Here is a 230686-nt window from a genome sequence, read left to right on the forward strand (position 1 = left end):
AGCTTCGCCGTCTACGCGCACGGCGGGCATTCCAGCGATCACGACGTCGATTTCCTGATCCGCGAGACCGACGTCGAGCCGGCGCTCGCGGCCTTGGTCGCCGCCGGATTCACCGCCGAGCGGCCGCCCGAGGACTGGCTGGTCAAGGTCTACGACGACGGACGGATGGTGGACCTCATCCATCGTCCGATCGAGACCCCGGTGTCCGAGGAGACGTTCGCCGAGAGCGTCGTCAGACCGGTCGACGCGATTCACCTTCCGGTGCTGTCGGCCACCCTGCTCATGGTGCACAAGCTGATGAGCTTCTCGCAGCACTATTGCGATTTCGCCCGGGCGCTGCCGTTGGCCCGGTCGCTGCGGGAACAGATCGACTGGGAACGGGTACGCAAGGACACCGCGCACTCGCCGTACGCCGATGCCTTTCTGGTGTTGCTGGATCGGCTGGACGTGGTGCCGGACAACCAGCGGGAGGTAAGCGATGACCAGAGCATCCGAACCGCAAGCCGGTCCGCCGGACCAGGCCAGCCGGATCGACGAGTACGCGGAAGCGGCGGTACAGCGCCTGCTCAGTGAGCACGCTGCCGTCGCCGAGCAGGGCATCACCGTCGTCCGCCGGGAACACGAGTTGGTGCTCCGCGGTGAGGTGGAGAGCGACCACCGGCGGGACGAGATCGTCCGACTGGTCGCCGAGCGGTTTCCCGACGTCCGGCTGAGCAGTGACATCGGGGTGATCCGGGCGCAGGCCCCGAGCGAGGCGGAGGAGCTGTCATGATCCGTATCGCCGCCGTGGGCGACGTGCACATGGACACCGACGTACTGGGGCGTTTCCGCCCGGCTCTCGCCCAACTGGCGGACCAGGCCGACGTGTTGCTGCTCGCCGGCGATCTGACCCGGCACGGCACCGAGGCGGAAGCACGCTGCGTCGCCAAGGAGTTCGGTGGTCTACCGGTGCCGGTCGTGGCCGTACTCGGCAATCACGACCACCACTGCGACCAGGTGCCACAGGTGACGAAGGTCCTCACCGAGGCGGGCATCACCGTGTTGGAAGGAACCGGGGTGGTCGTCGACTGCGCCGGTGGCCGGCTCGGCATCGCTGGAGTCAAGGGCTTCGGGGGTGGTTTCGCCGGACGCTGCGCCAGCCAGTTCGGTGAGCCGGAGATGAAGGCCTTCGTCGGCACCACCGCGGCGTCCGCCGATCGGTTACGGTCGGCCCTCGCCGACCTGGACTGCGACGTACGGGTGGCCTTGACCCACTACTCCCCCGTGCCGGAGACCCTCGTCGGCGAGCCGTTGGAGATCTACCCGTTCCTCGGTTCCTATCTGCTCGCCGAGGCGGTGGACGCGGTTCCGACCGCGCTGGCCGTCCACGGTCACGCGCACTTCGGCAGCGAACGGGGCATCACCCCCGGTGGCGTACGGGTGCGAAACGTGGCGCATCCGGTGATCAAGCAGGCATACAGCGTCTTTCATCTCAGCGAGTCGATAGTCGACCGGGATTGACGAAGGTTTCCCGAGCCGACCAGACGGGTACTCAGCAACCATGGAGCTACTTCTCTGGATTCTCGCAGTCGTACTGGTCGTTGCCGGCGTCTTGGCCCTGTTCCGCCGGCAGCTGCTCTGGGGCATCGTGCTCATCGTCGTCGGGCTGCTCGTCGGTCCCGGCGGAGTCAGCTTGTTCGCTTGACGATGCCCGGCGCCCCGGCATGACGCCCGGCCGCCACCTGTCTGCCGTACCTCTCCCACCCTCCCGAACCTGCCGGGGCCGTCGAGCCCGGATCCGGTCCTCCCCGAAGCGGACCGGCGACGACGGCCCCGGCACCAGCTTTCTACCCGTGGAAGGCGAGGTTCCGCCCGTGGAAGATCACGCGAGAACAGCCACCACCGTGTCTGGTTCGCCCGTACGGGACACCAACCGGCCCTGGTGGGGTGTGTTCGTCTTCGTGGCGATGGTGGCTGTCGCGGCAGCGGTCGGCGCACTCGCCGCTTCCGGCGCGTCGAGCGAGTACGCCGGCCTGGAGCAACCCTCCTGGGCGCCACCGTCGTGGCTGTTTAGTCCGGTATGGACTATTTTGTATGCCATGATAGCCATCGCCGGTTTTCTGGTCTGGCGACGGCACGGCGTATCGGTCGCGGTCGGCGCCTGGGTGGCCCAGCTGGCCCTCAACGCGGCGTGGACGCCGCTGTTCTTCGGCGCTGGTCGGTACGGCCTGGCATTCGCCGAGATCGTCCTGCTCTGGCTGGTCATCGGGGTGACCGTGACGCTGTTCTGGCGGATCTCGCGAGTGGCAGCCGTGCTCATGTTGCCCTACTGGGCCTGGGTCACCTTCGCCGCCGCGCTCAATCTGGCCATCTGGCGACTCAACGCCTGACCGCGAGCACCCCACCCGAAACCGGACGGGCGGGCACCCCCGCCGTGCCGAACACCTGTCGAATGATCGAACATCTGCTATGCCTGGCTGATCACTCAGTCAGGCCATCACCGCGTCCGGACAGCCCGGGACCGGCGAGGTTTCCGAATTGTTACAAGCCGAGATGCTCTCAGGGCTAGACGGAGATCCGCTGCAAGCGCTTACATGTGAAGACGCCCAGACAGCAACGACCGGCGTGATCAGGTCACGGGACTCGCGGCCACGTCGGCTAGGAAGGGAGAACGCACATGGCGGTCTTCACCAGACCACGCCAGGCCTTCGCGCTCGCCAGCGTGCTCGGGCTGGCACTCGCCTCGACAGCGTGCGTTTCGGAGAGCGGCACCAACGCTGACCCGGAATCCGAGGAATGCGCCCCATACAGTGACTACCAGGGCAACGACGGCACCGAGGTGACGATCTACGCCTCGATCCGCGACGCCGAGGCCGATCTGCTCGAGGAGTCCTGGAGCGAGTTCGTCGACTGCACCGGCATCGACATCCGCTACGAGGGCAGCGGCGAGTTCGAGGCCCAACTGCAGGTGCGGGTCGACGGCGGCAACCCGCCGGACATCGCCTTCATCCCGCAGCCGGGTCTGCTGCAGCGCTTCGCCGACTCCGGCCAGCTGCAGGCCGCCTCGGACGAGACCAAGGCGATGGCCGAGGCCAACTACAGCGAGGACTGGCTCAACTACGGCACCGTCGACGGCACCTTCTACGGCGCCCCGCTCGGCTCCAACGTCAAGTCCTTCGTGTGGTACTCGCCGAGCATGTTCGCCGACAACGGCTGGACCGTGCCGGAGACCTGGGACGAGCTGATCGCGCTCAGCGACGAGGTCGCCGCGACCGGCACCAAGCCGTGGTGCGTCGGAGTCGAGTCCGGTGACGCCACCGGTTGGCCGGCCACCGACTGGATCGAGGACATCATGCTCCGGACCCAGACGCCGGAGGTCTACGACCAGTGGACCACCCACGACATCCCGTTCAACGACCCCCGCGTCGCGGAGGCCGTCGACCAGGCCGGGTCGATCCTCAAGAACGAGGAGTACGTCAACGGCGGCTTCGGTGGGGTCTCCAGCATCACCGCCACCGCGTTCCAGGAGGCCGGTACGCCCATCCTCGACGGTGAGTGCGCGCTGCACCGGCAGGCCAGCTTCTACGCCAACCAGTGGCCGGCAGGCACCGAGGTGGCCGAGGACGGCGACGTCTTCGCGTTCTACTTCCCGACCAACGACCCGAGCGCCGGTCAGCCGGTTCTCGGCGGTGGCGAGTTCACCGTGGCGTTCGCCGACCGGCCCGAGGTCCAGGCCGTGCAGACCTACCTGGCTTCCTCGGAGCACGCCAACAGCCGGGCTTCGCTGGGCAACTGGGTGTCGGCCAACAACGGGCTGGACATCGCCAACGTGGAGAACCCGATCGACCGGCTCTCCGTGGAGATCCTGCAGGACGAGAACACCACGTTCCGCTTCGACGGAAGCGACCTGATGCCGGCCGCGGTCGGCGCCGGTACGTTCTGGCGCGGCATGGTCGACTGGCTCAGCGGTCAGAGCACCGCCGAGACCCTCGACTACATCGAAGGTTCCTGGCCCGCCAACTGACACCACGCGGCCGGTCCGCCCCGGAGACGGGGCGGGCCGGCCGCACCACAGCCGGGATCGGTCGACGCACCGTTGGGAGGGCGGATGTACTTCGACGTCGCAGAGCAAGTCCCGAAGCTGATCATGCTGCTGTACGGGTTGCTCGCGTTCGCTGTGATCGTCGGTGGGCTGCTGCTGTTACTCGACGCCGTACCGAGCTGGTTCGCGCGGCGCCGCGAGCAGCGGCTACTCGCGGTGAGCGCCAGCACCGGCGGTTCGGTGCCGATCGGTCGACCCCGGCGCGGCTCCGAGGGCCTGTTCGGGATCTTCTTCCTGTTGCCGGCCCTGCTGCTACTCGGGATCGGCTTGGTCGTCCCGGCGCTGCGGACGACCGTCCTGTCGTTCATGGACGGGCGCAGCGAGAACTGGGTCGGGCTGGACAACTACCAGTGGATGTTCTCCCAGGACGAGATCATCCAGGTACTCACCAACACCCTGATCTGGGTGTTCCTGGTGCCGACGATGGCGACCGCGATCGGCCTGATCTACGCCGTACTGGTGGACAAGGCCCGGTTCGAGGCGCTGGCCAAGTCGCTGGTCTTCATGCCGATGGCGATCTCCTTCGTCGGCGCCAGCATCATCTGGCGGTTCGTCTACGCGTACCGGGGCGGTGAGCAGGAACAGTACGGCCTGCTCAACTACGTGGTCACCTTGTTCGGGTTCGAACCGCAACGCTGGTTGCAACTCGACGCACCCCTCAACACGCTGCTGCTGATCGTGGTGATGATCTGGATCCAGGCCGGGTTCGCGATGGTGGTGCTCTCCGCGGCGATCAAGGCGATCCCCGGCGACATCATCGAAGCGGCCCGCCTCGACGGCGTGAACGCCTGGCAGATGTTCTGGCGGGTGACGATGCCGAGCATCCGGCCGGCGCTGATCGTCGTCGTGGTGACCATCTCGATCGCCACCCTCAAGGTCTTCGACATCGTCCGGACCATGACCAACGGCAACTACGACACCGGTGTGATCGCCAACGAGATGTACAACCAGGCGTTCCGCTACGGCCAGAACGGATACGGCTCGGCTCTGGCGGTGTTCCTGTTCGTCCTGGTCATCCCGATCGTCATCTATCAGATCCGCAACCTGCGCAAGCAGCGGGAGGTGTGAGCCCATGACCACTACCACGCCCCCCGTGGCCGCCCCGGCCACCAGCGGGGAGGAGCAGCCCCGTACCCGGGTCGGCCGGGTCCGCAAGCGGCTCAACACACCCGCCGCGACGATCGTCGCGATCGTCATCGCGGTGATCTGGACGATCCCGACCTTCGGCCTGTTCGTCTCGTCGTTCCGACCGGCGGAGGAGATCCGGACCACCGGCTGGTGGACCTTCTTCACCAACCCCCAGGTCACCCTGGAGAACTACCAGGACGTGCTCTTCGGTCGATCCTCGTCGTCCGGGCAGCTCTCCAGCTACTTCATCAACTCGCTGGTGATCACGATCCCGTCGGGGCTGTTCCCACTGGCGTTCGCCGCGCTCGCCGCGTACGCCCTGGCCTGGATCAACTTCCGGGGCCGGGACCTGATCTACATCTGCATCTTCGCCCTGCAGATCGTGCCGTTGCAGATGGCGCTGGTGCCGCTGCTGCGGTTCTTCTCCCAGGGCACCACGATCGGTGGCATCACCCTCACCCCGGCCTGGGGACTGGACAGCTACGAACGCTATGTCCAGGTCTGGTTCGCGCACACCTGCTTCGCCCTGCCGCTCGGCGTCTTCCTGTTACACAACTTCGTGTCGCAGCTGCCGAAGGATCTGATGGAGGCGGCCCGGGTCGACGGCGCCACCCACCCGAAGATCTTCCGGACCATCGTGCTGCCGCTGATCGCCCCGGCACTGGCCGCGTTCGGCATCTTCCAGTTCCTCTGGGTCTGGAACGACCTGCTGGTCGCGTTGATCTTCGCCGGCGGCGAGAGTCGGGTGGCACCGTTGACGGTACGGCTGGCCGAACTGGCCGGCACCCGGGGCGACGAATGGCAACGGCTGACCTCCGGTGCGTTCGTCTCGATCATCGTGCCGTTGATCGTCTTCCTCTCGCTGCAGCGGTACTTCGTCCGAGGGCTGCTCGCCGGAAGTGTGAAGGGCTGAGTCCGGGCCGCCCGGGCACCACCGGGCACACGCCGAGTCGACCCAGGACCAGAGACCCATGACCAGAATCGACGACGTCGCCCGACTCGCCGGGGTCTCCACGGCGACCGTGTCGCGGGCCCTGCGGGGCCTGCCCACGGTCACCGAGGCGACCCGGCTGCGGGTGCTCGACGCCGCCGCCCGCCTCGGCTACATCGCCTCGCCGAGCGCGTCACGCCTCGCCGGAGGCAAGACCCGGGCCGTCGCCGTCGTGGTGCCCCGGATCACCCGCTGGTTCTTCAGCACGGTCGTCGAGGCCGCCGAGGACACCCTGCAAGAAGCCGGCTACAGCCTGCTGCTCTACAACCTCGGCGGTCGGGAACGGACCCGGCACCGGCTGTTGCAGACCGCCAACCTGCACCAGCGGGTGGACGCGATGATGCTGATCGCGACCCCGCTGGAGCCGTCGGACTTCGCGGCGATCACCGCGTCGGCGATGCCCGGCGTCACGGTCAGCTCCGGCACCGTGGTGCCCGGCTGGCCGAGCGTCCGGATCGACGATGTGGCGGCGGCCCGGTCCGCCACAGCACATCTGATCGGGCTCGGGCACCGGCGGATCGCCCACATCTCCGGCAGCTCCGCCGACGAACTGGCCTTCACCACTCACCTGGACCGGCGACGCGGCTACCAGGAGGCGCTGATCGCCGCCGGGCTGACCACGGATCCGGCGCTGGACGTGGAGGGCGACTTCACCATCAGCGGCGGCGGACGGGCCACCACCGAACTGCTCCGCCGCGACCCGCTGCCGAGCGCGATCTTCGCCGCCTGCGACGAGATGGCGTTCGGCGCGATCGCCGTCCTGCGCCAGGCCGGACTGCGGGTCCCCGCCGACGTCAGTGTGATCGGTGTGGACGACCACGACGTCGCCCGCGTCGTCGGCCTCACCACGGTGGCGCAACCCGCCGCCGAGCAGGGTCGGCTCGCCGCTCGCGCGCTCCTCGGCCCGTTACGCGGCGCGGGGCGCGACGAACCGGTCGCGTCGGTGATCCTGCCCACCCGACTGATCCTGCGAGAGTCGACCGCGCCGCCTGCGGGAACGCGGTGAACCGAAAGCCGGCCGGACCAGTGAACCGAAAGCCGGCAGACCCAGTGAACCGAAGATCAGCAGGCAAGATGGACCGCTACGTGAGGCGAGGAGTACCGCAGTGAGCACCCCAGCAGCCCGTACCCGCGACGACGCCGCCACCCGATGGTGGCGGCAGGCGGTCATCTACCAGATCTATCCCCGGTCCTTCGCCGACTCCGACGGCGACGGCATCGGCGATCTGCCCGGTGTCACCGCCCGGCTGGACCACCTGGTCGCCCTCGGCGTCGACGCGGTCTGGCTGTCGCCGTTCTATCCGTCGCCGCAGGCCGACGCCGGCTACGACGTCGCCGACTACCGCGACGTCGACCCGATCTTCGGGCGGCTCGCCGACGCCGACCAGCTGATCGCCGAAGCGCACGACCGGGGCCTACGGGTCATCGTCGATCTGGTGCCCAACCACACCTCGTCGGCACACCGGTGGTTCGTCGAAGCCCTCGCCGCCGCACCGGGCGACGCCGCCCGGCAGCGTTACATCTTCCGCGACGGCCGGGGCCCGAACGGCGACCAACCCCCCAACAGCTGGCACTCCGTCTTCGGCGGACCCGCCTGGACCCGGACCGAGAACCCGGACGGCAGCCCGGGACAGTGGTACCTGCACCTGTTCGACGCCGGCCAGCCGGATCTCAACTGGGACAACCCGCTGGTACGGGACGAGTTCATCGACATCCTGCGGTTCTGGCTCGACCGGGGCGTCGACGGGTTCCGGGTGGACGTGGCACACGGCCTGGTCAAGCAGGCCGACCTGGCCGACTGGCACTACCCGGAGGAGACCTACTCCGGCGAACACGTCGACCTGCCCCGACCACCGATGTGGGACCAGGACGGCGTCCACGACGTCTACCGGCAGTGGCGCGAGGTGCTCGACGGGTATCCCGGCGAGCAGATCCTGGTCGCCGAGGCCTGGGTGCAGCCCGCCGAACGCCTCGCCGCCTACGTCCGCGCCGACGAGATGCACCAGGCGTTCAACTTCGAATACCTGGAGGCGGCCTGGACCGCCGACGCGCAGCGTACGGTGATCGAACGGTCGTTGGCCGCCGCCGACGCGGTCGGCGCCCCGACGACCTGGGTACTGTCCAACCACGACGTGCTGCGGCACGCGACCCGGCTGGCGCTGCCGGTCGGCGCCCCCCGGCCGAACGGCATCGGCGCGGACGACCCGCAGCCGGACCCGGCGCTGGGGCTACGCCGGGCCCGCGCCGCCAGCCTGCTGATGCTGGCCCTGCCCGGCTCGGCCTACCTCTACCAGGGTGAGGAGCTGGGGCTTCCGGAGCACACCACGCTGCCGGACGAGGTCCGGCAGGACCCGACCTGGCGACGCAGCGGGCACACCCAGCGGGGCCGCGACGGCTGCCGGGTGCCGATCCCCTGGGAGGCCGACGCCCCGTCGTACGGGTTCGGACCGACCGACGCCAGTTGGCTGCCGCAGCCACCGGTCTGGGCCGAGTACGCGGCGGACCGGCAGGTCGGGGTGCCGGGCTCGACGTACGAGATGTATCGCACCGCGCTGGCGCTGCGCCGCGAACACGGTCTCGGTGCCGGCGAACTCCGCTGGTTGGATTCGCCGCCGGACGTCCTCGCGTTCCAGGTCGGTGCGTCGAACGGCGAGTCGACCGGCGACGAGCCCGGTGGGCTGATCGTGATCACCAACTTCAGCGCCGGGCCGGTACCGCTGCCACCGGGCCTCGAACCGGTGCACGTCAGCGGCCCGCTCGACGACGGTGACCGGGTGCCGACAGACATCACCGTCTGGGCTCGGCAGCGTCGCTGACCGGCTCCGGGCCGGCGGCTGACGTACCGCCGCCGGCCGCCCGGCCGGTGAGCAGGGTGTGCACGTCGTCGATGTCACACGGGGCGGTCCGGGACGCCAGCCAGTACATGATCCCGGTCGGGACGAAGAACAGCTGGAACACGGCGAGCCCGACCGCGTAGTTCATCGGCGGCGGCACCGCCCCACCGATGGCCCGCAGGGCGACCGGCAGCAACGCGTTGCCGGTCGCCCGACCGACCCCGTTGACCAGGTTGCCGAGGCTGTAGACGGTGCCCCGGTGCTCCGGCGGGTTGACGTCGGCGATCAACGCGAACCAGTTCGGCGAGTTGGCCGAGGTCAACGCCAACGCGAGCAGGGCGGTCAGGAAGGCCAGCCCGATCGTCGGCTCGCTGAACACACCGCGCAGCACGGCGGCGGTCACCGTACCCGCGCCGGCGCCGTCGGGCACGTCGATGCGCATCGGGACGAAGAACAACACCAGGTAGAACGGCACCGCCGCGAGGATGCCGACGGCCGCGACCAAGGCCCGGCCCCGAGGGGTACGCCGTTGCAGCCGGTCGCCGACCAGTCCACCGACGATCGACAACGCCCCGCCGAGCTGGAACAACGTGGCGAAGACGCTGCCGACGACGATCGCCGTACCGGCGGTGTAGCCCTGGTCCTCGGCGCGGGCCCGGAACAGCGCCGGCAGCCAGACCAGTGAGCCGAACGCCACCTGCGCGGTGAGCCCCTGCGCCACCAGCCAGACGTTGGTGCGTCGCCGGGCGATCGTCGGCAGGTCGGCCCGGCTGATCCGGTGCTCGTACTCGCCGCCGGCGGCGAACCGGCCGGCCAGCTCCGGCTGGCTCTGCCCGCGCCGCACGTCGACGGTGAACAGGTACGCGACCGTGGCGACCAGCCCGGCGGCGGCGAGCACCAGGAACGGCCGCCGCCAGTCGGCGTGCCCGAGCAGTCCGCCGAGCAGGGTCCCGGCGAGGGTGCCGACGCCCTGCGACAGCCCCCAGAAGCCCATCACCAGACCCCGCCGGGCCGGGGTGATCAGGTCGCTGACGACGGAGAACCCGACCGAGGCGACCGCGCCCAGCCCGATGGCGGCGACCAGTTGGGCGGCGAAGAACAGCGGGTAGCTGCCCGCGAGGGCGGTACCGGCCGCGCCGAGGCCCCAGATCACCGTACCGGCCATCAGCAGCGGTTTGCGGTTGCCGCGGTCGCCGACGTACGCCCAGCCGACCGCAGCGATCGCGCTGACCAGGAACGTCGCGGCGGTGACCGCGCCGATCGCCCCTTCCGGTACGGCGTACGTGTCGGCGATGCTGCCGTACAGCGGCGGAACCAGGCCGATCGCCACGTTGTCCAGCGAGGCGAGCACGATGAACACGACGACGCTGTAGATGCGGTGCGCCCGCCCACCGGTCAGCGTCATGCCGACGAGTATGGATCAGCGCACCCGACTGCCGATGGTCGGGCACAGGCTTCCCGCCACCCGATTACGGACCTCAACGCGACACGCCTGACCCGAGTGCCCGTCAACGATCTTCAGCCTCTGGACGATCTCGGCGTTCGTCGAACACTCGGTGATCTTGATCGGTTGACGTGCGACGTAGGCCGACGGCGACTTGCCGACAGCCGCCGCCCGCTCCTTGACCGGCTCGGCGACATCATCGGACATGTCTCGGATATTCAGCGTGGCGACGAAGGGCGGCTAGCGCCTTGCCAGCTCGCCGCAGGTCACCTCGGACAGCACGTCATGATGCGCGGGACACGCCTTGGTCCGGTGACCGGTCGACGAGCCGGTACGACGGCAGGTCGCGTCGGCGGATCAGCCACTCGGCGACGATCACGTTGGGCAACCAGGACAGGAACGGCACGGCGGCGTAGGCGGTCTCGAACAGCAGGTCCGGGTCCGTGTCCGGTCCGGCGAACGGCAACTGTACGACGATGAGGACGCCGACCCACGAGCGCAGGGTCACAGCGGCGAACGTCAACGCGTAGTTGCGGATCATCCAGGCCTGGTGCTGGCGCAGGTCCCGCCGCCGCGCGGTGTCGAAGCCGCGCCACGCCGTGTACGCCCACAGCACCGCGACCGCACCGAACCCGAAGAAGCCGACTATCCGGGCGTGGTTGAACGGCAGCATCACCAGCGCACACACCGCCGCGACGCCGACGGTGAGCAGGTACGCCACACCGACCGAGCGGTGAGCTAACGGCCAGCGGCGGCGCAGCCGCTGGGAGAACTGCCACGGCCCGAGCAGCAACGCGAGCGACCCGAGGGCGACGTGGACGTAGAAGGCCCACCGGACCGGCAGCGGCGCGTCCACGTAGGTGCCGGCCAGCCCGGCACCGTCGTCGGCGAGGGCGCGCAGGTCGGCGCTGGCGTAGGTGTACAACGAGAACCCGCCGATCGCGAGCGAGGTGAGCAGCACCGCCGTCCAGCCGGTGCGGGACCGCCGTACCGGTCTTCTGCTGGTTGTCCGCACCGGTGGTGACGCCATCACTGCCGTGTCGCTCATGACCGCCCCCTGGCGAGTATGTAAGTGCCATTCACAATGTAAGTGACGTCAACATACGGCCTGATGTTAATGTCGTCAACATGGCAGCTGGGGCCACTCGCCGGACGTACCACCACGGAGCGCTACGCGATGCGCTGCTCGCCGGTGCCCGGGAGCTGTTGGCCGAGCGCGGAGCGGAGGGCTTCAGCCTCAACGAGCTGGCCCGGCGGGTCGGCGTCAGCTCCGCAGCGCCGTACCGGCACTTCGCCGACCGCGAGGCGCTGCTGTCCGCGCTGCGCGACGAGGGGTACGACGCGTTCGGTGCCGCCCAGCGCGCCGCCGCCGCACAGGCCACCGACCCCGCCGACCGGATCATCCGCCTGGTCGCCGCGTACCTGCGCTTCGCCGAGGAGAACGACGCGATCTTCGGCATGATGTTCCGGTACTGGTCCTGGGCCGAGGTACGGCCTGACACCTTCGCGCCCCTGGTCGACGCGGTGGCCGAGGCACAGCAGGCAGGTTTCCTGCCCGACGGTCAGTCCGCCACCGCGCTGGCTCGCACCATCTGGTGCACCGTCCACGGCCTGACGACCTTGCGTCTCACCGGTGGTCTGACGAAACTCGGCCTGGACGCCCCGACGGACGAGTTGATCCGCGACACGTTCGCGGCGATCCTGCGGCCCTCGGATAGCTGAGATCCACTGCCGGCGAAGCGCCACGCACAATCACCATGATCACCGTGGACCCTGACGACGCTAATTGGTAGGGGTCTTCAGGTCGGAACGTCGATGATGGATGATGCCCCGGTGCTGTGGTGGCTGGCAGGGCTGGTGGACGACGATGACGAGGGGTCGGCCGGCAGCCTCTACTTCGTGCCCTTGCGGGGCTGGGCCGTCGTCACAGCAATCATCGGGTTGATCCTCACCGTGGCCAACGTCATTCACGCAATACGGCTCTGACGCGATCCGAAAGCCGGATTCGAGCTACCTGCAACCTGCCGATCAGCGAACCATCCGTCGAGGACCTCGACAACACGACGGACGGTGACCGTCCTGGATCGACGACGACCACGCCGGTCGGGACAACAGGACCGTCAGACAGCGGAGTACAGCCGGGTTAGCCGGCGGTGGCCCGGTTCAGGACGTGGTCGCGGGCGTCGGCGTACCGGGCCCGGATGGCAGGCACCGGATCGGCGGTGTACTCCTCGGTGTCGGCCGGGGTCCAGTCGGGCGCGTCCGGGGTGCCCACCGCCAGCCAGGCGGCCTGCCGGGCCGCGCCGTCGGCGACATACTCTCCCGGCGGCGGTACCAGCACCGGGCAGCCGAACACCTCGGGGGCAATCCGGCGTACCGCCAGAGACCGCGCCCCACCACCGACCAGGATGACCCGGTTGATGGCCGCACCCTGGGCGACGATCGCGTCGAGACCGTCTGCGAGCGCGCAGAGCAGCCCTTCGACGGCGGCCCGGGCCAGATGCGCCGGAGTGGTGTTGGCCAGGGTCATCCCATGCAGGGCGGCGCTGGCGTCCGGGCGGTTCGGGGTGCGTTCGCCCTCGAAGTACGGGACCAGGACCAGTCCGTCGGCGCCGGCCGGTGCGCCGAGCGCCAACTCGGCGAGCCGGGCGTGGTCGACGCCGAGCAGCGCGGCGGTGGCGTCGAGGATCCGCGCCGCGTTGAGGGTGGCGACCAGCGGCAGGAACCGGCCGGTGGTGTCGGCGAAGCCGGCGACCGTACCGCTGGGGTCGGCGGCCGGGGTGTCGGCGACGCTGAACACGGTGCCGGAGGTGCCGATAGACACGATGACGTCGCCGGGGCGGGCACCGACGCCGAGCGCGGCGGCGGCGTTGTCGCCGGCGCCGGGGCCGAGCGGGGCGCCGGAGCGCAGCGCGCCGGCCAGGTCGGTGGGGCCGAGCACTGTCGGCACCAGCGGCGTCCGACCGAAGGCGTGTTCGAGCAGATCCGGCCGGTACTGGCCGGTCGCGGCCGACCAGTAGCCGGTGCCGCTGGCGTCACTGCGGTCGGTGCGCAGCGCGGCGAGGTCGCCGGTGCCGGCCAGCCGCCAGGTCAGCCAGTCGTGCGGCAGGCAGACGGCGGCCGTACGGTCGGCGGCGGCCGGCTCGTGTCGGGCCAGCCAGCGCAGTTTGGTGATGGTGAAGCTGGCCACCGGCACCAGGCCGACCGCGTCGGCCCAGGCATGCCGGCCGACGAGCCCGCCACCGAACTCGTCGACCAGTTCGGTGGCGGCACCGGCCGAGCGGGTGTCGTTCCACAGCAGGGCCGGCCGGACCACCTGGCCGGCTTCGTCCAGGCAGACCATGCCGTGCTGCTGACCGGCGACCGCGGCAGCGGACACGTCGTCCAACCCGCCGGCCGCGTCGACGGCCTGTCGCAGCGCCGCCCACCAGGCGTCCGGATGCACCTCGGTGCCGTCGGGATGCCCCGCCCGGCCCTCACGGACCAGCTTCCCGGTGTCCGCGTCGCGGATCACCACCTTGCACGACTGGGTCGACGAGTCGACACCGGCGACGAGGGTCACGGCTGGGCCTCCAGGAGGATCGGGCGGGGTAGGCAGGCGGCGCGGTCAGGCAGGGGTCAGCGGATGGTCAGGACCGGGCGCCGAGCAGGTGCTCGACGGCGAGCTGGTTCAGCCGTACGAAGTGGAAGCCCTGCTCGGCGACGGCCTCCGGGTCGAAGTCCTCGAAACTGGCCCGGTCGGCGAGCAGATCGGTGTAGGTCTCCCCCGGGCTGAGGGTGGGCACGGCCAGGTCCGGGACCTTGCTGGCGGCCAGAGCCTCCTGCACCTCGGGGTCGGCCCGGAACGCCGCCGCCCGCTCCTTGAGCAGCAGGTACGTGCGCATGTTGGCGGCGGCCGAGGCCCAGACGCCGGTGTAGTCCTCGGTGCGCGACGGCTTGTAGTCGAAGTGCCGGGGGCCGTCGTAGGCGGGGCTGCCGTCGGGGCCACCGTTTTCCAGCAGGTCGACCAGGGAGAACCCGTTGAGCAGGTCGCCGTGGCCGAAGACCAGGTCCTGGTCGAACTTGACGCCGCGCTGGCCGTTGAGGTCGATGTGGAACAGCTTGCCGTGCCACAGGGCCTGGGCGATGCCGTGGGTGAAGTTGAGCCCGGCCATCTGCTCGTGGCCGACCTCGGGGTTGAGGCCGACCAGCTCCGGGTGGGCGAGGCTGGAGATGAAGGCGAGGGCGTGGCCGACGGTGGGCAGCAGGATGTCGCCGCGCGGCTCGTTGGGCTTGGGCTCGATGGCGAAGCGCAGGTCGTAGCCGCGGTCGAGGACGTACTGGCCGAGCAGGTCGACGGCCTCCCGGTAGCGGTCGAGCGCGGCCCGGATGTCCTTGGCGTGGTCGTACTCGGAGCCTTCCCGGCCGCCCCACATGACGAAGGTCTTCGCGCCGAGCTCGGCGGCGAGGTCGATGTTGCGCAGCACCTTGCGCAGCGCGTACCGCCGGATGGAGCGGTCGTTGCTGGTGAAGCCGCCGTCCTTGAAGATCGGGTGGCCGAAGAGGTTGGTGGTGACCATCGGCACCACCAGGCCGGTCTCCTCGAGGGCCTTGCGGAACCGGGCGATGTGCTGGTCGCGGCTGGCCGCGTCGGCGCCGAACGGGATCAGGTCGTCGTCGTGGAACGTGATGCCATACGCTCCCAGCTCAGCGAGCTTGTGGACCGCCTCGACCGCGTCGAGTGGCCCTCGGCTGGCGTCGCCGAACTGGTCGCGGGCCTGCCACCCGATCGTCCAGAGGCCGAAGGAGAACTTGTCAGCCGGAGTGGGCTGGACTGCCATGGTGACCTCCACGTAACACGGTCGATTTGTTTAGTCATTGAATTATTTTCCTCGGTTATGGCATTGTCAAGAGCATGCCCGCCGCTGATCCCAGTTCTGCCAGGTCCGGGTCGACCCGCAGTCCGGCTCGACCCGACAGCGCCCCCGAACCGCACCCTGGCACCCCGGACGGGCGCATCGGCGGCCCAGCCCGGCAACCCGGCGGCGGGCCAGCCCAGCAACCCGGCGGCGGGCCGGCGCAGCGGTCCGGACGCCCACTGCGCCAGGCCGGTCTGCGGGAACACCACCTGGGTCTGGTGATGCGGCAGGTGGCGGCCGCCCACCGGCCACCGTCGCGGGCGGACGTCTCCGCCGCGACCGGCTTGACCAGGGCCACCGTGTCGGCGCTCGTCGACGAGCTCATCGTCGGCCGGCTGCTCACCGAGGTGGACCCGCTGCCCCGCAGCGGAGCCGGTCGCCCGGCGACCGGTCTGGTCCTCGCCGACGACGGCCCCGCCGGCCTCGGGCTGGAGATCAACGTCGATTACCTGGCCGCCTGCGTGGTCGACCTGACCGGGGCGGTCCGGCACCGGGCCGTACTCCGTGCCGATCAGCGACCCGACGCACCGGAGCGGGTACTCGCCCGACTCGCCCGACTCGCCCAGACGGTCACCACCGCACCCGAGGTCGCCGGCCTGTCCCTGGCCGGCGCGGCGGTGGCCGTACCCGGGTTGGTGACCCGGGCCGGCACCGTCCGGCTGGCACCCAACCTGGGCTGGCAGGACATCGACATCCCGACGGTGCTCTCGACGCTGCCCGAACTGGCCGGTGCCCCGCTGACGGTCGACAACGAAGCCAACCTCGCCGCGCTCGGCGAACTCCACGCCCGCTCCGACGATCTCACCGACTTCGTCTACGTCTCCGGCGAGATCGGCGTCGGAGCAGGGATCGTCATCGACGGCCAACTGTTCCGGGGCGCACGGGGCTGGAGCGGAGAACTCGGCCACATGGCGGTCCGCCCCGACGGGCCGGCCTGCCGGTGCGGCGCGCAGGGTTGTCTCGAGCAATACGCCGGCCAGGAGGCCTTGTTGCGCGCGGCCGGTCGCGGCGGTTCCGGGGGGTCGGCGGCGACGGCGCTGCGCATGGTCGAAGGGCAGGCCACCGCCGGTGATCCGGCGGTGCACCGGGCGCTCGCCGAGGCGGCGACGGCGCTCGGGGTGGTGCTCGCCGGGGTGGTCAACCTGCTCGACGTGCAGACCGTGGTGCTGGGTGGGATCTACGCGCCGCTGGCCCGGTGGCTGGCACCGGGAGTGTCGGCGGAGATCAGCCGGCGGGTGCTCACCGCCGGCTGGTCACCGGTGACCGTACGGGAGTCAGTGCTCGGCGCCGAGGCCGCGGTCACCGGTGCCGCCGGATCGGTGGTCCGGGCGGTACGCGACCACCCGGCGTACTGGCTGGGCTCCCGATGACCGACAACCCGACGACCCCGACGGCTTGGCCGCCCGGCGGCCGGCCAACTCGCGATCAGTAAGCCCCCCGGCCGTTGACCACCGCGCCGAAGGTCTTCCACAGGATCGTCAGGTCACTGGCGAGCGACCAGTTCTCCACGTAGTAGAGGTCGAGACGGATGCCGTCCTCCCAGGAGAGGTCCGACCGGCCGCTGACCTGCCACAGACCGGTCATTCCCGGCTTGACCAGCAGCCGCCGGGCGACGTCGCCGTCGTAGCGGGCCACCTCGCTGGGCAGCGGCGGTCGGGGACCGACCAGGCTCATGTGTCCAAACAACACGTTCGCCAGCTGCGGCAGTTCATCGAGCGAGTACTTGCGCAGGAACCTGCCGACCCGGGTGATCCGGGGGTCGTCGCGCATCTTGAACATCAGACCGTCGGTTTCGTTCTTGGCCGCCAACTCGGCCAGCAGGGCATCGGCGTTGACCACCATCGTCCGGAACTTGAAGACGTGGAACTCCTCGCCGCCCTGACCGACCCGGACCTGCTTGAAGATCACCGGTCCTCGGCTGTCCAGCTTGATGGCCAGCGCGAGCAGCGCCAGCACCGGGAACGCGAGCGTGAGCGCGAGCAGTGAGATGGACCGGTCGACGAAGCCCTTGACGAGCTTGCGCGTTCCCCGGAACTCCGGAGCCTCCACGTGGATCAGCGGCAGTCCGGCCACCGGCCGGGTGTGGATGCGCGGGCCGGCGACGTCGGTCAACGCCGGGGCGAGCACCAGATCGACACCCGTGCCCTCCAGTTGCCAGCCGAGCCGGCGGAGCCGGGTGGCGGTCAGTTCCCCGGAGGCGGTGACCGCGACGGTGTCCGCCCCGGTCGCCTTGGCGGCGTCCGGGATGTTGCGGAACGATCCGGCCACCGGTACGTCGCCGAGTCGCTGCGGCACCGGGGCCAGCAGTGCGTCGGGTATGCAGGCACCGACCACCTGGTATCCGGCGTACGGCTCACGGCGCAACGTGTGCACCAGCTCGAGTACGTGCGGGGTGTCGCCGACCACCAGGACCCGGCGAAACCAGCCGCTGCCCTGTGCCCGGCGTCGGTGCAGGTACTTGCGGGCCCCGAACCGGCCGGCGACCAAGCCGACCGTGCCGACCGACAGGGCCACCGCCAGGTAGCCACGGCTGATCTCGACGCTGGCGACGTACCCGATGATCGCCACGGTGCCGGCGAGTCGCAGGCTGGCGGTGATCACCCGCCGGTACTCGTCGGCGCCGTAGCCGAGCACCCGGTCGTCGTAGCATCGCAACAGCTTCAGCGACCCCAGCCAGGCCACCATCAGCAACGGTGTCACCAGCACGTACGGCAGATCTGCGCCGGTGGCCTGGTCGGTACCGAAACGCACCAGGTAGCCGGCTAGGACTGCAACACTGAGGATGCAGAAGTCGAGGGCGGCGATCGCCCGAATGTAGGCACGCTGACGCGCGTGCAGGACTGTGATTGGTGCCTCCGGAGTGGAGTCCGGTTGCACCACCACAGCATTGACCAGTGTCGCCGACGTCACTAGCCCTCCCCAGCTCGCTCGAGTCGACGCGTCCCCCCGGGCACCTGGCTGGCCCGTCGTTGGTACCGGCGGTGCCAGGGCACCCCGATATCTTGGCGCACCTGATGGTACGGCCGAAGCTAGCGACAGATTACTGTCACAAGACCAGTTGATCTCCACATCAGAAGTACAATATGGAGCCACTTCACAACCCTGAGTGAGAATCAATTGGGAGGAAGTTCATCAAATCGCCCACTTGGTCTCCCGATTGTCTAGTCAGCGGAGTGTCATGTCGACGATCAGCGGACCACAGTCGGCCGAAGCGCGATCGCCTTGAGGAGGATGTCGCCGATGTTGGCCGGATCCTCCGTCACGAAGACACCTCCACCCGTGGTATTGGTGATCGACTCCAGTTCCTCCTGACTGACCTCGTCGCCGATTCCGATGAAGATGACCTGGATCGGTCGCTGCGGGTCGGCCGCGTCGGCCAACTGTGCGAGCAGCTGATCCCTGGTCAACCCGTTGTCGTCCTCGTTCCTACCATCAGTGAAAACCACCACCGAGTTGACACGCCCGGGTGCCCAGTCTTCCTGCACCGCGAGGTACGCGGCGAGGGTGGTGTCGAACAAGCCGGTGTTGCCGTTGCGCTTCGGCACGACCTGCGGCAGGGCTGCCTCGAGAACGGCCCGCTGGCTGCTCAACGGCCCGATCGGCACCAGCTCCCGCCAGTCCTGGGTGCCCTGCAGCTCGGTGGAGAAGATCCACAGCCCGAGCGCCCAGGAGTCGTCGAACAGCGCCATGCCCCGGCGGGCGGCTTCCCTGGTCACGTCGGCCCGGCTGGCGTCGTTGGCCGTCGGTACGGGCTGCAGCATCGAACCCGAGACGTCGATCACCGCCAACATCCGGGCGGGCAGGGTCACCGCGGTCCAGGTGGCGAGCGCCCGGTCGATCACCACCGGGTCGAGCCCACCCGCCGCCGTACCGCCAGCATCGCCAGGCGCGGTCGTGACCGGGGCCGTTCCGGCCGGGCTCGGCGCTCCCTGGGGCGCGACGAATCCGGCGCCCCAGGTGCCGTCCGGCGACCGCAGACCCTGGTCGCCGAGGCGGTCGCGGAACAGGGCACCGCGCAGGACGTCGAAGAAGCCGGACGCGGCGGCGGCGGTCGCCGGGTCGGCGCCGGGCAGCACCGCGTACGGGTAGTCGAGCGACATCGGCGCCGGGTCCAGGTAGAGCGCGGCCAGCGCGATAGGTGGCTGGGTCGCGTTGTACTCGATGACGTCCTCCTCGGACAGCGCGGCGGCACCGAGCGAGGAGGCGATCGAGGCCGGATCGGCCGACCGGGGGAAGCGGGCCAGCAGGTCGTCGCGGAGCGCGGACCGGCCGGTGGCGAGGGTCCGCAGCGCGGCGGTGGTCGCCTGCTGCGCGTTCTCCCCCGCCTCACCGGCGGCCGCGGCGAGCGCGAGCAGACCGGCGAGCCCGGCGGCGTCCCGGGTGGGTTCGACGATCCCGGTCCGCAGGTCGGTGCCGGTGGTGATCTGCTGCAACAGATCGGTCCAGGTGAGCTGCTGGTTGGGCCAGCCGAGACCGGCGGCCAGCGGCTCCGGCATGGCGACCACGACGGGGCTGCGCGCCACCGACTCGGTGTTGGCGGGGGTGAATCCCGGAGCCAACGAGCCGAGCCGCAGCAGCCAGGTGGACGAGTCCGGCACCCACACGTCGGGCGCGACCGCCGTACCGCTGGCTTGCCCGACGCCGGCCAGGGCGACGCCGTGCTGACCGGCGACCACGGCCGCGACGTCGACCGGATCGGTGGCGGTGATCTCGATCGCCACGCAGGTGTCACCGACCGCACCGCCGTCGGTACGCCACTGGTCGGCGGCGGCCCGCAGGGCCGGCGCGACCTCGGGCGCGGCGGACAGCGTCAGGGGCAGTTCACCAGAGCACGACGATCCGGCGAATCGCTGATAGCCCAGCCATCCTCCGGCGGCAACGACGACAAGCGCCATCACGGCCGCGATGGCGCCTGTTCCGCTGACCTTACTTCGCATCCGATGGCGGCCTGGCACGGTCCCATACTCCGGATCCGCAGGCCAGGGTGGTAGGTACGTTCGGACGATAGTTACGGAGCAGAAACACTGGCGGACCGTTTAGTGACTTGCGGTAGTGACGCCACTTCCGTTAGTGCCGCGAAACCGGCAACTCGGCCATGACCTCCAGAAACACCCGGCCGGTGGCGCACCACCCGATCGACCTTGGGTCACCAGGGAACAGGCAACACGCACGTGGGGGTCAGGACCGGCACCGAATCACCGAGCGCAACCGGAACACCACTGGAATCGTCAATCACATAGACGCCAATCGAATCTGAACGCTCGTTAGCTACATAGAGGTGCGGCCCGATCACAGCGAAATGCCGGGGCCACCGACCACCGGTGGACACCTCGGCCACGTACCGAGGGGCGGCGGCGTCGGCGAGATCGAACACCGCGATCGTGTCGACGCCACGGTTTGCCACGTACAGGAAACGCCCGTCCGGCCGTACCGCGATCTCCGAAGGCTGCACCGGCCCATGCTCGGCGCTCGCCGCGACCCGCTCGCGCTCGACCAGGCCGCCGGTCCCGTCGATCTCGTACGCCGTGACCGACGCGTCCAACTCGCCGACCAGGTAGGCGTGCCCGCCGGCCGGGTGCCGGGCGAGGTGGCGTGGGCCACCGCCAGGCCGGGTAGGCGACGCCGGGTCGGGTTCCGCCAGCGTGCCGGTGGCCGGATCGAGCAGGTAGCGGTGCACGGCATCCGCTCCCAGGTCCACGACGTACAGTCCCGGTCCTCCCGGATCCGGCGACACCATGTGCGCGTGCGGCCCCTCCTGCCGTCCGGAGTCAGGCCCGGAGCCGGTGTGCTGCCGCAGGTCGCTACGGGGCTCGACGGCTCCGGTGTCGGTCAGCGGATGCACCGCGACGCCGCCGCTGCCGTAGTTGGCGCTGACCAGATGGCCCCCGGTGCCGGCGACCGCCAGGTGGCACGGGCTCGACCCGCCGGTGTCCTGGCTACCGAGCGGATGCAGTTCGCCCTCGTCGTCCACGGACCAGGCTCCCACCGCGCCCTGCTCGACCTCGCTGACGGCGTACAGGACCCGTTGGCGTGGGTGGCGGGCGAGAAACGACGGGGACGCCGTCCGCGCCACCACGGTCGGCGGCTCCAGCCATCCGGTCGCCGGATCCCGGCGGGCCCGCATGATGCCGGCGCCGCGCCCGTCACCGTCGGCCGTGTAGCAGCCGAGGTAGACGGTCGTCACCGACGATGATCGATCCACGTTCACCCGAATTCCTCTCTTCTCCACCCGCCGACGATCCTATAGGATCTTTGATCTACCCCGGCTGGTTGCCGGCCAACCACGAGGAGTACGCGTGCGGCCCGCCCGTCGACTCACCCTCACCGACGAGGTGTACGAAGCCGTCCGTGCCCAGGTGATGGATCACGTCGTCGCGCCCGGCGCCCGGATCAACATCGACGCCCTCGCCCGCGAACTGCGGGTCTCCCCCACCCCGGTCCGGGAGGCCCTCGCCCGCCTCGAAGCCGACGGCCTGGTCCGCAAACGTCCGCTGGTCGGCTACACCGCCACCGGACTGCTTACCCGCGACGAGTTCGACGAACTCGTCGACATGCGGCTGATCCTGGAGAGCGCCGCCGCGCGCCGGGCCGCCGACCGGCGCCGCGAGATCGACATCGACCGGCTGCGCGACGCGGCCGACCTGCCCGGCCCGGTGCCGGACACCCAGGGGTACGCGAGCATCGCCGCCTTCACCGCCCAGGATGCCCGGTTCCACCACCTGCTGGCCGAGGAATCCGGCAACCGGATGCTGCACGACGCGGTCGTCCGGCTCCGCCCGCACCTGCACCTGTTCCGGCTGCATTTCCCCACCACCCACTACCAGACCAGCGAAGCCGAACACCACCGGATCGTCGACGCCGTCGCCGCCGGCGACCCGGACCGGGCGGCCGACGCGGTACGCGACCACCTGCTCGCCGCCCGGGCCCGCCACCTGCCCCACTTCCGGCAGGCGTGACATGCGGATCGCTCTCTTCGTGACCTGCGTCAACGACCTGCTCTTCCCCGGCACCGGGCAGGCCGTGGTCCGCCTGCTGGAACGGCTGGGGCACACCGTCGAGTTCCCGCTCGGGCAGACCTGCTGCGGCCAGATGCACGGCAACAGCGGCTACCGTACCGAGGCGATGCCCCTGGTCCGCGCCTTCGTCGAGGCGTTCGAGGACCACCCGGTGGTGGTGGCGCCCTCCGGCTCCTGTGTGGCGATGGTCCGGGAGACGTACCCGCGACTGGCGGCCGGCGACGCGGCGCTGGCCACCGCCGTGCGCCGGCTGACACCCCGGGTGTACGAGCTGTCCGAGCTGCTGGTCGACGTGCTCGGGGTGACCGACGTCGGGGCGTACTTCCCACACCAGGTCACCTACCACCCGACCTGTCACGGGATGCGGATGCTGCGGCTCGGCGACCGCCCGCTGCGGCTGCTGCGCGCGGTCCGCGGACTCGACCTGATCGAGCTGCCCGACCAGCGAGAGTGCTGCGGATTCGGCGGGACCTTCGCGGTGACCAACGCGGCGGTGTCGGCGGCGATGACGGCCGACAAGTGCCAGGCCGTCACCGACACCGGCGCCCGATATCTGGCCGCAGCCGACAACTCCTGCCTGGCGCACATCGGCGGCGGACTGTCCCGTCGAGGCTCCCCGGTCCAGGTCGTCCACTACGCGCAGATCCTGGACAGCACCGCCACGGAGGGGCCATGACCGGAACCGGCAACATCGTGACGCGGCTACCGTTCCCCACCGCAGCCGCCCGCGAACTCGACGACGCCCAACTCCGGGCGAACCTGCACCGCGCCACCCGTACCATCCGCGACAAGCGGGAACGGGTCGTCGCGGAGGTGCCGGACTGGGAAGCGCTGCGGGCCGCCGGGGCGGCGATCAAGGACGACGTGCTGGCCCGACTGCCCGAACTGTTGGAACGCTTCGAGGCCGCCGCCACCACCGCCGGCGCGCGGGTGCACTGGGCCCGGGACGCGACCGAGGCCAACCAGGTGGTGACCGAACTGGTCCGGCGGGCCGGTGCCGACCAGGTGGTCAAGGTCAAGTCGATGGCGACCCAGGAGATCGGGCTCAACGAAGCACTGGCCGCAGCCGGCGTCGAGGCGGTCGAGACCGACCTCGCCGAGCTCATCGTGCAGCTGGCCGACGACACCCCGTCGCACATCCTGGTGCCGGCCATCCACTACAACCGCAGCCAGATCCGGGACATCTTCGCCCGACGGATGCCCGGAATCGACCCGTCCACCCTCACCGACGACCCGCCGGCCTTGGCCGAAGCGGCCCGCCGGCACCTGCGGCAACGGTTCCTCTCCGCCACGGTGGCGATCTCCGGGGCGAACTTCGCCGTCGCCGAGACCGGCACCCTGGTGGTGGTCGAATCCGAAGGCAACGGCCGGATGTGTCTGACCTTGCCGCAGACCCTGATCTCGGTGGTCGGCGTCGAGAAGATCGTGCCCACCTTCCGAGACCTGGAGGTGTTCCTCCAACTGCTGCCACGCTCGTCGACCGGCGAACGGATGAACCCGTACACCTCGATGTGGACCGGGGTGACCCCCGGCGACGGGCCGCGTGAGGTGCACGTCGTGCTGCTCGACAACGGCCGCGCCGACACCCTGGCCGACCCGGTCGGCCGTCAGGCCTTGCGCTGCATCCGCTGCTCCGCGTGCCTCAACGTGTGCCCGGTCTACGAACGGGTCGGCGGCCACGCGTACGGGTCGGTCTACCCCGGCCCGATCGGGGCGATCCTGTCCCCGCAGCTCACCGGCCCCGACGCCGGGGCCAACCGGACCCTGCCGTACGCGTCGACCCTCTGCGGGGCCTGCTTCGACGCCTGCCCGGTCCGCATCGACATTCCCGAGGTGCTGGTGCACCTGCGCCAGCGGGGCGTGGACGCCGTACGGAGCCGGCCCTCGGCGCGACGCACCGCGATGCGGGCCATGTCCTGGGTGCTGCGGGACCGGCGCCGCTACACAGCCGCGCTGCGGGCGGCCCGGCGGATCGGCGCGCCGCTACGCCTGGCCGGCGGTCGACGCACGGCGATCCGTCGGCTGCCCTGGCCGCTGGACGCCTGGACCGCCAGCCGGGACGCCCCGCTGCCAGCCCGGCAGAGCTTCCGGGACTGGTGGCTGAGCCGGCCGCCCCAAGACCAGCAGCCGACACCACCAGACGACGGCAGCCGCCCGCCGGCACCACCGGACGACGCGGCACCACCGGACGACGCGGCACCACCGGACGACGCGGCACCACCGGACGACGGCGGGAAGGTACCGCGATGAGCGAGGCGCGCGACGAGATCCTGAGCCGGCTACGGGCGGTCCGCGACCAGCGGCCGGTGCCGGTCCCCCGCGACTACCTGACGGCCAGTGCCGCCAGCGGCGCGGATCCGGTCGCGTTGCTGGTCGATCGGCTGGTCGACTACCGCGCGACGGTGCGCCGGTGCGGCCGCGCCGAGCTGGCCCCGGTACTCGCCACCGTGCTGGCCGACGTTCCCCGGATCGCGGCACCGGCCGATCTGCCGACCGGTTGGCTCACCGACTACACCGGCGAGGTACGGCGCGACGACGCCCCGGTCCCACTGACGGTCACCGAACTGGACCGCCCAGGGCTGGCTGTCGTGACCGGCTGCGCCGTCGCGGTCGGCCAGACCGGGACGGTGATCCTCGACGCCGGGCCGACGCAGGGTCCACGCCGGCTCACCCTGGTCCCCGACCATCACGTCTGCGTGGTCGGCGCCGACCAGGTGGTGACCGGACTTCCCGAGGCGTTGGCCCGGATCACCGATCCGACCCGGCCGCTGACCCTGATCTCCGGCCCTTCCGCCACCAGCGACATCGAACTGAACCGGGTGGAAGGCGTCCACGGGCCGCGCCGACTCGACGTGATCATCGTCGAGTCGGCCTGATCCTGGTTGTCGAGTCGGCCTGATCCTGCTCGTCGGGCCGACGCGGGCCGACGCGGACCGACGCGGACCGCGCCCGGTCAGCCGGTCGGGACCGGTTGACCGCGCCGGTACGCGACATGCTCCACCAACTCGATCAGTACCTGCTTACCCGAGTGGCGATTACGCGCGTCGCAGAGCACGACCGGGACATCCGGGTCGAGATCGAGCGCCTGGCGTACCGAGTCGGGACTGAAGTGCTGGGCACCTTCGAAGCAGTTGACCCCGACGACGAACGGGGTGCCCCGCTGCTCGAAGTAGTCGACCGACGGGAAGCAGTCGGCCAGCCGGCGGGTGTCGGCCAGCACCACCGCGCCGAGCGCGCCGAACGCCAGCTCGTCCCAGAGAAACCAGAAGCGGTCCTGGCCCGGGGTGCCGAACAGGTAGACCTGCAGGTCTTCGTTGATGGTGATCCGACCGAAGTCCATGGCGACCGTCGTGGTGCGCTTGGCCTCCACCCCAGAGGTGTCGTCGGTGCCCAGGCTGGCACTGGTCAACACCTCCTCGGTCTGCAACGGCCGGATCTCGCTGATCGCGCCGACGAGGGTGGTCTTGCCGACCCCGAACCCGCCGGCGATGAGGATCTTCAGCGCCAGCGGGATTCGCCGCCTCGGCTGGAAACGGTCAGAGCGCACGGAGTCCATTGACCACCGCCTTGAGGATGTCGTCGTGGGGGTGATTGGCCGAGGCCGGGGGTTCGTAAAGGGCGATCAGCCCGGCCGAGAGCAGGTCGCCGAGCAGCACTCGGACCACGCCCAGCGCCAGGTCCAGGTCGGCGGCGAGGTCCGCCACCGAGACCGGCTGCTGGGCGAGGCCGAGGATCCGGCGATGTTCCGGCTGCAGGTAGGCGAGTCCGTCGGCCGCCTCCGGCTGACCGGCGACCACGAAGGCCAGCAGATCGAAGGTGGTGCCGGTCGGGCGAACCCGACCACCGGTCACCGTGTACGGGCGGACCACCGGACCGGCGTCGGAGTCCAGCCAGTCGTGGTGCGGCCCGTCCGTGTCACCCCGCATCGGATGACGCCGCGGGCGGGCGGGCGGAGGCGCTGAGGTTCTGACCCACCCGGGTGACCAGCATCGCCATCTCGTACGCGATGAGACCGATGTCCGCGTCGGCGGCGCTGAGCACCGCCAGGCACGCGCCGTGTCCGGCTGCGGTGACGAACAGGTACGCCGACTCCATCTCGACCACGGTCTGCCGGACCGGACCGGACCCGAAGTGGCGACTGGCGCCCTTGGCCAGACTCTGAAAACCGGCGGCCATCGCCGACATGTGCTCGGCGCCCTCTTTGGTCAGGCCTCGGGACGAGCCCATCAGCAGACCATCGGCGGAGAGCACCACCGCCTGCTGGGCGGCGGGGACCCGCTCGACGAGGTCGTCGAGCAACCAGTCGAGGTTCATCGCATGCCGTGTCGTGTGCACTGCTACAGCTCCCTCTCGGACTCGTCCGTCGCCACCGGGGGCGGTAGCACGGCACTCGGCGGCGGGGTGGCGGTACCACGGGCCGGCGGCACCTCCCCGGCGGGGGAAACGGGGGTGGTTTCCCCGGTGACCTCGGCTGCGCGGCGCCCACGGGCGGTCCCGGCTTGCAGCGCGGACATCAACGCCCGTACCTCCTGTGGTGACCGCTGCGGTGCCTCACGGCCCGGCTGCCGGGCGACAGCGGACTGCTCCGGCGCCTGCCGCAGCTGGGGTGCCAGGCTGGACTGCCGGACCCGACGCGGTAGCCCGTCCTCGGTGGTCTCCGCCGGCCCGGTCGGTCGCGTCGGCAACGTGGTGGGCCGGCGACGGGCCGGCAGTTGCGCACCGGCGGGTGCCGCCGGTGCGGCCTGCGTGGCTCGTGCCGGCGGTGCGGTCGGTGCCGCTGGTGCCGCTGAGACCGGGGCCGTCGACATCCCCGGCACCGCAGGGACGACCGGTGTGCCTGACGCCGGAGTCGTGGTCACCGTCGAGGGGGCGGCGAACAGCTCGGTACGGGACGGATCGGTGGCGCCAGGATCGCCACCCGGTCCATCCGTACGCCCGCTCGGGGTGGGCGCGACGGCGGTCAACGCGGTCGGTGGTCGTCCCGACGGCAGCGCCAGCACCTCGGACTCTGGTGAGATCAGCTCCGCCGGGATCAGCGCGACGGCGGTGATCCCGCCGTACGGCGACGGCCGCAGGTTGACCCGTACGCCGTGGCGGGCGCCGAGTTGCGCCACGACGAACAGACCCAGCCGGGCGCTGTTGTGCGGGTCGAAGTCCGCTGGCTGGGCAAGTCGCTGGTTCGCCTCCTCCACCGCCTCCGGGTTCATCCCGAGGCCACGGTCCTCCACTTCGATGGCGTACCCGTGCGGCACCGACTGGCCGATGACGGTGACCTTGGTCTGCGGCGGGGAGAACGACGCCGCGTTCTCGATCAGCTCGGCGAGCAGATGGATCACGTCGCCGACGGCCCGCCCGGCGACCGCCGCCGACTCGACCGTCGTGACGTGCACCCGGGCGTAGTCCTCGATCTCCGAAACCGCTCCCCGGATGACGTCCACGACCGGTACCGGGTTGCGCCAGCCCCGGCCCGGGGTGGCGCCAGCGAGAATGACGAGGTCCTCGGCGTGGCGACGCATCCGGGTGGCCATGTGGTCGACCCGGAAGAGGTCTTCCAGCTCCTCCGGGTCGGTGCTGCGCCGTTCCATCCGGTCGAGGACGGCCAGCTGCCGGTGGAGCAGGGCCTGGCTACGCCGGGCGATGTTGAGGAAGGTCTCGTTGAGCCCGCGCCGCAGGGCCGCTTCCTCGACCGCCGACCGGACCGCCGTCCGCTGCACCTCACTGAAGGCGTGCCCGACCTGGCCGATCTCGTCGGCGCCGTACTCCAGGGGTGGCGCCTCGGCCGCGACGTCGACGTCCTCGCCTCGACGCAGTCGGGCCACCACGCCGGGCAGCCGTTCGCCGGCGAGTTCCAGCGCGGTGGCCCGCAGGCCGGTCAGTCGATGGATCAACGACCGACCGACCCGCAGCGAGATGACCAGCGACGCGATCACCGCACCGAGACCGATCAGCCCGGCGGCGGCGAGTCTGGCCAGGATGGCGATGGCGGTCGGCATGGTGCGCTCGGCGAGGGCGTCCGCGGCGAGAAGCTCGAAGTCGCGCAACTGCTGCTGTACGGACTCGTAGTTGGTCCGCCAGCGAGACTCGTCGATCGGCAGACCATCGGTGCCGGCACCGGCGTCGAGCAGCGTCTCCTGCATCCGGCGCAACGCGGTGAACTCCGCGCCACCGGCCAGCCGGTGAAAGCCGCCGCTGTCGGAAGCCGGCAGTTCCGCTACCGCCCGGTCGAACAGGAATCGCTGGGTGGCGACGATCTGCGCGAGCTGACGGTGCTGCGTGGTGGTGAACTCCTCCGCCGCGAACGCACCGGCGAGCAGGGCGTCCGACCGGCCCAGGATCTCCCGGGCCAGACCGATGTCGGTCAGGGCTCGGGCCTGCCGGTTGAGCTCGTTGTCCGGCAGGTCGGCCAGCGCCCCGAACATCCGGAACGCGGTGTCGGCCAAGCCGCTGTACATGCCGAGGGCTCCGGCGGCGTCCATCTCACGGCGTTCCACGAAGCCGCGGCCGGTCGGCAGGATCTCCAGTTCGGCCAGGGTCTGCTCGATCCGGGTGTCGAGTACCGACGGGTCGGTGGCGTCGGGGTCCGGGGCCGCTCGGCGCCGGAACTCCGCGACGGCGGAATCGGTGGCCTCCCACTGAGTGCGCAGCGCCGCCAGGTCGCCGGCGCGGCTCCCCTGCTCTCGCGCCGGCCGGGAGAGATACACCACAGAGATCCGGCGTTCGCGCTGGATTTCGGCGATCACGGCTTCGCCTGGCCGGCCGACGTCGTCGAGCAGGGTCTGCGCGCCGAGCAGGCTCAGCGCCGGACCGACGGTCAGCGTGGTGGCGAAGATCCAGAGGACGAGCAACGCGGCGATCGGCACAGCGACCAGCGCAACGATCTTCGAGCGGATCGACCAGTTGCGGGTATTCATCAGACCTCGCCGGCGCGGTATGTGGCAGGACTGACAGCGGCAGCCGGCCCGATCGTCGGCGTGAGCCGACGGTCAGGCGGCGTCCGCGCCTCCGGAAGGATACGTAATTAACGGCTCAGGCACTACCAGAGATACCCAGCGGTCGATTGTGGGCACACTCCGTACCGGACACCACCAGACAGGTACGGGCGGAGCGGCCCGAGATCTGGAGTGGGTCACGTCTGCCTGCCGATGGGTCAGGTCTGCCGCCCGTCGTCGCCAAGAAGTGTGACGAACCTGGATTGAGGACCACGTCGCGGCGGGAATACCAGGGTGAGAAGGAGGAACGCCATGTCGCCCACCGAGATCGTCGTCACCATCGTCGTCGTGCTCGTCGTCGTCGCGGCGGCCGTCGTGATCTGGACCCTCGCGCGCCGCCACAACCTTCGCCGCACGTTCGGTCCCGAATACGACCGCGCCGTAGCCGAACAGGACAATCGAGGCGCAGCCGAACGGGAGTTGCGGGAGCGGGAACGCCGCCACGCCGAGCTGACCTTGACCCCGCTCGGTCCGGAGTCCCGGGCCCGGTACTCGGCCGCGTGGGAAGAGGTCCAGGCCCAGTTCGTCGACGCGCCGTCAGCCGCCGTCGGCAACGCGGACGAACTGCTCACCCGGCTGGTGGCCGAACGCGGCTACCCGACCGGGAACTACGACGAGCAGATTGCCCACCTTTCCGTCGAGCACGCCCGCACCCTGGGCGCGTACCGCGAGGCCCACGAGATCCACCTGGCCAACGAACGCGGCGAGGCGAGCACCGAACAGTTGCGCCAAGCGGTCGTTCGCTATCGCGCGCTCTTCGCCGACCTGCTCGGCGAGGATCCGGTCCGCACGGAGCCGACCCCGACCAGCACCGCGGCCGAAGCACGAACCGAGGCAACCGCTGAGGCATCGACCCGCTGAGGAGACCATCATGGCCCGCCCCGACCAGCTGCACGACGACCGGACCGAGGTCGTCACCTACCACCAGCACGATCCCGACCAGCCCGACCAGCACAATCCCGACCAGCACGATCCCGACCGGCGGAACGGCTACGACGACGAGCACGACCCGGACCGGACGCAGGTCGTGTCGGGCGTGGTCGAGCCGGATCCGCACCAACCGGTGCATCGTGAGCCGATCGAACAGCCGACGGCGTTCGGCGCGGCCACCGTCGGCGGTGCGGTCGCCGCCTCGGCGATGGCCGGCCCCGAGCGACTGCACGAGCCGCGCGATCCACGCGACGAGGACACCGTACGAGACGGAGACGGACCGCTGCCGGACGACAGCCGTGCCGTACCGGCGGTCGCCGACGCCGACACCAACGCCGACATCGGTGACGAGGAGACAGCCGACGACGGCCGCACCGCTCCGGTGGTCGGCCACCTGCCGACGGACATGCCGACCGACGTCGCGGTCGAGACGCCGGCCAGCTTCCTCGCCAGCGACGAGGCCGACGCCTTCCGGGACCGCTGGCGGGATGTCCAGTTGCGCTTCGTCGACGATCCCCACGCGGCGGCGGGTGAGGCCCAGGCACTCACGGCCGAGGCGGTCGAGGCGCTCACCGCCGCCCTCACCGCCCACCGCGACGATCTGAACGGATGGACCGGCACCAGCCCGGACGACACCGAGCAGCTGCGTCTGGTGGTCCGGCGATACCGAGACCTGCTCGACCGGCTGTTGGCGATCTAGCGCCGATCGCGCTGCTCGACCTGTCGGACACCCGGCCCTCGACGCACCGGCGTCGAGGGCCGACGGCTGTCCGGCGCATATCCGGATCACCGCCGGGTACGCCGCCGGGAGCGACCACCGACGGGAGGACCGACGATGACGGACCGGGATAGCGCGCTCGGGCAGCCGCCACTGGAGGAGACGCCCGAGGTGGCGGCGGCGGTTCAGGACGACACCACGGTGCCGTCGCTGGTGACCACGCCGGACGAGGAACCCGATGCCCCTGCCTTCCGGCAGCCCGCCGAGGCAGGCGGCCCGCCACAGATTCGCACCGGTGCCGACCAGCCGTGGGATCCGGAGGACCTGTCGATCGCCAAGGGCGGCGACGCCACGGCGGATCAGGTCGACCGGGCGCGCCGAGAACTCGAACACGACGGTCCAGCGGCGATCGAACGCACCGTTCCCTGATCGGGGTCCACGCCACCTGCTCCGCTGATCGACGGAACGGCGCGGGGCCCGATGCGACTCGGACGTCGGCATCGGGCCCCGCTGGTGGTGCGAATCAGCCTTGGTCAGGCGGCTGTCGCGGACTCAGCCCTGTTCAGGACAGCGGTGGGTACGCGTTGGCCATCAGCTCACGGAACTGCGCCGAGAACCAGTGACCAGAAACCGGCGCGTTCGGCAACGCACCACTCATGTTGTTGTTGTTCCGCGGGTTACCCGTGTACGTCGGGTCGCACATCCGGTCGAAGCCCTTACCCTCGTCGTTCGGGATCTCCGAGCTCGAACCATCCGACTCACCCGGCGGCTTGATCCACACGTACGCGTCGATACCACTGGCCGGCGCGGCGGTCGGCCGCTCACCCAGACCGGCACCGGACTGGTTACACCAGTTGCCCTTCTGGAACCGACGGTCGATCCGCGACTCGTCCACCCGGGTGTTCACGTCCCCGGCGCTGCTCGGACCGGTCGGCCGGTCCGGCCCACCCCACCCGTTACGCGACGTGTCGATCAACATCCCGATGTTCGAGTTGAACCCGGCCTGCACCAACCGCTGCCGGAACGCCTGCGCGAACGACAACTCGTCGTTGTACATGTTCCAGTCGATCCACGTCGACGGACGCGTCGTCGAGTCCACCGTGATGTACGGCTCCCGCAACGCCGAGTAGTTCGCCGTGTTCGTGATGAACCCGTGCACATCCGACGGCGACGCCCCGGACGCGTTGGCGGCCTGCGCGATGAGCTGCGCCGACGGACCGAAGTTGTCGTCCCAACCGATCCAGCCGTGGTGCCCGGCGTCGATGTAGTTGTACACATTCGGCACATCACCGAGCTGAGCGACCGCGTACCCCACACCACTGACGTAGTTACCGTTGGCCAACATCACGTCACACTCAGGAGTAGCCGTCGGCCGACTACCCACATTCGTCACCAGGTTCGGCAACGAATCGATCTCGATCACCGCGACGATCCGCAGAGCCGCGTACGCCGGCCGCGCCACGATCTCCGCGATCGGATCGATGTACTCCGTCCGATAGACGTCGATCTCCTCCGGACCGAGCTCACCGTTGGACGCCAACGCCGCACAGTCACGACCCGGCAGGTTGTAGATCACCACCTGGAACACCAACGGCCGACCACCGTTCGCCGCGTCCTGCCGCACCGCCTCGTCGAGGTGATCCGCCAGACCCATGTCACCCGTCGTCGGACTGTTGTTGCCATAGATAGCGCTCGTCCGGTCCAACCACACACCGGTCGGCTCGTCCGCGATCCGGCTACCACCCGGCTCCGCCGCCGCGTTCGCACTCCAGATCGGATTCACGTACACATCCGCACCCACATACGGGTTGTCCACCCGCGGACCACCCGTCGGAGGCGGCGACGTCGGAGGCGCCGTCGTCGGCGGCGCCGTCGTCGGCGGCGCCGTCGTCGGCGGCGCCGTCGTCGGCGGCGCGGTGGTCGGCGGCGCGGTGGTCGGCGGAGCCGTGGTCGCCGGCGGGGTGGTGCCGACGATCTGGCCGGTGCAGGCGACCCCGTTGAGCCGGAACACCGTCGGGGCGGTGTTGGTACCGGAGTAGCTCGCGTTGAAACCGGGGTTCACGGTGGCGTTGGTGCCGAGCGACCCGTTCCAGGCCGCGTTCCGCAAGGTCACCCGGGTGCCGCTCTGAGTGAACTCGCTGTTCCAGGCTTGCGTGATGCGCTGGTTGCCGGAGTAGTCCCACTCCAGGTTCCACCCGTTGAGCGCGTCACCGAGGTTGGTGACCGTGAGGTTGGCGGTGAAGCCGGTGTTCCACTGGTTGACCGTGTAGGTGACGCGACACCCGGCTGCGGCGCTGGCCTGGGTGGCCGCGACGACTAGCACGCCAGAGCCGAGTACGACCGCGGCGGCGGCGGACAGGCCGCGACGCATCCGCGAGCGCCCAGCGCCGCGTAGTGGGTTCAGATTCATGCGGAGTTTTCTCCTCGCGACAATTTCTGGTCACCGACATCAACTGCCGGGACCGTGGTGAGGTCGGTGCGCCACCCGCCGTCAGGTAACGACGACCGGTGCGACGCGATCGCCGGTCCGGACGTGTCCGGTTGCCCTCGGCGACCTGGTGTGCTTGGCTGGCTCCGCAGCGCCAATCGATCATCATCATGTCATGGGAACGCTCCCACCGCAACCATCCGGAAACCTGCCAGTGACCAGGCGGAGTCGACCAGGACGGTCGCGAAGAGCCGAACCGGGCAGGTCAGGGTCGGTAGCGCAGCCGCCATCCGAGAGGCCACCAACCGCGTCGACGAAACCGGGCGCAGCCGTCCGGACCGCACGACGCGCAGTCCGTACCGCGCCGGTGATGCAGGTGGGCCGCGCGGGCGTGCCCACAGACGCAGATCGCCCTCACCAGCGCCTCACCACCGCGCTCCGGGCCGGGGCATCGCCGTACGCCGCCCGCGACCCGCCGCCCGGCGGACGCCGGGCCGGGATCGCCGTCGCACCCCTCCCACACCACGGTGACCCACGCCACTCAATCCGCCTTTGCCCGAAATAACCGTCATATCTGGTTGTTGACGATGCGTGATGGACCGCTAGACCAGTCCGGCGGCGCGCGAACGGCCCCGTGCCACCATCCGTCCCCGCACCGTCACCCCCGGAGGAACGGCATGTCCGTCACCGCCACCCCCCTGTCCGCCGCGCCAGTGGTCGAGACGCCAGCGGCCGAGACCATCCCCGCACGGTCACCCGCCGTCACCGTGGTGATCCCCGCGCTCAACGAGGAACGGAACCTACCGCACGTCTTCGGCCGGCTGCCCGCCGACATCGCGGAGGTGATCCTCGTCGACGGCGGCTCCGTCGACCGTACCGTCCAGGTGGCCCGCCGACTCCGACCCGACGTCAGGGTCGTCGAGCAGACCCGTACCGGCAAGGGCAACGCGCTGGCCTGCGGATTCGCCGCAGCCACCGGGGACATCGTGGTGATGATCGACGCGGACGGGTCCACCGACCCGGCCGAGATCCCCGACTTCGTCGCCGCGCTGCTGGCCGGGGCGGACTTCGCCAAGGGCTCGCGGTTTCGAGCCGGCGGCGACAGCCACGACATCACCCCGCTGCGGCGACTCGGCAACGAGGGCCTCAACGGAATCGTCAACCTGCTCTTCGGCACCCGCTTCACCGACCTCTGCTACGGCTACAACGCGTTCTGGCGCCGGGTGCTACCGGCCCTGGACCTGCCTGATCCAGGCGTACCGGCACTGTCCGGCGGACGCAAGCACTGGGGCGACGGGTTCGAGATCGAAACGCTGATCAACATCCGGGTCGCCGACCAAGGGCTGCGGATCGCCGAAGTGCCGAGCGTGGAACACCTGCGCATCCACGGCGAGAGCAACCTCGACACCGTACGAGACGGGACCCGCGTGCTGCGCACCATCCTCAGCGAGTTCGGCCGCGGCCTCGGGCACCACCGCCTGCGGCCGGGCCGACAGCAGCGGCAGCAGGCCGCCGTACCGACCGCGACCGTGATCAGGGAGGGCTGACCGATGCGCCCGCCCACCGTCAGCGTCGTCCTGCCGACCCACCACCCCGAGCGACTCACCGGCCTGCGCGCCGCCGTCGACTCCGTCCGCCGACAGGACCTCCGGCCGATCGAGATCATCGTGGTGGTCGACCATCATCCGGAACTGGCCGATCGAATCTCGCGGGAACTACCCGAGGTGACCGTGCTGGCCAACGCGTACCAGCGAGGGGTCTCCGGCAACCGCAACACCGGCGCGGAGCATGCCCACGGCGAACTCGTCGTCTTCCTCGATGACGACGTCGTGGCCCGTCCCGGCTGGCTCGCCGGACTGGTCGCCGCCTTCGCCGAGCCGGCGGTGATCGGGGCCGGCGGGGCGATCGAACCCGCCTGGGAACGGCACCAGCCGGACTGGTTCCCCGACGAGTTCCGGTGGGCCGTCGGCGGCTCCTACGCCGGTCAGCCCGACCGACCCGGCGCGGTGCGCAACGTCTGGTCGGCCAGCATGGCGGTACGCCGCGAGGCGTTCCTCGCCGCCGGCGGGTTCCGCACCGGTTTCGGCAAGGTCGGCGATCGGGCGCGACCCGAGGACACCGAACTCTGCCTGCGGATGAGCATGGTGACCGGCGGCCAGTGGTGGTACGTGCCGCACGCCGTGATCTCCCACGGCGTGCCCGCCCGCAACGCCACCTTCCGGTACTTCCTGCGCCGCTGCGTCGCCGAAGGACGCGGCAAGATCATGATGGCCAGGTTGCTCGACGGCGCGCCCAGCCTCGGTGCCGAGCAGGACTACCTGCGCCGCACCCTGCCCCACGCGCTGCGCCGGGAAACCGTGGCGGCTTTCGGCCGTGGCAGACGCCGGCACGCTGCCCGCGCCGGCGCGATCCTGGCCGGTACGGGCGGGGCGGCGCTCGGGGCGCTGATCGAACTCGCCAGCCGCCCCCGCGCCGACGCCGCCGAACCCACCGGATCCATCCGTGTCCCGACTCCGTCCCCCCAATCGATCGGAGCCGTCCGATGAATTCGCGTTTCTCAGCCGCCGTCCCGTCCGCTACCGCTGGACAGATCCCGTCCGAGCCCGGACGGTCGTCGGCCACCGACCGGATCCCGGCCACCGTCGTCGACCTGGACGTCACCGGCACGCTACCCGATATCGCCGGATTCGACCCGGCCGGTCGTCGGGTGGAACGCGCCTGGCTGCTGGTACGCCAGTTCACCCAACCGATCGGCGCGCTGCTGCTCGACGTACCGCCGCAGGGGCTGACCGGTGCGGAGCTCGCCGCCACGATCGACCAGCGGATCCCACCGGCGTCCCGACCCGAGCCCGGCTACCTGGCCCGCCGCGCCGACGTCCTCGCCGACGCGCCGCACATCACCGTGGTCGTCTGCACCCGGGAACGACCGGCCGGGCTGGCCCGCACCCTGGACAGCCTGCTCGCCCAGCGGTACCCCCGGTTCCGGGTGCTGGTGGTGGACAACGCCCCGGTCAGCGACGCCACCGCCCGCGTCGTCGCCGACGTCGCCGGTCGCCCGGTCTCCGTCGACTACGTGCGGGAACCCCGGCCAGGGCTGTCGCACGCCCGCAACCGGGCGATACGCGCCACCGCTGGCGAGATCGTCGCCTGGATCGACGACGACGAGGTGGCCGACCCGGACTGGCTCGCCGAGATCGCCCGCGCGTTGGCCGACCACCCGCACTCCGACGCGGTCACCGGTGCGATCGCGCCGGCCGAGCTGGTCACGGACGCGCAGCTGTGGTTCGAGCAGTACGGCGGGCACAGCAAGGGTCGGGGCTTCACGCCGGACGTCTTCTCGCCGGCGACCGCGCACCGGCAGAGTCCGCTGTACCCGCTGCCGCCCTTCGGTGCCGGCGGCAACATGGTCTTCCGGCCCGGCGTGCTGGAGCGCGTCGGCGGCTTCGACACCGCGCTCGGTGCCGGCACCCCGGCGATGGGCTCCGAGGACACCCTGGCGTTGATGCAGGTGCTGGTCGCCGGCGGTACGGTGGCGTACCAGCCGAGCGCGTTGGTGTGGCACCACCATCGCCGCGACCTGGCCGGACTCCGCAAGCAGCTGGTCGGCTACGGCACCGGGCTGACCGCCGCCTACACCAGTCTGCTGCTGCGAGAGCCTCGCCTGCTCGGACCGCTGCTGCGGTTGGTCCCGACCGCGTTGCGCGACATCCTCGGCGACGGGGACCGGTTGGCCGGACTCCGCGACGACTTTCCTCGTGACCTGATCGGCGCCAACCGGCGCGGCCTGCTCACCGGTCCGATCGCCTACCTGCGCAGCCGGCTCGCCGACCGGCGACTGCGCCGTCGCCTGCGGGACGCGGCATGACCACCGCCGTCGAGACCGCCGCCGGCACCGCCGCGCCGGACGCGGTGGCTGCGCTCACGCGGTCTGGACAGCGGCGACCGTCGGTCCTGCTGCGCAGCGCCGCCGCGCTGATGACGTCGACCGTGGCCAGCGCGGCGCTCGGCTTCGTGTTCTGGGTGGTCGCCGCACGATGGTTCCCCCCGGAGACCGTGGGCCGGGCCTCGGCGGCGGTGTCGGCGATGACCCTGCTGGCCGGACTCGCCCAGCTCAACCTGGTCAACCTGTACGCCCGGTTCCTGCCCGGCGCGGGTCGGCACACCCGGCGGCTGGTGCTCACCGGCTACGCCGCGTCGGCCGCGATGTCGCTGCTGCTCAGCGGCGCCTTCCTCGCGTTGGGTAGGGGTACGGGCATCGTCGGCCCGACGTCGGCGCAGCGACTGTTCTTCGTCGCCGCCGTCCTCGGCACGGCGATCTTCTTCATCACCGACGGCGTGCTGACGGCGCTGCGCCGGGCGGGCGGCGTACCGGCCAAGAACGTGGTCGCGTCGACCGCCAAGGTGGCGCTGCTGCCGCTGCTCGCCGGCACGGCCGCCGGCGACGGCATGCTCATCGCCTGGTCCGCGCCGATGCTGCTGACCATGCTCGGCGTCAACTGGTGGATTCTGGGTCGGCTCATTCCGGCGCGGACCCGTACGGCGCCCGCCGTGGCCGCCCCGGCCCGGCGCGAGCTGCTCGGCTTCGCCTCCGCCGAGTACGTCAACGGGCTGCTCACCAATGCGGTGGCGTTCCTGCCTCCGGTGCTGGTGGCCGGCGTGCTGGGGTCCACCGCCAGCGCCTACTTCTACATCCCGTGGGTGATCGGGGTGGCCGCCAGCACGCTGCTGTGGAACGTGGTCACCTCCTTCGTGGTGACCGCGTCCAGCGACGCGAGCGCCGCCCGCGCCCACGTCGACCGGGCGATCGCCCTGGTCGCGGCGGTGGTGCTGCCGGGCGCGCTGGTGCTCGGTACGGCGGCTGAGCCGCTGCTGCGGTTGCTCGGCGGTGACTACGCCACCGAGGGGGCCGCGACGCTGCGACTGATCGGGCTGTCCCTGCCCTTCACCGGGATGGTGCTGCTCTACTGCGCCTTCGCGATGATGGAGAAGCGGATGTGGCCGGTGGTGACGGTGCAGTCCGTGGGGATCGTCGCGTTCCTGGCGTTGAGCTGGTACGGGCTGCCCCGGGTCGGAATCATCGCGCCGGCTGCGGCGCTGGTTATGACACAGGCCGCGGTAGGGCTGACCCTGCTGCCGGGACTGATCCGGCGGTACCGGGCGACTGGAAATGCCGCGAACGCCCCTGACTGGGCCGCGCGTACCGCCCTGTCCGGGACCGTCACCGCCGGGGCTGTCACGACCGAGACCGTTACCACCGACACCGGGAGTGCCGGATGACCGATCTCGCCCTGCGTCCCCCCCAGGTCGACGCCACACTGCCCGCCGCGACGCCGTCCGCCGCCACACCGCCCGCTGCCCGTCGCGACGTCATCCGACCCGCTGCCCGTCGCGACGTCATCCGACCCGCTGCCGGTTTCGGCGCCGCCCCGCCCGACGGCATCGTCCCCGGGATCGGATCCGGCTCGGCGACGCTGGCCTGGACCGGGCTGATCGTGTCCGTGTTCGCCATGATCGGCCTGGCCGTCGGCGGCCCGACGCAGGCACCCGCAGCCGTCGCGTTCGCCGCTCTCGGCCCCGGTGCCGCCCTGTTCAGCCACCTTTCGGTGGGTCCGGCATCGTTCCGGTGGGCCTCGGCCATGCTGGTCAGTCTGGCCGGATACGCCGCTGCCGCGACCGTCTCGGTGTGGGCCGGCTGGTGGCAACCGCGCGCTTTGGTCGGCGCGCTGGCGGTCGGGGTGGCCGTCAGCTGCCTGTCCGCTCTGCTGCGCGGCCGGCGGCGGGCGCGGACCGACGCCGCACTCCAGGGGCGGACCGACGCCGCACTCCAGGCGCGGACCGACGCCGCACTCCAGGCGCGGACCGTACGCCGTACGCGGGCCGGGACGGCGGGACGGCCCGCCGCAGCCGTCCGCACGCTCCTCGCCCACGCGGCGATGATCGGCACCGCCCTGACGCTGTGGCAGATCGCGGTACGTCGTACCGAGGTGACCGAGGTGGGCGGCTTCGGGCTGCTCGCCACCATCCACCCGGTGTACCTGCTCGCCGTGGCGGTCACCGTCACCGGGTTCGTCATCGCCGTCGCCGGCCTGCCGGCACACGCCGACCAGCCGCCCGTACCCGCCGACGGGCCGCTCGCACGGAGTCGTGGGCTGGCGGCGGCCGGCTACCTGGTGCTGCTGATCGCGCTGCTGCACGGCACCACCCCACTGCTGCTCGACCAACCGCAGTACGCCTGGACATACAAGCACCTCGGGGTGATCGAATACATCGCCGCCGGCAACCCGGTCGGCGCGGCCCAGGACATCTACCAGCAGTGGCCGGCGCTGTTCGCCGGAGCGGCACAGCTCGGCGCGGCCGGCGCGGCCGGCCCCGCGACCCTGGCCGACTGGTCCCCGCTCGTGTTCAACCTGGCGGCCGCGCTGGTGCTGTACGCGATCGCGCGGACCCTCTCCGGTGACCGCCGGGTCGCGTACCTGACCGTCTTCGGCTTCCTCGCGGTCAACTGGGTCGAGGAGGATTACCTTTCCCCGCAGGCGTTCGGCTTCCTGCTCAGTCTCGGGATCATGCTGTTCGTGCTGGCTCGGCTCCGTACCCCGGTCGCCGCAGGATCGGCGGAGCGTCCGAGCGGCACCGGCGCGGTTGCGGGTACGTCGGGCCGCCGGGCCCGGGTCGGGGCGACGGTGGCGGCGCTGGCCCTGCTGGCGGTCCTCACCGCCGCCCACCAACTGTCGCCGTATCTGGTGGTGGCCCAGGTCGCCGTGCTGGCCGCGCTGCGGCTGATCCGTCCCCGCTGGCTTCCGCTGGCCATGGCGGTGATCGTGCTCGGCTACCTACTGCCCCGGTTCGGTTTCGTGTCGGAGGCGTTCGGGGTCTTCGACGGGTTCGACGTCTTCGCCAACGCGGCCGGCAACGCCGACGGCTGGGGGTCGACCGGCCAGGCGTACTCGGCGATCGTGGTCCGGACGTTGGCGCTGACCGTGTGGGCGCTGACCGTGCTCGCGGTGCTGGCCCACCGGCGGCGGTGGCGCACCGTGGTCGTGCCGGCGCTGCTGGCGGCCACGCCGTTCGTCCTGATCGCCGGGCAGAGCTACGGCGGCGAGGCGATCTACCGGGTGTTCCTGTTCTCGGCACCGTGGTGTGCGTACCTGATCGCCACGGCCGTGGTCGACCAGTCGGACCGGCGTCGGGCCGGCCGCCGGGGCTGGTTGGGTCCGGTCGCGGCGGTGACGCTCGCGGTCGCACTCGCCGTGTTCGTCCTGGGTACGGTGCAGGGCCGGCACGGGCAGCTCGTGGTGGACCGGCAGACCTCCGACGAGGTCGCCGCCGCCCGTGCGTTGTACGCCACCGCCGAGCCCGGGGCCACGATCGCGGTGGCCACGTCCAACTTCCCGAGCCGGCTGACGTCGGCGTACCCGGGGTTCAACACCGACGTCCCGGCCGGCGAACCGGACCTGGTGGTCGGCGCGGGCCTGCGGGGTGAGTCCCTCGACGGCGAACACCTGCCGGCGATCGAGGAGTTCCTGCGATCGTTCGCCGGCGAGCCCGCGTACCTGGTGATCAGCGACGGGATGCGGCGTCAGGCCGACTACTTCGGCTACTTCCCGGCCGGCTCGCTGGACCGCCTCGAACAGCTGCTGGCCGACCGGGACGGCTGGTCGGTGTTCCAGCGCGGCGAAGACGTGACAGTCTACCGCTACGCCGGGGCGTAGACGGCGACCCAGTCGACCTGCAGGTCGACCACGTCCGGGGTGGTCTCGTCCGGGCAGGCCTCCCAGGTGTGGCCGCAGTACCAGGCCTGGGACTGCAGGGCCAGCGCCATCGGCTCGTCCGGCACCTGGTCGCCGGTGAGCGTCGCCCACGGCTCGCCGTCGAGGGTGTAGACCAGCTTGTCCGGAGTCCACTCCAGGCCGGCGGTGTGCCAACGGGTGAAGTCACCGGGAACACTGCGCTCGATCGGGTCGCCGGTGACCGGGTGCAGTACGCCGTACATCCGGTCCCGGCCCTTGCCGTTGTCCTCGGCGATGTCGATCTCCGGCGGGTAGACGTTGTCGCCCGGCCAGAGCAGCAGGGCGTACGCGATCCCGGTGCCCTGGTCCATCCGGAAGCGGATGTCGTAGCGCCCGTAGGTCAGGGTCAGCGCCCGCCGGTTGGAGACGCCACCGGTGACGTAGATGTTGTCCCGCTCGGCTTCCCGCCAGCCGCTGATGGTCAGCATTCCGCCGCCGACCGCGACGTGACCGGGGTCGAACCAGCCGCCCGGGTCGCCGTCGGGTTGACCGGAGTAGGCGAACCAGTCGTCGCTCAGTTCTGCCCCGGTGAAGTCGTCGACGAAGATTTGCCGCCAGCCCGGCAGGTCACCTCGCGGCAGCGCGATCCCGGACGGATGCGTCGCGCCCGTTGGCGCGGTGGTCGTCGGCGGCGGGCCGTTGGGCGGTGGACCACCGGGCGGCGGGCCGTTGGGCGCCGGACCACCGGGCGGCGCGCCGGTGCCACCGTCACCGGGTGGGACCGACGGGTCGGCTGGTCCCGTACCGTGCCGCAGGATCGGTACGGCCACGCCGATGGCCAGTACCCCCGCCGCCAGGGCGACCGTCACCGCCGCCAGCCCGGCCCGACCGGGCAACCATCCGCTGGGTGGCCGGCGGCCCGGTGAGCGTCCGCCGCCGGTCACGACAGCTGACGACCGGCTCGCCGGACCATTCGTCGGGTCAGCCGCCACGCCGGCTGAGCCAGCCGCTTGGCCTGCGGAATCATCCGCGGACCCCCGGTGCGGACCAGGTCGAGCAGAGCGTCGGGGTCGTGGTCGCCGGTGGGCAACAGCCGAGGTACGGCCAGCCGACGATCACTCGGCCGGTAGCGACGCCGGCCCACTTCGCAGGCGTTGTCGTGGCCGGCCCGGCGGACCGCTGCCCGGACCCGCCAGTCGTGGTAGCCGTGTGGATAGCAGAACGAGCGGATCGCGGTGCCCAGGTGTTGTTCGAGACGGTCCCGCGCGATCGTGATCTCGGTGGCGGCGGTCGGCGGTGGCAGTACGTCGAGCGGATGGTGCAGCAGCCCGTGCGAGCCGATCTCCACCCGGCCGGACGCGGCGACCTCGGTCAGTTGCGACCAGTCCAGCAGCGGACCGAACGCCGTGGCCCACTGCCGGAGCCAGCTCGCCGGTTGGCCGAGATGGCCGACCGACGGGTAGAGCGTCGCGGCCGCTCCGGCGGCGTCGAGGAGTGGGAGGGCACGGGTGAGGAAATCGGCGTACCCGTCGTCGAAGGTGAGCGCGACCAGCGGTGGTATCGGGCTCCCGTGCTCGGCGATGGCCGCGTCGAGCAGGTCCAGCGCCTGGCTGAGGCCCACCATCCGGTATCCGGCGTCGGACAGGACGGCGAGGTGCTCCGCGAAGCGCACCGCCGGCACCGCCAACGGACGCAGCGGTCCCGCTTCGACCGTGGAGATCGAGTGGTACATCAGCACCGGTAGGGCTGGGCCCGCCGGCGCGACCGGCGCCGTCACACCGCCTGTCTACCCGGTCTGGGGTCGGCAAACCTCGCCGGCCCGCCCCACGGGGAACTCGCCGAGGAAAAACCGGCTACGGGGCGCCCGGACAGGGGTCGGATCAGCCCTGCGGCAGGGTGTTGTAGCCCCGGGCCTGAGCCTGCAGCTTGATGGTGTCGACCGGCAGTTCCATCCGGACGTCCGCTTCGGTGACCGCCGTCTCCAGCCCGAGCGCCTCGAACCGACGCAGGTTCTCCGCCACCGCCGACGTGCCGAGAGTCCGTACCGCGCGGTACGGTCTCGACGGCCCGGCGACCGGACGGTCAGTCCACCCAGCCGCACTTACGGGAAAAGCGCAGCAAGTGGCCGCGCAACTCGACGATCTGCGCACCGGTCAGGTACGGGGCGTCCGTCAGCAGGAGCTCGGTGACGCGCTGCAGGTACTCCGGCTCGGAAAAGATCTCACACAGCTCGTCGTCCGACCCGTCACCGGAGGCGCTGACGGTACGGCTGCCCTCGCCGGTCACCGGCCCGACCACATCCCGATCCTCCAGGATCTCCACGTCGTACGCCTTCGGACCACGACCGCCGTCGATCACCTTGAACGAAACCCGGGTGCCGGTGGCTACCCGGATGCCCCGCTGGGTCAACTCACCGGCGTGCACGAACACGTCGTCGCCGCCATCGTCTGGCGCGATGAACCCGTACCCTCGACCCTCATCGAACCGAACCACCCTGCCGACACCCATGCCGTCCTCCTTACCGAACCCATCCACTACCGCCACGTCACCGCCATCGGCCGGCAGCCGACACACCAGTACGGCCGGCAGCCCGTACGCTCGACGGTCGCCACCGTAGTACCCGTGGATCACCGCAGCCGCAGCCTTGCGGGCGCCCGTGCGCCCGGACGACCACTCCGGCAGAGTTCACCACGTGTCGCTGTCGACCATTCACCGCCGGTACGAAACGACGACGAGTCGCCCGGCCCGGATGGCAGACTTGCTGACGTCACCGTACCAACGAACTGACGTCCTGACGTCACCGTACCAACGAAGAGTGCCCAACGCCGACGACGACCGCAACCCTCGTCACGGCCGATGACGCCCCTTCGGGTCGGCGGCACCCGGCGGGTGCCGCCGACCCGAGACGATCAGGGCCGGTACGTCTGATCAGGTCGCGCTACAACGCAACACCGGACTGCCGTTTGTCCCGTTCCACGAGGCGAGGAAGCCGAAGGTGGTGCTGGCGCCGGCGGCCAGCGACCCGTTGTAGGACACGTTGCGGGCGGTCACCGACGATCCCTGACTGGTGATCGTCGCGTTCCATGCCTGACTGACCGACTGCCCGTTGGCGAACGTCCAGGTCACCGTCCAGCCGCTGATCGCCGCCCCACCGGCGGTCACCCGTACCTCACCTTGGAAGCCGCCCGGCCACTGGCTGGTCACCGCGTACGTCGCCGAGCAACCGCCGCCCGGTGGTGGCGTGGTCGGGTTCGGTGGCGGCGTCGTGGGATTCGGCGGCGGGGTGGTCGGGTTCGGTGGCGGGGTGGTGGGATTCGGTGGTGGGGTGGTCGGGTTCGGTGGCGGGGTGGTCGTCGGGCCGCCCCAGCCGGAGGTGGTGTCCAGCCAGGCCGCGCGGCGCAGCATCCAGTCCCGCATGAACTGGACCTGGCCCTGCCAGGTCGGCGCGGTCGGGGTGAAGAAGAAGCCGATCATCGGGCTGGTCAGGTTGGGCCAGCGCTGGAAGTTGCGCTGTGCCGCGTTGGTCAGTGGCGTGGCCAGGGCGTTGATCCGGGCCTGCAGCGAGGCGTCCGACAGCAATCCGCGACGCAACGACTGCCAGCGCAGTCGGACGTCGTTGACGAACGCGGGATCGCGCATCAGCTGGTTGAACCAGTCGTTCGCCACCGGCTGACGGGTCTGCTGGTACTGCCACCCGGCGGTCTGGTCGTTCTGGAAGAAGCCGCCCACCCCGAAGGTCAGATCGTAGTCCCACAGCGGGCCGGCGAAGATCTTCGTGTCCCGGTCCTTGTAGAAGTACGCGCTGCGGATGTAGGCGTCCATCTCCCGGCTCAGCTCGTTGAGGATCATCTGGTCCACGAACGAGGCGACATCGATGTACGCCCGGTATCCGGTCTGCGGATCGGCGAAATTCGGCGCCCGCAGTACGTCGTGGAACTGCTGGAGATGACCGCGCAGCCAGTTCGCCTGCTCCGGTTGCAACGGATCCGGATCAGCGACCTCCAGGTAGTTCCAGCAGCTGGCGGTCGGGCCGGTGCAGGGCAGGATCGGTTCCTCGGCGGCCATCCATTCGAACTTCCAGATGTAGCCACCGGTGATTTTCGGCAGTGTCCGGTCGTCTTCGTCCAACTGCTTGAGGTCCAGCCGGTTCTTCGAGTTCTTGATCGTCTCAACGATCATGTAGACGCCCATGTAGTCGTCGTTCCCGACCGGCGTGGCGTCGGTGTTCAGATAGAACTCGACGAAGCGGTACCGGGGTGCCGGCATGCCCATTTCCCGGCCCAGGTCGTAGACCAGCGCCTCGCGGATCAGCGACTTGTCGGGGAACGGTCCCCGGAGCACCCAGTCCGAGTCGGCCGGCATGCCCAGCACCGGATAGTCGGCGTCATCGTCGTCGTTGTCCCAGAACTCGATCCGGTACGGGGTCTTCTCGAACGTCGAGGACGACTGCCCGCGCAGCCGGAACCCGGCCCGGGTGGCCACCGCCGGGGTGCCACCCAACGTGGTCGTCCCGCTTCCCGGGTCGAAGATCATCGCCGCCGCGTCAAAGTACTCCCGATCCGGGCGGCCGGCGCCGTACGAGTCGATGACCATGACCGGGATGTCGTGGCTGGTGGTGACGGTCCGGGCGAGGTACATGGCGGTGCCCGGGTCCCCGGTGGCCGTACCGCCGACGAACGCCTGGGCACGCAGCTCGGTGGTGGCGGTGAAGCGCAGCGGCGTACCCGGGTAGAGACTGGACTGTGCGGTCGGCAGCTGGCCGTTGGTGGTGTAGCGGATCTGCGCGCCGGCGATGGCGGTGCTCAGCGTGACCGAGACCGCGTTCTGGAAGGAACCGCTGGGCACGGAGAAGACGATGTCGCCGACCAGCTCGTCGGCGGCCTCGGCGGCGGCCAGTTCGTCGGCCGCCGTGAGCCCGGTGGCGGTGAGCCCGGTGGCGGTGAGCCCGGTGGCGGTGAGCCCGGTGGCGGTGAGCCCGGTGGCGGAGCGGTCGGAGCCGGCGACCGGTTCCGCGTCGGCCGGTGACGTATGGGATACCAGTAGTCCGGCGACCAGCGTGGCCGCGGCGGCGAGGGCCACCGCTCGGACCACAGCCGTCGTGGTTCCGGCGCCGTGAACGGTCAGACGCACGATGCCTCCTGTTCGATTCGATGGGGCATGGTCGGCACCGGGTGCGGCGTCAGGCCCGACGGCCGACCGGACGGCGCGGTGGTGTCGCAGAAGTGCCGGCGCAGGGTGCGCCGCCACGGGCCGTCGGGGAGTTCCGGCCGGAGAGCGGCCAGACCGGTGGCGTACTTGGAGATGCGGATCGGACGGATCCCCCGCTGCCACAGGATGCGATCGACCAGGCAGGCGGCCGAGCTGGTCTTGGTCTCGACGACCGCGACCTGCGGCAGCGCTAGGCTGGCCGACCCGCACTGCCAGCTCAGCCCGGTGTCGACGGTGACCCGGCTGGCGCTGGCCGGCAGGAGCAGGGTGCAGCGCCGGTAGGTGGTCACCAACGTCGCGTCGAACGCACCGCCGGGTGCGATCGTCTCCCGGGCCAGTACCTCGTCGACGAAGGCGCGACCGGGTCCGACCGTGCCACGGTCGGAGGGGTGGTACGGCAGCCGGTGCTTGGTGATGCTGTCCCGGGCACCGTTGATCTTGACTTCGAGCCAGCAGTCGTCGGAGTCGAGGTAGGTGCGGGTACGAATCTTGAATCGCCGTCGACGGCGGTACGCCGCGCCGTGGTAGCTGGCCAGCCAGGGAGTGTCGAAGTAGACCGACTCGTAACGGAAGGACCGCTCGCCGTCGATGTCCAGCACTTGGGCGTGCGGTGTCAGCTGGCTCAGCAGCATCGGCAGCGTGGCGAGCGGTACGACGTACTTGCGGTCCACTCTGGTCTGCAGTGCAGCGCGGTCGACGAGCTCGGCCAGGCCGACGGGCTCCAGTTCGGCCAGGGACGAGGCGACCGGGAGGGTGATCATCGGTGTGCTCCCGCCGGTGCCGGGGCGCCGGCTGCCACCGGGGCGATCCGCCGCCCGGACAGCGAGTACCGTACGTCCACGATGGTCGTCTCGTTGACCAGGTCGAGCCGTTGGATGATGGCGGCGTGCACCCGGGCACCGAGTAGTTGCTCCAGCTGGGCGACGAGGGCCACCTGGTCGGTGACGGCCGAGTCGAGCACCATGATCTGGTGCCGGTAGTGCTTGAGCAGCCGGGGGTGGTCGCCGAGGAACATCACCGTGACGATGAGTGCCATCAGGCCGGCGCTGAGCCAGATGGAGGTGGTGCTCAGCGCGCCGAGGATGCCCAGGGCGAGGGCGGAGAAGTAGTAGGCGACCTCGTGTTGGTCCAGCTCCGTCGACCGCAGCCGGATGATCGACAGTACGCCGAACAGGGCCAGCCCGAGGCCGAGTCCGGCGCCGACGTTGCTGGCGCTCAGCGCGCTGGCGACGGCGAGTACGCCGACATTGACGCCGAGGTAGGCGACGACGAGGTCGCGGCGGCGGTGTCGGGGAAAATACAGCCCGAAGACGAGCAGCGCCACCGCGCCGATGTCGATCGCGAACAGGACGAGCTGCGTCATCTCGTTCGTTCCTCCTGGGTCGCCGTCGAGAGTGGCGGGGCGGATCCGCGCAGGCGTCAGCGACACTGCGTGGACGCCAGCTGAACACTCCCGGAACTTCCGGTAAACTTTCGGGAACTCTTCCGAAACGGTAACCACGACATCGATTCACGTCAATGCCTTGGGTTGGGTGTGACCCGATCCGCGCTGATTCGACCCGGTGGGTGTGCCGAGCGGACCTGGTCAGGAACCGCCGGTGTGCAGGTACGGCGCCCAGCGCAGCGGGTCAGCTGGGTACGTCACGCGCAGTGCCTCGACCGCCCGGTGCAGCGCGACCCCGACCGGCAGCTGACCCAGCCACGCCGAATAGAACGCCCCGGCGACCCGCGCCGCCGTCTCGTCCTGGACCGCCCAGCCGGTCGCCACCACGTCCCGGTAGCCGATCAACGACAGCACACCGGCCAGGTGCAGCGCCTCGTCGGCGAGCAGGGGGTCGCCGGTCGCCGTCTCACAGGCCGACAGGTACGCCAGCTCGCCGCCGACCGCTGACGACGCGCCGGCCAACTCCGCCACGGTCAACGGTCCGTCCCACAACCGCAGCGCGCTCCGGGCCGGATCCGTGCGATCCCGCACGGCATGGCAGGCCAGGTGCACCACCGGGTACCGGGCCAGCGCGGGCAGCAGGCGCGCACGGGTCACCTGGTCACCGGTCCACCGGTCCGACGCGGGTGGCGGCAGCAACCGGGCCAGATCCGCCAGCTCCGCGCGTACCGCCGGCAGGTCGGCCTGCCCCGGAGTGCGGGCCAGCCCGACGGCGAGCAACCAGGTCGACGGCCGGGCCGCCGGCACCTGCTCGCGCGCGCGCAACAGCGCCGCGACCGTCGGGGTGTACGAGCTGACCACCCGGCCGGCCACCAGCTCCGCCGCCGGGGTCGGCCGGGCATTGGTCCGCGAGTGCCGGCCGGCGGCATGCAGCGGCAGCAGCGCCAACGGCCCGGTCGGACACCACCACAGCCGAGCCGTCAACTCCTCGACGGGCACCGTCCCGGTGTGCCCGAGCGCGGCCAGCACCGGCTCGGTGACCCGCTCCCACAACCACTGCAGGACGTCGAGCATCGCGTGCCGGTCCGCCTCCCGCTGCGGCAACGGCCGCCGATCGTCGCCACTACCGCGAGCAACCGCCCCCAGCAGCAGTTCCGCCTGCTCGAGCACCCCGTCGAAGGTCAACGCGGGCAGCGGCACCACCAGCGGTTCGCTGGCGGCGGTGACCAGCAGGGCGTGGCAGCCGAACCGGCTGACGTTGACGACCGCCACCGGGCCGCGGTCGGCGGCCCGCCGCAACTCGTCGTACGACACCGGCGCGAACAGCTTCTCGAAGCCGGGAAGCGCGCGGACTTGGGCGATCAGAGCGTCCCACCGGGTGGCGAGCCGACGACGGTCAGCCGCAGTCGGCTCCCCGGCGGACCGATCGTCGGCCGAGCCCGGCCGCCGGCCCGGCTCGACGCCCGAACCCAGCGGCCGGCTCAGGTCGGCGCGCACCCGGGACAGCTCGTGCCGCAACCCTGGGTCGACAGCGGCGAGCCGGTCGAAGTCGTCGCGCAGCCGCAACGCCTGGCTCCACAGCAGCGACCGGCCCTGGTCGAGCAGCTCCACAGCCCGCCGAGGCTGCCCGCAGGCGACAGCGGCGCAGGCCGCGTCGCTGGCCAGACCGGCCCACAACGCCAGCTGCCGCTGCCGGGTGTCATCGGCCAGACCGTGCCAGGCGACCTGCGGCAACAGCTCGACAGCGGTGGAGAAAGCGGCAAGCGCCTCAGCGGGATCGCCGACCTCGAACGCCGCCGTCCCCCAGTGCCAGGCGGCCTTCACCCGTACGCCGGTCGGCGCCGCGCGGGTGCGCGCGGCGGCCCGGTGACTCGCCACGACGGTACGTCGCCGCACCGGAGCCGCGCCGTCATCCGCGCGCCCATCCGCGCGCTCATCCGCGCGCCCATCCTCGTCCTCGCCGAAGCGCTCCAGCCGCCGCGCGACGGCCATCCCGAGGTTGTCCAGGATCGCGGCCCGGACGGGACGCTCCGCCGCAGTGGCCGTCACCGCCTCGCTGACCAGCTCGATCGCCCGGTCCAGGTCCGCCGGATCGTCGGCGTACCGGGCCTTCACCCGCAGCACCCCGGCAAGATTTGACAGGTAGCCGGCCCGATCCGGGTCGTCGGCCGGGGTGCTCGTCACGGCCTCGGTCGCGGTGGCCAGCGCCTCGTCGAGATCGGCGGGCCGACCAGGGAGTGCGACGCTGCCCTGGCCGGCGGTCGCCTCGAATCGGCTGAGGAGCGCCAGTGCCAGGTTCGTCAGACAGCCGGCCCGGTGCGGATGCCCGTCCGAGGCGATGCGCAGCGCGGCCCGGCTGGCGTCGACCGCCGCGTCGATGTCCGCCGACACCGGCCCGTCGCCAACGGCAGACGCTGCCCCGTGCTGGTCGAGATCATGACGTTCCCGCAGCGTGACGCAGAGCGCAGAGTGGATCAGCACCGCCTTCGGATGCTCCGGTGGGCAGCGGCGGGCGCCCTGCTGGAACAGGTCGATCGCCTCGGTCAGGTCGGACCGGTCCCCACTGACCTCGAACCGGGCGGCCAACGCCGTACCGGCGGCGTGCAGGGTGTTGAGCTGGTTCGGATGACGATCGGAGACCACGGCCAGGCCCGCGCGAGCGGCGTCGACCGCAGCGTCGATGTCCGTGGGCCGCCCCAGCCGGCGAAACCGGTCCTTGTACGCCACCGAGAGGTTGGCCTGCAGATACGCCCAAGCCGGATGCGCGGCCGGTCGTCCGTCGGCCCCGGCTGTCCGGCACAACGCTGCGGCGTGCCGCAACAACTCGATCGCCTCGTCCACGTCGGACAAGTCACCGTCACGTTCGTGCCGGGCGATCAGTGCACCGGCGAGGTTCAGCGCCGCCGTGACCATGCTGGGATGGTCCCGAGGCGTCTGCCGTACCGCCCGTCGTCCGGCCTCGATCGCGCCGGCCAGGTCCTCGACCCGGCCGAGATGCTGGTAGCGGTTGGCCAGCGCGCCGCACACGTCCGCCAGCAGCATCGCCTGCTCGACCGAGCCAGCCGGTGCCGCCTCGATCGCCAACCGATCCCACTCGATCGAGGCGTCGAGATCGTCGGGGTCGCCGGTCCGCTCGAACCGCGTCGCCAGCGCGTCGGCCAGGTGCGCACGGTACTGCGCTCGTGCCGGATCGTCGGACGGGACGACGGCCAACGCGTGTCGGAAAAGCCGTACGGCAAGGTCTGCGTGCAACGCCCGGCCCGTCGCGGAGAACGCCACCAGCTCGATCATGCCCCGTCGGTCCGCCTCGGCCGCCGATTTCGCCTGGTCCGCCGCACGCGGTGGAATCCGGCGGAGAGTGAGCAGCCAGCCGAGAAAGGACATGCCGAAGGCGATCACGGCGGAACCGATCGACAGCGGACCGATGGTGAGTTCCAGGACGACGACGAGCGCCCCGGCCAGCAGCCCGGCACGCAACACCAGGCCCGGATAGGTGGTCGGCGGGTGCCAGAGCTTCGCCATCGGGGATGCCGCCTTTCCTCCAGCGGACACGCCAGCGGCGGGAGCCGCCCCATTGGCGGCGGGCACCTATCGTATTCACCGCAGCCACTGCCGCCGATGCGGACAGTCGGGGATGCGACCGACGGAAGGGCGGGCCGATGGCCGTCGAGAGCAGATCACCAGGCGGGGCGGCTCCGGTCGGCGACCTGACTCCGTACGCGTCGACCGCCGCGTACGAGTGGACCGAACGCGCGTACCGGATGCTGGTCGAGGGGCAGTTGCAGGCCCGCTCGTACGACACCGACCGGGTGCTCTCCTCGCATGTGTGGGGGCCCTGCCCCCGCTGTGGTCACCTGCTCGACCACCGTCAGGTGCACACCGCCGTCGCCGCCGGTCCCGGCCGGCAGACCGGGGGGCGGATCATCCCGCCCACCACACCGACGCTACTGGTGGACGTACCGTGTGGTTGCCGGCACACCCACCCCGACGCCCCGGACGGCACCCTCGGCTGCGGCGTCAGCTTCCGGATCGAGATCATCCTGGGATCCGCCTCGTGACCACCGACCCGGCACCGGCCGAGCCGGAAGCGTCGGCGGCAGCCAAGCCGGAGGGGTCGGCGGTAGCCAAGCCGGAGGGGTCGGCGGCGGCGCGGTTCCGGCTGCCGGCGGCCGCGCCCGAGCCGGTCAGCGACGCCGAACGCGCGGCGTTCGCGCAGCTCGCCCGCGAATCACTACCGGCGGTACGGGCCAGCGCCCAGTCCTGGCGCAACGGGCTGACCGCCCTGGTCAGCCTGGCCGCCGCCGGAGTCTTCGTACAGGGCCGCTCCGCCACCGCCGACCTGACGACGACTTGGCGCGGGGTGGTCACCGTGCTGATCGGTGGCGGTCTGGTCGCCGCCGGGATCGGCCTCTGGTACGCCCTCGCCGCCGAGGCCGGTGGTCGGGCGGCCCCGCTGACGCTGGCCGACATCCACAACCGGCACGCCTCGGTCGAGGCGTACCAGGTGGCGCAGGCCAACCGGGCGGCCGGCCGGCTGCACCGGGCCCGAATCGCCCTCGGGGTGTCGTTGGCGCTGCTGATCGCCGGCGCCCTGGTCACCTGGTGGGCCCCGGCCACCCCGGCGTCGACCCCGCCTGCAACGCCCGCCGCCGGGCAAGTCAGCGATCAGGCGCCGCAAACCGCCGGGTAGTTGTCAGCACCCGCTGTCCCACGTGACTTGTCTACTCCGCGTAGCAGGGCGACTCATGCGGCGGCTCCTTTGGGTGTTCCGTACGGTCCGCCGACTTCAGTGAGGATGCGTTCGGCCAGCGCCGCGAAATCGTTAGCCGCGGCTCTGACTGCCGCTTGATGCCCACCGAATGCGCCATCGGCTGGTTTAAGCGCGAAAACCGGTTTGTGAGCCTCGTACGACAACGGCATCAGACTGCGATAGTGCTTGAGCTGGGCAAGACAGTACGGATCCCCGTCCACCGAGGGGGCAGGTTCGCTTATGTCGAGAACGGATGTCCGGTACACCTCTGGGATCCGGGCCATCCACCGCTGATAAGCCTGAACCGGCTGGCCGAGCCGTACGCCGTGGCCCAGCACTACGTAGCCGGCCGGGGTCATCTGACCAGCTGGCAACTTCAGTTCGGCATCCGGATTGCGCGGGAGACGTGCCCGCCATTCGGCGCGCCAGTTCCGCAGTGCCGGGCCGAGGTTCTGCAGGCCCTGCACGCTGAACAGGTCGGGTGCCAACGGGATCACGACATGATCGGCCGAGATCAACGCAGCTCGGTTGATCGCACCAAGGTTGGGGCCGACGTCGACGAGCACCACATCGGCTTCGGTCCGTCGGCTGGCCCGATCGAGCAACCGCCAGAAGGCGGAGATGACCCGAAAGGCCCGCTCCTTGCCGTCCAGGCAGTCCGGCCACTGGTTGGACAGCTCGTCCTCGAACTTGGACAAGGTCAGATCGCCGGGGAGCAGGTGCAGCCGGTCATCGACGGCTACGAGGGACGGATCAGCGATGTCACCCAGGCCACGAATCAGCGGAGAAAGGCTGCCGTACACGGTATGGCCGCGTTCGGTGAGTGCCTTGCCGGCGGGCCACAGCTCGACCAACTGTTCCTCGTCCAGGAAGTTGGCCGTCAGGTTCGCCTGCGGGTCCAAGTCGGCGGCGACCACCCGCAAGCCCTTTCCCGCCATCATCCACGCCAGGTGGTAGACCAGCGACGTCTTACCGACGCCACCCTTGTTGTTGAAAAAGGCAATCACCGGTGCGGTCATCGCGCCTCCCTGATGATGACGCCAACGTACGAGGGGTCCGGGGTGAACTCAGGTCGGGGGTTTCCGTTGTCCGACAGTGTGCGCCGGGCGATCTCCAGGCCCGCTCCGAACTTCTGTACGTACCCGAGGCCGGCCGCCGCTTCGGCGAGGATGGGATTACGGTAGTCAGTGACGCCCGGCCGGCCGAAGTTCTCCACGGTGACAGCGCCATAGGGGCCGCCCGGCGAGTAAACCTCGACCCGGTCGTCGTACCAGGTGATCCGCACCGGCGAATTGGTGCCCTCGTAGTTGCGGTGCAGCACCGCATTTCGGGTGAGCTGCTGCAACGCCGCCAAGGGGTAGTCCGCCCGGCGGGCATCGCGCAGGGTCTCGCCGATCTGCACAGATATATGAATGTTCAACTTGATCAGCTCGTCGAGTTCGCGCAGCAGGTCCGGCAGTGCGCCGCTGAGCCGGCGTTCGCTGCTGATCGGAGCGCTCAGGTCGCCGCCCTGCACTCGGAGGAACTGGATGTACGCCCCCGGTAAAAGACGGGTCGGCTCCACGCCAAGGATCAGCAGACCGGCGTTGGTTGGCACGCCCTCTACAGTCGCCAGCCGCAGTGACGCCAGCCGCTGCTCGATGGTCCGGCCATTGGCCGCAAGCACGTCCTGCGGCAGGACGCTTGGCAGGTATTCGCGCTCGAACAGCGTCAGATCAAGGTCATCCAGGGCGGCACCGACTGCGGGGCGACTATCGAATGGCAGGTCGGCAGCGCGCTTACGCTCGGCAAGCCGGCGCTCCTCGTCCGCGGTGGCGATCGCCCGACGCGGTCCCACCCTGATCCACACCTGGCCATTGAACCGCACCGGCGGGCTGGGGCTAGGTTCCACCTCGACCACGGCCACCGCCTGACCGTCGACCTCCAGCCTCCGAACGCTCATGATCGGTGGTGGCAGGATTCGGCCCTGTCCCCGCAGGTCTGCGAGCTCCTGCAGCAGCCGGTCGGTGACGCTCAACCCGGCGGGCCGGCCGGCATCGGTCGCGCCGATGAAAAGCACACCGGAACCACGGTGGTCGGGCAGATCGTTGGCGAACGCACAGATGGCCTGGCAGGCCCGGTCCTTGGTTTCGGCCGTCCTCAGCGACTCCTTACGCTCGACCTGGTCGCTCTCCAGATCGGCGAGCAGCCGCAAAAGTTCGTCCGTGCTTCGCGCCATGTCGGTGAGCCTGCCTTACCTAGCGGCCCGGCTGCCACGCCGGACGGGTTGCGGGTGGGCTGGCCCGGCAAGCCACACGCCAGGCCTCCCCGTTTGGTTGCAGTGCTTCATCTTGCCAAACATCGGCGCAGGTAGTGGTAACGACTCAGCCGGTGCTGACAGCAGGTGACTCTGCTCGAAGAACGGGTGCCCGCAGGGCATACCTGCGCGGGTCTACCTAGCGACGCGGGCACGGTCAGCGGCGTACAGCTCGGTTGAGCCGCTGACCTGACCGATCACTCGGTGTCATGCAACTCTGGTCGGTGCTGCTTGATCCACCGCTCGACGTCCTCGGTGCGCCAGATCCGGCCCACTGACAGCACCACCACCGGGTCCGGGAACGACTTCGAGTTGGTGATCTGGTAGGCGCGGGTACGCGAGACGCCGAGCATCTCCTGCACCTCCTGGCTCGCCATCAGACGAAGCTCTCCCATACCGCCACGGTAAGAGCATGCGAACTGAACACATGTTCTCTGATCAGATGCACTCTTCAGATGCTCTACGCATGTAGACTCATCATCCGAGTAGCACTCGACGTTCGGGGAGGAAGTCGTGGAGCAGCGGAGCAGGCGGGGGCGGGTGGTGCCCCGGCAGGGCGTACTCGTGGAGCCGTGGCAGGTCAGGGCGGTGCAGTTCGAGACGCGGTGGCGTGGGCTGGACCCGGCGGCGGTGTACGCGTACCTGCGGCAGGTCGCCGACGAGCTGGACCGGCTCACCCGGCAGGCCGCCGTCGACCGCGCCGAGGCCGACCGATTCCGCGAAGGGTTGCGGCAGTGGCGGCAACGGCACGTCGGCTGCCGCTTCAACGACCCGCCCGCCGGCGTCTACCGCTCGGAACACCAGCGCCAGACCGGCGGCAACGGAGGTCACTGGTGAGCGACGAGCCGCGCTGGACCATCCACCTGCCGACCCGACTCACCAGCATCGAAGCCGCCGCCCGGTTCGCCGCCGCGCTGCGGGACTCGCTGGCCCACCTCGACGTCGTCGACTTCGCCGACACCACGCTGTCCGCCACCGACCGCCCGTCGCTGCGTACCCGGGTATGGGGTGACCTCGACCCTGACCCGGGCGGCGGCGACCCGGTCAGCGACCGCACCGCGCCGGCCGATGGCTGACCCCATCCCCCGCCAGGTCGAAATCGACCACCTAACGGAGCTGGTCGACCGGCACCCACCGCGCGCCGACGGCTGCGCCTGCGGCGACCCGCTCACCGGCACCGGCCGCTGCTGGCGCACCGACGTCGCGCTCACCCGGCTACACAATCTCGGCGTCCACATCGTCGCCGTCGACCAGTCGGAGGATGCCGGATGAGCCTGCACGTCCCGGTCCGCCCCAGCTGGGTCTGCGCCGGCTGCGGGCACGCCTGGCCGTGCCTGGACAGCCGGCGACAACTCACAATCGAGTACGCCGACGCCCGCGTCTCCCTGTCGATCTACCTCGCTACCAACATGTTCGAGGCGATGGCCGACCTGCCCGCCGGGCACGGCGGTGACCTCCGCTCGCGTTTCCTCGGCTGGCTGTGATGCCGTTGTCGACCCTGCGCCCCGGCGACGAACCGATGCACTACGACGACGGCTCACACCGCTGGATCCCGCCCGACCCTGACTACGACCAAGCGGCCTGGGACGACCGGGTACGCGAACACCAAAGTGAGCACCGCCGGCACCCGGATCCGCCCCCGCCCCGCTACCGTCTCATCCGGAGAGCCGCCGCCCGGTGAGGCGGCCCGGCCGCACACCAGCGGAAAGAAGGGGGTCGACGTGGCCCAGGCTGCGATCGTGCGACGAGTGTCCGCCGCCCGCGCTGCGAGCGTCGCTGGAGCATGGCCGGCGGCAGCGGCCGCTGTCGGCACCCTGGCCGCTGTGCTGGTGCTGGCCCGCCAGGCCCGCCCCGTCGTCGAGGCCGCCGCCTGGTCGTGGCGCTTCGCCGAGCAGGCACCGACCACCATCATCGGCCCGATCGGCACCGCCCGGCTGGCCGGCTGTGCGCTGCTGGTCGCGGTGCTGGTCGCCGGCTGGCACGCGGCAGCGGCGCTCGGTGCGGGCACCGCCGTCGCGGCCGAGCTGGCACTGCTGGTCACCGGGGTACGCGACCATGCGGCACCCGGTTGGCACCTCCTGCTCGCCGTGGTCGTCGCCGTACCGCTGGGCGGGTCACTGCTGCTTGCCGCCCGTGATGGCCGCGAGCAACGACCGCTTCCGGGTCGGTTCTGGGCCGCAGCGGCCGCGATGGGGCTGTGTGCATCGCTCAGCGCCGCCGGTACGCCGCTGGTAGCGGAGCAGTCCGACGGCCTCGTGCTCATCAGCAACATTCCGGTGGCGCGCATCGGGTTCGGCGCTCTGGCGTTGATCGCGCTGTTCAGTCTCGCGGCCGTGTCGGCGCTGCCGGCAGCCGTACGCCGCCGGGCAGTGGTGCTGCTGGCGACGGTGGCGGCCCTGCTGGCCACGACGCAGCTCGGCTACGACAGAGCGTTCGTGTCGGTGATCGACCACCCGGTCCTGGTCAACCAGCCGGTCATGGCGTTGATGCTGGCCGCCGTGGCAGCGACGGTGGTGCTGGCGCTCGGCGCACTCGCGGTACGCCTGCGAGAGGGACCAACGGACTTCGACCGCAGCCCGGGAGATCACCTCAGATCATCTTGACCTTGTCGAGGAAGACCTGCCAACTCGCGCTGCGGGCGGCCGGTGGCTGGAACAGCAGCCGATGGACAACGATCTCCTCTGCGACCCGTGGGCTGTCGGAGACCTCGTACGACCGGAAGTTGGCCCTGGCCCCCGCAGGCCGGACCGCTTTCCTCAGTTGTTCCTTCGCGTTCCGGATCTTGCCGACGTCCTTGCCCGTGTACTGGTCGGGCAGCCGCCAGGACCGGTGAACCGCCCGCACCGCCGTCGGGAAGAGAAACCACCACGCCTCGGTCTCCCAGGCCGGCACCACGGCAAGGACCGGCCAGGGCAACGGGCGGAACGCACCCTCGACCTTCTTGATCAAAGCCTGGTGCGCCGGCTCCACGTCATCGGCGTCCTCGTGCATCAGCACCGCACGGATCGGAGACCGTACGGCCTGCGCCCGCAGGACCGCGCTGACGCGGGTCGTCTGGCTCGGGATCCGGTCCGGCGGAACCTTGCGCACCAACGCCATCGGCTTACGTAGCGGCTTCAGGCTGCCTTTCGGCAGGTCAGGACGCAACGCCGAGACGAGGATGCAGACCACCTGGCGGTCGTTGTCATCCTCGCCCAGCACGACGACAATCGGCTGCTGCTGGCCGCGTGCTCTACTCACTCTGGGCAACCACCCAGCGCACCGGTGAACCACAGCTCGCCGAGCCCGATCTCGCCATGCAGTTCCCGTTCCATGGCCCGCACCGTGTCCGGGTCGATCGCCGGGATCCGCGACGCGGCGTCCTCGCCACGTTCACAGACGATCAACTCGTCGGGGGTCAGCCGGTTTACCAGCGGCGGCGAGTGTGTCGCAATCAGGAACTGGGTGCGTTCGGACGCCTCGCGCAGCAACTCGACCAACCGGTCGAGGATGTGGGGATGCAGGCCGTGGTCGATCTCCTCGATACAAGTGAGACGCGGCGGCGCCGGGTCGTAGAGCAGAGCGAGCAGCGCAAGAGCCCGGATCGAGCCGTACGACGCCTCCTGCAAGGTCGTCGCACCCGGCAGCCCACGCTCCACCAGGGTGAGTACGGTCCCCTCACCGGCACCACCGATCGGCCGGAACTGCAGGGCTTCCAAGCCCGGGATGAAGGCTCGCGCGTCGCGCTGCAGCGCGGCGAACTGGTCGCTGTGCTCATCGGCCAGGTAAGCGAGGAACGACGCCAGGTTGCTGGCGTCGTTGGCCAGCTGCCGGCTGCGCTGCTCCGTCGATGGCAGGCGGGCCGCAGCCACGTCGATGTCGAACACCCGGAAACTGGCGAACATGTCAGCGAGCGCTTCGACCTGCTCGCCGCCCTCCTCGGCACTGAGTTTGGGCAACGTCGACAATCCCAGCGAACCCTCGCGCAGACTGGCTTTCCGCTCCCCACCCTCGGGGCCATGGAAGGTGACCTGGTTGCCGGAGACCGCGATACGCCGGCCCGGGCCAGCGGTCCGCTTGAACGCGAATGTCTCAGAGCGCTGCAGGAAGTAGCGCTCCGTCTGGCCGCGTAGCTTTCCCCGGGACACACCGAGCTGGTAGTTGTCGGTGGCCCGCAAATTGCTGTTCTTGGTGACAGCGGCCTCCACCTCGATGGTGATGCTGGGCCGCTGGTCGCCACCGCCCCGGAACAGCACCCGGTCGAATCCACCGCGTCGCTCCAGCGCGGGCCCGAGGTCCTCCCGGGTGGCGTCGCCGAGGAAGGCGATCACGTCGAGGAGGTTGGACTTACCGGCGCCGTTGGGTCCGACGAGTACGTTGAGCGCGGCGAGCCGCACCTCCACCGCCCGAAGGCTGCGAAAGTTGCTCACCTTGAGCCTGAGCAGGTACGGGGGATGTCGGACGGCCACGGCAGCAGGCTACCCGCTCGGCGCAGCGCCGCCAGCCAGGCGCAGCAAGTTGCCCGCTTCGAATTGCCAAGGACACAGCCAGTCGCCCTCCGAGGTGTCCGATAACCGCCTCCGGCGGGCCGAACGAACACCCGACAACTCGTACGCCTGGCCGTTGTCCATTGACGCGCACTCTGGTTGCATTGCCCGGGTTCGAGGAGTGTGCACACTAGACGGGAGTAGCCGACGGTCGCGGCGCAGGAGACGACGCTGCAGAAGTTGCTCGAAGGCACCAAGCAGTACCAGGTGCCGCTGTACCAGCGGACGTACTCGTGGTCCGAGCAGCAGTGCAAGGGGCTCTGGGAGGACATCAAGAAGCTCGCCGAGGACCGCCGCGCCGACCCGGCCGCCACCCACTTCATCGGCTCGGTGGTGCTGGCACCCAGCCCCGGTCTCGGCCCGGTCGGGGTGCAGGAGTTCCTGGTCGTCGACGGGCAGCAGCGCCTCACCACCCTGTCGATCCTGCTCTGCGCGATCCGGGACCACCGGGCGAAGACCGAGGATCCGAAGCACCGGGGGCGCATCGAGCAGCTGTATTTGATCAACCAGTTCGAGTCCGATCCGCACCGGCTCAAACTCGTACCCACCCAGGCTGACCGGGACGCGTACCTGGCCTGTGTGGAGTCGACCCCGCAGGTCGGCGGCAGCGACCACGTCGGCTCGGCGTACCGGTTCTTCGCCAGCCGGCTGCGGGAGTACGACGACCCCGAGGACCCGTTCGACATCGCGCGGATCGAGAACGCCGTCATCACCGGGTTGGCACTGGTGGCGGTCACCGCGCAGGCCGGCGACAACGTCTACCGGATCTTCGAGTCGCTGAACAACACCGGCCTGCAGTTGACCCAGGCCGACCTGCTGCGCAACTACCTTTTCATGCGGCTGCCGACCCGGGGCGAGACCGTCTACAGGTCGCTGTGGTTCCCGCTGCAGGAGAGGACCTCGAGCTGCTCTTCTGGCTCGACCTGGTGCAGCGCGACGGCCGCGCCAAGCAGACCGACATCTATGCCGCGCACCAGAAGCGGCTCAACGGCATGCGCGGCGAGGCGGAGATCGAAGCGGAGGTACGCCGGTTCAGTCACCTCGGCGCGCTGCTGAAGATCATCCTGCACCCGCAGAACGAGCCCGACCCCGAGGTCCGGCGGCGGCTGACCCGGCTGCACGCCTGGGGCGCCACCACCGTCTACCCGCTGCTGCAGCAGGTGTCCTGGACCGACCAGCCCAGCCCTTTCCTACCGGTGTCATCACCCCTGGGGTAGCCTGCCCGGCTCGTGCTGCGCTGCTCCGGCGGACTTCCAGCGGCTGGGTGACGGCCTAGCTGAGCGAACGGCGTGATCGTTCATTCACAGGTTTCGCCAGGCTTTCAGTGATCGGTCTGATCGCCTCAGTCGCGGACGACAACTGCCAGATAGTGGCGCGCGTCACTATCGATGATCACGTATTGCTGAAGGATTGACCCCAAACAGTGACCATGCCTACAGTCGCCTCGTTGCATACATCTGTATCAGTCGATCTTCGGGGGAACCATGCCTGGCCTCGCGGTGGTAACTGGCGCAAGTAGCGGAATCGGCGCCGCGACGGCGGTCCGGCTCGCCGACGACGGTTACCACGTGGTCCTGGTGGCTCGCCGGAAAGCCCGGCTGGAGTCGCTCGCCGACAAGATCCAGGGACGGGTGGCCCAGGTCGACGTCACCGATCGGGCCGCCGTCCGTACGATGACCGACTCGATCCCCTCCTGTGACGTGCTGGTCAACAACGCCGGAGGCGCCTTCGGCGCGGACGAGGTCGCCACCGGCGACCCCGCCGACTGGGAACGGATGTTCCAGATCAACGTGCTGGGCACCCTGCACCTCACCCAGGCGTTGCTGCCCAAACTCAGCGCGGGAAGTGGCGGCACCATCGTCAACATCACCTCCACCGCCGCCTCCGTCAACTACGAAACCGGCGGCGGCTATTCGGCGGCCAAGCACGCCCAGCACGCGTTGACCGAAACCCTCCGGTTGGAATTGTGCGGACAGCCCGTACGGGTCGTCGAGATCGCGCCCGGCATGGTCCGGACCGACGAATTCGCGCTCAACCGGTTCCGGGGTGACGCCGCGCGGGCCGCCGCCGTCTACGCAGGAGTCGAGCAGCCGCTGTCCGCCGAGGACGTCGCCGCGTGTGTGTCCTTCGTCGTGGGACTGCCGGGGCACGTCAACGTCGACCGTTTGGTGGTTCGGCCACTCGCCCAGGCGGCACAGCACAAGGTCCACCGGTCCGCCATCGGCGCGGCCCCGGTCCAGCAGACCGCCACGGCACGGTCCGGTCCGCCGGGGGTCCCGGGCTGCGCGATCTGACCATCCGTCCCGTCCATCATCGTCGAGCCTGGCCGGGCTCGTCCGCCTGACCCACCGGCCGCGACAACCCACGCCCGTCCGACGCCAGTCGCACGTGGCCGCAGAAAGTGCCGTCGAAGCGCCTCATCCGCCCCTGTCCTGACGAGATCCGCAAGGAGCTGCTACCGCCATGTCCGCACGTGCGGCTTTGACCCCCCAGATGCTCCAGTACGACGACTTCGACGACCGGTCACAGACTCGCTGGTTGCCGTACCTCATGTACTTTCACCGCGCGGACTACCGGTCGGACGTGATCACCACCGACCGGCTCGGTTTCCGCCCGTCACAAGGCCCACAAGGACCCGACGGCGCCGGTCATGCCGGGCAGGCGTCGGCCGGGGCCCGGCTGCCGGACGGATCGGTCCGGTTGCTGGTCGGCAGCTCCAGCGCCTTCGGCATCGGGGTCACCGCCGACGACCAGACGATGGCCACGCTGCTGTGGTCGCGGTACGCGCCGTCGAAGCCGTGGCTCAACTTCGCCGGCCGTAGCTTCAACTCCACTCAGGAGGCAATGCTGTTCCTACTGTTCCGTCACCTGCTGCCACCGATCGACGAGATCGTGTTCTTCTCCGGCCTCAACGATCTGGCGTTGAGCCGTCTCCCCGCCGAGCAGCGCGGCGAGCACGGTGCCTTCTTCAACTGTGGCGAGTACTTCAACGCCATGGAGACGCTCCGTGCCGCGCACCGCAAGCCACAGGGCCGCCTCGGCCGCCGGCTACGGGCCGGCGGCGGCACCGCTTCCCCGACGGAACCCGAGGTCCGGCCACTGCCCGAACGGGTGTCGGGCGCGGTCGAACTGACCGCCCGCAACCTCGACAGTTGGCGGCTGCTGGCACCGGACGCCCGGATCTCGTACGTCCTGCAGCCGCTGGCGACCTGGATCCGCGACGACCCGGCGCCCGAGGAACGGCAGCTCTTCGGCGAGCTGGACGAGATTTCGAACTTCTGGCAGTTGTACGGCGACATCGCGACCCGGGAGACCGGCCGGACCTACGCCGCGCAGCTACGGGAGGCCTGCGAGAAGCGCGACATCAGATTCGTGGACATCTCACCGGCGTTGGCCGAGACGGTTTCGCCGACCGACTGGATGTTCGTCGATCGGGCGCACTTCACCGACCTGGGCTCGGACATCGTCACCCGGGTCCTCGCCGAACAACTGGAACTGTCCTGACCCCGGCCGCCCCTGACGCCGGCCGTCCTGACGACAACTCGTCTACCGACCGAAAGGTGATCCGATGTCGCTCATCAAGCGTCTCTTCGCCCGCATCTTCCGCCGCAAGCCGAAGCCTAACTCCGACGCCTCCATCTACCCCATGTTCTAGCCGGGAGGAGAAGAACCATGGACGGCCTCGACGCCAGGGGTGTCTACGCCTACGTCTTCGACCCCGAGCTGCTGCTACCGCCCCGCTGGGCCGACGAGATCGATCGGGAGGTCACCCGGTTGGCCGGACCCGCCCCCGGACCAACCGCCGGACCCGCCCCCGGACCAACCGCCGGACCCGCCGCCGCGCCGGCACCGTCGTGGGACGAGCTGGTGGCCGAGGCTCGGCAGGAGCTGGACCGGGTCCGGCAGCGCCAGGACGCCCTGTGGCGGCAGCTCGACGAACGGACCGAAGCGGTGCTGGTCCGGCGGGCGGTCGTCAGCTACGCGCCGATCGCCCTGATCGGCGGGGCGTGGTTGCAGTGGCTCAGCGATCCCAGCAACGCCGACGAGGCGCTGACCATGCAGGTGCTCGCGCTGTACGCGAACGACGTCGGCGTCGGCCGGCCACGTGCCGCCCGGGGCAGCGCCTACCTCACCTTGCTGCGGCACCTGTCGTGCTCGGAGAACGCGGTGCCGACCACGCGGCTGACCATCGATCCGAGGGTCCCGGACAGTGCCTTCTATCTGCCCGCGCTGTTGCTGGCGATGAGCCGGATGCCGGACCGGTTCCGGCCCGAGATCCTCGGCGCCGACCTGTATCTGCGAGCTGTCGGCCTGCCGCCGGCGCTGGCCGAGGTGCGCCGGCTGATGCCGAACGCCACCGACTGGGACCGGATCGACACCAGTGCGAGCCTGGTCGGGATCCGGGAAGCCGTCGACCTGCTTGGCGTCGACGGCACCGCCGGACCCCGCGTCGCCAGCGGATTCCGTTGGGCGGCGGCGGCGGACCGGCGGTTCGCCGAGGAGATCCTGGCCGACCTGACGGCGGCGCGGGATCCGGGGTACGAGATGGCGGAGCTGCTGCGCAACCGGGCCCGCGAAGGGCTGGTCTACCACCAGCAGTTCCAGTTGGCGGGCCGGTCGCTGTCGGACTGGCTCGCCGACGCCCGTACCGACCCGGGTCCGTTGATGGCCGCGCTGGCCGGCAGCAAGCTCGTCAAGCCGGGCCGCTCGGCGGCCAGTCCCCTGGTGTCCGGGCTGGTCGGCGAACGCGGGCCGATGTTCCGGGTCTTCTCCCCGGAGGACCTGGCAGTACTCCGCCGCTGGATCGACGCGCTACCGGCGGAGTCCCTGCCGGTCACCACCGCGACGGTGCCCGGACTCAATATCCGCGTCTCGGCACCGGCCGGCGACGACAGCCCGGTGACCGACGACGACAGCCCGACGACGGGCCGAACGGGGACCGGCCGAACGGGGCCGCGCCGGGGGGCGATGGGTCTGCGCGACGCCTATCACCAGCTGGTCCGCCGGGTGGACACCCCGCAGGTACGGCGATTCGCGCAGGACTACGTCGCCGGCTGGCTCGCCCGCTCCGCGCACGACCTGGCCGGTGCGGTCAACCAGCTGCCCGCCCGATGGGGCCCGGAAGGGCTGCGGCCCTGGCTGCAGGAGCAGCACGACCGCCACGCGGCCGAGTTCGACAGCGGCGGCACCGTACCGTCGCGGGAGGACCTGGTCGACGCCACGGTGCAGCTCGCCCCGCTGACCTTGATCGACGGCGCGTGGCTGCAGGGCTTCACCGACTACGAGCTCGCTTCCTCCGAGTACGGGCACTTCCTGTTCGAGACGTACTGGGACGAGCTGGGCAACGGCGAGCTCAAGCTCAACCATCCGTTGATCTATCGCGAGGTCCTCGACCAGATGGGAGTACGGCTGCCCCCGACAGGTTCGCCGGAGTTCGCCCACTCGCCGGTGTTGCGCGACGAGTCCTTCGAGTTGCCGGTCTACTGGCTGAGCGTCGGCCGGTTGGCGCGCACCCACGTACCGGAGATCCTGGGTTTGAACGTGGCGATGGAGCTGTCCGGGGTCGGCGGCAGCTACCGGCGGGCGCGGATCGCCCTGAAGGAGTACGGCTTCTCGACCCGGTTCGTCGACATCCACAACACGATCGACAACGTGGCGACAGGGCATTCCGCCTGGGCTGCCGACGCGGTGGACACGTACCTCGGGGCGATCGCGACCACCCACGGCGCCGAGGGTCGCGATGCCGCCTGGGCGCGGGTCCGGGTCGGATACCGCTCGCTCAACCCGCCCTCGGACTTCTGGGCCCGTCGGGCGCAGCGGCGAGCCCAGCGGGCCAACGCCGGCCGGCGGTAGCCGACACCACCCGTAGACAGATAGCCGATGCCAGCCGTAGCAGCAAAGCCTGACCTGGGGAGCATGCCATGCCTGACCTGGTTCTGGGAGTGTCCGCCTACTACCACGACAGCGCCGCCGCGCTGATCAGCGACGGCGTGCCGGTCGCGGCCGCCCAGGAGGAGCGGTTCAGCCGCCGCCGGCACGATTCGCGGTTCCCGGCCCGGGCCGTGCGCTACTGCCTGGAGCACGCCGGGGTCGACCTGGGTGCCGTGTCCACGGTCGCCTACTACGAGGATCCGCGACTGAAGTTCCGCCGGGTGCTGGCCAGCTACCTGGGTGGGGTACCGGCCGGCTTCGCGTCGTTTCGGCAGACACTGCCCGAGTGGCGGTCGTGGAAGCGGGAAGCGGATCGGACCGTCGCCGACGAACTGCGCGAACTGGGACTCGGTCCGGTGCCGCCGGTGGTGTGCCGTCGCCACCACGAGTCGCACGCGGCGTCGGCGTTCCTGCCCAGCCCGTACGATTCGGCGGCGGTGCTCTGCATCGACGGGGTGGGCGAATGGGCCACCACCACGCTGTGGCACGGGCGTGGGGCGACGGTGGAACCACTGGTCGAGATCCAGTTCCCGCACTCGCTCGGCATGCTGTATTCGGCGTTCACCTACTACTGCGGGTTCAAGGTGGACTCCGGCGAGTACAAGGTGATGGGGCTGGCCCCGTACGGCCGGCCGACCTACGTCCAGCGGATCCGTGACGAGCTCATCGACGTCAAGCCGGACGGATCGTTCCGGTTGAACATGCGCTACTTCGAGTACCTGCGGGGGCAGGTGATGACCGGGCGGGGGTTCGAGCGGCTGTTCGGCGGTCCGCGCCGGCAGCCCGAGGCGGCGCTGACCCAGCGGGAGTTCGACCTCGCCGCGTCGGTGCAGCAGGTGACCGAGGAGGTGGTGCTGCGGTTGGCGCGGACGGCCCGGACGATGACCGGGGAGTCGCGGCTGTGCCTGGCTGGTGGGGTGGCACTCAACTGCGTGGCCAACGGCAAGATCGTGCAGGAGGGGATCTTCGACGAGGTCTGGGTGCAGCCGGCGGCCGGTGACGCCGGTGGTTCGCTCGGTGCCGCGATGCTCGTCGCCGCCGAGCGGGGTGCGGCGCGGCACCGTCCGGGTCCCGGGCGGGACGCGATGTCGGGGTCGCTGCTCGGCCCGGCGTACGGCGACGAGGAGATCGCGGCCTACCTGGACGAGCGCTCGGCGCCGTATGTCCGGCTCACCGGGGACGAGTTGGCCCGGAGGGTCGCGGCGCTGCTGGACGCCGGCAAGATCGTCGGCTGGTTCCAGGGGCGGATGGAGTTCGGTCCGCGGGCGCTCGGGGCGCGGTCCATCCTCGGCGATCCCCGCAATCCGACCATGCAGTCGGCGATGAACGTCAAAATCAAGTTCAGGGAGTCGTTCCGGCCGTTCGCGCCGTCGGTGCTCGCTCCGGACGCCAAGGAGTACTTCGAACTCACCCAGGACAGCCCGTACATGTTGATCGTCGCGCCGGTCGCGGCCGCCCAGCGGGTCCAGTCCGACGCCCCGGCGGATCTCTCCGGCCTCGACCTGCTGCGGGTCCGACGGTCGACGATCCCGGCGGTCACCCACGTCGATTCCTCGGCCCGGGTGCAGACGGTGACGCCCGAGGACAACCCGACCTATCACCGGCTGCTGGCCGCTTTCAAGGAATTGACCGGCTGCCCGGTCGTCGTCAACACCTCGTTCAATGTACGGGGCGAGCCGATCGTCAACACTCCGGCCGACGCCTACACCTGCTTCATGCGGACGAACATCGATTATCTGGCCATCGGAGGATACCTCCTCGACAAGGCGGATCAGCCGCCGTGGCAAGAGAAGGACGACTGGCGCGACGCCATCCCACTCGATTGACAGGAGATGTCATCGTGACCGCACTGCTGTTCCTGTTCTATTTTCTCGTCATGACGCCGGTCGGCTGGTTGGCCCGGATCGGCCCGGATCCGATGCGGCGGCGCTGGCGGCGACAGGCCGACAGCTACTGGACACCGTCGCGGGTCGACCATGAGTGACCAGTCGACGGGTCTGGCCAGCCAGGCCAGGGTCCACACCGGACCGGGTGGTTCAGCCGCCGGGCCGGACCGCCCGGGAACGACGATGGCCTGGCCCGCCCAGCTGACCGAGACGAGCCTGGCGGTCTACCGGCACGCGGCGGCGACCGGGCAGGTCAGCGTGGAGTCCGTCGTGTCCACGTTCGCCTGGTCGCGCACGGACGCCGAACGGGCCTGCGCCACGCTCCTGAGCCTGCGGCTGCTGGAGCCCGGCCGGCAGCCGGGCACCTTCGTTCCGGTGCACCCGGATCGGGCCCGCGCACTGGCCAGCGAACCGCTGGTCGACGAGATCCTGGTCCGCCGCTCCGCCATCGAGTTCACCAACCGGCAGCTGGAACGAGCCGCTCAGGCCCTGTCGGACACCGTCCGGATCGGGCCGGACGGCGACGGGATCCGGGTGGTGTCCGATCCCGTACAGGTCCGCCGGGAGATCAACGAGATGCTGCTGGCCTGCACGGAAGAGGTGCTCGTGACGCAGCCTGGCGGGGCCCGGGGTCCACTGCCGGATCCCATCGACCCGGGCCTGCTCCGTCCGGGGGTCCGGTGCCGGATCCTGCGCCAACACACGGTCCGCGCCAACCTCGGCATGCGGACGTACGCCAAGGTGATCGCCGACCACGGCGGTCAGGTCCGGACCACCGGCGACGCGTTGGAGCACCTGCTGCTGGTGGACGGATCGGCGGTGCTGCCGCTGGCACCACCGCAGGAACCAGAGTCCGGCTCGGTGGTGCTGACCCACGCCCCGGTGGTCGAATTCCTCCGCCGTGGCTTCGACCGCGCCTGGTCGTATGCCACGCCGTACGCCGGCGACTGTGACGACGACTACAGGCGCATTTCCGCAGAGATCAGGATGTCGGTGCTCCGGCTGATGGCCGCCGGCCTGAAAGACGAGGCGATCGCCCATCGACTCGGATTGGCGACCCGTACCTGCCGCCGGCACGTCGCCGCGATCATGGAGGAATTGAACGTCACCAGCCGGTTCCAGGCCGGCGTGCGTATTGCCGAACTCGGCCTCTTGCCGTTGAATGAGGACGTGTCCGTCGCCGGCCGGGGAAGCGACTCCTATCCCTTCTGGTGACTCGGATTACCCGGCGGGCCAGCGTGCTGGCGGCCCGTGTTTCCTGCCATACGTGGCCGGGTTTCCCTGCCCACGAAAAGGTGAGGTCCGACGATGGAGGTCCGACGATGGTGGTGAGCACCGCCGCGGTGATCGGCATCGGGACGATCGCGCTCGGCATGGTCCTGACACCCGGCCCGAACATGATCTATCTGGCCTCGCGGTCGATCGTGCAGGGACGTCAGGCGGGGTTGATCTCGCTGGGTGGCGTGATCGCCGGATTCGTCGTCTACCTGGCGCTCGTCGCCGTCGGCGTGGCGGCCGTACTCGCGATCGTCCCGTGGCTCTACACCGCTATCAAGCTGGCGGGGGCGGCCTACCTGCTGTGGCTGGCCTGGAGCGCGTTACGGCCGGGCGGGCACTCGGCGTTCGAGCCGAGGGTGCTGCCACCGGACTCGCGGCGCAAACTGTTCACCATGGGGTTGGTGACCAATCTGCTCAACCCGAAGATCGCCATCCTGTACATGTCGCTGCTGCCGCAGTTCGTCGACCCGGCGCGCGGTCACATCATCGAGCAGACCATGATCCTCGGTCTGACGCAGATCGTCGTCGCCGGTACGGTCAACGCGTTGATCGTGCTGTTCGCCAGTTCCATCTCGCTGTTCCTCAAGCATCGGCCGACCTGGTTGCGCATCCAGCGCTACCTGATGGGTACGGTGTTGGCCGCCTTGGCGGTACGCGTCGCGGTGGCCGAGTGAGGGGTGCCCGTCGCGGTGCCCGAACGAGGATCGTGCGGGCTGCCGGACTGGCCCCAGCGCAACATGACCCCCTGGGCCGACCGCTCGGTGTAGATCTCGACCAGGTCCCCGACGATGACCGCCCGGTCCACCACCACGTACGCCCCGGTGAAGCTTTCGGTCACCCGCAGGCTCTCCCAGGTGGGGGTGGCGGCGGGCCGGCCGAGTAGGGCGGCGACCTTGGCGTCCAGCGCGCCGGGCCGGATCCGCTCGGTCGCCCGTTCGACGGCCACCCCGACCCCGGCGAGGGCGTGGTAGAGCGACTCGTGGCTGAAGTCGCGCTCCCGCAGCGACTCGGCGTAGGGCATCGGGACCCACGACTCCTGTTGGATGGCGGCTTGACCGTCGATACGGCGGAGCCGTTCCAGCCGCAGCGCCCGGCCGGCACCGAGCCAGCCAGCCACCCAGCTGGGCGGTCGCCGGAGCCCGACATCACAGACCACCGTGGTGACGTCGTGTCCCTGCTCCCGCAGGTCCTCGGTGAAGCTGCGCAACGTGTCCAACCGGTAGTTGGCCTGTGGCGAGGCGACCAGCGTCATCCGGCCGGCGTGCGACACCACCAGACCCCGGTCGGTCAACACCTCCAGCGCCTGACGCAGCGTCATCAGCGTGACGCCGTACGCCGCGCTCAGCGCCCGCTGCGCGGGCAGCGCGGATCCGGCCGGGTACTCCCCCGACCGGATCCGAGCCTCCAGGTCCGCGGCGATGGCGAGATACTTGGGCGTACGGCGGCCCGACGGCTCAGTGCTGTGGCTCCGAGCGGGCATGGGGAAACTCCTGATCCACGGCGCGGCGGACGGCTGCCAGCCAGGCTCCCGCAGTCGCCGGATCGGCCCCGTCGAGCACCTGTCGCATCAGGATAGAACCGATGACGACGCCGTCGGCCGCTCGGGCGGCGGCGATCGCGTGTCGGGCGGTGGAGATACCCAGCCCGAGCAGCACCGGCAGGTCGGTGCAGGCGGTCAGGGTGGCGGCCAGGTCGAGTGCCTCGGGGGCCAACTCGTCGCGGACTCCGGTGGTGCCCATCAGACTCACCGCGTACACGAATCCCCGGCTGCGGCCGGCGATGTCGCGCAGCCGGTCGGGCGGCGTGGACGGGGCGGCCAGCAGGACGAGGTCGACGCCTTCGGCGGCGGCGGCCGGTTCGAGGTCGTCGAGTTCCTCCAGCGGGACGTCGGGCACGATCAGGCCGCGTACGCCGGCCTGGGCCAGGGCCGCGCAGAACCGTCTCGGGCCGTGCTGTTGTACCAGGTTGTAGTAGGTCATCACGATCAGTGGGACGTTGGTGGAGACCGTCGCGAGGTCGGCCAGGATCCGGCGGACACCGGCGCCGCCGGCCAGGGCGACGTCGTTGGCCCGCTGGATGATCGGCCCGTCGAGCATCGGGTCGGAGAACGGCAGGCCGATCTCGATCGCGTCGGCGCCGGCCCGCGCGTACGCGTCGAGGTAGGCGGTCCAGTCGGTGCTGATGCCGCCGGTGACGAACGGAACGATCAGCTTGCGGTCGCCCCGACGCAACGCCTGGTGTGGGCTCGTCCCGGGCAACGTCTGCTGGGTCCCCGGCGAGATCTGGTGCGGGCTCAACCGGCCTCCATCATCGCGGGGATGTCCTTGTCGCCGCGACCCGAGAGGGTCATCAGCACGGTGGCTCCGCTGGGGAGTTCGCCGGACTCGGCTGCCTGGATGATCCAGGCCAGGGCGTGGGCGGATTCCAGGGCGGCGATGATGCCTTCGGTCCGGGCCAGGCGGACCACGGCCGCGCGGACCGCCTGGTCGTCGACGGCGACGTAGCGGGCCCGGCCGAGGTCGTGCAGGTGGGCGTGTTCCGGCCCGACGCCCGGGTAGTCGAGTCCGGCCGCGATCGAGTGGGCCTCGGCGATCTGGCCGTCGTCGTCCTGCAGCACCATCGACCGGAAGCCGTGCACCACGCCGGCCCGGCCGGAGCTGATCGCCGCCCCGCCGGCGGCTTCGACCCCGACGAGCCGCGCGCTGGTGTCCACGAAACCGGCGAAGGTCCCGGCGGCGTTGGAGCCGCCGCCGACGCAGGCCACCACGTAGTCCGGCACCGAGGTGGTCAGCTCGGCGGCCACCTGGCGGCGGGCCTCGTCGCCGATGACCCGCTGGAACTCGCGGACCATCCACGGGTAGGGGTGGGGGCCGACGACCGAGCCGACGCAGTAGTAGGTGTCGTGCACGGTGGACACCCAGTGCCGCATCGCTTCGGTGCAGGCATCCTTGAGCGTACGGCTGCCGACGTCGACCGGCACCACCTCGGCGCCGAGCAGTCGCATCCGGTAGACGTTGGGGGCCTGGCGTTCGATGTCCCGGCTGCCCATGAAGACGGTGGCGCGCAACCCCAGCAGTGCGGCGGCGGTGGCGGTGGCCACGCCGTGCTGACCGGCGCCGGTCTCGGCGATGATGCGTGGTTTGCCCATCCGGTTGGCGAGCAACGCCTGGCCGAGGACGTTGTTGATCTTGTGGGAGCCGGTGTTGGCCAGGTCCTCCCGTTTGAACAGCAGGGTGATCCCGAGTTCGGCGGAGAGCCGCCAGGCCGGTGTCAACGCGGTCGGCCGGCCGGCGTGCACCCGCAGCAGCCGGTCGAGTTGGCGGTGGAACTCGGCGTCGGCCCATGCCGCCCGGAACTCGCGTTCGAGTTCCTGGCAGGCCGGGACGAGGGACTCGGGCACGTACCGACCACCGTAGGCACCGAATCGACCGGTGACGCCGGGGTCGGCCGCACCCGGTCCCGTGCGGGACACAGCTTCCATGCCGGGCGGGCCGGTGTGGAGGGCGCGATCGCGGTGGGGGGCGGGGACGAGTTGGCTCATGACGGTGAGCGTATCGCGTTCTAGAACAGAGTTCTAGAACAAAACACGAGTCACGGGTACGGCGACCCAAGCCGGACCCGCCCACCGAACGAGCCCGGCCGGCACTCCAACCGGAACCGTGCCGCGACGTCGAGCAGCGCCTTCTCCACGGTCGCGGTGTCCGCGCCGCCGAACCGGAACCGCGCCCCGACGTGCTCGTACCCGCCGATGCGGGGAATGGCCTGACCGGGACGAGGGACCCGGGACGCGTACAGGCACTCGATGTCGGCCAGCGCCGACGGATCGGTGGCCACGACCACCTCGCACGGCGCCGGGACCGGCGTCGGCACCAGCAGCCAGCCGCCGGTCCGCCAGGTGGCCGGCGGCGACAGCACCGGAGTCCGGCCCAGCTGCACGTCCACGGCGGCGGTCATCAGGTCGACACCGTGCACCTCCCGCCACAGGAACGGAATCTCCGCGCCGCCGACCCGGTAGCCCACCTCCAGAAACGTCGGTGCCACGTCGGCGTCGGCGAACGCCTCCATGTGGAACACCCACGGCTGATCGCTGAGGGCACCCGCCACCGCCGCCGTGAACCGGCCCAGCTCCGCCAGCAGCAGCGGGTCGTCCACCTCGACCGAGCCGAGCACCGCCCCGCTGGTGAAGGCGGCCGGCGCGTTGACGTACCGCGACGCCCGCCACGGACCCAGCTCGGCACCGGTCCACAGCCCGTCGATGTGGTAGATCGGCGCGGGACAGAAGCGCTGGACCAGCCGGGGCTCCGGCGGCAGGTCGGCCAACCGGGACAGGTCGGCCGCCGAGTTCAGCACCTGGATGCCCCGGCTCGCCGTACCGCGTCGCGGCTTGACCACCACCGGCCAGCCGTGGGACTCGGCGAACACCCGTACCGCGTCGACGTCCGGCGCGTCGGCGAACGCCAACGTCCGGACGCCGGCGTCGGCGACCAGCCGGGTCATCACCAGCTTGTCGCGGAAGCGGGCGACCGCCGACGGGTGCTGCCCGGGCAGGCCCAGCTCGGCACGTAACCGGGCGGCGGTGATCAGGTCGCCTTCGTTGAGGGCGACCAACCGCTCGGGGTGCCCCCACCGGTCGATCAACCCGCGCACCGCGCCCCGTACCTGCTCCAGATCCTCGATGTCGCGCACCACGACCGCCGCCGTCGCCCCGGCCGGGACCGAGTCGCGACCGAGTGCGGTGGTCACGTAACTCACCCGGTGGGCGTCGTGGTCGAGGTAGTCCGCGTAACGGGCGTAGCGGTCCCGCCACCGGTTCAGCACGATGATCTGTCCGGTCATGACGCCCTGCTCCGCGCCTCGTCGTGCACCCGGTGGACGGCGTAGCTCGCGGTGGTGACCGCCGCACGGGCATGCGACAACGCCTGGCGGGCCGCGTCCAGGTCGCCGACCGGCAGCATCACCACGAGTTCCGCGGCGGAACTGATCAGGTGCATCGCCGTCTGTGACAGCGGATCGTCGTCGCCGAACTGGGTGACGACGCACCGGTGGGCCAGCCGCAACAGGGCGTGGATGTCGTACCCGGTCTCCTCGGCCACGGACTCGACCACGGACTCGGCCACGGACTCGACCACGCCCCCGGACTCGCCCACGGTGACGGCCTCGACCATGTCCCGCTGGTCCAGGTCAGACGACATCGAAGCGGATCCGGTCGTTGACCGCGTCGCAGCGGGCGACGGCGTCGTCGGCGTCCCGGCCCGTCGCGATGACGTAACCGCTGGTGCAGTCGGCGACGGTCAGCAGCGGCGGAACGGTGTCGCCCGCGCTCTTCTGGATCACGACCCCGACCTCGGCGTCGCGCAGCTCGTCCAGGTAGGGCAGGAACACCTTGGGCACCACCCCCTTCGGCAGGTACTTCACCGCCGCGTCCAGGTCGTCGGGGACGTGCACGCCGCGTACCGTCCCGGGATCGGGGGTGAAGAAGCGCACCGCCGCCGCGGCGATCGGTTCCGGCGACGCCGCCGGCAAGGGCTCCAGACCCAGCGGTACGGTCAGCATCATCCGCTGGATGTCGACCCCGAAGGCCCGGCGGACCAGCTCGGGTGCGCCGCTGCCGGCCAGCCGGGCGTGGGACTCGAGAACCCGGGGCCCGTCGGCGGTCAACACGAACTCGCTGTGCGACGGCCCTTCGGTCAGCCCGACCGCGTCGAGCAGCTTGGGGGTCAGCTCGCGCAAGGCGGCGAGCTGGGCGGTGGCGAACCGGCTCGGGGTGCTCACCTCCCATTCCACGAAGCGGTCGTTCATCCGGTACTCGGAGTAGCCGATCGGCACGTGGCGGCCGCCGAACGAGAACGAGTCCACGCTGACCACCGGGCCTTCGAGGAACTCCTCGGCCAGCGCCGACGTGATCCCGGCGTCGGTGAGCACCTTCCAGGCCAGGGCCGCGTCGTCGGCGCTGCGGACCAGGTTGATGTACATGCTGGCCACGCCGTCGATCGGCTTGACCACGATCGCGCCACCGATCTGCTCGAAGAACTCGGCGGCCTCGGCAGCGCTGTGCACCACCCGGTTGCGGACCGGGCTGAGATCATGCTCGGCCAGCAACGCGCGGGTGAGTGCCTTGTTGAGCATCGCCCGCGCGGTCGCCTCGCTCACGCCGGGCAGGCCGAGCGCGTCGACCACCGCGCCGGTGGAGACGCCGGCGGGTTCGGTCGTGGTCATCACCCGGTCGAAGGGGCGCTGGCGGTGCAGCGGCAGCAGGACGTCCAGGATCGCGTCGCTGTCCTCGATCGGGGCGTGGATGATCCGCTCGCAGTGCGCCGCGATGGACTCGTCGTACGCTCCCTCCTGATGTACCAGAACGACGTCGATCCCCAACTCCTTGGCGCCGACGATGGGCGCGGGCCGGCCGCCGATCATGGCAATCCGGAACATGGACTTCCTCCTTGTAGCACAGTGGACTGTTGGGTCGGGCGCATCCGCGCAGTGTGTGAATCCGAGGGCTCAGCTGGCGTAGCAGCGCCGCAACCAGCGCGCGGTCGCGGCGGGCGCGGGCGTGAAGCGGGACCGGCGGTGCAGTACCCGGTAGTTGTCGAAGATCAGGAAATCGCCGGCGCCCAGCACCAGTTCCCGGCGGGGCACCCGCGCCAGGGCGCCGATCCACGCCTGCAGCGCCGACGCGGCGACCGCGTCGCGCGCCCGGGTGGTCCCCCGGTCGAACCGGACCAGGGTCCCGTCCGGCCCTTGATCCAGGATCACCGTGTTGCCGTAGACCGCCTCGGCGTCGTTGGAGGCCGGCGCGCCGATGTCGTACGCCGGCGACCGCAGCACCCGCCGGGTCGCGTCGTCGACCAGCGGCAGCGCGTCTTCGACCGCCGCGATCTCGGTCGGTACGGCTTCTTCGTTACGGATGCCGTAGAACGTCAGATAACGCGGCATGGACAGTCGCGGGTCGCTGCCCGGTTCGCCGAACGGCAGGTGCGGGTTGTCGGTGTGCCAGAAGAACTCGGAGTCGGCTCCCCACGAGCTCGTCGTCCCGGCCGCGCTCGGGTTCGGAACGACGTTGCGGATCAGCCGTCCGCCGTTTTCGTAGTCGACGGCGAACGGGGTGATCCCGAGGAGCTGGATCAGGCCGAGCTGCACCGCGTTGGTTTCGGCGAGTGGGGTCTCCTGACCGAAGCCGGTGACCGGGGTCGGCGGATAGTCGCCGGCCGGCAGGTTGCGCAGCACCAGCGCGTGCCGCCCGGTGTGGGTGAACGTCTGCAGGGCGTGCAGCACCTCGCCGGGTAGATACCGGCTGAGCGCGTGCGCGCCGATGTGTGCCAGGATCGCCTCGTCCGTGTCCGGGTCGAGCGCGGAGGCGGACACCCGTTCGCCGATCTCCTTGTCGAGGAGATCCCGGGTGCCGCCGTCGAGCGTCAGTACAGCCACTCTCAACAAGTTCATCGATGCCTCCGCCGGGGTGTGTCACCGAGCCGATCCCATCGTGTCGATCGGGTCCGGCCGCTGTCAGCGGCCTGGCGGTGGCACGCACCGGCATCGTCCGCAACCGGTCACCGGACGCCGGACCCGCGACGGCGGACACGCGGACGGCGGACACGCGGACGGCGCCCCGCGCGGGTAGACGCGGGGCGCCGCAGCGGTACGCGGCCGGGGTGGTTCAGCCGATGGCGCAGGTGGTGCCGTTGAGGGTGAAGGAGGTCGGACTACCGCTGTTGCCGGTGTGGGTGGCCTGGAAGCCGATGCTCTGCGAGCCGTTCGGCGCGATGGTGGGGTTGTAGGACATGTTGCGGGCGGTCACCACGCCGCTGGTCGGCGAGTACGTCGCGTTCCAGCCGGAGATGATCGTCTGCCCGGACGGCAGCGTGAAGCCGAGGCTCCAGCCGTTGATCGTGCTGCTGCCGGAGTTGGTGATGATGACCGAGGCGACCAAACCGTTGTTCCACGCGTTCACGCCGTAGCTGACCCGGCACGCTCCGGACGGCGGTGGCGTGGTCGGTGGCACCGTCGTGGGTGGCGCGGTGGTCGGCGGAGCGGTCGTGGGTGGTGCCGTGGTCGGCGGTGCGGTGGTCGGCGGAGCGGTCGTGGGTGGTGCCGTGGTCGGCGGTACGGTCGTCGGCGTGGTGCCGTCCAGGCCGAAGAACCGGATCACCTGGGCGGCGTCGACCGGCAAATTGTGTCCGGTGCCCTGCATGCTGATCGCCTCGACCGGCGCCATGCCGCCGGAACCGCCGTACCGGGTGCGGGTGTAGTTGGCCTGCGGGCTGTCGGTGTAGGTCGGGGTCTGGCTCAACCCGTGCACGTTGGTCCACTGCTTGATCTGCTCGTCGAAGTTGGGGTAGCGCAGCGTGTCGTCGTTGGTGCCGTGCCAGATCTGCATCCGCGGCCACGGCCCCCGGTAGCTCGGGTTGGCGTTGCGGACCGCGTCGCCCCACTGCTGGGCCGTACGGACGATCTGGCCGTTGGCGCACTGGCTGTTCCACTCGGAGCCACCGGTGGTGGCGAAACAGGTGAACGGAACGCCGGCGAAGGCCGCCCCGGCGGCGAACACGTCCGGGTAAACCCCGAGCATGACGTTGGTCATCATCGCGCCGGAGGACGTTCCGGTGGCGAAGACCCGGCCGGGGTCGGCGTTGTAGCGCTGCTGCACGTAGCTGACCATCGAGCGGATGCCCACCGGGTCGCTGCCGCCGCCCCGGGTCAGTGCCTGCGGGGAGTAGACGTCGAAGCACTGGCTGCTGCGGTTGGCGGTCGGGTAGATCACGATGTAGCCGTACCGGTCGGCCAGCGAGGCGTATTGGGTGTTGGAGTAGAACACCGGGCCGGTGCCGGTGCAGTAGTGCAGCGCGACCAGGATCGCCGGACGGGTGGCGACGCGGTCCGGCACGTACAGGTGCATCCGCAGGTTGCTCGGGTTCGTACCGAAGTTGGTGACCTCGGTGAGGGTGGCGGCCGAGGCCGGCGCGGCCATCGTGAGGATGGCCGTGGCGGCGGCCGCCGCGGTGACGGCGGTGGCGACGATGGCCGACACCGCACCCCTGAGTCTCTTGTGGCTTGTTTGGTGGGTCAGTCTCATGTGGTGCCTCCGAACACGCGTGGGGAGGTAGGGGTAGGGGTAGCTGACGGGGCTGCCCAGGCACCCGACTCGTTCCCGGCTCGAAACAGTTACTATTATCGATAGAAACGGTTCCGAAGACAAGGCCGACCCAGATCGACATCGAGCCGCTCCTATGGAAGCGCTTCGACACTCCGTACGATGGGCCGAACGTGACCCGATGGCAAGAGGAAGGTTGGCGCGACAGTCGTGGACCCAGGCTCCGCGTACCCGTCAGACGAGCCGGCGGCGGACGGCGTACGCGATCGACAGCGCCGCGGCCGCCGTCGCCGCGAGCTGTCCGTCGCGACGATCGCCGAGCTCGCCGGCGTCTCCAAACCAACGGTCTCCAAGGTGCTCAACGGCCGGTCCGGAGTCGCCCTGGACACCCGACGGCGGATCGAGGCGCTGCTACGGGAGCACGGCTACCAGCGCCCCGGCAGCGCCACCCCGGCCGCCGGCATCGAAGTCGTCTTCTACCAACTGGAAAGCCACCTGGCGATCGAGATCCTGCGCGGGGTCGAACAGGTCGCCAGCGCCCATGAGCTCTCCGTCGGCTTCACCGAAGCGCGGGGACGGACCGTACCGGGCCGGTCCTGGGCCGAGCAGCTGCTCGGCCGCCGGCCCGTCGGGGTGATCGCCGTCTACTCGGCCTTCACCCCCGAACAGCACGCGCAACTGGCCGCCAGCGCCATCCCGCTCGTCGCGCTCGACCCGATCGGCGAGCCGCTGCACCCCACCCCGTCGGTCGGCGCGACCAACTGGAACGGCGGCATCACCGCCACCCGGCACCTGCTCGAGCTCGGCCACCGGCGGATCGCCGTGATCAGCGGACCAGCCGACTCGCTCGGCGCCCGGGCCCGGCTGGAAGGCTGCCGGGCGGCGATGGACGCCAGTGGCCTGCGCCTCGACGAAGCCCTCGTCCGCAGCGGCCGGTTCTTCTTCGAGGACGGCCAGGAGCTGGGTCGCCAACTGCTCGATCGACCGGAACCGCCGACGGCCGTGGTGTGCGGCAATGACCTGCAGGCGCTCGGCGTGTACACGGCGGCCTGGCGGCTCGGGCTGACCGTCCCGCGTGACCTGAGTGTGGTCGGCTTCGACGACATCGACAACGCCCGCTGGTGCTGTCCACCACTGACCACGATCCGCCAGCCACTGGCCGAGATGGCCGCCACCGCGGCACGGCTGATACTGGACCTCGCCGCCGGACGGCCGGCCACCAACACCCGGATCGAGATCGGCACTACGCTGGTCGTCCGGGAGAGCACCGCCGCACCACGGATGGGATCCGACTGATGAACTGGACGCTGGAAGTGGTCGTGGTCCCGGTTTCGGACCTGGACCGGGCCAAGGAGTTCTACGCCGGGCAACTCGGCTTCGTCGTCGACCACGACATGACGGTCAACGACGACGTACGGATCATCCAGCTGACCCCGCCGGGATCGGGGTGTTCGGTGGTGATCGGCAAGGGCGCCGTACCGGACATGACACCCGGTTCGCTGCACGGACTGCAGCTGGTGGTCGCCGACATCAAGGCCGCCCACGCCGAGTTGACCGATCGCGGCGTCGCGGTCAGCGACATCCAGGTACTCGGCGAGAACCCGCACCCCGTACCGGATCCGCTGGACAACGTCGGCTTCTTCTACTTCACCGACCCGGACGGCAACGGGTGGGCCGTGCAGCAGATCTCCAGCCGGGCCTGACCCCGACCGAACGCCCCGGCCTGCTCCTCGGCAGACGGATTCCGGCAGACGGATTCCGTCTGACGCACGCCGGTCAGACAAAGCCGCTGCTCAGGATATAGAATCCATTGTCGAGCACCGCTATGATCGCCCGCTCGACCGGTCGGAATCCGCCGGTATCCCCCCATCGCATGCACTGTGGACGTCATTGTTCGGCAACGCGTACGACCAGACGGCGTCGCGCGGGCCTAGTAGAGTCCACAGGAATTCCACACGCCGTGAGGTCCGCGCGGATGAGGGGGGTTCGCCATGCCCGACGGTCGTCTCTCGGCCAGCCCTGCGCCGTCGAGCTGTCCCGACTTCGTGGTCCTGCTCGGCGGCGACTACACCGGCAAGTCATCGGCGATGAGCCGCCTGGCCGAATCCACCGACCGACTCCGACTCGTCTCCACTGACGACACGTTCCTCGACGCCCGGCACGGAACCGTCGCCGAGCTGCGCCGAATCGTGGTCCGCGACGTCCTCCCGCAGCTCGGCCGGGCGTACTCGGCGGATTTCCTCGCCGGGATGCTGCAGACCGCCGTCGTCCACCTGCGGGACCGGATCGTCGAGGCGGACGGCGCCGGCGCTACGGTGGACCGCGACGTCCCGACGCTGGTCGACTCGTACTACTACAAGATCCTGGCCAAATGTCGATTGGTCGGAGTGGCCGACCATCCGATGTTCCACTGGTGGCGGTCGTTTCCCCAACCCGCGCGCGTCATCTACCTCAACGTGTCGCCGCAGACCGCGTGGCAGCGCAGCGACAGTGGGCGGCTGGCCAATCGGCTCGAACACTATGGACCCAGACCAGATCCGGTCAATTTCGCGCGATTCCAGACTGACCTGGCCACAGCGCTCGCGGAAGAGATCCGGCACCTACCGGTCACCGTGATCGACGAACAGCCCAGCGTGGCCGACACGGCCCTCGCGATACAGGAGGCCCTCTCCCGATGACCGGCACAGATCTCGAACGGTACCGCGAACGTGTCTTCGCCGAACGAGAACGGCTCCGCGCCGCGTTCACCCAGGCCGCCAGATCCCAGCACCGGGTGCTGACGGATCTGCTGGAATTCAACGCAGACACCGACTTCGGCCGCCGACACGACTTCGCCAAGATACGGGATCTGGACGACTACCGGTCGGCCGTACCGGTGCACGACTATTCCGCCCTCGGACCGTGGATCGAACGGATGGCCGCAGGCGAGGAACGGGTGCTGACCGCCGACCGGCCCGCCGTCTACTTCACCAGCAGCGGCACCACCGGCGCGCACAAGAAGATCCCGGTCACCCCGCGCTTCATGAAGACCACCTTCTTCCCGTTCTACTACGCGGCCTGGGCACCGCTGGCCGAGCACTTCCCGGACGTGCTGGCCCGGCCGGACGCGATGCTCAACCTCAAACACGACCCGCTGGTACGGCCACCGACCACCAGCTCCGGCGACCCACACGTGGGCGCCAGCCAGGTCGACTTCGGCTCCTACTTCGGCGAACCGCTCTCCGCTGAGCCCGGCACCCGCGCACCCTGGGCGACGCTGGCCGTACCGGTCGCCGACGACGACCACCTGGAAAAGGCGTACCTGCGGTTGCGGCTGGCCGCGCAGAGCGACGTACGCGGCGTGATCGGGATCAACCCGGCGATGGTGGCCGCAGTGCCGTACCAGCTCGGGCTCTGGTGGCCACGGATGGTGCGCGAGATCCGCGACGGCACCCTCGGCGGGCACCCGTACGCCGACCCGGATCCGGGCCGGGCGGCCGAGATCGAGGCACTGGTCGACCGGTACGGCACGCTGCGGCCGGCACACCTGTGGCCGAACCTGCGGGTGATCTTCTGCTGGACCACCGGGCTGGCCTCGCTCTACCTGCCCCGACTCCGCGAGGAGTACGGCATCGGAGTGACCGTGCTGCCGGCACCGGTGGCCGCCTCCGAAGGACCGGTCGCGGTCGCCCTCGACCGGCACGGCAGCGCCGGCAGCATGGTCGCCGACGCCTGCGTCTACGAGTTCGTCGACGCCGACACGCCGCTGCGCCCGGACATTCCGACGCTGACCTTCGACCAACTGGAGACCGGCCGGGAATACCAGGTCGTCTTCAGCCACGTGGGCGGCCTCTACCGGTACGCGGTCGGCGACGTCGTCCGGGTCGTCGACCACCAGGGCGGGGTACCCCGACTCTCGTACGCCGGACGCGCCACCCGCTCCGACGCGGCCGGTGAAGCGCTCCGCGACGTCCAGGTGGTCCGCGCGCTGGCCGGGGCGACCGAGTCGACCGGACTGGAGCTGCGCAACGCCGCCTGCCGGGTGTCCACTCCGACCGGCGGTCCGCCGTCCTACGAGTTCGCGCTGGCCGGCCGGTCACCGTGGAGCGCCGACGAGACCGACCGCTTCGTCGCCGCCCTGGACACCGGGCTGGGCACCGAGTCGCCCGGCTACCGCGACGCTCGCCGGTCCGGGCGGCTCGGCACGCCGACGCTGACCCTGCTCGACCCGGACGCGTTCCTGCGGGACTGGCAGCGCTCGGTCGCCGCCGGTGTGCGTCCCACCCAGGTCAAGGACCGGATGTTCCGGCCGGACGAGGCCGCCTGGCAGCAACTGACCGCGCCGCCCGAGCCGACACCGGACCGTCTCGCGGTCGATGCCGGCGGGCCGCCGGCCGCACGGACTGCGAGTGTGGCCCGGTGACCGCGCCCCTGGCCGCCGTCGAGCGGACCGCGTTGCTCACCGCGGCGTTGCGCGCCGCCGAGACCAGCCGACCGGACCGGCTCTACGACGACCCGTACGCCGCCGAACTCGCCGGTCGGATCGGTCCGGAACTGCTCGCCGAAGTGGTCCGGGTGACCTTCCCACCGGACCGGCCCAGCGACCTGCCGAGCACACCCGACTACAACGCCATCCGGACCCGGTTCCTCGACGACCGGCTGCGGGAGCTGGTCGACGATCCGACGGTCACCCAGCTGGTCCTCGCCCCGGCCGGCGTCGACTCCCGGGCCTACCGGCTGGACTGGCCCGACCGGCTGCGCTGGTTCGAGATGGACCGGCCGGCGGTGCTGGCCTACAAGGAACAGCGGCTGGCCGGGCGGAACCCTCGGGTCAGGCGGCTCACCGTACCGGCCGATCTGACCGCCGACGACTGGGAGGAACGCCTGACGGCCGCCGGCTACCAGCCGGACCAGCCGTCGGTGTGGCTGCTCGAAGGGCTGCTCTACTACCTGCCCGAGGAGCGGGTCAGGCAGCTGCTCGGCCGGATCCGGGCGGTGGCCGCGCCGGGCAGCCGGGTGCTGGCCGACCTGGTCAACGAGACCGCGCTGACCCTGCCGAGCATGCAGAACCTGCTGCGGGTCTTCGCCGACTGGGGTTGCCCGTGGGTGTTCGGCACCGACGACCCCGAGGGACTGTTCGCCGCGTACGGCATGACCGCGCGGGCGGTCCAGCCCGGTGACCCGGACGCCCACTACGGGCGCTGGCCCGACCCGGTCCCGCCCCGGTCGGAGCCCGGGGTCCGACGGGTGTTTTTCGTCGACGCCGAGTGTCGCTGATGGGCGCGGGTACGTCGAACCCCGGGTCGGTGCCGAGGTGAACGCGCCGACCGATCTCGGCCCGGTCGGTGCCGAAGCCACCCGGCACCGGCCGACGGACACCGGGGTCGGCGGCGGCCGGCCCCGGGTGCTGCTGGCCCCGGTCACCGTCACCCCGTCGAAGCCGCTGACGCCCAGCCACCTCAAGGGGCTGTTCTGGACGGACGTGATGTTCCGGGCCACCGCGCAGGTCGCCGAGGTGACCTACCTGTACCAGCCCGACGCCTACCATCTGACCGAGCAGACCCTCGGATTCTGGGAGTACCTGGACCGCACCTTCGGCGACGCCGACTACGCGGGCTGCTCCGAGGAGGAGATCGGCCAGCTGTACGTGCGGTACCGGGCCGACCAGCGCGCCGACCGGCAGGCCGTCTCGGCGGCTGCGCTGCGGCCGTACGTGGCGGCGGTCGAGGACGGCTGGGTCCATCCGGCCGGGCGGCAGGTGTTGCGCCACTGGACAGGGCACTACGCCCGGCTCGGTCTGCACGACCCGGGGCTGACCGGCACGCGGCGGCCCGGCCTGTCGCTGGCCGCGACGCTGGACCTGCTTCGTGCACACCGGCTCTGTCTGGACCTGCGACCCGACGGCGGACCGGTCTACCTGGACGCGACCCGGTACGGGTTGCCGTTGCGCCGGATCGTCGACGCCGACGGGCGGATCAACTATCTGACCTGCGCGTTGCGCGAACTGCTGCCGCTGGTCGACCGGTACGACGAGGTGGTCCTGCTCTACGACCGGGAACTGGAGCCGGACTACGTGCTGTTGCAGCGGGTGCTGTCACTGGTCGGGCCGACGGTACGCCGGGTAGCCATCGGCCGGGTACCGATCGACGGTCGGATCCGCTCCGCCCGGCACGGCGACTGGCACGGCCACACCGCCGCGGATCTACTGCGTACGGTCGCGGCCGGGTACGACGACGCGGCGCTGCGACTGGGTGCCCGGATGTATTTCGTCGCCACCCTGGGTCCCGGCGATCAGCAGTCGTTTCGCCCCGACCTGCTGCGGAACTGTCTGTCCCGGGCCGCCGCACTGCTGGACCGGGTCGGCCACAGCGGATCCGGCGGCCACAGCGGATCCGGCGGCCACAGCGGATCCGGCGGCCACAGCGGATCCGGCGGCCACAGCGGATCCGGCGGGCACAGCGGATCCGGTGGCGGGATCGGCCTCCCCGGTGGGTCGACCGGCACCGCCCCCGAACTGGCCGGCACCGCCTCCGAACTGGCCGGCACCGCCCCCGAACTGGCCAGCGCGGTCGGACGTCACCGCCGCGACCACGTCTACGTCGACCCGTACCGGCTCACCTGCGGGCTGACCGCCCGGCACCGGCCCGGACCGATGCCTGAACTCCTGACGGCGGTGTACCTGTGACCACGCCAGCGACGACCGTGCCCGCCGCACCGGGGCCGCTGTCCGGGTCATCCAGTCCGACAGCGGACGACGCGCAGCAGCAGCTGCGCGCCCTGTTGGCCCGGCGGATCGAGGCGGCCCGCCCGGAGCTGGCCCGACGCCACGACCTCGCCGACCCGTACGCCCTGCGCGCCGTGCGGGAGGAGATCGCGCGCGGCGACAACGACGGCCCACCGGTATCCGTCGTCGTCGTGCTGGGCACCGTCGACCTGACCGGTTGGATCCGCGACAGCTGTGTCTTCGCCGCCGGGCTCGACGCGACGCGGGCGCGGCTGTGGCGGCGGTCCTTCACCCGTACCCTGTTCCTGGCCGGCGACCCGGGCAACCTGTGCCACCGCTTCACCTTCGACCAGGTCAGTACGGACGCGACGATGGCCTGGTCCGGGCCGGCCCCGGACGCCACGAGCGCCGGGCTGCGCCGGCTGCTGCGCACCTACGACGGCAAGCGCCCGGTCGACGGCGCGCACCACGTCGTGCGGCTGCCGGTCGGAGGTCCCGGCCCGGAGGGTACGCGCCGGCCGCGCCGGTGGCGGGTCGAACTCTGCACCATCGGGCTGACGGTCGCCGACGCGCTGATCCACCTCAATCACCTGCTGGCCGAAGCGGTGCTGGACGGACTCGTCGGGCCGGGTGACGAGCTGACGGTGCGGCCGGTACCCCGGCTGACCGGGACATGGGAGGCATATCCGGCGCTGCGGATCGACGTCGACTCCCGCGACCCGCAACGGCTGCGGGCATACGCCGGCCTGACCGACCAGACGCCACCCGGCGGCGGGCCGTCGTCGGCACCCACCACAAGGTGACCTGCTGACCGTCGTCGCCACGACGACGACCGAACCGAGCCAACGGCGGTTCAGTCGCGACGGTCGCCGAGCGATTCGAGCAGGCCACGCAGGACGTGCCCGAGGTTCTCCCGATCAGCATCGGACAGCACAGCCAGCAGCCGGCGTTCGGTGGCGACGTGTCTCAAGATGTGAGACGTCGGTTCGTCATCGACGTTCACCCGGCTCGCACCGACGCCCGGCCGGCAGCGTTCGCCCGCGCTGAACGCGCCTTCGACCGCGCGGACAACCGAGCAACCCACAGTGGATCGGCTACTTCGACGAAGCGTATCTCTCGGCCAAGTTCGGACACTGCTTCGCCGCGCTCAGCCGAGGCAAGCTCGCTGCCCGGTTCGCGGTGCGGTCATTGGAGATGGACGGCAGCGCATAGCCCGCGGCAAGCAGTTCAACCTGGCATTGTTGGCGCCTGCCCACGTGCAGTCCGGTGCGCCGGAGCAAGCCGGCGCGGTGGGGGTGCAGGCAGCACAAGCCGCTGAGAGTCTGAGCTCCGAACGGGCGCGCGCATACCTCGCCATTCTCGCGGACCGCCTCACGCCGTACGCCGGGCTGCCGACGGTGCAGGAGCTCTCCGCGCGGGTACGGCCGCTACTCCAAGCCGCCTAAATTCGCCCTGTCGCTCTGGCCAGCAGCACAGCGAGCAGACCGGCGACAGACCCCGCACCGACGATCTCCCCGGCGTGGATCCGTTGCTCTACCTCGGCCAGCGGGACCCAGCCGATTCGCGCGGTCTCGTTGATGTCAGGCACGACGCCCGTCGGGTCGGCCCCTCGGGACAGGTAGATGATGTTCTGCTGGTCGATGGTGCCGACCATGGGCTGGAAGCCCAGCAGCGGCTCCATGCTTCTGGGCCGCCAGCCGGTCTCCTCCTCGACCTCCCGCGCCGCACAGACGACGGGGTCCTCGTCGCGGTCAAGATAGCCACCCGGCAACTCCCAGACCCACCGGTCGATGATGAACCGGTGCCGCCACATCATCAGCACCCGGTCAGCATCGTCCAGCACGATCACCATCGCGGCGGACGGCACCCTGAGTACGTACTGCTCGAACCGGACGCCGTCGGGTAGCTCGACATCCGCGACGCTCAGCACGGCACGCCTCGTGTCGTCGATGACCCGCTCGTCGTGGATCATCCACTCACTTGCCCGCCGAGCACCGGCTCCCATGTACCGCACCCTATCGCCGCGTTGCTGGTCCAACTCGCGATGCACGTTGATCCGGCTGGACGCGCCAGGCACAATCGCCAGGTGATCGCGAGCGTGTTCTTCGATGTGGGCGAGACCATCGTCGACGAGTCCCGCGAGTACGGGACCTGGGCGGACTGGCTCGGCGTGCCGCGCCACACCTTCTCCGCTGCCTTCGGAGCCGTGATCGCACGCGGCCTCGACTACCGGGCGACCTTCCAGGTGTTCCGGCCGGGGTTCGACCTGGCCGAGGAGCGTCAACTCCGGACGGCGGCGGGGCAGCCGGAATCCTTCACCGAGGAGGACCTGTATCCGGATGCCCGACCGTGCCTGGCGGCGCTGCGCGAGTCAGGGCTGCAGGTCGGCCTGGCCGGTAACCAGACGGCGCGGGCGGAGACGATCCTGCGGGCCCTCGACCTGCCGGTGGACATCATCGGCACCTCGGACGGCTGGGGTGTGGAGAAACCGTCTGCCGCGTTCTTCGACCGGGTGGTCGCCGAGGCAGGTTGCCCGGCTGACCAGGTGCTCTATGTCGGGGATCGGTTGGACAACGACATCCGGCCCGCGCAGCAGGCGGGGATCGCGACCGCCCTGATCCGTCGCGGCCCGTGGGGGCACATCCTCGACGACCAGACGGTCATCGACCGTTGCCTGTTCCAGCTCGACTCGCTGGCAGAGCTGCCCGACCTCGTCCGCAAGCACAACGAGTCAGCTCGCTGACCCGAGAGCGCGGCCCGGCCGGCGGTGAGAGCGGCGACGCGTTCGTCGAGCAGTGCGCCGTGTCGGCTGTCGCCGAGCGTCGGACGGACGGCTCGGACCCGGTCGAGGCCGGTGCCGTACCAGTCGGTGTGTAGGGCGTCGACGGCCTGGTTGAGGTAGTCGGCGGCGCGATCGCCGTCACCGCCATGCGCGGTGGCCAGGTCTGCGAGGACAACGCTGCGCTGCTTGGCGCTGGTGCCGGTGAGCGTGGCGAGCGCCTGGTTGAGCTGGCCGGCGGCTTCGCTGTGGTCGCCGCTGGCGAGGGGCTGTGTACCTGGCGAGGTAGCAACCCGGGTGGCGAGAGATCCTCGCGCGGCGCGCGGCGCGCAGAGGGCAAAGAGGCATGAACAGCAACTATTCACCCTGCGCGGTCACGGTCGGAGCAAGGTAACTCCTTTGCCAGGCGTGCGACAGCCACCGGTAGCATGAACAGCTATGACTGACACCTCTGCGGGCTCCGCCGTGCCGTCGGCACCGTCGTTGAACGGGCTGGAAGACAAGTGGGCGCGTCGCTGGGAGGAGCAGGGCGTATACCGGTTTGACCGGTCCGCCGACCGGGACGGGGTGTATTCCATCGACACGCCGCCGCCCACGGTGAGCGGGTCGCTACACGTCGGTCACGTTTTCTCGTATACGCACACCGACGTCATCGCCCGGTATCAGAGGATGCGGGGCAAGGCCGTGTTCTACCCGATGGGTTGGGACGACAACGGCCTGCCCACCGAGCGCCGGGTCCAGAACTTCTTCGGGGTGCGCTGCGACCCGTCCCTGCCGTACGACCCGGATTTCACTCCTCCAGAGCAGCCGGGCAAGTCGGAGATCCAGGTGTCTCGGCGCAACTTCATCGAGTTGTGCGAGCGGTTGACGGTCGCCGATGAGCAGGTGTTCGAGTTGCTGTGGCGGCGGCTGGGGCTGTCGGTCGACTGGCAGATGACCTACCAGACCATCAACGCCGACTCACGACGGGTGTCGCAGCGGGCGTTTCTGAGGAACGTCAAGCGCGGTGAGGCGTACCTATCCGAGGCGCCGACGCTTTGGGACGTCACGTACCGGACCGCGGTCGCGCAGGCGGAGCTGGAGGATCGGGAGCGGCCCGGCGCGCACCATCGGGTCGCATTCCACCGGCCGGACGGCAGCCCGGTCTACATCATGACCACCCGCCCGGAGTTGCTGCCGGCGTGCGTGGCGCTGGTGGCGCATCCGGATGACGAGCGGTACCGCGACCTGGTCGGCACGACCGTCCGTTCGCCGCTGTTCGGGGTCGAGGTTCCAGTCACCGCGCACCGGCTCGCGGCTCCCGACAAAGGCACCGGCATCGCCATGATCTGCACATTCGGCGACCTGACCGACGTCCTGTGGTGGCGCGAGCTGCAGTTGGCCACTCGGCCGATCATCGGCCGGGACGGTCGCATATTGGCGGACCCGCCGCCCGGCCTAGACGATCCGCAGGGACGCGCGGCCTACGCCCAACTGGTTGGGGCCACCATGCACACTGCTCGGGAACGGGTGGTGGGGCTGCTGCGCGCATCCGGGGACCTGGCCGGTGAGCCGGAGAAGATCACGCATCCGGTGAAGTTCTACGAGCGCGGCGACAAGCCGCTCGAGATTGTCACGACCCGGCAGTGGTACCTACGCAACGGGGGTCGCGACACTGACCTGCGCGAAAAGCTACTGGGGCGGGGCCGGGAGCTGGCTTGGCAGCCGGAGTACATGCGAGCCCGCTACGAGAGCTGGGTCGGTGGTCTGACTGGAGACTGGCTGGTCAGCCGGCAGCGGTTCTTCGGCGTGCCGATTCCGCTGTGGTACCCCCTCGACGAGCAGGGTGAGCCGGTCTATGACAAGCCGATCCTGCCCGATGAGGCGGCGCTGCCGGTGGACCCGAGCGTGGACACCCCGCCGGGCTACCAGGCTGAGCAGCGGGGAACGCCTGGAGGGTTCGTCGGGGACCCGGACGTCATGGACACCTGGGCGACGTCCTCGCTGACCCCGCAGATCGCCGGCAAGTGGGGCACCGACGATGACCTGTTCCAGCGGGTGTTCCCGATGGATTTGCGTCCTCAGGCGCACGAGATCATTCGGACCTGGCTGTTCTCCAGCGTCGTGCGGTCGCATCTGGAGCATGGCAGCCTGCCGTGGTCGCACGCCGCGATCTCCGGCTGGGTTCTGGACCCGGACCGTAAGAAGATGTCGAAGTCCAAGGGCAACGTCGTCACTCCGTTGGCGCTGCTGGAGGAGTACGGATCCGACGCCGCACGCTACTGGGCGGTCAATGGGCGGCCGGGGACGGACACTGCCTTCGACACCGGGCAAATGAAGGTCGGTCGCCGACTGGCGATGAAGATCCTCAACGCCAGTCGGTTCGTGCTCGGTCTGGGTGCTCCGGCCGAATCCGCCATGGTGACAGAGGCGTTGGACCGGGCGATGCTGGCGGAGCTGGCCAACGTGGTGGATGAGGCTACTGTTGCACTGGACGGCTACGACTACGCCCGAGCCTTGGAACGCATTGAGCAGTTTTTTTGGCGGTTCTGCGACGACTACCTTGAGCTGGCCAAGAGCCGAGGGTACGGCGAACGTGGCTCCGAGCCAGCCGAGTCCGCCCGCGCCGCGCTGACCCTCGCCCTGGCCACGCTGCTACGGCTGTTCGCGCCGTTCCTGCCCTTCGTCGCCGAGGAGGTGTGGTCCTGGTGGCGCACCGGCACGGTCCACCGGGCTGCCTGGCCGAAGGCTGAGGAGCTGCGCGCGGCGGTCGATGGCGCCGACTCCACCGCGCTGACCGTTGCCAGCCAGGTCATCGCCGCGATCCGAAAGGCCAAGTCGGAAGCGAAGCTGTCTATGCGGGCGGACGTGTCCAGGGTCCTGGTCCGCGCCGAGCCAGAGATGCTGGTCGCGCTCGGCAGCGTCTCAGACGATCTGTGTGCCGCAGGTCGGGTCGCCTGGCTGGACACCGAGGAAGCTGGCGAACCAGGGCTGAGCACCCTCGTGACGGTGTAGCAGGAGGCGTTTCGACGATCAGGTGAGGGGTCGTTCAGCTGAAAAGCTGGACGATCCCGCGCACCGTCGCTTCGATGGGATAGGTTGCCGCGTGCGCCAGGCTGCGCGATCGCGCCTGGGTAAGCAGGGCGGGGTTTCCGGCGAGTTCGACTATGGCATCCGCGATGTCAGTTTCGGTGGGCGGCACCAGACGAGCGTGCGGGTGGACTTCCGGGTAGCACAGGGTGCTGGGGCAGACGCATGCTGCCCCGGCTGCGGCGTGCTCAAGCATGGCCACTCCGAAACTCTCCTCCGCGGAGCAGCTGTAGGAGATGTCCACCTGCGACAGCAGTTGCCAGTACGAGCGTGGTGAGTCGAGGTGTTCCACGAAGCGAACTCTGTCGCCGCCCTGCGCTTGCAAGGAGCGAGCTAGCGTCAGGACCTCTTCCCTGAACTCGGGTGGACTGTGCTGGTCATCGAGCCAGGTCCCCGCCCTGCCGACCGTGACGCGAAGGCCCGGATCTCGATTCAACACTTCCGCCGCGATCCGCAGGGCTTTGTCCGGATTTTTCTGGCTGCGCCACATGTGCGCCCACAAGAGATGGACTCCGGCTTCTTCGCGGCGGTCGCCTCTGGCTGCTCGGATGCCGTTGATATCCACGCCAAGCGGCAGGATCGACACCTCGCTGTCGACGCCTGCCTCCCGCAGGCTCCCCGCCGTGTACTCGCTGTTTGCGGCGAGTATTCGACAGATCAGGAGGGTGTCTTGGAGTACTGGCGTGATCTTGTGCCGGTAGATCTGATGTTGCCAGTCCCAACCGAGGAGCTGGTCGGGAAACAGTACCCAACCGACAACGTCGGCGCCTCGATCAAATGCCGTCATCGGTGTGACGGCTGATTCCATGACGGAGGGAGAAAGAAGTATACGGCTACCTGCAGGCGGCGTGGACATCTGGCGGGGAGGGCTGAGCCAGTTGCCGCTCACCCCGCCGAAGGAGTCCGCAAGCAACTCCAGCCCATGTTCCCCGAGAAGGCCATCCCACATGTTCGCAAGAAAAATCATCGGAACATCCTCCTGCCGACGCGCGTCCGCGCAATACCGAGGATCGTCCCACTATGGAATAGCGCAGCCGTGATCATGAACGCAAGACAGTACGCGATGTTCGCTGAAGTTACCTGGAGACGCTGGACGACCCCCGCGCCAGGGGTTATCTGCCGCGACAACGCGATCCACCGCCGAAGCAGGTGAGTCGCCTGACCAAGCTCGAGCTGATCCCACGCTGCGGCACCGAGTTGGCCGCGGAGCCGACCCATTCCGATTCCGTGGCGGACCTTTCTACCAATGAAGGACCGGTAGGTGGAAGGGTAGAGTACCGCAACTGCCGTTTCAACCAACTGCGGGAATGCCCCGGACAGGCGGAGCCGGCAAGCGAGTTCGATATCGTCGACCCGGTTTCCCGCTGACAGGTCGAGACTAACGCTATCAAAGACAGTCCGAGTGATTCCAAGATTTGGGAACGACACAAACTTGACCGTACCGTCGGCGGCACGCGCAGCAGTTCGGTAGTGATCAATGAGCTCGTCGCATCTCTCAAAGAACCCTTCGGTTCTGCTCTGAATCAAACCAGTCACAATTCCGTGCTCCTCGACGCCGAGTGCCATCCGACCTGCCCAATCGGGCGGGACCACAACGTCGTCGTCGGTGAAGAGAAGAGTGTCGTAGGCAGCGTTGTCGACGCCGAGGCGTCGGGCGAAGGACGACCCGCGACGGCGTCCGGTCCAGATGACCGTGACCGGATGGACTTTCGCCGCCGACATCCACTCAGCGGGTACTGTTCCAGACGGGCTGTCTCGGACGAGCACGATTTCAGCGGGTCCCGGAAGTTGTGATAGAGAAACGCCGAGCGCCTGGACGCTGTCGGTGACGGTTTCTGGATCCCGGATTGAGGCGACGACTACCGACACTCCCTCCGACGGGATCATGGCGCCCACTCCAAAAGTGTCCGCATCGAATTGGCCAGATCGTCGCCATCAGGTCGTACCTTTCGACCGTTCTGCACTGACGGGTTCGCCGGAAGGTAGCTGAGCGTTTCGAGGCAGCGCAGAATACCTGCGGTGACGGCCGCGAGTCTCAGGTCTGGGCTGAGCTGGTCCAGGTGAAGCCACAGCCCTTGGCGCAGATTTGGATCAATGATTCCTTCGGCGAGCAGACCACCGTAGTTCAGGACGGGGTGGCCGCCGATCGGCAGCTCCCAGTCGATGATTGACGCACCTCGGGGACCAATGATGATGTTGCCAGGCTTAAGGTCAGGGTGCACCAGATTCGGTCTGTCGGTGCTAACCAGGTGCATGTTCTGGACCGCAAGTTCGACGGCCGCTGCCAGCAATGAAGGATCGGCGAGCCGATCTCGACCGATTACGGCGGCGTACTCATCAACTTGGTGATGAGTCTGGCTACCAGCCCCGCCTAAATCCCCATCGGCGGTGTGCAGGTAACCGTGGGACAATACCGGTAGCGCCGAGATGTGGCGGATCATGGTATCCATAAGGGGCATAATGGCTGCAGCGATTGTCGATGCGTCCAGGTGCCGAGCCGCCGCACCCAGATCTTCGCCGGGTAACAGTTGGTATATGAGAAACGGGGTGCCGAAGACCGGGCAGGCGAAGCCCCAGGACTCCAGCCTTGGAGTAGGAGCACCTATCCGGGCAAGCCGAATCAGTGTCTCCAGCTCACATGAAAAGCGATCGAGGTCTCGCTGGAGATAGATCCGGAGCACCAGATCGGGGCTTCCCTTGGATGCGACACGGACAGACATGTTGGCGCTGCCGCCAGGCATTACCCTGATCAGCTTTCCCTGACCCAAGTGGGCGGCGGTAGCCGCCCTAATTTTGGCACTTATGCTCTCGGTGGTCATTCAGTTACCGATCCCCGGGAACGGAACCGCGGTGCTTGGCGAGGTGCCGGACGAGTCGATCTCCGAATCCGGACTCGGCACGCAGCCAGATGGAGTCGGCGTATTCGTCGGTCACATGGTCGGGGTGGTACCAGGATCCCTCCTCGAATGAAGTGTACGGGTGTCGCAGGTTGGGCGGATCGCGATTGAAGTCGAATCCGGCAAGCAACTCCCTGCGCATCTGACCAAGCGGAGTCCGTGGGTGATAGGAGTACATGCTCATGCTGACGTACTCGACAAGTTCCTGTTCACGGAGACGTGTTGCATAGTCGAGCGTAGCTTCAACCGATTGCGGCGTCTCGTATGGCAATCCGAACAGCAACGACACACCCAGTCGGATGTCTGAATCGTTGCAGTTCCGCACGCCTGAGTCGATTTGCTCGGTCCGGAGTTTCTTGTGCATCAGATCCAGGCTCTGGTTCGAGTACTGCTCGATCGAGGCGTACAGGTACACCAGGCCAAAGTCGCGCATCCGCGCCAGCTCTTTCAGGTCCTGGACCTGATCGAATCGCGTCAAGGCGCCAACTTCCAAGCCGAGGCTATGAAAACCTTTCAACAGTTCGGCGAAGGCAGGGTCATCTTGAACGGTGCTGTCGTCGAGAAATACGGCACGAACACCAGAACCTGCTAGTTCTTGCGCTTCGGCAAGGATGTGGGCGTGAGAGCGAGCCTGGTAGGGCAGTCCCTCGGAGCAGAAGTTGCACCGGGCGCGGCAACCCCGGTGCGTGATCATCGTGACGGTAGGTTTCCGACGCCCGCCGGCATCCCTGAAGCAGTCGAAGTCGTACAGATCCTCCACCGGTAGCAGATGTCGCGGCACGAAGGGAAGATCGTCCAAGGGAAGCGGGTTCCGAAAACGAACTGCTTGTCGATCTCCGTCGAATACGTAGAGAAGGTTGGCCGCACCCGGCAAACGTGAAGTCTCGTCCCGACGGGAATGCACTCGCGCAGTCGCCGCAGCGGCGTTCTCGGCTCCAATGGTTGCCTCCACCAACCAGCGCAGGATGTATTCGCCGTCGCCACCTACTGCGAAGTCCACTGCGCTGCCCGCATCCCCGTCCAGCGGGTGCAGTTCAGGTGTGCGGCGAAGCACGAACGGTTCGAGCACCTCATCCAGGTGCGGACCCCCCTGAATGATGATCACATTGGGGAGGATCTCTCGTGCGACTCGACCGAGAAGCAGAGCGACGTGCCAGGAGTCATATGTTGAGCTGATGGCGAGGTGAGTCGGCCGCTCGCGGTCGAGCATCGCTCGCCACAGCAACGCCGCTTCCTCCGTGAATACCTTCGGGTGGTAGATGCGGTCGCAGTAGGAGATGTCGATCTGACCGTTGTCCACCGAGTGCACGAGGGGTGCAATTGCGTGGAGCAGGCTGCTCGGGTAACAGTTGAAGAAGCGGTCGTGGGTATCACGGGTAGGAGCGAATGCGAACAGCAATCTCGGTTGAGTGGAATGCACAGGTTCTCCCCAGAGGTAGCCTGGCCGGCGCCTACCGCAGTGCGACCAACACGGCTGTGGTCGCAGCATCCGCCCGCCGGTCTACTTACGTTCGCCGATGAACGATGAACCAGGGACGGCAACCAGGTGTCAACTAGTTACTCTGAGTAAATTTTGCGGGGAAGCGATTGCCGTGACGACGACGCACGCCTGTCGCGACAGCGCCATACCTACCTACGGGTCTACTGCCCCTGCCACCTAGTAGAACGGTCGGCCCGGGACAGGGTGTTCAAGCGGTGAGCGAGCTCGCCTCTGAGCCTGGGGTTGCCCGGAGCGAGCCGGATCAACGCAGTAAGGGTGCTGAGCTCCCGGATGTTGTAGAGCGTGTCGTAGCCGGGCCAATGTCGCAGGTCATGACCGTAGGCGTGGGCGAAGGCGTCGACGGTGGCCGGGTCGACACCGAAGCGGGTTTCCGCATATGTGGGGATGAGATCGATTTCGAATGGGCCGATGCTGACGGAGTCCCAGTCGCCAAGGACAGCCCGGTGCGGGCCGGCGTTCCAGAGCAGGTTCCCCGTGTACATGTCGGCGTGGATGAGGCCGTGCCCGAGGGGGAACTGCAGGCCGTCATACTCGTCGCGGAGTTCCTTGATACGGCGGGTGAGCCACGTGTGTTCGTCGTCGGTCAGCGCCTGACGGGCGGCGGGTGCCTGAACGGTCGACGTGAGCGTGCGAAGGGGCTGGTACTGCGGCAGCGACGGCGGGTGGTCAGGAACCTGGTGTAGTGCAGCCGCGAGCCGGCCGAGGATCCCTGTGTCAGGCCAGCCGGTGTGCTCGGGCTGCGCGTAGTAGTGCCAGAAGCTGACAACGGTCGGAGTGTCGGCTGGGCCGAGAACCAGTGGCTGATCCTCCCTGCTGGGCAGTTCCGTGGGGGCGGTCGCCGGGAAGCCCTGGTCGAGCAGCCAGCGGGTCACGTTGATGGCAGTGCGCGCCTTGTCAACTACTCCAGGTCCGTACCCGATTCGAGCAACGACTGGCACGGCGTCGAGGAGATACACGGCGTTGGCGAAGTGGCGGATCAGTCGCGCGCCCGGCGGGTAACCGGCCCAGAGGCAGGCAGCGTCCAGGACCGCGTGGAGGTTTTCCGGTCGCCCGTGGCGGTCCGCACCAGGACTCACGTGCTGATCTCGTTGGCTGAGTGCCGGCGGCACTGCTCGACCAGGTCGTCGATAGCGCCGCGCATCTGGTGCGCGAGTCGCGCGTGCTGGTAGCGCGCCGTTGCGAGTTCACGCTTGAGCACGGTCAAGGGCTGCACGAGGGCCGGGATACGCATCGTCGAGGGCTGGGCATGCACCACGGCGAGAGCTTCGGCGGCGCCGTCCAGGTCGCGCAGCGGGTCGGCGACACGGGCGGCGGCGACGTCGACCCAGGCGAGGGTTTCATCGCCATAGGACCGCTGGTCAGCCGGGCCGCTGGCGTATGCGGCAATAGCGGCCAGCGATGCGTCGTGAGCAGCAGCGGCGTCGCCGAGACGCAGGAAGACCGAGCCGGCGTAGAAGCTCTGCTTGGCCGAGGTGAACTGCAAAATCCCGCCTATGTCGTCGAACTCGTCTCGATGACCAGCGTACTGATCGGCGCTGAGGTCGCGGGCTGCGCGAGCCCGGTCGAGGGCTTCTCTGACCGCCGGCGCGTTGCCCAAGCTGGCGTACGCGCGCGCCTCAATGCTCGCCAGCCGTACCAGCACGGTACCGGGCACCAGCGCCCGGCGGGCGTGAACGGTGGCCTGCCCTGCCAATCGGACACCCTGCCTTGCCGCGCCATACCACTCCTGGGTCATCGCCTGGTTACCCAGGACCCACGCGGTCAGCGTCGGACTGTCCGCGCGTTCAGCGCAGGCGAGCGCGGCCTGCGTCTGGATCATGGCAGCTTGCGGCGCGCCGAGGTCCCCCGAGGCGTAGGCGAGGACCGCGCACGTGGTCCCAGCCAGCAGGTAGGTCTCCCGCAGCCGGACCGGGTCCGGATGGTTTCGGATCAGGGTGAAGAGATCATCGCGGAGGTCGACCAGGTCAGCGAAGACCGGTGTCAGTGGTGAGTAGACATACGCGTGCGTCAGCGCCGTCAGCCGGGCTCGTAACGAGGCCACCGACAGCTCCCCGAGTCGGGTCGAGTCGGCCCAGAGCGCGAACTTCGCCGAGCCTCGAGCGGCGTCGTCCACCGCCCCGGGAGCGATGTCGCGGCCCGCTTGAAGATGTGCCCTGTGCGGAAGGTCTTGTTCGACTGTCAAAAGCTGATCGACGGCGTATCCGAACTCTGCCTCGACGACCCGGCAGGTACTCGGCCGTGGGGCTGTCCCCACCTCGCCACCGAGCCACCGGTCAAGCTGCCGCAGGCTCAACGTGAAATCACGAACGCCCAAAACTCGCGCTCGCTTCTCCAGTGCCCTGAGTGTCTCCTCGCGCGTCAGGTGCCGGTCCGTCATGAGTCGTTGCATGAGCGTGATCCGCGGCCGGGCACCCATCACACCCCCAAAGGTGAACGTAGTTGTCAGTAGACACACCGTAGCGACGGGCAGAAAGCCGTTCAACGTCCGCTGCCGGGCCAACGGAAGTCCCGACGCCGCCAGACGAGAAGCCGGCGTGGGGGTCCGGCGCGGCTCCAAATGTCAATGCGGCGGCAGTTCGAGGGCGGAGCGCCGTCGTCCCCACGTCCCGCGAACCCGGCCAAGAATGGCCTCCGAACCGGCACGCCTCGACTCGCCGGGTTTGCTTCGTTCCACAAGGTCCGCGCCTGCTCGGGCGTGGACAATTCGCAGCTTAAAGAAGGTTCTGATCATGGCTACTGCAACGGGAACCCAGGCCGACGTCGCGCCCGCCCCCGTGCGCTGGCGCCCAGCCGGTTCGGCCTGTGTCGAACGGACAGCAGCGGACAGCGTTGAAGACACGATGGTGACAGGACATCACGCATGCTGAACTCCGCGACCTACCTCAGCACCGAGGCTCTGGACCGCTTGAACAGCGCGCAGCAGGTCGTGAACAAGCATCTCCTCGAGTGCAGCACCTGCGGTACCAACCGGCTTTGCTATGACCGCATCGAAGCCGAGCGCGTCTTCCTCCGCTACGGGCGCCTCCCGCGACGTACCCCTGGCCTCACCGGCACCGCCGCCACCAAGCGCACCGGTCTGACCTGGCACTACCGTCTATGAAGTTCCCCTGGGACCTGGCCGATCCGCCGGCGAAACCACCTCCCGGCTGCCGCGACGGCCAGCGCTGGCGCACCGCCCGCACCCTCTACGGCGAACACGTCCTCGAAGACACTGGCGCGCACTGCCGCTGCGGCGAGTTGTGGCCGTGCCCTACTCACCGCCGCGCGATTCGCGCCCTGGCGACCGCGTACCTACAAGCCGGCCCTGTCATGGTCGGCGCGTCAACGGCGCACGACGTATGTCGCTGGTGCGCCCGCACGATCGTTTCGCACCCGGACCACGGTTGGATCCATCCCTACGACGGGTACGTCACCTGCGACCCGCCCCACCCCGACGTGTCGCCGGCCGCCACCGCCGAACCGGCCCCCACCACCCGGTAGACCGTACCTGGCGGTGCCCTCGGCCCAGCGTCGGCCAGATCCGGTCCAGCGGCTCCCGAGCGCCCGGCGGGCACCCAGCCACCCGTACGGCGTACGCCAAAAAGCCCCGACCGGCGGTTTCCGCCCGGTCGGGGCTTTGGTGTCTGGTACGCCGCGTAGGACTCGAACCTACAACCCGCGGATTAAGAGTCCGCTGCTCTGCCAGTTGAGCTAGCGGCGCTCGCTGACAACGCGGGCAACCCTAGCACGGGCCGCCGTGAGGCTTCCAACCGGTTGCCGGTGTCGAGCCGACTGTCCGGCCGACCTGTCCGGGTGCATGGATCTGGCACCCTTCCGGATCAGGCACGAACGGCGTAGCGGGTGATGCACGATGTCGTCAGGGACGCGACGAGAAACGGGGACAGGGATGGACAGGGTCAGGAGGGGTTGGTCGGTCGCGGTGGCACTGGCAGTCGTCACGCCGACCGCGCTGGCGGGATGTGGAGCGGAGAAGACACCGCGTTTCGTCGACGGGCAGGTGGCCTCGGCGAGTCCGACGCCGCCGCCGGAGCCGTTCGAATTCGCGATCGCGCCGGAACCCGACGCGGAGGACCTGCCGATCAGTACGGAGATTGGCACGACGGTCAGTGGTGGCGAGATCACGTCGGTGACGCTCGCCGAGGAGGGCGGGGGCGAGGTCAACGGGAGTCTGCGGGAGGACGGCACCTCCTGGGTGCCGGACAAACCGCTCAAGAACAACAAGAAGTACACGGCGACGGTGGTGGCGACCAGCAGCACCGGTGACGAGGAGACCAAGACCACCTCGTTCACCACGATGGGCAAGTCCGGTTCGCAGACCGGCACCGGCCTCTATCTCTTCGACGGCCGGACGTACGGGGTGGCGATGCCGGTGGTGGTGGAGTTCTTCCCGGGCATCCCGCAGGACCAGCGGGCGAGCGTACAGAAACGGATGTTCGTGACGACGGACCCGCCCCAGCCCGGCACCTGGTACTGGGTGTCCAACGGCACGCAGGCCTACTACCGGGCTCCGGACTTCTGGCGGGCCGGGACCACGTTGAGCACCCGGATCGCGCTGTCCGGTCATCCGACCGGCGACGGCCGGTACGGCGACATGGACCGCAGCGCCACCGCCAAGATCGGTGACAAGGTGACAATGGAGGTCGACAACGCCACCAAGCAGCTGTCGATGTTCAAGAACGACAAGCTGGTCAAGCAGATGCCGGTCAGCCTGGGTAAACCCAGCACTCCGTCGTCGAGCGGCACGATGATCGTGATGGACAAGCAGGAGCAGACCGTTTTCGACACGTTCGCCGAGCTGGGGCCGGTGGAGGGCTACCGGACGGACATCTCGTTCGCCCAGCGGATCACCTGGGGCGGCGAGTTCATCCATGCGGCCCCGTGGTCGGTGGGTGACCAGGGCGTACGGAACGTGTCGCACGGCTGCGTCAACCTGTCGATGGCGAACGCCGAGTGGCTGTTCAGCCAGACGAAGGTCGGCGACCCGATCACGGTCAAGGGCACCGAGCGCAAACTCGCCGACGGCAACGGCTGGACGGCGTGGAACCTCACCTGGGACGAGTTCGTCAAAGGTAGTGCTCTGCCGGTGCCGGCCGACCTGCGGCCGAGCGGGTCATCGCCACCGGCGTCGCCGACTCCCGGTGCCCCGGCTCCGGGCTCGGCTGCACCGAGCCCTTCGGCCACGGCCGGTTAGCACTCGCGACGCACCGTACAGGATAGGACAGCAGGTACAACATCTGAATAAACGCCTGAATAACACGATCCCGCAGCGGCTAGCCAATTTTTCGGGTCATCCGGGAATATCGGTCAGCCGCTGCGGCGTTTGTTCCGTGCAGGCACGAACCCGGGAGTTGCCCCGTCGCGTCATTCGTGGACGATGGGCTCTGGGGACCGAACTTCGTGAGGGGATCATGCGAGCCAGCCGCAATCAGGTAACGCCGCGCGCCGGACGAGTGCGGGCACTCGCGCCACGGGCACTCGCGGGCGTCGTGCTCGCCGTCGCGCTGACACTCACCAGCGCCTGTACGGGCAGCGGCAACGCCCCGTCCTGGCAGGGCGGCACCGAGGTGGAGGCCGAGCCGAGCCCGAAGGCCCAGGCGACGATCACCACGCCGGCCGCCGACGCGACCGACGTACCCGCCTCGACCGGCATCACCTTCACCGCGACCGAGGCGGTCGAGACCGTGGTCGAACTCACCGACGCCGAGGGCACCCCGGTGGAGGGCGCGGTCAACGCCGAAGGCACCGAGTTCCTGCCCACCGGGCAACTCGCCTACGGCGCCGCGTACACCGCCACGGTCACGGTGACCGGCGACGACGGTAAGACCACCACGACCAGCCACAGCTTCCGCACCATGGAACAACCCGCCAACCAGGTACGGGTGTCCAGCTTCCTCGGCGACGGCAACGTGGTCGGCGTGGCGATGCCGCTCATCCTGCGGTTCAGCCGCGACATCCCGCAGGACCAGCGCGACGACGTGCAGGGCCGGCTCAGCGTACGGACCACACCGGCCCAAGAGGGCATTTGGTACTGGGTCAGCCCCACCGAGGTCCAGTTCCGGCCGCGCGAGTACTGGCAGGCCGGCACCAAACTGTTCTACAAGGCGCAGACCGGCGGGCTGCCGATGGGCGACGGCTGGTACGGCCGCAACGATCTCACCATCGACGCCGAGGTCGGCTCCGCGCTGATCATGACCGTGGACAACGCCACCAAGAAGATGGTGGTCACCAAGGACGGGCAGACGATCAAGGAGATCCCGATCAGCCTGGGCAAGCCGAAGACCCCGTCCTCCAGCGGCACCATGATCGTGATGGAGAAGCTCAAGGAGACCGTCTTCGACACATTCGAAGAGTTGGGTCCGGAGGAGGGCTACCGGACCGACATCGAGTACGCCCAGCGGCTGACCTGGGGTGGCGAGTTCATCCACGCCGCCCCGTGGTCGGTGGCGGACCAAGGTGTCCGCAACGTGTCGCACGGCTGCATCAACATGTCGATGGCGAACGCCGAATGGCTGTTCAACCAGACCAAGGTCGGCGACCCGGTGACCGTCAAGGGCACCGAACGCCAGCTGGCCAACGGCAACGGCTGGACGGTCTGGAACCTGAGCTGGGAGGAACTGGTGGCGGGCAGCGCTCTGCCGTACGAGCCGCCGGCCAGCGAATCGGCCCCGGCGACCAGCCCCAGCGCCGACCCGCAGGCCTGAGTCCGCCGACCGGGCACCGGGACAGCGGCGACCAAGCCAAAAGGCCAAGGGCCGGTCAGGATCTGGGAGATCCTGACCGGCCCTTGGTCGTGTGGGGTGACTGAAGGGACTTGAACCCTCGACACCCGGGACCACAACCCGGTGCTCTACCTGCTGAGCTACAGCCACCACGAACCTCACCCGACGAACCGCCGCGTGTGGTGCCGACCAATGATAGCCGCAACCATGCCTACCGCGTCGACAGGGTTGCCATGGCGCGCGCCGCAGGCCGGGCCGCGCCATCGCCGGCGGGGACGTACGGGCAGGACGGACAGACAGCGGCCCGCCGACGGGTCAGAGGCCGGCGGCGATCGCCTTGGCCGCGTCCACGTCCGGTCCGGGCAGCGGTACGAAGATGGCCCGGCGGTAGTACTCCAGTTCCCGGATGCTCTCTTGGATGTCGGCCAGTGCCCGGTGCGACAGGCCCTTGGCCGGCTGCCCGAAGTACACCCGGGGGTACCAACGTCGGCACAGCTCCTTGATCGACGACACGTCGATCATCCGGTAGTGCAGGAAGGCGTCGAGGCGGGGCATGTCACGGGCCAGAAACCCCCGGTCGGTGGCGATCGAATTGCCACACAGCGGGGCCGTCTTGGGATCCCGGACGAACCCGCTGACGTACTCCAGGATCTCGTCCTCCGCCTCGGCGAGGGTGACCGTCGAGCGGCGCACTTCCTGCGTCAGACCGGACTTCTCGTGCATCTCGCGGACCACGTCCGGCATCCCGGCGAGGGCCGCCTCGTCGGCGTGGATCACCAGGTCGACGCCGTCACCGAGGACGTTGAGGTCGGAGTCGGTGACCAGCGCCGCCACCTCGATCAGAGCATCCCTGCCGAGATCGAGCCCGGTCATCTCACAATCGATCCAGACAAGAAGATCAGCCACGCCGACAGCCTACGCGGCATGATCCAGCCGGCAGCCGGTCATGACCTACCGGCCGGTGTCGGCACCCGGCGGAGGACACCCATTAGGCTCGCGGCGTGCCCGCCGACGCCCTGCCGGACCCTCCGCCGTCCCCCGCCGCCGCACCGGACAGCGGACCGGCGAGCGGACCGGCGAGCGGACCGGCGAGCGGACCGGCCAGCGAACCGGACGGCCGGCGTGGCCGGACGCTGCGGCGGGTCGCCCTGGTCGTCGGCCTCACCGCCGTCGTCGTCACCGCCCTGACCTGGTACGGAAATCGGCACGACTTCTACGATCTGAAGATCTACCTCAGCGCGATGCGGTGGTGGGCGGCCGGCAATCCGCTCTACGACTACGTCCAGCCCGATCCGGTGCAGGGCGAGCTGTATTTCACCTATCCCCCGTTCACCGCACTGCTGCTGCGGCCGTTCGCCGCTCTTCCGGTCGGGGCCACCACCGCCATCTTCACCGTCGGCACCCTGTTGGCGGTGGTCGCCACCACCGTCTGGCTGGTCACCCCGGTGGCCCGCCGCCGAGGACTGCCCCGGTGGTATCCGGCGGCGCTGGCCGTACCGCTGATCGTGGTGATCGAACCGACCAGGGAGACCCTCTTCTTCGGCCAGATCAACATGCTGCTCGTGGTGTTGATCCTCGCCGACCTGCTGTACGCGGTACCGCGCCGGTCCCGCTGGGCCGGCGTCGGGATCGGCCTGGCCACCGCGATCAAACTGTTCCCGGGGATCTTCATCGGCTACCTGTTGGTGACCCGGAGGTGGCGCGCGGCGCTGGTGTCCTGCGCCGCCGCCGCCGGCGCCACCCTGCTGGCCGCGGCGCTCGCGCCGGCCGAGTCCTGGCGGTTCTGGACCCACGAACTGTGGACCACCGAGCGGGTCGGCCGCACCGACTACACCGGCAACCAGTCACTGCTCGGCCTGCTCGGGCGGCTCGTCGCGCCGGACGAACCCCACCGGCTGATCTGGCTGGTCCTGGTGGCGGTCACCGCCGGGTACGGGCTCTGGCGGGCGGCCCGGGCCGCGCGGGCCGGCGACGAGCTGACCGGGCTTGCCCTGACCGGGCTGGTCGGTGCCCTGATCAGCCCGATCACCTGGCCGCATCACGTGTACTGGTTCGTGCCGGCGCTGATCGTGCTCGTCGACGCGGCGATCCGGCCGGTGGTCTCGCCGCTGCCCGCGCCGCCGGACGGACCAGCGGACGGCCCGGCGGACGGACCAGCGGACGGCCCGGCGGACGGGCTGCCGGCCGCGGCGGCGGACGGCCCGACCAGCCGGGCGGCAACCGGCCCGACCAGCCGGGCCCGGTCCGTCGCGCTGCTGGTCCTGGCGGCGGGTACGTTCGCCGCGCTGACCTTCGGAGTGGTGTCGTTGGTCGACTGGGGGCATGATCCGGTGCCCACCGACGATCCGGGCACCTTCCTGCTCCGTAATCTCTACGTCGTCGCGGCCGCGCTGCTGCTGGTCACGTTGCCGATCCGGCACCACGCCCGGACTCCGGACCACCCGTAGCGGCGGTAGCCGGCGCGGCGCGGCGGAACCGGGCGAACGCCAGCCCACCCAGCACCAGTCCGGCCAGACCGGCGAGCAGCCCGGCGACGCCCAGCCCGACCGCCAGGCCCGTTCCGGACGCGTCGTCGGCACCGGACGCGGTGTCGCCGGTCGACGTCTCGCCGTCCGGCGTACCGGCCGGATCCGGATCCGTCGGATCGGCGGCTGGTTCGTCGCCTGCGTCCGACGTCAACCGCAGCACGGTCGCCGGCGTCGCCGGCTCGTCCTGCCCGGGGACCGGCACCTCGATCCATCGAACGATCGTGCCGTCGGAGTAGGTCTGCAACGACTTGAAGACCATTTGATCGACCTCCGGCAGCGGCCCCATCATGACGACGAACTCCTGGAACTCACCTGGCTGGACCGCCGCCTCCGGAGTCTCGGCGGTCCACACGATCCGGGCCACCGCCTCGGTCACCTGTGCCCCGTGCATCTCCAGCGGCGGATCCACCGGTGCCTTCTCCACCGTCGCCGTCCAGCCGGCCGCCGGCAACAGATGGACCGAGGCCACCGGGGCGTCTTCCGGCAACACCACCTCCACCTCGGTGGTGCCAGCGGTGGAACTCTCGGTCGGCACCCGGAACGCCAACCGGGCGTAGTCGCCCGCGCTGGCCTGTGACGGGCTGACGGTGATGTGTGCGGCGGCCGGGGCGGCCAGCCCGAACACGCCGGCCAGGGCGACCGCCCCGGTCAGCGTCGCGGTACGGGCCAGGAAGCCTCGGTGACGAAGCATGTGGTAGCACCCTTCCTCGTGGTTCCTACGCGGTTCGTGTTGGTTCTTCCGGGTTTCGTGACGGTACGTGGCCGGTTAGCCGATCTCCACCGGGGTGGAGACGCTGGCCTGGTCGATGTCGGAGATCCGTACGGTGATCCGCAGCTCCCATTCGCCCTCGGTCGGCAGGCTGATCTCCCCGGTGGCGTGGTTGTCGGTGAGCGGCAGCAACGGAATCTCGATCGGTTCGACCCCGCTGGCCGGCAGGGCGGCGGTCGCCTGCCACTCGAGCACCGCCTGGGGGCGGTTGTCCAGGGTGTAGGCGTACAGGTGAACCGAGTTGTTGCCCCGGCGCGCCGGGTCCACCTCGACCTGCAGCGAATAGATCTCGGTGGTGAGGGTGGTGGAGAAGTAGCCGGAAGTGCCGCGGAGGTTCTCCACGACGGCGGTGCGCGCCGGAGTGGTCTGCACGAGCACCGCACTGACCGCCAGCACCACGGCGGTGACGCCCAACTCGGTCCAGATGGCCTGTCGCATGCGGCCGGGTCGGCCGGCCGCGCTGCGGTCCCGGACCAGCTGCCGCGAGTACGCCGCCACCGCGAGGACCACCACGAACAGCCCTATCTTGGTCAGCAGGAGCCGGCCGTACGTGGTGGAGAACAGCGCGCCGAGGGTGCCGACCTCGATCAGCGCCTGCACCGTACCGGCGAGCAGCAGCGCGCAAACCGCCAGCGCCGCCCAGCGCGACCAGATCGGCAGAATCGCACCGAGTTCCCGCTCGTCGGCCTGGCGCAGCAGGAACACCCCGAGCATCGCCAGTCCGCCGAGCCACACCGCCATGCCGGCCAGGTGCACCGCGTCCACCACCACCGACACGGCGGGCACCGGCGATGCCGCCGGATGTCCGGCGAGTGGCCAGGTGAACAGTCCGATCACGGCCAGCCCGCCGAGCAGGATCCGGTCGCTGCGGCCGTCGACGCCGGTCAGGAAGGGCCGCAGCAGGACCGCCGCAGCGGTCAGGACGCCGAGCCGGACCAGCAGCGCGGCCCCGAGCCCACTGCCGATGACGTCGCGGAACGCGGCGCCGTCGACGTCGACCAACCCACCCCCGGTGACGTACGGCGCCTGCAGCCACAGCGCGGCGAGGGTGGCCGCCGCGACCAGACCGAGCCCGGTCCAGACCAGCCGGCTCGGCCCCGCCCGGGACAGCCGACGCGGCCAGAGCAGGCTGAGCACCAGCACCGGTCCGACGAGTAGCAGCAGCCCGACGTACCCGGCGAACTTGCTGGCCTGGATCAGCCTGCTGACCACCGGATCGGTGTCGCTGCCACTCGCGTCGTCGGTCGGCACCGCCGACGGCGCCCCGACCGAGAAGGTGAACCCGCCGGAAACCGGGTGACCGTCGGCGGAAATGACCCGGTAGCTGACCAGGTAGGTGCCGCGTGGCGTCCGCTCGCCCAACGGGATCGTGACCACCGCACCGTTGAACACCGGCTCGCCCTGGTCCGCCCGCTGTCCGTCCGGGGCGATCACCCGTACCCGGTCCGGCACCTGGCGCACCGACTCGGAGAAGGTCAGCACCACTTCGGCCGGGGCGTTGGGCACCACCGAGTCGAGCAACGGGCTGGTGCTGACCAGTACGGCGTGCGCACTGGCCGGTGCGGCGGGGAGCAGGACGACGGGCAACGCCGCCATGAGCAGTCCGGCGACGGCGGCCAGACGCGACGCCCATCGATTCGTTGCGGCAGTCATGCCGCATATGCTCGCCGAGTCGGTAGCCCTCGCGCGACCCGGCTCTCCCTCATTCATGATTGGTCGGCCGTTCGGCCCGAAAAGTTCCCGCCCGATCATGGACGATTCGGACACCAGTCGACGCCATCGGTGGTGTGACGCACAGCATCCCCACCCCAGGTGTGATGTCCCATGACGCGGGAACTCGCCACCGGGTGTGGGGCGACTAAACAGACATGACACGCAGCATCGAGGCGCGCCGGTCGCGCTGGCCTGCGATCCAGCCGTGGCTCGGCACCGCCGTCCGCCTCGGCCTGGCCACCGTCTGGCTGGTCGCCGGCGGCTCGAAGATCGACGACCTGGCGGGTTCCGGCCGGGCGGTCAACGCCTACCAGGTCTTCCCGTACGACCTGGCGATGGTGATCGGCGCCGCCCTGCCGTTCGTGGAACTCACCCTCGGCGTGCTGCTGCTGCTCGGCCTGGCCACCCGGCTGACCGCCGGGGTGTCCGCCGGGCTGCTGGTGATCTTCGTCGCCGGGATCACCTCGGCGTGGGCGCGCGGGCTGCGCATCGACTGCGGCTGCTTCGGGGTGGGCGGCGAACTGAGCGCCGGGCAGAACCCGAGCTACGGCCCGGAGATCGTCCGCGACCTGGGCTTCCTCGTACTCGCCGGGTTCCTGCTGTGGTTCCCGCGCAGTGCGGTTTCCATCGACAGCTACCTAGATCGGCGGTGACGGCCATGAGTCGTCGAGTGGAGCAGAAGCGGGCGGCCAAGGTCGTCCGCGAGCAGATCGCCCGGGAACGGCGGCGGCGGCGCACACTGTGGACGTCGGTCGTCGTCGTGGTCGCGCTGCTCCTCGCCGGCCTCGTCGGCTACGGGCTCTACCAGGCCCAGCGCACCGGTGAGTACACCGCGCCGCCCGGCGCGGTCGCCAACGACTCCGGCATCCCGGTCGGGGACGGGCCGGTCACCGTCGACCTCTACGTCGACTTCCTCTGCCCGGCCTGCCGACAGTTCGAACAGCAGGTCGGCCCGACCCTTGACCAGCTCGTCGCCGATGGCAGGATCACTGTCGTGTACCACCCCGTCGCGATCCTCGACCGGCTGACCAGCACCGCGTACTCGACGCGGGCCTCGGCGGCGTCCGGCTGCGCGGCCGCCGACGGGAAGTTCACCGAGTACGCCGCCGCGCTGTTCGAGCAGCAGCCGGCCGAAGGTGGCGCCGGGCTCACCGACGACCAGCTCGTCGAGATCGGCACCGGCGTCGGCCTGGCCGCCGACAGCTTCGGCAGCTGCGTACGTGACGGCACCTACCGCAGCTGGAGCGGGCACGTCACAGACGAAGCCGGCCGGGCCGGCGTGGCCGGCACACCGACCGTGATGGTCGACGGCGAGACCGTCGGCAGCAGCGCGGACGCGATCACCGCCGCAGTGGACGCGGCCGGCTGACCGATGATCCGTGGTGAACTGGGCACGGCCCCGGCATCGCCGGCCAGAGTGACGTCGGCGGCGCGGATCGGAGCGTCCCTGGCGCTGCTGGCCAGGGTGACGCTGGTGCTGCTGGCCGCAGCGGCGCTGCCGTTGTTGCCGCCGCCCGGGCCAGCGGCGGCGCATGGTGCCGACGCCCCGACGGCCACCGACTATCTGGTCCAGGTCACCGGGGTCACCCCGGCCGTCGACGGACTGCGCGTCCGGGCCGTCGAGGGCGGGGCGCGACTGGAGTTGGCCAACCACAGCGGGCGCACCATCGAGGTGCTCGGCTACTCCGGCGAGCCCTACCTGGAGATCCGGCCCGACGGGGTGTACGAGAACGTCCGCTCCCCCAGCGTCTACCAGAACCGGACTCTCGCCGCGGACACCGCCGTACCCGACGACGCCGATCCCACCGCAGCGCCCCAGTGGCGGCGGGTCAGCGACGAACCGGTGATCCGCTGGCACGACCAGCGCACCTACTGGGCCGAGGGTCAACCGCCGCCGCAGGTGCGCGCCGATCCCGACCACAGACACCGGATCCGGGACTGGACGGTGCCGCTGCGCGACGGCGTCACCCCGCTGGAGGTGCGCGGCACCCTGGACTGGATTCCGCCACCGGATCCGGTGAACTGGTGGACGGCGACGCTGCTCGGCACCGTACTGCTGGCCGGTGTCCTCACCGCCGCGGCGTGGCGCGGCCCGCGAACCCCACGCCGGATCTCGGCCGCGTTACTCGCCGTCGGCGGACTGATCGGCATCGGGTACGCCGTCGCCCGTACCGTGGGCGTCTCCCCGCCGGATCCGGTCGCGCTGTCCATGGCGGTGTTCACCGGGCCGATCTGGACCTTCGCCACCGGGCTGGCCGCGCTGGTCGCCGCCGGCTACGCGTCGACCCGCCGCCCCGCCGCCGAGCCCAACGCCGAATTCGGGCTCGCGCTCACCGGCATCTGCCTGGCAATCTTCGCCGGGGTGGCGAACACGGAGGTCTTCGGCCGCGCGATCGCCCTGGTGCCGGGGCCGACGTCGTGGCCCCGGTTCGCCCTCGCCGCGCTGATCGCTCTCGGCGGTGGTGTCGCGGTCGCCGCGCTGCTGCGGCTGCGCGCGGCCGCGTCGGACTCAGCGGCGGCGGGCGGCGAGCTGGCGGGCGGCAAACGACGGGTCGAACCCGAACGGTAGCTCCAACCGGTGCCGGGCCAGCAGTTCGGAGTCGGTGAGCAACCGCGCCGTCGGGCCGTCCGCGACCACCCGCCCCGCGTCCAGGACCACCGCCCGGTCGCACAGCTCCATCGCGTACGGCAGATCGTGGGTGACCATCAGGATGGTCACCGGCAGCCCTCGCAGGATCTCCGCCAGCTCCCGGCGAGCCGCCGGATCGAGGTTCGACGACGGCTCGTCCAGCACCAGGATCTCCGGGCGCATCGCCAGTACCGTCGCCACCGCGACCCGACGCCGCTGCCCGAACGACAGGTGCAGCGGGGTGCGGTCCCGATGCGCCGTCATCCCCACCGCGGACAGCGCCTCGTCCACCCGCGCCGCCAACTCGGCGCCGCGCAGCCCGAGGTTCGCCGGCCCGAACGCCACGTCCTCGGCCACGGTCGGCAGAAACAACTGATCGTCAGGATCCTGGAAGACGATACCGACGCGCCGGCGCACCTCGGCCAACGTCGCCCGCCGCTCGTCCACGGTCAGGCCGGCCACGCTCACCTGCCCGGCGCCGCCCCCCAGAACGCCGTTGAGATGCAGCACCAGGGTCGTCTTGCCCGCGCCGTTCGGGCCCAGCAGCGCCACCCGACCACCACGCGGCACCGTCAGGTCCACCCCGCACAACGCCTGGTGGCCGTCCGGGTAGGCGAAGTGCAGCCCGCGTACCTCCAGCGACGGCGGATCCGTCGCGTCACCCACCGAATCGCTCATGGCGTTTCCCGTCGTCATCCCAGCAGTGCCACGGCGGCGATCGCCACGGCCGCCACCGGTACGGACGCGGCGGCCGCCCACTGCCCGGCCGACGCCTGGCCGCCGACCCGCCAGGCGGCCGGCATCCGGCCGTCGTACCCCCGGGAGATCATCGCCAGATAGACCCGCTCGCCGCGTTCGAACGCCCGCAGGAACAGTGCCCCGATCCCGGCGGCGAAGCCCCGGACCTGCCACAGGAAACGAGGATCGTCGCCCCGGGAGATCCTGGCGATCCGCATCCGCCGGGCCTCCCCGATCAGGACCTCCAGATAGCGCAGCATGAACGCGGCGATCTGGGTGACGATCGACGGGCACCGCAGCCGGTCCAGACCGACCAGCACGTCCCGGCTGTTGGTGGTGGCGGCCAACAGCAACGAGGCGAGTACCCCGAGGGTGCCCTTGGCCAGGATGTTCCAGCCGCCGTACAGCCCCTCCACCGACAACGACAGCCCCCACCAGCTGACCCGCTCACCGCCAGCCAGGAACGGCAACGCGAACGCGAAGACCACGAACGGCACCTCGATCAACGACCGGCGGGCCAGCCAGCCCGCCGGCACCCGGGCGACGGCGGCGACGGCGACGATCAACACCCCGTACCCGCCGAAGGCCCAGAGTTCCTCCCGTGGGGTGGCCACCACCACCAGGGTGAAGGCCACCATCGCCGCGATCTTCACCTCCGGCGCGAGACGGTGCACCGGGCTCGGTCGATCCAGGTGCAGCAGATGCCCGTGTCCCGCGCCCACCTCGACTCGCCGTTACCTCGGCTCGGCGGAATCGACGGCCGGCCGCCGGCTGCGGGTCAGCCAGAACAGTCCGCCCGCGACCGCGAAGGTCAGCAGCACGCCGACGGTGCCGGCGACCGCCGTACCGAGAAACGAGTTGTCGACGAAGGACAGGCCGTAGTCCGCGAACGGGCTGTCGCTCAACTCGTGCTCCTCGAAACCGCTCGCCATGCAGGTGCCGTCGACGATCTCCTCGTCGGCACCGACCGTGCAACCCTTGAGCGAGGCGGAGTCCAGACCGTCCGGGGAACCAGACGCGAAGTTGCTGACCACCCCGGCGAGCAGCAACGACAGCAGCAGGCCGGCAAGGATGAACCCGGTGTTGCGCTTCATGCCGTACCTCCGGTGGGGATCGTCGCCGGCGAACCGGACGCGCCGGTCGATCCGGTCGGGTTGCCCGTCTTCCGGAGGCCGCGCAGGGCGTACACCAGGTCAGGGCGGGTCTTGGCGACGGTCAGCACGGTCACCGCCGCGATCAGACCCTCCCCGACGCCGATCAGCACGTGCGTGCCGGTCATCAGGGCCAGGACCTGGCCGAGCCCGTAGTCCTGCAGCTGGGTGGTGCCGCCGATGGCGTACTGCAGCACGAAGCTCAACGCGGCGGCGACCACGCTGACCACCGACGCGACGAAGGCCGTCACCGCCAGCCCGGTCGGGTTGCGCGGCAGCACCCGCAACAGGACGAAGATCAGCCCGTACGCGGCGGCGGTGCCGACCAGGGCCATGTTGGTGACGTTCGGGCCGATGGCGGTGATTCCGCCGTCGGCGAACAGCAGCGCCTGCACGATCAGCACGATCGACACGCAGAGCGCACCGACCCAGGGGCCGACCAGCAGCGCGGCGAGCGCCCCGCCGAGCAGGTGGCCGCTGACGCCGGGCAGGACCGGGAAGTTGAGCATCTGGACGGCGAAGATGAACGCGGCGACCAGGCCGGCCATCGGCGCCAGCCGGTCGTCGAGGTCGCGTCGGCCACGGGCGACGCAGTACGCGAAGGCCGCCGCGGCGATGATCGCGTAGCCGACCGCCACGGGGCCGTTGAGCACCCCGTTCTGGATGTGGAGTGCGAGGGGGTTCACGTGCGTCTCCCGAGGAAGGGTCCGGTGATCACCTGGTCAGACTATTTCCGGGCACCGTTCTTGCATAGAGCTTGCAACTGGGTCTTCATGGCGAGACGGTCCGAGGTCGGAGTGCCGGGTAGGCTCCGGGCCATGACTTCCGCCGCCGCCGAAGGCCCCGTCCGCCTCGCACCGGGCGATAACGCCCCGGAGTTCACCCTGCCGACCGACAGTGGTGACCAGCTGTCCCTCAAGGAGCTACGCGGACGCAACGTCGTGCTGTACGCGTACCCGGCGGCGATGACGCCGGGCTGCACCAAGCAAGCATGTGATTTCCGCGACTCGCTCGCCTCGCTGCGGGCCGCCGGCTACGAGGTCGTCGGCATCTCGCCGGACAAGCCAGCCAAGCTCGCCACGTTCCGGGAACGCGACAGCATCACCTTCCCGCTGGTCTCGGACCCGGACAAGAGCGTGCTCACCGCCTACGGGGCGTACGGCGAGAAGCAGCTGTACGGCAAGACGGTCACCGGGGTGATCCGGTCGACGTTCGTGATCGACGGCGACGGGCGCATCGCCAAAGCGCTCTACAACGTCAAGGCGACCGGGCACGTCGCCAAGCTCCGCCGCGACCTCGGTCTCGACTGACCGGCTCCGCCGACCGGTCAGATCCGGCCGCTCGACTCCTCGATGGACGACAATGTCGTACCCGCTCGCTACGTTGCGGGTATGGGGAGACAGAAATACACGCGGGAACAGCTGGCTGCCGCCGCCGAACAGTGCCGCAGCGTCACCGATGTGCTGCGCCATCTGGGCATCCGGGTCAGCGGTGGCTCACATGCACACATCAGTCGCCGCCTGAAGTTCTACGCCATTAACACCTCCCACTTCACTGGGAGCGCCCACAATCGGGGCAAGCGCGGATATTATCGGTTGACTCCGTCGATGCTACTGATCAAACTACCCAAAGGGTCGCGGCGGACGCCGGGATTCCGGCTGAAGCGAGCGCTGATATCGCTGGGCGTACCGGAGCGATGCGCTATCTGCGGAACTGGCACCATCTGGCAGAACGCACCACTGACCTTGCACGTCGATCACATCGACGGCAACTTCCTGGACAACAGGGCGACCAACCTGCGGCTACTCTGCCCCAACTGCCACAGCCAAACGGAGACCTATGCAGGCTCTCGCCGCGCCACGACAATAAGTGAGCCGCCGACTCGGTTCGCAGCGGCCGAGCCGGTCGCCGATCCGCCCCGGCTTCAGCTACCCTATGTCCGGCGAGTAAGATAGAAGAAGCACTTGGGGCCGTAGCCCAATTGGCAGAGGCGTACGGTTTAGGTCCGTATTAGTGCGGGTTCGAGTCCCGCCGGCCCTACGCGACACCGACCAACAGTCGGGGATGGAGTCCAGCGCCCTGCGATGAGTTCCCCACTTTCCGTACAACCGGGCTTCGTGCTGGATCCGCCGCTCGACGACGACCTGCGCGAGCGGATCGTCCGGGTCTGGGCGGACGCCACGAACGCCGGTGGCGCGGTCGGGTTCGTCGCTCCGGTGACCGCCACGGACGTACGACCGACCGCCGAGGCCGCGTTCGCCGGCGTCGCCGCCGGCGTCGATCGGCTACTCGTCGGCTACGACTCCGCTGGGCTGGCCTCGTTCGTCTTCATCACCAGTAACCGATTCGACCTCAAGGAACACTGGCGGGTCCTCAAACGGGTGGTCGTCGCGCCGGACCGGCAGGGGCGCGGCTACGGCCTGGCGCTGATGGCCGAGGCCGAACGAGTCGGCCGGTCACTCGGCCTGGCAGCCCTGCAGGTCACCATCCGGGACGGGCACGGCCTGCCCGCGTTCTATCAGCGGTGCGGCTACCGCGAAGTGGGCCGGCTCCCGGGTGCGCTGCGCGTCGCCGACGGCGACGACCGCGACGAGATCATCATGTGGCGTGACCTGACCGACCTAACCCCACCACCGGCGGTCAGCCGCAGGCCGGCGGCGGATCGGCCGGGGCGGCAGCGGGCGTGACCGCCGAGCTGGCCGCCGCCCCGAAACCCGCTGCTCCGGCGGTTGGCGACGGACTCGCCGAGGCCGACCCGGCGGGCGTTGGACGGGCCGACGGCGACTCGGCGGCCGACGCGGTGTCCGGCGTCGGCGAACGCTCAGCGGACCGACCGGACGTCGATCCGGAACCGGTCGCCGAGGACGAGCCGGCGCCGGCGGCCGGGCCCGATCCGCCGCTGCCGTACAGCCGTACGTCGGTCGTCTGGGTCTGCTCCGGTGCCAGCGTGAGGCCCGACACGCTGGCCTGGTTGCCGGCCACGTCGGTGACCCGCAGCGTGTACGGGCCGGGGCCGAGTCCGTCGTCGGCGAGCCAGTAGTTGTAGTCGTGCCGGACGAGTTCGCGCCATCCCGATCCGGTTCGAGCCTCGACCGACGCGAGCGGGTTGCCGTGATTGGTGACCCGTACGGCGAACCACCATTGGGAAGCGCCTTCTTTGATCCGGAACGCGAGTGGTCCGGTCGGTGGGTCGACCACCGCCCGGTAGCTGACCGGCACGATTCCCTGTACCGGGTCGGCGATGCGGGCGAATGCTTCCCGGGACAGGTCGATGTGGCCGGTGGCGCATTCCGGGCACTGGTCCATGACGACGACCCGTACGGTGCCCCGGGGGCCGGTGACGTCGAGGTACCCGCCGCAGGCGGCGGCGTCGGAGTACTCGGTCGGGCCGAGCGCGACGTGCATCCGGTCGGCCGGGGCGCTGTCGAACGAGCAGTTGCCGCCCTGGCCCTGCGCGTCGTAGAAAGTCGCCTTGCCCTGGTAGGTGCTGCCGCCGGCCGGCGGCGCGGCGCAGGCGGGGCTGGCACCGACCTGGGCGGCGAGCAGCAGGCCGAGCAGGGCGGCACCGGTCGCCGCGCCGCCGCCGGCGAGCCAGCGGTTCCGGGGGGTCCAGCCGGACCAGCCGGTCCTGCGGGCATGGGAACCAGGTCCGTCGTCGGTCACGACCAGTGATGCTGCCGCAGTGCGACGTACCGGGGCAACAGTCCTAAGTGAGACCTAAGAGTCCGCCCCGGACGGCGGCCGCACCGGGTCACCGACGGCGATCCGGCCGGTGCCGTCCGGGATGAGGTTCACCCCGAACAGGACGCCCTTCGGCCCGCGCCGATGCTGAGCGAGGATCCGCAGTGGTTGCCGGCCGCGTTCCCCGGTGTCCTGGTCGGTGGTGGTGACCACGCAGCGGGCGCATGGCTTGGCGACCCGGAACGTGACGTCGCCAAGGTGGATCCGGTGTCCGATCCAGGCGTCCTCGGCCCAGGCCGGTGCTCCGGCGACGACCACGTTGGGGCGGAACCGGTGCATCGGCAGTGGCGCGGCCGGGTCGCCGGACTCGACGAGCCAGTCGTTGACGGCGTCCAGCGACGCGGTGGTGGTCAGTAGCAGCGGGTAGCCGTCGGCGAAGGTGACGACGTCACCGGGGCGGCTGAAGTCCGGGTTGACCGCCCGTACGGTGGGGTCGGCCAGCCACACCAGCCGGGCCGGCCGGTCGAGCAGGTCGCCGAGCCAGTCGTGGAGGACCGGTGCGGCGAGCCGGGCCGGCACCGGGGCCTGGTTGCGGAACACCCGGACCATGACCGACTGCCCCTCGACCGGCGCGGTGACGTCCAGGGTCGCTCGGTCGGCGCTGTGCAGGGTGAGGCCGGCCGTGGTGATCCGGGGGTGGATGGTGACCAGGGCGGGGACCTCCCGCTGGGTCAGCGCGACGCCGTCGGGGTCGACGATCGCCCACCGGCGGTCGCCGGCCAGGCCCCAGGGTTCGACCTGCGCGTCGTCGTGGTCGAGCCGGCGGCACCCCTTGACCGGGTACGTGTGGAGCGCGGCGACCCGCACACCGCCCACTTGAGACCCACTCACCACGTCGGGCCGAGCCGGGTACGGGCCGGGGAGCGTCGGAGCCTGGTGCGATCCACGGCAGGTTTCTACCACAGCTGACAGATTGCCGAGTGAATGAATTAATGCATACAGTGGCGTGGTGAATGACAGTGAGGTCATGCCGGCCGCGTCGGCCGAACGGGTACTCGACCTGTTCACCGGGGTACGGCTCACCCCGACCCAGCGACGGATCGCGCACAGCCTGGTGCAGCACGCCGGTTCCGCGGCCTTCCTGTCCGCCGCCGAGGTCGCCGAACTGGCCCGGGTGAGCCAGCCATCGGTGACCCGGTTCGCCATGGCACTCGGCTACGACGGCTACCCGGCGCTACGGCGGCGGCTACGCGAATTCGCCACCAGCCCGGCCGACGCCGCCACCGTACCGTCGGGTGCCACCCGGCGCGGCGGGCGGCCCGCCACTCGACCAGGCGACCGATTCGTCACGGACAACGAGATGCAGCGGGCGATCCGCGCCGAGGCCCGACATCTCAGCCAACTGGCCGACCAACTCGGCGAACGTGACCGGCTCACCGCGGCCGGCACGGTCCTGGCCGGCAGCACCCCGCTGCCAGTGTTGGGCCTGCGCGCCGCTGCCGCCCTCGCCACCTACTTCGGCTTCTTCGCCGCCAAGGTCCGCCCTGACGTACGGGTGTTGGACAGCGGCGGGAGCCTGCTGCCGGAACGCCTCGAGCAGGCGCGCGCGGCGGGAGCCACCGCGCTGCTGGCGATCGTGCTCCCCCGCTACCCCCGGGAGGCCGTCGACGCTCTCGCCGAGGCCCGGGCCATGGGCATGGCGGTGGTGTTGATCACCGACTCGGCGTTGAGTCCGGCCGCCGAACACGCCGACCTGGTGTTGCCCGCCCCCGTCGGTGACCAGTTGGTGTTCGACCTGCACGCCGCTCCGATGGCCCTGGCGATGGTGCTGCTGCAGGCGATCTGCGACGCCGCCCCCGGGGAGGCGCAACGCCGGCTGGAGCAGTTCGAACGCTCGGCCGCCCACCGCAACGTATTCGTCGGCTGACGGCCGACCGACCACTTTCGTCGGCTGACCGCCGACCGACCCACGCAGGCCGGAAGACAGGGGAAGGACGCATGGCAGAACCGATCCGGGCGGCCCGAGGTGCCACCCGTACCGCTCGGGGATGGCCGCAGGAGGCGGCCGTCCGGATGCTGATGAACAACCTGGACCCGGACGTCGCCGAACGCCCCGACGACCTGGTCGTCTACGGCGGCACCGGCCGGGCCGCCCGGGACTGGCCGTCCTACCATGCCCTGGTCCGCACCCTGACCGACCTGCGCGACGACGAGACGATGCTGGTCCAGTCGGGGCGGCCGATCGGCGTGCTGCGCACCCACGAATGGGCGCCCCGGGTGCTGCTGGCCAATTCGAACCTGGTGGGCGACTGGGCCACCTGGCCGGAGTTCCGCCGGCTGGAACAGCTCGGGCTGACCATGTACGGGCAGATGACCGCCGGCTCCTGGATCTACATCGGCACCCAGGGCATCCTGCAGGGCACTTACGAGACGTTCGCCGCGGTCGCCGCCAAGCTGGCCGCCGGACCAGCAGGCGAAGCCAAACTGGCCGCCGGACCAGCCAGCGAAGCCGAACCAGGGCCGGTGGACGTGCCGGCCTGGGCAGCCGGCGCCGGTACGGCCGACCTGGCCGGCACGTTGACCCTGACCGCCGGCTGCGGCGGGATGGGCGGCGCGCAGCCCCTCGCGGTCACCATGAACGGTGGGGCCTGTCTGATCGTCGACGTCGACCCGCAGCGGCTCGCCCGCCGGGTCGCCACCGGCTACCTGGACGTCGTCGCCGGATCGCTGGCCGAGGCGGTGACGCTGGCCAGTGCCGCCCGCCGGGAGCGCCGGGCGCTGTCGGTCGGTGTGGTGGGCAACGCGGCGACGGTGTTTCCCGAGTTGCTGGCCGACGGCGTCGAGATCGACGTCGTCACCGATCAGACCAGTGCCCACGATCCGCTGAGCTACGTACCGGAAGGGGTCGACCTGGCCGAGGCGGCAGCGTACGCCCGCCGCGCTCCGCAGGACTACACCGACCGGGCCCGCGAGTCGATGGTCCGGCACGTCGCCGCGATGGTCGGGTTCGCCGACGCCGGCGCGGAGGTGTTCGACTACGGCAACTCGATCCGCGCCGAGGCCCGGCTCGGCGGCTACGACCGGGCGTTCGACTTCCCCGGCTTCGTCCCGGCGTACATCCGGCCGTTGTTCTGCGCCGGCAAGGGCCCGTTCCGCTGGGCGGCGCTCTCCGGCGATCCGGCCGACATCGCCGCCACCGACCGGGCGATCCTCGACCTGTTCGGCGACAACGAGGCCCTGGCCCGGTGGATCCGGTTGGCCGGTGACCGGGTCGCCTTCCAAGGGCTGCCGGCGCGGATCTGCTGGCTCGGGTACGGCGAACGGGACCTCGCCGGGGTGCGGTTCAACGAAATGGTGGCCCGGGGTGACCTGTCCGCGCCGGTGGTGATCGGCCGGGACCACCTCGACTGCGGCTCGGTGGCCTCGCCGTACCGGGAGACCGAGGCGATGGCGGACGGCTCGGACGCCATCGCCGACTGGCCGCTGCTGAACGCGCTTGTCAACACGGCCAGCGGCGCGTCCTGGGTGAGCATCCACCACGGTGGCGGGGTCGGTATCGGCCGGTCGTTGCACGCCGGGCAGGTCTGTGTCGCCGACGGGTCGGCGCTCGCCGGGGACAAGATCGAACGGGTGTTGCGCAATGATCCCGCGATGGGCGTGCTGCGGCACGTCGACGCCGGATATGCCGAGGCCCGCGAGGTCGCCCGGCGGTACGACGTACCGGTGCCGATGGACCGCTCGTGATCGACCAGGATCGGCTGCTCGACCGCTTCCGTCCGCTGTGGGCGGAGCTGGCGGAGATCGGCCGGGACCCGGACACCGGCGGCTATCTGCGGTACGCCTGGTCGGCGGCGGAGCTGGCCTGCCGGCGGTGGTTCGTCGACCAGGCGGCCCGCCGTGACCTGACGGTGTCGGTCGACGGCAACGGGAACCTGTGGGCGCGGTGGTTGCCGGACGGGGTGGATCCGGCCACGGCGGCGGTGGTCACCGGCAGTCATTTCGACTCGGTGCCGCACGGCGGCGGGTACGACGGTCCGCTCGGCGTCGTGTCGGCGTTTCTGGCCGTGGACGAGCTCCGCGACCAGGGTTTCGTCCCCGGCCGGCCGATCACCGTCGCCGCGTTCGTCGAGGAGGAGGGGTCCCGGTTCGGGGTCGCCTGTCTGGGTTCCCGGTTGCTCACCGGCGGTATCGCACCGCGACGCGCGCTGGCGTTGCGGGACCGGTCCGGGGTGAGCCTGGCCGAGGCGATGGCGGCCGCCGGAGCCGATCCGGCGGCGGCGGGGCCGGACCCCCAGCGGCTGGCCGGGATCAAGGCCTTCGTCGAGCTGCACATCGAGCAGGGTCGGGCGCTGGTGGACCTGGACGCCCCGGTCGGGGTGGCGAGCATGATCTGGCCGCACGGCCGGTGGCGGCTGGAGGTCTCCGGCGAGGGCAACCACGCCGGTACGACGCGGATGGCGGACCGCCGTGATCCGATGCTGACCTGCGCGTACGCGGTCTTGGCGGCGGATGCCGAGGCCCGCCGGCTGGGCGCGCACGCCACGGTCGGCCGGATCGAGGTACGGCCGAACGCGACCAACGCCATCCCGGTCCAGGTCCGGTCCTGGTTGGACGCTCGTGCGGCCGACGCCGCGACCTTGGCCGAGCTGGTCGAGGCGGTCGTGTCCCGGGCGCACGCCCGGTCGGTCGCCGACGGGACCACGGTAACGGTCGTCGCCGAGTCGGCCAGCCCGCCGGTGGAGTTCGATCCGGGCCTGGCCCGCCGGCTGGTCGACGCCGCGTCGACGGCGACATCGGACGTGCCGGCCACGACATCCGCCGTGCCTGGGTCCACGCCGGTGCCGGTGTTGCCGACCGCCGCCGGACACGACGCGGGGATCCTCGCCGGCCACGTACCGACCGCGATGATTTTCGTCCGCAATCCGTCCGGCGTGTCGCACGCCCCCGCCGAGGCCGCCACCGACGCCGACTGTGTCGCCGGGATCCGGTCGCTCGCCGCCGTCCTGGCCGAACTGGCCGCGCGGTGACCGGAACCAGCCCACCCATGAGGTGGTACGCCGAGTATGCCTGGCTGGGCGGGCCGCAGCCGGTCGCCGACGTCCTGATCGAGGCTGAAGCGGGCCGGTTCACCGCCGTCACCGCCGGGCTGGCGGGACCACCGGCCGGGGTGCACCGGCTGGCCGGCGTCACCCTGCCCGGACTGGCCGACGTGCACTCCCACGCCTTCCACCGAGCGCTACGCGGACGCACCCACGACGACCGGGGCAGCTTCTGGACCTGGCGGGAACGGATGTACGCGGTCGCCGGCCGGCTCGACCCCGATACGTACCTGGCGCTGGCCCGGGCGGTCTACGCCGAACTGGCCCTGGCCGGGGTGAGCTGCGTCGGCGAGTTCCACTACCTGCACCACGACCAGCGAGGACGCCCGTACGCCGACCCGAACGTGATGGCCGACGCGCTCGCCCGGGCCGCCGCCGACGCCGGCATCCGGATCACCCTGCTGGACACCTGCTACCTGGTGGCCGGATTGGACGGCGCGTCGCTGACCGGGGCGCAGCGCCGGTTCGGCGACACCGACGTCGCGGCCTGGGCGACGCGCGCCGAGGCGTGGCGGCCGGGCGGCGGGCACGTCCGGCAGGGCGCGGCGATCCATTCGGTACGGGCGGTGCCGGCGGCGGCGTTACCCGAGGTGGCCGACTGGGCGCGGCGGCACGCGGCACCGTTACACGTGCACCTGTCCGAGCAGCGGGCCGAAAACGAGGCATGCCGGGCCCGGCACGGGCTGACCCCGACCGGGTTGCTGGCCGGGGCGGGCGTGCTCACCCCGGCGAGTACGGCGGTCCACGCCACCCATCTGAGTACGGCCGACGTGGCGTTGCTCGGTGCGGCGGGCACCGGGGTCGCGTTCTGCCCGACGACCGAACGGGACCTGGCCGACGGGATCGGGCCGGCGCGGGCGCTGGCCGACGCGGGCTGTCCGCTCAGCCTGGGCAGCGACAGCCACGCGGTGATCGACCTGTTCGAGGAGGCGCGGGCGGTGGAGCTGCACGAACGGTTGCGCACCGAGCGGCGGGGCCATTTCGGTACCGGTGACCTGCTGACCATGGCGACCGGGGCCGGGCACGCCGCGCTGGGCTGGCCGGACGCTGGCCGGATCGCTGTCGGTGCCCGCGCCGATCTGGTCACCGTACGGCTGGACAGTGCCCGTACCGCCGGGGTCGACCCGGCCGGCCTGGTCTTCGCGGCGACCGCCGCCGACGTCACCGACGTGGTGGTCGACGGGCGGCGGGTGGTGACCGGCGGGCGGCACGAGTGGCTCGACGTACCGGCCGAGTTGGCGGCGGCGGTCCGGGCGGTGACCCGGTGACGTCGCCCAGCCTGCTGGTGGACCGGATCGGCGAACTGGTCACCAACGATCCGACGCACGGCGGCGGTCCGCTCGGGCTGCTCGCCGACGCGGCGGTGGTCGTCGCCGCCGGCCGGATCGCCTGGGTCGGTCGGTCGGCGGACGCCCCGGCCGCCGACCGGCGCCTCGACGCCGAGGGCCGGGCCGGGCTGCCGGGCTTCGTGGACAGTCACGCCCACCTGGTGTTCGCCGGTGACCGGGCGGCCGAGTTCGCGGCCCGGATGGCGGGTGCCCGTTACGACGGCGGCGGCATCCAGGTCACCGTCGCGGCGACCCGGGCCGCCGACGACGACGTGCTGCGCGCCACCGTCGGACGGTTGCGGGCCGAGGCGCTGCGGCAGGGCACCACCACGATCGAGATCAAGAGCGGGTACGGCCTGACCGTCGCCGACGAGGTCCGGTCGTTGCGGGTGGCGGGTGAGTTCACGGCGGAGACGACGTTCCTCGGCGCGCACGTCGTGCCGGCGGAGTACGCCGGTCGCGCGGACGACTACGTCGAGCTGGTCACCGGCGCGATGCTGACCGCCGCCGCGCCGTACGCCCGTTGGGTGGACGTGTTCTGCGAACGCGGCGCGTTCGACGGCGACCAGGCCCGGGCGGTGTTGGCCGCCGGTGCCGCCGCCGGGCTGGGGTCGCGGGTGCACGCCAACCAGCTCGGTCCCGGGGCCGGGGTGGCGCTGGCGGTGGAGCTGGGCGCGGCCAGCGCAGACCACTGCACGCATCTGTCCGACGCGGACGTGGCCGCGCTGTCGGGGTCGGCCACGGTGGCGACGCTGCTGCCGGGGGCCGAGTTCGCCACCCGGTCGCCGTACCCGGATGCCCGCCGGCTGCTGGACGCCGGGGCGTCGGTGGCGTTGGCCAGTGACTGCAACCCGGGTTCGTCGTACACGACGTCGATGCCGTTCTGTGTCGCGCTGGCGGTCCGGGAGATGGGCATGACGCCGGCGGAGGCGGTCTGGGCGGCGACCGCCGGTGGCGCGCGGGCGTTGCGGCGCGCCGACGTCGGTGTGCTGCGTCCCGGTGCCCGGGCCGATCTGATCCTGCTCGACGCGCCGTCCCACCTGCACCTGGCCTACCGGCCGGGGGTGCCACTGGTCCGTCAGGTCCTGCACAACGGAGTACCGACATGCCCACCGTGACCATTCAACCGACCGGGATGACCGCCGAGGAGGTGCGGGCGGTGGCCCGCCACGACGCGCGGGTGGAGTTGAGCCGGTCCGCTGTCGCGGCGATGGACCGCAGCCGGCGGATCGTCGACGCGATCGAACGCGACGGCCGCCCGGTGTACGGCGTCTCGACCGGGTTCGGCGCGCTGGCCAGCAGTTTCGTCGCGCCGGATCGGCGGTCGGAGCTGCAGCACGCGCTGATCCGTTCGCACGCGGCGGGGATCGGCGCGCCGATGCCGACCGAGGTGGTCCGGGCGATGCTGGTGTTGCGGGCCCGGTCGCTGGCGCTGGGCCGCTCCGGGGTACGGCCACAGTTGGCGCAGGCCCTGCTGGATCTGCTCAACCATCAGGTGACGCCGTGGGTGCCGGAACACGGCTCGTTGGGTGCCTCCGGAGACCTGGCGCCGTTGGCGCACTGCGCGTTGGTGGTGCTGGGCGAGGGTTGGGTGCGCGATCCGGCGACCGGCGGGCGGGTCGACGCGGCGGCGGCGCTGGACCGGGCCGGGCTGGCCCCGATCGAGCTGGCCGCCAAGGAAGGCCTGGCGTTGATCAACGGCACCGACGGGATGCTCGGCATGCTGTTGCTGGCGATCGCCGACGCCCGGCATCTGTTCACGATGGCCGACGTCACGGCGGCGTTGGCGATCGAGGCGATGCTCGGCTCGGACCGGCCGTTCCTTCCCGAGTTGCACGCGATCCGCCCGCATCCCGGCCAGGCGGTCTCGGCCGCGAACATCCACCGGCTGTTGCAGCGTTCGGCGGTGATGGATTCGCATCGGGACGATCTGCTGCACGCCGTGCAGGACGCCTACTCGATGCGGTGTGCCCCGCAGGTCGCGGGCGCGGCCCGGGACACCTTGGCGTTCGTCACGACGGTGGCCGGCCGGGAGTTGGGGTCCGTGGTGGACAATCCGGTGGTGCTGTCGGACGGCCGGGTGGAGTCGACCGGCAACTTCCACGGCGCGCCGTTGGGGTTCGCGGCCGATTTCCTCGCCATCGCCGCCGCCGAGGTCGGGTCGATCAGCGAGCGCCGGGTGGACCGACTGTTGGACGTCAACCGGTCGCGGGACCTGCCGGCGTTCCTCTCCCCCGATCCGGGGGTCAACTCGGGTCTGATGATCGCCCAGTACACGGCGGCCGGGATCGTCGCGGAGAACCGCCGGCTGGCCTCACCGGCCTCGGTGGATTCGGTGCCGACCTCCGGGATGCAGGAGGACCATGTGTCGATGGGCTGGGCCGCCACCCGCAAGTTGCGGACGGTGCTGGACAACCTGACCAGCCTGTTGGCGGTGGAGCTGCTGGCCGCCGTACGCGGGCTGCAGTTGCGGGCTCCGCTGCGTCCGTCGCCGGCCGGGCAGGCGGCGGTGAAGCTGGTCGGCGGTCTGGCCGGCGAGCCCGGTCCGGACGTGTTTCTCGCCCCGGTGTTGGAAGCCGCCCGCACCGTGATCGCCGGCCGCGAGTTGCGGACGGCGATCGAGGCCGACCTGGGCCCGTTGCACTGATCGCCGGCCGTTCCCGACCGGACGCCGGCCGCGCCCGGCCGGCCCACGGGGCGCGGCCGTTGGCGTTCCAGCGTCAGTTGCCCCGGCCGGTCAGTTGCCCCGGCCTGTCAGATGCCCCGGCCGGTCAGATGCCCCGGCCACGGCGGTGCAGGGTACGGAGCACCGTGTCCGGGCGCACCGCCCGGCTGGCCACGGCAAGGGCGAGATAGGCGCGGGGTTCCCGCGGGTTACGGGCCAGGGTGTGTCGGGCCCAGCGCAGGGCGCCTCGACGGTGCCCGGCCGCCGCCTGAGCGAAGGCGATCTGGCCGGCTACCCGGGCTTCCCCCGCCGGCTGGGTGGCGAACTCGGGATAGCGTTCCAGCAGCCACTGCAGGGCGGTGGCGATGGTGTCCCAGCGTTGCGCGAAGTAGGAGCGTTTGTGCCAGCGCACCAGCACGTACGGGGTCCTCAGGTTGACCAGTGGCGCGCTTCGGGCGGCCCGGAGCAGGAACTCGTAGTCTTCGGCGTAGCTGCCCGGGATCTCCTCGTCGACCAGCCCGAAGCCGCCGATCAGGGCGCTGCGTCGGATGAGGAACGTCGACGGATGCAGCTCGGTCATCCGGTCGCGTAGCAGCGCGGCCAGTGGCACCCGGTCGGCGTCGAGGATCCGGTCGGTGGTGGTGCCGTCGTAGCTGACCCGGATGCCGCAGCTGACGAACTCGCCGGTCGGGTCGGCGGCGAGCGCGGCGACCTGGGCGCGGAGTTTGCCGGGCAGCCAGCGGTCGTCGTCGTCGCAGAAGGCGACCAGTGTGCCGGTGGCGGCGAGGATGCCGCTGTTGCGTGCTCCGGCGAGACCGGCGGTACGGGTGTTGCCGATCACCCGTACCGGCCGGTCGGGGTCGTCGCTGGCCAGGGTGAGGTCCGGGGTGGACTGGTCGTGTACGACGACGACCTCGACCACGCCGGGATAGTCCTGGTCCCGGATCGCGGCGACGGTGTCGCGTAGCAGTTCCGGACGGTCCCGGGTGGGGACCACGACGCTGACGGTGGCGGCGTCGGCAGGTACGCCGTGCGCCGCGTCGACCGCCTCGGCCGGTACGCCGTGCGCAGCCTCGGCCGGTACGCCGTGCGCCTCCCCGACTGCCTCGGCCGGCTGCTCTGCGGCGCTCAACGGGAACGCCAAGCGAGGATTCGACGGGAAGCACGCGCGGAGATCAGCTCTTCGACGATCCCACCGACCCGGGCCACCGCTTCCTGCCGCGCGGCCCGCCCGCCCGTGTCGGACGCGACGGCGAAGCGGGTCGGCTCCCGGAGGCCGGCGTCGAGCGCGGCGGCCAGTTCGGCCTGGGTTTGGCAGAGCCGGATCAGTCCCGCGTCGGACAGTCGACGGGCGAACAGCAGTTGGTGGTCGTCGACGTGCTCGCCGTGGGCCGGGTCGCGGGGGACGACGATCGGCAGATGCCGGTGCCGGCGGGCCTCCAGGATGGTGGCCGGTCCGCCGTGGCACACCACCAGGCTGGCTCCGGCCATGGCCCGTTGCAGGGCGTCGTGGTCGAGGAACGCGGTGGCTTCCTCGAACCTCGGCGCTCGGCTGTGCCCGTACTGCACATGCACGGCGGCCCGGCCGGCCGCTGCGGCCTGCCACTGCTCCAACCAGTCGATCAGCCGATCGAAACGATGCCGATCGGTGCCGACGGCGACGAGCACGGTGGGCCGGTCGGCCGGGGTACGTTGCCGGGGTATCCGCACCGGGACGTTTTGCAACCTGGCGCCGGACAGCGCGGATTCCGTCACGGAATACTCCTCCGTCTGGTGAATCAGTCGCCTATGACAGCTGTGTTACATTGCCGTGCGCAAATGAATTTTCCTACAACAGATGTCCCACGACTGTCGCCTCCGGGTACTGCCGGCGCTGCTCCTCCCACTGCACGAGCATGGCCGAGAGAAACGGCCGGCACAGCCGGGCAGTGAGCGTAGGGGTATCAATCCGGTCATACACCTCGATGTAGACCGTCGGTATGCCGCGCAACCAGGAGACCACCACGAACGGCAACGCGACCCCGGCCCCGGTGGTGACCACCGCCGACACCTTGCGCCGTGCGAGAATCCGTACGGCGAGGATCGCGTTGCGGAGGAGATTCCGGACGTTTCTCGTGGTGGGGTGATACGCCCACACCACGTCCTCGTCACGCAGCGACGAGACGGCGTCAGGCGTGTCGAAGGTGACCCAGCACCGCCGCCGGGTCGCGTACCACCCCTCGAGGGCGAGCAACTGCGCGAGGTGACCACCGCTGGATCCGACCAGCAGAACCGTCGCGGCGTCGTCGACGCCGTCCACAACGTCATCCACGTTGTTGGCCACAGACGCCCCCAGAGTTCACTAGCCGGCCAACTTTCGTTAGGACAACCAAGATATAAGACGGCGAGCCAAAAATAAATTGGCGGCCGCCGCTTGGCAGAAACCCGTCAGTTGATCGACACCGCCACCACCGACCCACCTGCGGCGACCAGCGCGATCACCAGTCAGGGCGGGCCGGAGGCGGCAATGCGGCGGCTTTGACGCTACGCATCCACGAACATGAAGGATTCTCTATCGAATCAATAGGATTCATAGGATCCATTACCCCGGAACCACCAGTCGCCATCAGGCAGGATCCGCTACCGGCGACGCCAGATCGGACCAGCAGCAACCCGCTCTCAACTCGTAGGACGGGGCATGTCGATCAGCGATCGACGCTGCGTTGCGAAATGGCATCGAGCAGCGCCGGATGCAGGACGTGGTTCCAGCCGGCCCCACCCATGGCCAGCCGCCAGGTCCGTAGCCACATCTCAATCAGATAACTCTGCGCGACCAGCTCACGGCAGGGCGCGTCGAGGCCGAGCCGCGACCCGTACCTCAGCAGCTGGTCGTCCACGGCCGCGACCGCCGTCGGTACCGGCGCGCCGCGCAGGATCAGCGCCCGCTGGAAGGCGTCGTGGGCGAGGTCGAACCCGACCGGCACGTCCGGACCACTGTGCTCCCAGTCCCAGGCGACCAACCGATCGGCGTGCCGGCCCAGATTCCACGGCACCCAGTCACCGTGCCAGACACCGTACTCGGCCAGGACCGGACCGTACCGTCGCGCCAGATGGTCGACGGCCGCCACCAGCCGCCGACCCGCCGCCGGGTCACCAGCCGGTCCCGACTCCGCCGCCGCCGACTCTGCCAGCGACCGCAGCCGGTCGAGAAACGGCGAACCGGTCAACGCCCGCCGCTCGCCCGGGGCACCGGACCGACGGGCGACCGCCAACAGCGCGGCGCAGTCCGGCGCCGCGGTGGGGCTCAGGCCCCGGATCTTCGGTGGCAACGGCTCCACCACGGTGACCGCCTGCCCCGCCCAGTCCCCCGCCACCAGCACCCGGGGAACCAACGGGTGATCGCCACCCGGTGCCGGCACGGTCGACAGCACCGCCGCCTCGGCGCGCACCAGCCGCCGGGTCGCGTCGTTCCAGCCGATCTTGGCGTAGCCACGCGGCCGGCCGGCGGCGTCGAACAACTGGACCGTCGGTTTGTGATTCGGGTCCGGCGGCCGGACCCCGATCGCCGCGTACCACCGCTGCCCGCCGAGCCGGTCGGCGAGATGGTCCACCAGCATCAGCTCGGCCACGTCCACCCCACGCGCCGGCGCCGACACGGTCAGCACCGACGGTCGGGTCAGCCGCAACGCCCCGGTACGCGCCATCGCGCCCAGCACCGCACGGGGCAGCCGGACCCGGGCCGGCCGCAGCGCGTTGTAGGCCCAGACCGAGGCCGCGGTCATCCGACGTGGACCCACCGGCAGCAGGAACCGGGCGCGCCGTACCGACGGAACCACCACGTAGCGGGCCAGCGTCCGAGACGTCGTCGACCCGTCGGCGACCGACGGTTCGGCCGCCACCGACCGCGCGCCGTCGGCCAGCCGTACGCCATCGGCCAGCCGTACGCCATCGGCCGGGGCGACCGTCAGGCGCAGCCGCTCATCCGGAAATACCGCCCGGGTCACCCAGCCCAGGCCGTCGTCGCCCGACCGGGGATCGAATCCGCTCACGACGTCAACCCGGCCCAGTCCAGCCGCAGTCCGAGCTGGTCGCGCAACGCCTCGCTGTGCGGCCGGAAGTAGTCGGTCAGCTCGGCCCGCAGGTCGCCGTCCATCGGCGCCGAACGGCGGTCGTTGTAGACCGAGAACGACGGCAGGTCGTACTCGGGCAGGTCGAGGAAGCCGAGCGTACGACGGTAGGCCGACCGGGTGTCCCGGTAGAACTCCTCACTGGTCAGGAAGAGGAATTGGGACCGGTCGAAGCGCTCCAACCAGGGCCGCAGATGGTCCACGTAGCGTCCCCGGGCCCGGTAGGTGTACCAGTCGTACGGCTCGCTGAAGAAGTCCGGGTCGGCGATCAGCCGGTCCCGCTCCCCCGCTGTCCGTTCCTCCTCCCGGGCCAGCGCCTCCGGGAAGCTCAACGGCTCCTTGCCCTCGGTACGCCGCTCCTTCCAGTGCGAGTACGCCCGTTCGACCGGGTCGCGCAACAGCACGATCAGCCGTACCGACGGCATCAGGTCGTGCACCCGCCCCGGAGCCAGCGGGTGGAACATGTAGAGCGGTGCCGCCTCACCGGCGCGGACCGGGCCACCATGACGGACGGCGAGCGCGTCCCGCTGCCGCTGGGTCGGAAAGTGCGACCTATACCACGCCTCACCCCGAGACCAGTGCTCCTCGAAGTAGTGCGTCGCCTTGGTGTTCCAGGCGGGAAACAGCCGGGGCACCAGCGGATGCTGAACGAGGTAGTTCCACAGTGACGTGGTACCGCCGCGCTTGGTGCCGATGATCAGGAAGTCCGGCAACGGTCGCTGGTCGCTGGTGCGTACCCCGTAGTGCACCAGCGACTGCCGTACCCGGTCGGTGACCCGCACTGGAACGACCTGCTTGAGCCGGTCTCGGATGGACGGCATACGGTCCTCACCCGCCTTTCTGTCTGATGCCACGGATCGCGCTGGCACCGCGCCACAACCGGCGCCGCGTCCCCGGCAGCGCCACTGTCCCGGCCGCGACGACAGCCAGCGTCGCCAACGCGTACCCCAACCCGGTCACGTCTCGTCCGGCGACGGCCACCGCCAGAGCGGCCGCCGCACCGACCACGGTCGACACCGCCGTCGCGGCGATCAGCATCGACCGGTCGACCAGGGGACGGCCGATCACGATCCGGGCGGCGGTCCACGCGATCAGGTTCTCCACCACGATCCCGGTCCCCCAGGCGACCGCCGCCCCGGACACCCCGTACTGCGGAATCCACCACAGGCCCAGCGACACGGTGACCACCAGGTTCGCCGCCGCTGCCAGCAGGTGCAGGCCGCTGCGGCCGCTCATCAGCAGCAACGTCTGCACGTTACCGACCGCGACGTTGACCAACATGGCCAGTGACAGCCACGTCATCGCCGCCGCCCCGGCGGTGAACTCCGGTCCGAACACGCTCAGGAAGCCCGGTGCGAACACCGCCAGCAGCAGATACACCGGCCAGGACAGCACCAGAGCCCAGGTGGTCAGCTGCCGGTGCACCGCCGCCGCCGCCGTCCGCCGGTCCTCGCCGAGCAGCCGGGACAGCTGGGGAGCGACCGCCACTCGCAGCCCCTGCAGCGCCAGCTGCCCGGCCAGGACGTAGCGGCCCACCGCGCCGAACAGGCCGGCGGCGGCCGGACCGGCCAGGATCGCGGCGAGCAGCACCCCGACCCACATGCCGCCGGCGTCGATCGCCGCCGACCCGGCACGCGGCAACGCGAACCGCCAGAAGGTCCGCCAGTCGCCGCGACCGGGACGCACGGCGGCCCCGGCGCCGACGCCCAACGGCCTGACGACCAGCGCGGCACAGACCAGCACGGCGATCACCGCCGGCAGCAGCCAGCCGGACATCCCGAGCAGCACCGCGCCACTGGTGAACGCGGCGAGACCGACCAACAGCGGCCGACCGATCGGCAACAGGAAGAACTGCACCGAGACGTACGCACCGATCGGGCGTACCGCCCGCACCGTCGCCAGCAGCAGGCCGACGGCGACCAGCACCGGCAGGCCGACCGCGCAGAGCTGCACCAGTCGCCGGCCACCGGCGGTCGCCGGATCGAACAGCACCGCCGCCAGCTGCGGCGCGGCGAGCAGACCGGCCACCGCAGCGACGCCGGCGAGCACCAGTGGCGGGATCAGCGCCACCGGCACCATCCGGGCGGCGTCACCGTCCGGGCCGGTCCGCCGTCGCGGCAACGACCAGAGCAGGCCGGTCTCGGCGCCCAGGGTGCAGACGGCGCAGGCGACGGTGAGCAGTCCGACTGCGGTGAAGAACGCGCCGGCTCCGGCCGGACCGTAGCCCCGGGTGACGACCACCGCGAGAACGAAGCCGAACAGACCGCTGGCCGCCGCGCCGACCAGTCCGATCGCCGCGCTGCGGGCGCTACGGCGGGTCTCGCCCCGGTCGACGGTGGCGGTCACCGCAACCCCCCGCGAGATGCCACGCCGTGCCCGACCGGCACGGCCCCGGCCGGGTCAGGTCGGCCCGGGTCAGGTCGGCCCGGGTCAGGTCGGACCGGTCGCGACGGCTGTCGCCGAGTGGTCAACGCCAGCGCGACTCCGACGACGTAGAACGCGGCGGTCAGGTTCTGGTTGACCAGGCCGTAGAACGGCAGCTGGACCAGGGCGATCAGCGGTACGACGGACAGCCACTGGCCAGCCGCCGAGGTGGCTCGCCAACAGGTCGCCAGCACCACCAGGAACCAGCCGATGAAACAGACGAGCGCGGGTATCCCGTGGCTGAACAGAACCGTCCACAGCTGACCCTGGGTGCCGATCGGCGCGTCCGCCGAGACCGTGTCGACCTGAAGCGGAGTGCCGAAGCCGACCAGCGGCGAGCTGCGCACCCAGCGCAGCACCTCCAGGTAGAGCGACATCCGGTCGGTGTTGGTGTTGCTCGCGCTGACCCGACGCTCGATCAGCGCGCCGATCGGGATCACCAGGGCGGCGAGCCCGCCGACGGCGAGCACTCCGAGCATGGAGGCGAGCACCTTGATGTTGCCCCGGACCACGGCGCGCATCCCGAGCACGGCCAGCCCGACACCAAGGCTCAGGAACATCCCCCGGTTGAGGGTCAGGAACGCGGGTGGCAGCGACAACGGCAGGGCGACCAGCAGGACCGTACGGAGCACGCCACTGGCGCCGAGCAGCAGGCAGGCGACCACCGCCGGCACGAGGATCGCGTACGTGCTGCCGAAGGTGTTGGTGTAGGCGTACGGTGCAGCGGGCCGGAAGATCGGGTTGAGCGATCGGGCGCTGTACTCGGTGGCTTCGGCGTGCACCATGTCCCGGATGAACGGGTTGCCGGTCAGCCCACCCGGCAGAATCAGCTCCATCGGTGTGGTCATCGAGAAGCGCGGCATCAGCACGCCGAGCCAGCCGAGTACGACCAGCGCGACGAAGAACGCCGCCAGCGGCGCCAGCACCAGGCTCGGCGACTCCCGCTCCCGGGCCACGGTGAAGACGTAGCAACAGACGACGAACGCGGTGAGGTAGAAGACCAGCCGAAGACCGAAGGTCAGCAGCGACGAAAACCCGGCCAGCTGAGTCGCGCTCACCACGACGAGTGCCAGGAAGGCCAGCCAGACGCCACTGCCGGCGGGCATGACGATCTGCCCTCTGGTGAGCATGAACATCAGCAGCAGGGCACCGAGCAGCGGCCATCCGAAGTAGAACACCCCGGCGATCCACCAGACCGGAACGAGGCCGAACATCAACCACAGCGGCCAGATCGGCAGTCTCGGCGGATGCCGGACGGGTTCAGCCACGGCCGCTGCCGGTGAGCACGAATCCGAGCGGCTCGACACCGGCTGCGTTCAGTCGGGCAGCCAGTCGGCGCAGGTCGGCCAGCCGGGTACGGTCACGTTCGACCAGCACGATCGCGGTGCCGGCCCGTGCCTGCCGGACACCACGTTCGTCCGACTCGGCCGGGGGTGCGTTGACCAGCACGATGCCGTCCGAGGCAGTCTGTGGGTAGGGTCCGATCCGGACCGTACCCGCGCCGACGGTGAGCGCGTCGGCGGGCAGGGTCGGCACGGCGACCGTGCCGACGGCAGGCCGGTCACCGGAGGTCGTACGGTCTCCGGAGGTCGTACGGTCTCCGGAGTCCGGAGACGGTCCGCCGGCGGTGTCCGGGACCGGCTCGCCACCGGCATCCGGATCCGAGGCCAGCCGACCGATGGTGGACATCACGCCAGCGGTGGTCGACGCCGCACCGCCGGCCGCCGGCACGTTCGGCGGGGAACCGACGGTCGCCGTACGCGGGGTCGGGACCGGTCGGGGCGACGGCCGGCGCACGGGTGTCTGGTCGGCCGGCGTCGGATCGACCACCAGCGGATCAGCTGCCGACGGTTCGCCGGCCGGCGTGCTGGTGGCCGACGGACCGGCGACAGCCGGATCGGTAGCCGACGATTCGGTGGCCGACGGATCGCCCGACTCGGTGATCCGGGGCAGGATGACCGTCTGATCTGGATCACGCCGGACCCGATCCGGCGGCGTGAGCACGTACGTGCTCTCCGGATCGCCGTCCGGATCACTGCCGGGCAGCGCCGCCCAGCTGGTGCCGGAGCCCGTACTGGTGCCGTTCGTGGTGCCACCGGCACCGAGCGTCGGCGCGGACCCCGCCGGCACGAATGGCCCCGAGGGCACGCGCCGCCGGTCGGCGAGCAACGCGGTACGCAGTGCGGCGAGTCGGTAGCTGTCGTCTCCGATGTAGACGTCGTGCCCGTCGGCGGCGAGTGCCACCGCCAGGCTGGCGGTCATCGGCGTGGTGTCCTCCCGATTGCGGGCGGCGACGACCACGACCGGGCTGCGGACGGCGCGTCGGAGCTGCTCCGCGATCGCCATCGCCACGTACCGGATGTCGGCGTCCACGGTGCGGGCGTCGACCCGCAGCCCACGGCGGCGGACCGTGCCGAGCAGCGGCAGCCCGGTGACGTCCCGGGCGTCGGCGACGGATCGGACCCGCCGATCGGTCGATTCCCGCAGGTAGCTCAGCAGGATGCCGAGCACGACGCCGAGCAGCAGTCCCGCCGCGAGATAGAGCGCTCCCGGCTGGCCGTCGGTCGACAGCTGCTGCTGGGCGGTCTGGGTCACCCACCCGGGGGTGACGTCGATCGCGGCGATCTCGGTCCGTGCCGCGCTGAGCTGGGTCAACTGGTTGCTCAGCGAGGTGAACTCGGCCAGGGCGGCGTCAGCGGCCGACCCGTCGGCCTGCGCGACCCGGCGTTGGGCGGCGGTCTGCTGCTCGGCCACCGCGTCGATGCTGGCGTCGTAGGACGCCAGCATGTCGGTCCGCTGCCGCTCGTACATCTGCTCGCGGACGTCCAGATAGGTCTCGGCGGCGAGGTTGACCATCGCCACGGCGTCGTCCACCGTGTCGTCGGAGTAGGTGAAGCGCAGGATCTGTCCTCCTGCCGGGACCTCGATCTCCAGCGCCCGGCGGACGGTGACCAGATCGGTGTCCCGGTCGGCGGCGATGCGCGACAGCACCTCGGTGCTGGTGGCGATGCCGCTTTCGACGTTCATGTTGATGGACCGGTCCGCCCCGGCACCCGGATAGGTGAAGGCGTCGGTGACCACCGGACGGACGGCGACGACCGCGGTCGCCGAGGCGCTGGGCGGGGCGACGGTCAGATATCCGATCGCCAGCAGCAGACCGGTCACCGCGCCGGCGACGACCGCCAGCCAGCGACGGAGCGGCACGCGGAGCAGGTCGGTGATGGTCAGGGTCCTCGGTGGCTGGTCACTCATCGAACTTTTTCACAATCTGCTGCGGGTTGCCGATCACCACGACGCGGTCCGGCACGTCGGAGCGGACCACGGTGCCGGCACCGACCACACTGTCCCGGCCGATCCGGACACCTTTCATGACGAGTGCGTGCGCCCCGATCCAGACGTTGTCGCCGACGACGATCGGCGCTCTGGCCGTCGCGGTCGCCGGTGCGTGCCGCAGATCCGGAGGCAGGTTGTGGAAGTCGTTGTCCATCAGCTCGCAGTCGGACAACAGGCAGCGGTCACCGACCTCGACCGTGGTCCAGCTGCCGATCCAGGTGGCGTTGAGCAGACAGTCGGCACCGACCCGGACCTCTCCCGTCCCGGCGAAGCGAACCAGCTTGTTGAGCCGGGTGCGATCGCCGATCGTCACCCGGACGCCGCGCCGGAGTCGAATCCGGCCCCGGATCTCGACGTCACGCCCGAGGCGCAGCCGCGGATATCGCATCCGGTAGTAGCGACGCTTGACGGCGAAGGCCATCCGCAACAACCGGCCGTGGCGGGGTGCGCCCAGCTCCACAGCAACGCCTCCATCCCGACGGACCTGTGCCCGTACGAATTGTTGGCGGGCCGACGGCACGATCACCGCCGTCGGCCCGCCAACAGCTACCGCGAGAATATTGCCGATCTGTTACTCAGCCGCGAAGAACATGGATCGATTGGTCCAGTCAAGCGCTGGATCCGGTTCGGCCAGGATACTCACGGTCGCCCCGTCCACCGCAACGTCCGCGGTGGGATCGAAGGGAACGGAACGCAGTCTCCCGTCGGTCGAGCCGTACACGATATTGCCGTTCACCCACGCCATCCCTCGGATGGACGGCCAGTACACCCCGATTGTCGGCACCGCGAACTCGGTCGCGCCGAGGTAGTTGCCGTCCAGTTCGAAGTACCGGTAGAAGAGCGAGGTGTTGCGACCACTGGCCCGGGTGTAATAAAGACGGCCATCAAGGTAAAAAGCGGCATTCATCTCCAACGCGTTGAACCAGGCGTTGAACCCGGATGCCTCCCAGGGTGCCCCCACGGTGTTGCCGTTGAACATCGAGATGTTCACCCGGCCGCCGGTGAGGAGGCCGGGAACCGGTCGGGCCCAGTAGATCCGGTCGTGCACCCGCCACACCGCACCGGCGTCGACCAGGTTGGCCTGGCTGCTGACCGTCGGGGTGCCGAGGGTCGCCCCGTCGAACGGCACCTTGGTCAGATCACCGGCGGCCGACGCCAGATAGAGGTAGCCGGTGGCGGCGGTCGGCGGGTTGCGCGGCACGATGGTCCGCCCACCGGCGGTGGGGAACATGCCCAGCCGGCCATGGTATTCGTTGCCCATGCCGTCGGAGTCATGGCCGAAGTAAAGCCCGTCCGAGCCGAACCAGAGCACCGGCAGGTCCGGGCCCCAGCTGACCGCCCCGGACGGCAGGGCCGAGCCGCCGCTGCGCCGAGGGTTCCAGTTGACCGGCATCCCGGTGGCCACGGTGACCGCCCCGATCCCCAGCCGGTCGATCGCCCCGTTGCCGGCCGCGTCGCTGCGGTTGGGGTTGTTCAGCCAGCGGAAGTGCCCGCCGAGGTAGGCGATGCCGTTGCGGACCGCGACCGCGGTGATCGTGTCGTTGCCGGTGAAGTTCACCCAGGTCCCGTCCAGGTTGGCACCCCGACCGGCGGTCTCGTACCGCACCAGCGCATCGCAGTACGCGGCGGGCCAGCCGGATCCACCATTGGTGCCGACGACGAAGTAGCTGCTGTCGTCGCCGAAGTTGAGGTCCTGCACGTAGTGGGTGAAGGTCCGCCAGGAGCAGCCCGGCTCGAACCGGTGGTTGCTGTTCCAGTCGACGAGGGTCGGCGTACCGGTCAGGTCGATCATGGCGATCTGCTCCCGGTTCTCCCCCGCGACCTGCCGGAAGTTGCCACCGACGACCAGCGTGGCACCGTCGGGCGCCACATCCAGCGTCCACACGTACGGCGAGACGTCGTGCCGGCCCACCCCGATGTCGATGGTGAACGTGGGATCGATCTCGCCGGTGGCCGCGTGCAGCCGGGCCAGGCCCGCGTGGGCCGTGCCGTTGACCCAGTTGAAGGCGCCGCCGATGTAGAGGAAGCCGCCGCTGACGTCCATGTCGCGAACGACGCCACCGTCGGATCGGCCGGCCCAGGAGGTGACTGTCGCTCCGGTCGCCGGGTTCAGCGCGACCAGGTTGCGTCGGGCCTCGCCGTTGACGGTACCGAAGACTCCGCCGACGATCAGGTCGCCGTTCGGGCTGACGGCCAGCGCGTTGACCGCGCCGTCCAGTTGTGGCGCGAATCCGGCGACGATCGCCCCGGTGGTCCGCTCGTAGGCGAACAGGTAGGGGCGGGCCTGCCAGGTCGTCGCCCCGGCCGGACGTACGTCGGTGAAGGTGCCACCTACGTAGATGACATTGCCGATCTCGGCGAACGCACGGGTCTCGCCGTTACGGGCGTTCGGAGTGTGATCGGCCGGGTTGGCCGACACGACGGTGGCCGGACCAGGCACGGGGACGACAGCGGCCCAGGCCGGAGTCGCGACGATGGTCAGCGCGAGCAGAGAAGCACCGGCGACCAGGAATGGCGCCCGCGAATGCCGGCGGCCGGGCAGCAGCCAGCGAGGCTGGGATTGATTCACGCTTCCCTCCAGATGGGAAATTTTCTCAGCTAGCGTGCGCCAATCCCAGCCTGCTTTGACATCCACCGATCGGACGCCTGGTCGTCCCGTGGTTGTCAGGCGGCTGTCGCCTGGTCGTCGACGAACTGGTGTACCCACCTCGCTCGGCCACGACCTACCCGCACCAATGTGGCCGATTCAAGGTCAGATCACCTCACCGTCGAGTCGTCTCCCGGTCAGATCGTCTTGCTGTCGGCTCACCGATTGACAGGTAAAGGCTGTTTGAAGTATGGATCCTTGCCCGCAGCCGTGAACCCGGCGAGAGCAGACGGCGTGTGGTTCATCGTCATGTCACACGACGCCGACGTGGTCGTCGACCCGGCCGAGTTGAAGTAGACCACCGCTTTGATCTTCGGGTGGGCCTTGACCGCCGCCGGGAACTGCTCGAACCATCGGCGCTTCGCCCCCGGGTCGTCGGGGTCGAAGTTGGTGCCGAACTCCGCGAGCATCCGCGGCTTGCCCGCGCCGATCCCGTGCTGGTCGAGCCAGCGGTAGAAGCCACCCACCGTGGTGTGCGGATCCTTCCAGGTCTTGCCGCCGTTGCAGGCGTAGAAGTTGTACGGGTCGTAGCCGACCCAGTCGACATAGGAATCACCCGGGTAGAGGCCGGCGTACCGGTCGTAGTGGCCCGACCAGCCCATCATCACCCACACCCAGACGGCGTTGTCCGCGCCCGCCTTGTCGAACCGCTGGTGCACGTGCCGCCAGGCCCGGACGAAGTCGGCGTCGCTGCCCTTGGCGGGCTCGTCCTCCGGCTCGTGGTCGAAGCCCATGAACACCGGAACCCCGGTCGCCTTGATCCGACCGGCCACGTCGTCGATCACCGAGTCATACCGTCCGCTGTAGACGTCGTGCCAGGTCAACGTGGTGCCGGAGGAGAAGATCCGGGACTCCCAGGCGAAGAACATCAACCGGCCCCCCCGCATCTGCTCCTGCTCGAACTGGTCCGGGAAGGCGCCGTTGCTACCGGAGTTGGAGAAGTCGTGGTAGCGGTGCACGAGGTCGAACCGCCGGCCGACCTGTGCCTCCACCTCGGCCACCGCCCCGCCGTGGTCCCAGCCCTTGGCGGCGCTGGTCGGCGAGTACATCCCCCACCATGCCCCGCAGGAGGGGACCAGCAGCGCCGAGACCTCGCCGCAGCCGATCCCGGGTGCGGGTGGACCGACCGACGGGCTCGCCGCCGGAGGCGGACTTGCCCTGCTCGGCGTGGGCGCGACGGTCGGACTCGGCGGCGGGGCGGTCGACGCCGGCGCGGACGGACTGCCCGGCGGCGCCGGTACGGTGGTCACCGGTACGCCAGCGGACGGATCCGCGGGCCGGCCGGTGGGCGGATCGAACTCGATCAAGAGTCGTGGCCGGATCGACGGATCCCGGTATTCCATCGACGGCCAGTAGATCCGATCCGACCGGTCTTCCTGACGGAGCGCGAAGGTGACACGTCCGTTGCCGGTGACCTGAGCCGACACGTCCCACTCGTTGTATCCCTTGCGGACCTGGGACACGGCCGCCAGCTCGGTCGACGAATCGTCCGCCGAGGTCGGTACGGTGCTCAACGACGGACGCGGATCACCGGCGTCGACCACGCTCGGATGGACGGCGACCCGGGCGTCGAACCGCTGCCAGGAGTACAGCCGGAGCCGGACCCGCAGGTTGCGGGCGCCGGGTGGCACAGCGGCGACGTCGAACGCGACGATCGCGTCCCGCGCCCCGCGCGGATTGCGTTCGCACAACCGGGGACAGGTGGCTAGGGTGGTCTTCACCCCGTTGTCACCGTCCTGGACGACGTCGGTCGCGGTAGTGTCGGCCACCGCCGCGATGGCGATCTCGTCGTCGGCCAGCAGCGGCAAAGCGGTGATCACCATACCGGCCAGCAAGGCCGCGCTGACTCCCCCGACGATCAGCCGACGACGCCCGGATCCGACCCGCCCGACGGTGGTGCTCAATCTGTGTCTACTCAATGAAACGACCCCCCTGTGGCACGAGCTTGCGGCGCGAGCGTATCGGGGGTAAGCACGGACGCACGTCGGGTAATCGGATATCTAAGCAACTGTTAAATTTACCGACGTCATATGACGATCTTGGAAATCACCTTCGCCATCAGGCGAAACGCCTTCCCCCGGTGGCTGATCGCGTCCTTCTCGGCCGGACTGAGCTCGGCATTGGTCGACTGCTGACCGTCACCGACGAAGATCGGATCGTATCCGAACCCGCCGCTGCCCCGGCCGGCCCGCAACAGCCGGCCGGACTGGCGACCCTCGACCAGATGCTCCTTGCCCCCGGGCAGCACCAGCGCGGCGGCACAAACGAACGAGGCGGACCGGTGCTCGTCCGGCACGTCGCCGAGCTGAGCCAGCAGCAGATCCAGATTGGCCTGGTCGTCGCCGTGCCGACCGGACCACCGGGCGCTGAACACCCCAGGCATCCCGCCGAGCGCGTCCACCGCCAGACCGGAATCGTCGGCGACTGTCGGCAGACCCGTGTAGCGACATCCCTCCCGCGCCTTCAGCAGGGCGTTCTCCCCGAATGTGAGGCCGGTTTCGGGCACCTCGTGGTAGGGCTCCAGATCCGCCAGCCCGACCAGCTCGATCCGCGCCACACCCAACGACGAGTCCAGGATGCGCTGCAGCTCGGCGAGCTTCTTGGCGTTGCGGGTGGCCAGCAGGAGCCGGGGACGCTCGCCCACGGACCCGCTCACTGGTCCAACGCCGTCCGCTGGGCCCGGGCCAGCTCGGCGCAGCCGGCGACCGCCAGGTCGAGCAGCGCGTCGAGCTGGTCCCGGGCGAAGACCGCCGCCTCACCGGTGCCCTGCACCTCGACGAAGTCGCCGTCGCCGGTACAGACCACGTTCATGTCCACGTCCGCCGCCACGTCCTCCAGATAGCACAGGTCCAGGCGCGGTTCGCCACCGATCACCCCGACGCTGACCGCGGCCACCGAACGGTGCATCACCTCGTCGGGCTTGCCGGTGAGCGACTTGCGCCGCGCCAACCACCGGACCGCGTCGTAAAGAGCGACGTAGGCGCCGGTGATCGCGGCGGTCCGGGTGCCGCCGTCGGCCTGCAGCACGTCGCAGTCGAGCACGATCGAATTCTCGCCGAGGGCCTTGAGGTCGACGGAGGCCCGCAGGCTGCGTCCGATGAGGCGGGAGATCTCATGGGTACGGCCACCGAGGCGGCCCTTCACGCTCTCCCGGTCCGACCTGGTGGTGGTGGCCCGGGGCAGCATCGCGTATTCGGCGGTGACCCAGCCGAGCCCGGAGCCCTTGCGCCAGCGCGGCACCCCTTCGGTGACACTGGCGGTGCAGATGACCTTGGTCTCCCCGAACTCGACCAGCACCGACCCCTCCGGGTGGATGCTCCAGTCGCGGGTCAGCGTCACCGGGCGTAGCTGGCTGCTCGTACGTCCATCAGGTCGTGCCATGCGCAGAGCCTATGTGCCCGGCCGACGGCGACCGATGTCGGGTTGCGCCCCGGTCCTCGTCCCGGCGTCGCGTCCCCCGCCGGTCGGACCGTCGCTCGTCAGGCCGCCACCGGGATGCGGGCGGCGACGCCGGGAGCGTCCAGCACCGCCTGGTAGTGCTCGATCAACTCGTCGCCGATCGCCGCCCAGGTCCGCCCGGCCACCGCGGCCCGTGCCGCCCGACCGTACCTGTCGCGGCGCTGCGGGTCGGCCACCAGGTCCGCGACCGCCGCGGCCAGCACGGCACCGTCGCCCGGCGGAACCAGCAGCCCGGTGCGGCCCGGTGCCACCAGGTCGACCGGTCCGCCGACCGCCGGCGCCACCACCGGTACGCCGCTGGCCTGTGCCTCCTGCACCGTCTGGCCGAATGTCTCGTGCGGCCCGGTGTGTACGAAGATGTCCAGACTGGCGTAGAACTCGGCCAGGTGGTCGCCGTGTCTGGCGCCGAGGAACCGTACCGCCGGTAGTAGGCGCTCCAGGTCCTTGCGGGCCGGACCGTCACCGACCACCACCACCCGAACCCCGGGCAACCGGCTGGTCTCGGCCAGCAGATCGACCCGTTTCTCGGCGGCGAGCCGGCCGACGTACCCGACGAGCACCTCGCCGTCGGGTGCCAGCGACCGGCGCAGCCGGGCGCACCGGCGGGCCGGGTCGAACCGGACCGGGTCGATCCCCCGCCCCCAGATGCGCACCCGGTCGATCCCGTTGGCGGTCAGGTCCGCCGCCGCCGCCGTGGAGGGGGCCAGGGTCCGGTCCGCCGCGTTGTGGATCTCGCGCAGCCATCGCCAGACGGTCGCCGCGCTCCACCCGAGGTGGTAGGCGCGGGCGTAGGCGGCCACGTCGGTCTGATACACCGCGAGGGTGGGCAGCCGGAGCCGGCGGGCCACCGTCAACCCGCGCGCGCCGAGCACAAACGGGCTGGCCAGGTGCACGACGTCCGGGGCGTGTGCGGTCAACACCTCGGTCAACCGGCGGCTGGGCAGGCCGAGCCGGAAGCTGCGGTACAGCGGGACCGGCAGGCTCGGCACCCGGACCACCGGGTACGGCAGGACGCCCTGCTCCGTACGGCTGGCCGCAGCCGGCGCCGGGGCGATCACCATCGGATCGTGTCCCCGCGCGACAAGGTGCTCGGCGACCCGGACGACGGAGTGGGCGACGCCGTTGAGATCCGGCGGGAAGGACTCGGTGACGATCGCGACGCGCATGGACTCACGGTGTCGTCCATGTGGGTTTCGGAGGCGACACGTCGCTGACCACCGGGCGAACAGTCCGTGACTCCTCCGGCCCGGTGCCGATCTGCCCTTCAGATGTCGTAGCGGGATCCGGCGCGGACGATCTCCACCGGCCCGTCGAAGGTCGACGCCGCGGCCTCGAAGGTCGACGCCTCACTGCCCCAGGCGGTCACCAGGTGGGTCAGCAGCAGTCGGCCGACCCCGGCCTTGGTGGCGGCCTCCCCCGCTTCCCGTCCGGTCAGGTGCAGGTCCGGTGGGTTGTCGACGCCGTCGAGATAACTCGCCTCGCAGAGGAAGACGTCCGCCCCCTGGGCCAACCGCAGCAACGACTCGCAGGGTGCCGTGTCCGACGAATAGGTCAACACCCGCTCGGCGTGCTCGACCCGGACGCCGTAGGTCTCGACCGGATGGTTGACCCGGTCGACGGTGATCTGCAACGGACCGATCGGGAAACTGCCGGGCTGCAGGCCGTAGAAGGTGTAGACGTCGTCCACCGGCGTGCCGTCGGTGCTGTAGGCCGTGGCGATCCGGTCAGGTGCGCCGGCCGGGGCGTAGACCGGCAACGGCGGATGGGGGCCGTCCGGGGCGTAGCGTCGGACGACCACGTACGTGCAGGCGTCGAGCATGTGATCGCAGTGCAGGTGGGTCAGCAGGATGGCGTCGACCGCGTGCAGACCGGCGTAGCGTTGCAGCGCCGAGAGCGAACCGGACCCGAAGTCGAGCAGCAGCCGAAACCCATCAGCCTCGACCAGGTACGCCGAGCACGCGGACTCGGGCCCCGGAAAACTGCCGGCGCAGCCGAGAACAGTCAAACGCATCAAGTGTTCCAATGGTCACGGTAAGAAACCGACAGCGCGCCGATCCTGCCATCGAAGATCTCCATCAGCGGCTCTGCCACGCTGGGCAGCCTACGCTGCGGCCAGCGAGGTTATGAAAGATCCGCTGCAACTTGTCGCGAACGTGACACAGAAGCGCGAACAAGTGGAGCGACTTCGACAACCCGGCCACCGTTACACATAGCAAGACCAATCCTTTGCACGCACACCAGCTCGTCGAACACTGGTCACGGCGATGGCAGGATGGTGACGAATGGGCACGAAGGCCGGTTCTTCCTCGCTGTCGGACCACAGCCACCCTCGGGAGTCGTCGACTCGGCAGCTCGGCAGATCAGCCTGGGCCACCCTGCTCGGGGCATCGTGGCTCGCGGTGGCGCTCGTCGGGCTCTCGGCGATCAGATCCGGCCAGGCTCCCGGCTGGTACGAGCCGATGCTGGTCGGCAGCGGCCTCGTCGGCATCGCCAGTGCCGCCGTCGGGTTCCTGATCACCCGACGGCGGCGAGTGACGGTGGCGTTGTTGCTGACCGCGACCGCTCTGCTGGCGGCGGCGGCCGGGGTCACCGCGGCGACGCCGTGAGGAACGCCCTCGACGCCGTGAGGAACGCCCTCGACGCCACGGTGACCCGGGACCGCCGGTCGGTCACGCCCAGAGCTGGCCGTCGAGTGCTTCCTCGGCGTCGGCCAGCGTCCCGCCGTACGCTCCGGTCGAGAGGTACTTCCATCCCCCGTCGGCGACCAGGAAAGCCACGTCCGCCCGCCGCCCGGCTTTGACCGCCTCGTGGGCCACGGCCAACGCGGCGTGCAGCACCGCGCCGGTGGAGAAGCCGACGAAGAGGCCTTCGACCTCGACCAGCTGACGGGTACGCAGCACCGCGTCCCGGGTGCCGACGGAGAACCGCCGGGTCAGCACCCTGGCGTCGTACAGTTCGGGGACGTATCCCTCGTCGATGTTGCGCAAGCCGTACACCAGCTCGCCGTACCGAGGCTCGGCCGCGACGATCTCAATGCCGTCGACCTTCTCCCGCAGGTATCGTCCGGTGCCCATCAACGTGCCCGTCGTGCCCAGCCCCGCGACGAAATGAGTGATCGTCGGCAGGTCGTGCAGCAACTCCGGCCCGGTCGTCTCGTAGTGCGCGCGGGCGTTGCCGTCGTTGCCGTACTGGTAGAGCATCACCCAGTCCGGATGGTCGGCGGAGATCTGTTTGGCGGTGGCCACCGCCTGGTTGGACCCCCCGGCAGCCGGCGAGAAGATGATCTCGGCACCGTACATCCGGAGCAGCTGTACCCGCTCGGCGGAAACGTTCTCCGGCATCACGCAGACCAGCCGGTAGCCGCGCAGCTTGGCCACCATGGCCAACGAGATGCCGGTGTTGCCGCTGGTCGGTTCGAGGATGGTGTCCCCAGGACGCAGTCGGCCGGCTTCCTCGGCCGCCCGGACCATGAACATGGCAGCCCGGTCCTTCACGCTGCCGGTCGGGTTGCGGTCCTCCAGCTTCGCCCAGAGCCGCACCGGCGGTGCCCCGTCGGACACCACCGGCGCGAGTCGGGGCAGGCCAACCAGTGGGGTGCCGCCGCACGCGTCGAGCAGACTGTCGTAGCGCGCCATGGCCGCGCCTCAGCCGGCGGGGATCGGCGCCGGCGACGCCGGCTGGCCGCCCAGGAGCGCCGCCGCCGCAGCGAAGCCGAGCGCCCCACCGGCCACTGCCGGCAGGACGGTCACGGTGTCGCCGTCGGAGAGTTTGGCGTCGAGCGCGCCGAGGAACCGGACGTCCTCGTCGTTGACGTAGATGTTGACGAACCGGTGCAGGGTGCCTTCGGCGGTGACCAACCGGCCCCGCAGTCCGGAGTGCCGGGCGTCGAGGTCATCGAGCAGGGCGGCGAGGGTGTCCCCGCTGCCCTCGATGACCTTAGCTCCGCCGGTGTAGCTGCGCAGAATGGTGGGTACGCGAACTTCGATAGCCATTGACGTGCTCCTATAACGACGGTGGATCGGATCGAGACTGCGGTGCCGGACGCGGCGCTTGGGTCAGCGGCCGGACGAACACTCGTAGTCGACCGTCGTCGGGGTCTGCCCGAACAGGTACGACTGCACCGCGTGCGGATCGACACCGGCGTCAACGACGTTCACCGGTTCCTCGGACACGACGCCGTCCACGATGCGGAACGACCGGATCTCGGTGACCTCCGGGTCACGGGTGGAGACCAGCAGGTAATGGGCCTCAGGCCAGCCGGCGATGGCGGCGTCGGTCCGAGAGGGGTACGCCTCGGTCGCGGTGTGCGAGTGGTAGATCACCACCGGCTCCTCGTCCCGGTCGTCCATCTCCCGCCAGAGCCGCAGCTGCTCCATCGAGTCGAACTCGTAGAACGTCATCGAACGGGCCGCGTTTTGCATGGGGACGTGCCGGACCGGCTTGTCCGAGCCAGCCGGCCCCGCCACGACGCCGCACGCCTCGTCGGGGTGGTCCCGGCGGGCGTGCGCGACGATCGCGTCGATGATCGACCGGTCGATACTCAGCACGCCCCCCAGCCTACCGCCTCCGACGGGCAGGGCCGCCCGTGGTGGTGGTCACGCTGCCGACGGTGACCGCCGGGCCCGACGGCTCACTGCCGACCGATCATCGCCATCAGCAGGGACTCCTGCAGGTAGCCAAGGTAGGCGTAGACCGACAGCTGGAAGTGCCGACTGGACGAGCGGTCGTCGGTCTCCACGGCCGCCAGCTCCGCGCCGAGGTCGGTGTCGGGTTTGATGTCCAGTCGGACGCCGATCGCCAGGCGGGCGTCGTTGATCGCCCGTAGCCAGGCCTCCGCCGCCTCGTCGTCCAGCCGGACGTCGCCACCGGCCGGGCCGGGCAGCCCGGCGAGCACCGCTCCGGCCTGGTCGATCTTGGCGGTCTTGAGATCGCCTTCGGTGTATCGGCGGAAATCCGCCGAGCTGGCCGGATCCTCCGGATAGACAGCTGGAAAGAGCCGGTCGACCACTGGATCGTCGGGGTCGAACCCGTCGGTGAGCAGGCCGACCACCTCGGTGGCGACCTTCCGCAACACCCGTACCTCGTCGGGTGTGAAGGTGGCGACCACACCCGTACCTCGACGCCGGAACATGCTCATGCTCGATCGACAGTCGCCCAGAGCCCGTACGCGTGCAGCCGGGACGCGTCCAGCTCCATCCGCTCCCGGGCACCGCTGGACACCACCGCCCGGCCCTTGTGGTGTACGTCGAGCATCAACTGTTCAGCCCTCTCGTGGCTGTAGCCGAACAACTTCTGAAAGACCCAGGTCACGTAGGTCATCAGGTTGACCGGATCGTCCCACACGACCGTCACCCACAACCGTTCGTCACCTGGCACCTCGTCGGTGTCCGGCCGCTTTGCCGGCGCAACCTGTGGAGCCGCCATTCCCCCATCGTGCCACCGCCGCTGCCGGGAGAAGCAACCGGAAGGCCATGGAACCATCGTTCAGCGTCGTGGTGCGCCGCCGTCGATCGTCTCCGCGAGCAGGTCGGCAAGCAGGTCGGCAAGCAGGTCGGCGAGGTGGCGACGGATCAGCGTGAAGCGCGATTCGATCGCCTCCTCCAGCGAGAGCTCGAGACCCCGCACCGCCCGCTGCACCCAGGAGTGGGCCTGGTGGGGCGCCATCCCGGCCAGCCCACCGACCGGATGCCAACAGTCGGCGGTCAGCGCGATGCCGATCGGCGCCACCGGATACCGCGACGGTGGGGACGGGTAGGCGAAGTACACGTCAACCGGTCCGGCCGACGACGTGTCCGACCCCGCGACGACATCGACCTCCGCCGCGCGGCCGACCAGCAGCGCGACCGGCACCGAACCGGCTCCGGGATCAGTGCCGATCCGTCGCCGCAACTGTTCACGCAGCACGAAACGCAACGCCTGCGGGCAATCGGCGCCGAAGACGGCGAGCACCATCTCGTCGATGATCCAGTCGACCGCCTCCGCATCGGCGATCGCCGCCCGCAGCGAAAGTGCGAGCAGTTCGCGGTCGAGGAATCCGGCGCCGCTCGCCGGCCCGCCACCGTGCATGAGCTCGGGTACGACCCTGACGTGAACGCCCGCCAGGGCGATCCCGAGATCCCAGCGAACCCGCCGGCCGGCCCGGTGGACGACCCGGTCCAGGCGGCGCTCCCAGCCCGGCCGCCCCGGCCCCGACTCACCCGGGCCGGACTCACCACCGTCGGCGTCCTGCGGACCGGACTCACCACCGTCGGCGCTCTGCGGGCCGGACTCACCACCGTCGGCCAGGCCCGGCGCAGGTCCGTCGCCGGCGGCGAGCTCAGGCCGACCGACCGCCGTCAGGGCGGCGGACATGTCGAGCTCGGCCAACCCGGCCCCGGCGCGGTGCAGCGCCTCACGATCGGCCCAGTCGATCAAGGCGCGCCGCAGATACACCACGCCGGCGGCGTCCGCGTCGACCACGAACCAGGGTGCGTCGGCCAGGCCCGGTACCTCGGTGACCACGGCCGCCCGGTACGGGGCGTCGCCCTCGCTCTGCGCGCCGCCCAGGGTCACCACGCAGAAGATCTCGGCGCCGACGGCGCGTGCCCGGCGCAGCAGGTCGTAGTCGGCCTGGTGGGGTGGCGGGCCGGCGCCGATCACGAACAGGAGAGCACCCGCGCGGCGTACCGCGTCGACCAGCACGGCGACGCCGGCCGGCGTCTTCGGATCGGTGTCCGGGGTGTCGACGAAGCGGAGGTGACGCAGCACGGGATCGGGCCGGGTCACCTCGACGCGGCGTGGTGGTCGCGGCGGTGCCGGCTCGTCGCCGATCACCGACGGGCGGTCGAGACCCGGCCGGCGGTGCGGCCAGCCGGGCACGCGTACGGCGATCCGCGCGGTGGTGCCGTAGCCGACCACCAGGTAGCTCTCCGCCGGTCGGACGACGCCGACGGCGGTCCCGCCGAGCAGGGCGGCGAGTACGGCTGCGCGCGCCTCGGTGCCGCCCCCGGCCAGCACCACGGCCACCGGTTCGTCGTCGGGCGGATCGATCCGCCCGAGAGCCGGCCGGACCGTCAGGGTGGCCGCTGCCGGCGCCCGCGTCCCTTGCGACGGAGGTGCCGGTGGCCCCGGCTGACCGGGCCCGGACGGCAGCGGCGACGGACCGCCGGCCGGACCCGGCGGTGGCGTCCACGGACCGTCGGGCGAGTCCCGGGACCGCCCGGTCAGCTCGGTGAACGGCCCGCGTTGCCGAGGGACCGCAGCGCCGCCGACGACCGGTGGTGATGGTGGTGGTGGTGGTGGAGTCACAGGTTCCATCGCCGAACTCCTATCGTCCCCGTCGGTCACTGTAGGCACCCGAACGATCTGACACGCTATGCACTCGATCACTCACGCAACGAGAAACCGTGCTACTCACTGATCGACCACTCGATACTCAGATGCGTTGCGTGACCGGATCCGCCCGCTGGGCAATCGTTCTATATGCTGCCCTGCCATGGGCCTGTGGAGATTTGTCGGACGGGCCGAGGAACTCGACCGCCTGTCCGCCGCGGCCACCAGCGGAGGTCGCGGGTTGATCCTCAGTGGCTCCGCCGGGATCGGCAAGAGCCGCCTGCTGCGCGAGGTCGTCGACAAGATCCCGACCGATACGTACGCCGCCTGGTCCGCCGCTGGTAGCCTCAGCGCCGCCGGACTGCCGTTCGCCGGGCTCAGCCAGGTTCTGCCGGCGGAGCAACCGCCCGGAATGTCGGCGTCCGCCCTGTTGCGGTGGGCGGTCGAGTCACTTCGGCAACGGGCCGGCGGACGGCGGATCGTCCTCGCCATCGACGACGCCCACCTGCTCGATCCCTCCTCCGCCGCGCTGACCAACCTGATCGCCCGATCTGGACAGGCCACGGTGCTGGGCACGCTGCGCAGCGGCGAGCCGGTGCCGCTGCCGATCCGCGCGTTGTGGACCGACGACCTGGTCGAGCACGAGGAACTGTCCGCGCTCGGAGTCGACGACACCACCGGGCTGCTGGCCGAGATGCTCGGCGGGCCGCTCGATCCCGCCTCGGCCGAGCGGCTCTGGCGGCTCTCGGCGGGAAACCCGCTGCTGCTGCGGGAACTGGTGATCGCCGCTCAGTCCGGACACGAACTCACCCAGGCGTACGGAGTGTGGCGCTGGACCGGCCGGTTGGCGCTGGCACCCAGCCTGACCGACCTGATCGACAACCGGATCGGGCAACTCGGCCCCGGAGTCCGGTCCGTGATCGAACTCGTCGCCCTGGGCGAACCGATCGGACTGCGCCTGCTGCTGGCGGCCACCAGCCAGGCAGCCGTCGAAGAAGCCGAGGAACGCGGCCTGATCCGGGTGGTCAACGACGACCGGAGACGCGACGTCCACCTGACCCACCCGCTCTACGGCGAGGTGGTCCGGCGGGCCTGCCCGGTGACCCGGTCGCACCGGCTGCAGGCACAACTGGCGACCCTGGTCGAGCAGACCGGCGCCCGCCGCCGCGACGACCTTTTGCGGGTGGCGGTCTGGCGGCTGGAGTCGGACACCGCCGACGATCCGGGCCTGCTGCTGCGCGCCGCCGCCGCCGCGTTCACCGGCTACGACATCCCACTCGCCGACCGACTGGCGACCCGGGCGGTCAGCACCGGCGGCGGCTTCGCCGCCGCCGAACTGATGGCCACCATCCTGATGTTCCGCGACGAACCGGAACGGGCGCTGGCCACCATCGAATCGGTCCGCCACCAGATCGACGACGACGACCGGCGTGGCAGGTGGCTGATGGTGCTGGGGCTGGTCGCCTACTGGGGGCTGGCCCACGAATCCACCGTGGAGGACCTGGCCGACGGGGTCACCCTGATCCGCGACCCGGCCGGGCAGGCCAGGGTGCACTCGTTCGAGGCCATCATGCGGCTGCACCGCTTGGAGTGCGACGCAGCGCTGCGGCTGGCCCGCAGCGTGCTCGACCGGCCGGCGGCCACCCCCGCCGCGCGCGGACTCGCCCAGTGCACCATCGCCCATCTGCGGGCCGCACAGGGCGACCTGACCGAAAGCAGCCAGGCGATCAACGAGGTGGAGGCCGACGCGACGCGCTGGCGGACCGAACTGCCGTACCTGCAGCTTGCCCTGGAGCTGGCTCGCGGCACCCGGCTGGTACTCGCCGGCGACCTGGCGGGGATCGACGCGATCGTGGCCGAGGAGTTCGCCGATTTGGCCGACGCCGGCGACTTCCGGCTGGGCTCCGGCTATCTGTCGGTCGTCCGCGCCCAGGCAGCCCGGCTGCGAGGACGACTCGACGACGCGGCACGGCACAGCCGGCAGGCCTGCGCGATGCTGGCCACCGGGCGGATCTTCGCCGGCCTGGCCCACGCCGAGCGGGCCCACGCCGCCGCGCTGCGCGGCGACGCGGCCGCCGCGAAGACGGCGATGAGCGACTCCGACCGGGCCCAGGCACCGGGCATGGCCATCCTCTATCCCTGGCGGGAACAGGCCCGGTGCTGGGTGACGGTGAGCGAAGGGGACCTCGACGGCGGCGTACGGATGCTGCGGGAACTGGCCGACCGGCTGCGTACCGACGGGTTCGCCGGACACGAAGTGGTGGTGCTGCACGACCTGGTCCGGCTGGGTCGGGCCGATCTGGTCGTCGACCGGCTGGTCGAGCTCGCCACCACTGTCGAGGGTCCGCTGCCCGTACTGGTCCTGCGGCAGGCGCGCGGGGCTACCGCAGGACCCTCCGGTGAGCTGCTGCGAGCCGCCGTGGGCTTCGCGAAGCTCGAGCTGCACCTGTTCGCCGCCGAGGCGGCGGCGATGGCGGTACGCCAGCAGCGGCAGGCCCGCTCACCGCTGGCCGGACAGACCACCGTGCTGCTCAGCGAGCTGCTGGCACGCTGCGCCGACGTCCGCACCCCGGCGCTGCTGGCCGGCCAGCCCCAGCTCACCGACCGGGAGTTCCAGGTGGCTCGGCTGGCGGCGGCCGGGGTGGCCAGCCGGAACATCGCCCAGCGGTTGTTCCTGTCGACCCGGACTGTGGAGAACCACCTGCAGCGGGCGTACAGCAAACTCGGGGTGACCGGCCGCGGCGAACTCGCCGCCGCCTTGCGGGCGGTGGAGAGCAGTGGCGACACGGCGAGCGACCGAACGCGACCGGGAACCTGAAGGAGTGCACGACGCGGGCGGGCGTCCGTCCGGTGACCTCCGCGCCGGCCGGAATCGCCGGGCGGTCGTAGAGTAGCCGGGTGACCAGCTCCAGTCCCGCGCTGCTGACCGACCACTACGAGCTGACCATGCTCGCCGCCGCGCTGGCCGACGGCAGCGCCCACCGCCGCTGCGTCTTCGAGGTGTTCGCCCGGCGGCTGCCCACCGGCCGCCGGTACGGAGTCGTGGCCGGCACCGGCCGGCTGATCGACCTGATCCGGGACTTCCGGTTCGACGAGGCGACGATCGCGCATCTGCGGGACCGGTCGGTGGTGGACGCCACCACGGCGAACTGGCTCGCCGACTACCGGTTCACCGGGGACGTCGACGGCTACGCCGAAGGCGAGCTGTACTTTCCCAACTCGCCGATCCTGACGATCTCCGGCACGTTCGCCGAGTGCGTCCTGCTGGAGACCCTGGTGTTGTCGGTGCTCAACCACGACTGCGCGATCGCCGCCGCCGCCGCGCGGGCGGTGACGGCGGCCCGGGGTCGGCCGGTGATCGAGATGGGTTCCCGGCGCACGCACGAGGAGGCGGCCGTCGCCGCGGCGCGCGCGGCGTACCTGGCCGGTTTCGCGGCCACCTCCAACCTGGCCGCCGGGGCACGGTACGGGATTCCCACGGCGGGGACCTCGGCGCACGCGTTCACCCTGCTGCACGACGACGAACGGGCCGCTTTCGCGTCCCAGGTCGCGACGCTCGGCAAGGACACCACGTTGCTGGTCGACACCTACAGCATCAGCCAGGGCATCCGCAACGCCATCGAGGTGGCCGGTCCGGAGCTGCGGGCGATCCGGATCGACTCCGGAGACCTGTCGGTGCTGGCCCTGCAGTCCCGCGAGCTGCTCGACTCCCTTGGTGCCACCGAGACGCAGATCATCGTCTCCGGTGACCTGGACGAGTACGCGATCGCCGCGCTGGCCGCCGAACCGGTGGACATGTACGGTGCCGGCACCGCCGTGGTGACCGGATCCGGCGCACCCACCGCCCACCTTGTCTACAAGTTGGTCGAGGTCGACGGCCGGCCGGTGGTCAAGCGATCGGAGAACAAGGCGACCGTCGGCGGTCGCAAGGTCGCGGTACGCCGACACAAACCGACCGGCACCGCGACCGAGGAGATCGTCGTCTCGCAGGGGGTACCGGACCGGGTCAACGGCGACCGGGTCCTGCAGCACTCGTTCGTCGCGGCCGGCGAACCGCTGGAGTCGCCGACCCTGGCACAGTCCCGCGAGCACCTGCGACGCTGCCTGATCTCGATCCCGTGGGAGGGTCTGAAGCTCTCCGCCGGGGATCCGGCCATCGCGGTGACCGTCGTGCCGTCCGATTAGCTGGTTTTCGCTCGCCGAAGGGATGTCTGGCCCATGCACCGCGCGCTGATCATCGTCGACGTACAGAACGACTTCTGCGAGGGCGGCTCCCTTGCCGTCGGAGGCGGCGCCGAGGTGGCCGCCGCGATCTCCCGTACGGTCGCGCAGGCCCCGCCGGGTCGGTGGCGGCACGTCGTGGCGACCAAGGACTATCACGTCGATCCGGGAGCGCACTTCGGCGATCCGCCGGACTTCGTCGACTCCTGGCCGGTGCACTGCGTGGTCGGCACCGGAGGTGCCGATTTCCATCCCGACCTGGACACCGGTCCGATCGAAGCGGTGTTCCACAAGGGCCGGCACGCCGCCGCCTACTCCGGGTTCGAGGGACACACCGAAACCGGCACGGCGCTGGCCGACTGGTTGCGGCAGCGGGGCGTCACCGAGGTCGACGTGGTCGGCATCGCCACCGATCACTGTGTACGGGCCACCGCCCTGGACGCCGCGCGCGCCGGGTTCGACACCACCGTACTGCTGGAGCTGACCGCCGGGGTCGCGCCGGCCACCACCGAGGTGGCGGTCGACAAGCTGCGTACGGCCGGGGTGACCCTCACCGGACGACCGGTCCTGCGCCCGGCCTGAGGCACCCGCCCGGGCCGGTCCACCGAGGGCCGGTCCGCCACCACGTCGAGGGCCGGTCCCCGGTCCACCACGTCGAGGGCCGGTCCCCGGTCCACCTCGTCGGCGGGTCCACGTCGTCGGTGAGTACGGTCACGTTCGGCGCGGCCGGGCCGAAATCGGCTGGCGGATGTCGTACCCGGCGGGAAAGATCCCGCCGGAGGTACGGATCGTGTTGACACTGACGCCTTACCGGGATGCGCTCGCGCTGCCCGGCGTCGCCCGGCTGCTCGCCATCTCGATCGTGGCCCGGATGCCGAACACCGCCGCCGGGGTGTCGCTCACCCTCTACGTGGTGCTCGAACTGGGTCGAGGCTATGCCGCCGCCGGGCTGGTGGCCACCGCGATCACCGTCGGTGCCGCGATCGGCGCGCCGCTGCTCGGCCGGCTGGTCGACCGGCACGGCCTCCGCCCGGTCCTGCTGCTGTCGGTCTGCGCGCAGGCGACCTTCTGGGGGCTCGCCCCGCTGCTGCCCTATCTCGGGTTGGTGGTGGCGGCGGCGGTCGCCGGGCTGCTGAGCCTGCCGGTCTTCTCGGTGATCCGGCAGTCGCTGGCCGCCCTGGTCCCGGCCGATCGGCGCCGGCCGGCGTACGCGTTGGACTCGATGTCCGTCGAGGTGTCGTTCATGATCGGCCCGGCGCTGGCGGTGCTGCTCGCCACGACCGTGTCGCCGACGGCCGCGCTGGTCGCGGTCGGCGCGGGCCTGGTCGGCGCCGGGCTGCTGATGATCTGGATCGATCCGCCGGTACGGGGTGCGGGTGAGGCGCCGGCACGACCCGGGCAACGGATCGCCCGCCGGGACTGGCTGACCGCACGGCTGATCGGTGTGCTGGCGATCGGCGCGGCCAGCACCCTGGTGCTCGGCGGCACCGACGTCGCGCTGGTCGCGGCGCTACGCGAGTCCGGTCAACTGGCCTGGACCAGCGTGGTGCTGGCGGCCTGGGGCGCGTACTCACTGGTCGGGGGATTCGCCTACGGTGCGGTACGGCGGCCGTTGCCGCCGTTCGGGCTGATGGCGTTGCTGGCAGTCACCACCATCCCGGTGGGGTTGGGTGCCGGCCAGTGGTGGACTCTCGCCTTGGCCTTGCTGCCGGCCGGGTTGCTCTGTGCGCCCACGATCGCCGCGACGTCCGACGCGGTGAGTCGGCTCGCGCCGGTGTCGGTCCGGGGCGAGGCGATGGGGCTGCACGGATCGGCGATGACCATCGGCATGGCCGTCGGTGCCCCGCTCACCGGTGCCGTCGTCGACGCCGCCGGGCCGGCCTGGGGGTTCGCCGCGATCGGCGTGGTGGGTTCGCTGGTCGCGCTGCTGGTGCTGCCGGCGCAGGTGCGGCGACGGCGGGGTGTCGCGGATCGGCGGCGGCTGTCCGCCGCCGCCGATCTCGCCTGATGACCGACCTGCGCCGATTCCGGAGTGATCGACCGACCGGGGTGATCGACCGACCGGGTCCGGGTCAGCGCTCGTCGACGTTGGCCGTGGTGTCTTCCTGGTAGGTGGCGCCGCCGTCGGACTCGCTGGTCAGCGGTTTGGCACCGCCCTCCGGCGGGCCCGCGACGGACTGGTGGCCGGCGGCCAGCTCCGGGAACTTGAGGTCGAATGCGGGCCGTTCCGACCGAATCCGGGGCATCCGGTCGAAGTTGCGCAGCGGCGGCGGGGAGCTGGTGGCCCACTCCAGGGAGTTGCCGTGGCCCCACGGGTCGTCGACGTCGACCAGCGGGCCGGCCTTGTACGACTTCCACACGTTGTAGAGGAACGGCAGCGTCGAGATGCCGGTGACGAACGACCCGATCGTGGAGATCATGTTGAGCGTGGTGAAGCCGTCCGTGGCCAGGTAGTCGGCGTACCGGCGGGGAAAGCCCTCGTTGCCGAGCCAGTGCTGCACCAGGAAGGTGGTGTGGAAGCCGATGAAGGTCAGCCAGAAATGCACCCGGCCCAGCCGCTCGTCGAGCATCCGGCCGGTGAACTTCGGGAACCAGAAGTAGATGCCGGCGAACACCGCGAACACGATCGTGCCGAAGAGCACGTAGTGGAAGTGCGCGACGACGAAGTACGAGTCGGAGACGTGGAAGTCGATCGGTGGGCTGGCCAGCAGCACGCCGGACAGGCCGCCGAAAAGGAAGGTGACCAGGAAGCCGATCGCCCACAGCATGGGCGTCTCGAAGCTGATCTGTCCCCGCCACATGGTGCCGATCCAGTTGAAGAACTTCATGCCGGTCGGTACGGCGATCAGGAAGCTCAGAAAGCTGAAGAACGGCAGCAGCACCTGCCCGGTGGCGAACATATGGTGCGCCCAGACGCTCATCGACAGCGCGGCGATCGCGATGGTCGCGCCGACCAGACCCTTGTAACCGAAGATCGGCTTACGGGAGAAGACCGGGATGACCTCGCTGATGATGCCGAAGAACGGCAGCGCGACGATGTAGACCTCGGGGTGGCCGAAGAACCAGAACAGGTGCTGCCACAGCAGCGGACCGCCGGTCTCCGGGGCGTACACGTGGGCGCCGAGCATGCGGTCGGCGGCAAGGGCGAACAACGCGGCGGCCAGCAGCGGGAAGACCATGATCACCAGGAGGCTGGTGACCAGGATGTTCCAGGTGAAGATCGGCATCCGGAACATGGTCATGCCGGGGGCCCGCAGGGTCAGGATCGTGGTGATCATGTTGACCGCGCCGAGGATGGTGCCGAGACCGGAGATCGCCAGGCCGACGATCCACATGTTGGCGCCGACCCCGGGTGAGTGTTCGACGCTGCTCAGCGGCACGTAGGCGAACCAGCCGAAGTCGGCGGCACCGCCGGGGGTGAGGAAGCCACCCATGGCGAGCGTCCCGCCGAACAGGTACAGCCAGTAAGCGAAGCTGTTCAGCCGGGGGAACGACACGTCCGGAGCGCCGATCTGGATCGGCGTGATGTAGTTCGCGAACGCGAAGACGATCGGCGTCGCGAAGAACAGCAGCATGATCGTGCCGTGCATGGTGAAGAGCTGGTTGTACTGCTCCGGGGAGAGGAACTGCATCCCCGGCTGGGCCAGCTCCGCACGCATGATCAACGCCATCAGGCCGCCGATCATGAAGAACGCGAAGGCGGTGACCATGTACATGATCCCGATCTGCTTCGCGTCGGTCGTACGCAGCAGCCGCGCCATGGCCGAGCCCCGGACCGGCTCCCGGACCGGGAACGGTCGGGTGGCGATCGGCTTCGGTGCGACGGTGGTCACGAATGGCCTCCGGTTCTCGTCGATCCCACGGCACTCGCGCCGATGATCCGCTGGCCGTGCCTCGCAGGCAGGATAGTCCCCGCTCACCCTGGGTCCGCACGCCGGGTGCCAGGACCCCCCGACGGCGCGCCGGACCGGGACACCACGACCCGACGGTACGGTCCGACCAGGCCCGCCTTGCCCCTGGGCGGCGCCGCCCAGGGGCAGCGGGACCCGGATCTACACCGGGTCGATCAGCAGCCGGTAGTGCTCCTGGAAGATCGTGCTGCCTCTGCTGCGCAACAGCGGGTCGCGCAGGGCCGGGCTGACGTCGCGGGTGTGGTCGCGGTCACGGGTCCGGTCCAGCACCCACTGGGTACGTGGCCGGCGCCGGCTCTCGTAGCCGGCGAGCGCCTCGGCGATCGACGAACGGGTCCGCACCATCTCGGCGAGCACCAGGGCGTCTTCCAGGGCCATCGCGGCGCCCTGCGACAGGGTGGGCGCGGTGGCGTGCGCCGCGTCACCGACGAGCACGACGTTGCCTCGGGACCAGGCCGACAACTCGACCTCGTCGGTGACCGCCACCTGCACCTTTTCCACCGCTTCGAGGACGGCCGGCACCGGATGGCCGTACTCGCCGAAAAGGTCCCGGAGCCGGACGAGCGGGTCGGCCGGCGGCGCCGAGCCAGCCGGTAGGGCCTCGTCGGCGTAACAGTAGAGCCGGCCGTACCCCATCGGCATCACCACGATCCCGGCCCGCTGGCCGAGCAGCCCGGTCCATTCGGTGATCTCCGGACCGCCGGAGACCACACTGCGGTAGACGATCTGACCCACCGGGTGCGCGGCACCGCCGAGTCCGGCCAACTGGCGCACCGTCGAGCGACGCCCGTCAGCACCGACGACCAGGTCGTACTCGGCGTACGATCCGTCGCCGAAGGCGACCTTGGTGGTCTCGTCGCCGACTTCCAGGTCACACACCTCGGTGTCGTGGCGGACCTCGCCGCCGGCCCCGGTGAGCAGCACCCGGTGCAGGTCGGCTCGGGGCAACGCGCGGCACTCGCCGACGCCGTCCCACAACTGGTCCAGGTCGACCGCGCACAGCTGTCGACCGGCCGAATCGAGGAAGCGTTGGTGGCGGATGACCGCGCCGAGCGGGCGCAACGGGCCGTCCAGGCCGAGCTCCCGTAGCGCCCGGATCGCGTTACCGGGCAGGAAGATCCCCGCACCGGCCACAACGGATGGTGGGAGCTTCTCCACCACTGTGGGCCTGAGACCGGCCAACCGCAGCGCACGGGCCAATGCCAGACCGGCGACGCTGGCACCGACGATGAGCACGCGCACGGGTGCTTGAGCCATAGTCCGCGCCGCCTCCGGGGGAATAGACACTCATTGAAGCCAAGAGACTACTGCCGGCGACACTGCCGCGGTAGGCCCATCCCACCCACTTGTTCCGCGCGGATCCTGCGGTTACGGCACCCTGACAATCCGGTTGAATCGACCGACTCCGCCACCGACTCGGCACCGTGTTGGCAACATCCACTGGCGGAAATCGTAGCTGTTCAGCGTTGTACGCGGGCGCCCCCGCCGCCGACCAGAGACTCCACTTCGGCCAGGTTGGCCATCGAGGTGTCACCGGGTGTGGTCATCGCCAGTGCACCGTGTGCCGCTCCGTACTCCACCGCCAAGGCCAGGTCGCCCTTCTCCAGCAGCCCGTACACCAGACCGGAGGCGAAACTGTCCCCGCCGCCGACCCGGTCCAGGATCTCCAGACCGGCACGGTGCGTAGCTTCGACGAATCCCGTCGGAGCCGACCACGCGATCGCTCCCCAGTCGTTGACTGTGGCGGTCCGCACCGTACGCAAGGTCGTCGCGACGACCCGGAAGTTCGGGTATGCCCGGACGACCTCGGTGATCATCCGTTGGAAGTTGCCGACCTCCAACTCGGTCAGACTCTCGTCGGTGTCCGGTACGGCGAACCCCAAGCTCGCGGTGAAGTCCTCCTCGTTGCCGATCATCACGTCGACGTACCCGGCCAGCCGGCGGTTGACCTCCTGCGCCCGGGCCTGTCCGCCGATCGCCTTCCACAGGCTCGGCCGGTAGTTCAGGTCGTAGGAGATGATCGTGCCGTGCCGGCGGGCCGCCGCCATGGCCGCCTCGATCGTGTCGGGGGTCGTCTCCGACAGCGCCGCGTAGATCCCCCCGGTGTGCAGCCAGCGGACACCGAGCGCGCCGAAGAGGTGGTCCCAGTCGACGTCGTCGGGACGCAGTTGGCTGGCGGCGGTGTGTCCCCGGTCCGAGGTGCCGACCGCGCCCCGCAGCCCGAAGCCGCGTTCGGTGAAGTTCAGCCCGTTGCGCACGCCGCGCCCGATACCGTCGTACGGCATCCAGCGCACCAGGGACGTGTCGACGCCACCGGTCAGGACCAGATCCTCCAGCAGGCGACCCACCTCGTTGTCGGCGAACGCGGTGATCACCGCGGTCCGCAGTCCGAAGCAGCGCCGCAGGCCACGCGCGACGTTGTACTCGCCGCCGCCCTCCCAGGCCCGGAAGGTACGCGCGGTGCGGACCCGACCCTCACCAGGGTCGAGCCGCAGCATGACCTCACCCAGGGCGACCAGGTCGTAGCGGCATTCCTCGGCGGGCCGAGGGCTCAACGGCCCGGTGTCGGCGGGTCGCCGCCCGGCCGGTTGCGGATCAGACATCGAAACTCCTCGTCAAGAGATGGCCCAGACCGGTCACTCGGGTGCCGTACCGGTCAGGGCTGGGACTGGCCGAGACCGGCCGGGTCGGCTCCGGGTGCCGTACCGGTCAGGGCTGGGACTGACTGCCGGCGGCGGCAGCGGCGACGGCAGCGGCGGTGAGCCGGGTCACCTCGGCCCAGTCGCCGGTGGCGAGCAGCTTGGGGGCGACCATCCAGGTGCCCCCGACGGCGAGGACCGCCGGGTGGGCCAGATAGTCGGCCAGGTTGCCGGTGTGCACCCCGCCGGTGGGGATGAATCGCACCGACCGGAACGGCGCGGCCAGGGCCCGTACCATGCCGATCCCGCCGAGTTGTTCCGCCGGGAAGAACTTGACGGTGTCCAGGCCCGCGTCGAGCGCCAGCTGGATCTCGGTCGCGCTGGACACCCCCGGGAACACCGGTACGCCGAGTTCCCGGCAGCGGCGGACGACCGCCGGACCGAATCCGGGGCTGACCACGAACCGGGCACCAGCCCGCACCGCCGCGTCGACCTGTTCGACCGTGAGGACGGTGCCGGCGCCGACCAGCATGTCGGGGTTGGCGGACATCGCGGCGATCGCCTCGGCGGCGGCGGCGGTCCGGAAGGTCACCTCGGCGGTCGGCAGGCCACCGGCCACGAGCGCGGCGGCCAGCGGCTCGGCGCCGGCGGGCTCCTCCAGCACCACGACCGGCAGGATGCGGGCGGCACCGATAGCCGTGACGATGTCCGTTCCTGCCCCCGCTGCCACGCCCGGCTCCACGCCAGCCCCCACTACGGCATCCGATCGCTGTTCAGCATCTTGAACGTTGGTCACGTACGTGACCCTACCGGGCGTACCAACGCTGTCAACCCGACGGCCGACGTGGCTAGAGTGACGACCATGACGGTGCGCGACGACCTGCCGGAGCGCGAGGGGTTCCAGCCGGTGAAGTCCGCCGGCCGGACGCTGGAGGTACTCGAAACACTGGCCGCCGCCGGTGGCCGACGGTCACTCGGCGACCTGTCCCGCGAACTGCGCATACCCAAGAGCAGCCTGCACGGCATTCTGCGCACGATGACGCAGCGCGGCTGGGTGGAGACCGACGACACCGGCACCCGCTTCGGGCTCGGCGTACGGGCCCTGCAGGTCGGGGCCGCCTATTTGGCCGCCGACGACGCGGTCGGCCTGCTGGACGGCGTCCTCGACGAGCTGGCCCGACAGTTCGGGGAGACCGTCCACCTGGGCCGGCTGGACGGGCCGCACGTCGTCTACATGGCCAAACGGGAGTCGGTCCATCCGCTTCGGCTCTACAGCGCGATCGGTCGGCAACTCCCCGCGCACGCCACCGCCCTGGGCAAGGCGCTGCTGGCCGAGTACCCCGACGACACCGTCGACCGGCTGCTGACCTGGCCGTTGCCCCGGCTGACCCGGCGCACCGTCGTCGAACCCGACGACCTGCACGCCCAGCTCGCCGAAATCCGTATCCGTGGGTACGCGGTCGACCGCGAGGAGAACACCGAGGGCATCGTCTGTCTGGCGATGGCGATGCCGCTGCGCTCGCCGGCCACGGACGCGATCAGCCTGTCCATCCCGTCCGGCCGGATCGATCCGGCCGGCGAGGCACGGATCGTGGCCGGCCTGCGGGTCGCCGCCAGCCAGGTGCGAGCCGCCCGGGGCCTGGTCACGACCTGACCCGTCGCGTGGTCGACCGGGACAGACCGACCGGCCTGGATTCGGCACGGCGTTCGCGTACCTGAACGGCACCGGGGCCAATCACGGTCGGGTTCGATACATCGATTTCCAGCGCTCGCGTTGCGGATGCTTTTCACACATGTAAATGTGTCTTAACGTCAATGGGAGCGCTCCCGCGACGCCAGACAGATCGCGTCCATCGGCCCCCGGGCCACCGACCGCAGCGAACCGCACCGACCCCGAGGTCACCGACTCCACGGAACCCAAGGAGCACCATGAGACGTCCGATCCGCGCCGTGGCGGCAGCAGGTCTGCTGCTGGCCGGCGGCATGATCGCAGTCGTCACCGCCGCGCCCGCCCAGGCCGACACGGTGATCTGCGAGCAGTACGGCTCCACCACCATCCAGGGCCGCTACGTCGTGCAGAACAACCGCTGGGGCACCACCGCCCAGCAGTGCATCAACGTGACGAGCTCCGGCTTCTCCATCACCTCCCAGCAGGGCAGCTCACCGACGAACGGGGCACCGGTCTCCTACCCGTCGGTCTTCTACGGCTGCCACTACACGAACTGCTCTCCGGGGACCAACCTGCCGATCCAGGTCAGCCGGATCAGCAGCGCGCCGACGAGCATCAACTACTCGTACGTCGGCAACGGCACCTACAACGCGTCGTACGACATCTGGTTGGACCCGACGCCCCGTACCGACGGCGTCAGCCAGATGGAGATCATGATCTGGTTCCACCGGCAGGGCTCGATCCAACCGATCGGTTCGCCGGTCGGCAACACCACCATCGCCGGCCGCAGCTTCCAGGTCTGGACCGGTAGCAACGGCAGCAACAATGTCGTCTCCTACCTCGCCCAGTCGTCGTCCAGCAGCTGGAACTTCGACGTGATGGCCTTCGTCAACGACGTGCGCAACCGGGGACAGATCACCAACTCCTGGTACCTGACCAGCGTTCAGGCCGGCTTCGAGCCGTGGAACGGCGGCACCGGCCTCGCGGTCAACTCGTTCTCGTCGACGGTGAACACCGGTGGCGCGCCGCCGCCGACCACCGCGCCGCCGACCACCGCACCACCACCCACCACCCCGCCACCCGGCGGCGGCGGGTGTCGGGTCAGCTACACGCCCAACACCTGGAACAACGGCTACACCGCCGAGGTACGGATCACCAACACCGGTGCCAGCACGATCAACGGCTGGACCCTGGCGTACCAGCTGCCCTCCGGACAGACGATCAGCAGTGCGTGGAACGCCACCGTGTCACAGAGCGGGTCGTCGGTGACCGCCCGTAACCTGAGCTGGAACGGCAGCCTGGCACCGAACGCCAGCGCCTCCTTCGGCTACCAGGCGACCTACAGCGGCTCCTACTCGTCACCCGCCAGGTTCACCCTCAACGGCACGACCTGCGCCACCGGTTGACCGACTGACCGTGACGCCCCGGTGGCGAATCGCGGATCCGTCACCCGCCCTCGGCACGACCCGTGCCCGTGGCGCGTCGGGTCCGCGATTCACCCGGGTCGGGTCCGCGGTCCACCCGGATCTCACTCGGTCAGGTCGTCGATCCGGGCCATCTCGCCGTCGGTCAGTTCGAAATCGAAGACGTCGGCGTTGGCAGCGATCCGCTGCGGCGTGACAGACTTCGGGATCACCACGATGCCGTGCTGCAGATGCCAGCGCAGCACCACCTGTGCCGGACTGACCTGGTGGGCGTCGGCGATCTCCACCAGCAGCGGGGTGTCCAGGTCGGTGTTCTGGAACGGGCTATAACCCTCCAGCACGACCCCTCGGGACTGATGTTCGACCAGAGTACGGAGATCGTGCAGCGTCGGACCCCAGGGAACCTGGTTGACCGCCGGCACCGCACCTGTCGCATCGGCCAATTCGTCGATCTGCGCCAGGCTGTAGTTGCTGACCCCGATCGCCCGGACGTGACCGGCCTGGCGCGCCGCGACGAAGGCCCGCCAGGTCGGCACCGATTCCCCGCCCCTGGGCGGCCAGTGGATCAGCCAGAGATCGACGTAGTCGGTGTCCAGGGCAGCCAGGCTCGCCGCGAGGGTCTCCTCCGCCCGGCCGACCCGATCCGGCGGCAGCTTCGTCGTGACGAAGACGTCGTCGCGGGGTACGCCGCTGTCCTTGATCGCGCGGCCCACCTCGGCCTCGTTGCCGTACATGGTGGCGGTGTCCAGATGCCGGTAGCCGACGTCGAGCGCGGCCCGGATCGCCGAATAGCCCTTTTGTCCGGTTGCCTGCCAGGTGCCGAATCCGAGCACCGGCATGTCGACGCCGGGGCCGAGAGAGACGACCGCTTGCTCAACACGCGCTGTCATGGGCTGGTGCTACCCGCTCTGAGCAGCGGATATACCTCTCCGAAACGACCGGCGTCAAGTAGCCGACAGACGGTACCGGCATCGCCGTCGATCCCCCACGCTGTTCACCGCGCGTACATTCGTCGTTACCGTCCCGCGCCAAGCGGGAGGGAAACCCGGCCACGACCGGGGCCGGACACCGATCAGGACGGATCATGAGCAACATCAGCACCACGACGACCACCACCACCGCCGAGCCGCTCACCACCCCGCCACTCACCACCACCAGCCCGCCATTCCCCACCACCCCGCCACTCAGCACCGCCGCCGCCACCGCCACGGCCGCCGCCACGACCGCCACGGCCGCCGCCACCACTGCCACGGCCGCCGCCGGGTCTGACGAACGAAGCACCGACGATCTGTGGCACATGGCCCGCGCGGTGCTGGACGCCAACTGGTCCCGGACGCACACGGTCCCGTCGCGCACCCTCTACCCGCACCAGTGGAGCTGGGACGCCGCCTTCATCAGCATCGGCCTGGCCCGGGTCGACCCCGACCGGGCCTGGCAGGACCTGCGCAACCTGTTCCAGGCCCAGTGGCCGGACGGCCGGGTGCCGCACATCGTCTTCGACCCCGATGTCGCCGAACGCGACTACTTCCCTGGTCCTGGCTTCTGGCAGGTGCCGCAGCTACGGCCCGGACATCCCGACGGCACCGGGATCGTCCAGCCGCCCGCCCACGCGCTCGCTGTCTGGGCGGCCTACCAGCGTCGGCCGGACGCCCGGTCGGTGGACCAGTTGCGCTGGTTCTACCCTCGACTGGTCGCCGCCCAGGACTATCTGCTCGGCGCCCGTGACGTCGGCGGCGGCGGACTGGCCAGCATCGTCCACCCCTGGGAGTCCGGCCTGGACAACAGTCCCGCCTGGGACGAGGCGCTGGCGGCCGTACCCGTGGACCTCGGCGTACTCGCCGGCCGGAACCGGCACGACAACCGGGTGGCCGCCGCCGCGCACCGACCGACCGACGAGGACTACGCCCGGTTCATCGCGCTCGCTTTGGCGTACCGGGACGGTGGTTACCACGACGACGGGCTGCGTGACCGGCACGCGTTCATCGTCGAGTGCCCCACCTTCAACGCGCTGCTCGGCGCGGCGGAGCAGGCCCTCGCGGACATCGCGGCGGTGATCGGCGTCGACCCGGCTCCTCATCTCCGGCGGGCCCGGCGCATCACGCGGGCGATCGACAACCGGTTGTGGAACCCCCGGACCGGGCTCTACCACACCCGCGACGTACGCACCGGGCGGCTCGGTTCGGCCCGGTGCGTGAACGGTCTGGTGCCGCTACTGCTGGCTGAGTTGCCGGCGGAGCGGGTGGCCGCGCTGATCACCGCGGCCGAGTCGAAGCACTTCGGCTTGTCGGCCACGATGCCGGTGGCCAGCTACGACCGTACGGCAGCCGACTTCGATCCGGTCCGCTACTGGCGCGGGCCGGTCTGGATCAACATCAACTGGCTGCTCTGGCGGGGGCTGCGCGCACACGGCCGACCGGCTCAGGCCGCCGAGCTGCGGACCGCCATGTTGGAACTGGTCCGTCGGTCCGGTTACTACGAGTACTTCCACCCGACGACCGGTGACGGTGTCGGCTCCGCCGCGTTCAGTTGGACGGCCGCGCTGGTCCTCGATCTCCTGGCCGATTCGTCGACCACCGTCGAGGCGTCACCCCTCGCCCAGAGTATCGGCTAGTTGACAGCCGTTGGAGCCGTGTCGAGCAGCGCCGATCCGACACTCCGACGGCCACCGGTACCCGTTCGTCCGCTCATCTGCAGATGCCGTTGATTCCGAGCTATCTCGCAAAATGGTCAGAAAACGTTTGCGCCTCGGCGGAAAATAGCCGCGCGTGACAGCCCGGGTACCGTGAGGTCTCCTTCACCGTACGGTGAGCGACAGGAGGCCTCACGGACGGTTCCAGCCGATCCCCACGGCATCTATCTTCCCTGCCGGCGGGCACCGCTGCCGGCGTCGATCTGACGCCCGACGTGCCATCTCCCGCCATTCGCTGCGACCGCCAGGGGGGTGGGCGATGCATCCTGCACACAACGCCGCACACAGGAGACCACGGCTCGACCGTCCGTTCCTTCGAGCCGGGCTCGCCGTACTGCTCCTGGCGCCGGTCTGTCTGTTGTTCGTCCAGTTGTGGCGCGGCACCGCCGCGGACGTCGCCTTCGCCGAACGGGAACGCGACGGAATCTCCTATCTCGACGCACTCAACCAGCTCACGGTGGCGCTGGTCGACGCGCAATCGGCGGCCGTCGCCGGTCAGCCGGTCGACCGCGACACGATCGGTCGGGCCGTGAACGCGGTGAACGACGTGGACGACCAGCTCGGCGAATCCCTCCGGGCACGACAACGGTGGAGCACGCTCCGGTCGGCCGTCGAAGCACTGCCCGGCCGAAGCTTCGACGACCCGGCCGACGCGTACGCCGCCTACCGCGAAGCCACCGACCTGCTCCTGGCCCAGTACGCCCGGGTCCGGGAAAGCTCGAACCTCATCCGGGACCCGGAAGGCGACACCTACCACCTGCAGGACGCCGCCGCCGAGGAACTACCGGAGGCGATCGTCGCGGCCGGACGCCTCGCGGATCTGGCGGTGCTGCTACCCAGCCGGACCGAAACCGAACGGGGCCTCGCCCTGGTCGAACTGACCGCTGCCCTGGGTGACGTACTGTCGCCGGCCGGCGACCTCGCCAGCGACGTCCAGGCTGCGGTGGAAAGCACCGAAAGCCATACCCTGAGCAGCAATCTGCTCACCCAGGTCGACCGGTTCCAGCGCAGCGTCGACACGATCGCCGCGGTCGACGCGGTGTTGGGCTCGGCCAGCGGCGACAACGCGGGCCGCGACCCGGACGCCGTAGCCGATCTCAGTGCTCTCGGGCAGCTGCGGGTCGAGGCCCAGGACTCCGCCGCCGAACTGGCCGCCACCCTGCTGACCGAACTCGACGGTCTGGTCGCCGAACGGCTCGGTGACCTGCGGCGCGGCCAGTGGATCGCGGTCGGCGCGTTCGTCCTGGCGCTCCTGCTCGCCGCCGTACCGGTGGTGATCACTTACATCGGATCCGCAGACGCGCGGACCGGGTCGGACACCGGGGGTGGCCGGCCGAGCGGCACCGCCGCCGGTGACCCCGACGACGGCCGGACGACCAGCGGCGGCGGCCGGACGACCAGCGGCGGCGGCCGGACGACCAGCGGCGGCGACCCGGACCACGCCGACGGCTCCGACCACGCCGACGGCTCGGACCACGTCGGCGGCTCGGACCACGTCGGCGCGCGACCGGACCGAGCATCCCGATGGCCGGACCTCGCAACGGTCCCGCTCGCCGCCGGCACCCCCGGTACAGGCACCGGTTCAGCCGGTCCCGACACAGGACGGTGGGGGCCGACAGGTGCTACTCGATAGACTCCGCATCCGGGGCAAGCTGGCCCTGCTGGTCCTGATCCCGCTCGTCGCGGTGGCGTCGCTGACCGTCCCGGTCGTGGTAGGTCGGGTCGCCCTCGCCGGGCGGGCCGCCGACACGCTGCGGACCATGCAGCTCAGTGGACGCGTCGGCTCACTGATCCAGGACCTGGAGCAGGAACGCCTCCTGCTGGTCGGGCACCTGCTCGGCGGTGCCGACCGGCCGCAGGTGCTGCTGCAGGAAGCGACCGTACGCGACCGGGCCGCAGACATCCGCGCCGACCTCGGAGCCGAACTCGACCCGGAGCTCGCGGCCGCGGTGGCCGCCGTCGACGGACTCGACGGCGTCCGCGCCGGAGTGCTCGCCGGGTCCGCCGCGACCGACGAGGTGATGGCCGGCTACGGGACGGTGATCCGCCGGCTGATCGACGGTCTGCGGCTGGTCGACGAGGCAGACGTCACGACCTCGGAAGGGCGCCAGATCGTCGCGCTGGACGCCGCGCTGCGCCTCGACGACGCGATCAGCGCCGGCGCCACGCACATGCTCGTCGTGGTCGGTGAGCGCAGCCCCGCAGCGGCGACCCAGTACGCGATGAGCCTGATGTCGGCGCAGGACAACGCGAGCCGGTTCGGCCGCTTCGCCACCCCCGAACAGCTCGCGCTCTACGAGCTGGTGGAGAACGCGCTCGACCAGCGACTCGGCCGGGGCTTCACCGCCCAGGCGCAGAGCGGGGCCAGCGACGGATTCGACGCCGATCCCACCGCCGCGCTGGCCGGGCTGACCGTCGAGACGCTGTACCCCTCGTTGGAGTCGCTGATCGCCCTCGGCCGGTTCGTCGAACGCAAAATCGTCATCGACGTCACGGTCGAGGTCGCCCGCCGGCAGCAACAGATCCTACTGACCGCGTACGGGGTGGTCGCCCTGGTCCTGATGGTGCTGCTCGCCGTGGTCACGCTGAGCCTGATCATCGCCCGGTCGGTCGCCCGGCCACTGACCCGGCTGACCTCGTCGGCCGACCGGATGGCCCGGATCGCCGAGGCCGAACTCGTCCGGGTCGCCGACGACGACATCGAAACCCCCCATCCGGTACGGCTGGATCCGGTCGAGATCAGTGCCACCGACGAGATCGGCGACCTCGCCCGAGCCTTCGAGCGGGTGCAGGTCACCGCCGCCCGGCTGGTCGAACGTCAGGTGCTCAGCCGTCGCAACGTGGCGCAGATGTTCGGTCACGTCGGTCGGCGTACCCAGAATTTGGTCAGTCGACAGCTGGCGATCATCGACCGGCTGGAGCGGGAGGAGACCGACCCTCGGCGTCTGCAGCATCTGTACCGCCTCGACCACGTCTCCAGCCGGCTGCGCCGCAACGCCGGCAGCCTGGTGGTGCTCTCCGGTGCCGGTGGCGCCGAGGAGCACATGTCACCGCTGCCGGTGTCCGACGTCGTCCGCCTCGCTCTCGGCGAGATCGAGGACTACACCAGGGTGGACGTCCAGGCACCGGCCGGCCCGGCCATCGCGCCGTCGGTCATCGCCGACCTGGTGCTGCTGCTGGCCGAGGTGATGGAGAACGGCACGGTCTTCTCCCCGCCGCACACCAGGGTCACCGTCACGACGGTGTCGACCGGCCGTGGGCTACGGATCAGTGTGGTCGACCGTGGACTGGGGCTGTCCGAGCGGCGGCTGGCCGACGAGAACGCCCGACTGACCCGCCGGGAGCGCCTCGACCTGATGCCGACCGAGGTGCTGGGGCTGTTCGTCGTCGGCCGGCTGGCCCGCCGGCACGGCATCGACGTCGTCCTGACCGCCACCCCCGGCGGGGGTGTCACCGTCACCATCGACCTGGGGCCGGAGCTGGTGGTGTTGCCGCCCGAAGCGACCCGGCCGAGCCAGTCGGGCCAGCCGCCCTCCGCCCATACGACCACCAGCTCGGCCGTACCCGCGTCGGCCGTACCCGCGTCGGCCGTGCCTGCCTCCGCCGTGCCGGCGCTCCCGACCAGATTGGCGGGTTTCGACACCGCCGCCCTGCAACGCGCCACCCGGACGCTGGGCATCGGTCAGCCGTGGAACGCCTTCGCGGCTCCGGCCGGCCCGACGAGCCGGTCCACCGTGCCGACGCCGGCGATCAGGCCGGCCGAGTCGGCCCGCTCGGCTGGTGAACCGCCGCCGGCGGGCCGGCTTCAACTACGGCGACGCGTTCCGGGCGCGCAGCACCCGGTGGGCACCGCCACCTCCGTCGACCAGCCCGCCGACCAGGCGGCCTTCTCCGCCGCTGGCAGCGGCGACGGACCGGGAGGTCCCGACAGCACGCCGGGCGGCCGAGACGGACAGCCAACCCCGTCCGGCACACCGGTGACCGACCCGGCCGCCGCCCGCGCCCTGCTGGAGGAGTTCGAAGCCGGGGTACGCCGCGCACAGCGGCAGGTGACCCAGGACCCGACGCCGGGCGGGACGCCCCGCCTGACCCAGCGGGTGCCGGGTGCCAGCCTGCCGGAACCGCCCCCGTCGGCGCTGGGCAGCGCGGCACGCCAGCCCTGGCCGCCCGACCCGCAGGCCGCGAAGGACGCCATGGAGGAGTTCGAATCGGGCGTCCACCGCGCGCTTTCCGAGATCATCGCCAACCATCATCACCGCGACGACGAAGGAATCCGATGACCAGTCCCTACCCGCCAGACACCGCCGAACACCCCGGGCAGCAGGCCGGGTCCAACGCCTCGCTGAGCGCCGAAGCGAAGACCTTCAACTGGCTGCTGGACTCGTTCACCTCCAGCACCGCCGGCGTCCGGGAGGCGATCGCGGTCTCCTCCGACGGTCTGCTGATGGCGATGTCGGCGATCCAGGACCGTTCCAACGCCGAGCGGCTGGCCGCCGTGGTGTCCGGAATGACCAGCCTGGCCGGTGGCGCGGCGAACTGGTATTCGTTGGGCACGGTGAACCGGGTGGTGGTCGACATGGCCGACGGCTACCTGCTGGTCAGCTCGATCAGCAGCGGTTCGGTGCTCGGCGTGATCGCCGACCGTTCGGCCAGCCTGGGCACGGTGGCGTACGAAATGACACTGTTCGCCGGGCGGGCCGGTAGCGCGCTGACCCCCCGGCTCATCGCCGAACTGAAAAACGCCGTCCAGTCGTGACGCCGCCGTACGGGGCGGACGAGCCGATCGACGCCCCGCCGCGGGTCCGCCCCTACCTGCGTACTCCCCCGTCGGAGGACGACCGGCGCGGGCCCGGCGGCCAAGCGGCGGGCGGTGACTGGCCGGCGGACGACGAGGCACCCGGGCTGCGACCCTTCGTGCTGACCGCCGGCCGGGTCACCGGTGCCGACCCCGACATCGGACTGGAGACACAGGTCACCGCACGTGCCCCGGATAACGTCCCGCCGGGGCTTGCGGTACGCGATCTGTCGCCCGAGTCGCAGGCGATCGTCGCGCTCGCCGCCGAGCCGATCTCGGTGGTCGAGATCTCCGCCCGACTCGGGCTGCACCTGGGCGTGACCCGGGTCCTGGTCGGCGACCTGCGGGCTGCCGCCCATCTCGACGTGCACGTACCCGACGTCGAGGCTTCCGCCGATGCCGACACCATCCTGCGAGTGATCCGTGGACTACGTGCCATCTCCTGACCGCGAGACCAGTCGACCATCCGACGTCGGCACCGCACCCGTCGGCACAGCACCCGTCGGCACCGCACCCGCCGGCGCCCGGCACCGGGCGGCGCCCCGTACCGAGCCGACGCATGGCGTTCCACGCCGTACCGCGCCGATCCCGGTCAAGATCGTGATCGCCGGTGGGTTCGGCGTCGGCAAGACCACGACGGTGGGCGCGATCTCGGAGATCGCACCGCTGACCACCGAGGCGGAGATGACCGCCGTCTCGGTCGGCGTCGACGACCCCGGCCCGGAGTCCGCCAAGACCACGACGACCGTGGCGATGGACTTCGGCTGCGTGACGATCGACCACAGCCTCAAGCTGTACCTGTTCGGCACCCCTGGTCAGGCCCGTTTCGGGTTCATGTGGGACGACCTGGCCCGGGGTGCCCTGGGGGCGCTCGTCGTGGTGGACAGCGCCCGACTGGACGACTGTTATCCCGCCGTCGACTACTTCGAACGGGCCGGGCTGCCGTTCGTGGTCGGTGTGAACACCTTCAACGGACAACTGCGGCATAGCATTGACGAGGTCAGGTGGGCGCTGGCGACGGCTCCGCACGTACCGGTGGTGGCGTTCGACGCGCGCGATCGGCTGTCCGTACGCGACGCCCTGCTGGTAGTTCTGGACCGCGCGCTGGACCGAGCGGTAAGGAGTCAGCCATCCTGAGGTGGTAACAGAGGGAGAACGGATGCGTGGGGATCTGGACGACGCGCTCGCCCGACTTGCCCGCCGTGACCAGCTGCAGAGGCGGGTCAACCAGGGCAACGACCGGACGAGTTCGGCCGCGCAGGAGATCGCCGCCGTGGTCCGCCAAGTGGTGGAGCGTCACCCCGGGCTGCTGGCGACGGTCCGGCTGGAAAACGGCGGTCAGGCGGTGGAACTGCGGATCGCCAACCAGGACGGGCACATCCAGCTCACCGTCACCGGTCCGGCCGGTCCGGGGGCGTTGCCGTCGGCCACGCGGCACGTCACGACGGACGGCAGTGCGATCGGCCACGGCGTGCCGAACGGCAGTGGCGCGATCGGCCACGGCGTAGCGGGCCACGGCGTAGCCGATGGTGGTGCCGCGCTGGGCATGCCGACCGCGGGCGGCCCGCCGGAGTGGCCACCACGGACGGAGAACACCCCGGACAGCCCGGCGGCCCGATTGGCCGAACTGATCCGGCAGGATCCGTCCCTGCTCAACGGCGCCGCCGACGGCTGATGCCCGGCGGCGAGCCAGCGGCTGGACCGGGTCGAGCAGGGACGGGCAGAACCTGCGCGGGTCAGGAGGACGGCGGCTCGTCGCGGCCGGACTCCTCCGCCTCGTCGGCTTCCTTCTTGGTGCGGTGCACGGCCCCGTCGGCGTGCTCCGGCGGTCCGTAGACGGTGTAGAGCACCAGCGGATTCGGCCCGGTGTTGAGGAAGTTGTGCGTATGTCCGGCGGGTACGACCACCAGGTCGCCCTGAGCCACCTTGCGCCGCTTGCCGGACACCACCGCCTCGCCCACCCCACTGACAAACGACAGGATCTGGTCGATGTCCTCGTGAACTTCCTCGCCGATCTCGCCGCCCGGCGGAATGGTCATGATCACAAGCTGGGTGTGCGCACCGGTCCAGAGCACCCGCCGGAAGTCCGGACTCTGCTCAGCGACGGTGGCGATCGTGAAGTGCTCCATGCCCCCAAACCTACCCACTTCTGTGGGTTGGTACGCCTGTGTTACGCGCCGCACCAGCGCACCGGGCGGTGCCTCGGCCGCACTGCCGGTCGGACTCACCGGACCGTCCGGCCGGTCGCTCTGCCTCGCTCTACCAGTCGGCCTCACCCGGCGAGCTCGACGATCGCCTCGACCAGCAGCCAGCAGCCGAACAGGAAGAACAGCGCCGCCGCGCCGTAGGCGATCACCCGCTCGGGCAGGCGCTTGCCCAGCATCCGGCCGACCACGATGGCGAGCGCGTCGGCGGCCACCATGCCCAGGGTCGAGCCCAGCCAGGTGCCGAACCAGCCGTGCCGGGTGGCCAGGGTGATCGTCGCGAGCATGGTCTTGTCCCCCAGCTCGGCCAGGAAGAAGGCCACCGTGACGGCCATGATCGCCGAACCGGTGGTACGGCGGGCCCGGCTGGCCTCGTCGTCGCTGAGCGAATCGCCGCGCAGAGTCCACACCCCGAACCCGAAGAACGCCAGTGCCGCCGCGAGCGCGATCCAGCCGGTGGGCAGGGCGACGCCGAGCCCGTACCCGATGGCCACCGACACCAGGTGCACGACGGCGGTGGCCACGGTGATGCCGATCAGGACCGGCCACAACTTGAATCGGGTGGCGAACGTCAACGCCATCAACTGCGACTTGTCGCCCAACTCGGCGACGAAGATGACGCCGAAGCTGATCGCGGTAGCGGCCAGAAAGCCGTCCATGGTGCCTCTCATCCGGTCGGGGCCGGATCGGGCACGCTGACCTCGACCCGGCTTGTTCAGCCTGAGTCGAAGGTCTCGCCCACCCGGCGGACACCGCCGCCGGGTCGCCGCGGCCGGGTGCCGGGGCACCAGTGTGTCGACCGCGATGTTGGGAGCTACTCCCCCTCGCCGCAAGCGAGACTAGCCGGTTCGGGGACGATGAGTGGGCTTAGTGACACACAACACGGGGGCGGGTCATCCTCCGCTGGGCGTTTCCGTTACGTTCACCATCGTCGGCTGTGTGCACGTCAATCGCCCAGGGTGGACGCGACGGCGGCACTCGCGGACACTATGCCGGAGCTTCCAGGACCATCAATCGCCGATACCTGTTGAGGGCGTGACCATGACCGAGCCAATCCTGGTGGTCGATGTCGGCACGTCGGGCACCCGGGTGGCGCTGGTCGTCGGTGACCAGACGACCCTGGTCAAGGAACCGGCCAGCGGCGCCGCCAGTTGGCCGTCGTCGGTCTGCCTGGCCGACGACGGCTTCCTCGTCGGCACCCCAGCCGAAGTGCGCAAACGAGCGATCCCCCGACGCTACATCGACGGCCCCCGGCGGGCGGTCGACGCCCAGGCGTCGATGTGGCTGGAACATCGCGAGGTGACCGGGGTCGAGGCGCTCTCCGCCTACCTCACCGTGATCGGGGCGGAGACCCGGCAACTCTACGGTGGACCGGTCGATCGGCTGACGCTGACCGTACCCGCGGAGTATCTGCCCGGGGACCCCCGCCGGGACGCGATGATCGCGATCGGCGAGGCGACCGGCTTCCGCGACGTGGAACTGCTCCCCGCCACCGTCGCCATCGCACTGGACCCACTGACCGACGGTGACCTGCCGGCCGGCGCGCTGGTGCTGGTCTGCGACCTCGGCGCCACCTGGACGACGGCCGTGGTCCAGGTGTACGGCAGCCACTCGGTGCAACTGGCGCAGCAGACCTGCGCCGCCGGCCGGGAACTCGACGCACTGCTCATCAACGACCTGCGTACCGAGGGCCGGTCCTGGCTGGAGCCGATGCTGGCCGCCCCCGGCGACGCCGGACTACGGGCCTACTACGAGGCGATCGACTTCACCCGCCGGCTCAAACACCAGCTCGTCGACACCGAGGAGGTCGTCGACCATCTCACCCCGCTGACCCCGCCGTACCGACTGACCCGTGGCTGGCTGGACGCGTTCGCCGAACCGGCGCTGCGGTGGCTGGTCGACAGCGCCCAGGACGTGCTGGCCACAGTCGGCGCCTCCCCGGCGGACATCACCGCCGTGATGGTGGCCGGCGGCGGGGCGTATCTGCCGGCGGTGCACCCGACGTTGCAGGCCGGACTCGGGTTCAGCGGCACCGGCGGTGAACGCACCGACCCGCTGCGGCGCGGTCCGGAGCCGGAACTCGCCGTGCTGCGCGGTGCCGCCCGGTTCGCCGCCGGGGCGGCCGGCCGGGTCATCGTCGCCGAGCCGCCCCGCTGGCGGGTCGAGCCGACGACCTGGGAGGTCCCGGGCGGCCGGGCCCGGCTGCTGCGCTGGTGCGTGCCGCCGGGCGAGCCCTACCCGGCGGGGGCGGTGCTGGCCCACGTACGGACTCCCGACGAGCGGGTCTTCGAGCTCACCGCCGCCCAGCACGGCCGCCAGCTCGGGCAGCAGTCCGCCCCCGGTGACCTGGTCGGGCCGGTGCTGGTGGTGGCCAGCGCCAAGGACGCGTTGGCTCTGCAGCGCCAGCCGCCACCCCGGCGGCGGCACCTGGAGTCGACCGGCTCGTGGCTGCTCAGCCCGGACCGGCTCAACCTCGTCGAGTGCGACCGGTCCGCCCGCGTCGTACGGCTGCGGGCGATCGCCGACGACACCGTGCTCGCCGAGTTCCGGCCCGACCACGGCACCAGTCAGGACTCCCGGGGCCGGGTGTTCATCGACCCGGACGGACGGTTGTCAGTCGTCGCCTGGGACACCGAGGGCTTCGTCTCGGTGTGGGACATCGAGACCGGCAAGCTCACCGCCCGCTTCCGGGATCCCGGTGAGCCGCATCGGCTGCTGGTCGACGAAAACCGGTGGCAGGCCGCCGTCGAAGGGCGGGGCAGGGCCGTCGGACGGTACCGGCGGACCGTCACCACCCTGTGGGACCTGCGCGGCGGCACCCGCGTCGACCGGATCACCGACGACAACTGGCACCAGCGGATGCCGGAGTTCGCCGAGCACAGCCGGGCGGAAGGACTGGCGACCGCCGGTACCAGCCCGGACGGGCAGTTGCGGGCGGGCGTGGTGGCCGGGATGGACGGCATCGCCGCGATCGTGCTGCACGACGCGTCGACCGGTCAGGAACTGTTCCGGGTGCTGGGCGGGACCGGGCAACGGGTCCGGGTCGGGTTCAGCGCCGACAGCCGGCACCTGCTGGCCAACTGGGAATCGGACGAGCGGAGCCTGATCGATGTCTGGGATGTCTGACCAGCCGGTCCTGGTGGTCGACTTCGGCACCACGTCGTCGGCGGCGGCGGTCGTGGTCGGCGAGACCAGTCACCTGGTGCCCGATCCGGTGACCGGCGCGGCGACCTGGCCGTCGGCGGTGCACTGGGACGGCGAGAGCATGATCGTCGGGGCGCTCGCCGAACGCCGCAAACGCTCCGAGCCGACCGCCTACGCGACCGAGTTCAAGCGTGGCATGGCCGCCGACGTACCGATGGTCCTCGGTGATCGGCGGTTCCGCCCGATCGAGCAGGTCGCGGCGGTACTGACCGCGCTACGGGCCGAGGCCGAACGCCGCTACGGCGCACCGGTGCGACGCACGGTGGTGACCATTCCCGCGTCGTACGGGCCGGACGATCCCCGCCGGGCCCAGATGATCGCTGCGGCGGAGGCCGCCGGGCTCGGGCCGGTCGAGCTGTTGCCGGAGCCGGTGGCCGCCGCGTTCGCCCCGGTCGCCGGACCGCCGCCGGTCCCCGGTGAACTGGTGCTCGTCTACGACCTCGGCGGCGGCACCTTCGACACGGCTCTGGTCCGGATCGACGAACGCTGGCACGAAGTCCTCGGGCATTCGGCGATCGACGACTGCGGGGGCCGCGACATCGACTCGCTGCTGGCCAACCGGATCCACTCCGACGGCCAACAGTGGCTGGCACCACTGCTGGTCAGCGCGGCCAACAGCCAGTCGGCACCGGCGACGTTGCGGCTCGGTATGGCGGTCACCGACTTCGCCAAACGGATCAAACATCAGCTCAGTGACACACCGACGGTCGAGGACTTCTTGCTGCCGGACACTCCGGCGTACCGGTTGACCCGGGCGGAACTCGCCGAGTTGGCGGCTCCGCTGCTGGACCGGACCATCGCCTGCTGTCGGCAACTGCTCGACGAACTCGGCGTACCGCCGGCCGGGCTCGGTTCGGTGTTGCTGGTCGGCGGCGGAGCCCGGATGCCCGCCGTCGCCGAGGCGGTGCACCACGCCTTCGGGCGGCCGCTGCGTCAGGTCGAGGAGCCGGAGTTGGCGACGGTGCTGGGTGCCGCGCGGTGGCTGCCGCGCAGCGGCCCGCGCACGATCCGGGCGTCGACCGACACCAGTCAGATGGTTCCGCTCTCCTTCGTCCTGCCCGGCGGGTGGGCCCAGCTGCTGCGTTGGTTGATCGTTCCGGGGCAGCCCTATCCGGCGGGGACCCCGCTGGCCCGGGTACGGCTCGCGGGTGGAACCCTGTGGGACCTGGTGGCCGCCACCCCGGGCACCATCGATCGGCTGCTGGTCCCGCCGGGCAGCGAGGTGGCCAGCCACCAGTGGCTGGCCCTCAGCACGTCCTGACCCGGACGCCGCGCGGCCCGACGTCACCGCCCTCGCCGCGCGGCCCGACGTCACCGTCTCGAGCGGTCAGCGTCGTCGTGGGGCGGTGAGCAGCCGGAACAGCGCCAGCCACTGCTCCGGCCAGAGCTCACCGGCCAAGGCCCCCGGCGGTATCCGGGTCGCCCGGACCGCCGCCGCGACCCGTTGCGCCGGATAGGCCCGCCGCAGCGATGCCGCCACCGAACCGCCGACACCGCCGAAGCCGATCTCCACCAGCCGCCGGTAGGCCGGTATCGACTGGGCCGGTAGCAACGGCACCGGGCGGCGGTCCAACCGCAGGATGCCCGAGGCAACCCGGGGCACCGGCCGAAACGCGGTCGGTGGGATCCGTCCGGCGAGCCGCCATTGGAATGACGGCCAGGTGCACACCGTGAGCAGGCTCCACCGGCCGTAGTCGCCGGTGCGTTTGCGGGCGTACTCCAGCTGTGTCACCAGGGTCGCGGACCGCAGTCCGGGCGCGTGCAGGCACCAGTCGACGATCGGCGCGGTCGCCGCGTACGGGATGTTGCCGACCACCGCGAACGGGTCGGCCGGCGGCTCGGCGGTCAGGAAGTCGGCGTGCACGGGTGTCACGTTCGGCAGGTCGCGGCACCGGCCGGTCAATTTACGGAACAGGTCAGGATCGATCTCGTACGCAAGCAGCCGGTCGCCGCGCCGGACCAGCCGGCCCGCCAGCGCCCGGGTGAGCTGCCCGGTGCCGGCGCCGATCTCGACGACGAGCTGCCCGGGGATCGGACGGGCGGCCTGGACCACCTGGTCGATCGCGGTCCGGTCGTGCAGGAAGGTCTGGGAGGACACCCGGCGGGTTCGGTCCTCGGCGCTGCGGGCGGGGTCTCGAGGCGGGTGATGTGCCACGGTCGGATCCAGTCTGCCGATCGGCGAGCGGCCGGATCGGCGGTACGCGGACCGGTGCCATCGACGGCGGATCCGGTCCAGGTGAGCAGGACTCGGACCGCCCTGGCCGGGCAGGTGTGTCGGCACGTCGCGGTGCGGACGGACAGACCTCGGCAGTGACCCGCCGGGCAGGCGGGTGTGCGGGGCTGAACTCGATCAGACGCGCGATACGTGCTGGCCCACGGCCAGGGCGGGACGCCGGGCACGCGGGCGGGCCACCAGCAGCGGACCCCACGCGCCGGGCGTACCGGCGGCGCGGATCAGGGCGTGGAACGTGGCTGACACGAGGTGCACGATAGCCAGCCGGTCGGCAGCCGACAACCTGTTTTCCGCACGCCGCCGGGCGGCTCGACGCGCCGACTGCACGCGCCGGTACGGGGACCAGCCGGTGTCGTCGCGGCCCGTACCCTGCTGCGGCCGTGACCCGCCGCTGTGCCTCGACGTTGTCAACGCGTGCGAGCCGACGATTCAACAGGATCCGCCGAGGCGACCTCATTGTCCGCCAAGGCGACCTCCGACCCGACCGGAACACCGGCCGGACCACCGGCCGGGCCACCAGGCGAGCCACCAACCGGGTCACCAGGCGGGCCACCAGGCGAGCCACCAACCGGGTCACCGGCCGGCGAACTCGACCCAGCCAAGCCGCCCGTGCCGAAACTCCCGTCGACGGTCCGGTTGGGTGCCCCGACCGACCGCTACTACGACCGGCTTGTCCGGTTGGCGTACCTGGTCATGGCTGACGCCACCGAGGCACCGGCCGGCGCCGGTACGCGGCGGCCGGCCAGGCCGCACGGGGTGATCCGGGCGCACCGCATCGTCCGTCGATCGCTGCCCTGGCGTCCGCTGGACGACGCGGGCCAGCTGTGGATGCTCGCCCGGGTGATCCGCCGGGCGAGTCGGCCGCGCCGGTTCACCCCTCCGGTGTTCCAGCACTGGGGCCGGCCGATCCGATCGGGTCACGACCCGGAGTGGGACCGGCTGTTCGCCGCGCTCGCCACCTTGCCGGCACCGGTCCGCGCCGGATATCTCCTGCTGGTGGTGGAACAGCTTTCGCCACGGGACGCGATCCTGGTGCTGCACGAAGCGGGTTGGCCGGACGCGGTGGTCCAGGTCGCGGCCGGTGCCGCCGAGCGACAGCGGCTGGCCGACACGGAAGGGCTTTCCCCGGACCGGCAGCGGGCATTGCTCACCGGGCCGGTCACCGACCCGATGACGGTCCGGCTGCAGGCACCTGACCTGCGGACGTTGCGGCTGGTACGGGCGCTTCGGTTGACCGGGGCGGCGGGGGCGGCGCTGGTGGTGGCGGCCGTGTCCGCAGCGGTCCTCCCTGGTTTGCCGGACTTCCCGCCCTCCTCCGGTCCGGCCGGCGACGACCCAGCCGGACCGGTCGTGGCAGAGGTACGGCGGGTCGGCGAGCAGGCCTGGACCGGCTCGGCGGCGCTGACCCTGGCTTCGTGGCCGACCCGTGGTTCCCGCCTCGACGACCCAGGACTGGTCGAGGCGGCGGTGGACGCCTGGCTCGGGCTGGCGGCGATGACCTTGGCGGATCCGGCGACGTCGACGGCGGCGTACGGTGCCCGGGGCGGCGGCGGGGATCCGGACGCCGCGCCGGCCGGTGTGGCGGTGGCCACCGATGCCGGGATGGTCACCGCGACCGGCAGCGAGGGGGTCGGGTTGGCCGCGCCGGTCGGCGGGGCGCAACTGCTGTACGTCGGGGACCTCCCGGAGGGATCGGCGCCGGAGCCCGGCGGGTCCGCGCCGGAGCCGGACGTGCTCGTGGTGCTGGCCGACGCCACCCGGATCGCGGTGTACCGGCAGGCCGGGCGGTCGCGGTCGCTGCGGATCGAACCGGCGCCCGCCGCGCATCCGTCGACCAGCAGCGCGATCCGGTTGACCGGTTCGGACGGCACCGCCCGCTACCTGGTCGCGCCGTGGGTGACGGCGGTGGAGTCCCGGGCGTTGAGCGGCGACGACTGGGTCCCGCTGCCGGTCGGGGCGACCGGGCTGACGGATCCGGCTCCCGCCGGCCCGGACGGTTGCTGGTCCGGCCCGGTGCTGCGGGTGCTCGGCGACGAGATCGCGGGCGGTCGGGGGGCGACCCTGGCCGATCTGGGCAGGACGGCGCTGACCTGGCTGGCGTACCTGCCGCCCGGCGCGCATCCGGGGCGTGCACCGGAAAACGCCGACGCGCCCGGTGGTGGCGCGGTCTGGGCCCGGCTCGGCTGCCTCACCGGTGAACTCGCCGCGCACACCCCACGTTCGGTGCTTGCCTGGGAGGTCTGGTCCGGGTCCCTGCCGGGAGCCAGCGATCCGGTACGGCTGGTCTGTCTGCGGGCGGAGTTGCCGCAGGACGCCAGCATGGTGGCGGCGGTCCTGCTGGCCGCCGGACCACCGGCGCGGGCGGTCGCGACCGCCGCCGACACCCGCTCGTGCAGTTCACGTGCCCCGGCGGTGGTGGTCGGCTGGTGGTGGGAGTCGTCCGACGGTGCCTGGCACCATGTCGCGGTCGGCGGCGGACCGGTCGCCGAAATCGAGGTACGCGTCAGCGACCAGACGATGCGGGGAGCCGGTCTGCTCGTCTCGCCGGCGTACCCGGACGGTCCGGTGGGACCGGTGCGGATCGGTGGCACCGACGCGGCCGGCCGACCGGTGCCGGTGCTCGGCTGAGCCGGATCCCCCGCAGAACGAGCCCGATCCCCGCGACGGCTGAGCCGGGTCAGTCGCCGACCACGGTCGTACGGTGTGCGGTCCGGGCCGTGTCGGCCGCCGCCAGCACCCGGACCACCTCGTGGGCGAACCGGACGTCGCACGGGTGGCCGGGCGTACCGGACTCGACCTGGCCGACCAGCGCGTCGATCGCGGCCTGGTAGGCCTGCACGACGGTGACGTCGCGGTGCGGCACCGGCACGATCCCCGGCTCGCCGAAGAGCACGACGTCGAACGTCTTGGCCGCTGGCGGGCCGTCGAGGGCGAGCGACAGGGTGCTGGCCGCGCCGCCACGGTGCCGCAGCAGCAGATGGACGCCACCGGCCGGGCCGTCCATCGCGGCCACCTGGGTCACCGGTCCGAGGACCGGAAGCAGGATCGACAGTACGTGTGGTCCGATGTCCCACAGGCCGCCGTACCGGCGCCGCCAGGGTGAGGCACCGTACGGGTTGCCGGGCTCGGAGATGGCCGCGAACAGGGTGCCACGGGCACCGTGCCAGGTCCCGGCGGCCGGCCGAGCGAGAAAGTCGACCATTCCCGGGTTGAACCGGCTGGTGAAGAAGACGACCGAGGCGACCCGCCGCCGTTCGACGGCGGTGACCACGTGGTCGGCCGCCTGGACGCTGAGCGCCAGTGGTTTGTCGAGCAGCAGGTGCCGGCCGGCGTCGGCGGCCCGGACGGCGATCTCCGCCTGTACGTCCGGCGGCAGCGCCACGGCGACCGCGTCCACGTCGGCCAGCAGCGCGTCGACGTCCCGGTACGGCGAGACGTCGTACCGCTCGGCGAGTGCCCGTACCTTGGCCGGGTCGCGCCCCCAGATCCCGACGAGGTGCGCTCCCGGGTGGGCGGCGAGTGCCGCCGCGTGGGTTTCGGCGGCCCAGTGGCCGGTGCCGAACAGACCGAACCGCAGTGCCATGTCGGTCGTCCTCCTCTGGTCGCCGGCTCTGGTCGCCGGCAAGTGTGCCGTACCTGGCCCGACGGCGCGACCACCGACGCGGCACCGGGACGGGTCGGGCGGCTATCGGCGTCGGCGGGTCCGGCCGGCGTACTCGGCGGCGAGGTGCGCTTCGGCGGCCTCGGCCGTCGCGGCGGCGGCTTCCTCGGCGAGCGCGGTGGCGGCCAGCTCGGCGATCCAGGCAGCTTCGGCGGCGCGTCGGGCGATCGCGGCGGCGGCGTCGTACTCCCGGCGGGCGGCCCGATCACGCCTCCGGTGCTGTTCGACGGTCTGGTCACGTTCGTGGCGGCCCAGGTCGGGGTCACCGGCTCGCCGCCACACCTCCCGCAGCTGCTGCACGGAGATGTCGCCTCGACGGTAGGCGGTCAACGCGGCCCGGCTCACGTCGCGTTCGAGCTGGCTGCCGGCGTCGGCCGGGGCCTTCATTGGGGCGGATCCGGCCGGCGCGGATTCGGCCGGCGCGGCTGCGGCCGGCGCGGCGTTCACCGGCGCGGCGTTCACCGGCGCGGATGCGGCCGAGGCCTTCGTCGGCGCGGCCATCGGCGGCTGGGTCCGCGCGGCGCGCAACGCCTGCTGGTACGCCCGTCCGGCGGTCTCCTGCCGCTGCCAGGCGTCGTCGCGGACCTGTCCGGTGGCGGTGGACCGCAGCCGGGCCGCGTCCGCCGCGATCCGGGCCGCCTTCGCGGCGGCGGCGATCGCGGCGGCCTCGGCGGCCAGTTCGTCCGCTTCGCGGCGCAGGAGTTGCCGGTCCGGCCGGGTGCTGGGCGGTCGGTCAGCCAGCGCGGCGAGGGCGAGCAGGGCCAACAGCACGCCACAGCAGGCGAGTAGGAGTCCCCAAATGCCGGTGCCAGTCACCGTGCTCCCCGGTGGATCGGATCGAACCCGTCCCGGAACTGACTATAGACTCCAATTGATACCGACAGCCACCGTACGGACACCGAAGATCACCACTGCGAGGTCCCCACCCCCGACGCGGCCGGGGCCGGGACCGGTCGACGTGACACCATCGGCTGCCAGCAGGGCCTCAGCGAGGTCGACCGCCCTGGTGAGTAGGGTGTGGGCGTGTCTGTGGCAGATGAGGTATCGCTACGGTGAACGGTCCGCTCGGCACCGTGGTCATCGTTCTCGCCCTGGCCGTCGCCGGGTGGGCGTTGCTGTGCGCGGCGTTGCGTCGGTCACCGGGCTGGATCCAGTTCCTCGGTCTCGCTGTCGTCGAAGCCGCCCTGGTGGTCCTGCTGGTCGCCGTCGGCGTGGCACTCGTCGGCGGTGAGCGGCCCGGCGACGCGGCGGTGTTCGCCGGATATCTGATCACCACGCTCAGCCTGCCGCCGATGGCTGCCGTGCTGGGCCGGATGGAACCGACCCGCTGGGGTTCGCTGACCATCGGTGTCTTCTGTCTGGTGATCCCGGTGCTGGTGGTACGGCTGCAGCAAACGTGGACGGTGGCCGGTGGCTGAGCAGCGCAGACAGACCGGGACGGCCGGGGCCGCCCGGACCGGACGTACCCGCAGCGGACCCGGGCGGGTGCTGATCGGGGTCTACCTCCTGTTCGCCATCGCCGCGTCGTCGCGGGCCGGGGTACAGATCGCCACCAGGTTCGACGAGGCCCCGGTGGCGTACCTGCTGTCGGCGTTCGCCGCCGTGGTCTACCTGGTCGCGGCGGCCGGCCTGATCCGCGACGGCCGGACCGGTCGGCGGATCGCGTACGTCTGCTGCACCGTGGAACTCGTCGGGGTGCTGGCGATCGGGGCGGCGAGCATCGCCGTGCCGGCCGCGTTCCCGGACGAGACGGTGTGGTCCGGTTTCGGCAGCGGGTACGGCTACATCCCGCTGGTGCTGCCGGTGATCGGGCTGCTGTGGCTGCGCCGTACCCGGGCCGGAGGCGCCGACGCCCCGGATCAGCTCGCGCCGACGTCGTAGCCGGAGTCGAGCCGCAGCCGGATCCAGCGGTAGCCGTACCCGTCGATGTCGAGAGCGTCGAGTTTGCCGACCGGCGGGTAGTCCTGGTCGGCGAGGACCTCGGTGGGCAGCCTGGCCTCGTCGTAGAGGTCACCCAGGTCGACGGTGGCCTTCTCGGTGCCGAGGTTGTGCAGGAACAGCATCGCTCCACTGTGGTCGTCGGCGCGGTGCACCAGCACGCCCGGCGGAGCGGGCACGTCGACGTGGGCGCAGGAGCCGGCACCGACCTCCGGGGCCTCCCGCAGCGTACGGATCATGCGTTCGAACCAGGCGAGCAGTGAGCCGTGGTCGCGGCGCTGGGTGGTGACGTTGACCGTACGGTAGCCGTACTCGTCATCGTCGATGATCGGGCGGACCAGCTGGTCGGGCTCGGCGGTGGAGAAGCCGGCGTTGGGCAGCAGGGACCACTGCATCGGGGTACGGATGGCTTCCCGCCCGTCCAGCGACAGGTCCTCTCCCATGCCGATCTCCTCGCCGTAGCGCAGCACCGGGGTGCCGCGCAGGGTGAACTGCAACGAGTACGCCATTTCGATCCGCCGCCGGTCGTTGCCGAGCATCGGGGCGAGCCGGCGGCGGATGCCGCGCCCGTACAGTCGCATGTGTTCTTCCGGTCCGAACCGGGCGTACACCTCCTCGCGCTGGGCGGTGGTCAACCGCGACAGGTCGATCTCGTCGTGGTTGCGCAGGAAGGTGGCCCAGGAGGCCCCGGCGGGCAGCGCCGGGGTGTCGCGCAGCGCTTCGATCACGGGCTCGGGGTCTTGGCGGGCCAGGGCGAGCAGCAATCGGCCGTTGAGCATGAAGTCGAACAGCATGTGCAGGCGGTTGGCCGACCCGCCCTGATCGGCGAAGTAGTCGACCAGTTGGTCGGGTTCGACGTTGGCCTCGGCGAGCAGAACGGCGTCGCCGCGCCGCCATTGCACATGCTGGCGCAGTTCGGTGAGGAAGTCGAAGTCCTTGGGGGACTGCGGCTGGTCGGGTTCGGTGTGTTCGATGATGAACGGTACGGCGTCCATCCGGAATCCGGCGACGCCGAGCTGCAGCCAGAACGAGATGATCTTCTTGATCTCGTCACGGACCTGTTCGTTGAAAACGTTGAGGTCCGGTTGGAACTGGTAGAACCGGTGGTAAAACCACGCCTTCGCGGTGCGGTCGTAGCTCCAGGTCTCGTGCTGCTCTCCTGGGAAGACCATGCCCTGGCGGCGGTCGCTGGGCTCGTGGTCGGACCAGACGTACCAGTCGCGGTACGGCGAGTCCGGTGACGACCGGGCGGACTGGAACCAGGGGTGCTGGTCGGAGGTGTGGTTGACGACCAGGTCGATGATCACGCGGATGCCTCGGTTACCGGCCTGGTGCAGCAGTTCGGCGAAGTCGCCGAGGGTGCCGAAGCGCGGGTCGACGTTGTAGAAGTCGGTGACGTCGTATCCGTCGTCGCGGCCGGGTGAGGGGTGGATCGGGTGGAGCCACAGGCAGGTGACGCCGAGGCGGGCGAGGTAGTCGAGCCGCCCGATGAGTCCGGGGATGTCACCGACACCGTCGCCATTGGAGTCGGCGAAAGTGTCGATATCCAGACAGTAGATGACCGCCTTGCTGAACCACCGGTCACTCATGTCGGCCACCCGCCGGGACGAATCCGCTGTTCACGCTCTGCCCGCTCATGGCGGGAAACCTTTTCCTGCTGGCCCCGGCGGCAAACCCCGGTTCCGGTCGCCGCACCATATGTCGGCTACCTCACGTAGGCGATGGTTGCTCACCGTACCCGGTCTGTAATCATCGTGCCGGGTTCCGTGATCGGGACCCGGGGTCGGGGCGAGCAGGTGAAGAGGCGAGGAACGATGGCGACCATCTACGACGTGGCACGAAAAGCGGAGGTCTCACCGGCGACGGTCTCCCGGGTGGTCAACGGTCACGCCAATGTGGATCCGGTGCTCGCCGACCGGGTCCGGCGCGCCATGAACGAGTTGGGATACCGGCCGAACGCGGTGGCGCGCAACCTGCGGCGTAGCCGGACCACGCTGTGGGCGGTGGTGATCAGCGACATCGGCAACCCCTTCTTCACCGCCCTGGTGCGCGGCGTGGAGGACATCGCCCAACGGTCGGGCTTCTCGGTGGTGCTCTGCAACACCGACGAGGACCCGACCAAGGAGGCCCGCTATCTCAACGCGGTCCTGGCCGAGCAGGTCGCCGGCGTGATCATCGCCCCGTCGGGTCCGCAGACGGATCTCGACCAGTTGGCCGCCGCGCGGGTGCCGGTGGTGGTGATCGACCGGCAGCTGCACGGTAGTCGGATCGACACCGTGCTGGTCGAGAACGAACACGGGGCCGAACTCGCCACCGCTCATCTGGTCGAATCCGGCTACCAGCGGATCGCCTGCATCACCGGCAGACGTGGCGTCTACACCGCGAGTAGCCGACTTGCCGGCTACCGACGCGCGCTCACCGCCGCCGGTCACCATTACGACGAGCGGCTGGTCCGCTACGCCGACTTCCGGTCCGACGGCGGCTATCAGGCCATGTCCGAGCTGCTGCGCTGCCAGCCCCGCCCGGACGCGTTGTTCGTGGCGAACAACCTGATGACGGTCGGTGCGCTGGAGTGCCTGGTCGACAACGGGATCACGGTGCCGGCGGACATGGGCGTGGTCGGGTTCGACGATCTGCCCTGGGCACATCTGGTACGTCCGGCGCTGACCACCGTGGCCCAGCCCACCTACCAGCTCGGCGAGACAGCCGGACAGTTGCTCACCGAACGGATAGCCACCCCGGACCGGGACGCGACGACCGTGACCCTGCCGACCAAACTGCAGGTACGCGAGAGCTCGACCCGCCGGCCGGGTCCGTCCGTCGGATCGGACCCGGTGTCCGACTAGGTGTGAGATCTCCCGTTCCCGGGTACGGCACATGATCCGCCGATCCGCGAGGGAGCCCCATGGCCGTCACCGTCGACACACCACCTGAGGGAGCCGGCGGGCTGACCGGCTGGGTGGCCGACGTCATCGCCAGCCTCGGCGAGGTCGGGGTGGGCCTGCTGGTGGCCCTGGAGAGCGTCGTCCCGCCGATCCCCAGTGAAATCGTGCTGGCGATGGCCGGCTACCTGGCCAGCCAGGACCGGGTCAACCTGATCGGGGTCTGGGTCGGCGCGACGGTCGGTTCGCTGGCCGGTGCGCTGTTGCTCTACTGGCTGGGTGCCGTGATCGGCGAGGAGCGGCTGCGCCGGTGGCTGGACAAGGTGCCGTTGGTCGACCTGGAAGATCTGGACAAGGCCGACCGCTGGTTCGAGCGGTACGGCCGGTGGGCGGTGTTGTTCGGCCGGATGGTGCCGGTGGTACGGAGCCTCGTGTCCGTGCCGGCGGGTGCCGACCGCATGCCGCTGGTCCAGTTCAGTGCGTTGACCTGCCTGGGCAGCGGGGTGTGGAACGCGTTGTTCGTCGGTGCCGGCTTCGCGCTCGGCTCCCAGTGGCAGGAGGTCGAGCGGTACAGCCGCTGGTTCGACATCGCCGTCTTCGTGATCCTCGGCGGGCTGGTCGTCTACTGGGTGTTCGGCCAGGTACGGCGGCGTCGCCGTCGCGCGGAGAGCCGCCGCACCTGAGCACCGGGCGCGCGCTGATCGGGATCAGTCGTACGCTCGGGTCTGGTCCGTCATTGGAAACCGGCGGTGATCGCGGTGAACTCCCAATTCCGCTGATCGATGCTGCTGCAGCCGGAGCTGAGCGGGGCACCCGGACAGGGTCGGTCCCGGTTGACCGACCAGAACGCCAACCGGGCCAGTCCTCGGGCGCGGGCCCAGTCGCGGATCTGGGTCCACTGCGCCACCGTGGTGATCTCCCCCTGGTCGGATCGCCCGTTCATCCCGGAGATTCCCATCCGCGCGTACGCGGTGGTGTCGTTCCATCCGAAGGCGGCCTTCAACGTGTCACGAAGCCCGGTGGCGGCGCTGACCGTGGAGCCGTACATGTCGGCGTGTCCGCCGAAGTTGAACGGCATGATGGTCCAGACGTCCACACCGGCCTGCAGTTGCGCCGCCCGGTTGATCATGCGGGTGCCCCACCAGGTCGGTCCCGTGGTGGCGGTGCCGATGGTGACGATGGTGATCAAGCCCGGGTTGTTCTGCTTGAGGATCTTCAGCGCGCCGAGAATCCGGTCCTGGACCGTCTCGTTTTCGAACTCGTCGATATTTTCCACGTCCATGTCGATCGCGCGCAGCTGGTAGGCGTCGATTACCTGTTGCAGCGCGCCGGCGAGGGCCGCTGCCGAGGCGCAGTTGGGGCCGAGCTTGTTGCCGCTCCAGCCACCGACGGACGGGATGATGTCGCCGCCGGCGGCCCGGATCGCGGCGATCTGGGCAGCGTCGCTGCCCCCGAGCAACGGCCGCGCCCCGTCCCAGGCCGGGGTACAGCCACCGCCGGAGAGGATGAACGCCCGGGTGAACCATCGGATGCCGGTCGCGGACATCACCGTGGCGGGGGCGGGCGCGTTGCCCCAGTCGTAGATGTAGGGGGCGGCCTTCATCCCGGCTGGCACCGGTGGCGGGCTGGTCGGCGGCGGGCTGGTGGGCGGCGCGGTCGTGGGCGGGGTCGTCGGAGCCGGGCCACCGCCGCAGGAGCCTCCGTTGACGGTGCAGTTGATCGGATCACCGGTGCCGCTGGCGACGAAGCCGAACGAGGTGCTAGCCCCGGGGGCGAGTACGCCGTTCCACGAGTGGTTGGTGGCGGTGATCCGCTGGCCGCTGGTGGTCAGTCGGGCGTCCCAGAAGCTGCTCACCCGGGTTCCGGCCGGCAGGTCGAACTGGACGGTCCACGAGCTGATCGCCGTCGACGTGTCGTTGGTGACGGTGAACTTGGCCTCGTACCCGCTGCTCCAGCTGGCGGTGCGGACGAAGGCGGCGGTGGCGGCGGACGCGGCGGGCGCGAACAGGATGGTGGCGGTGACGACGGCAGTGGACAGACTGGCGACGAGGACCGCCGCCCGGAAGGGTCGGACTTTCACAGTGCCTCCACGGTCGGGGTTCACGGCTCGGGGTTCACGGCAGAGTCGCGAGATGAGGTTTGACGGTGCGGGCGAACGAGTTGCCGTTGGTCACGTCCCAGTTGATCGACCAGGTCATCGCGCCCCGGATGCCGGGGTAGGTGCGTGGTGGGCGGAAGCTGCCGCAGTTGGTGCCCCTGGCCAGGCAGTCGAGCGCCTGGTTGACCATGGTCGGGGCGACGATGCCGCCGCCGGCCGCGCCAGGACCGGCGGGCAGGCCGAGCGCCACCTGGTCGGGCCGCAGACCGGCTTCCAGTTGCAGGCAGGCCAACGCGGTCATGAAGTTGACGCTGCCCTGGCTGTAGGCGAACCGCTGGTCACAGCCGAGCATCGACCCGGAGTTGTAGAACTGGGTGTGCACGACGGTCAGGATGTCGCGGATGTCCAGGGCCAGCTTGAAGTAGGACACCGACGGTGACTGCATGTCGATGGTCTGCGGGGCCATCGTGATGATCAGACCCGCCCCGGTACGGCTGCGGAGCGCCCGCATGGCCTGCGCCATGTAGGTCGGGTTGAGCCCGTTCTCCAGGTCGATGTCGACGCCGTCGAAGCCGTACTGCTGGATCAGGCGGTAGAGGCTGTCGGCGAGTGCGGTGGCGGAGGCGGCGTCGTTGACGGCGACCCGGCCGGTTTCCCCGCCGACCGAGATGATCACCTTTTTGCCGCGCTGGTGCAGCGTGGCGACGTCGGCCGTGAACTGGGCGTCGGTGTAGCCGCCGAGCGAGGCGGACAGGCCGGGGTCGATGCCGAAGGTGACCTGGCCGGGGACGCTGGTGGCCTCGGCGAAGGCGACCGCGATCAGGTCGTATTCGGCCGGTACGTCACGCAGCCGCAGCTCGACGGCAGGATTGTCGAAGTTGTGCCAGTACCCGGTGAGGAAGTGCTTCGGCAGCCCGTCGTTGCCCGGCGGTGGAGTCGTCGGCGGGGCGGTGGTCGGCGGAGCCGTGGTCGGTGGTGCGGTTGTCGGTGGCGGGGCCGTCGGCGGGGCCGTGGTGGGCGGCGCGGTCGTCGGCGGTGCGGTCGTCGGCGGCGCGGTCGTCGGCGGCGCGGTCGTCGGCGGTGGTTGCTGCCCGCCGCAGGGCGCGCCGTTGAGGGTGCAGTTGAGCGGTGCGCCCGGACCGCTGCCGATGAAGCCGAAGGAGACCGAGGCGCCGGGTGCGACGGTGCCGTTCCAGCTGCGGTTGGTGAAGGTGAACCGCTGCCCGGAGATGGTGAGCAGGGCGTCCCAGTAGGTGCCGACCGTGGTGCCGGCGGGTAGGTCGAAGACGAGGGTCCAGCTGGTGATGGCGGCCGTTCCGCCGTTGGTGATCGTGACCTTGCCTTCCCACCCACTGCCCCAGTCCGAGGTCTTGACGAAGCTGGCGCTCGGTCCGGCGGCGAGGGCCGGACCGGCGGCCCAGATCGCTCCTGCGGTGGCGAGGACCGCGGCCAGTGCCGGGGCCACCATCCGTACGGCTTTCATCGACATCCCTCCCTCGAAGCGTCAGTGCGGTAATTATTAGGAGTCTTAACAGTTTTGTAAACACCTCATCTCGGCGACCCACCCGGTCGCCGGCAGTGGCCGGTAGCATCTGCCGATGCCCGAGACGCTGCTCGACATCGTCCGTCGGGAAGGCGTGGGCCAGCTCGGGGCGTACTTCCGACCGGGGGCGTACACCGGGCAGTGGTTCGAGACCTTCGCCGGCGGTGGTGACCGTGCCGACACCCGAGACCGGATCGTCGTCGACGATCTCTACGCGGTGGAGGCGCTCAACGTCCAGGTGCCGTTCGCCGTCGGCACCGAACTCCTCGACGGCCGGCTCGGCAGGGACGTCAGCGCACGCTTGCGACAGCTTCCCACCGTCGCCGAGCTGGGCGCCGACGGCACCGACGCCCTGGTCGCCGACGGCGGACCCGCCGACCAGGCATGGCAGCTGCTCGTCGACCGGAACAAAAGGACCGGTGTCGGCTGGGTCATCGCCGGCAAGCTGCTGGCCCGCAAACGCCCGAGACTGATCCCCGTCTACGACTCGATCGTCCGCTGCCAGCTGGGTGCGCCGAAGCGCGTGTGGCTGACGCTGCACGACCAGCTCGCCGCGAACGACGGCGAGCTCCGGGCCGCCCTCGCCGAGGTACGGGCGATCGTCGGCGTGGACGACAAGGTGAGCGTGCTGCGGGTCCTCGACATCGTCCTGTGGCGACGGCACGAGAAGGCACACCGGCGGACCGATCCGGCCGCGTGCCCGCGGCTTCGCTGCGTACGGCTCTGATCGTCACTACTCGTGCACGAGCTGCTCCCGCAGGATGTCCGCGTGTCCACAGTGCTGGGCGAGTTCGCGCAGCACGTGGAGATACACCCAGCGCAGCGGAAGCGGGCCCCGCCGGTTGCCGTACAGAATGTCGTCGAGCCCCAGGGTCGACGTCGCCCGGCGGGACGCCTCACACGCTTCGCGGTGCGCGTGCTGGACACCGGCGATCGTGTCGTCGGCATCCAGGACGAACGAATCGTCCGCCGTCGCCGGCAGGCCGAGCTCGGTACGCGGCCGGCACGTGACGGCCTCGTCGAACCACACCTTCTCGACGAAGGTCGCGTGCTTCACCAGACCCAGCAGCGTGGTCCGGGAGGCCACCAGCGAACGACGGGCCTGTTCCTCGGTCAGCCCGTCGAGGCAGCGGTTGAGCGCGGCACGATGCTCGTCGAGGAACGCCTCGAACTGCTCGCGCAGCGGCTGGGCGACGACCTGTTCGACGAAGGTCGGCGGGTAGGAAGGCATGTGCGAAGCATCCCAGACCATCACCGACGAGTACGACACCATCGCCCGAGGCGACGGCGTCGCCGACGACACCGCGAGGTGAGGCCGAGACCTCACCTCGCGGCGATGACGTGCGTCAGCCTTACCTCGACGGACCCATCGGTACGGCGGGTCAGCGGCGGAAGTGGAACCAGTTGACGTTGACGAAGTCGTTGGGCTGACCGCTGCTGAACGTCAGGTAGACCGTCTGTCGGCCGGTCACCGCCGACACGTTGCCGGGCACCGTACGCCAGGTCTGCCAGCCGCCGGTGTCACCGATGGCGAAGCTGCCGATCGGCGTGGCGGTCGGGCTGCCGATGCGGACCTGGACCAGACCACTGATCCCGGCTCCGGCGCCGGAGGCGACCCTGGCGACGAAGTCGCGCGGCGGTGTCGATCCGAAGTCAACGTTGTCGTAGCGGACCCAGTCGCCGTTGGCCAGCCAGCCGATGTTCCGCCCGCCTTCGCTGCACGCCTCGGTGCTCACGCCGTTCTGGGCGTTGAACGCCTCGGCCTGGATGGTGGCGTATGCGTTCACCCCGCTGCCGGGCGGCGGGGTCGTGGGCGGCGGCGTGGTCGGGGGCGGGTTCGACCCGCCGCCCCGGCTGTAGACGGCGACGTAGTCGACCAGCATCGGTACGCCGGAGACGGTGTTCGCCGTCGGCGTGGTGGAGCCGGCGACCCCGTTCGGGAAGGCGCCGCCCATCGCCACGTTGAGCAGGATGAAGTAGCCGGCGTGGCTGGTCATGTTGGACCAGTGCGGCTCTGGGATCTGCCCCTGCGTGACGGTGTGATAGTGCTGGCCGTCGACGTACCAGCGCAGTTGTTGCGGGCTGACGCTGGCGTCCCATTCGAAGCGGTAGGTGTGGAAGGCCGACTGGCACGACGATCCCGGGCAGGCCCGGGAACCGCCGAGGCCGTTGAACTCGTCGCACGGTCCGCCGGGGGCGACTCCGCAGTGCAGGACGCCCCAGACGTTGTTGAGCCCGTTGACGTTCTCCATCACGTCGAACTCACCGATCGCCGGCCAGTTCTGGTAGTTGCCCCGGTACGGCGAGCCGAGTGCCCAGAACGCCGGCCAGTAGCCGGAGGCGGCGGCCCCGGTCACGTTCGGCACCTGGATCCGGCCTTCGATCGCCATGACGCCGCCGGACGGAGGCTTGAAGTTGCTGCGTACGGTCTCGATGCGGGCGGAGGTCCAGTTACCGGCGCCGTCGCGGATCGGGGTGATCCGCAGGTTGCCGCTGCCGTCGTGGCGCACGTTGGCGGTGCTGCTGGTGTAGGTCTGGATCTCTCCGGTGCCCCACTGCGGCGGGCCGCCGGGATAGCTGGTGCCGGTGTCGATGATCCAGTTGGCCGACGACGGCAGGGTGTTGGCCGCGCCGGTGAAGTCGTCGCTCCAGACCAGGTTCCAGCCGCTAGGGGTGGGCGGCAGGGCGGCGTTGGCGTGCGCGGTGATCGAGGCTGCCACGACGGTGCTGGTCAGCGCCGCCGCGACGGCGAGAATTCGGGTACGAACCCGTCGGCGCGGGTTTCGCAGGGGTGCGGACATCGCTGGCCTCTCTGCTGGGTGGGTGGGATGGTGTGCTGGTCACGCACTCCGGACCCGGCTGCCGGGCAGGAGCGGACGCCGACTGAGAGCGTTCTCTCCAGTGATCCCGCCGGGCGGTGATCCAGTGCATCAGGACTGATCAGGATGGTCGAGGCTCTGTCGAAAAGCTGAGAGAGCGCTCTCAGGAGTTGTACGTCGTCGATCCACCCTTGTCAACAGTTGTCGATATCAGCCGGCTCCGGAGCACGACCTGCTCCAGCACCGTCCACCCGGTGGTGGTAGCCAGATAGAGACCCGCCGCCAGCGGCACCACCAGGGCGAACAGCACCGTGCCGTACGGCAGCCACGGGATCAGCCGGTTCAACCCGGCGGTCACCTGCTCCGCCTGCCCGGCCGACCCACTCGCCTGCCCGGCCGACCCACTCGCCTGCCCGGCCGACCCACTCGCCTCGCCAGCCAGCTGGGCCGCGGCGGCGATCCGCTGGCGGGACCGGCGGGACGTCAGCCAGGCGAAGACCAGCAACGCGGCCAGCAACGCGCCGAACACCAGTGCCTCGCCCGGCCCGGCGAACTGAGCCGGGTAACGGCCGAGCCCGACCCCGAGCAAAACTCCGTCGAGCCCTCCGGACTCCGCCGACCGGGTGACCATCTGGTACATCAGCAGGAAGAACGGCGCCTGCAGCAGACCGGGCAGGCAGCCGGCGAACGGCGAGGCACCGTTCGAGCGATACAGCGCCATGGTCTCGGCGGCCAGCCGCTCCGGTTGGTCGGCGTACCGTTGCCGCAACTGCCGCAACTGCGGCGCGAGCGCCTCCCGGCGGCGTTCGGCCCGGATCTGCAGCCAGCTCAACGGCACGAGCAGGAGCCGGACGGCGACGGTGAAGACGACGATGGCCATGGCGACGGCACCCGATCCGGCGACCGGGGCGAGTACGCCGGCCAGCATGCCGAGCACGTCCAGGGCGGCGGTGACGACGGTGTCGATCGGACCGAAATCGGACGCCTGCGCGACGACGGCGTACGGGACGGTGGCAGCGGGTTCGACGGGGGTGAGCGGGACAGCGGGCGGCACAGCAGACATCGGCGGGATCCCTCGGATACGTACGCGGTGATCCACGGCGGACGGGGGATGGCGGACCGACTTCGTCGGTGGCCGACCGGACGACCGCGGCGGATGATGGGCAGCGGCGATCGACACACCCGTCTGGTTCGCCCGCCAGCGGAGGTGGCTCGGGCCAGGCGATTCGGAAGCGAGGCTGACTCGGACCGGCGTGGGCGAAGGTCAGGCGGTCGAGGGCCGCCGGCCAGGAGCGCGCGGCCGAGGGCGGCCCGGCGCGTCGGGGTCGAGTTGGCGGGGGATCCGGCTGTGTCGGGCACGCTGACGCAGGCCGACGCGCAGCGGCGTCGGGTCGACGTACGCGGGTCCGGGGCGCAGCCCGGTCCGGACGGCGATCGCGACGACCAGCAACGCGGCGGCCGAGACGGCGGCCACCGTGACCAGGTGGGCCGGGTGGGTGACGGCCAGGCCCAGCACGGCGTAGGCGTACGCCCAACACGCCGTGATGATCACCAGTAGGCCGGGCACGGCAGCCATGGTAGGCAGGGCCGACAACCCCCACCGGCTCCCGCCATCCCGACCCGCGATCCCGACTGCGCCATCCTGACCCCGCGATCCCGCCCGAAAACCCTACAATCCGGTATGAAGGAGTCGCGATGCGCGCACCCTGCGGAGGAAGCCGGTGACCGGCTGGTTCGAACGCACCGTCGTGGCGACCGACCGGCTACCGCTGTTCTGCTTCTTCGTCGGCGTGATCGTCGGCTTCGGGTTCATCCGTTTCTCGGTCCGGATGATCCGGGCCCGGGTGCGCTGGTGGCCCGGCAACATCACCCCCGGCGAGCTGCACATCCACCACGTCGTCTTCGGCGTCGTCTTCATGCTCGTCGCCGGGGTTGCCGGCCTGGTGATCCCGGTCGAGACGACGTCGTGGCGGGCGGTGGCCGCCGGGCTGTTCGGCATCGGCGCGGCCCTGGTCCTCGACGAGTTCGCCCTGTTGCTGCACCTCAGCGACGTCTACTGGTCAGAAAAGGGACGCACGTCGATCGATGCCGTCTTCGTCGCGATCGCCCTGTCCGGGCTGCTGCTGCTCGGGCTGCGCCCGCTCGGCGCCAACGAGTTCCTCACCCGTGGCGAGACCGATCCGGCGCAGTTCGCCGGTGCCGCGCTGATCGGGATCAATCTCACGCTGGCCGCGATCACCCTGCTCAAAGGCAAGATCTGGACCGGGCTGCTGGGCATCTTCGTACCGGTCCTGCTGATCGTCGGGACGGTTCGGCTGGCCCGACCGCACTCCCCCTGGGCCCGCTGGTTCTACCGGGGCGGCAGCCGGTGGGCCGAACGACGCCGGGTCCGGGCCGCAGCGCGGGAGCGGCGCTACCGGCAGCCGATCATCATGGCCAAGATCCGGGTGCAGGAGCTGATCGCCGGACGGCACGATCTGCCGCTGCCCCGACCAACCCGACCAACCCGGCCGCCCCGACCACCCCGCCGCTGAACGGCCGCCCCGACCGCCGCACCGCTGAACGGCCAGAGTGCGGTCGACCTGCCGGCATTCCTGCCGCGACCGGCACCACGCCGCGGCGGGCGAGGCGCACGATGGCGTACGACGATCGGCGGCGTGGCCGTACTGCCATCGGTGCCCGCCGCGTTTACCCCACCAGCCCGGTGGGGTATCCGGTCCCCGGCGCACCGAGTGTCGGTGCGAAGCGACAGGCGGTGCGAATGGTGATCAGCGGTGCCGTCGTCCCGACGTCAACCCCTCGGCGTCCCGACGGGTTGACGGTCGGGGTGGAAGAAGAGTTCCTGCTTGTCGATCAGTTGACCGGTGCGGCCGTACCGGCGGTGGAGGCGGTTCTCGCCGAAATCCCGGCCGAGCTGCGTGGCCAGGTGCAGCGGGAGTTCCAGACCAGTCAGATCGAGATCGGCAGCCCGCCCGGCCTGGACCTGCGGGCGCTACGCCGTACCCTCGGAACGCTGCGCGGCGCGCTCGCCGACGCTGCCGACCGGGCCGGCGCCCGGCTGCTCGCCATCGGCACCGCACCGGTCGCCGGGCCGCTGCCGGACGTGGTGGACGATCCCCGCTTTCACCGCATCGTCGAACGGTACGGAATGCTGGTCCCCGGCCCCGGCAACAACGGACTGCACGTCCACGTGGCGATCCCGGACCAGGAAACCGGCGTACAGGTGCTCAACCACCTGCGTCCCTGGTTGCCGATCCTGCACGCGACGACCGCCAACTCGCCGTTCTACCAGGGCGCCGACACCGGGTACGCCAGTTGGCGGTCGATGATGTGGCAACGCTGGCCGGCGGTCGCCCCCACACCCCGGCTCCGGTCGCACGAGCACTACCAGCGCCTGATCGCCGACCTGATCACCGCCGGGCAGATCCTCGACGAGGGGATGCTCTACTGGTACGCCCGGCTGTCGGCGCACTACCCGACGGTCGAGGTCCGCATCGGCGACGTCTGCCCGAGTCTGGACGACACGATCCTGCTGGCGGCGTTGACCCGCGGCTTGGTCGGCACCGCGCTGACGGCGGTGGAGCAGGGGCGACCGGTGCCGGAGGTCGACCATCATCTGCTGGTGGCCGCGCACTGGCGGGCCGCGCACGACGGCCTGGAAGGGCTGGCCGTCGACCTGTCCGGCACCCCGGCGCTACGCCCCGGCTGGCATCTGCTGCGCCGGCTGGTCGACACGATCCGCCCGGAACTGGAGCGGCACGGCGACGGCGCTCTGGTCGACTCGCTGCTGGGCCGGCTGCGGGGGCGCGGCACCGGGGCGGCCCGACAACGGGCCGTGTACGCCGCCAGCGGGAACCTGCGGGACGTGGTGAACTTCATGGCGGAACAGACCCGCAGCACCTCGATCATTCCCGCCCCGCCGCACGTGGCGCACGGCGACCAGCTCCCGACACCACAAGCCCAGCTCCCGACCCCGGAAGGCGGATGACGTGCCCGAACGGATGATCGTGATCGGCGGCGACGCCGCCGGGATGTCGGCGGCGTCGCAGGCCCGCCAGCTACGCCCGCGCGAAGACCTGGAGATCGTCGCCTTCGAGCGGGGCCGGTTCACCTCGTACTCCGCCTGCGGGATCCCGTACTGGATCTCGGGGTTGGTCGAGGATCGTGAACAGCTGATCGTACGGGATCCGGAGACGTTCCGGCGCGACCACGCGATCGACGTCCGTACCCGGCACGAAGTGACCTCGATCGACCTCGACGAGCGCGAGGTGGTCGCGACCTCGTTCGACGACGGCGGCCGGGAGGTCCGCGAGCCGTTCGACATCCTGGTGTACGCCACCGGCGCGACTCCGGTCCGACCGACTTGGGCGGACACCTCCGCACAGGGGGTGTTCGGGGTGCAGACCCTCGACGACGCCTCCGACCTGCGGGACTGGCTGGACCAGGAGGACAAGCCCCGGCGGGCGGTGGTGGTCGGCGGCGGCTACATCGGCGTCGAGATGGCCGAGGCGTTGATCCGCCACGGCCTGGCGGTCACCCTGGTCGACCGCGGCACGCAACCGATGGCCACCGTCGATCCGGACATGGGAGCGCTGGTACGGGAGGCGTTGGTCGGCCTCGGCATCGACGTACGGACCGGGGTCAGCGTCACCGGCCTGCACGACCGCGACGGCCGGGTCTGCGAGGTGCTCACCGACGACGGGGCGGTGCCGGCCGACGTCGTGGTCCTGGGTCTGGGGGTACGGCCGAACACCGAACTCGCCGGCCGCTCGGGGCTGCCGCTCGGGGTGACCGGCGGGGTCCGGACCGACCTGCAGATGCGGGTGGTCGACGTGCCCGGGGTGTGGGCGGCCGGCGACTGCGTCGAGACGTTCCAGCGGGTCAGCGGCCAGCCGATACACGTCCCGCTCGGCACGCACGCCAACAAGCAGGGCCGGGTGGCCGGCCTCAACATCGGCGGCAGCTACGCCACCTTCCCCGGCGTGATCGGTACGGCGGTGACGAAGGTCTGTGAGCTGGAGGTGGCCCGGACCGGGCTGCTGGAGCGGGAGGCCGCCGTCGCCGGCTACTCGTACATCACCGCCACCGTCGAGTCGAACAACCGGGCCGGCTATTTCCCCGGTGCCGCGCCGATGACCATCAAGCTGATCGCCGAGCAGCACACCGGCCAGTTGCTGGGTGCGCAGATCGTCGGCACGTCGGAGGCGGCGAAGCGGATCGACGTCCTGGCGCTGGCGGTGTGGAACCGCATGTCGGTGGCGGAGATGACGGCGCTGGACCTGGGCTACGCGCCGCCGTACTCGCCGGTCTGGGACCCGGTGCTGGTCGCGGCCCGGCGGGCCAACGACACGGTGTCCCGGACACCCTGACGACGCCCTGAACTGGAGGTGGCCCGGAGGTGGCCCGGCGGACGGTGGAGCAGGGCCGTTAGGCTCGGCAGGGTGGACCCGGCACCGCACCGCGACGACGACCACCTGCGTGTCTCCGACGCCGAGCGCGAACAGGTGGTGGAGCTGCTCGGCCAGGCGACCACCGAGGGCCGGTTGACCCTCGACGAGTACGCCGACCGGGCCACCGAGGCCCATCAGGCCAAGACCCGGGGCGAGTTGGCCCGGCTGACCGCCGACCTGCCGCTGACCCACCCCGACCCGGCGGGCGGGGCCCTGCCGGCCGTGTCCCCGGCGCCGCTGCTGTCTCCGCTGTCTACGCGCGGCGCGGGCCGGACCCCGGTGCCGTCGTCGGCGTCGGAGCCGGCGTCGACGGAGCGGATGGTCGCGATCTTCGGCGACGAGATCCGCAAGGGGCACTGGCTGGTGCCGGAGCGGGTGGAGGCGCGGGCGATCTTCGGAGACTGCAAGATCGAACTGCAGGACGCCCAGCTCCAGCACCAGGTGACCACGATCGAGGCGACGGCGATCTTCGGCGCGGTGACGGTCTACGTGCCAGAGGGTGTCGACGTGCGAATGAGCGGCACCGCCGCGTTCGGCGAAAAGAAGATCAAGCTGAAGACGCCGCCCCGGCCGGGCGCGCCGGTGGTCCAGGTCGTCTGCAACGTGATCTTCGGTACGGTCACCGTACGCCCGCCGAAGCGCAAGTGGTGGTGACCGGCGGCGCTCCGGCCTGATCGGACACTCGTTGCGGCGTGGTCGTACGCTGCATCCGTGGTGGTGGATACGCCGCCAGCCCCGGTGTGGGTTCCTCGGATGCGGTTGGGGGCGACAATGGTTTCGCAGTCAGCGGGCAGTGACCTCGGCGCGCGCACGGACAGCTTTCCCGTCGATGATGGACGTCGGCTCGGACAGGGCATCGGCTGCCTGGTCGTCGGGGCCGTGCCGACTGTCGTCGGGGTGATGCTCAGCGCGGCGTACGTGGCGAACGCCAACAGTTCCGGCTTCAGCCCGCTGCCCGGAGCGATCCTCGGCCTGGGGCTTGTGCTGTTGTTCTTCGGTGGGCTTCGACTGACGCAGCGGCTGACCCGGCCGGACGAACGCTTCGACCTGCACGAGCACGGGTTCGTGCACCGCACGTCGCGCGGTGAGCGGGCGATACGCTGGGCCGACGTGGCGAAGGTCCGGCACCTCGGGTCGTACCGTGACGGCGGCTTGGCGCACAGCTTCGGGGTCGACTACCGATGCGTGGTCGAACTCCGCGACAAGTCGAAGATCAGATTCGACACGTTGACCGATCGCGCCGACGTCCTCGGCAGCAAAATCGACCGACACACGTCACCCCAGCCCTGACCGGCTGACCGGAATTCGACACATCCACCCTGGACTCTCTGTTGTCGGTGACAGATGATGGTCGCGGCCCCGCGTGGGGGCAATAACCCGCGACACCACTGCGCCGGCCAACGCGAGGGATTTGAAGGATGTGAAAGCTTGTGAGCGGCAGCGAATATCTGATATCGGAGCTACGCCGGGTACGTGAGTCGATGAGGCTCACACAGGAGTCGTGGGCGGAGCGCGTCCACTTCTCGGTGACGCACGTCGGCGCGATCGAACGCGGCGACCGGCCCGCGCTCCCCGACTACCTGAAAAGCGTCGACAAGGCGTTCGGCACCGCGTTCGTCAAGTTCTACCGCGAGTTCATCGTCGGCGAACACGCCCCCATCTGGCTGCGGTCCTTCATCGAGTACGAGGGCCAAGCAAGCCTGATCCGCGCCTTTCAACCGCTGCTGATCCCCGGACTACTGCAGACCGAGGCGTACGCGCGAGCGGTGCTCACATCGTTCGGCATCCATGGAGATGCGATGGAGTCCGCGATCTCCACCAGGCTCGGCCGGCAGGAGATCTTCAAGCGGGCGTCGAAACCGTGTCACCTGGTGGCGGTCATCGACGAGGCAGCGCTCCACCGTGGCGCGGGCGGGCCGGAGGTGATGCGCGAGCAGCTGACGGCGCTCGCCGAGGCAGCCGAACGACCGAACATCCAGGTACAGCTGGTGCCGATGTCGACTGACGTCTACCCGGGCGTCGACGGCGGATTCATGATCGCTACCGTCGACGGGCGCGCGGTCGGCTACCTGGAGACCCACGTACGCGGGAAGGTCGTCGAAGCGCCGGACGACACCGCGCATCTTGAGCACGTCTGGGAGACGATCCGGGGCTATGCCCTACCAAGCCAGCAAAGCCTCGAATTGATCATGAGGGCAGCTGAAAAATGGGCATGACTGTCGACACCCGCTGGCACAAGAGCTCGCACAGCGACGCGAGCGAACGCGTCGAGGTCGTCGAGGCTACCCGTCCGGAAGACGTGCCGGCGGCAGTGATCATCCGCGAGGGTGTGCTTCTCGCGGCCATGGCTCACCGCCAGTGGGATGAGCCCTTCTTCGATGAGCCACTCGACCTCGGTGGCCGGGTGCACCCTGACGAATGGACCGGATCAGGACCAAGGTGAAGTCAGCGCTCTTCATCGCGCATCTCGGCGAGCGTAGCGGCCACCTCCAGATCCTCATCACCGAGCTTCGGCGGGAGCGGGACCGGGCCGTCGAAGCTCGGGCTGACGGCACGCCCAGCAGTCACCAGTTTGCCAGCGCCGACCTGTCGTCAGCCACCGGAGCAGGCCTGACGATGACATGTCCGAGATCGATGATTCGACTGGGTGTCGCATCGGGAGACATGCATCAATTGCATCATGCCCGCTGTTCCGGTATCGGTTGCCGGCACCGACTACGCTGGGACTCTCGGTGCCATCTCCAGGGCTTCTGGTGATCATGAGGTGGGTACGTGTCCGGTCGGCGGGTTGCCTGGGCCGCAGGCGTTGGAGTGGTGATCGCCGCTGCGAACAGCGCGGTGATCAACAGGTTGCAGGGCGGCTGGCAGTGGTGGGTCGCGGCAGGAGTGTTGACGCTGGTGGGGGCGCTAGTAGCGGGCTGGTTGGCCGGAGGACCGTCGGAAGCACACCGGCGGATCGGTGCTGGTGCGGTGGTCGCTGGTCGGGACCTCGGTGGCCGGGTCCGGACCGATTCGTCCACTGCGGCTGGTGATGAGTCCATGCCAGAGTCCGGGATCGCTCCGGGCGCGGTGGTCGCGGGACGGGACATCACCGGACAGGCGGACATCGACACCACCGGGGGTGGCAGATCCCGGCCGCCACGCCAGCAGAGACCGGGTCAGCAACGGTGAGACCGAGATGGCAACTGGCCCCAGGCGCGGTCGCCGCCGGCCGGGACATCACCGGCACCGTTCACACCGGACCTACGTACGTGCAGATCACGGTTGGCCAATCCGATCGGCTCCACTACGCAATCTTCGATCCCGCGCCGCTGTACGAGCAGCTGGATCTCGCCCGATTCCAGGGCCGCTCCGGCCTGATCACCCAGATCGACGAACGGATCGCCGCCACCGACCGTGGGTACGTCGTGGTGCGAGGCGAAGCCGGGGTCGGAAAGAGCGCGCTGGCGGCGCATCTGGTGTGGACCCGTCCTTGTGCCTACCACTTCACCCGGCTCGACAGCGGGGCGCGCAACCCGGTCGAAGCACGGAAGAGCCTAGCCGCGCAGTTGATCTGTGCGTGGGACCTAGCGGACAGGTTCGCCCCAGGGGATGTGTTCCCGGCTGCGGCGCAGCGGCCGGACTGGCTGGCCAAGGTCATTCGGGCGGCGGTTGCGGCCCGTGACGAACGGTTCGCGCCGGCAGAGCGACGGCCGTTGGTGCTGGTCGTCGACGGGTTGGACGAGGCCGAGGCGGATCCGCCGGGAATGGGCACCGGGATTCCGCTCGGCCTGCCGACCCCGGACGCCCTGCCTGCCGGGGCGTACATCGTGGCGACCAGCCGCTACGGCCTTCCGCTGGTCGCGTTGCGGGATGCGATCCGGGTCGGTTGGTCGCAGATCGAGGTAGAGGGTGCCGACAACCTGGCCGACATGGCCGCCTACCTGCACGCCGCGACCACCGGCCCGACCCCGGACCCGGCGCTGACCACGATGCTGGCCGAGCGCCAGGTTCCTGCGACGGCGTTCGTCGCTACGCTGCTCGACCGCTGCCGCGGAGTGTGGATCTATCTGCGGTACGTGCTCGACGAGGTCCGCGCCGGTCTGCGTCCACCGAACGATGTTGCGTGCCTGCCGGACGGGCTGCGCGGCTACTACGAGCTACAGATCCAGCAGCGGTGGGCCAAACATCCCGACTGGCGGTCGCTGCACCTGCCCGCGCTGGCGGTGCTTGCCGCCCTCGGCCGCCCGATCGACCGCGACGACCTCGCCACCGTGCTCAACAGGCCGGATGCAGCCACCGACCTGGCAGCGTGGCTGGAAGGGCCAGCCCGCGCGTTCCTCGACGTGACCACCGGCCCGGACCGCCACCGCCAATACCTGGTCCGCCACCAGAGCCTGCGTGACCTGTTCATTGCCGCCCCGAGCGACGATGAAGCAGGGGAACCGATCGCCGCCGGGCTTACCGACGAGTTACACACCGCCTGGCAGACCGCGCACCGCGCGATCGCGACGTGGCTGACCCCACCAATCAACGCCGAGACCGGTCGACGCGACTGGTCCGGCACCGACGACTACACCCAGCTGCGACTGCCCGCACACGCTTCCACTGCCGGGATACTCGACGAGCTCATGGCCGATCCTGGATTCCTGCTGTCCTGCCCACCCGGCCAGATCCTGGCGCACCGCCACACCCTGACCACCTTAGAGGCCGTCACCGCAGCTGCGGCCCTAGAAAGCGCCGCTACCAGCGACTGGAACGACTGGTCCGACGGGAAACGGGCGTGGTGGCTGCATGTCTGGGCACGCAAGACTCGATCGACACACCTGGCGGAGCACCTCATCGCTGACCACCCTGAGTGGCCCTGGCATGTGCAGACCGCCATTTGGTCGGGAACCACACACCGTACCCTCACCGGCCACACCGACACGGTACGTGCAGTGGCGGTCCTACCCCGACAGGATGGGCAACACCACATCATCACCGCCGGTGATGATCGGACAGTACGGATCTGGGACCCCGACACAGACCACCAGCTCACCACACTCACCGGCCACACCAGCGAGGTTCGTGCGATGGCGGTGCTACCCCGCCCAGACGGCCGACACCACATCGTCACAGCTGGCGGCTTCGGCGACGACTGGTCGGTGCGGATCTGGAGTCCCGACACTGGCCGCATACTCACCGAACTCACCGATCGCGCCAACTGGGTAACGTCAGTGTCCGTATTGCCCAGCTCCAACGATCAACACCACGTCGTTACGTCCGGTAATGATGGATCGATGCGAATCTGGGACCCCGACACAGGCCAACAACTCACCACACTCACCGGCCACACCAGCCGAGTAAACGCAATTGCGGTATTGCCAGCCCCAGACGGCCGACACCACCTCGTCACAGCCGGCGATGATCGCACAGTTCGGATCTGGGACCCCGACACAGGCCAACAACTCACCACACTCACCGGCCACACCAGCCGAGTGATCGCGATAGCGGTGCTACTTAAACCGGACAACCGCCACCACATCGTCACCGCTGGCGGCTTTGGCGATGGTGATGGTTCAGTGCGGATCTGGAATCCCGACACCGGCCATCAACTGATCGTCCACACCGGAACGGTTCACGCGTTGGCCGTACTACCCCGCCCAGGCGGCCAAGATCACGTCATCACCGCCGGCGGTTTTGGTGATGGCTGGGTACGGATCTGGAACCCGGACACCGGCCATCAACTCGCCGAACTAACCGGACACACTGACGCGGTAAGCGCAATCGCTGTACTACCCCGCCCAGACGGCCAACACCACATCATCACCACCGGTTGGGATCGGACAGTCCGAATCTGGAACCCCCACACCACCCAACTCACCGATCGCACCGACACGGTAAGCGCAATCGCTGTACTACCCCGCCCAGACGGCCAACACCACATCATCACCACCGGAATCGATGGATCCATACATGTTTGGAATCCAGACACCGGCGACCAGCTCACCAAACTGACCAGCCATACCGGCGCAGTACGCGCGATCGCGGTACTGCCAGCCCCAGACGGCCGACACCACCCCGTCACAGCCGGCGATGATCGAACAATCCGAATCTGGGACCCCGACACCGGCCACCAACTGACCGAATTCACTTACCACGACACCTACAAGGTACATGCGATCGCGATACTGCCAGCCGCAGATGGCAAACATCACATCGTTACGGCCAATACTGATGAATCAGTGCGAATCTGGAACAGCGACAGCGGCAGCGGCAGCGGCAGCGGCAGCGGCAGCGGCAGCGGCAGCGGCAGCGGCAGCGGCAGCGGCAGCGGCAGCGGCAGCGGCAGCGGCAGCGGCAGCGGCAGCGGCAGCGGCAGCGGCAGCGGCAGCGGCAGCGGCAGCGGCAGCGGCAGCGGCAGCGGCAGCGGCAGCGGCAGCGGCAGCGGCAGCGGCAGCGGCAGCGGCAGCGGCAGCGGCAGCGGCAGCGGCAGCGGCAGCGGCAGCGGCAGCGGCAGCGGCAGCGGCAGCGGCAGCGGCAGCGGCAGCGGCAGCGGCAGCGGCAGCGGCAGCGGCAGCGGCAGCGGCAGCGGCAGCGGCAGCGGCAGCGGCAGCGGCAGCGGCAGCGGCAGCGGCAGCGGCAGCGGCAGCGGCAGCGGCAGCGGCAGCGGCAGCGGCAGCGGCAGCGGCAGCGGCAGCGGCAGCGGCAGCGGCAGCGGCAGCGGCAGCGGCAGCGGCAGCGGCAGCGGCAGCGGCAGCGGCAGCGGCAGCGGCAGCGGCAGCGGCAGCGGCAGCGGCAGCGGCAGCGGCAGCGGCAGCGGCAGCGGCAGCGGCAGCGGCAGCGGCAGCGGCAGCGGCAGCGGCAGCGGCAGCGGCAGCGGCAGCGGCAGCGGCAGCGGCAGCGGCAGCGGCAGCGGCAGCGGCAGCGGCAGCGGCAGCGGCAGCGGCAGCGGCAGCGGCAGCGGCAGCGGCAGCGGCAGCGGCAGCGGCAGCGGCAGCGGCAGCGGCAGCGGCAGCGACCAGGAAATAATCGGCTACCATTTTCCCCGGGTGAACGCGGTGGCGGTACTACCCAACCCGTATGGCGGACACCAGATTGTCACCGCTGGCGGCGACTCTCGTGACGGATCTGTGCGAATCTGGAATACTCGCGCCACCTGGCCCAGCTATTACTGGAGACGGGGAACGGAGTTTCGGGGCGTGGCGGCCCGAGCGGTGCATGCGATCGCGGCGCTACTCCGCCCAGACGGCGAACACCATCTCGTAGTTGCCGGTGACGATCGGAAAGTGCGGATCTGGGATCCCCACAGCGGACACCAAATCATCGAGTTAAGCGGCCATGAGGCGCGAGTGAATGCGATAGCAGCACTTCCAGCACCATACGGCCAAAAAAATATCGTCACCGCTGCCGACGACGGGTCGGTTCGAATCTGGAACGCTGACACCAGCGAACAATTAGCGACACTCACCGGCCATTCCAGCCGCGTAAACGCGGTAGCGGTGCTGACCGACTCAAAGGGGAGACATCGCATCGTCAGTGGCAGCGCCGACCGCTCTGTGTTGGTCTTCGCGCCGAGGAGCGCGGACCACTAAGTGGTCGAGGTCGTAAGTCCTTCGGGGGTTACGCGGCCAGGGCGTGTGCGGCGGGTTGGCGTTCGCGGCTGGAGGGCTGTTGGGGGTTCGGCTCTTTCGGTTCGTGTCGTTCGATCCGGGCGAGTAGATCGGCGAGGTCGGTTGGGGTGAACTTCCATCTGAAGGGCCGGGCGGTCGCGTTGTAGCGCTGCTCGCAGGCGGTGAGGCGGTCCTGCACCTGGTCGAGGTTGGTGAAGTCGTTGGGGTGACGACTTTGCGTTGCACGATGGAGAAGTAGATCTCCACTTGGTTGAGCCAGGAGGCGTGGACCGGGGTGTGGATCATGACGGCGTTGGGGTAGCACCTGGCCAGCCGGTCGATCGCGGCTTGGCCTCGGTGGGAGGAGCCGTTGTCGACGATCCGGAACACCCGCCGGGCGGAGGCGTACGGCTCGCGGGTCATGACCTCGTCGACCAGTTCGGTGAACGGGTCGATGCCGGTGGTGTCCTGGCAGAGTCCGATGACGTGGGCGCGGTGCACGTCGTAGGCGGCGAGGTAGGCGAGTGCGCCGCCGCGGTCGTATTCGTGGTTGACCCGCATGGCGCGGGCCGCGCCTGGTGGCAGGGTGGGGTGGCAGCGGCAGCGGGCCTGGATGCTGGTTTTCTCGTCGGCGCAGATGACGTACTCGTCGTCGCCGAGCGGGACGCCTTGGTGGGAGCGGGCGTAGAGGTCGAGCACGCGGGTGGCTTTGACCGCGAAGTCGGGGTCGCGGATGAAGATCCAGGACTGGTGTCGCCAGGGTTTGAGGGTGTCGGTGGCCAGGAACCGGCGGATCGTGGAGGGCGAGATCGCCGCGACTATGCCCCGGGCGACGACCTCGCGGGCCAGGTCGGGGCAGCCCCACCGCGACAGTGGCGCCTCGGCCTCGGCCGGTAGCTGGCAGGCCAGGGCTTTGACCTCGGCGACCTGCACGGGCGTGAACCGGACCGGCCTGCCGGTTCGCTTGCGGTCGGCCAGACCGGGCAGTCCCTGCTCGGCGTAGCGTCCACGCCAGCGGCGCACGGTGTCGATGTGCACGCGCTGCCGGGCGGCGATCTTCTGGTTGGAGTAGCCGTGGGCGGCGTCGCGGACGATCCGGGCGCGGATGACCTGCTGGTAGGCGGCGGTGTGGGAGTGGGCCAGGGCCTTGAGCCGGTGCCGGTCGGCGGCGGGCAAGATGATCTGGCGTGCTCGGGGGACGGGCACGGGCGAGCCTTCACGACAATGATCCGGTGTGGGGCTCGCAGGTTGCCCTGCCGATGCCGCCGTCGGGCGTCGACACGCCGGGGGCAGGATGTGACCCATGCCGGCGATTCCCGAGTCCACCAAGAACTCCCTGGCGCAGCGGCTGCGTGAACACGCCAAGGCGAGATGGCCCCAGCTGGCCGCGGTGGATGTGCGCTGTCGCGGGCGGTTCGCGTACGTCACCGGCGAACTGGCCGACGGCGAGCGGCTGCCGCTGATGCGGTACCGCTACGGCGGGTCCGCGCGCCGCTGGGGCACCGCGATCTACGTGGCCGGCAGCAACAGCTACGAGGACCAGATCTGGTTCAGCGGCAGCGTCGAGGACGCCTTCGACCTCGTCTGCGACATCCACATCAGCCCCATCACACCCGAACCCTGACCCCAGTCACCCGTCAACCCCCGAAGGACTTACGACCTCGACCACTAAGTGGTCCAGAGGTCCGGTTCGGCGATCCGCCTTACCTTGCCAATCGAGCTGCCTTCAGTGAGCTAACGAGGTCCGGGCTTCATCGGCGGTGCAGCCAATTGGCGAACCGCAGAAACCAGTCCACCGCTACGCGCTCCACACCGAATCGAATTCGCCGTGTTACTGACCGGTGATTCACCGGGGTGGGCGAACGTGGGGGTCTCGGTCAGCGTACGGACGCTGGGGCGGGGCGGGTGGTGACGGGGCGGGCGACGGCTCGTTGGCAGGTGGGGCACCAGTAGCAGTTGCGGGCGGCGAGGACGGCGCGCTGCACGGTGGTGCCGCAGAGCAGGCAGGGCTGGCCGGCGCGGCGGTAGACGTACACCTCGCCGCCGTGCCGGTCGACGCGCGGTGCCCGGCCCATCGCCTCCGGCAGGTGCTCGGCGCGGACCGTGTCGATCCGACCCCGCTCCACCCCGACGCGCATCAGGTCGACCAGGTCGGCCCAGATCAGCCGCCACTGGCCGGCGGTGAGCCTCCGGCCGGACGTGGTCGGGGCGATCCCGGCCCGGAACAGCACCTCGGTGGCGTACACCAGGCCGACCCCGGCGACGATCGACTGATCCAGCAGCAGCGCGCCGAGCGGCTTGGCGCTGCGCCGCACCCGCTCGCCGGCAGCGTCCGGGTCGGCGTCGGTCCGCAGCGGATCCGCCCCGAGCCGACCCCGCAGGGCATCCGCCTCGGCCGCGGTCAGCAGCTCACAGGCCGCCGGCCCGCGCAGATCGATCCAGTGTCGACGATCCGAACCCAGGTCTGGGCTGGTGTCCGTACCCGTGATGGGGTCTGGCTCGCAGGATGACCCCGGCGGGCGGTGACCGACCAGGCGGAGCCGGATCTGCCCGACCGGGTCCGGCGGCTCCCCCGGACCGTCGGCGAACGTACCGTACAGCCCGAGGTGCACGTGCAGGATGCCGCCGCCCGCGCCGCCGTCGTAGCCGCCACCGTCGTAGTGGTGCAGCAGATGCTTGCCGTACGCCTCGGTCGCCGCCAACGTCGCGCCGGTCAGCCGGGCCGCGCCGGCCGCGAACCGGCCCTGCGGGCTGGTCGCCGCCACCACCGACCCACCGAGTACGGCGTGGTGGTGGGCCGCCAACCGGTGGATCGTGTGTCCCTCGGGCATGGCAGCAGAGCCTATCCGCAGTCAGCGATCGCGACGGTCGACGTGTGGCGGACCGGACATCTGGGTACCCCGCTACGGTAACCGCCGGTGACCGGACCCATCCGGGAGCTCAGGACCGGCGCATCGATAAGGAGGTGTCCCATGGTCAGGATTCCCGCGTTGTCCCGACGTTCGGACCCGGCGGAGCCCGTCGAAGCGGGCCAGCCGCCGTCCACCGCCGCCACTACCACCACCACGACCGAGGCCGACCGGGCCGCAGCCGATCGGGAGCACGCCCGCCGGTCCGCCGAGCACGCCAGCGCGCAACGGTCGGCCGCCGAACGGGCCGCCGACCGCGCCGAGACCCAGCAGCTCGACACCGCCCGGCGAGACACCGCAGGACGAGACACCGTACGGCGGGGCGACACCGCCGAGACGCCGACGGTCGGCCGCGATCGTGGCCCGGCCACCGGCACCGCCGTCGTCGACCCGGCCACCCGGCCGACCCCCGGTCCCCGGCCCGAACCGCCCACCCGGGAGGAAACCGGCCCCCGGCCGACACCGCCGCCGGCCCCGGCCGGTCCGCGCCCCCGGGCCAGCCTGCTGGCCACCGCCAGCCTGATCGTCGGGCTCGCCGCTGCCGCCTTCGTGCTCTCCGGTGCCCTCGCGCCGTACGGGATCGCCCTAGGTGTGATCGCGCTGGCGCTCGGCCTCGGTGGGATCTCGGCGACCGCCCGCCGGCACGTCGCCGGCCGGACCGAGGCGCTGATCGGCATCGTCCTCGCCCTCGGGACGATGATCGTCGGAAGCCTGGCGATGACCGGCGCGCTGACCTGGCTGACCACCGAGACCGACACGGTGAACCAGCTGCGTGAGTGGCTCGACTCACAGTTTGTCGACCGTATCTGACGGGCACATTCAATCCCGCAGCGGTGGTTCACCGCTGGAGCTTCACCCCGGCGCGGTGGTTCACCGGCCAGCAACACCGAAGCGGTGGTTCACCGCGAGCAGTACGAACCGCAGTACGAACCGTAGTGCGAACTGCGGTGCGATCTTCGGGGGGCGACGACGACGTCGCCCCCCGAAACGCGTCTCGGCTCGGAATCCCGACGTACGCAATGAATGGTTGTCCGAACGGCCCGGATGCGCAACGATCAGATGCCGTACGCAAGTCTCAGCGATGGTTTCTGCCGCCTTGAGCCCTTAACGTGGAGGACAAGCGCCAGCCCCATGGCCGACCGCCGGGGCGCGCCCGACCCTCAGGAGCTTGACGCTGATGACGACGCCCGTGACGACGCACGCCACCCACCGGCACTACCTGATGTGCCGGCCGACGTACTTCGCCGTGGAATACACCATCAACCCGTGGATGGACCCGACCCGACCGGTCGACCGCGACCTCGCCATCGCCCAGTGGGACAACCTGCGCCAGACCTACCAGCGGCTCGGCCACACCGTCGACACGATCGAACCCCTGCCCGGCCTGCCCGACATGGTCTTCGCCGCCAACGGCGCCACCGTCATCGACGGGCGGGCCCTGGCCGTGCAGTTCCGCGAACCACAGCGCGCCGACGAGGCCCCCGCCTACCGGGGCTGGCTGGAGCGGGCCGGGTTCGACGTCCACGACGCCAAGCACATCAACGAAGGCGAAGGCGACCTGCTGCTCGTCGGCGACTACGTGCTGGCCGGCACCGGTTTCCGCACCTCACATTCGGAACACGCGCACGTTCAGGAGGTCTTCGGCCGGCCGGTGGTCACCCTGCAACTGGTCGACCCGTGCTTCTACCACCTGGACACCGCGCTCGCCGTCATCGACGAGCGGACCATCGCGTACCTGCCGGAAGCCTTCTCCCCCGGCAGCCAGGCCGTGCTGCGGCGGCTGTTCCCCGACGCGATCCACGCCACCTGGGCCGACGCGGCGGCGTTCGGGCTCAACGCGGTCAGCGACGGCCGGCACGTGGTGCTGCCCGTACAGGCCGAGGCGTTGACGGCGGCGCTGCGGGAACGCGGCTACCAGCCGGTCGGCGTCGACCTCTCCGAGCTACGCAAGGCCGGCGGCGGGCCGAAGTGCTGCACCCTGGAGCTGAGAGGGGCACGACGATGATCGTCGACGGGATGCTGCGGACACCGGGCGCGTTGCGGGACGCCGAGCGCTGGACCGCGCACAACTATCACCCGCTGCCGGTGGTGCTCAGCGAGGCCACCGGGGCCTGGGTGACCGACGTCGACGGCAAGCTGTACCTGGACTGCCTGGCCGGCTACTCGGCGCTCAACTTCGGCCACCGGCACCCGAAGCTGATCGAGACGGCGCACGCCCAACTCGACCGGCTCACCCTGACCAGCCGGGCGTTCGTGCACGACCAGTTCGCCGACTTCTGCCGCGAGCTGGCCCAGCTCTGCGGCAAGGAGCTGGTGCTGCCGATGAACACCGGTGCCGAAGCGGTGGAAACCGCCATCAAGGTCGCCCGCAAATGGGGCTACCAGGTCAAAGGCGTACCGGACGGGCAGGCGACCATCGTGGTCGCCGCCGGCAACTTCCACGGCCGGACCACCACCATCATCAGCTTCTCCACCGACGACGAGGCCCGCGCCGACTTCGGGCCGTACACCCCGGGCTTCAAGATCGTGCCGTACGGCGACCTCGCCGCGCTCGCCGACGCCATCGACGAGACCTGCGTCGCGGTCCTGCTCGAACCGATCCAGGGCGAGCAGGGCGTGGTGGTGCCACCTGAGGGCTACCTGACCGGGGTACGTGACCTGTGCACCCGTAACGACATGTTGTTCCTCGCCGACGAGATCCAGTCCGGGCTGGGCCGCACCGGGGCGACGTTCGCCTGCGACCACGAGGGCGTCGTGCCCGACATGTACCTGCTGGGCAAGGCGCTCGGCGGTGGCATCGTGCCGGTCTCGGCGGTCGTCGCCGACCGCTCGGTGCTCGGCGTACTGCGCCCCGGCGAGCACGGCTCCACGTTCGGCGGCAATCCCCTCGCCTGCGCGGTCGCCACCGAAGTGGTCCGGCTGCTGGCCACCGGCGAATACCAGCGGCGCTCCGCCGAACTCGGCGCGCGGCTGCACGCCGGTCTCGGTGAGCTGCGCGACGCCGGCCGTCTGCTCGCCGTACGGGGTCGCGGCTTGTGGGCCGGGCTGGACCTGGACCCGCGACGATTCACCGGACGGCAGGCCTGCGAACGGCTCGCCGGACGTGGCATGCTGGTGAAGGACACCCACGGTTCGACGATCCGGCTCGCACCGCCGCTCGTCGTCGACGCCTCCGACGTGGACTTCGCCCTCGAACAGCTTTCCTTCGTGCTGCGATGAGCACACCGGCCGGCCGGGGGGCGATGCGCCGCCCGGCCGGAGGCCGAGCCGACCACGTCAGTCGACCCGCCAGCGTCAGTGGAACACGACGGCCCGTCCACAGGCGATACTCGCCCGGCACGCCTCGTGCAGTGTGAGCCACACCTGGGTCTCGACCGCGAAGTCGGCGTCGTCGGGCACCGCGAACAGCCGGGCCGCCTCGGTGTCAGCCAGCTCCCCGTCCGCGCTCAGCCGGATGCCGAGCGCGGGCGCGCACCGGCGCAGCTCGGCCAGCAGCCCCTGGCTCGACCCGACCATCCCGCCACCGGCGATGTCATCGTCGGCCGGCAGGAACAGTGGATCACCGACGTCGACCGGGACGTAGTAGCCGGCGTGGTCGGAATGGCACAGCAGATGCGACTCCAACAGGGACGCCTGGTCCTCGACGAGTTCCCGGTCGGCGGCGAGCCCGCCGGCGTCGGCGATCGGGATGATCGGCCGCGCCAGGTCCACCAGGACCAGCACCCGGCGCAGCTGATGCAGACCGCTGGCGGGAAAGCTCCGCAGGCACGGGCGCGTCGACGGCACCGCCGCGTCGTACGGCTCCTGCCAGGTGACCTCCTCGCCGGCCAGAGACGTGCTCAGACGGTCGAGCTGGGCACGGCTGCGCGCCGCCGCCTCGTCGTCGATCCTGGACAGCGCCGAGGTGATCCCGACCGTTACCGCAACACTCATGCGGGGCAGGTTAACCCGCGCCGGTGACAGGTCGATCAGCCGGCGGCGGGCCAGCCAGCCGTACGCCGGTCGAGCGTGCTCGGCGTACGGCTGGCTGGACTCCCGATCGTCAGCAGGTGGCGAGCATGCCGGACAGGGCCGACTTCTCCGCGCTGTCGACGGTCAGCGAGTAGTACCACTTCACCTGGATCCAGGCGCGGGCGTACGTGCACCGGAAGGCGGCACGCGGCGGCTGCCAGCTGGCCGGGTCCTTGTCCCCCTTGGCCTGGTTGACGTTGTCGGTGACCGCCCACAGTTCGGGTCCACCGAGGTCGTTGGCGTACGTCTGACGCCGCGACGTGGTCCAGGACCAGGCGCCCGACCGCCACGCCTCGGCCAACGGCACCATGTGATCGATGTCGACGTCGGAGGCGGCGGTCCAGGTCGCCCCGTCGAACGGGCTGTACCAGGACCCGGAGGTGGCTGCGCAGCTGCTGTTGACCACGACGTTGGTGCCGTCGCGTTTGAGGACCTGCTCGCGGGTGTTGCACGAGCCGGTGATGGTGATCCAGTGTGGGAACAGGCTGCGGCTGTAGCTGGACTGGTGGGATTCGGCGGCGACGGTGAGTGAGTTGAGCCGGCTCAGTGCCGTGCTGTAGGACGGGATGTTCGGCGGGGTGGCGGTGGCGGGGACGGCGGTGAGGCTGAGGGCGACGACGACGGCGATCGCCGCAGCCGTGGCTGCCTGGATGATCCGGCGGGCCATGTGACACTCCAGACTGTCGACGCGCCGTGGCCGGACTGGGGGATCCGGACTGGGGCACGGCGACGCCGATCGATGTCAGCGAATCTAAGGATGCCGGACACCAATGCTGAAACAGCAGCGTGAACGCCATGTGAAGAAGTGCTTGATTGGTGGCCGCACCCGTCGCCACAGACACTTGAGTCCCGATCGACACACCAGGCTCACGAGCCCCGAGCGGCCCACCAGTGCTGGTGGCCGGGCATGACGATGACACCGCCGGTCGCCTACCCGGTCCCGACGCCGTCGCCGGGCACGCTGAGCATCATGGCCCGCCCGGCCGGCGGCGACCGGCTCGACGACGACCTGGCCGCGCTGGTCGACAGCGGCGCACACCTGCTCGTCTGCCTGCTCACCGCCGACGAACTCGACGAACTCGGGCTGTCCGACGAACCGGCCGCCGCCGACCGCGGCGGGCTGGAGTTCCACCACTTCCCGATCGCCGACTTCAGCGTCCCCGACCGAGCCGCCGCCGACCAGCTCACCGAGCTGATCGTCGACCGGCTCCTCGCCGGCCGGCACGTCGTCGTACACTGCCGGGCCGGCATCGGCCGGTCGTCCCTGGTGGCGGCCGCCAGTCTGGTCCGGCTCGGGCTCGACCACGAGGACGTCTGGCCGATCGTGTCGGCGGCACGTGGCGTGCCGGTGCCCGAGACCGAGGAACAACGCCGATGGCTCGCGTACGGCTGACCGCCCGCCGACTCGGAGTACGGGTGACGAGCCGACTCACCCCCCGCCGCGCGGTCCCGGCTCCGGTAGCGCACGATGGGCCGATGCCTGTCGTCGAGGCGGTGGCCACAGTCCCCGTACCCCCGGAACTGGCCTTTGCCGTGTCCCAGACCACCACGCCGGTCCGGCACCGCTGGGACCCGTTCATTCGGACCCAGCATTTCGTTGACGGCGCCACCCGGCCGGGCAAGGGCGTTCGCACGTTCACCCGGTCCCGGCACGGCCTGAGCATGATCACCGAGTACGTCTCCTACGCCCCTCCCACCAACGTGGGCATGAAAATGGTGCGTGGGCCGTGGTTCTTCGAGATGTTCGCCGGCGGCTGGCGGTTCGCGCCCGCCGCCGAGCCCGGCCACACCGTCGCCACCTGGCGGTACAGCTTCCGCTGCCGGCCGGCGGCCCTGCGGCCGATCGCCGACCGGATCGGGGTGTGGCTGCTGGGCCGCGACATCCGCCGCCGGATCGCCGGATACGCGGCCGGCTGCGCCGACCCGGACGTCGTCGCCGCTGCCAGACTGACGCTGCCAGACTGACTGACGCTGCCGGGCCGCCGCTGCCGGTCAGTCCGCCAGCAGCGCGAGGTCGGCGGTCCTCAACGTGGTCGTCACCAGCAACTCACCCTCAACGGTGGACTCGTCGTCGAGAACGATCTTCGTCGACAGTGAGCGGGCGGTGGTCCGGTTCTCGCCAGCGACCGAAGGGACAGCGACATGAGAAGGAACCTCGCGGCCGTCGTTCGCGGCCTCGTCATCGCCGCTGGCCTGGTGGCACTCGCCACCGGGCTGGTGGGCGCGGCCGAGCCCTACCAGCAGACCCGGGCGTTCCACCGGGTCGTCGAATGTGAGCAACAGAGGTCTGGCAACTGCTTCGACAGCGAACCCGGGTCGATCGTCGGCCGACGGATCTACACCACCACGTCAACGCATACCGACGCCGAGGGGCACACCTGGACGACGACCCACACCCACTACGAGATCACCTGGCAGCGCGCTGATGGCCGCCGGCAGGCCCGGGACGTGACGTCGGCCTTCTACCGCGCGGTGGGAGAAGGCACAGCGGCGACGTTGCGTCTCTGGCGTGACGAGGTCGTCGGTATCGAGGCGGCCGGACTGTCCCACTGGTTCGTGCCCGAGTCCGGCCACCGGCTCAGCGGCTGGCTGCACCTGGCCTGGCTGGGCACCGGCGTCCTACTGTGGGGGCTCTTCGGCTGGTGGGATGGCCTGTTCATGCTGGGTTTCCGCGTCTTGGCGTGGATGTTCATGAGCATCATGCCGGTGTGGGGAGCGATCAGCGTGCTGGCGTACGGCTGGAGCAGTGGCGCCGAAGTCGTCGTACAGGTCGTGTTCGGGGTGTTGTTCACGGGTGTCTCCGCCGCGATGTTGATCGCGTCGCTCTTTTTCGCCGACTGGTGAGACAGGCGCAGCGGAGCGATACAGGGTCGAGGCCGGACCCTTGGCGGGGTCCGGCCTCGACTGGTCATCGTGTGTGGAGCGGTCAGCTGTTCCAGTGCTGGGCGACGAGTTCGGCGGCCTGGGTCTCCCACTGGGCGTAGTGGTCCGGGTACGCCGACACCTGCACCACCTGCGCGGCCTCGGTCAACGCCATGTCCTGCCAGCCGTCGACCTGCTTGAGCCCGGTCAGGAACGCGGTGGTGGAGTACTCGACGTCGGTGATCTGCTCCACCGTGCCCCAGCCCGACGACGGCCGCTGCTGGAACAGGCCCTGCGAGTCGTGGTCGTTACGGTCACCCAGGTGACCCAGGTTCTCCAACTTCGACTCCTGCAGGGCGGTGGCGATCGCCACCACGGCGGCCCGCTCGTCCATGCCGGCCTTCTTCGTCGCGGCGATGATGCCCTTGACGTTGTCGGTCTGCTCGCCCGACAGGTCGATCCGGGACTGCTCGCCCCGCACACCGTGCGGGATCAGCTTGTCGTTGTCGACACTCGCGGCGGCGACGGCGACGGGGGTGGCCAGGGCGGTCGGGGCGTGCTCGGCGGCCAGGGCGGGGGCGGCGATCGCCCCGCCGGCCAGGGTCAGACCGGCGATGCCCAGGGCGGTGTTGCGCAGGCTGGTACGCAGGGTACGGGTGATGATCGTGGTCATGGGGGTCCACCTTCCGTTTCCGGGGGGGTGCACGAACCGCGCGGGGCGGTCGTGCGGCAACGGTGTCCGGTGGTGCCAGAGGTCTGGTGATGCGAGCTTCGGGGGTCATCGCCCGATGTCGTTCGGGGGTTATCGCCCGATGTCGGGGGCCGCTGGTGAGCGGCGCGACCATGTACAACCACGCCCGACCCCGGGTCATTCCGCGATCGGCGGGCCGGCGTGGAACCGGCCGGACCTGCCTGGCTCGGCTTCTGCGGCGGGCTCCGGGGGCGGGGTTCCGTGGCGCGACCATGCACAACGACCCGGCACCGCCAGCCATTCCCCGCAGCCACCGACCCGAGCCACCCGATCGGTGACGCCGAGCGGTCAGATCAGTGGGCGCGCTCGGTGGGCGCGTGCGCGTCACTGGGCGCGCGGCGCGGACCGGTCCGTGTGACCGAGGTGCAGATCGGGCGCGATCCGGTCCCGTACCAGCCGTTTGAGCTCAGGGATCTCCGGAAAGCCACTTTCGGCGCGCGACCAGATCGTCTCCCCTTCGAGCCGGACCTCGAAGATCCCGCCGGTACCCGGCACCAACGCCACCTCGCCGAGCCGCAGCCCGAACGTGGTGAGCAGCTCCTGGGCCGTCCACGCGGCCCGCAGCATCCAGCGGCACTGCGTGCAGTACTCGATCTCCAACCGTGGCTGCCTCGTCGTCACCCGTACCAGTATGCCGGCAGGTCACGACCTCGCCACCCGGGCCGAGCAGACCGGGCGGGTCACCGTACCGGCAAATGGTGTTGCTGATCTGGCAAGCTGGGTGGCATGGACGACGACCTCGACCAGGCACTCGACTCGGTCGGCGCCCGGCTGCGGACAATACGCAAGCAGCGCGACGTCACCCTCGCCGAACTGTCGGCGGCGACCGGCATCTCGGTCAGCACCCTGTCCCGGCTGGAATCCGGCGACCGCCGACCCACCCTCGAACTACTGCTGCCGCTGGCCAAGGCGCACGGGGTCACCCTCGACGAACTCGTCGACGCCCCGCCCACCGGCGACCCACGCATCCATCTGCGGCCGGTCACCCGCTACGGGATGACCGTGCTGCCGTTGAGCCGGCGGGCCGGCGGCATCCAGGCGTACAAGCTGATCATCCCGCCGCGCAGCCCACGCCGGGAGCCCGACCCGCGGACCCACGAGGGCTACGAATGGCTGTACGTCCTTGACGGGCGGCTGCGCGTCCTGCTCGGCGAGCACGATCTGGTCCTCTCCCCCGGCGAGGCGGCGGAGTTCGACACCCGGGTGCCGCACTGGTTCGGCGCGGTCGGTGACGAGCCGGTCGAGTTTCTCAGCCTCTTCGGTCAGCAGGGCGAACGCGCCCACCTGCGGGCCCGTCCCCGGGCCAGGGCGGGATCCGGGGAGAGTCCCCGGTCCAGCGACGGGTCCGGGGAGGGCGGGACGCCCTGAACCGCGTACGCGTCTGGGCCGCGCTCGGCTTCGTCTGCGTCGCCGTCGGTTTGTCGACCGCGATGGCCTCGCCGTACCTGACCCTGTTCCTCGACGACGCGGTCCAGGCCAGCGCCGGGCAGATCGCGCTGTGCTCGTCGCCGCCGCATCGGCCGGGTGCCTGTCCAGCACGCTCACCTCGGTTGTACGGGACTTCCCGGTCTTCTGCTCATCACGGTCACGCTGACCGCGTCGGCGCAGGTGATGGATCTGGGGGCCGGTGTCGGGACCGCCGGGCTGCTGCTGGGCCTGTGCGCCGGCCTGGAGATCCCGCTGATCCTCGGCTTCGGCTGGCTGTCCACCCGCTCCCGGGTGCCGACGTCGAGGCACGGCGGCTGGACCTGGCGTCGCTCGCGTCGATCCGGGCCTTCGCCGACGACTTCAGCGGGGAGCTCGACCTGCTGGTCAACAACGCGGGGCTGGTACTGACCGGACCGCGCCCGCCGCTGACCGTCGACGGGGTTCGACCTGCAGATGGGCACCAACGCGCTCGGGCCGTACGCGTTGACCGGTCTGTTGCTCGACCGGCTGACCGCCGGAAAGGACCCTCGGGTGGTGACGGTGTCGTCGATCGTGCACCGGTGGCGCAATCTCGACCTGGACGACCTGATGTCCGAGCGCTCCTACAGCGGCAACCGGGCGTACGGCCTGTCGAAGCTGGCCACCACGATCCTCGGCCTGGAGTTGGACCGCCGGCTGCGGGCGGCCAAGCTCACCGGGGTCGCGTACCTCTGATCTCGGGCCGCCACCGCCAGGATCCCGGGCGGCTACGGGCAGGCGTCCCCGCCGGAGACCGATACTCGTTTTGCGGCTGATCCCCCTGCGGGATCATGATCCCGCAGGGGGATCAGCGCCGAACAGACATTGGGTTCCGGGCTCGATCCCGACCGACGCCGTACGCCGCCACGAGCCGACGCCGTACGGCAGGAGCTGAGGGATCGACGGGCGTAAAGTCGGTCCCAGGGATCACCTGCGGGAGGGGTGCGATGACACTCGTTGCCGGGGTCGACTCGTCGACCCAGTCGACCAAAGTCGTGGTCTGCGACGCCGACACCGGGGAGGTGTTACGGGAGGGCCGCGCCCCGCATCCGGACGGTACCGAGGTCGACCCGCAGCTGTGGTGGGCGGCGTGGGAGCAGGCCAGCGCCGGGCTGCTCGACGGGGTCGCCGCGATCGGCATCGGTGGGCAGCAGCAGGGCATGATCTGCCTCGACGACGCCGGCCAGGTGGTCCGGGACGCTCTGCTGTGGAACGACACCCGGTCGGCGCAGGCGGCGGTCGACCTCACCGACGAGTTCGGCGGCCCGAAGGCGTGGGCCGACGCGGTCGGGTTGGTGCCGGTGGCCAGCTTCACGGTCACCAAGCTGCGCTGGTTCGCCCGTACCGAACCGCAGCTCGCGGCCCGGACCACGACGGTGCTGCTGCCGCACGACTGGCTCACCCACCGGCTGCGCGCCGACGGTGGAGCACCGACGACCGACCGGGGCGAAGCCTCCGGCACCGGCTACTGGTCGTCGGCGGCCGGCGACTACCGGCGTGACCTGGTCACACTCGCCTTCGGCCGGGACGTGGCGCTGCCCCGGGTCGCCGGGCCGGCCGAGGTGGTCGGCGAGACCGCGGCCGGCGCGCTGTTGTCGGCCGGCACCGGCGACACCATGGGTACGGCGTTCGGCGTCGGCCTACGGCCCGGCGAGGTGGTGGTGTCGCTGGGCACCTCGGGGTGTGTGTCCGGGGTGAGTGAGGTGCCGACCGCCGACCCGAGCGGGCTGGTGGCCGGCTACGCCGACGCGACCGGCCGGTTCCTGCCCCTGGTGTGCACGCTCAACGCGGCCCGGGTGCTGGTCACGGTCGCTGATCTGCTGGGCCGGTCGTTGACCGAGTTGGACGAGTTGGCGTTGTCGGCCCCGCCGGGTGCGGGCGGGTTGACGCTGTTGCCGTACCTGGACGGGGAGCGCACCCCGAACCTTCCAGACGCGCGCGGGCTGCTGGCTGGAATCACCCGGGCGAACGCGTCGGCGGCGAACTTGGCCCGGGCGGCCGTGGAGGGCATGCTCGGCGGCATCGCTGACGCCATCGACGCGCTGCGCGCCCAGGACCTGCCGGTCGACCGGGTGCTGCTGGTCGGTGGCGCGGCCCAGTCCCGGGCGGTACGGGCGATCGCGCCGGCGCTGTTCGGCGCGCCGGTGAGTGTGCCGCGCCCGGCCGAGTACGTGGCGCTCGGCGCGGCCCGGCAGGCGGCCTGGGCGTTGTCCGGTGCCGCCGAGCCGCCACAGTGGCCGGTCGCCGCCGAGGAGGTCGTCGCCGACGCCACCCCGCAGGTACACGAACGCTACGTCGACGTCCGGCAGCGGGCGCTACCGCTGCTGACCTGACCGGTCGCCCAGCGGCTCCGGCGAGGGTGGCCGGGCGGCCTCAGTCGAGGTCGAGCAGGTCCCGGATGTCGGCGGCGGACAGCTGTGCGGAGGCGAACTCGCCCCCGTCGAGCACACTGCTGAACAGTTCGGCCTTGCGCTGCTTCAACGCCATGACCTTCTCCTCGATGGTGTCCTTGGCGACCATCCGGTAGACCATGACGTTCGACGTCTGGCCGATCCGGTGGGCGCGGTCGACGGCCTGGGCCTCGGTCGCCGGATTCCACCAGGGGTCGAGCAGGATGCAGTAGTCGGCCTCGGTCAGGTTGAGCCCGAACCCGCCCGCCTTGAGGCTGATCAGGAACACGTCTGCGTCGCCGCGTTTGAACTCGGCGATCACGCCGGCCCGGTCGCTGGTCGACCCGTCGAGATACGCGCACCGGAAGCCGGCGGCGACGAGCCGGTCCCGCGCCGCGCCGAGGAACCGCGTGAACTGGCTGAACACCAGCGTACGGTGGCCTTCGGCGACGAGGTTGGTGATCTGGTCGGCCAGCACGTCCAGTTTGGTCGACGGCACGCCTTGGTGTTTCGGGTCGACCAAGGCGACGTCGAGGCTGGCCTGGCGCAGCAACGTCAACGACCGGAAGATCTCGAAGCGGTTCTTTTCCAGGTCGCCGAGCAGGCCGAGGACCTTTTGCCGTTCCCGTTGCAGATAGGCCTGGTAGATGCGGCGGTGTTTGCGGTCGAGGTCGAGTTCCAGCACCTGTTCCTGCTTCTCCGGCAGGTCGGCGGCGACGTCCGCCTTGCGGCGACGCAACATCAGCGGCCGAATGCGGCGACGCAGCTGGGCGAGCCGGTCGCCGTCGCGGTCCCTCTCGATCGGCGTACGGTAGTAGTCGGTGAACCGGTCCAGCCGGGGAAACAGCCCCGGGGCGGTGATCGAGCAGAGCGCCCAGAGTTCGAGCAGGTTGTTCTCCATGGGCGTACCGGTGATCGCCAGTTTGAACGGTGCCGGCAGCAGCTTGGCGCAGCGGTGGCTCTGCGACTGGTGGTTCTTGACGAACTGGGCCTCGTCGAGGATCAGCCCGGCCCAGCCGAGCGCCTGGTAGTCGTCGAACTCCAGCCGCAGCAGCGTGTACGAGGTGACGACGACGTCGGCCCCGGCGGCCGCCTCGGCGAGTTCCACACCGCGCCGCGCCACGGTCTGGGTGACCGCCCGTACGGTCAGGTCGGGGGTGAACCGTGCCGCCTCGGCGACCCAGTTGTGGATGACGCTGGCCGGGGCGATGACGAGGAACGGCACGTCGGCGCGGGCGTGCCGGATCAGGGCCAGCGCTTGCAGGGTCTTGCCGAGGCCCATGTCGTCGGCGAGGATGCCGCCGAGCTGGTGTTCCCGCAGGGCGGCGAGCCAGCGGAACCCGTCGAGCTGGTACGGGCGCAGCTCCGCCCGTACCTCCTCGGGCACCTGGTGGTCGACGGCGGCGCCAGCGGTGGCCAGCTCGCGGACCGCGCGCTGCCAGGCGGCGGCCTGACCGGTGATCTCGCCCAGTTCGGCCAGTTCGGCCCAGAGGCCGGCCTGGAACCGGCCGACGCGCAGCACGCCCGGCGGCCGGTCCTCCAGTGCCCGCGATTCGTCAATCAGCTCGCGGAGCTGGGCGAACTCGGGGCGGTCAAGGCTGAAGTAGACGCCGCTGGGCAGGATCAGATATTGCCGGTCCTGCGCCAGCGCGGTGAACAGCTGATCGAAGACGACCTGTTCGCCGCCGACGCTGACCTGCACGGACAGGTCGAACCAGTCGTGTTGGCCGAGGCTGTCGGTGCCGTCAAAGCCGGCGCTGTCGGTGCCGGCGAACCGGATGACCGGGGCTTCGTCCGCTTCCCGGTAGGCCGGGACGGGCTCGTCGGTCGATTCGATCACGTCGACGCCGTCGATGTCGGCGAGCCGGGGTACGACCTCGCTGAGGAGCCGGATCATGGCGTCGCCGCCGAGGGTGGCCAGGGCGGCGAGACGCGGGCCGTTCGGAGTCGACTCGATCGCCTCCGGGACCGCTTTGGCCGTCAACTCGGTGACCTGGGCGACGACGGCGTCCCGGGGGCCGGCGTCCCCGTCGCGACGTGACGCGGCATACCCGCCGGTGCCGGTCGTCCACAGCGGCTCGGCCTGCCGGTGCGCGCCGATCGCGCGGACCCACTGCCAGTGGATCGACAGCGTCTGGTGCGGCATCGGGGTCACCGCCAGGGTGAGCGTGGGCGGCGACACCGGCGGCAGGTGCACGGCCGGGCCGGCGGCGACGACCTCGACCTGTTTGAGCAGCTCCGGGTAGGCCTGCGCGAAGAACCGCTCTTCGTCGGCCGCCGGTACCCGGATGGCGGCACCGGACAGGGCCTTCGCCGCCGCCGGGGAGACCGGGTTGGACAGCGGCGCCAGCCGCAGCACCCGGTCCCGGGGCTGCGGTTCGACGCCGCCGCGCTCCCCCCACCAGGCGATCCCGTGCGCCGGCCGGCCAACGAGGACGGAGAACTCGGTGCCGACGGGCACGCCGTCGGCCAGCAGCACCGGCTGCACGATCAGGTCGTCGTCGACGCGATCGACCTGCACCGACAACCGGGCCGGCTGCCGGCCGACGATCACCGGCCGGCCGTACTTGCCGGGTTGGACCAGCGGCAGTCCGGCGTCGTCGGCCTCGGCCAGCAGGTCCCAGATCCGCCGACTCTCGAACTCGTCGAGGAAGATCATCGCCGGGGGGCTGTAGTAGCCGTACCGATCGCTGTCCACGGTCGACAGCATCATTATCTCGCCGAGCAGTCGGCGGTGTCGTTTGGCTTCGGGTGATCGACCGTGACCGGCGTAGTTCACCGACGACCAGCTGATGCCGGAGCGGACCCAGCCGGTCTGTCCGGGTAGGACCGGGCGCAACGCGACTCGGCCGGTCTGCCCGCCGCTGGCCGTACCCGCTTTGACCAGCTCGAATTGCAGGCCGACGGTGGCGCGGGCCGGCGGCGCGGCGGTGACGGCCGGGGCGACGCGGGTGACCAGCGCCGACAGGCTTTTCTCCCAGTTCGCCGTCGGCGCGGCCAGGGATGCTTGCCGCTGCTGCGGGATGGTCGGCGTGGCGAGGATGACGGTCTGCAACACCAGCGCGTACGGGTGGGCGCAGGAGTGCTTGCCGCAGGAGCAGTCACCGTCGACGGCGACGACGAGCCCTTCGGCGTTGGTGGTGACCGCCGCTGTCACCGTGCCGCCTTGTCCGGGATCGAGTCGGGCCTGGGCGTGCCCGGTCGTCGGATCCCAGCGGGCGTCGGTCAGCTCGCCGTCCGCGAGATGGGTACGGGCGCGCAGGAACGCCCGTACGCCGGTGATCCCGCACAGCGCCGCTTCTTCGACGGTGAGTTCCAGCTTCGCCACTGTTCGTCGTCTCCTGAATAGGCCGCGTCGCGACGTAGGTTAGCCGGGCGTCAGCGCAACGATTAACCGCCCGTCCCGGTGACGCCCGGTCGACCCGCCGCTCACCGACCAGCGACGATCCGGGTGCGTGCCGCCCGTGGCGGTGGGAGACTTGTGACAGGATCTGTCAGGAGGTGAGTCTGCCGATGAGCGTGGCCGCACTTGATCATCCGGAGCCGTGGACCGAGGCCGAGTACTTCGCGCTCGGGGAGACACGAAACCGGATCGAGCTGATCGACGGTGGACTGTGGGTGGGCCCCGCACCGAACAGGCCGCACCAGGACATCTCGTTTCTTCTCCTGACGGCGATCCGACCGGCGGCGCGGGCGGCGGGTCTGCGGGCAAACGAGGCGGTCAACGTACGGCTGGCGGCCAACCGGATCGTGATCCCGGACCTGGTGGTGGCGAAGGTCGGGCGGCTGGGTGGCGTCGCCGACGCGCACGAGGTGGTCCTGGTCGGCGAGATCACCTCGCCGAGCAGCGTCGCCACCGACCGGGTGCAGAAGATGCAGTTCTACGCGGCCGCGCGGATCGGCTGGTACCTGCTCGTCGAGCCCGACATGTTCGACTACGAGTCGCTCACGCTGCGGCTGTTCCGGCTGGAGGGCGAGCACTACGTCGCGCACGCGGTCGCCACAGCCGGGCAGCGGCTGACCTCCGGCCTTCCGTTTCCCATCGACATCACGACGGACGCCCTGCTCGACTTCTAGGCTCGCCGGCACGATCCCGGCGTCCGTTAGTTCCGCTGTCGCCGCGCCCAGACTGATTGGCTAGGGACCGATACTCATTTCGCGGCTGATCCCCCTGCGGGATCATGATCCCGCAGGGGGATCAGCCGCGAACGGATATAGGTGTCCCGGCGGCCTGTTCCCGGCCTGGCTGGAATCGACTGGCACAGCTGGCACCGTGCTGATACGGCCTCGACCTTGAGGAGTCGCTGGTCGTCGGGGTCCTCGCCACCGTCGTCGCCAGCGGCCGGGACGGGCGGATGGTCGCCATCGCGGTCTACAAGTCCGCGCTGACCGCCCCGGTGTCGTCGCCCGCGCCCGCCCCATCAACGGCTCGGACGACTACCATGAGGCTCATGAGCGCTGAGGCCGTCGGCATGCACATGCCCGCCGTCGTGACGCTCGACGACGCGGCCGCGATGAACGCCGCCGACCCGAACGGGCATCGCTACGAAACCAGTCCCGAAGGGGTTCTCTCCGTCATGCCACCACCGGACTCCGAGCACGCGATAATCGCCAGCCGGCTGTCGGCCTGGCTCATCGTGGCCGGCTGGCCGGCTGAGCGGGTGCTGCAGGCGGTCGGCGTACGGATACCAGGGCCGGATCGGGACGGCGGACGGATCCCCGACCTCAGTGTGTGGCGCAAGCCACCCACCAGAGGTGTCTGGTCGGCGGTGACCGACATCGTGCTGGTGGTCGAGATCGTCTCGCCCGGTTCGGAGGCCATGGACGCGATGACCAAGGTCCGGGAGTACGCCTCGGCCGGCATCCCGCAGTACTGGGTAGTCGACCGGGACAGCGCGCAGACCGTCACCCTGCACCGGCTCACTGCCCACGGCCCCTACCAGGAGCAGGCGAAGATGCCCCTGGCCTGGCTGCTGCAGACGTCCCCGGCCGACCATCTCGGCTGAGGGGCGACGGTCCGGGCGGACGAGACCGGCGGGGCGGGTCAGGGGCGTTCGAGCGTACGCATCGACATGGTCGGGGCGTCGGCCATCACCGACGTCGGGTTGGTCACCCCGCCGGTGGCCCAGATCCGAGACCGTCCGATGTGTACGCCCGGGTAGAGCTCGACGACGTCGGTGGCGTGCAGCGGGCGGGCCTGCCGTTTGATAGTGCGCCGCTCGTCGTCGTCGGGCGAGCCACCGGGCCGCACGCCGGTGCCGTTGGTGCTGACGTCCTGCACCACCAGGTCCTTGCCGTGCAGCTCGAACCGTACGTGGCTGCGGCTGATCCACCGGCGGGCCTCTTCGCTGAGCCACTGCCCGAGCATGATCCCCTTGCCGCCTTCCGGGGCGCGGCCCACCACCATCGGATGGTCGGCGGAGACGACGAACCGTTGCCGGATCACCCCGTCGATCCGGATCGACAGCACCTCGGCCGGCGGACGCGGCCCGGTCTCGGTCAGCCGTTCCTCGTGGCGTGGGCAGGTCGGCTGGCCGGTCCGTAGCGTCGGCGGCGGCTGCCCACCGGGGCGGCCCACCCGCATCTGACCGAACAGCGCGCAGTCCGGGTCGGGGCAGTGCCACAGCCGGGCCAGCAATTGCGCGCCTGCGGGCGACGGATCGGCGGTGGTCGGCATGCTGCCGCCACCGGCCCGCGCCACCAGAGCCGGTCCGCCGTGGCCGGGCAGCGGGGCGAGGAGGCGGCCGGGCTGGCCGAGCCACTGGTAGCGCCCGCGCAGGCCTTCGAAGCGGTTGCGGCTGAGCACCGGCAGGCCGAGCAGTTCGGCGACCTCCAGCAGCCGGTCGGCCGGGTTGGCGAGCACCTCCACCAGGCCGTCGTCGGCCCAGCGGCGGGCGACCATCCGTTCGTTGGAGGTCAGGTCGGCGTCGGAGAGCAGGCCACGGTGCACGACGACGTACACCGGGACGTTTTCCTCGGCGACCTCGCGGCCGAGCGCGTCGACGAGCTGGCCGAGGCGCAGCATGTTGGCCGGTCGCCCGTTGTCGAAGTCGACGTAGCGCACCACCTCGGCGAGGTCGACGACGGCCCGTGCCGTCGCCGGATCGGTGCTCAACCGGCGCTCGATCGCGTCGAGTACCTTGCTGACCTCGAATCTCACCGTACGCCCCCCGGTTTCAGACCTGCGCCGCGATGATCTCGTCGATGCGGCGGGCCAACTCTATGTCGCGCTGGGTGGTTCCCCCGGCGGAGTGGGTGCTGCAGCGCAGCGTCAGCGTCCGCCAGCGGATGTCAATGTCCGGATGATGATCTCGCTCTTCGGCGGCCATCGCCACCCTGGTCACCACGGCGATCGCGTCGGGAAAGGTGGCGAACGTGACGGTACGGACGATTGCCGTCGAGTCACCGGACCAGTCGGTCAACCCGGCGAGCGCGGCCTGCACCTGTGCGGTGTCGAGCACCTCTGCCATGCCGCTGACCTTACCGGCTACCGTCGCCCGGTGATCAGATCGCGACAGCGCGCCGATCAGGTGGCGACCGGCCGGCGGGGCGGACGGTTCGCGCGGACGGGCTGGTTGCGGGTGCTGGCTAGGCTGGGCCGGCATCGATCAACCTTCCCCTTCGGCCCACTCCTTCCCGCTTCGACAAGGATGGATCCCTCATGCGCACTCGACGGCTGACGACGACGGGGCTCGGTGTCGTCGCCGCGCTCACGCTCGCGGTTTCCGGCTCCGGCTGCGGCGTCATCGCCGGTGCCGGCACCAGTTCACCTGACGTCCAGACCAGTCCGATCACCGGCAAGGCCACCGCCGAGGGCGACGTCAAGGGTGACGCCCGGGAGGCGCTGATCGCCGCGACCACCAAACTCAACGAGGACACCGTCCAGGTCGCCATGACGATGGCGATGGGCGCGAACGGCAGCATGGAGGCGACCGGCTCGCTCGACCCGGTCAACAAGCGGGCCCGCTACGAGATGTTCATGGGCGTCGGCTCCGAGCTGATGAAGATCAACATGATCATGCTGGAGCAGGATCTGTACATGCGGATCGCCGGCGACGAGATGGCCGAGATGAGCGACGTCTGGCTGCACGTCGACACCAGCAAGATCCCCGACGGCAGCGCCTTCGACATGATGCCCGACGGCGACCCGGCCGGCGCGGCCAACATGATCGAAGGCCTGGTGGACGTCGAGTGGACCAGCGACACCACCATGTCCGGCACGATAGATATGACCAAATCCTCCACCGCCGACCCGGAGATGCTCGACGCGCTCGGCGACCGGGCCACCGCCGTGCCGTTCACCGCCACCCTCGACGACGAGGGACGCCTCGTCGAACTGGTCGTCGACACCGCCAGCCTGGCACCGGGTATGGGCACGATCGAGGCCCGCTACTCCAACTTCGGTGCGCCGGTCAGCGTGGAAGCACCGACCGACGGCGAGATCATGCCGCTGCCGGACGCCATGCTGGGCATGCTCGAAGCCTGAGCCACAGCTGACCCGACCGCGCGACGTCGCGCGGTCGGGTCAGCGGAACTCAGCGCAGCGGCCGGCCGACGGCGTGCAGGTGGCGCAGCGCCTCGGCGTACGAGGCGATCAACCCGGTCTCGACGTACGGCAGGCCCTGCTCCCGGCAGTAGCCGCGCACGATCGGCTGGGCGTGCCGCAGATGCGGTCGGGGCATGCTCGGGAACAGGTGGTGCTCGATCTGGTAGTTGAGCCCGCCGAGCAGCACGTCGACGAACCAGCCACCCCGTACGTTGCGCGATGTCAGCACCTGCTTGCGTAGGAAGTCCAGGTTGTCCTCGGCGGTGAACGTCGGCATCCCCTTGTGGTTGGGCGCGAACGCGCACCCCATGTAGAGGCCCCACACGGCCAGATGCACGACGACGAACAGCACCGCCCGCGCCGGCGAGAGCACCGTGAAGATCAGACCGAGGTACGTGGCGGTGTGCGCGATCAGCAACGCGCCTTCCGCCGTCCGGTGCCGGACCGGTCCGTTGATCACCGACCGGACGCTGGTCACCCGCAGCGCCAGCCCTTCGAGCAGCAACAGCGGAAAGAACAGGTACGCCTGCCAGCGAGCCAGCCACCGGCCGGCGCCCCGGGTGGCGAGCGCCTGCTCCTCGGTCCAGACCAGCGCCCCGGCCCCGACGTCCGGATCCTCGTCGGTGTGGTTGGGGTTGGCGTGGTGGCGGGTGTGCTTGTCCATCCACCAGCCGTAGCTGAGCCCGACCGCCAGGTTGCCCAGCAACATGCCGGTGACCTCGCTGACCCGCCGGGTCCGGAACACCTGCCGGTGGCCGACGTCGTGGCCGAGGAAGGCGACCTGGGTTGTTGCCGCCGCCAGACCGACCGCCACCAGCAGCTGCCACCAGGAGTCACCGACGGCGGCGAACAGCGCCCAACCCGCCAGGTAGGCCCCGACCGTGAAGCAGATCCGGGCCACATACCAGCCGGTCCGCCGCTCCAGCAGACCAGCCTGGCTGATCCGGCGGGCCAGTTGGGCGAAGTCACTACCTCGGCTGTTGGGTGGGCGGGTGGGTGCGGCAACAGTCATCAAGGTCCGATCTTCCCGTCTGGTCGACCCCGGCCGTGGGACGGCGGCGGGCTTGCTGATCAAGTGTGCGTCGGGTCGTCGCGGCCGGTAAGCCAGCGCACCCCCAGACCGGGGGTAGGGCAGGCCATACCATCGGGGGCCGACGCGGCGTACGCCCGCCCTGGTCGTGGGGCTGACCCCGGCGTCAGCTCATCCGGCCGACGGCGCTGCGCAACCGGTGCACGTCACGTCGGCGACGCTCGTAGGTGACCGCCAGGGTGATCAGCGCGAGCCCGCCGACGGCCAGGAAGCTCCACCGGGGCAGCAGATCCCACACCGCCACCAGCTCCCGAACCGCCACCACCACCAGCACCGCGCCGCCGAGCACCACTGGCGCCTGCCGGCGGTAGGCCGCGCCGGCCAGCACCACCGCCACCGCACCGGCACCGAGCAGCAGCCGCCGGACCGGTTGCCCGTCGAGGACCAGCACCGAGCCGAGGCTGGGCAGCAGCGCGGCGGCCAGCCCGGGACCGTACCCGAGCCAGCTCGACCAGGTCGGGTGGGTGCGCAACGCCCACCAGCCGAGCGCCAGCGCGGCGAGGGCCGGCGGCAGGGTGTACGCCTCGGTCAGCGACACCTGTGCGGTGGTCAGCAGCAGCCACCAGGCACCGATCTCGGCGGCCAGCGCCGCGACACCGAGCACCCACGGCCGGTGCAGTAGCGACGGCCGGTGCCCGGCCGCGTCGGCCACAGCGGCGGCCGCAGGGGTCGTTTCAGTCGCACCGGTCGCGCCCGTCGCACCGGTCAGCTGGGCGGCCACGGCCCGCACGCCGAGCGCGACGCCCCACAGGGTGCAGACCGCCGCCGCGTGCCGGGCCGAGCCGATGGTCATCAGCAGCGCGGTCACCGCCGCCGCGTGCCCGGCCGCTTCCACCGCCACCGACTCGCCCCGACGCCCGGCCCGCGCCTGCGCCTGCGCCTGCGTCTGGACAGCGCCACGCGGCCCGGCGTACCGGATCAGCAGCGCCCCGACGGCGAGGGCGAGCGCCGCGACGGCGAGTACGGCGTACCCGGTGGTACGGGCCGGCAGGTCGGCGGCCCGGCCGCTGGACACCGCCAGTACGGTGCCGGCCGCGACCGCCGCGACCCAGCCGACGACCCGTACCGCCGCTCGTCGCCCGGCGACCCCGATCGCCGCCGCGACCGCGACCAGCAGCGCCAGCGCGGTCAACGTACTGGCCTGCACCGGCAGCGCACCGGCCAGCCCGGCGACGGTGAGCAGCACCCCGAGCGGCAGCGCCACCGGCACCACGGGCAGCACGGTGGCGGCACGGGCGGCGGCGACCAGCGCGGCGAGACCACCGAGCAGGGTGAGCGCCGGCACGATCGGCCACGGTGCCGAAGCGGCGGCCAGGGCGACCAGCAGGGTCAGCAGCCCGGTGGGAATCGCGGCCAGCGCCAGCCGGCGGGTCCGCGCCGGACTCGGCGGGGCGGCGACCGGACGCCACCAGGCGAGCGCCGCCGCACCGGCGGTCAGTACCGCCAGGGTGACCGCCGCCGAGGCCGGCACGGTCAGGGCGCCGGCCGGGCTGAGACCGACCCCGACCGGCACGCCGGTCCAGACGCCGTCGACCCAGGTGTACGGCCGCAGCAGCACCGCACCCAGCGCGGGCAGCACCGACGCCACGGCCGGCAGCGCCAGCAGGCCAGCGCCGCAGATCATCATCAGCCGCAGCCCCCACAGCGAACCCCGCTCGATCCGCAGCCCGGCCGCCGGCAGCGCCCCGCTGGTGGCCGGGTCGGGGGTGGCCGGGTCGGCGGCGGCCGGACCGGCGGTGGCCGGGTCTGCGGCGGACCGGTCGGCCTGCGGCTGGCGGACTCGCAGCAGACCGGTCGGGGTCGACAGCACCGCGACGACCACCACCAGCGCGGCCCAGGCGGCGTAGCCCCCGGCCGACTCCGCCGGCCCGAACCGCATGCCGGCCAGCGCCGGGGCGAAGCCCGCACCGACGGCGGCGAGGGTCGTCGCCGTCGCGGCGGGGACCAGATGGCCGGGCCACCAGCGGCGGACCGCGACCAGCGCGGCCGGCAGCACGGTGATCGCGGCCACGGCGGCGCGGGCGGGCCAGCCGGCCGGTACGTCGGCGGTGAACACGGCCAGCGCCACCACGACCGGCCAGCCGACCACGGCCACCGCCGCTCCGATTCCGCCGATGATCTCGTGATGGGCGCCGGCACCGGGCCGACTGCCGACCCGGCGGCCGATCGCCGCCACCGCCAGGCCTGCGGCGACGACGACCCCGACCATGGCGGTGGCGGCGATCGGCCGGCCGAGGCCGACCAGGACGGCGTGGCCGGTCAGCAGCACCGCGACCCCGGCACTGGGCAGCGCCTCCCGCAGGTGTGGTGCCCGCACCGCCCGTACGGCGAACGCGACGCCGGCGACGAGGCCGAGCACGCCGACCGTCCACCACGGCATCGGCACCGCCGCCGGTACGGCGAGCAGCAGCGCGGCCCAGCCGACGGTGAACAGGCCGGACCAGGCGATCCGGGGCATCAGCACCGCCAACGCGGTGCTGATCAGCAGCACCGACACCGGCAGCTGCCAGTCGGCGGGGATGGTCGGGGCACCGCCGCGAGTCGCGTCGCCGGCCTGCCACAACGGCCGGGCGGCCAGCACGCTGGTCACGGCGACGGCCGCCACCACGAGCAGCGTGATCAGCGCGTACACCCCGTTGACCAGGACCGCGCCCGCCCACGGGCCCAACCGTACGGTGGCCGGCAGCCGCCGCCGGGCCGCCGCACCGGCCAGGGCCAGGCCGAGCGCCACCAGCGCGGTGCAGAGGCCGGTCAGCGACGGCCACAGTTCGGTGCCGGCCCGTACGGCGGCCAGCCCGAGCGCGGGCGGTACGGCGGCCAGGCTGACGGCGACCAGTAGCCGGTTGCCGGTGGTCAGGGCGGCGACGAACGCCACGGCGACGACGGCGAGCAGCGGTACGCCGGCCAGCACCGGCAGTCGGGTGGGGTGCCCGAGCAGCAGGGCGACCAGGGCGGCGATCCCGGCGGCGGCCAGGGCCAGGCCGAACAGCGCCCAGCCAGCGATCCGCAGCACCCGCCAGGCGGGGGCGGCCAGCACGATCAGCGCCAGGTTGAGCGCGGCGACGCCGAGCAGGAACAGGGTCGTGCCGGCGGCGTCCGGGCGGGTGTCGACGGCGAGCAGCACCAGCACCGGCTGGGCGGCGGTCAGGGTGGCGAACCGGGCGGCGGCCAGGCCGGTGAGCTGGTGGTAGCCGGCGGCGACCAGTGCGGTGGCGGCGAAGGCGGCGGCCGCGTACCGGGCGGCGGGCAGGTCGCCCGCGCCGAACAGGTTGACGTAGCGGGCCGCGTACCCGTCGAGCAGCACCAGTAGCAGGCCGATCGCGGCGAACGTCTCGGCGGTGCCGCGCAGGCCGCGCCAGTTGGCCAGCGGCGGCAGGGCGAGCACGACGGCGGTGACGCCGGCCAGGATCGCGGCCCGGCCGCCGACCCCGACGGTGGTCCAGGCGACGGCGGTGAAGACGATCGCGGCGGTGCCGAGCAGCAGTCCGCCAAGGACGAACAAGACGTTCTGCACGGTACGGATGGACGCCTCCGGCCGCGTCCGAGGTACCGGCGGTACGGGTCCCGGCTGCCCGGCGACCGGCGGTACGGGTCCCGGCTGCCCGGCGACCGGCACCGGCACCGGCGGTACCGCAGCCGGCAGCGGTGCCCGTACCCCCGGCCGGGCGGATGCCCGTACCGCCGACTGCACCTGCGCCGCCAACTGGTGCCGGCGCTGGCCGACGGCGCGCAACTGCCCACTGAGCGCGAGCCACGCCTGGCGGGCCTGTTCGGTGCGGGCCGACAGCGCGGCGAGTTCGCCGTCGAGCCGGATCACTTCGGCGGCGATCGGGTCCGGGGCCCGCCCGCAGCCCGGACACGGGGCGGCGAGCGTGGCCCCGGCGCCACAGACCGGGCAGGGGTAGCGGGGCGCGACGGTGCTGCTCATGCCAGCATGATCACCCGGA

At 70.6% G+C, this 230686-nt stretch carries 211 protein-coding genes, 3 tRNA genes and 2 pseudogenes (1 of these 216 cut by a window edge); 113 read left to right on the forward strand and 103 right to left on the reverse strand.

What is annotated here, in order from left to right:
* The 10 genes and pseudogenes from O7632_RS25300 to O7632_RS25345 all read left to right on the forward strand — a co-directional run.
* Positions 1–453, forward strand: a pseudogene (locus tag O7632_RS25300) (nucleotidyltransferase); its annotated part reaches 93 nt to the left of the window's first position; the annotation flags it as partial.
* A 25-nt stretch (positions 454–478) separates the two neighbouring features.
* Positions 479–772 carry a hypothetical protein gene (locus O7632_RS25305; protein WP_278117803.1) on the forward strand — a complete coding sequence of 98 codons (294 nt, stop codon included), beginning with the start codon at positions 479–481 and terminating at the stop codon, positions 770–772.
* The gene (locus tag O7632_RS25310) at positions 769–1500 is read left to right on the forward strand and encodes a metallophosphoesterase (RefSeq protein WP_278117805.1); all 732 of its coding nucleotides are present in this window, start codon (positions 769–771) and stop codon (positions 1498–1500) included. The genes O7632_RS25305 and O7632_RS25310 overlap by 4 nt, the downstream gene beginning before the upstream one ends.
* Before the next feature lie 40 nt (positions 1501–1540).
* The gene (locus O7632_RS25315) at positions 1541–1684 is read left to right on the forward strand and encodes a GPGG-motif small membrane protein (RefSeq protein WP_199757467.1); all 144 of its coding nucleotides are present in this window, start codon (positions 1541–1543) and stop codon (positions 1682–1684) included.
* A 244-nt stretch (positions 1685–1928) separates the two neighbouring features.
* Positions 1929–2369 carry a TspO/MBR family protein gene (locus O7632_RS25320; protein ID WP_278120375.1) on the forward strand — a complete coding sequence of 147 codons (441 nt, stop codon included), beginning with the start codon at positions 1929–1931 and terminating at the stop codon, positions 2367–2369.
* 287 nt (positions 2370–2656) lie between these two features.
* Positions 2657–4003, forward strand: a complete 1347-nt coding sequence (locus O7632_RS25325; RefSeq protein ID WP_278117809.1) for an ABC transporter substrate-binding protein — start codon at positions 2657–2659, stop codon at positions 4001–4003.
* 84 nt (positions 4004–4087) lie between these two features.
* Positions 4088–5149, forward strand: a complete 1062-nt coding sequence (locus O7632_RS25330; protein ID WP_278117811.1) for a sugar ABC transporter permease — start codon at positions 4088–4090, stop codon at positions 5147–5149.
* Positions 5150–5153: 4 nt separating this feature from the next.
* Complete coding sequence (locus tag O7632_RS25335) at positions 5154–6122, forward strand: carbohydrate ABC transporter permease (RefSeq protein WP_278117813.1); 969 nt, start codon at positions 5154–5156, stop codon at positions 6120–6122.
* A 58-nt stretch (positions 6123–6180) separates the two neighbouring features.
* Positions 6181–7206, forward strand: a complete 1026-nt coding sequence (locus O7632_RS25340; RefSeq protein WP_278117815.1) for a LacI family DNA-binding transcriptional regulator — start codon at positions 6181–6183, stop codon at positions 7204–7206.
* 100 nt (positions 7207–7306) lie between these two features.
* Entirely contained in the window at positions 7307–9016 is a 1710-nt protein-coding gene (locus O7632_RS25345) for a glycoside hydrolase family 13 protein (RefSeq protein ID WP_278117817.1), read from the forward strand.
* Here O7632_RS25345 and O7632_RS25350 read toward each other — a convergent pair.
* The 3 genes from O7632_RS25350 to O7632_RS25360 form a co-directional block, all read right to left on the reverse strand.
* Positions 8988–10439, reverse strand: a complete 1452-nt coding sequence (locus tag O7632_RS25350) for an MFS transporter (protein WP_278117820.1) — start codon at positions 10437–10439, stop codon at positions 8988–8990. The two genes, O7632_RS25345 and O7632_RS25350, sit on opposite strands and share 29 nt — an antisense overlap.
* Before the next feature lie 15 nt (positions 10440–10454).
* Positions 10455–10685: a hypothetical protein gene (locus O7632_RS25355; protein WP_278117822.1), complete on the reverse strand. Its 231-nt coding sequence runs from the start codon at positions 10683–10685 to the stop codon at positions 10455–10457.
* Between the two features lie 76 nt (positions 10686–10761).
* Positions 10762–11526: a DUF2306 domain-containing protein gene (locus O7632_RS25360; RefSeq protein WP_278117824.1), complete on the reverse strand. Its 765-nt coding sequence runs from the start codon at positions 11524–11526 to the stop codon at positions 10762–10764.
* Between the two features lie 80 nt (positions 11527–11606).
* Between O7632_RS25360 and O7632_RS25365 the strand changes: the two genes are divergently transcribed.
* Together O7632_RS25365 and O7632_RS25370 are read left to right on the forward strand one after the other, a co-directional pair.
* Positions 11607–12200 (forward strand): TetR/AcrR family transcriptional regulator, encoded by a 594-nt coding sequence (locus tag O7632_RS25365; RefSeq protein ID WP_278117826.1) that lies wholly within the window; start codon positions 11607–11609, stop codon positions 12198–12200.
* Between the two features lie 93 nt (positions 12201–12293).
* Positions 12294–12464, forward strand: a complete 171-nt coding sequence (locus O7632_RS25370) for a hypothetical protein (RefSeq protein ID WP_278117828.1) — start codon at positions 12294–12296, stop codon at positions 12462–12464.
* Positions 12465–12621: 157 nt separating this feature from the next.
* On the opposite strand, the gene xylB (O7632_RS25375) is transcribed toward O7632_RS25370, so the two are convergent.
* Positions 12622–14040: a xylulokinase gene (gene xylB / locus O7632_RS25375; protein ID WP_278117830.1), complete on the reverse strand. Its 1419-nt coding sequence runs from the start codon at positions 14038–14040 to the stop codon at positions 12622–12624.
* A 67-nt stretch (positions 14041–14107) separates the two neighbouring features.
* Positions 14108–15298 carry a xylose isomerase gene (xylA, locus tag O7632_RS25380; protein WP_278117832.1) on the reverse strand — a complete coding sequence of 397 codons (1191 nt, stop codon included), beginning with the start codon at positions 15296–15298 and terminating at the stop codon, positions 14108–14110.
* Between the two features lie 299 nt (positions 15299–15597).
* On the opposite strand from xylA, the gene O7632_RS25385 reads away from it, so the two are divergent.
* Positions 15598–16746, forward strand: coding sequence for an ROK family protein (locus tag O7632_RS25385; RefSeq protein WP_278120377.1), 1149 nt, complete (start codon positions 15598–15600; stop codon positions 16744–16746).
* Between the two features lie 55 nt (positions 16747–16801).
* On the opposite strand, the gene O7632_RS25390 is transcribed toward O7632_RS25385, so the two are convergent.
* From O7632_RS25390 to O7632_RS25400, 3 genes are all read right to left on the reverse strand, one after another.
* Positions 16802–18259: a sugar transferase gene (locus O7632_RS25390; protein WP_347403646.1), complete on the reverse strand. Its 1458-nt coding sequence runs from the start codon at positions 18257–18259 to the stop codon at positions 16802–16804.
* Positions 18260–18564: 305 nt separating this feature from the next.
* On the reverse strand, positions 18565–20271 hold the full coding sequence (locus O7632_RS25395) for a substrate-binding domain-containing protein (protein WP_278117834.1): 1707 nt from the start codon (positions 20269–20271) through the stop codon (positions 18565–18567).
* A 251-nt stretch (positions 20272–20522) separates the two neighbouring features.
* Positions 20523–21584 carry a lactonase family protein gene (locus tag O7632_RS25400; protein ID WP_278117836.1) on the reverse strand — a complete coding sequence of 354 codons (1062 nt, stop codon included), beginning with the start codon at positions 21582–21584 and terminating at the stop codon, positions 20523–20525.
* An 88-nt stretch (positions 21585–21672) separates the two neighbouring features.
* Between O7632_RS25400 and O7632_RS25405 the strand changes: the two genes are divergently transcribed.
* Genes O7632_RS25405 through O7632_RS25420 form a run of 4 tightly spaced genes read left to right on the forward strand, consistent with a single transcriptional unit; the run spans position 21673 to position 25268 of the window.
* On the forward strand, positions 21673–22332 hold the full coding sequence (locus O7632_RS25405) for a GntR family transcriptional regulator (protein WP_278117838.1): 660 nt from the start codon (positions 21673–21675) through the stop codon (positions 22330–22332).
* Position 22333: 1 nt separating this feature from the next.
* Entirely contained in the window at positions 22334–23068 is a 735-nt protein-coding gene (locus O7632_RS25410) for a (Fe-S)-binding protein (RefSeq protein WP_278117840.1), read from the forward strand.
* The gene (locus O7632_RS25415) at positions 23065–24642 is read left to right on the forward strand and encodes a lactate utilization protein B (protein WP_278117842.1); all 1578 of its coding nucleotides are present in this window, start codon (positions 23065–23067) and stop codon (positions 24640–24642) included. Before O7632_RS25410 ends, O7632_RS25415 begins: the two co-directional genes overlap by 4 nt.
* Positions 24639–25268 (forward strand): LUD domain-containing protein, encoded by a 630-nt coding sequence (locus tag O7632_RS25420; protein ID WP_278117844.1) that lies wholly within the window; start codon positions 24639–24641, stop codon positions 25266–25268. Before O7632_RS25415 ends, O7632_RS25420 begins: the two co-directional genes overlap by 4 nt.
* A gap of 77 nt (positions 25269–25345) precedes the next feature.
* On the opposite strand, the gene O7632_RS25425 is transcribed toward O7632_RS25420, so the two are convergent.
* Genes O7632_RS25425 through O7632_RS25440 form a run of 4 tightly spaced genes read right to left on the reverse strand, consistent with a single transcriptional unit; the run spans position 25346 to position 29303 of the window.
* A complete protein-coding gene (locus O7632_RS25425; protein WP_278117846.1) occupies positions 25346–25948 on the reverse strand; it encodes an ATP/GTP-binding protein in 603 nt (200 codons plus the stop codon).
* Positions 25929–26318 (reverse strand): DUF742 domain-containing protein, encoded by a 390-nt coding sequence (locus O7632_RS25430; RefSeq protein ID WP_278117848.1) that lies wholly within the window; start codon positions 26316–26318, stop codon positions 25929–25931. Before O7632_RS25430 ends, O7632_RS25425 begins: the two co-directional genes overlap by 20 nt.
* Positions 26308–26706, reverse strand: a complete 399-nt coding sequence (locus O7632_RS25435) for a roadblock/LC7 domain-containing protein (protein ID WP_278120378.1) — start codon at positions 26704–26706, stop codon at positions 26308–26310. Before O7632_RS25435 ends, O7632_RS25430 begins: the two co-directional genes overlap by 11 nt.
* A gap of 23 nt (positions 26707–26729) precedes the next feature.
* Positions 26730–29303 (reverse strand): nitrate- and nitrite sensing domain-containing protein, encoded by a 2574-nt coding sequence (locus tag O7632_RS25440; protein ID WP_278117850.1) that lies wholly within the window; start codon positions 29301–29303, stop codon positions 26730–26732.
* A 330-nt stretch (positions 29304–29633) separates the two neighbouring features.
* Between O7632_RS25440 and O7632_RS25445 the strand changes: the two genes are divergently transcribed.
* The 3 genes from O7632_RS25445 to O7632_RS25455 all read left to right on the forward strand — a co-directional run bounded on the left by O7632_RS25445 (position 29634) and on the right by O7632_RS25455 (position 31458).
* Positions 29634–30242 (forward strand): hypothetical protein, encoded by a 609-nt coding sequence (locus O7632_RS25445; protein WP_278117852.1) that lies wholly within the window; start codon positions 29634–29636, stop codon positions 30240–30242.
* A gap of 10 nt (positions 30243–30252) precedes the next feature.
* Positions 30253–31011: a hypothetical protein gene (locus O7632_RS25450; RefSeq protein WP_278117854.1), complete on the forward strand. Its 759-nt coding sequence runs from the start codon at positions 30253–30255 to the stop codon at positions 31009–31011.
* Between the two features lie 135 nt (positions 31012–31146).
* On the forward strand, positions 31147–31458 hold the full coding sequence (locus O7632_RS25455) for a hypothetical protein (protein ID WP_278117856.1): 312 nt from the start codon (positions 31147–31149) through the stop codon (positions 31456–31458).
* Between the two features lie 133 nt (positions 31459–31591).
* On the opposite strand, the gene O7632_RS25460 is transcribed toward O7632_RS25455, so the two are convergent.
* Positions 31592–33439 carry a glycoside hydrolase family 6 protein gene (locus O7632_RS25460; protein ID WP_278117858.1) on the reverse strand — a complete coding sequence of 616 codons (1848 nt, stop codon included), beginning with the start codon at positions 33437–33439 and terminating at the stop codon, positions 31592–31594.
* 695 nt (positions 33440–34134) lie between these two features.
* On the opposite strand from O7632_RS25460, the gene O7632_RS25465 reads away from it, so the two are divergent.
* From O7632_RS25465 to O7632_RS25485, 5 genes are read left to right on the forward strand one after another with little or no spacing between them, the layout of a single operon-like run.
* Positions 34135–35004 carry a glycosyltransferase family 2 protein gene (locus O7632_RS25465; RefSeq protein ID WP_278117860.1) on the forward strand — a complete coding sequence of 290 codons (870 nt, stop codon included), beginning with the start codon at positions 34135–34137 and terminating at the stop codon, positions 35002–35004.
* Between the two features lie 3 nt (positions 35005–35007).
* Entirely contained in the window at positions 35008–36003 is a 996-nt protein-coding gene (locus O7632_RS25470) for a glycosyltransferase family 2 protein (RefSeq protein ID WP_278117862.1), read from the forward strand.
* Positions 36000–37322 (forward strand): glycosyltransferase family A protein, encoded by a 1323-nt coding sequence (locus tag O7632_RS25475; protein WP_278117865.1) that lies wholly within the window; start codon positions 36000–36002, stop codon positions 37320–37322. The genes O7632_RS25470 and O7632_RS25475 overlap by 4 nt, the downstream gene beginning before the upstream one ends.
* On the forward strand, positions 37319–38734 hold the full coding sequence (locus tag O7632_RS25480) for a lipopolysaccharide biosynthesis protein (protein WP_278117867.1): 1416 nt from the start codon (positions 37319–37321) through the stop codon (positions 38732–38734). The genes O7632_RS25475 and O7632_RS25480 overlap by 4 nt, the downstream gene beginning before the upstream one ends.
* Positions 38731–41166 (forward strand): hypothetical protein, encoded by a 2436-nt coding sequence (locus tag O7632_RS25485; RefSeq protein WP_278117869.1) that lies wholly within the window; start codon positions 38731–38733, stop codon positions 41164–41166. The genes O7632_RS25480 and O7632_RS25485 overlap by 4 nt, the downstream gene beginning before the upstream one ends.
* Here the strand turns inward: O7632_RS25485 and O7632_RS25490 are convergent.
* The 9 genes and pseudogenes from O7632_RS25490 to O7632_RS25530 all read right to left on the reverse strand — a co-directional run bounded on the left by O7632_RS25490 (position 41151) and on the right by O7632_RS25530 (position 51298).
* Entirely contained in the window at positions 41151–42080 is a 930-nt protein-coding gene (locus tag O7632_RS25490; protein ID WP_278117871.1) for a glycoside hydrolase family 16 protein, read from the reverse strand. The genes O7632_RS25485 and O7632_RS25490 overlap by 16 nt on opposite strands.
* A gap of 44 nt (positions 42081–42124) precedes the next feature.
* Positions 42125–42961 carry a polysaccharide deacetylase family protein gene (locus tag O7632_RS25495; protein ID WP_278117873.1) on the reverse strand — a complete coding sequence of 279 codons (837 nt, stop codon included), beginning with the start codon at positions 42959–42961 and terminating at the stop codon, positions 42125–42127.
* A 103-nt stretch (positions 42962–43064) separates the two neighbouring features.
* Positions 43065–43205, reverse strand: coding sequence for an endo-1,4-beta-xylanase (locus O7632_RS25500; protein WP_278117876.1), 141 nt, complete (start codon positions 43203–43205; stop codon positions 43065–43067).
* A gap of 61 nt (positions 43206–43266) precedes the next feature.
* The gene (locus O7632_RS25505; RefSeq protein WP_278117877.1) at positions 43267–43692 is read right to left on the reverse strand and encodes a cold shock domain-containing protein; all 426 of its coding nucleotides are present in this window, start codon (positions 43690–43692) and stop codon (positions 43267–43269) included.
* Between the two features lie 420 nt (positions 43693–44112).
* Positions 44113–45822 (reverse strand): CotH kinase family protein, encoded by a 1710-nt coding sequence (locus tag O7632_RS25510; protein ID WP_347403647.1) that lies wholly within the window; start codon positions 45820–45822, stop codon positions 44113–44115.
* Positions 45823–45828: 6 nt separating this feature from the next.
* A pseudogene (locus O7632_RS32320) lies at positions 45829–46314 on the reverse strand (chitobiase/beta-hexosaminidase C-terminal domain-containing protein); the annotation flags it as partial.
* Positions 46305–47153, reverse strand: coding sequence for a polyphosphate polymerase domain-containing protein (locus O7632_RS25520; RefSeq protein WP_278117878.1), 849 nt, complete (start codon positions 47151–47153; stop codon positions 46305–46307). The gene O7632_RS25520 and the pseudogene O7632_RS32320, both read right to left, overlap by 10 nt.
* Positions 47150–47755, reverse strand: a complete 606-nt coding sequence (locus O7632_RS25525) for a DUF4956 domain-containing protein (RefSeq protein WP_278117879.1) — start codon at positions 47753–47755, stop codon at positions 47150–47152. Before O7632_RS25525 ends, O7632_RS25520 begins: the two co-directional genes overlap by 4 nt.
* Before the next feature lie 222 nt (positions 47756–47977).
* The gene (locus O7632_RS25530) at positions 47978–51298 is read right to left on the reverse strand and encodes a CHAT domain-containing protein (RefSeq protein ID WP_278117881.1); all 3321 of its coding nucleotides are present in this window, start codon (positions 51296–51298) and stop codon (positions 47978–47980) included.
* 137 nt (positions 51299–51435) lie between these two features.
* On the opposite strand from O7632_RS25530, the gene O7632_RS25535 reads away from it, so the two are divergent.
* Both O7632_RS25535 and O7632_RS25540 read left to right on the forward strand, forming a co-directional pair.
* On the forward strand, positions 51436–51834 hold the full coding sequence (locus O7632_RS25535; protein ID WP_278117882.1) for a hypothetical protein: 399 nt from the start codon (positions 51436–51438) through the stop codon (positions 51832–51834).
* Complete coding sequence (locus tag O7632_RS25540) at positions 51831–52466, forward strand: hypothetical protein (RefSeq protein WP_278117884.1); 636 nt, start codon at positions 51831–51833, stop codon at positions 52464–52466. The genes O7632_RS25535 and O7632_RS25540 overlap by 4 nt, the downstream gene beginning before the upstream one ends.
* Positions 52467–52519: 53 nt before the next feature.
* On the opposite strand, the gene O7632_RS25545 is transcribed toward O7632_RS25540, so the two are convergent.
* From O7632_RS25545 to O7632_RS25555, 3 genes are all read right to left on the reverse strand, one after another.
* Positions 52520–53545: an AAA family ATPase gene (locus O7632_RS25545; RefSeq protein ID WP_278117885.1), complete on the reverse strand. Its 1026-nt coding sequence runs from the start codon at positions 53543–53545 to the stop codon at positions 52520–52522.
* Positions 53542–54744: an ATP-binding protein gene (locus O7632_RS25550; RefSeq protein WP_278117887.1), complete on the reverse strand. Its 1203-nt coding sequence runs from the start codon at positions 54742–54744 to the stop codon at positions 53542–53544. Before O7632_RS25550 ends, O7632_RS25545 begins: the two co-directional genes overlap by 4 nt.
* Positions 54745–55019: 275 nt before the next feature.
* On the reverse strand, positions 55020–55217 hold the full coding sequence (locus O7632_RS25555; RefSeq protein ID WP_278117888.1) for a helix-turn-helix domain-containing protein: 198 nt from the start codon (positions 55215–55217) through the stop codon (positions 55020–55022).
* Positions 55218–55335: 118 nt separating this feature from the next.
* On the opposite strand from O7632_RS25555, the gene O7632_RS25560 reads away from it, so the two are divergent.
* The 6 genes from O7632_RS25560 to O7632_RS25585 are packed head-to-tail and all read left to right on the forward strand — an operon-like array spanning position 55336 to position 57425.
* Positions 55336–55659, forward strand: coding sequence for a DivIVA domain-containing protein (locus O7632_RS25560; RefSeq protein ID WP_278117889.1), 324 nt, complete (start codon positions 55336–55338; stop codon positions 55657–55659).
* On the forward strand, positions 55656–55898 hold the full coding sequence (locus tag O7632_RS25565) for a hypothetical protein (protein ID WP_278117890.1): 243 nt from the start codon (positions 55656–55658) through the stop codon (positions 55896–55898). Before O7632_RS25560 ends, O7632_RS25565 begins: the two co-directional genes overlap by 4 nt.
* Complete coding sequence (locus O7632_RS25570; RefSeq protein WP_278117891.1) at positions 55891–56094, forward strand: hypothetical protein; 204 nt, start codon at positions 55891–55893, stop codon at positions 56092–56094. Before O7632_RS25565 ends, O7632_RS25570 begins: the two co-directional genes overlap by 8 nt.
* Entirely contained in the window at positions 56091–56306 is a 216-nt protein-coding gene (locus tag O7632_RS25575; RefSeq protein WP_278117893.1) for a flavin reductase, read from the forward strand. Before O7632_RS25570 ends, O7632_RS25575 begins: the two co-directional genes overlap by 4 nt.
* The gene (locus tag O7632_RS25580) at positions 56306–56503 is read left to right on the forward strand and encodes a hypothetical protein (protein ID WP_347403602.1); all 198 of its coding nucleotides are present in this window, start codon (positions 56306–56308) and stop codon (positions 56501–56503) included. Before O7632_RS25575 ends, O7632_RS25580 begins: the two co-directional genes overlap by 1 nt.
* Positions 56504–56561: 58 nt before the next feature.
* The gene (locus O7632_RS25585) at positions 56562–57425 is read left to right on the forward strand and encodes a hypothetical protein (protein ID WP_278117895.1); all 864 of its coding nucleotides are present in this window, start codon (positions 56562–56564) and stop codon (positions 57423–57425) included.
* Here the strand turns inward: O7632_RS25585 and O7632_RS25590 are convergent.
* Both O7632_RS25590 and O7632_RS25595 read right to left on the reverse strand, forming a co-directional pair.
* Positions 57412–58062: a hypothetical protein gene (locus tag O7632_RS25590; RefSeq protein ID WP_278117897.1), complete on the reverse strand. Its 651-nt coding sequence runs from the start codon at positions 58060–58062 to the stop codon at positions 57412–57414. The genes O7632_RS25585 and O7632_RS25590 overlap by 14 nt on opposite strands.
* The gene (locus O7632_RS25595; protein ID WP_278117899.1) at positions 58059–59270 is read right to left on the reverse strand and encodes an AAA family ATPase; all 1212 of its coding nucleotides are present in this window, start codon (positions 59268–59270) and stop codon (positions 58059–58061) included. The genes O7632_RS25590 and O7632_RS25595 overlap by 4 nt, the downstream gene beginning before the upstream one ends.
* 258 nt (positions 59271–59528) lie before the next feature.
* Between O7632_RS25595 and O7632_RS25600 the strand changes: the two genes are divergently transcribed.
* From O7632_RS25600 to O7632_RS25640, 9 genes are all read left to right on the forward strand, one after another.
* Positions 59529–60404, forward strand: coding sequence for a DUF262 domain-containing protein (locus tag O7632_RS25600; RefSeq protein ID WP_278117901.1), 876 nt, complete (start codon positions 59529–59531; stop codon positions 60402–60404).
* Positions 60341–60565, forward strand: coding sequence for a hypothetical protein (locus tag O7632_RS25605; RefSeq protein WP_278117903.1), 225 nt, complete (start codon positions 60341–60343; stop codon positions 60563–60565). Before O7632_RS25600 ends, O7632_RS25605 begins: the two co-directional genes overlap by 64 nt.
* 267 nt (positions 60566–60832) lie before the next feature.
* Complete coding sequence (locus tag O7632_RS25610) at positions 60833–61642, forward strand: SDR family oxidoreductase (protein WP_278117905.1); 810 nt, start codon at positions 60833–60835, stop codon at positions 61640–61642.
* A 169-nt stretch (positions 61643–61811) separates the two neighbouring features.
* Positions 61812–62852, forward strand: coding sequence for an Inducer of phenazine A (locus O7632_RS25615; RefSeq protein ID WP_278117906.1), 1041 nt, complete (start codon positions 61812–61814; stop codon positions 62850–62852).
* 168 nt (positions 62853–63020) lie between these two features.
* Positions 63021–65201: an iron-containing redox enzyme family protein gene (locus O7632_RS25620; protein ID WP_278117907.1), complete on the forward strand. Its 2181-nt coding sequence runs from the start codon at positions 63021–63023 to the stop codon at positions 65199–65201.
* 68 nt (positions 65202–65269) lie between these two features.
* Entirely contained in the window at positions 65270–67105 is a 1836-nt protein-coding gene (locus O7632_RS25625; protein WP_278117909.1) for a carbamoyltransferase, read from the forward strand.
* Positions 67106–67119: 14 nt separating this feature from the next.
* Complete coding sequence (locus tag O7632_RS25630; protein WP_278117911.1) at positions 67120–67263, forward strand: hypothetical protein; 144 nt, start codon at positions 67120–67122, stop codon at positions 67261–67263.
* The gene (locus tag O7632_RS25635) at positions 67256–68380 is read left to right on the forward strand and encodes a helix-turn-helix transcriptional regulator (RefSeq protein WP_278117912.1); all 1125 of its coding nucleotides are present in this window, start codon (positions 67256–67258) and stop codon (positions 68378–68380) included. Before O7632_RS25630 ends, O7632_RS25635 begins: the two co-directional genes overlap by 8 nt.
* Before the next feature lie 110 nt (positions 68381–68490).
* Positions 68491–69117, forward strand: coding sequence for a LysE family translocator (locus tag O7632_RS25640; protein WP_278120384.1), 627 nt, complete (start codon positions 68491–68493; stop codon positions 69115–69117).
* On the opposite strand, the gene O7632_RS25645 is transcribed toward O7632_RS25640, so the two are convergent.
* From O7632_RS25645 to O7632_RS25680, 8 genes are all read right to left on the reverse strand, one after another.
* Positions 69060–69923 carry a GntR family transcriptional regulator gene (locus tag O7632_RS25645; RefSeq protein WP_278117914.1) on the reverse strand — a complete coding sequence of 288 codons (864 nt, stop codon included), beginning with the start codon at positions 69921–69923 and terminating at the stop codon, positions 69060–69062. The genes O7632_RS25640 and O7632_RS25645 overlap by 58 nt on opposite strands.
* The gene (gene trpA / locus O7632_RS25650; RefSeq protein ID WP_347403603.1) at positions 69898–70740 is read right to left on the reverse strand and encodes a tryptophan synthase subunit alpha; all 843 of its coding nucleotides are present in this window, start codon (positions 70738–70740) and stop codon (positions 69898–69900) included. The genes O7632_RS25645 and trpA overlap by 26 nt, the downstream gene beginning before the upstream one ends.
* Positions 70737–71924 (reverse strand): tryptophan synthase subunit beta, encoded by a 1188-nt coding sequence (trpB, locus tag O7632_RS25655; protein ID WP_278120387.1) that lies wholly within the window; start codon positions 71922–71924, stop codon positions 70737–70739. The genes trpA and trpB overlap by 4 nt, the downstream gene beginning before the upstream one ends.
* A 110-nt stretch (positions 71925–72034) precedes the next feature.
* Complete coding sequence (locus O7632_RS25660) at positions 72035–73279, reverse strand: biotin carboxylase (RefSeq protein WP_278117916.1); 1245 nt, start codon at positions 73277–73279, stop codon at positions 72035–72037.
* On the reverse strand, positions 73276–73635 hold the full coding sequence (locus O7632_RS25665; protein WP_278117918.1) for a hypothetical protein: 360 nt from the start codon (positions 73633–73635) through the stop codon (positions 73276–73278). The genes O7632_RS25660 and O7632_RS25665 overlap by 4 nt, the downstream gene beginning before the upstream one ends.
* Positions 73625–74872, reverse strand: a complete 1248-nt coding sequence (locus O7632_RS25670) for an ATP-grasp domain-containing protein (RefSeq protein WP_278117919.1) — start codon at positions 74870–74872, stop codon at positions 73625–73627. Before O7632_RS25670 ends, O7632_RS25665 begins: the two co-directional genes overlap by 11 nt.
* 69 nt (positions 74873–74941) lie before the next feature.
* Entirely contained in the window at positions 74942–75883 is a 942-nt protein-coding gene (locus O7632_RS25675) for a TauD/TfdA family dioxygenase (protein ID WP_278117921.1), read from the reverse strand.
* 214 nt (positions 75884–76097) lie between these two features.
* Positions 76098–77408, reverse strand: a complete 1311-nt coding sequence (locus tag O7632_RS25680) for a PHB depolymerase family esterase (RefSeq protein WP_278120389.1) — start codon at positions 77406–77408, stop codon at positions 76098–76100.
* Positions 77409–77741: 333 nt separating this feature from the next.
* On the opposite strand from O7632_RS25680, the gene O7632_RS25685 reads away from it, so the two are divergent.
* The 8 genes from O7632_RS25685 to O7632_RS25720 all read left to right on the forward strand — a co-directional run bounded on the left by O7632_RS25685 (position 77742) and on the right by O7632_RS25720 (position 85679).
* Positions 77742–78827 (forward strand): LacI family DNA-binding transcriptional regulator, encoded by a 1086-nt coding sequence (locus O7632_RS25685; RefSeq protein ID WP_278117923.1) that lies wholly within the window; start codon positions 77742–77744, stop codon positions 78825–78827.
* Positions 78827–79234 carry a VOC family protein gene (locus O7632_RS25690; RefSeq protein WP_278117924.1) on the forward strand — a complete coding sequence of 136 codons (408 nt, stop codon included), beginning with the start codon at positions 78827–78829 and terminating at the stop codon, positions 79232–79234. Before O7632_RS25685 ends, O7632_RS25690 begins: the two co-directional genes overlap by 1 nt.
* Positions 79235–79522: 288 nt before the next feature.
* The gene (locus O7632_RS25695; RefSeq protein ID WP_278117925.1) at positions 79523–80209 is read left to right on the forward strand and encodes a hypothetical protein; all 687 of its coding nucleotides are present in this window, start codon (positions 79523–79525) and stop codon (positions 80207–80209) included.
* Positions 80206–81933, forward strand: coding sequence for a GH3 auxin-responsive promoter family protein (locus O7632_RS25700; RefSeq protein ID WP_278117927.1), 1728 nt, complete (start codon positions 80206–80208; stop codon positions 81931–81933). The genes O7632_RS25695 and O7632_RS25700 overlap by 4 nt, the downstream gene beginning before the upstream one ends.
* A complete protein-coding gene (locus O7632_RS25705) occupies positions 81930–82787 on the forward strand; it encodes an SAM-dependent methyltransferase (RefSeq protein WP_278117928.1) in 858 nt (285 codons plus the stop codon). The genes O7632_RS25700 and O7632_RS25705 overlap by 4 nt, the downstream gene beginning before the upstream one ends.
* 37 nt (positions 82788–82824) lie before the next feature.
* Positions 82825–84195, forward strand: a complete 1371-nt coding sequence (locus tag O7632_RS25710; protein WP_278117930.1) for a hypothetical protein — start codon at positions 82825–82827, stop codon at positions 84193–84195.
* On the forward strand, positions 84192–85037 hold the full coding sequence (locus O7632_RS25715) for a DUF6182 family protein (RefSeq protein ID WP_278117932.1): 846 nt from the start codon (positions 84192–84194) through the stop codon (positions 85035–85037). Before O7632_RS25710 ends, O7632_RS25715 begins: the two co-directional genes overlap by 4 nt.
* Positions 85038–85475: 438 nt before the next feature.
* A complete protein-coding gene (locus O7632_RS25720; RefSeq protein ID WP_278117934.1) occupies positions 85476–85679 on the forward strand; it encodes a hypothetical protein in 204 nt (67 codons plus the stop codon).
* Here the strand turns inward: O7632_RS25720 and O7632_RS25725 are convergent.
* Entirely contained in the window at positions 85676–86239 is a 564-nt protein-coding gene (locus tag O7632_RS25725) for an NUDIX hydrolase (RefSeq protein ID WP_278117936.1), read from the reverse strand. The genes O7632_RS25720 and O7632_RS25725 overlap by 4 nt on opposite strands.
* 81 nt (positions 86240–86320) lie before the next feature.
* Here O7632_RS25725 and O7632_RS25730 point away from each other — a divergent pair, with 81 nt between their 5' ends.
* Both O7632_RS25730 and valS read left to right on the forward strand, forming a co-directional pair.
* Positions 86321–86977, forward strand: a complete 657-nt coding sequence (locus O7632_RS25730) for an HAD family hydrolase (RefSeq protein WP_278117938.1) — start codon at positions 86321–86323, stop codon at positions 86975–86977.
* A 474-nt stretch (positions 86978–87451) separates the two neighbouring features.
* Positions 87452–90007: a valine--tRNA ligase gene (gene valS, locus O7632_RS25735; protein ID WP_278117940.1), complete on the forward strand. Its 2556-nt coding sequence runs from the start codon at positions 87452–87454 to the stop codon at positions 90005–90007.
* A 34-nt stretch (positions 90008–90041) separates the two neighbouring features.
* Here the strand turns inward: valS and O7632_RS25740 are convergent, their stop codons facing one another.
* From O7632_RS25740 to O7632_RS25765, 6 genes are all read right to left on the reverse strand, one after another.
* Positions 90042–91049, reverse strand: a complete 1008-nt coding sequence (locus O7632_RS25740; protein ID WP_278117942.1) for a glycosyltransferase family 4 protein — start codon at positions 91047–91049, stop codon at positions 90042–90044.
* Positions 91046–91969 carry a glycosyltransferase gene (locus O7632_RS25745; RefSeq protein ID WP_278120391.1) on the reverse strand — a complete coding sequence of 308 codons (924 nt, stop codon included), beginning with the start codon at positions 91967–91969 and terminating at the stop codon, positions 91046–91048. Before O7632_RS25745 ends, O7632_RS25740 begins: the two co-directional genes overlap by 4 nt.
* On the reverse strand, positions 91966–92901 hold the full coding sequence (locus O7632_RS25750; RefSeq protein ID WP_278117943.1) for a phosphotransferase: 936 nt from the start codon (positions 92899–92901) through the stop codon (positions 91966–91968). The genes O7632_RS25745 and O7632_RS25750 overlap by 4 nt, the downstream gene beginning before the upstream one ends.
* A 4-nt stretch (positions 92902–92905) precedes the next feature.
* Positions 92906–94279 (reverse strand): radical SAM protein, encoded by a 1374-nt coding sequence (locus O7632_RS25755; RefSeq protein WP_278117944.1) that lies wholly within the window; start codon positions 94277–94279, stop codon positions 92906–92908.
* 341 nt (positions 94280–94620) lie between these two features.
* Positions 94621–95352, reverse strand: a complete 732-nt coding sequence (locus O7632_RS25760) for an aminoglycoside phosphotransferase family protein (protein WP_278117946.1) — start codon at positions 95350–95352, stop codon at positions 94621–94623.
* Between the two features lie 200 nt (positions 95353–95552).
* Entirely contained in the window at positions 95553–96869 is a 1317-nt protein-coding gene (locus O7632_RS25765) for a hypothetical protein (protein ID WP_278117948.1), read from the reverse strand.
* Positions 96870–97340: 471 nt separating this feature from the next.
* On the opposite strand from O7632_RS25765, the gene O7632_RS25770 reads away from it, so the two are divergent.
* Positions 97341–97580, forward strand: a complete 240-nt coding sequence (locus tag O7632_RS25770) for a hypothetical protein (protein WP_278117950.1) — start codon at positions 97341–97343, stop codon at positions 97578–97580.
* Entirely contained in the window at positions 97577–97960 is a 384-nt protein-coding gene (locus O7632_RS25775; protein WP_278117952.1) for a hypothetical protein, read from the forward strand. The genes O7632_RS25770 and O7632_RS25775 overlap by 4 nt, the downstream gene beginning before the upstream one ends.
* A 144-nt stretch (positions 97961–98104) precedes the next feature.
* On the opposite strand, the gene O7632_RS25780 is transcribed toward O7632_RS25775, so the two are convergent.
* Positions 98105–98180: transfer RNA gene (locus tag O7632_RS25780), tRNA-Lys, on the reverse strand.
* A 186-nt stretch (positions 98181–98366) separates the two neighbouring features.
* Between O7632_RS25780 and O7632_RS25785 the strand changes: the two genes are divergently transcribed.
* Together O7632_RS25785 and O7632_RS25790 are read left to right on the forward strand one after the other, a co-directional pair.
* Positions 98367–99671: an Ig-like domain-containing protein gene (locus tag O7632_RS25785; RefSeq protein WP_278117953.1), complete on the forward strand. Its 1305-nt coding sequence runs from the start codon at positions 98367–98369 to the stop codon at positions 99669–99671.
* A gap of 217 nt (positions 99672–99888) precedes the next feature.
* A complete protein-coding gene (locus tag O7632_RS25790) occupies positions 99889–101181 on the forward strand; it encodes an Ig-like domain-containing protein (protein WP_278117954.1) in 1293 nt (430 codons plus the stop codon).
* 92 nt (positions 101182–101273) lie between these two features.
* On the opposite strand, the gene O7632_RS25795 is transcribed toward O7632_RS25790, so the two are convergent.
* Together O7632_RS25795 and orn are read right to left on the reverse strand one after the other, a co-directional pair.
* A tRNA-His gene (locus O7632_RS25795) sits at positions 101274–101349 on the reverse strand.
* A 165-nt stretch (positions 101350–101514) separates the two neighbouring features.
* The gene (orn, locus tag O7632_RS25800) at positions 101515–102105 is read right to left on the reverse strand and encodes an oligoribonuclease (protein WP_278117956.1); all 591 of its coding nucleotides are present in this window, start codon (positions 102103–102105) and stop codon (positions 101515–101517) included.
* Positions 102106–102332: 227 nt separating this feature from the next.
* Between orn and O7632_RS25805 the strand changes: the two genes are divergently transcribed.
* Complete coding sequence (locus O7632_RS25805) at positions 102333–103646, forward strand: glycosyltransferase 87 family protein (RefSeq protein ID WP_278120393.1); 1314 nt, start codon at positions 102333–102335, stop codon at positions 103644–103646.
* Here the strand turns inward: O7632_RS25805 and O7632_RS25810 are convergent.
* Together O7632_RS25810 and O7632_RS25815 are read right to left on the reverse strand one after the other, a co-directional pair.
* A complete protein-coding gene (locus O7632_RS25810; protein WP_278117958.1) occupies positions 103600–104418 on the reverse strand; it encodes a YcnI family protein in 819 nt (272 codons plus the stop codon). The genes O7632_RS25805 and O7632_RS25810 overlap by 47 nt on opposite strands.
* A gap of 75 nt (positions 104419–104493) precedes the next feature.
* On the reverse strand, positions 104494–106158 hold the full coding sequence (locus O7632_RS25815; RefSeq protein ID WP_278120394.1) for a copper resistance protein CopC: 1665 nt from the start codon (positions 106156–106158) through the stop codon (positions 104494–104496).
* Between the two features lie 206 nt (positions 106159–106364).
* Between O7632_RS25815 and O7632_RS25820 the strand changes: the two genes are divergently transcribed.
* Genes O7632_RS25820 through O7632_RS25830 form a run of 3 tightly spaced genes read left to right on the forward strand, consistent with a single transcriptional unit; the run spans position 106365 to position 108778 of the window.
* Complete coding sequence (locus tag O7632_RS25820) at positions 106365–106862, forward strand: MauE/DoxX family redox-associated membrane protein (protein ID WP_278117959.1); 498 nt, start codon at positions 106365–106367, stop codon at positions 106860–106862.
* 5 nt (positions 106863–106867) lie between these two features.
* Entirely contained in the window at positions 106868–107578 is a 711-nt protein-coding gene (locus O7632_RS25825; protein WP_278117961.1) for a thioredoxin domain-containing protein, read from the forward strand.
* Positions 107579–107626: 48 nt separating this feature from the next.
* Positions 107627–108778: a hypothetical protein gene (locus O7632_RS25830; protein ID WP_278117962.1), complete on the forward strand. Its 1152-nt coding sequence runs from the start codon at positions 107627–107629 to the stop codon at positions 108776–108778.
* Here the strand turns inward: O7632_RS25830 and O7632_RS25835 are convergent.
* The 4 genes from O7632_RS25835 to O7632_RS25850 are packed head-to-tail and all read right to left on the reverse strand — an operon-like array spanning position 108719 to position 111413.
* On the reverse strand, positions 108719–109516 hold the full coding sequence (locus O7632_RS25835) for an ABC transporter ATP-binding protein (protein WP_278117964.1): 798 nt from the start codon (positions 109514–109516) through the stop codon (positions 108719–108721). The genes O7632_RS25830 and O7632_RS25835 overlap by 60 nt on opposite strands.
* A 14-nt stretch (positions 109517–109530) precedes the next feature.
* Positions 109531–110298, reverse strand: coding sequence for a cobalt ECF transporter T component CbiQ (cbiQ, locus tag O7632_RS25840; RefSeq protein WP_278117965.1), 768 nt, complete (start codon positions 110296–110298; stop codon positions 109531–109533).
* 12 nt (positions 110299–110310) lie between these two features.
* A complete protein-coding gene (locus O7632_RS25845; protein ID WP_278117967.1) occupies positions 110311–110670 on the reverse strand; it encodes a PDGLE domain-containing protein in 360 nt (119 codons plus the stop codon).
* Positions 110667–111413 (reverse strand): energy-coupling factor ABC transporter permease, encoded by a 747-nt coding sequence (locus O7632_RS25850; RefSeq protein WP_278117969.1) that lies wholly within the window; start codon positions 111411–111413, stop codon positions 110667–110669. Before O7632_RS25850 ends, O7632_RS25845 begins: the two co-directional genes overlap by 4 nt.
* 132 nt (positions 111414–111545) lie before the next feature.
* Here O7632_RS25850 and bcp point away from each other — a divergent pair, with 132 nt between their 5' ends.
* The 4 genes from bcp to O7632_RS25870 all read left to right on the forward strand — a co-directional run bounded on the left by bcp (position 111546) and on the right by O7632_RS25870 (position 113414).
* A complete protein-coding gene (gene bcp, locus O7632_RS25855; RefSeq protein ID WP_278117971.1) occupies positions 111546–112037 on the forward strand; it encodes a thioredoxin-dependent thiol peroxidase in 492 nt (163 codons plus the stop codon).
* A 42-nt stretch (positions 112038–112079) separates the two neighbouring features.
* On the forward strand, positions 112080–112682 hold the full coding sequence (locus tag O7632_RS25860) for an HNH endonuclease signature motif containing protein (RefSeq protein WP_278117973.1): 603 nt from the start codon (positions 112080–112082) through the stop codon (positions 112680–112682).
* A gap of 11 nt (positions 112683–112693) precedes the next feature.
* Positions 112694–112767 (forward strand) — tRNA-Leu (locus O7632_RS25865).
* Positions 112768–112811: 44 nt separating this feature from the next.
* On the forward strand, positions 112812–113414 hold the full coding sequence (locus O7632_RS25870) for a GNAT family N-acetyltransferase (RefSeq protein ID WP_278117975.1): 603 nt from the start codon (positions 112812–112814) through the stop codon (positions 113412–113414).
* Here the strand turns inward: O7632_RS25870 and O7632_RS25875 are convergent.
* Positions 113368–114390, reverse strand: a complete 1023-nt coding sequence (locus tag O7632_RS25875; protein WP_278117977.1) for an expansin EXLX1 family cellulose-binding protein — start codon at positions 114388–114390, stop codon at positions 113368–113370. The two genes, O7632_RS25870 and O7632_RS25875, sit on opposite strands and share 47 nt — an antisense overlap.
* A gap of 54 nt (positions 114391–114444) precedes the next feature.
* Positions 114445–115275, reverse strand: a complete 831-nt coding sequence (locus O7632_RS25880; RefSeq protein WP_278117978.1) for an MOSC N-terminal beta barrel domain-containing protein — start codon at positions 115273–115275, stop codon at positions 114445–114447.
* A 160-nt stretch (positions 115276–115435) separates the two neighbouring features.
* Here O7632_RS25880 and O7632_RS25885 point away from each other — a divergent pair, with 160 nt between their 5' ends.
* The 6 genes from O7632_RS25885 to hutH all read left to right on the forward strand — a co-directional run bounded on the left by O7632_RS25885 (position 115436) and on the right by hutH (position 123482).
* Positions 115436–116335 carry a MurR/RpiR family transcriptional regulator gene (locus O7632_RS25885; RefSeq protein WP_278120396.1) on the forward strand — a complete coding sequence of 300 codons (900 nt, stop codon included), beginning with the start codon at positions 115436–115438 and terminating at the stop codon, positions 116333–116335.
* Between the two features lie 71 nt (positions 116336–116406).
* Positions 116407–118152: a urocanate hydratase gene (gene hutU, locus O7632_RS25890; RefSeq protein ID WP_278117980.1), complete on the forward strand. Its 1746-nt coding sequence runs from the start codon at positions 116407–116409 to the stop codon at positions 118150–118152.
* Positions 118149–119435, forward strand: coding sequence for an allantoate amidohydrolase (locus tag O7632_RS25895; protein ID WP_278117981.1), 1287 nt, complete (start codon positions 118149–118151; stop codon positions 119433–119435). The genes hutU and O7632_RS25895 overlap by 4 nt, the downstream gene beginning before the upstream one ends.
* 17 nt (positions 119436–119452) lie before the next feature.
* Positions 119453–120775 (forward strand): formimidoylglutamate deiminase, encoded by a 1323-nt coding sequence (locus tag O7632_RS25900; RefSeq protein WP_278117983.1) that lies wholly within the window; start codon positions 119453–119455, stop codon positions 120773–120775.
* Complete coding sequence (hutI, locus tag O7632_RS25905) at positions 120772–121953, forward strand: imidazolonepropionase (RefSeq protein WP_278117985.1); 1182 nt, start codon at positions 120772–120774, stop codon at positions 121951–121953. The genes O7632_RS25900 and hutI overlap by 4 nt, the downstream gene beginning before the upstream one ends.
* On the forward strand, positions 121941–123482 hold the full coding sequence (gene hutH / locus O7632_RS25910) for a histidine ammonia-lyase (RefSeq protein ID WP_278117986.1): 1542 nt from the start codon (positions 121941–121943) through the stop codon (positions 123480–123482). Before hutI ends, hutH begins: the two co-directional genes overlap by 13 nt.
* 124 nt (positions 123483–123606) lie before the next feature.
* Here hutH and O7632_RS25915 read toward each other — a convergent pair whose 3' ends face one another.
* From O7632_RS25915 to O7632_RS25985, 15 genes are all read right to left on the reverse strand, one after another.
* Positions 123607–124497 (reverse strand): glycosyltransferase family A protein, encoded by an 891-nt coding sequence (locus tag O7632_RS25915; protein WP_278120398.1) that lies wholly within the window; start codon positions 124495–124497, stop codon positions 123607–123609.
* Positions 124498–124628: 131 nt separating this feature from the next.
* The gene (locus O7632_RS25920; protein WP_278120400.1) at positions 124629–125225 is read right to left on the reverse strand and encodes a glycosyltransferase; all 597 of its coding nucleotides are present in this window, start codon (positions 125223–125225) and stop codon (positions 124629–124631) included.
* Between the two features lie 103 nt (positions 125226–125328).
* Entirely contained in the window at positions 125329–125811 is a 483-nt protein-coding gene (locus O7632_RS25925) for a UDP-N-acetylglucosamine--LPS N-acetylglucosamine transferase (protein WP_278117989.1), read from the reverse strand.
* A 373-nt stretch (positions 125812–126184) separates the two neighbouring features.
* Positions 126185–127528, reverse strand: a complete 1344-nt coding sequence (locus tag O7632_RS25930) for a hypothetical protein (RefSeq protein WP_278117991.1) — start codon at positions 127526–127528, stop codon at positions 126185–126187.
* On the reverse strand, positions 127525–128427 hold the full coding sequence (locus tag O7632_RS25935) for a sulfotransferase domain-containing protein (protein ID WP_278117993.1): 903 nt from the start codon (positions 128425–128427) through the stop codon (positions 127525–127527). Before O7632_RS25935 ends, O7632_RS25930 begins: the two co-directional genes overlap by 4 nt.
* A 7-nt stretch (positions 128428–128434) precedes the next feature.
* On the reverse strand, positions 128435–129952 hold the full coding sequence (locus tag O7632_RS25940; protein WP_278117995.1) for a lipopolysaccharide biosynthesis protein: 1518 nt from the start codon (positions 129950–129952) through the stop codon (positions 128435–128437).
* Positions 129949–131244 (reverse strand): O-antigen ligase domain-containing protein, encoded by a 1296-nt coding sequence (locus O7632_RS25945; protein WP_278120402.1) that lies wholly within the window; start codon positions 131242–131244, stop codon positions 129949–129951. The genes O7632_RS25940 and O7632_RS25945 overlap by 4 nt, the downstream gene beginning before the upstream one ends.
* Before the next feature lie 46 nt (positions 131245–131290).
* Complete coding sequence (locus O7632_RS25950) at positions 131291–133282, reverse strand: lipopolysaccharide biosynthesis protein (RefSeq protein WP_278117997.1); 1992 nt, start codon at positions 133280–133282, stop codon at positions 131291–131293.
* The gene (locus tag O7632_RS25955; RefSeq protein ID WP_278120403.1) at positions 133275–133784 is read right to left on the reverse strand and encodes an acyltransferase; all 510 of its coding nucleotides are present in this window, start codon (positions 133782–133784) and stop codon (positions 133275–133277) included. Before O7632_RS25955 ends, O7632_RS25950 begins: the two co-directional genes overlap by 8 nt.
* Positions 133785–133934: 150 nt before the next feature.
* Positions 133935–135839, reverse strand: a complete 1905-nt coding sequence (locus tag O7632_RS25960) for a hypothetical protein (RefSeq protein ID WP_278120404.1) — start codon at positions 135837–135839, stop codon at positions 133935–133937.
* Positions 135840–136168: 329 nt separating this feature from the next.
* Positions 136169–137914 (reverse strand): glycosyl hydrolase, encoded by a 1746-nt coding sequence (locus O7632_RS25965; RefSeq protein WP_278117999.1) that lies wholly within the window; start codon positions 137912–137914, stop codon positions 136169–136171.
* 122 nt (positions 137915–138036) lie between these two features.
* Positions 138037–138654, reverse strand: coding sequence for an RdgB/HAM1 family non-canonical purine NTP pyrophosphatase (gene rdgB / locus O7632_RS25970; RefSeq protein ID WP_278118001.1), 618 nt, complete (start codon positions 138652–138654; stop codon positions 138037–138039).
* A gap of 8 nt (positions 138655–138662) precedes the next feature.
* On the reverse strand, positions 138663–139391 hold the full coding sequence (rph, locus tag O7632_RS25975) for a ribonuclease PH (RefSeq protein ID WP_278118002.1): 729 nt from the start codon (positions 139389–139391) through the stop codon (positions 138663–138665).
* Positions 139392–139489: 98 nt separating this feature from the next.
* Positions 139490–140635 carry a glycosyltransferase family 1 protein gene (locus tag O7632_RS25980; protein ID WP_278118004.1) on the reverse strand — a complete coding sequence of 382 codons (1146 nt, stop codon included), beginning with the start codon at positions 140633–140635 and terminating at the stop codon, positions 139490–139492.
* 98 nt (positions 140636–140733) lie between these two features.
* Positions 140734–141480: an MBL fold metallo-hydrolase gene (locus tag O7632_RS25985; RefSeq protein ID WP_278118006.1), complete on the reverse strand. Its 747-nt coding sequence runs from the start codon at positions 141478–141480 to the stop codon at positions 140734–140736.
* Between the two features lie 271 nt (positions 141481–141751).
* Here O7632_RS25985 and O7632_RS25990 point away from each other — a divergent pair, with 271 nt between their 5' ends.
* Positions 141752–142075, forward strand: coding sequence for a hypothetical protein (locus O7632_RS25990; protein WP_278118008.1), 324 nt, complete (start codon positions 141752–141754; stop codon positions 142073–142075).
* Positions 142076–142138: 63 nt separating this feature from the next.
* On the opposite strand, the gene O7632_RS25995 is transcribed toward O7632_RS25990, so the two are convergent.
* The 6 genes from O7632_RS25995 to O7632_RS26020 all read right to left on the reverse strand — a co-directional run bounded on the left by O7632_RS25995 (position 142139) and on the right by O7632_RS26020 (position 146765).
* The gene (locus tag O7632_RS25995; protein ID WP_278118010.1) at positions 142139–143104 is read right to left on the reverse strand and encodes a pyridoxal-phosphate dependent enzyme; all 966 of its coding nucleotides are present in this window, start codon (positions 143102–143104) and stop codon (positions 142139–142141) included.
* 9 nt (positions 143105–143113) lie between these two features.
* On the reverse strand, positions 143114–143461 hold the full coding sequence (locus tag O7632_RS26000; protein WP_278118011.1) for a MoaD/ThiS family protein: 348 nt from the start codon (positions 143459–143461) through the stop codon (positions 143114–143116).
* Between the two features lie 63 nt (positions 143462–143524).
* Positions 143525–144016, reverse strand: coding sequence for a M67 family metallopeptidase (locus O7632_RS26005; protein WP_278118013.1), 492 nt, complete (start codon positions 144014–144016; stop codon positions 143525–143527).
* Positions 144017–144099: 83 nt separating this feature from the next.
* Entirely contained in the window at positions 144100–144606 is a 507-nt protein-coding gene (locus O7632_RS26010; RefSeq protein WP_278118014.1) for a DUF2017 domain-containing protein, read from the reverse strand.
* Positions 144603–144893 (reverse strand): ATP-dependent Clp protease adapter ClpS, encoded by a 291-nt coding sequence (gene clpS / locus O7632_RS26015; RefSeq protein WP_278118015.1) that lies wholly within the window; start codon positions 144891–144893, stop codon positions 144603–144605. Before clpS ends, O7632_RS26010 begins: the two co-directional genes overlap by 4 nt.
* A 60-nt stretch (positions 144894–144953) precedes the next feature.
* Positions 144954–146765, reverse strand: coding sequence for a hypothetical protein (locus O7632_RS26020; protein WP_278118016.1), 1812 nt, complete (start codon positions 146763–146765; stop codon positions 144954–144956).
* 178 nt (positions 146766–146943) lie between these two features.
* On the opposite strand from O7632_RS26020, the gene O7632_RS26025 reads away from it, so the two are divergent.
* From O7632_RS26025 to O7632_RS26040, 4 genes are all read left to right on the forward strand, one after another.
* The gene (locus O7632_RS26025) at positions 146944–149598 is read left to right on the forward strand and encodes a LuxR family transcriptional regulator (RefSeq protein WP_278118017.1); all 2655 of its coding nucleotides are present in this window, start codon (positions 146944–146946) and stop codon (positions 149596–149598) included.
* A gap of 80 nt (positions 149599–149678) precedes the next feature.
* Positions 149679–150965 carry a nicotinate phosphoribosyltransferase gene (locus tag O7632_RS26030; protein ID WP_278118019.1) on the forward strand — a complete coding sequence of 429 codons (1287 nt, stop codon included), beginning with the start codon at positions 149679–149681 and terminating at the stop codon, positions 150963–150965.
* A gap of 33 nt (positions 150966–150998) precedes the next feature.
* A complete protein-coding gene (locus O7632_RS26035; RefSeq protein WP_278118021.1) occupies positions 150999–151583 on the forward strand; it encodes a nicotinamidase in 585 nt (194 codons plus the stop codon).
* Positions 151584–151770: 187 nt separating this feature from the next.
* Entirely contained in the window at positions 151771–153009 is a 1239-nt protein-coding gene (locus O7632_RS26040; protein WP_278120405.1) for an MFS transporter, read from the forward strand.
* A 64-nt stretch (positions 153010–153073) separates the two neighbouring features.
* On the opposite strand, the gene ctaD is transcribed toward O7632_RS26040, so the two are convergent.
* The 4 genes from ctaD to eda form a co-directional block, all read right to left on the reverse strand.
* Entirely contained in the window at positions 153074–154834 is a 1761-nt protein-coding gene (gene ctaD / locus O7632_RS26045) for a cytochrome c oxidase subunit I (RefSeq protein ID WP_278118023.1), read from the reverse strand.
* A 219-nt stretch (positions 154835–155053) separates the two neighbouring features.
* Entirely contained in the window at positions 155054–156169 is a 1116-nt protein-coding gene (locus O7632_RS26050) for an FAD-dependent monooxygenase (RefSeq protein WP_278118025.1), read from the reverse strand.
* 203 nt (positions 156170–156372) lie between these two features.
* Positions 156373–157515 (reverse strand): sugar kinase, encoded by a 1143-nt coding sequence (locus O7632_RS26055; protein ID WP_278118027.1) that lies wholly within the window; start codon positions 157513–157515, stop codon positions 156373–156375.
* A 106-nt stretch (positions 157516–157621) separates the two neighbouring features.
* The gene (gene eda / locus O7632_RS26060; protein WP_278118029.1) at positions 157622–158281 is read right to left on the reverse strand and encodes a bifunctional 4-hydroxy-2-oxoglutarate aldolase/2-dehydro-3-deoxy-phosphogluconate aldolase; all 660 of its coding nucleotides are present in this window, start codon (positions 158279–158281) and stop codon (positions 157622–157624) included.
* A 132-nt stretch (positions 158282–158413) separates the two neighbouring features.
* Here eda and O7632_RS26065 point away from each other — a divergent pair, with 132 nt between their 5' ends.
* Positions 158414–159205 (forward strand): IclR family transcriptional regulator, encoded by a 792-nt coding sequence (locus O7632_RS26065; RefSeq protein ID WP_278118030.1) that lies wholly within the window; start codon positions 158414–158416, stop codon positions 159203–159205.
* Positions 159206–159480: 275 nt separating this feature from the next.
* A complete protein-coding gene (locus tag O7632_RS26070) occupies positions 159481–160626 on the forward strand; it encodes a cellulose binding domain-containing protein (protein ID WP_278118032.1) in 1146 nt (381 codons plus the stop codon).
* Positions 160627–160748: 122 nt separating this feature from the next.
* On the opposite strand, the gene O7632_RS26075 is transcribed toward O7632_RS26070, so the two are convergent.
* Entirely contained in the window at positions 160749–161534 is a 786-nt protein-coding gene (locus O7632_RS26075) for an aldo/keto reductase (protein ID WP_278118034.1), read from the reverse strand.
* 194 nt (positions 161535–161728) lie between these two features.
* Here O7632_RS26075 and O7632_RS26080 point away from each other — a divergent pair, with 194 nt between their 5' ends.
* The 7 genes from O7632_RS26080 (at position 161729) to O7632_RS26110 (ending at position 169803) form a co-directional block, all read left to right on the forward strand.
* Positions 161729–163255, forward strand: a complete 1527-nt coding sequence (locus O7632_RS26080) for a trehalase family glycosidase (RefSeq protein WP_347403604.1) — start codon at positions 161729–161731, stop codon at positions 163253–163255.
* A gap of 337 nt (positions 163256–163592) precedes the next feature.
* Positions 163593–164966, forward strand: a complete 1374-nt coding sequence (locus tag O7632_RS26085) for a hypothetical protein (protein WP_278118036.1) — start codon at positions 163593–163595, stop codon at positions 164964–164966.
* Positions 164953–167613: a nitrate- and nitrite sensing domain-containing protein gene (locus tag O7632_RS26090; protein WP_278118038.1), complete on the forward strand. Its 2661-nt coding sequence runs from the start codon at positions 164953–164955 to the stop codon at positions 167611–167613. The genes O7632_RS26085 and O7632_RS26090 overlap by 14 nt, the downstream gene beginning before the upstream one ends.
* Positions 167610–168089: a roadblock/LC7 domain-containing protein gene (locus O7632_RS26095; protein WP_278118040.1), complete on the forward strand. Its 480-nt coding sequence runs from the start codon at positions 167610–167612 to the stop codon at positions 168087–168089. Before O7632_RS26090 ends, O7632_RS26095 begins: the two co-directional genes overlap by 4 nt.
* Positions 168086–168574 carry a DUF742 domain-containing protein gene (locus O7632_RS26100; protein WP_278118041.1) on the forward strand — a complete coding sequence of 163 codons (489 nt, stop codon included), beginning with the start codon at positions 168086–168088 and terminating at the stop codon, positions 168572–168574. The genes O7632_RS26095 and O7632_RS26100 overlap by 4 nt, the downstream gene beginning before the upstream one ends.
* Positions 168575–168713: 139 nt before the next feature.
* Complete coding sequence (locus tag O7632_RS26105; protein ID WP_278120407.1) at positions 168714–169265, forward strand: ATP/GTP-binding protein; 552 nt, start codon at positions 168714–168716, stop codon at positions 169263–169265.
* 22 nt (positions 169266–169287) lie between these two features.
* Positions 169288–169803, forward strand: a complete 516-nt coding sequence (locus O7632_RS26110; RefSeq protein ID WP_278118042.1) for a hypothetical protein — start codon at positions 169288–169290, stop codon at positions 169801–169803.
* A 61-nt stretch (positions 169804–169864) separates the two neighbouring features.
* Here the strand turns inward: O7632_RS26110 and O7632_RS26115 are convergent, their stop codons facing one another.
* Together O7632_RS26115 and O7632_RS26120 are read right to left on the reverse strand one after the other, a co-directional pair.
* The gene (locus O7632_RS26115; RefSeq protein ID WP_278118043.1) at positions 169865–170257 is read right to left on the reverse strand and encodes a cupin domain-containing protein; all 393 of its coding nucleotides are present in this window, start codon (positions 170255–170257) and stop codon (positions 169865–169867) included.
* Positions 170258–170400: 143 nt separating this feature from the next.
* Positions 170401–170991: a TMEM165/GDT1 family protein gene (locus O7632_RS26120; RefSeq protein ID WP_278118045.1), complete on the reverse strand. Its 591-nt coding sequence runs from the start codon at positions 170989–170991 to the stop codon at positions 170401–170403.
* 382 nt (positions 170992–171373) lie between these two features.
* Here O7632_RS26120 and O7632_RS26125 point away from each other — a divergent pair, with 382 nt between their 5' ends.
* Positions 171374–173458, forward strand: coding sequence for an Hsp70 family protein (locus O7632_RS26125; protein ID WP_278118047.1), 2085 nt, complete (start codon positions 171374–171376; stop codon positions 173456–173458).
* Positions 173442–174797, forward strand: a complete 1356-nt coding sequence (locus tag O7632_RS26130) for an Hsp70 family protein (RefSeq protein WP_278118048.1) — start codon at positions 173442–173444, stop codon at positions 174795–174797. The genes O7632_RS26125 and O7632_RS26130 overlap by 17 nt, the downstream gene beginning before the upstream one ends.
* 66 nt (positions 174798–174863) lie before the next feature.
* On the opposite strand, the gene erm is transcribed toward O7632_RS26130, so the two are convergent.
* Positions 174864–175634: an ErmE/ErmH/ErmO/ErmR family 23S rRNA (adenine(2058)-N(6))-methyltransferase gene (gene erm / locus O7632_RS26135; RefSeq protein WP_278118049.1), complete on the reverse strand. Its 771-nt coding sequence runs from the start codon at positions 175632–175634 to the stop codon at positions 174864–174866.
* 252 nt (positions 175635–175886) lie between these two features.
* Positions 175887–176015, reverse strand: a complete 129-nt coding sequence (locus O7632_RS26140; protein WP_278118051.1) for a hypothetical protein — start codon at positions 176013–176015, stop codon at positions 175887–175889.
* A gap of 363 nt (positions 176016–176378) precedes the next feature.
* Between O7632_RS26140 and O7632_RS26145 the strand changes: the two genes are divergently transcribed.
* The gene (locus tag O7632_RS26145; RefSeq protein WP_278118053.1) at positions 176379–178397 is read left to right on the forward strand and encodes a hypothetical protein; all 2019 of its coding nucleotides are present in this window, start codon (positions 176379–176381) and stop codon (positions 178395–178397) included.
* Between the two features lie 49 nt (positions 178398–178446).
* On the opposite strand, the gene O7632_RS26150 is transcribed toward O7632_RS26145, so the two are convergent.
* Both O7632_RS26150 and O7632_RS26155 read right to left on the reverse strand, forming a co-directional pair.
* The gene (locus tag O7632_RS26150; protein ID WP_278118055.1) at positions 178447–179352 is read right to left on the reverse strand and encodes a Gfo/Idh/MocA family oxidoreductase; all 906 of its coding nucleotides are present in this window, start codon (positions 179350–179352) and stop codon (positions 178447–178449) included.
* Positions 179353–179454: 102 nt separating this feature from the next.
* Positions 179455–180246 carry a hypothetical protein gene (locus O7632_RS26155; RefSeq protein ID WP_278118057.1) on the reverse strand — a complete coding sequence of 264 codons (792 nt, stop codon included), beginning with the start codon at positions 180244–180246 and terminating at the stop codon, positions 179455–179457.
* 227 nt (positions 180247–180473) lie between these two features.
* On the opposite strand from O7632_RS26155, the gene O7632_RS26160 reads away from it, so the two are divergent.
* Together O7632_RS26160 and O7632_RS26165 are read left to right on the forward strand one after the other, a co-directional pair.
* Positions 180474–180848: a hypothetical protein gene (locus O7632_RS26160; RefSeq protein WP_278120409.1), complete on the forward strand. Its 375-nt coding sequence runs from the start codon at positions 180474–180476 to the stop codon at positions 180846–180848.
* Positions 180841–181311 carry a hypothetical protein gene (locus O7632_RS26165; RefSeq protein WP_278118058.1) on the forward strand — a complete coding sequence of 157 codons (471 nt, stop codon included), beginning with the start codon at positions 180841–180843 and terminating at the stop codon, positions 181309–181311. The genes O7632_RS26160 and O7632_RS26165 overlap by 8 nt, the downstream gene beginning before the upstream one ends.
* On the opposite strand, the gene O7632_RS26170 is transcribed toward O7632_RS26165, so the two are convergent.
* A complete protein-coding gene (locus O7632_RS26170; protein WP_278118060.1) occupies positions 181290–182957 on the reverse strand; it encodes an alpha-amylase family protein in 1668 nt (555 codons plus the stop codon). The genes O7632_RS26165 and O7632_RS26170 overlap by 22 nt on opposite strands.
* 243 nt (positions 182958–183200) lie before the next feature.
* Here O7632_RS26170 and O7632_RS26175 point away from each other — a divergent pair, with 243 nt between their 5' ends.
* Together O7632_RS26175 and O7632_RS26180 are read left to right on the forward strand one after the other, a co-directional pair.
* Positions 183201–184214, forward strand: coding sequence for a LacI family DNA-binding transcriptional regulator (locus tag O7632_RS26175; protein WP_278118062.1), 1014 nt, complete (start codon positions 183201–183203; stop codon positions 184212–184214).
* A gap of 59 nt (positions 184215–184273) precedes the next feature.
* Positions 184274–184933 (forward strand): DedA family protein, encoded by a 660-nt coding sequence (locus tag O7632_RS26180; RefSeq protein ID WP_278118063.1) that lies wholly within the window; start codon positions 184274–184276, stop codon positions 184931–184933.
* Positions 184934–184983: 50 nt separating this feature from the next.
* Here O7632_RS26180 and O7632_RS26185 read toward each other — a convergent pair whose 3' ends face one another.
* Together O7632_RS26185 and O7632_RS26190 are read right to left on the reverse strand one after the other, a co-directional pair.
* Positions 184984–186330 (reverse strand): cellulose binding domain-containing protein, encoded by a 1347-nt coding sequence (locus O7632_RS26185; protein ID WP_278118065.1) that lies wholly within the window; start codon positions 186328–186330, stop codon positions 184984–184986.
* A gap of 34 nt (positions 186331–186364) precedes the next feature.
* Positions 186365–187831: a cellulose binding domain-containing protein gene (locus O7632_RS26190; protein WP_278118067.1), complete on the reverse strand. Its 1467-nt coding sequence runs from the start codon at positions 187829–187831 to the stop codon at positions 186365–186367.
* A gap of 115 nt (positions 187832–187946) precedes the next feature.
* Here O7632_RS26190 and O7632_RS26195 point away from each other — a divergent pair, with 115 nt between their 5' ends.
* On the forward strand, positions 187947–188618 hold the full coding sequence (locus tag O7632_RS26195) for a DUF6308 family protein (RefSeq protein WP_278118069.1): 672 nt from the start codon (positions 187947–187949) through the stop codon (positions 188616–188618).
* Positions 188619–188624: 6 nt separating this feature from the next.
* On the opposite strand, the gene O7632_RS26200 is transcribed toward O7632_RS26195, so the two are convergent.
* The 4 genes from O7632_RS26200 to O7632_RS26215 form a co-directional block, all read right to left on the reverse strand.
* Positions 188625–189122 (reverse strand): DinB family protein, encoded by a 498-nt coding sequence (locus O7632_RS26200; protein ID WP_278118071.1) that lies wholly within the window; start codon positions 189120–189122, stop codon positions 188625–188627.
* A gap of 151 nt (positions 189123–189273) precedes the next feature.
* Positions 189274–190692 (reverse strand): carbohydrate-binding protein, encoded by a 1419-nt coding sequence (locus O7632_RS26205; protein ID WP_278118074.1) that lies wholly within the window; start codon positions 190690–190692, stop codon positions 189274–189276.
* A gap of 181 nt (positions 190693–190873) precedes the next feature.
* On the reverse strand, positions 190874–191773 hold the full coding sequence (locus O7632_RS26210) for a membrane protein insertase YidC (RefSeq protein ID WP_278118076.1): 900 nt from the start codon (positions 191771–191773) through the stop codon (positions 190874–190876).
* Positions 191774–191974: 201 nt separating this feature from the next.
* On the reverse strand, positions 191975–192286 hold the full coding sequence (locus tag O7632_RS26215) for a DUF6412 domain-containing protein (protein WP_278118078.1): 312 nt from the start codon (positions 192284–192286) through the stop codon (positions 191975–191977).
* Between the two features lie 145 nt (positions 192287–192431).
* Between O7632_RS26215 and O7632_RS26220 the strand changes: the two genes are divergently transcribed.
* The 8 genes from O7632_RS26220 (at position 192432) to O7632_RS26255 (ending at position 203716) form a co-directional block, all read left to right on the forward strand.
* On the forward strand, positions 192432–193244 hold the full coding sequence (locus tag O7632_RS26220) for a hypothetical protein (protein WP_278118080.1): 813 nt from the start codon (positions 192432–192434) through the stop codon (positions 193242–193244).
* Between the two features lie 227 nt (positions 193245–193471).
* Positions 193472–194698 carry a glutamate--cysteine ligase gene (locus O7632_RS26225; RefSeq protein WP_278120410.1) on the forward strand — a complete coding sequence of 409 codons (1227 nt, stop codon included), beginning with the start codon at positions 193472–193474 and terminating at the stop codon, positions 194696–194698.
* Position 194699: 1 nt separating this feature from the next.
* Positions 194700–196079, forward strand: a complete 1380-nt coding sequence (locus O7632_RS26230; RefSeq protein ID WP_278118082.1) for an FAD-dependent oxidoreductase — start codon at positions 194700–194702, stop codon at positions 196077–196079.
* A gap of 72 nt (positions 196080–196151) precedes the next feature.
* Positions 196152–196814, forward strand: coding sequence for a DUF1707 domain-containing protein (locus tag O7632_RS26235; protein ID WP_278118084.1), 663 nt, complete (start codon positions 196152–196154; stop codon positions 196812–196814).
* A gap of 117 nt (positions 196815–196931) precedes the next feature.
* Entirely contained in the window at positions 196932–197450 is a 519-nt protein-coding gene (locus O7632_RS26240) for a hypothetical protein (protein ID WP_278118085.1), read from the forward strand.
* Between the two features lie 140 nt (positions 197451–197590).
* A complete protein-coding gene (locus O7632_RS26245; RefSeq protein ID WP_278118087.1) occupies positions 197591–198376 on the forward strand; it encodes a helix-turn-helix transcriptional regulator in 786 nt (261 codons plus the stop codon).
* Positions 198373–198603, forward strand: a complete 231-nt coding sequence (locus O7632_RS26250) for a DUF397 domain-containing protein (protein WP_278118090.1) — start codon at positions 198373–198375, stop codon at positions 198601–198603. Before O7632_RS26245 ends, O7632_RS26250 begins: the two co-directional genes overlap by 4 nt.
* Positions 198604–199327: 724 nt before the next feature.
* Entirely contained in the window at positions 199328–203716 is a 4389-nt protein-coding gene (locus O7632_RS26255) for an AAA family ATPase (protein WP_278118091.1), read from the forward strand.
* Here O7632_RS26255 and O7632_RS26260 read toward each other — a convergent pair.
* Positions 203636–204940: an IS630 family transposase gene (locus tag O7632_RS26260; protein WP_278118093.1), complete on the reverse strand. Its 1305-nt coding sequence runs from the start codon at positions 204938–204940 to the stop codon at positions 203636–203638. The two genes, O7632_RS26255 and O7632_RS26260, sit on opposite strands and share 81 nt — an antisense overlap.
* Positions 204941–205037: 97 nt before the next feature.
* On the opposite strand from O7632_RS26260, the gene O7632_RS26265 reads away from it, so the two are divergent.
* Positions 205038–205358, forward strand: a complete 321-nt coding sequence (locus tag O7632_RS26265; RefSeq protein ID WP_278118095.1) for a hypothetical protein — start codon at positions 205038–205040, stop codon at positions 205356–205358.
* Between the two features lie 253 nt (positions 205359–205611).
* Here O7632_RS26265 and O7632_RS26270 read toward each other — a convergent pair whose 3' ends face one another.
* Positions 205612–206565, reverse strand: a complete 954-nt coding sequence (locus tag O7632_RS26270) for a DNA-formamidopyrimidine glycosylase family protein (RefSeq protein ID WP_278118096.1) — start codon at positions 206563–206565, stop codon at positions 205612–205614.
* A gap of 141 nt (positions 206566–206706) precedes the next feature.
* On the opposite strand from O7632_RS26270, the gene O7632_RS26275 reads away from it, so the two are divergent.
* The 3 genes from O7632_RS26275 (at position 206707) to rocD (ending at position 209862) form a co-directional block, all read left to right on the forward strand.
* Entirely contained in the window at positions 206707–207453 is a 747-nt protein-coding gene (locus tag O7632_RS26275; protein ID WP_278118097.1) for a thrombospondin, read from the forward strand.
* A 367-nt stretch (positions 207454–207820) separates the two neighbouring features.
* Positions 207821–208648 (forward strand): dimethylargininase, encoded by an 828-nt coding sequence (ddaH, locus tag O7632_RS26280; protein WP_278118098.1) that lies wholly within the window; start codon positions 207821–207823, stop codon positions 208646–208648.
* Positions 208648–209862, forward strand: a complete 1215-nt coding sequence (gene rocD / locus O7632_RS26285) for an ornithine--oxo-acid transaminase (protein ID WP_278120412.1) — start codon at positions 208648–208650, stop codon at positions 209860–209862. The genes ddaH and rocD overlap by 1 nt, the downstream gene beginning before the upstream one ends.
* A 75-nt stretch (positions 209863–209937) precedes the next feature.
* On the opposite strand, the gene O7632_RS26290 is transcribed toward rocD, so the two are convergent.
* Positions 209938–210576, reverse strand: coding sequence for a hypothetical protein (locus O7632_RS26290; RefSeq protein ID WP_278118100.1), 639 nt, complete (start codon positions 210574–210576; stop codon positions 209938–209940).
* A 109-nt stretch (positions 210577–210685) separates the two neighbouring features.
* Positions 210686–211321: an HNH endonuclease family protein gene (locus O7632_RS26295; protein WP_278118102.1), complete on the reverse strand. Its 636-nt coding sequence runs from the start codon at positions 211319–211321 to the stop codon at positions 210686–210688.
* Between the two features lie 240 nt (positions 211322–211561).
* On the opposite strand from O7632_RS26295, the gene O7632_RS26300 reads away from it, so the two are divergent.
* The 3 genes from O7632_RS26300 to O7632_RS26310 all read left to right on the forward strand — a co-directional run bounded on the left by O7632_RS26300 (position 211562) and on the right by O7632_RS26310 (position 213498).
* Positions 211562–212047, forward strand: a complete 486-nt coding sequence (locus O7632_RS26300; protein WP_278118104.1) for a tyrosine protein phosphatase — start codon at positions 211562–211564, stop codon at positions 212045–212047.
* An 83-nt stretch (positions 212048–212130) separates the two neighbouring features.
* Entirely contained in the window at positions 212131–212619 is a 489-nt protein-coding gene (locus O7632_RS26305; protein ID WP_278118106.1) for an SRPBCC family protein, read from the forward strand.
* A gap of 177 nt (positions 212620–212796) precedes the next feature.
* Positions 212797–213498: a hypothetical protein gene (locus O7632_RS26310; RefSeq protein ID WP_278118108.1), complete on the forward strand. Its 702-nt coding sequence runs from the start codon at positions 212797–212799 to the stop codon at positions 213496–213498.
* An 82-nt stretch (positions 213499–213580) separates the two neighbouring features.
* Here O7632_RS26310 and O7632_RS26315 read toward each other — a convergent pair whose 3' ends face one another.
* Positions 213581–214165, reverse strand: a complete 585-nt coding sequence (locus O7632_RS26315; protein ID WP_278120413.1) for a hypothetical protein — start codon at positions 214163–214165, stop codon at positions 213581–213583.
* 426 nt (positions 214166–214591) lie between these two features.
* Positions 214592–214888, reverse strand: a complete 297-nt coding sequence (locus O7632_RS26320) for a SelT/SelW/SelH family protein (RefSeq protein WP_278118110.1) — start codon at positions 214886–214888, stop codon at positions 214592–214594.
* A 105-nt stretch (positions 214889–214993) separates the two neighbouring features.
* Here O7632_RS26320 and O7632_RS26325 point away from each other — a divergent pair, with 105 nt between their 5' ends.
* The 3 genes from O7632_RS26325 (at position 214994) to xylB (O7632_RS26335) (ending at position 218046) form a co-directional block, all read left to right on the forward strand.
* Positions 214994–215635 carry an XRE family transcriptional regulator gene (locus O7632_RS26325; protein WP_278118113.1) on the forward strand — a complete coding sequence of 214 codons (642 nt, stop codon included), beginning with the start codon at positions 214994–214996 and terminating at the stop codon, positions 215633–215635.
* Positions 215636–216148: 513 nt separating this feature from the next.
* Positions 216149–216409: a hypothetical protein gene (locus tag O7632_RS26330; RefSeq protein ID WP_278118115.1), complete on the forward strand. Its 261-nt coding sequence runs from the start codon at positions 216149–216151 to the stop codon at positions 216407–216409.
* Between the two features lie 251 nt (positions 216410–216660).
* A complete protein-coding gene (xylB, locus tag O7632_RS26335; RefSeq protein WP_278118117.1) occupies positions 216661–218046 on the forward strand; it encodes a xylulokinase in 1386 nt (461 codons plus the stop codon).
* A 40-nt stretch (positions 218047–218086) separates the two neighbouring features.
* On the opposite strand, the gene O7632_RS26340 is transcribed toward xylB (O7632_RS26335), so the two are convergent.
* On the reverse strand, positions 218087–221431 hold the full coding sequence (locus O7632_RS26340; RefSeq protein WP_278118119.1) for a DEAD/DEAH box helicase: 3345 nt from the start codon (positions 221429–221431) through the stop codon (positions 218087–218089).
* 185 nt (positions 221432–221616) lie between these two features.
* On the opposite strand from O7632_RS26340, the gene O7632_RS26345 reads away from it, so the two are divergent.
* Complete coding sequence (locus O7632_RS26345; protein ID WP_278118121.1) at positions 221617–222180, forward strand: Uma2 family endonuclease; 564 nt, start codon at positions 221617–221619, stop codon at positions 222178–222180.
* A 374-nt stretch (positions 222181–222554) separates the two neighbouring features.
* On the forward strand, positions 222555–223109 hold the full coding sequence (locus O7632_RS26350; RefSeq protein ID WP_278118123.1) for a Uma2 family endonuclease: 555 nt from the start codon (positions 222555–222557) through the stop codon (positions 223107–223109).
* A 38-nt stretch (positions 223110–223147) separates the two neighbouring features.
* On the opposite strand, the gene O7632_RS26355 is transcribed toward O7632_RS26350, so the two are convergent.
* Both O7632_RS26355 and O7632_RS26360 read right to left on the reverse strand, forming a co-directional pair.
* Positions 223148–224263 carry an FHA domain-containing protein gene (locus tag O7632_RS26355; RefSeq protein ID WP_278118124.1) on the reverse strand — a complete coding sequence of 372 codons (1116 nt, stop codon included), beginning with the start codon at positions 224261–224263 and terminating at the stop codon, positions 223148–223150.
* A gap of 16 nt (positions 224264–224279) precedes the next feature.
* Positions 224280–224573, reverse strand: coding sequence for a 4a-hydroxytetrahydrobiopterin dehydratase (locus O7632_RS26360; protein WP_278118126.1), 294 nt, complete (start codon positions 224571–224573; stop codon positions 224280–224282).
* 191 nt (positions 224574–224764) lie between these two features.
* Between O7632_RS26360 and O7632_RS26365 the strand changes: the two genes are divergently transcribed.
* On the forward strand, positions 224765–225589 hold the full coding sequence (locus O7632_RS26365) for a hypothetical protein (protein ID WP_278118127.1): 825 nt from the start codon (positions 224765–224767) through the stop codon (positions 225587–225589).
* A 49-nt stretch (positions 225590–225638) separates the two neighbouring features.
* Here the strand turns inward: O7632_RS26365 and O7632_RS26370 are convergent, their stop codons facing one another.
* Positions 225639–226661, reverse strand: a complete 1023-nt coding sequence (locus tag O7632_RS26370; RefSeq protein WP_278118129.1) for an acyl-CoA desaturase — start codon at positions 226659–226661, stop codon at positions 225639–225641.
* A 184-nt stretch (positions 226662–226845) separates the two neighbouring features.
* Positions 226846–230667, reverse strand: a complete 3822-nt coding sequence (locus O7632_RS26375) for a hypothetical protein (protein ID WP_278118131.1) — start codon at positions 230665–230667, stop codon at positions 226846–226848.
* Positions 230668–230686: the final 19 nt, after the last annotated feature.

It is taken from the genome of Solwaraspora sp. WMMD406 (assembly GCF_029626025.1).
Lineage (GTDB): Bacteria > Actinomycetota > Actinomycetes > Mycobacteriales > Micromonosporaceae > Micromonospora_E.

What these genes read in the sequence shown, in the direction of transcription:
- O7632_RS25305 (WP_278117803.1), top strand. Translation starts at nt 479, where the DNA reads ATGACCAGAGCATCCGAACCGCAAGCCGGTCCGCCGGACCAGGCCAGC.
- O7632_RS25310 (WP_278117805.1), top strand. Translation starts at nt 769, where the DNA reads ATGATCCGTATCGCCGCCGTGGGCGACGTGCACATGGACACCGACGTA.
- O7632_RS25315 (WP_199757467.1), top strand. Translation starts at nt 1,541, where the DNA reads ATGGAGCTACTTCTCTGGATTCTCGCAGTCGTACTGGTCGTTGCCGGC.
- O7632_RS25325 (WP_278117809.1), top strand. Translation starts at nt 2,657, where the DNA reads ATGGCGGTCTTCACCAGACCACGCCAGGCCTTCGCGCTCGCCAGCGTG.
- O7632_RS25330 (WP_278117811.1), top strand. Translation starts at nt 4,088, where the DNA reads ATGTACTTCGACGTCGCAGAGCAAGTCCCGAAGCTGATCATGCTGCTG.
- O7632_RS25335 (WP_278117813.1), top strand. Translation starts at nt 5,154, where the DNA reads ATGACCACTACCACGCCCCCCGTGGCCGCCCCGGCCACCAGCGGGGAG.
- O7632_RS25340 (WP_278117815.1), top strand. Translation starts at nt 6,181, where the DNA reads ATGACCAGAATCGACGACGTCGCCCGACTCGCCGGGGTCTCCACGGCG.
- O7632_RS25350 (WP_278117820.1), bottom strand. Translation starts at nt 10,439, where the DNA reads ATGACGCTGACCGGTGGGCGGGCGCACCGCATCTACAGCGTCGTCGTG.
- O7632_RS25355 (WP_278117822.1), bottom strand. Translation starts at nt 10,685, where the DNA reads ATGTCCGATGATGTCGCCGAGCCGGTCAAGGAGCGGGCGGCGGCTGTC.
- O7632_RS25360 (WP_278117824.1), bottom strand. Translation starts at nt 11,526, where the DNA reads ATGAGCGACACGGCAGTGATGGCGTCACCACCGGTGCGGACAACCAGC.
- O7632_RS25365 (WP_278117826.1), top strand. Translation starts at nt 11,607, where the DNA reads ATGGCAGCTGGGGCCACTCGCCGGACGTACCACCACGGAGCGCTACGC.
- O7632_RS25370 (WP_278117828.1), top strand. Translation starts at nt 12,294, where the DNA reads ATGATGGATGATGCCCCGGTGCTGTGGTGGCTGGCAGGGCTGGTGGAC.
- xylA (WP_278117832.1), bottom strand. Translation starts at nt 15,298, where the DNA reads ATGGCAGTCCAGCCCACTCCGGCTGACAAGTTCTCCTTCGGCCTCTGG.
- O7632_RS25385 (WP_278120377.1), top strand. Translation starts at nt 15,598, where the DNA reads ATGCGGCAGGTGGCGGCCGCCCACCGGCCACCGTCGCGGGCGGACGTC.
- O7632_RS25395 (WP_278117834.1), bottom strand. Translation starts at nt 20,271, where the DNA reads ATGGCGCTTGTCGTCGTTGCCGCCGGAGGATGGCTGGGCTATCAGCGA.
- O7632_RS25410 (WP_278117840.1), top strand. Translation starts at nt 22,334, where the DNA reads ATGCGGATCGCTCTCTTCGTGACCTGCGTCAACGACCTGCTCTTCCCC.
- O7632_RS25415 (WP_278117842.1), top strand. Translation starts at nt 23,065, where the DNA reads ATGACCGGAACCGGCAACATCGTGACGCGGCTACCGTTCCCCACCGCA.
- O7632_RS25420 (WP_278117844.1), top strand. Translation starts at nt 24,639, where the DNA reads ATGAGCGAGGCGCGCGACGAGATCCTGAGCCGGCTACGGGCGGTCCGC.
- O7632_RS25425 (WP_278117846.1), bottom strand. Translation starts at nt 25,948, where the DNA reads ATGGACTCCGTGCGCTCTGACCGTTTCCAGCCGAGGCGGCGAATCCCG.
- O7632_RS25430 (WP_278117848.1), bottom strand. Translation starts at nt 26,318, where the DNA reads ATGCGGGGTGACACGGACGGGCCGCACCACGACTGGCTGGACTCCGAC.
- O7632_RS25435 (WP_278120378.1), bottom strand. Translation starts at nt 26,706, where the DNA reads ATGAACCTCGACTGGTTGCTCGACGACCTCGTCGAGCGGGTCCCCGCC.
- O7632_RS25440 (WP_278117850.1), bottom strand. Translation starts at nt 29,303, where the DNA reads ATGAATACCCGCAACTGGTCGATCCGCTCGAAGATCGTTGCGCTGGTC.
- O7632_RS25445 (WP_278117852.1), top strand. Translation starts at nt 29,634, where the DNA reads ATGTCGCCCACCGAGATCGTCGTCACCATCGTCGTCGTGCTCGTCGTC.
- O7632_RS25450 (WP_278117854.1), top strand. Translation starts at nt 30,253, where the DNA reads ATGGCCCGCCCCGACCAGCTGCACGACGACCGGACCGAGGTCGTCACC.
- O7632_RS25455 (WP_278117856.1), top strand. Translation starts at nt 31,147, where the DNA reads ATGACGGACCGGGATAGCGCGCTCGGGCAGCCGCCACTGGAGGAGACG.
- O7632_RS25460 (WP_278117858.1), bottom strand. Translation starts at nt 33,439, where the DNA reads ATGAATCTGAACCCACTACGCGGCGCTGGGCGCTCGCGGATGCGTCGC.
- O7632_RS25465 (WP_278117860.1), top strand. Translation starts at nt 34,135, where the DNA reads ATGTCCGTCACCGCCACCCCCCTGTCCGCCGCGCCAGTGGTCGAGACG.
- O7632_RS25470 (WP_278117862.1), top strand. Translation starts at nt 35,008, where the DNA reads ATGCGCCCGCCCACCGTCAGCGTCGTCCTGCCGACCCACCACCCCGAG.
- O7632_RS25475 (WP_278117865.1), top strand. Translation starts at nt 36,000, where the DNA reads ATGAATTCGCGTTTCTCAGCCGCCGTCCCGTCCGCTACCGCTGGACAG.
- O7632_RS25480 (WP_278117867.1), top strand. Translation starts at nt 37,319, where the DNA reads ATGACCACCGCCGTCGAGACCGCCGCCGGCACCGCCGCGCCGGACGCG.
- O7632_RS25485 (WP_278117869.1), top strand. Translation starts at nt 38,731, where the DNA reads ATGACCGATCTCGCCCTGCGTCCCCCCCAGGTCGACGCCACACTGCCC.
- O7632_RS25505 (WP_278117877.1), bottom strand. Translation starts at nt 43,692, where the DNA reads ATGGGTGTCGGCAGGGTGGTTCGGTTCGATGAGGGTCGAGGGTACGGG.
- O7632_RS25510 (WP_347403647.1), bottom strand. Translation starts at nt 45,822, where the DNA reads ATGTACCTCGCCCGGACCGTCACCACCAGCCACGACATCCCGGTCATG.
- O7632_RS25520 (WP_278117878.1), bottom strand. Translation starts at nt 47,153, where the DNA reads ATGATCACCCTCCCGGTCGCCTCGTCCCTGGCCGAACTGGAGCCCGTC.
- O7632_RS25525 (WP_278117879.1), bottom strand. Translation starts at nt 47,755, where the DNA reads ATGACGCAGCTCGTCCTGTTCGCGATCGACATCGGCGCGGTGGCGCTG.
- O7632_RS25530 (WP_278117881.1), bottom strand. Translation starts at nt 51,298, where the DNA reads ATGGCGAAGCTCTGGCACCCGCCGACCACCTATCCGGGCCTGGTGTTG.
- O7632_RS25535 (WP_278117882.1), top strand. Translation starts at nt 51,436, where the DNA reads ATGGCCGTCGAGAGCAGATCACCAGGCGGGGCGGCTCCGGTCGGCGAC.
- O7632_RS25545 (WP_278117885.1), bottom strand. Translation starts at nt 53,545, where the DNA reads ATGACCGCACCGGTGATTGCCTTTTTCAACAACAAGGGTGGCGTCGGT.
- O7632_RS25550 (WP_278117887.1), bottom strand. Translation starts at nt 54,744, where the DNA reads ATGGCGCGAAGCACGGACGAACTTTTGCGGCTGCTCGCCGATCTGGAG.
- O7632_RS25555 (WP_278117888.1), bottom strand. Translation starts at nt 55,217, where the DNA reads ATGGGAGAGCTTCGTCTGATGGCGAGCCAGGAGGTGCAGGAGATGCTC.
- O7632_RS25570 (WP_278117891.1), top strand. Translation starts at nt 55,891, where the DNA reads ATGGCTGACCCCATCCCCCGCCAGGTCGAAATCGACCACCTAACGGAG.
- O7632_RS25575 (WP_278117893.1), top strand. Translation starts at nt 56,091, where the DNA reads ATGAGCCTGCACGTCCCGGTCCGCCCCAGCTGGGTCTGCGCCGGCTGC.
- O7632_RS25580 (WP_347403602.1), top strand. Translation starts at nt 56,306, where the DNA reads ATGCCGTTGTCGACCCTGCGCCCCGGCGACGAACCGATGCACTACGAC.
- O7632_RS25605 (WP_278117903.1), top strand. Translation starts at nt 60,341, where the DNA reads ATGCGCGGCGAGGCGGAGATCGAAGCGGAGGTACGCCGGTTCAGTCAC.
- O7632_RS25610 (WP_278117905.1), top strand. Translation starts at nt 60,833, where the DNA reads ATGCCTGGCCTCGCGGTGGTAACTGGCGCAAGTAGCGGAATCGGCGCC.
- O7632_RS25615 (WP_278117906.1), top strand. Translation starts at nt 61,812, where the DNA reads ATGTCCGCACGTGCGGCTTTGACCCCCCAGATGCTCCAGTACGACGAC.
- O7632_RS25620 (WP_278117907.1), top strand. Translation starts at nt 63,021, where the DNA reads ATGGACGGCCTCGACGCCAGGGGTGTCTACGCCTACGTCTTCGACCCC.
- O7632_RS25625 (WP_278117909.1), top strand. Translation starts at nt 65,270, where the DNA reads ATGCCTGACCTGGTTCTGGGAGTGTCCGCCTACTACCACGACAGCGCC.
- O7632_RS25635 (WP_278117912.1), top strand. Translation starts at nt 67,256, where the DNA reads ATGAGTGACCAGTCGACGGGTCTGGCCAGCCAGGCCAGGGTCCACACC.
- O7632_RS25645 (WP_278117914.1), bottom strand. Translation starts at nt 69,923, where the DNA reads ATGCCCGCTCGGAGCCACAGCACTGAGCCGTCGGGCCGCCGTACGCCC.
- trpB (WP_278120387.1), bottom strand. Translation starts at nt 71,924, where the DNA reads ATGGAAGCTGTGTCCCGCACGGGACCGGGTGCGGCCGACCCCGGCGTC.
- O7632_RS25660 (WP_278117916.1), bottom strand. Translation starts at nt 73,279, where the DNA reads ATGACCGGACAGATCATCGTGCTGAACCGGTGGCGGGACCGCTACGCC.
- O7632_RS25665 (WP_278117918.1), bottom strand. Translation starts at nt 73,635, where the DNA reads ATGTCGTCTGACCTGGACCAGCGGGACATGGTCGAGGCCGTCACCGTG.
- O7632_RS25670 (WP_278117919.1), bottom strand. Translation starts at nt 74,872, where the DNA reads ATGTTCCGGATTGCCATGATCGGCGGCCGGCCCGCGCCCATCGTCGGC.
- O7632_RS25675 (WP_278117921.1), bottom strand. Translation starts at nt 75,883, where the DNA reads ATGAACTTGTTGAGAGTGGCTGTACTGACGCTCGACGGCGGCACCCGG.
- O7632_RS25680 (WP_278120389.1), bottom strand. Translation starts at nt 77,408, where the DNA reads ATGGCCGCGCCGGCCTCGGCCGCCACCCTCACCGAGGTCACCAACTTC.
- O7632_RS25690 (WP_278117924.1), top strand. Translation starts at nt 78,827, where the DNA reads ATGAACTGGACGCTGGAAGTGGTCGTGGTCCCGGTTTCGGACCTGGAC.
- O7632_RS25695 (WP_278117925.1), top strand. Translation starts at nt 79,523, where the DNA reads ATGCCCGACGGTCGTCTCTCGGCCAGCCCTGCGCCGTCGAGCTGTCCC.
- O7632_RS25700 (WP_278117927.1), top strand. Translation starts at nt 80,206, where the DNA reads ATGACCGGCACAGATCTCGAACGGTACCGCGAACGTGTCTTCGCCGAA.
- O7632_RS25725 (WP_278117936.1), bottom strand. Translation starts at nt 86,239, where the DNA reads ATGGGAGCCGGTGCTCGGCGGGCAAGTGAGTGGATGATCCACGACGAG.
- valS (WP_278117940.1), top strand. Translation starts at nt 87,452, where the DNA reads ATGACTGACACCTCTGCGGGCTCCGCCGTGCCGTCGGCACCGTCGTTG.
- O7632_RS25740 (WP_278117942.1), bottom strand. Translation starts at nt 91,049, where the DNA reads ATGATTTTTCTTGCGAACATGTGGGATGGCCTTCTCGGGGAACATGGG.
- O7632_RS25745 (WP_278120391.1), bottom strand. Translation starts at nt 91,969, where the DNA reads ATGATCCCGTCGGAGGGAGTGTCGGTAGTCGTCGCCTCAATCCGGGAT.
- O7632_RS25750 (WP_278117943.1), bottom strand. Translation starts at nt 92,901, where the DNA reads ATGACCACCGAGAGCATAAGTGCCAAAATTAGGGCGGCTACCGCCGCC.
- O7632_RS25765 (WP_278117948.1), bottom strand. Translation starts at nt 96,869, where the DNA reads ATGCAACGACTCATGACGGACCGGCACCTGACGCGCGAGGAGACACTC.
- O7632_RS25770 (WP_278117950.1), top strand. Translation starts at nt 97,341, where the DNA reads ATGCTGAACTCCGCGACCTACCTCAGCACCGAGGCTCTGGACCGCTTG.
- O7632_RS25775 (WP_278117952.1), top strand. Translation starts at nt 97,577, where the DNA reads ATGAAGTTCCCCTGGGACCTGGCCGATCCGCCGGCGAAACCACCTCCC.
- O7632_RS25785 (WP_278117953.1), top strand. Translation starts at nt 98,367, where the DNA reads ATGGACAGGGTCAGGAGGGGTTGGTCGGTCGCGGTGGCACTGGCAGTC.
- O7632_RS25790 (WP_278117954.1), top strand. Translation starts at nt 99,889, where the DNA reads ATGCGAGCCAGCCGCAATCAGGTAACGCCGCGCGCCGGACGAGTGCGG.
- O7632_RS25810 (WP_278117958.1), bottom strand. Translation starts at nt 104,418, where the DNA reads ATGCTTCGTCACCGAGGCTTCCTGGCCCGTACCGCGACGCTGACCGGG.
- O7632_RS25820 (WP_278117959.1), top strand. Translation starts at nt 106,365, where the DNA reads ATGACACGCAGCATCGAGGCGCGCCGGTCGCGCTGGCCTGCGATCCAG.
- O7632_RS25825 (WP_278117961.1), top strand. Translation starts at nt 106,868, where the DNA reads ATGAGTCGTCGAGTGGAGCAGAAGCGGGCGGCCAAGGTCGTCCGCGAG.
- O7632_RS25835 (WP_278117964.1), bottom strand. Translation starts at nt 109,516, where the DNA reads ATGAGCGATTCGGTGGGTGACGCGACGGATCCGCCGTCGCTGGAGGTA.
- O7632_RS25845 (WP_278117967.1), bottom strand. Translation starts at nt 110,670, where the DNA reads ATGAAGCGCAACACCGGGTTCATCCTTGCCGGCCTGCTGCTGTCGTTG.
- bcp (WP_278117971.1), top strand. Translation starts at nt 111,546, where the DNA reads ATGACTTCCGCCGCCGCCGAAGGCCCCGTCCGCCTCGCACCGGGCGAT.
- O7632_RS25860 (WP_278117973.1), top strand. Translation starts at nt 112,080, where the DNA reads ATGGACGACAATGTCGTACCCGCTCGCTACGTTGCGGGTATGGGGAGA.
- O7632_RS25870 (WP_278117975.1), top strand. Translation starts at nt 112,812, where the DNA reads ATGAGTTCCCCACTTTCCGTACAACCGGGCTTCGTGCTGGATCCGCCG.
- O7632_RS25885 (WP_278120396.1), top strand. Translation starts at nt 115,436, where the DNA reads ATGCCGGCCGCGTCGGCCGAACGGGTACTCGACCTGTTCACCGGGGTA.
- hutU (WP_278117980.1), top strand. Translation starts at nt 116,407, where the DNA reads ATGGCAGAACCGATCCGGGCGGCCCGAGGTGCCACCCGTACCGCTCGG.
- O7632_RS25900 (WP_278117983.1), top strand. Translation starts at nt 119,453, where the DNA reads ATGAGGTGGTACGCCGAGTATGCCTGGCTGGGCGGGCCGCAGCCGGTC.
- hutH (WP_278117986.1), top strand. Translation starts at nt 121,941, where the DNA reads ATGCCCACCGTGACCATTCAACCGACCGGGATGACCGCCGAGGAGGTG.
- O7632_RS25935 (WP_278117993.1), bottom strand. Translation starts at nt 128,427, where the DNA reads ATGCCGTCCATCCGAGACCGGCTCAAGCAGGTCGTTCCAGTGCGGGTC.
- O7632_RS25945 (WP_278120402.1), bottom strand. Translation starts at nt 131,244, where the DNA reads ATGTTCGGCCTCGTTCCGGTCTGGTGGATCGCCGGGGTGTTCTACTTC.
- O7632_RS25950 (WP_278117997.1), bottom strand. Translation starts at nt 133,282, where the DNA reads ATGAGTGACCAGCCACCGAGGACCCTGACCATCACCGACCTGCTCCGC.
- O7632_RS25955 (WP_278120403.1), bottom strand. Translation starts at nt 133,784, where the DNA reads ATGGCCTTCGCCGTCAAGCGTCGCTACTACCGGATGCGATATCCGCGG.
- rph (WP_278118002.1), bottom strand. Translation starts at nt 139,391, where the DNA reads ATGGCACGACCTGATGGACGTACGAGCAGCCAGCTACGCCCGGTGACG.
- O7632_RS25980 (WP_278118004.1), bottom strand. Translation starts at nt 140,635, where the DNA reads ATGCGCGTCGCGATCGTCACCGAGTCCTTCCCGCCGGATCTCAACGGC.
- O7632_RS25985 (WP_278118006.1), bottom strand. Translation starts at nt 141,480, where the DNA reads ATGCGTTTGACTGTTCTCGGCTGCGCCGGCAGTTTTCCGGGGCCCGAG.
- O7632_RS25990 (WP_278118008.1), top strand. Translation starts at nt 141,752, where the DNA reads ATGGGCACGAAGGCCGGTTCTTCCTCGCTGTCGGACCACAGCCACCCT.
- O7632_RS25995 (WP_278118010.1), bottom strand. Translation starts at nt 143,104, where the DNA reads ATGGCGCGCTACGACAGTCTGCTCGACGCGTGCGGCGGCACCCCACTG.
- O7632_RS26000 (WP_278118011.1), bottom strand. Translation starts at nt 143,461, where the DNA reads ATGGCTATCGAAGTTCGCGTACCCACCATTCTGCGCAGCTACACCGGC.
- O7632_RS26010 (WP_278118014.1), bottom strand. Translation starts at nt 144,606, where the DNA reads ATGAGCATGTTCCGGCGTCGAGGTACGGGTGTGGTCGCCACCTTCACA.
- clpS (WP_278118015.1), bottom strand. Translation starts at nt 144,893, where the DNA reads ATGGCGGCTCCACAGGTTGCGCCGGCAAAGCGGCCGGACACCGACGAG.
- O7632_RS26020 (WP_278118016.1), bottom strand. Translation starts at nt 146,765, where the DNA reads ATGGAACCTGTGACTCCACCACCACCACCACCATCACCACCGGTCGTC.
- O7632_RS26025 (WP_278118017.1), top strand. Translation starts at nt 146,944, where the DNA reads ATGGGCCTGTGGAGATTTGTCGGACGGGCCGAGGAACTCGACCGCCTG.
- O7632_RS26035 (WP_278118021.1), top strand. Translation starts at nt 150,999, where the DNA reads ATGCACCGCGCGCTGATCATCGTCGACGTACAGAACGACTTCTGCGAG.
- O7632_RS26050 (WP_278118025.1), bottom strand. Translation starts at nt 156,169, where the DNA reads ATGGCTCAAGCACCCGTGCGCGTGCTCATCGTCGGTGCCAGCGTCGCC.
- O7632_RS26055 (WP_278118027.1), bottom strand. Translation starts at nt 157,515, where the DNA reads ATGTCTGATCCGCAACCGGCCGGGCGGCGACCCGCCGACACCGGGCCG.
- O7632_RS26065 (WP_278118030.1), top strand. Translation starts at nt 158,414, where the DNA reads ATGACGGTGCGCGACGACCTGCCGGAGCGCGAGGGGTTCCAGCCGGTG.
- O7632_RS26070 (WP_278118032.1), top strand. Translation starts at nt 159,481, where the DNA reads ATGAGACGTCCGATCCGCGCCGTGGCGGCAGCAGGTCTGCTGCTGGCC.
- O7632_RS26075 (WP_278118034.1), bottom strand. Translation starts at nt 161,534, where the DNA reads ATGACAGCGCGTGTTGAGCAAGCGGTCGTCTCTCTCGGCCCCGGCGTC.
- O7632_RS26080 (WP_347403604.1), top strand. Translation starts at nt 161,729, where the DNA reads ATGAGCAACATCAGCACCACGACGACCACCACCACCGCCGAGCCGCTC.
- O7632_RS26085 (WP_278118036.1), top strand. Translation starts at nt 163,593, where the DNA reads ATGCATCCTGCACACAACGCCGCACACAGGAGACCACGGCTCGACCGT.
- O7632_RS26095 (WP_278118040.1), top strand. Translation starts at nt 167,610, where the DNA reads ATGACCAGTCCCTACCCGCCAGACACCGCCGAACACCCCGGGCAGCAG.
- O7632_RS26110 (WP_278118042.1), top strand. Translation starts at nt 169,288, where the DNA reads ATGCGTGGGGATCTGGACGACGCGCTCGCCCGACTTGCCCGCCGTGAC.
- O7632_RS26115 (WP_278118043.1), bottom strand. Translation starts at nt 170,257, where the DNA reads ATGGAGCACTTCACGATCGCCACCGTCGCTGAGCAGAGTCCGGACTTC.
- O7632_RS26120 (WP_278118045.1), bottom strand. Translation starts at nt 170,991, where the DNA reads ATGGACGGCTTTCTGGCCGCTACCGCGATCAGCTTCGGCGTCATCTTC.
- O7632_RS26125 (WP_278118047.1), top strand. Translation starts at nt 171,374, where the DNA reads ATGACCGAGCCAATCCTGGTGGTCGATGTCGGCACGTCGGGCACCCGG.
- O7632_RS26130 (WP_278118048.1), top strand. Translation starts at nt 173,442, where the DNA reads ATGTCTGGGATGTCTGACCAGCCGGTCCTGGTGGTCGACTTCGGCACC.
- O7632_RS26150 (WP_278118055.1), bottom strand. Translation starts at nt 179,352, where the DNA reads ATGGCACTGCGGTTCGGTCTGTTCGGCACCGGCCACTGGGCCGCCGAA.
- O7632_RS26170 (WP_278118060.1), bottom strand. Translation starts at nt 182,957, where the DNA reads ATGAGTGACCGGTGGTTCAGCAAGGCGGTCATCTACTGTCTGGATATC.
- O7632_RS26180 (WP_278118063.1), top strand. Translation starts at nt 184,274, where the DNA reads ATGGCCGTCACCGTCGACACACCACCTGAGGGAGCCGGCGGGCTGACC.
- O7632_RS26190 (WP_278118067.1), bottom strand. Translation starts at nt 187,831, where the DNA reads ATGAAAGCCGTACGGATGGTGGCCCCGGCACTGGCCGCGGTCCTCGCC.
- O7632_RS26195 (WP_278118069.1), top strand. Translation starts at nt 187,947, where the DNA reads ATGCCCGAGACGCTGCTCGACATCGTCCGTCGGGAAGGCGTGGGCCAG.
- O7632_RS26200 (WP_278118071.1), bottom strand. Translation starts at nt 189,122, where the DNA reads ATGCCTTCCTACCCGCCGACCTTCGTCGAACAGGTCGTCGCCCAGCCG.
- O7632_RS26205 (WP_278118074.1), bottom strand. Translation starts at nt 190,692, where the DNA reads ATGTCCGCACCCCTGCGAAACCCGCGCCGACGGGTTCGTACCCGAATT.
- O7632_RS26210 (WP_278118076.1), bottom strand. Translation starts at nt 191,773, where the DNA reads ATGTCTGCTGTGCCGCCCGCTGTCCCGCTCACCCCCGTCGAACCCGCT.
- O7632_RS26215 (WP_278118078.1), bottom strand. Translation starts at nt 192,286, where the DNA reads ATGGCTGCCGTGCCCGGCCTACTGGTGATCATCACGGCGTGTTGGGCG.
- O7632_RS26225 (WP_278120410.1), top strand. Translation starts at nt 193,472, where the DNA reads ATGGTGATCAGCGGTGCCGTCGTCCCGACGTCAACCCCTCGGCGTCCC.
- O7632_RS26240 (WP_278118085.1), top strand. Translation starts at nt 196,932, where the DNA reads ATGGTTTCGCAGTCAGCGGGCAGTGACCTCGGCGCGCGCACGGACAGC.
- O7632_RS26250 (WP_278118090.1), top strand. Translation starts at nt 198,373, where the DNA reads ATGACTGTCGACACCCGCTGGCACAAGAGCTCGCACAGCGACGCGAGC.
- O7632_RS26265 (WP_278118095.1), top strand. Translation starts at nt 205,038, where the DNA reads ATGCCGGCGATTCCCGAGTCCACCAAGAACTCCCTGGCGCAGCGGCTG.
- O7632_RS26270 (WP_278118096.1), bottom strand. Translation starts at nt 206,565, where the DNA reads ATGCCCGAGGGACACACGATCCACCGGTTGGCGGCCCACCACCACGCC.
- O7632_RS26275 (WP_278118097.1), top strand. Translation starts at nt 206,707, where the DNA reads ATGGTCAGGATTCCCGCGTTGTCCCGACGTTCGGACCCGGCGGAGCCC.
- ddaH (WP_278118098.1), top strand. Translation starts at nt 207,821, where the DNA reads ATGACGACGCCCGTGACGACGCACGCCACCCACCGGCACTACCTGATG.
- O7632_RS26290 (WP_278118100.1), bottom strand. Translation starts at nt 210,576, where the DNA reads ATGAGTGTTGCGGTAACGGTCGGGATCACCTCGGCGCTGTCCAGGATC.
- O7632_RS26295 (WP_278118102.1), bottom strand. Translation starts at nt 211,321, where the DNA reads ATGGCCCGCCGGATCATCCAGGCAGCCACGGCTGCGGCGATCGCCGTC.
- O7632_RS26300 (WP_278118104.1), top strand. Translation starts at nt 211,562, where the DNA reads ATGACGATGACACCGCCGGTCGCCTACCCGGTCCCGACGCCGTCGCCG.
- O7632_RS26305 (WP_278118106.1), top strand. Translation starts at nt 212,131, where the DNA reads ATGCCTGTCGTCGAGGCGGTGGCCACAGTCCCCGTACCCCCGGAACTG.
- O7632_RS26310 (WP_278118108.1), top strand. Translation starts at nt 212,797, where the DNA reads ATGAGAAGGAACCTCGCGGCCGTCGTTCGCGGCCTCGTCATCGCCGCT.
- O7632_RS26325 (WP_278118113.1), top strand. Translation starts at nt 214,994, where the DNA reads ATGGACGACGACCTCGACCAGGCACTCGACTCGGTCGGCGCCCGGCTG.
- O7632_RS26330 (WP_278118115.1), top strand. Translation starts at nt 216,149, where the DNA reads ATGGGCACCAACGCGCTCGGGCCGTACGCGTTGACCGGTCTGTTGCTC.
- xylB (WP_278118117.1), top strand. Translation starts at nt 216,661, where the DNA reads ATGACACTCGTTGCCGGGGTCGACTCGTCGACCCAGTCGACCAAAGTC.
- O7632_RS26345 (WP_278118121.1), top strand. Translation starts at nt 221,617, where the DNA reads ATGAGCGTGGCCGCACTTGATCATCCGGAGCCGTGGACCGAGGCCGAG.
- O7632_RS26350 (WP_278118123.1), top strand. Translation starts at nt 222,555, where the DNA reads ATGAGCGCTGAGGCCGTCGGCATGCACATGCCCGCCGTCGTGACGCTC.
- O7632_RS26360 (WP_278118126.1), bottom strand. Translation starts at nt 224,573, where the DNA reads ATGGCAGAGGTGCTCGACACCGCACAGGTGCAGGCCGCGCTCGCCGGG.
- O7632_RS26365 (WP_278118127.1), top strand. Translation starts at nt 224,765, where the DNA reads ATGCGCACTCGACGGCTGACGACGACGGGGCTCGGTGTCGTCGCCGCG.
- O7632_RS26370 (WP_278118129.1), bottom strand. Translation starts at nt 226,661, where the DNA reads ATGACTGTTGCCGCACCCACCCGCCCACCCAACAGCCGAGGTAGTGAC.
- O7632_RS26375 (WP_278118131.1), bottom strand. Translation starts at nt 230,667, where the DNA reads ATGAGCAGCACCGTCGCGCCCCGCTACCCCTGCCCGGTCTGTGGCGCC.